153 protein-coding genes (1 of these 153 running past the window's edge) are annotated in these 167218 nt (G+C 67.6%); 64 read left to right on the top strand and 89 right to left on the bottom strand.

Annotation, left to right across the window (positions count from 1 at the left end; translation table 11 throughout):
- From AC3WP6_RS15245 to AC3WP6_RS15265, 5 genes are all read left to right on the top strand, one after another.
- Positions 1-2203: the 3' portion of a TonB-dependent receptor gene (locus tag AC3WP6_RS15245; protein WP_492628462.1), read on the top strand. It extends 989 nt beyond the left edge of the window; the window shows 2203 of its 3192 coding nt (coding positions 990-3192); its start codon lies beyond the left edge, outside the window; it ends in the stop codon at positions 2201-2203.
- A gap of 83 nt (positions 2204-2286) precedes the next feature.
- On the top strand, positions 2287-3666 hold the full coding sequence (locus tag AC3WP6_RS15250; RefSeq protein WP_492628463.1) for an APC family permease: 1380 nt from the start codon (positions 2287-2289) through the stop codon (positions 3664-3666).
- A 4-nt stretch (positions 3667-3670) separates the two neighbouring features.
- Complete coding sequence (locus AC3WP6_RS15255) at positions 3671-6385, top strand: glycoside hydrolase family 2 protein (protein ID WP_492628464.1); 2715 nt, start codon at positions 3671-3673, stop codon at positions 6383-6385.
- Positions 6382-7395 (top strand): LacI family DNA-binding transcriptional regulator, encoded by a 1014-nt coding sequence (locus AC3WP6_RS15260; RefSeq protein WP_492628465.1) that lies wholly within the window; start codon positions 6382-6384, stop codon positions 7393-7395. The genes AC3WP6_RS15255 and AC3WP6_RS15260 overlap by 4 nt, the downstream gene beginning before the upstream one ends.
- Positions 7396-7475: 80 nt before the next feature.
- Positions 7476-8294 (top strand): sulfotransferase family protein, encoded by an 819-nt coding sequence (locus AC3WP6_RS15265; protein WP_492628466.1) that lies wholly within the window; start codon positions 7476-7478, stop codon positions 8292-8294.
- Between the two features lie 71 nt (positions 8295-8365).
- Here AC3WP6_RS15265 and AC3WP6_RS15270 read toward each other — a convergent pair whose 3' ends face one another.
- Entirely contained in the window at positions 8366-8644 is a 279-nt protein-coding gene (locus AC3WP6_RS15270) for a metal/formaldehyde-sensitive transcriptional repressor (protein ID WP_492628467.1), read from the bottom strand.
- 45 nt (positions 8645-8689) lie between these two features.
- Between AC3WP6_RS15270 and AC3WP6_RS15275 the strand changes: the two genes are divergently transcribed.
- Together AC3WP6_RS15275 and queG are read left to right on the top strand one after the other, a co-directional pair.
- Complete coding sequence (locus AC3WP6_RS15275) at positions 8690-9616, top strand: DMT family transporter (RefSeq protein ID WP_492628468.1); 927 nt, start codon at positions 8690-8692, stop codon at positions 9614-9616.
- A gap of 102 nt (positions 9617-9718) precedes the next feature.
- Complete coding sequence (gene queG, locus AC3WP6_RS15280) at positions 9719-10789, top strand: tRNA epoxyqueuosine(34) reductase QueG (RefSeq protein ID WP_492628469.1); 1071 nt, start codon at positions 9719-9721, stop codon at positions 10787-10789.
- Between the two features lie 204 nt (positions 10790-10993).
- Here queG and AC3WP6_RS15285 read toward each other — a convergent pair whose 3' ends face one another.
- The 6 genes from AC3WP6_RS15285 to AC3WP6_RS15310 all read right to left on the bottom strand — a co-directional run bounded on the left by AC3WP6_RS15285 (position 10994) and on the right by AC3WP6_RS15310 (position 17486).
- Positions 10994-11821 carry a carbohydrate ABC transporter permease gene (locus AC3WP6_RS15285; protein WP_492628470.1) on the bottom strand — a complete coding sequence of 276 codons (828 nt, stop codon included), beginning with the start codon at positions 11819-11821 and terminating at the stop codon, positions 10994-10996.
- A 9-nt stretch (positions 11822-11830) separates the two neighbouring features.
- Complete coding sequence (locus AC3WP6_RS15290; protein ID WP_492628471.1) at positions 11831-12769, bottom strand: carbohydrate ABC transporter permease; 939 nt, start codon at positions 12767-12769, stop codon at positions 11831-11833.
- On the bottom strand, positions 12766-13791 hold the full coding sequence (locus AC3WP6_RS15295; RefSeq protein ID WP_492628472.1) for an ABC transporter ATP-binding protein: 1026 nt from the start codon (positions 13789-13791) through the stop codon (positions 12766-12768). The genes AC3WP6_RS15290 and AC3WP6_RS15295 overlap by 4 nt, the downstream gene beginning before the upstream one ends.
- 145 nt (positions 13792-13936) lie before the next feature.
- Positions 13937-15373 carry an extracellular solute-binding protein gene (locus tag AC3WP6_RS15300; protein WP_492628473.1) on the bottom strand — a complete coding sequence of 479 codons (1437 nt, stop codon included), beginning with the start codon at positions 15371-15373 and terminating at the stop codon, positions 13937-13939.
- Between the two features lie 196 nt (positions 15374-15569).
- A complete protein-coding gene (locus AC3WP6_RS15305; protein WP_492628474.1) occupies positions 15570-16151 on the bottom strand; it encodes an energy transducer TonB family protein in 582 nt (193 codons plus the stop codon).
- A 48-nt stretch (positions 16152-16199) separates the two neighbouring features.
- The gene (locus AC3WP6_RS15310) at positions 16200-17486 is read right to left on the bottom strand and encodes an acetyl-CoA C-acetyltransferase (RefSeq protein WP_492628475.1); all 1287 of its coding nucleotides are present in this window, start codon (positions 17484-17486) and stop codon (positions 16200-16202) included.
- Between the two features lie 172 nt (positions 17487-17658).
- Between AC3WP6_RS15310 and AC3WP6_RS15315 the strand changes: the two genes are divergently transcribed.
- Positions 17659-18810, top strand: a complete 1152-nt coding sequence (locus AC3WP6_RS15315; protein WP_492628476.1) for a hypothetical protein — start codon at positions 17659-17661, stop codon at positions 18808-18810.
- A gap of 208 nt (positions 18811-19018) precedes the next feature.
- On the top strand, positions 19019-21493 hold the full coding sequence (locus tag AC3WP6_RS15320) for a sensor domain-containing protein (RefSeq protein ID WP_492628477.1): 2475 nt from the start codon (positions 19019-19021) through the stop codon (positions 21491-21493).
- Positions 21494-21653: 160 nt separating this feature from the next.
- On the opposite strand, the gene AC3WP6_RS15325 is transcribed toward AC3WP6_RS15320, so the two are convergent.
- A complete protein-coding gene (locus AC3WP6_RS15325; protein ID WP_492628478.1) occupies positions 21654-22103 on the bottom strand; it encodes a GNAT family N-acetyltransferase in 450 nt (149 codons plus the stop codon).
- Between the two features lie 278 nt (positions 22104-22381).
- On the bottom strand, positions 22382-22732 hold the full coding sequence (locus AC3WP6_RS15330) for a hypothetical protein (protein ID WP_492628479.1): 351 nt from the start codon (positions 22730-22732) through the stop codon (positions 22382-22384).
- Between the two features lie 393 nt (positions 22733-23125).
- On the opposite strand from AC3WP6_RS15330, the gene AC3WP6_RS15335 reads away from it, so the two are divergent.
- Entirely contained in the window at positions 23126-23482 is a 357-nt protein-coding gene (locus AC3WP6_RS15335; protein WP_492628480.1) for a hypothetical protein, read from the top strand.
- Positions 23483-23807: 325 nt separating this feature from the next.
- Here AC3WP6_RS15335 and AC3WP6_RS15340 read toward each other — a convergent pair whose 3' ends face one another.
- A complete protein-coding gene (locus tag AC3WP6_RS15340; RefSeq protein ID WP_492628481.1) occupies positions 23808-24722 on the bottom strand; it encodes a LysR family transcriptional regulator in 915 nt (304 codons plus the stop codon).
- A 330-nt stretch (positions 24723-25052) separates the two neighbouring features.
- Here AC3WP6_RS15340 and AC3WP6_RS15345 point away from each other — a divergent pair, with 330 nt between their 5' ends.
- A complete protein-coding gene (locus AC3WP6_RS15345; protein ID WP_492628482.1) occupies positions 25053-25472 on the top strand; it encodes a DoxX family protein in 420 nt (139 codons plus the stop codon).
- 302 nt (positions 25473-25774) lie between these two features.
- Here AC3WP6_RS15345 and AC3WP6_RS15350 read toward each other — a convergent pair whose 3' ends face one another.
- The 12 genes from AC3WP6_RS15350 to AC3WP6_RS15405 all read right to left on the bottom strand — a co-directional run bounded on the left by AC3WP6_RS15350 (position 25775) and on the right by AC3WP6_RS15405 (position 37376).
- Complete coding sequence (locus tag AC3WP6_RS15350; protein ID WP_492628483.1) at positions 25775-26074, bottom strand: STAS domain-containing protein; 300 nt, start codon at positions 26072-26074, stop codon at positions 25775-25777.
- 14 nt (positions 26075-26088) lie between these two features.
- Positions 26089-27273 (bottom strand): methyl-accepting chemotaxis protein, encoded by a 1185-nt coding sequence (locus AC3WP6_RS15355; RefSeq protein ID WP_492628484.1) that lies wholly within the window; start codon positions 27271-27273, stop codon positions 26089-26091.
- A gap of 17 nt (positions 27274-27290) precedes the next feature.
- Positions 27291-28382 carry a protein-glutamate methylesterase/protein-glutamine glutaminase gene (locus AC3WP6_RS15360; RefSeq protein WP_492628485.1) on the bottom strand — a complete coding sequence of 364 codons (1092 nt, stop codon included), beginning with the start codon at positions 28380-28382 and terminating at the stop codon, positions 27291-27293.
- A gap of 64 nt (positions 28383-28446) precedes the next feature.
- A complete protein-coding gene (gene cheD / locus AC3WP6_RS15365; RefSeq protein WP_492628486.1) occupies positions 28447-29100 on the bottom strand; it encodes a chemoreceptor glutamine deamidase CheD in 654 nt (217 codons plus the stop codon).
- Complete coding sequence (locus tag AC3WP6_RS15370) at positions 29097-29984, bottom strand: CheR family methyltransferase (protein WP_492628487.1); 888 nt, start codon at positions 29982-29984, stop codon at positions 29097-29099. The genes cheD and AC3WP6_RS15370 overlap by 4 nt, the downstream gene beginning before the upstream one ends.
- Positions 29985-30076: 92 nt before the next feature.
- Positions 30077-31804 (bottom strand): methyl-accepting chemotaxis protein, encoded by a 1728-nt coding sequence (locus tag AC3WP6_RS15375; protein WP_492628488.1) that lies wholly within the window; start codon positions 31802-31804, stop codon positions 30077-30079.
- 15 nt (positions 31805-31819) lie between these two features.
- Positions 31820-32326 (bottom strand): chemotaxis protein CheW, encoded by a 507-nt coding sequence (locus tag AC3WP6_RS15380; RefSeq protein ID WP_492628489.1) that lies wholly within the window; start codon positions 32324-32326, stop codon positions 31820-31822.
- A gap of 81 nt (positions 32327-32407) precedes the next feature.
- Positions 32408-32629 carry a hypothetical protein gene (locus AC3WP6_RS15385; protein ID WP_492628490.1) on the bottom strand — a complete coding sequence of 74 codons (222 nt, stop codon included), beginning with the start codon at positions 32627-32629 and terminating at the stop codon, positions 32408-32410.
- Between the two features lie 87 nt (positions 32630-32716).
- Positions 32717-34459, bottom strand: coding sequence for a methyl-accepting chemotaxis protein (locus AC3WP6_RS15390; protein WP_492628491.1), 1743 nt, complete (start codon positions 34457-34459; stop codon positions 32717-32719).
- A gap of 199 nt (positions 34460-34658) precedes the next feature.
- Positions 34659-36674, bottom strand: a complete 2016-nt coding sequence (locus tag AC3WP6_RS15395; protein WP_492628492.1) for a chemotaxis protein CheA — start codon at positions 36672-36674, stop codon at positions 34659-34661.
- A 10-nt stretch (positions 36675-36684) separates the two neighbouring features.
- Positions 36685-37047 carry a response regulator gene (locus AC3WP6_RS15400; protein ID WP_492628493.1) on the bottom strand — a complete coding sequence of 121 codons (363 nt, stop codon included), beginning with the start codon at positions 37045-37047 and terminating at the stop codon, positions 36685-36687.
- A 14-nt stretch (positions 37048-37061) separates the two neighbouring features.
- Positions 37062-37376 carry an STAS domain-containing protein gene (locus AC3WP6_RS15405; protein ID WP_492628494.1) on the bottom strand — a complete coding sequence of 105 codons (315 nt, stop codon included), beginning with the start codon at positions 37374-37376 and terminating at the stop codon, positions 37062-37064.
- Positions 37377-37667: 291 nt separating this feature from the next.
- Between AC3WP6_RS15405 and fliK the strand changes: the two genes are divergently transcribed.
- The 4 genes from fliK (at position 37668) to dbpA (ending at position 40817) form a co-directional block, all read left to right on the top strand.
- Positions 37668-38816 (top strand): flagellar hook-length control protein FliK, encoded by a 1149-nt coding sequence (fliK, locus tag AC3WP6_RS15410; RefSeq protein ID WP_492628495.1) that lies wholly within the window; start codon positions 37668-37670, stop codon positions 38814-38816.
- Entirely contained in the window at positions 38816-39070 is a 255-nt protein-coding gene (locus AC3WP6_RS15415) for a flagellar biosynthesis protein (RefSeq protein WP_492628496.1), read from the top strand. Before fliK ends, AC3WP6_RS15415 begins: the two co-directional genes overlap by 1 nt.
- Before the next feature lie 149 nt (positions 39071-39219).
- Entirely contained in the window at positions 39220-39444 is a 225-nt protein-coding gene (locus tag AC3WP6_RS15420; protein ID WP_492628497.1) for a transposase family protein, read from the top strand.
- The gene (gene dbpA, locus AC3WP6_RS15425; RefSeq protein ID WP_492628498.1) at positions 39441-40817 is read left to right on the top strand and encodes an ATP-dependent RNA helicase DbpA; all 1377 of its coding nucleotides are present in this window, start codon (positions 39441-39443) and stop codon (positions 40815-40817) included. The genes AC3WP6_RS15420 and dbpA overlap by 4 nt, the downstream gene beginning before the upstream one ends.
- 195 nt (positions 40818-41012) lie before the next feature.
- On the opposite strand, the gene AC3WP6_RS15430 is transcribed toward dbpA, so the two are convergent.
- The 21 genes from AC3WP6_RS15430 to speA form a co-directional block, all read right to left on the bottom strand.
- On the bottom strand, positions 41013-41294 hold the full coding sequence (locus tag AC3WP6_RS15430; protein ID WP_492628499.1) for a hypothetical protein: 282 nt from the start codon (positions 41292-41294) through the stop codon (positions 41013-41015).
- A 222-nt stretch (positions 41295-41516) separates the two neighbouring features.
- A complete protein-coding gene (locus tag AC3WP6_RS15435; RefSeq protein WP_492628500.1) occupies positions 41517-41864 on the bottom strand; it encodes a hypothetical protein in 348 nt (115 codons plus the stop codon).
- 167 nt (positions 41865-42031) lie between these two features.
- On the bottom strand, positions 42032-42391 hold the full coding sequence (locus AC3WP6_RS15440) for a hypothetical protein (protein WP_492628501.1): 360 nt from the start codon (positions 42389-42391) through the stop codon (positions 42032-42034).
- A 67-nt stretch (positions 42392-42458) separates the two neighbouring features.
- On the bottom strand, positions 42459-42806 hold the full coding sequence (locus AC3WP6_RS15445; RefSeq protein ID WP_492628502.1) for a hypothetical protein: 348 nt from the start codon (positions 42804-42806) through the stop codon (positions 42459-42461).
- Positions 42807-43065: 259 nt separating this feature from the next.
- Positions 43066-43422 carry a DUF2802 domain-containing protein gene (locus AC3WP6_RS15450; RefSeq protein ID WP_492628503.1) on the bottom strand — a complete coding sequence of 119 codons (357 nt, stop codon included), beginning with the start codon at positions 43420-43422 and terminating at the stop codon, positions 43066-43068.
- Positions 43412-43894: a chemotaxis protein CheW gene (locus AC3WP6_RS15455; RefSeq protein ID WP_492628504.1), complete on the bottom strand. Its 483-nt coding sequence runs from the start codon at positions 43892-43894 to the stop codon at positions 43412-43414. Before AC3WP6_RS15455 ends, AC3WP6_RS15450 begins: the two co-directional genes overlap by 11 nt.
- A 28-nt stretch (positions 43895-43922) precedes the next feature.
- The gene (motD, locus tag AC3WP6_RS15460; protein WP_492628505.1) at positions 43923-44870 is read right to left on the bottom strand and encodes a flagellar motor protein MotD; all 948 of its coding nucleotides are present in this window, start codon (positions 44868-44870) and stop codon (positions 43923-43925) included.
- Positions 44867-45607: a flagellar motor protein gene (locus AC3WP6_RS15465; RefSeq protein ID WP_492628506.1), complete on the bottom strand. Its 741-nt coding sequence runs from the start codon at positions 45605-45607 to the stop codon at positions 44867-44869. Before AC3WP6_RS15465 ends, motD begins: the two co-directional genes overlap by 4 nt.
- Before the next feature lie 3 nt (positions 45608-45610).
- On the bottom strand, positions 45611-47506 hold the full coding sequence (locus AC3WP6_RS15470) for a chemotaxis protein CheA (RefSeq protein ID WP_492628507.1): 1896 nt from the start codon (positions 47504-47506) through the stop codon (positions 45611-45613).
- Positions 47507-47518: 12 nt separating this feature from the next.
- Complete coding sequence (locus AC3WP6_RS15475) at positions 47519-48151, bottom strand: protein phosphatase CheZ (RefSeq protein ID WP_492628508.1); 633 nt, start codon at positions 48149-48151, stop codon at positions 47519-47521.
- On the bottom strand, positions 48148-48558 hold the full coding sequence (cheY, locus tag AC3WP6_RS15480; protein WP_492628509.1) for a chemotaxis response regulator CheY: 411 nt from the start codon (positions 48556-48558) through the stop codon (positions 48148-48150). The genes AC3WP6_RS15475 and cheY overlap by 4 nt, the downstream gene beginning before the upstream one ends.
- Positions 48559-48613: 55 nt before the next feature.
- Positions 48614-49342, bottom strand: a complete 729-nt coding sequence (locus tag AC3WP6_RS15485; protein ID WP_492628510.1) for an RNA polymerase sigma factor FliA — start codon at positions 49340-49342, stop codon at positions 48614-48616.
- The gene (locus AC3WP6_RS15490; RefSeq protein WP_492628511.1) at positions 49339-50286 is read right to left on the bottom strand and encodes a MinD/ParA family ATP-binding protein; all 948 of its coding nucleotides are present in this window, start codon (positions 50284-50286) and stop codon (positions 49339-49341) included. The genes AC3WP6_RS15485 and AC3WP6_RS15490 overlap by 4 nt, the downstream gene beginning before the upstream one ends.
- Before the next feature lie 14 nt (positions 50287-50300).
- Entirely contained in the window at positions 50301-51656 is a 1356-nt protein-coding gene (gene flhF, locus AC3WP6_RS15495) for a flagellar biosynthesis GTPase FlhF (RefSeq protein WP_492628512.1), read from the bottom strand.
- A gap of 121 nt (positions 51657-51777) precedes the next feature.
- A complete protein-coding gene (gene flhA / locus AC3WP6_RS15500) occupies positions 51778-53868 on the bottom strand; it encodes a flagellar biosynthesis protein FlhA (protein WP_492628513.1) in 2091 nt (696 codons plus the stop codon).
- Positions 53869-53883: 15 nt separating this feature from the next.
- The gene (gene flhB, locus AC3WP6_RS15505) at positions 53884-55020 is read right to left on the bottom strand and encodes a flagellar biosynthesis protein FlhB (protein WP_492628514.1); all 1137 of its coding nucleotides are present in this window, start codon (positions 55018-55020) and stop codon (positions 53884-53886) included.
- Positions 55021-55023: 3 nt separating this feature from the next.
- Positions 55024-55794 carry a flagellar biosynthetic protein FliR gene (gene fliR / locus AC3WP6_RS15510; RefSeq protein ID WP_492628515.1) on the bottom strand — a complete coding sequence of 257 codons (771 nt, stop codon included), beginning with the start codon at positions 55792-55794 and terminating at the stop codon, positions 55024-55026.
- Positions 55791-56060: a flagellar biosynthesis protein FliQ gene (fliQ, locus tag AC3WP6_RS15515; protein WP_492628516.1), complete on the bottom strand. Its 270-nt coding sequence runs from the start codon at positions 56058-56060 to the stop codon at positions 55791-55793. The genes fliR and fliQ overlap by 4 nt, the downstream gene beginning before the upstream one ends.
- 377 nt (positions 56061-56437) lie before the next feature.
- Positions 56438-57598: a patatin-like phospholipase family protein gene (locus AC3WP6_RS15520; protein WP_492628517.1), complete on the bottom strand. Its 1161-nt coding sequence runs from the start codon at positions 57596-57598 to the stop codon at positions 56438-56440.
- Between the two features lie 4 nt (positions 57599-57602).
- Positions 57603-58388, bottom strand: a complete 786-nt coding sequence (locus AC3WP6_RS15525) for a 3-hydroxybutyrate dehydrogenase (RefSeq protein WP_492628518.1) — start codon at positions 58386-58388, stop codon at positions 57603-57605.
- A 910-nt stretch (positions 58389-59298) separates the two neighbouring features.
- Positions 59299-61185, bottom strand: a complete 1887-nt coding sequence (gene speA, locus AC3WP6_RS15530) for a biosynthetic arginine decarboxylase (protein WP_492628519.1) — start codon at positions 61183-61185, stop codon at positions 59299-59301.
- Between the two features lie 180 nt (positions 61186-61365).
- Here speA and speE point away from each other — a divergent pair, with 180 nt between their 5' ends.
- Positions 61366-62220, top strand: a complete 855-nt coding sequence (speE, locus tag AC3WP6_RS15535; protein ID WP_492628520.1) for a polyamine aminopropyltransferase — start codon at positions 61366-61368, stop codon at positions 62218-62220.
- 78 nt (positions 62221-62298) lie between these two features.
- Here the strand turns inward: speE and AC3WP6_RS15540 are convergent, their stop codons facing one another.
- Positions 62299-62493, bottom strand: a complete 195-nt coding sequence (locus AC3WP6_RS15540; protein ID WP_492628521.1) for an antitermination protein NusB — start codon at positions 62491-62493, stop codon at positions 62299-62301.
- Positions 62494-62667: 174 nt separating this feature from the next.
- Between AC3WP6_RS15540 and AC3WP6_RS15545 the strand changes: the two genes are divergently transcribed.
- The 5 genes from AC3WP6_RS15545 (at position 62668) to AC3WP6_RS15565 (ending at position 68159) form a co-directional block, all read left to right on the top strand.
- Positions 62668-63693, top strand: coding sequence for a hypothetical protein (locus AC3WP6_RS15545; protein WP_492628522.1), 1026 nt, complete (start codon positions 62668-62670; stop codon positions 63691-63693).
- 49 nt (positions 63694-63742) lie between these two features.
- On the top strand, positions 63743-64375 hold the full coding sequence (locus AC3WP6_RS15550) for a nucleotide-binding protein (RefSeq protein ID WP_492628523.1): 633 nt from the start codon (positions 63743-63745) through the stop codon (positions 64373-64375).
- A gap of 30 nt (positions 64376-64405) precedes the next feature.
- The gene (locus AC3WP6_RS15555; RefSeq protein WP_492628524.1) at positions 64406-64879 is read left to right on the top strand and encodes a SixA phosphatase family protein; all 474 of its coding nucleotides are present in this window, start codon (positions 64406-64408) and stop codon (positions 64877-64879) included.
- Between the two features lie 85 nt (positions 64880-64964).
- On the top strand, positions 64965-66854 hold the full coding sequence (locus AC3WP6_RS15560; protein WP_492628525.1) for a phospholipase D-like domain-containing protein: 1890 nt from the start codon (positions 64965-64967) through the stop codon (positions 66852-66854).
- 228 nt (positions 66855-67082) lie between these two features.
- On the top strand, positions 67083-68159 hold the full coding sequence (locus tag AC3WP6_RS15565; RefSeq protein ID WP_492628526.1) for a GGDEF domain-containing protein: 1077 nt from the start codon (positions 67083-67085) through the stop codon (positions 68157-68159).
- Between the two features lie 7 nt (positions 68160-68166).
- On the opposite strand, the gene AC3WP6_RS15570 is transcribed toward AC3WP6_RS15565, so the two are convergent.
- On the bottom strand, positions 68167-68865 hold the full coding sequence (locus AC3WP6_RS15570) for a hypothetical protein (RefSeq protein WP_492628527.1): 699 nt from the start codon (positions 68863-68865) through the stop codon (positions 68167-68169).
- A 337-nt stretch (positions 68866-69202) separates the two neighbouring features.
- Between AC3WP6_RS15570 and AC3WP6_RS15575 the strand changes: the two genes are divergently transcribed.
- From AC3WP6_RS15575 to AC3WP6_RS15595, 5 genes are all read left to right on the top strand, one after another.
- Entirely contained in the window at positions 69203-70699 is a 1497-nt protein-coding gene (locus tag AC3WP6_RS15575) for a beta-N-acetylhexosaminidase (RefSeq protein ID WP_492628528.1), read from the top strand.
- A 466-nt stretch (positions 70700-71165) separates the two neighbouring features.
- The gene (gene hemH / locus AC3WP6_RS15580; RefSeq protein ID WP_492628529.1) at positions 71166-72116 is read left to right on the top strand and encodes a ferrochelatase; all 951 of its coding nucleotides are present in this window, start codon (positions 71166-71168) and stop codon (positions 72114-72116) included.
- Positions 72113-73567 (top strand): protoporphyrinogen oxidase, encoded by a 1455-nt coding sequence (gene hemG, locus AC3WP6_RS15585; protein WP_492628530.1) that lies wholly within the window; start codon positions 72113-72115, stop codon positions 73565-73567. Before hemH ends, hemG begins: the two co-directional genes overlap by 4 nt.
- Entirely contained in the window at positions 73557-74051 is a 495-nt protein-coding gene (locus AC3WP6_RS15590; RefSeq protein ID WP_492628531.1) for a DinB family protein, read from the top strand. Before hemG ends, AC3WP6_RS15590 begins: the two co-directional genes overlap by 11 nt.
- 19 nt (positions 74052-74070) lie before the next feature.
- Positions 74071-74739 (top strand): chlorite dismutase family protein, encoded by a 669-nt coding sequence (locus AC3WP6_RS15595; protein WP_492628532.1) that lies wholly within the window; start codon positions 74071-74073, stop codon positions 74737-74739.
- 90 nt (positions 74740-74829) lie between these two features.
- On the opposite strand, the gene AC3WP6_RS15600 is transcribed toward AC3WP6_RS15595, so the two are convergent.
- From AC3WP6_RS15600 to AC3WP6_RS15620, 5 genes are all read right to left on the bottom strand, one after another.
- Positions 74830-75417 (bottom strand): hypothetical protein, encoded by a 588-nt coding sequence (locus AC3WP6_RS15600; protein WP_492628533.1) that lies wholly within the window; start codon positions 75415-75417, stop codon positions 74830-74832.
- Entirely contained in the window at positions 75414-76031 is a 618-nt protein-coding gene (locus AC3WP6_RS15605; protein WP_492628534.1) for an SCO family protein, read from the bottom strand. Before AC3WP6_RS15605 ends, AC3WP6_RS15600 begins: the two co-directional genes overlap by 4 nt.
- Positions 76003-77502, bottom strand: coding sequence for a cbb3-type cytochrome c oxidase subunit I (locus AC3WP6_RS15610; protein ID WP_492628535.1), 1500 nt, complete (start codon positions 77500-77502; stop codon positions 76003-76005). The genes AC3WP6_RS15605 and AC3WP6_RS15610 overlap by 29 nt, the downstream gene beginning before the upstream one ends.
- Positions 77503-77504: 2 nt before the next feature.
- Positions 77505-78050, bottom strand: coding sequence for a cytochrome oxidase (locus AC3WP6_RS15615; RefSeq protein WP_492628536.1), 546 nt, complete (start codon positions 78048-78050; stop codon positions 77505-77507).
- Positions 78051-78299: 249 nt separating this feature from the next.
- Positions 78300-79343 carry a cytochrome-c peroxidase gene (locus tag AC3WP6_RS15620; protein ID WP_492628537.1) on the bottom strand — a complete coding sequence of 348 codons (1044 nt, stop codon included), beginning with the start codon at positions 79341-79343 and terminating at the stop codon, positions 78300-78302.
- A gap of 106 nt (positions 79344-79449) precedes the next feature.
- Between AC3WP6_RS15620 and AC3WP6_RS15625 the strand changes: the two genes are divergently transcribed.
- Positions 79450-79992, top strand: coding sequence for a hypothetical protein (locus AC3WP6_RS15625; protein WP_492628538.1), 543 nt, complete (start codon positions 79450-79452; stop codon positions 79990-79992).
- Positions 79993-80043: 51 nt separating this feature from the next.
- On the opposite strand, the gene AC3WP6_RS15630 is transcribed toward AC3WP6_RS15625, so the two are convergent.
- The 4 genes from AC3WP6_RS15630 to AC3WP6_RS15645 form a co-directional block, all read right to left on the bottom strand.
- Complete coding sequence (locus tag AC3WP6_RS15630; RefSeq protein WP_492628539.1) at positions 80044-81249, bottom strand: efflux RND transporter periplasmic adaptor subunit; 1206 nt, start codon at positions 81247-81249, stop codon at positions 80044-80046.
- Between the two features lie 7 nt (positions 81250-81256).
- A complete protein-coding gene (locus tag AC3WP6_RS15635) occupies positions 81257-83623 on the bottom strand; it encodes an ABC transporter permease (protein ID WP_492628540.1) in 2367 nt (788 codons plus the stop codon).
- The gene (locus AC3WP6_RS15640; protein WP_492628541.1) at positions 83620-84315 is read right to left on the bottom strand and encodes an ABC transporter ATP-binding protein; all 696 of its coding nucleotides are present in this window, start codon (positions 84313-84315) and stop codon (positions 83620-83622) included. Before AC3WP6_RS15640 ends, AC3WP6_RS15635 begins: the two co-directional genes overlap by 4 nt.
- A gap of 128 nt (positions 84316-84443) precedes the next feature.
- Positions 84444-84986, bottom strand: a complete 543-nt coding sequence (locus tag AC3WP6_RS15645; protein ID WP_492628542.1) for a cytochrome b — start codon at positions 84984-84986, stop codon at positions 84444-84446.
- A gap of 325 nt (positions 84987-85311) precedes the next feature.
- Between AC3WP6_RS15645 and AC3WP6_RS15650 the strand changes: the two genes are divergently transcribed.
- A complete protein-coding gene (locus AC3WP6_RS15650; protein ID WP_492628543.1) occupies positions 85312-85458 on the top strand; it encodes a hypothetical protein in 147 nt (48 codons plus the stop codon).
- A gap of 255 nt (positions 85459-85713) precedes the next feature.
- Here AC3WP6_RS15650 and AC3WP6_RS15655 read toward each other — a convergent pair whose 3' ends face one another.
- The 3 genes from AC3WP6_RS15655 to acs form a co-directional block, all read right to left on the bottom strand.
- Positions 85714-86400 carry an AbiV family abortive infection protein gene (locus tag AC3WP6_RS15655; protein ID WP_492628544.1) on the bottom strand — a complete coding sequence of 229 codons (687 nt, stop codon included), beginning with the start codon at positions 86398-86400 and terminating at the stop codon, positions 85714-85716.
- A gap of 1069 nt (positions 86401-87469) precedes the next feature.
- Positions 87470-88144, bottom strand: a complete 675-nt coding sequence (locus AC3WP6_RS15660) for a response regulator (RefSeq protein WP_492628545.1) — start codon at positions 88142-88144, stop codon at positions 87470-87472.
- Positions 88145-88229: 85 nt separating this feature from the next.
- Positions 88230-90170 (bottom strand): acetate--CoA ligase, encoded by a 1941-nt coding sequence (gene acs / locus AC3WP6_RS15665; RefSeq protein ID WP_492628546.1) that lies wholly within the window; start codon positions 90168-90170, stop codon positions 88230-88232.
- 201 nt (positions 90171-90371) lie between these two features.
- Here acs and AC3WP6_RS15670 point away from each other — a divergent pair, with 201 nt between their 5' ends.
- The 3 genes from AC3WP6_RS15670 to AC3WP6_RS15680 all read left to right on the top strand — a co-directional run bounded on the left by AC3WP6_RS15670 (position 90372) and on the right by AC3WP6_RS15680 (position 94833).
- Positions 90372-91778, top strand: a complete 1407-nt coding sequence (locus AC3WP6_RS15670; RefSeq protein ID WP_492628547.1) for a porin family protein — start codon at positions 90372-90374, stop codon at positions 91776-91778.
- 247 nt (positions 91779-92025) lie between these two features.
- Entirely contained in the window at positions 92026-93690 is a 1665-nt protein-coding gene (locus AC3WP6_RS15675; RefSeq protein WP_492628548.1) for an MFS transporter, read from the top strand.
- 51 nt (positions 93691-93741) lie between these two features.
- On the top strand, positions 93742-94833 hold the full coding sequence (locus tag AC3WP6_RS15680) for a PA0069 family radical SAM protein (protein ID WP_492628549.1): 1092 nt from the start codon (positions 93742-93744) through the stop codon (positions 94831-94833).
- Between the two features lie 104 nt (positions 94834-94937).
- Here AC3WP6_RS15680 and AC3WP6_RS15685 read toward each other — a convergent pair whose 3' ends face one another.
- From AC3WP6_RS15685 to AC3WP6_RS15695, 3 genes are all read right to left on the bottom strand, one after another.
- Entirely contained in the window at positions 94938-96977 is a 2040-nt protein-coding gene (locus tag AC3WP6_RS15685) for a S9 family peptidase (protein WP_492628550.1), read from the bottom strand.
- A 75-nt stretch (positions 96978-97052) separates the two neighbouring features.
- Positions 97053-97982, bottom strand: coding sequence for a patatin-like phospholipase family protein (locus tag AC3WP6_RS15690; protein ID WP_492628551.1), 930 nt, complete (start codon positions 97980-97982; stop codon positions 97053-97055).
- 45 nt (positions 97983-98027) lie between these two features.
- Entirely contained in the window at positions 98028-99059 is a 1032-nt protein-coding gene (locus tag AC3WP6_RS15695) for a class 1 fructose-bisphosphatase (RefSeq protein WP_492628552.1), read from the bottom strand.
- A 153-nt stretch (positions 99060-99212) separates the two neighbouring features.
- On the opposite strand from AC3WP6_RS15695, the gene AC3WP6_RS15700 reads away from it, so the two are divergent.
- The 7 genes from AC3WP6_RS15700 to AC3WP6_RS15730 all read left to right on the top strand — a co-directional run bounded on the left by AC3WP6_RS15700 (position 99213) and on the right by AC3WP6_RS15730 (position 104703).
- Positions 99213-99824 carry a DJ-1/PfpI family protein gene (locus AC3WP6_RS15700; RefSeq protein ID WP_492628553.1) on the top strand — a complete coding sequence of 204 codons (612 nt, stop codon included), beginning with the start codon at positions 99213-99215 and terminating at the stop codon, positions 99822-99824.
- 10 nt (positions 99825-99834) lie between these two features.
- Positions 99835-100032: a hypothetical protein gene (locus AC3WP6_RS15705; RefSeq protein WP_492628554.1), complete on the top strand. Its 198-nt coding sequence runs from the start codon at positions 99835-99837 to the stop codon at positions 100030-100032.
- Positions 100033-100161: 129 nt separating this feature from the next.
- Positions 100162-100866, top strand: a complete 705-nt coding sequence (locus AC3WP6_RS15710) for a helix-turn-helix transcriptional regulator (RefSeq protein WP_492628555.1) — start codon at positions 100162-100164, stop codon at positions 100864-100866.
- 144 nt (positions 100867-101010) lie between these two features.
- Complete coding sequence (locus tag AC3WP6_RS15715) at positions 101011-102762, top strand: DUF885 domain-containing protein (RefSeq protein ID WP_492628718.1); 1752 nt, start codon at positions 101011-101013, stop codon at positions 102760-102762.
- A 93-nt stretch (positions 102763-102855) separates the two neighbouring features.
- A complete protein-coding gene (locus tag AC3WP6_RS15720) occupies positions 102856-103269 on the top strand; it encodes an MbcA/ParS/Xre antitoxin family protein (protein WP_492628556.1) in 414 nt (137 codons plus the stop codon).
- Positions 103270-103333: 64 nt separating this feature from the next.
- Positions 103334-104038, top strand: coding sequence for an RES family NAD+ phosphorylase (locus AC3WP6_RS15725; protein ID WP_492628557.1), 705 nt, complete (start codon positions 103334-103336; stop codon positions 104036-104038).
- Positions 104035-104703, top strand: a complete 669-nt coding sequence (locus tag AC3WP6_RS15730) for an SGNH/GDSL hydrolase family protein (protein ID WP_492628558.1) — start codon at positions 104035-104037, stop codon at positions 104701-104703. The genes AC3WP6_RS15725 and AC3WP6_RS15730 overlap by 4 nt, the downstream gene beginning before the upstream one ends.
- A 109-nt stretch (positions 104704-104812) precedes the next feature.
- Here AC3WP6_RS15730 and phhA read toward each other — a convergent pair whose 3' ends face one another.
- The gene (gene phhA / locus AC3WP6_RS15735) at positions 104813-105709 is read right to left on the bottom strand and encodes a phenylalanine 4-monooxygenase (protein WP_492628559.1); all 897 of its coding nucleotides are present in this window, start codon (positions 105707-105709) and stop codon (positions 104813-104815) included.
- A gap of 136 nt (positions 105710-105845) precedes the next feature.
- Here phhA and AC3WP6_RS15740 point away from each other — a divergent pair, with 136 nt between their 5' ends.
- Genes AC3WP6_RS15740 through AC3WP6_RS15750 form a run of 3 tightly spaced genes read left to right on the top strand, consistent with a single transcriptional unit; the run spans position 105846 to position 108178 of the window.
- Entirely contained in the window at positions 105846-106361 is a 516-nt protein-coding gene (locus AC3WP6_RS15740) for an Lrp/AsnC family transcriptional regulator (protein ID WP_492628560.1), read from the top strand.
- 12 nt (positions 106362-106373) lie between these two features.
- Positions 106374-107174 (top strand): lysophospholipid acyltransferase family protein, encoded by an 801-nt coding sequence (locus tag AC3WP6_RS15745; protein ID WP_492628561.1) that lies wholly within the window; start codon positions 106374-106376, stop codon positions 107172-107174.
- Entirely contained in the window at positions 107171-108178 is a 1008-nt protein-coding gene (locus AC3WP6_RS15750) for a YheT family hydrolase (protein WP_492628562.1), read from the top strand. The genes AC3WP6_RS15745 and AC3WP6_RS15750 overlap by 4 nt, the downstream gene beginning before the upstream one ends.
- 28 nt (positions 108179-108206) lie before the next feature.
- On the opposite strand, the gene AC3WP6_RS15755 is transcribed toward AC3WP6_RS15750, so the two are convergent.
- Entirely contained in the window at positions 108207-108419 is a 213-nt protein-coding gene (locus AC3WP6_RS15755; protein WP_492628563.1) for a DUF3820 family protein, read from the bottom strand.
- Position 108420: 1 nt separating this feature from the next.
- Positions 108421-108552 (bottom strand): hypothetical protein, encoded by a 132-nt coding sequence (locus tag AC3WP6_RS15760; protein ID WP_492628564.1) that lies wholly within the window; start codon positions 108550-108552, stop codon positions 108421-108423.
- Between the two features lie 101 nt (positions 108553-108653).
- Between AC3WP6_RS15760 and AC3WP6_RS15765 the strand changes: the two genes are divergently transcribed.
- From AC3WP6_RS15765 to AC3WP6_RS15790, 6 genes are read left to right on the top strand one after another with little or no spacing between them, the layout of a single operon-like run.
- Positions 108654-109802 carry a PQQ-dependent sugar dehydrogenase gene (locus AC3WP6_RS15765; RefSeq protein WP_492628565.1) on the top strand — a complete coding sequence of 383 codons (1149 nt, stop codon included), beginning with the start codon at positions 108654-108656 and terminating at the stop codon, positions 109800-109802.
- Between the two features lie 45 nt (positions 109803-109847).
- Positions 109848-110471, top strand: coding sequence for a YbhB/YbcL family Raf kinase inhibitor-like protein (locus AC3WP6_RS15770; RefSeq protein WP_492628566.1), 624 nt, complete (start codon positions 109848-109850; stop codon positions 110469-110471).
- Positions 110468-110731 (top strand): DUF1328 domain-containing protein, encoded by a 264-nt coding sequence (locus AC3WP6_RS15775; RefSeq protein WP_492628567.1) that lies wholly within the window; start codon positions 110468-110470, stop codon positions 110729-110731. The genes AC3WP6_RS15770 and AC3WP6_RS15775 overlap by 4 nt, the downstream gene beginning before the upstream one ends.
- A 22-nt stretch (positions 110732-110753) precedes the next feature.
- Entirely contained in the window at positions 110754-111116 is a 363-nt protein-coding gene (locus AC3WP6_RS15780) for an ElaB/YgaM/YqjD family protein (RefSeq protein WP_492628568.1), read from the top strand.
- A 10-nt stretch (positions 111117-111126) separates the two neighbouring features.
- Positions 111127-111549 carry an ABC transporter ATP-binding protein gene (locus tag AC3WP6_RS15785; protein WP_492628569.1) on the top strand — a complete coding sequence of 141 codons (423 nt, stop codon included), beginning with the start codon at positions 111127-111129 and terminating at the stop codon, positions 111547-111549.
- Positions 111546-111863, top strand: coding sequence for a hypothetical protein (locus tag AC3WP6_RS15790; protein ID WP_492628570.1), 318 nt, complete (start codon positions 111546-111548; stop codon positions 111861-111863). The genes AC3WP6_RS15785 and AC3WP6_RS15790 overlap by 4 nt, the downstream gene beginning before the upstream one ends.
- A gap of 296 nt (positions 111864-112159) precedes the next feature.
- Here the strand turns inward: AC3WP6_RS15790 and AC3WP6_RS15795 are convergent, their stop codons facing one another.
- From AC3WP6_RS15795 to AC3WP6_RS15805, 3 genes are all read right to left on the bottom strand, one after another.
- Positions 112160-113620, bottom strand: a complete 1461-nt coding sequence (locus tag AC3WP6_RS15795; RefSeq protein WP_492628571.1) for an efflux transporter outer membrane subunit — start codon at positions 113618-113620, stop codon at positions 112160-112162.
- Positions 113621-113726: 106 nt separating this feature from the next.
- Positions 113727-116912, bottom strand: a complete 3186-nt coding sequence (locus AC3WP6_RS15800; RefSeq protein WP_492628572.1) for an efflux RND transporter permease subunit — start codon at positions 116910-116912, stop codon at positions 113727-113729.
- Between the two features lie 243 nt (positions 116913-117155).
- Positions 117156-118403 (bottom strand): efflux RND transporter periplasmic adaptor subunit, encoded by a 1248-nt coding sequence (locus AC3WP6_RS15805; RefSeq protein ID WP_492628573.1) that lies wholly within the window; start codon positions 118401-118403, stop codon positions 117156-117158.
- Between the two features lie 143 nt (positions 118404-118546).
- Between AC3WP6_RS15805 and AC3WP6_RS15810 the strand changes: the two genes are divergently transcribed.
- The 4 genes from AC3WP6_RS15810 to ntrC all read left to right on the top strand — a co-directional run bounded on the left by AC3WP6_RS15810 (position 118547) and on the right by ntrC (position 123846).
- Entirely contained in the window at positions 118547-119551 is a 1005-nt protein-coding gene (locus AC3WP6_RS15810; RefSeq protein WP_492628719.1) for a LysR family transcriptional regulator, read from the top strand.
- Between the two features lie 360 nt (positions 119552-119911).
- Positions 119912-121321, top strand: a complete 1410-nt coding sequence (gene glnA, locus AC3WP6_RS15815; protein WP_492628574.1) for a type I glutamate--ammonia ligase — start codon at positions 119912-119914, stop codon at positions 121319-121321.
- Between the two features lie 108 nt (positions 121322-121429).
- Positions 121430-122437, top strand: a complete 1008-nt coding sequence (gene glnL / locus AC3WP6_RS15820; RefSeq protein ID WP_492628575.1) for a nitrogen regulation protein NR(II) — start codon at positions 121430-121432, stop codon at positions 122435-122437.
- Positions 122434-123846: a nitrogen regulation protein NR(I) gene (ntrC, locus tag AC3WP6_RS15825; RefSeq protein ID WP_492628576.1), complete on the top strand. Its 1413-nt coding sequence runs from the start codon at positions 122434-122436 to the stop codon at positions 123844-123846. Before glnL ends, ntrC begins: the two co-directional genes overlap by 4 nt.
- Before the next feature lie 20 nt (positions 123847-123866).
- Here the strand turns inward: ntrC and AC3WP6_RS15830 are convergent, their stop codons facing one another.
- From AC3WP6_RS15830 to AC3WP6_RS15845, 4 genes are all read right to left on the bottom strand, one after another.
- Complete coding sequence (locus AC3WP6_RS15830; protein ID WP_492628720.1) at positions 123867-125555, bottom strand: ArnT family glycosyltransferase; 1689 nt, start codon at positions 125553-125555, stop codon at positions 123867-123869.
- Between the two features lie 92 nt (positions 125556-125647).
- Positions 125648-126694 (bottom strand): CDP-glycerol glycerophosphotransferase family protein, encoded by a 1047-nt coding sequence (locus AC3WP6_RS15835; RefSeq protein ID WP_492628577.1) that lies wholly within the window; start codon positions 126692-126694, stop codon positions 125648-125650.
- A 53-nt stretch (positions 126695-126747) separates the two neighbouring features.
- Positions 126748-128184, bottom strand: a complete 1437-nt coding sequence (locus AC3WP6_RS15840; protein ID WP_492628578.1) for an alkaline phosphatase family protein — start codon at positions 128182-128184, stop codon at positions 126748-126750.
- A gap of 7 nt (positions 128185-128191) precedes the next feature.
- The gene (locus AC3WP6_RS15845) at positions 128192-129007 is read right to left on the bottom strand and encodes a glycosyltransferase family 2 protein (protein WP_492628579.1); all 816 of its coding nucleotides are present in this window, start codon (positions 129005-129007) and stop codon (positions 128192-128194) included.
- A 17-nt stretch (positions 129008-129024) separates the two neighbouring features.
- Between AC3WP6_RS15845 and AC3WP6_RS15850 the strand changes: the two genes are divergently transcribed.
- From AC3WP6_RS15850 to AC3WP6_RS15865, 4 genes are read left to right on the top strand one after another with little or no spacing between them, the layout of a single operon-like run.
- The gene (locus AC3WP6_RS15850) at positions 129025-130398 is read left to right on the top strand and encodes an O-antigen ligase family protein (protein ID WP_492628580.1); all 1374 of its coding nucleotides are present in this window, start codon (positions 129025-129027) and stop codon (positions 130396-130398) included.
- A gap of 28 nt (positions 130399-130426) precedes the next feature.
- On the top strand, positions 130427-131365 hold the full coding sequence (locus tag AC3WP6_RS15855; protein ID WP_492628581.1) for a UDP-glucuronic acid decarboxylase family protein: 939 nt from the start codon (positions 130427-130429) through the stop codon (positions 131363-131365).
- A 2-nt stretch (positions 131366-131367) separates the two neighbouring features.
- The gene (locus AC3WP6_RS15860) at positions 131368-132279 is read left to right on the top strand and encodes a glycosyltransferase family 2 protein (RefSeq protein ID WP_492628582.1); all 912 of its coding nucleotides are present in this window, start codon (positions 131368-131370) and stop codon (positions 132277-132279) included.
- A gap of 3 nt (positions 132280-132282) precedes the next feature.
- Positions 132283-133119 carry a glycosyltransferase family 2 protein gene (locus AC3WP6_RS15865; RefSeq protein ID WP_492628583.1) on the top strand — a complete coding sequence of 279 codons (837 nt, stop codon included), beginning with the start codon at positions 132283-132285 and terminating at the stop codon, positions 133117-133119.
- Here the strand turns inward: AC3WP6_RS15865 and AC3WP6_RS15870 are convergent.
- The 5 genes from AC3WP6_RS15870 to def all read right to left on the bottom strand — a co-directional run bounded on the left by AC3WP6_RS15870 (position 133116) and on the right by def (position 139446).
- Positions 133116-134081: a glycosyltransferase gene (locus AC3WP6_RS15870; protein WP_492628584.1), complete on the bottom strand. Its 966-nt coding sequence runs from the start codon at positions 134079-134081 to the stop codon at positions 133116-133118. The two genes, AC3WP6_RS15865 and AC3WP6_RS15870, sit on opposite strands and share 4 nt — an antisense overlap.
- Entirely contained in the window at positions 134078-135826 is a 1749-nt protein-coding gene (locus AC3WP6_RS15875) for an ArnT family glycosyltransferase (RefSeq protein WP_492628585.1), read from the bottom strand. Before AC3WP6_RS15875 ends, AC3WP6_RS15870 begins: the two co-directional genes overlap by 4 nt.
- 6 nt (positions 135827-135832) lie before the next feature.
- The gene (gene rsmB / locus AC3WP6_RS15880; protein WP_492628586.1) at positions 135833-137128 is read right to left on the bottom strand and encodes a 16S rRNA (cytosine(967)-C(5))-methyltransferase RsmB; all 1296 of its coding nucleotides are present in this window, start codon (positions 137126-137128) and stop codon (positions 135833-135835) included.
- A gap of 867 nt (positions 137129-137995) precedes the next feature.
- The gene (gene fmt, locus AC3WP6_RS15885) at positions 137996-138940 is read right to left on the bottom strand and encodes a methionyl-tRNA formyltransferase (RefSeq protein WP_492628587.1); all 945 of its coding nucleotides are present in this window, start codon (positions 138938-138940) and stop codon (positions 137996-137998) included.
- On the bottom strand, positions 138937-139446 hold the full coding sequence (gene def / locus AC3WP6_RS15890) for a peptide deformylase (RefSeq protein ID WP_492628588.1): 510 nt from the start codon (positions 139444-139446) through the stop codon (positions 138937-138939). Before def ends, fmt begins: the two co-directional genes overlap by 4 nt.
- Positions 139447-139569: 123 nt before the next feature.
- Here def and AC3WP6_RS15895 point away from each other — a divergent pair, with 123 nt between their 5' ends.
- From AC3WP6_RS15895 to AC3WP6_RS15915, 5 genes are all read left to right on the top strand, one after another.
- Positions 139570-140697 carry a LysM peptidoglycan-binding domain-containing protein gene (locus AC3WP6_RS15895; protein WP_492628589.1) on the top strand — a complete coding sequence of 376 codons (1128 nt, stop codon included), beginning with the start codon at positions 139570-139572 and terminating at the stop codon, positions 140695-140697.
- Positions 140698-140776: 79 nt separating this feature from the next.
- Complete coding sequence (dprA, locus tag AC3WP6_RS15900; protein ID WP_492628590.1) at positions 140777-141907, top strand: DNA-processing protein DprA; 1131 nt, start codon at positions 140777-140779, stop codon at positions 141905-141907.
- 150 nt (positions 141908-142057) lie between these two features.
- Positions 142058-144520 (top strand): DNA topoisomerase I, encoded by a 2463-nt coding sequence (locus AC3WP6_RS15905; RefSeq protein WP_492628591.1) that lies wholly within the window; start codon positions 142058-142060, stop codon positions 144518-144520.
- A gap of 94 nt (positions 144521-144614) precedes the next feature.
- Positions 144615-145187 (top strand): L-threonylcarbamoyladenylate synthase type 1 TsaC, encoded by a 573-nt coding sequence (tsaC, locus tag AC3WP6_RS15910; protein ID WP_492628592.1) that lies wholly within the window; start codon positions 144615-144617, stop codon positions 145185-145187.
- A gap of 56 nt (positions 145188-145243) precedes the next feature.
- The gene (locus AC3WP6_RS15915) at positions 145244-146614 is read left to right on the top strand and encodes an AMP-binding protein (protein WP_492628593.1); all 1371 of its coding nucleotides are present in this window, start codon (positions 145244-145246) and stop codon (positions 146612-146614) included.
- Between the two features lie 35 nt (positions 146615-146649).
- Here the strand turns inward: AC3WP6_RS15915 and AC3WP6_RS15920 are convergent, their stop codons facing one another.
- On the bottom strand, positions 146650-146895 hold the full coding sequence (locus AC3WP6_RS15920; protein WP_492628594.1) for a GlsB/YeaQ/YmgE family stress response membrane protein: 246 nt from the start codon (positions 146893-146895) through the stop codon (positions 146650-146652).
- 239 nt (positions 146896-147134) lie between these two features.
- Between AC3WP6_RS15920 and purD the strand changes: the two genes are divergently transcribed.
- The gene (gene purD, locus AC3WP6_RS15925; RefSeq protein WP_492628595.1) at positions 147135-148415 is read left to right on the top strand and encodes a phosphoribosylamine--glycine ligase; all 1281 of its coding nucleotides are present in this window, start codon (positions 147135-147137) and stop codon (positions 148413-148415) included.
- Positions 148416-148534: 119 nt separating this feature from the next.
- On the opposite strand, the gene pgm is transcribed toward purD, so the two are convergent.
- From pgm to zwf, 4 genes are all read right to left on the bottom strand, one after another.
- A complete protein-coding gene (gene pgm / locus AC3WP6_RS15930; RefSeq protein WP_492628596.1) occupies positions 148535-150187 on the bottom strand; it encodes a phosphoglucomutase (alpha-D-glucose-1,6-bisphosphate-dependent) in 1653 nt (550 codons plus the stop codon).
- 193 nt (positions 150188-150380) lie between these two features.
- Complete coding sequence (gene pgi, locus AC3WP6_RS15935; protein ID WP_492628597.1) at positions 150381-152033, bottom strand: glucose-6-phosphate isomerase; 1653 nt, start codon at positions 152031-152033, stop codon at positions 150381-150383.
- On the bottom strand, positions 152030-153133 hold the full coding sequence (gene tal, locus AC3WP6_RS15940) for a transaldolase (RefSeq protein ID WP_492628598.1): 1104 nt from the start codon (positions 153131-153133) through the stop codon (positions 152030-152032). The genes pgi and tal overlap by 4 nt, the downstream gene beginning before the upstream one ends.
- A 93-nt stretch (positions 153134-153226) precedes the next feature.
- A complete protein-coding gene (gene zwf, locus AC3WP6_RS15945; RefSeq protein WP_492628599.1) occupies positions 153227-154630 on the bottom strand; it encodes a glucose-6-phosphate dehydrogenase in 1404 nt (467 codons plus the stop codon).
- Between the two features lie 292 nt (positions 154631-154922).
- Here zwf and AC3WP6_RS15950 point away from each other — a divergent pair, with 292 nt between their 5' ends.
- Both AC3WP6_RS15950 and rbsK read left to right on the top strand, forming a co-directional pair.
- Positions 154923-155537: a hypothetical protein gene (locus tag AC3WP6_RS15950; RefSeq protein WP_492628600.1), complete on the top strand. Its 615-nt coding sequence runs from the start codon at positions 154923-154925 to the stop codon at positions 155535-155537.
- Positions 155538-155634: 97 nt separating this feature from the next.
- Positions 155635-156567 carry a ribokinase gene (rbsK, locus tag AC3WP6_RS15955; RefSeq protein ID WP_492628601.1) on the top strand — a complete coding sequence of 311 codons (933 nt, stop codon included), beginning with the start codon at positions 155635-155637 and terminating at the stop codon, positions 156565-156567.
- Positions 156568-156733: 166 nt separating this feature from the next.
- Here the strand turns inward: rbsK and AC3WP6_RS15960 are convergent, their stop codons facing one another.
- The 9 genes from AC3WP6_RS15960 to rpmH all read right to left on the bottom strand — a co-directional run bounded on the left by AC3WP6_RS15960 (position 156734) and on the right by rpmH (position 167020).
- A complete protein-coding gene (locus tag AC3WP6_RS15960) occupies positions 156734-158650 on the bottom strand; it encodes a class I SAM-dependent DNA methyltransferase (protein ID WP_492628602.1) in 1917 nt (638 codons plus the stop codon).
- Positions 158650-159504, bottom strand: coding sequence for a DNA damage-inducible protein D (gene dinD, locus AC3WP6_RS15965; RefSeq protein WP_492628603.1), 855 nt, complete (start codon positions 159502-159504; stop codon positions 158650-158652). The genes AC3WP6_RS15960 and dinD overlap by 1 nt, the downstream gene beginning before the upstream one ends.
- Entirely contained in the window at positions 159501-160691 is a 1191-nt protein-coding gene (locus AC3WP6_RS15970) for a restriction endonuclease subunit S (RefSeq protein WP_492628604.1), read from the bottom strand. Before AC3WP6_RS15970 ends, dinD begins: the two co-directional genes overlap by 4 nt.
- Complete coding sequence (locus AC3WP6_RS15975) at positions 160688-162703, bottom strand: DEAD/DEAH box helicase family protein (RefSeq protein WP_492628721.1); 2016 nt, start codon at positions 162701-162703, stop codon at positions 160688-160690. The genes AC3WP6_RS15970 and AC3WP6_RS15975 overlap by 4 nt, the downstream gene beginning before the upstream one ends.
- Before the next feature lie 42 nt (positions 162704-162745).
- Positions 162746-163105 (bottom strand): hypothetical protein, encoded by a 360-nt coding sequence (locus AC3WP6_RS15980; protein ID WP_492628605.1) that lies wholly within the window; start codon positions 163103-163105, stop codon positions 162746-162748.
- 79 nt (positions 163106-163184) lie between these two features.
- On the bottom strand, positions 163185-164528 hold the full coding sequence (mnmE, locus tag AC3WP6_RS15985; RefSeq protein WP_492628606.1) for a tRNA uridine-5-carboxymethylaminomethyl(34) synthesis GTPase MnmE: 1344 nt from the start codon (positions 164526-164528) through the stop codon (positions 163185-163187).
- A gap of 139 nt (positions 164529-164667) precedes the next feature.
- Positions 164668-166398 carry a membrane protein insertase YidC gene (gene yidC / locus AC3WP6_RS15990; protein ID WP_492628607.1) on the bottom strand — a complete coding sequence of 577 codons (1731 nt, stop codon included), beginning with the start codon at positions 166396-166398 and terminating at the stop codon, positions 164668-164670.
- 92 nt (positions 166399-166490) lie between these two features.
- The gene (gene rnpA, locus AC3WP6_RS15995; protein WP_492628608.1) at positions 166491-166871 is read right to left on the bottom strand and encodes a ribonuclease P protein component; all 381 of its coding nucleotides are present in this window, start codon (positions 166869-166871) and stop codon (positions 166491-166493) included.
- 14 nt (positions 166872-166885) lie between these two features.
- Positions 166886-167020, bottom strand: coding sequence for a 50S ribosomal protein L34 (rpmH, locus tag AC3WP6_RS16000; protein WP_007510029.1), 135 nt, complete (start codon positions 167018-167020; stop codon positions 166886-166888).
- Between the two features lie 18 nt (positions 167021-167038).
- On the opposite strand from rpmH, the gene AC3WP6_RS16005 reads away from it, so the two are divergent.
- Positions 167039-167218: hypothetical protein (locus AC3WP6_RS16005; RefSeq protein ID WP_492628609.1), on the top strand; the 180-nt coding region annotated here is incomplete at its 3' end.

Genomic DNA, 167218 nt, shown 5'->3' on the forward strand with positions numbered 1-167218 from the left:
ACGCAAACGCAAATCCGGCAACATGTCGTTCCAGGCAGACCTGGGCAGCGGCTTCACGCTGACCAGCGATTTCTTCTACGCGCGCCAGAACCAGCTCGACCGCAACGTCGGCATCCAGTTCAACTCCACCAACTGGCAGGGCGCCACCTACGTGCCGCTGCAATCGCGCAACACCGGCGCACCGGCGCTCGGCGCCTACGGCACCCCGGATCCAGGCTGGGATGGCATGCAGATCTTCACCACCCAGCGCTACGAGAAATGGCCGGGCGACGTGGAATCGTTCTCGCAAGTGACGCGCAAAGGCTCCACCGCGAAGAACTTCAACCTGCAACTGGACTTCGACAACGGCGGCGACTTCACCGGCAGCCTGCGCGGCATCCGCGACACCGCCTACCAGTCGAACGTGGAAACCGACCTCAACATCTCCGACTCCGACGGCGCACTGTGGGGCAATGTACTGATGGATGGCGTCGATCCGAACTCGGTGCCGCCGGGCACGTTCGTCTTCCCCTCGCAACTGGGCGGCAACCGCGTATTCAACGCCAACGGCGTTCCCCAGAACACCATCCCGATCATCGCCAACCTCGGGAGCCGTCATCTGACGGTAAGCATGCCGCAAACGCTGGCCAACCACTTTGCGGACCCCAACGGCTGGACCATGAAGACGCTGGAATCCGGTGGGGACTATGACCGCAGCGTGGGCCTCAGCGCCTTGCGCTTCGACGGCCACTACGATTTCGAGAACGGCATCAAGCTCGATTTCGGCGTACGCAACTCGATCCGCAGCGCCGACAACATCGGCTTTACCCTGGTCACCCCGGTGTACGGCGGCATGGGCGCCAGCGACCCGAACGGCTGCCTGGTGCGCTACGTCGGCGCCGACGTGGTGCTCGACAGCGGCGCCTGCACCGCCGGCAACGACATCGGCTACTTCCGCGCCGGCCCGATCTCGGCACTGCAACTGGGCGCCACCCCGCCGCCGCTGTCCAGCAACTGGAAGCAATACAACAACCTGCTCGGCTCCGGCATCACGTTCTGGGCGGTCGATCCGCACGCGCTGGACAACCCCGAGTCGTACTGGCACTCGCTGTATCCGCTGAGCCAGCGGCAGGCGACGCCGGGCCGCACCTGGGCGGTCTGGATGAAGGAAAGCTCGGCCTACCTGCAGGCTGATTTCAGCGGCACCCTGGGCAACATGCCGTACAGCGGCAACGTCGGCATGCGCGTGATCCGCACCCACCTCGACGTCACCCAGCACCTGACCGGCGCGCCCGGTTCGTACGGTACCGAGCCGGTGGATGCCGGCACCGAGCTCACCCAGCGGCGCTACAAGGACTACCTGCCGGCCGCGAACTTCGCGCTCGACCTCACCGACAGCCTGAAGCTGCGCCTGGCGTATTCCAAGAACATGATGCCGCTGAACCTCGGCACCTGGGGCGGCGGGCTGCAACTCGCCTACTCGCTGGTGGAAACCCCGCAAGGCCCATTGTTCCGCGTGGCGCAAGGCAACTCCACCGGCAACCCGAACCTCAACCCGTGGCGCTCCACCAACTACGGCGCCTCGCTGGAGTGGTACATCAACCCGACCAGCATGGTCAGCCTTGCGTTGTTCCGCATCAGCGTGGACAGCTTCATCAAGAACGGCAGCGTCATCAATTGCACGTTGCCCGACGAGGACGGCGTGGTGCGCAATCATTGCATCACCATCACCGAACCGGTGCAGGGCAGCGGCAACTCCATCCACGGCGCCGAGTTTGATTACCGCCAGGGCTTCACTTTCCTGCCCGGCATCCTGTCCAAGACCGGCATCGAGGTGAACGGCACCTACGCGCCGAGCAACTCGGGCGAGAAGGACCTCGCCGGCCACGAGATTCCGTTCCAGGACAACTCCACGCGTTCGGGCAACGTCATCCTCTGGTACCAGGACGATCGCCTGCAGGCGCGCGTGGCCTACAACTACCGTTCGCGGCGTGCGGTGTCCGACTCGGTCGGCGGCATCACCGGACTGGAGATGTACGAGGCGCCGCAGAAGTACCTGGACGCCTCGGTGTCGTACAAGATCAACAAGTACGCGCAGGTGTTCGTGGACGGCACCAACCTCACCAACGAGGACCAGCACTACTACCTGGTGTGGCCCGACCAGCCGGCGCATTCGACGTTCTCCGAACGCATGTTCATGGTGGGCATCCGCGGCCAGTGGTAACCGCCGTGGCGGCGGCGGGCTCGCGCCCGCCGCCGCGCTGACCGGCGGCACGCCGCCGTCCGCATTCACTCACCAGGATCGTCATGGCTGATACCCAACCCGCCGCCGCAACCGGTTTTCGCCGCTCGATCGGACTGTTCTCCGGCACCGCCATCAACATGACCCAGATGTGCGGCATCGGGCCGTTCATCACCATCCCGATCATGGTGGCGACGATGGGCGGGCCGCAGGCGGTGATCGGCTGGATTGCCGGCGCGATCCTCGCCATGGCCGATGGCCTGGTGTGGGCCGAGCTGGGCGCGGCGATGCCGGGCTCGGGCGGCACCTACGTGTATTTGCGCGAGGCGTTCCAGTACCGCACCGGCAAGCTGATGCCGTTTTTGTTCATCTGGACCGTACTGCTGACCATTCCGCTGCTGATGTCCACCGGCATCATCGGCATGGTCGAGTACCTCGGGTTCTTCTTCCCACATCTGGGGTGGTGGCAGGTGCATCTCGTCAGCCTCGCCGCCACCGCGCTGGTCACCTGGATGCTGTACCGGCGGATCGAATCCATCCGCGCGATCACTATCGCGCTGTGGGTCATCATGCTGGTGTCGGTGATCGGCGTGACCGCCGCCGGGTTTGCGGATTTCAACCCGGCATATGCGTTCGATTACCCGCCCGGCGCGTTCGGCAGCCAGTTTTTCGTCGGCCTCGGCGCCGGGCTCATCATCGGCATCTACGACTATCTCGGTTACTTCACCACCGCCTACATGGGCGACGAGCTGCGCAACCCCGGCCGCACGATGCCGGGCTCGATCATCATCTCAGTGATCGCGATGATGGTGGTCTATCTCGCGCTCAACGTGAGCGTACTCGGCGTGGCGCCGTGGCAGGAGATCGCGCAATCGAAATCGGTGGCCTCGCTGGTGGTGGAGCACAGCTGGGGGCATCTCGCCGCCGCCGGGATGACGGTGCTGATCATCGTCACCGCGTTCGCCTCGGTGTTTGCCGGCCTCCTGGGCGGTTCGCGCGTGCCCTACCAGGCGGCGCACGAAAAGGTGTTTTTGTCGGTGTTCGGCAAGCTGCACGCCCGGCACGGGTTTCCGCACGTGGCGCTCTTGACGATGGGCGTGGTGACCGCGATCGGCACGTTCTTCGATCTGGCCGAAGTGATCAACATGCTGCTGGCGGCCACCATCCTGGTGCAGTCGCTGGCGCAGATCGCGGCACTGGTCGTGCTGCGCAAGCGCCAGCCGGGGCTGAAGCGGCCCTATCGGCAATGGCTCTACCCGCTGCCGTGCGTGGTCGCGCTGGCCGGCTGGGTGTACGTCTACGCGTCGGCCTCCCGGCTGTCGCTGATCCTCTCCGGCGCGTGGATCGTCGCCGGCCTCGTCGTGTTTGCGCTGTGGGCGCGACACAACCGTTCGTGGCCCTTCGCGCCAGTGGAAATCCGCGAAGCCTATTTGCAGAAGGAGTGAAACCATGCAGTTGTCCCCGCTCCACATGCTTGGCTGGCTGGCGGCGTTCGCGCTCGCGCTGCCGGCGGGCGCGCAAACCCCGTACGCGGCCACCACAGTCGGCGGCGCCGGTACACGCACTGCCGTGACGCACTGGCAGATCCAGTCCACCGCCAAGGCGCCGTTCGCCGGCACGGACGTCTCTTCCCCCGCGTTCAAGCCCGCGGCGTGGTATCCGGTGAGCGGGCGTGCCACGGTCATGGCCGGGCTGTTGGAGAACGGCCTGTATCCCGACCTGTTCCACAGCGACAACCTGCGCGCGGTGCAGTCGCCCGACGCCAACGGCAAGGGCTTTGTGATCCCGTGGTGGTACCGCAGCACGTTCACGCTTGGTGCCCAGGCCGGCCTGCACACTCTGCTGCGTGCCAACGGCCTGATCGCCAGCGCCGACGTGTGGGTAAACGGCCAGCAAGTGGCCAACCACGCCGACCTGGCCGGGGCCTACCCGGTGTACGAGATCGACGTGACCCACCTCGTGCACGCCGGCAACAACGCCATCGCCCTGCGCGTGCATCCGGCCGACCCGCGCAACAGCCTGTCGATCGGCTGGGTGGACTGGAACCCGACTCCGCCGGACAACAACATGGGCCCGTGGCGCGGGGTCGATATCGTGCACACCGGCGCGGTGGAACTGCGCTTTGCGCATGTGTCCTCGACCCTTTCGCTGCCCGACCTCGCGCACGCGGACCTGACGGTGAGCGTGGAAGCGCGCAACCTCGACACGGTGGCCCGTTCCACCACGATCGCCGGCACCGTGGCCGGCGTGCACCTGGAGCGCGCGTTGACGCTCGCCCCCGGCCAAACGCAAACAGTGACGTTCACCCCGCAGACCAACCCCGGTCTCGCGCTTGACCACCCGCGTGTGTGGTGGCCGTACGCGATGGGCGCCCAGCCGTTGTACCAGCTGGCGCTCACCGCCACGGTCGCTGGCGCCACCTCGGATACCGCACACGCGAGTTTCGGCATCCGCAGCGTCAGCGCGCACCTGACCGCCGACGGCTACCAGCAGTTTGTAGTCAACGGCAAGCCACTCCTGATCCGCGGCGGCGGCTGGGCACCGGACATGTTCCTGCGCGACAACCCGGCGCGCATGGCGGCGGAGTTTGCCTACGTGCGCAACCTCGGGCTCAATACCATCCGGCTGGAAGGCAAGCTCGAAGACACGCACTTCTACGACCTCGCCGACCGCGAGGGCGTGCTGATCCTCCCCGGCTGGGAGTGCTGCGACAAGTGGGAATCCGCGGCCAAAACCGGCGGCGCGCCGTGGGATGCGGCCGACACCAAGGTGGCCGCCGCCTCGATGGCCAGCGAAGCACGGCTGCTGCGCAACCATCCGTCGGTGATCGGCTTCCTGATCGGCAGTGACCATGCGCCGCCGCCGGCGGTGGCGAAGATGTACGTGGACACGCTCCACGCCGAAGGCTGGAACCTGCCGATCGTCGCCGCTGCCGCCAAGGAAGGCACCGCCGAGACCGGGCCGTCGGGCATGAAGATGGACGGCCCGTACGCATGGATCCCGCCGAGCTACTGGTACGCGGACCAGTTTGGCGGCGCCTTCGGGTTCGACTCCGAAGTCGGCGCCGGCGCCACCATCCCGCGGCTGGAGGACGTGCAGGCGATGCTCTCGCCACAGGAACAGGAAGCGCTGTGGAAATATCCGCAGACGCGGCAGTATCACGCTGCGGAGTCATGGTCGCCGTTCTCCCGCCTCACGGCGTTCGACCACGCGCTGGCGCAGCGCTACGGCGCACCGAAAAACCTCGCCGACTACGTGGCCAAGGCGCAGCTCGACAACTACGCCAACACGCGCGCGCAGTTCGAGGCGTTCAACGCGCACATGGACGCCGCCAAGCCCGCCACCGGCGTGATCTACTGGATGCTCAACAACGCCTGGCCCTCGCTGCACTGGCACCTGTACAACTACGCACTGAACCCGGCCGGCGCGTATTTCGGCGCCAAAAAGGCCAATGAGCCGGTGCATATCCAGTACAGCTATGACACCCGCGGCATCGTGCTGGTGAACCACACGCTCGCCGCGCAGCACCACCTGTCGGCGCGCATCCGCGTGCGCAATCTCGACGGCAGCGTGCCCTTCGACCGCCACCTGCAAGGTCTCGACCTGGCCGGCAATCACGTGCGGCAAGTGCTGGCGCTGCCCGTGCTCCAACACCTGTCGCCCACGTATTTCGTCGAGCTGGAACTCGCCGCCGCCGATGGCACGCCGATCAGCCGCAACGTCTACTGGCTGTCGACCCGGCCCGACGTGCTCGACTGGGCGAAATCCAACTGGTACCTGACGCCCCTCACCCAGTACGCCGATCTGACCGCGCTGCAAACGCTGCCCACCGCCACGAGCAGCGTGCATGCGAACGTGCAGCGCGAGGGTAACGACGCGCTCGTCCGCGTGACGCTCAGCCTGCCGGCCACGGCCAAATCCGCGGCGCTGTTCCAGCACCTGGCGATCAAGCAGGCCGGCGGCGCGCGCGTGCTGCCGCTCACGTGGAGCGACAATGACGTCACGCTGTGGCCCGGCGAAGCGGTAACGTTGACCGCGCGTTACGCGGCCACCGCCGCCAACGCGCCGGTGGTCGTGGTGGATGGGTGGAACGCCCCCACTCGCGAGATTCCGGTAACCGCATCCACCGCCAACAAGGCAGCCAAGGCAACCCGGCATCCATGACCCGTGCCAACATCGACGACGTCGCCCGCACCGCGGGCGTATCCACCAAAACCGTATCGCGAGTGCTGAACAACGAGCCCAACGTGCGCGACGCCATGCGCGAGCGCGTACTGGCCGCGGTCGCCACGCTGCATTACCGCCCGCTCACCTCGGCGCGCAGCCTCGCCACCAACCGCTCGTTCATGATCGGCCTGCTCTACGACAACCTCTCGCCGAGCTACATCATGGAGGTGCAGGCCGGCGTGCTTGCCGCGTGCGAAGCGCAGCGCTACAGCATGATGGTGCAGCCCCTGGTATCCACCGCCGCGGATTTCGTCGAGCGCGTCGAGGACATCCTCTCGCGCCACCGGCCGGATGGCCTGATCCTCACCCCGCCGATCACCGACCACCCGCAGCTGCTCGCACGCCTGCGCGCCATGGCACTGCCGTTCGCCTCGATCGCCCCACACCACCCGGGGCACTGCATCGGCGCGATGCTGCGCGAACGCGAGGCGGCGGCGGCGATGGTGGCGCATCTGGTCGCGCTTGGGCACCGGCGCATCGCGCACATCCTCGGCGACCCCGAGCACGGCGCCGGCGTGTGGCGCCTGGCCGGCTTTCGCGACGGCCTGCACGCGGCGCGGCTCAAGGAAAACCCGGCGTGGATGGTTCCCGGCCGGTTCTCGTTCGAGTCCGGCGTGGAGGCGATGCGCAAGCTGCTTGCGTTGCCGGCCAAACGGCGTCCCACCGCCGTGTTCGCGGCCGACGACGACATGGCCGTGGGCGCGATCTGGGCCGCGGCCGAAGCCGGCGTGGCCGTGCCCGGCGACATCTCCATCTGCGGTTTCGATGACACCGCCATCGCCACCCAGGTTTGGCCGCCCCTCACCACCATCCACCAACCCGTGCGCGACATGGGCCGGCGCGCCACCGAGGAACTGCTGCGTTGCATCCTGGGCAAAGGCGACGCCACCATGGTCGACGTCGGTTACGAGCTGCGCATCCGCGCGTCCACCGCTGCGCCGGCGTAGGTCGGAATTCATCCCGACACGCCTTTCGCGAAGATCCGTCGGGCTGAGGTCCGACCCACAAGCGTCTTGAGGAGTCCCGCATGCCCAGCCAATTCCATTTCATCTCCGGCATGCCGCGTGCCGGCAGTACCTTGCTGGCGGCGGTGCTCAACCAGAACCCGCGCTTTCGCGCCGGCATGACCAGTCCGCTGGCCGACATCCTCGGCGTGGTGCTTGCCGAGGCCAGCGGCAAGAACGATTTCGCGCATGCGGTGACCGACGCGCAGCGCACCGCGATGCTGCGCGGGCTGGTGCAAAGCTTTTATGCCGACGCACCGGCGGACGGCGTGGTGTTCGACACCAGCCGCCTGTGGTGCAGCCGCCTGCCGCTCTTGGCCGCCCTGTTTCCGCAGGCCAAGGTCATCGCCTGCGTGCGCCAGTTGCCGTGGGTGCTGGACAGCATGGAGCGCCTGGTGCGCCAGCAGCCGGTGAACGTGAGCAAGGTGTTCCGCTACGACACCAACACCACCGTGTATTCGCGGGTGGAAGCACTGACCGACCCGCGCGGCATGGTGGGCTTCGGCTTCCAGGCCACCAAGGACGCGTTCTACGGCCAGTACGCCCCGGGCCACCTGCTGCTGCTCACCTACGAAAGCCTGGTGCGCGACCCGGAGGTGGCCATGCGCGCGGTGTACCGGTTCCTCGGCGAGCCATGGTTCGCGCACGATTTCGACCACCTCGCCTACGCCGCCGACGAGTTCGACGCCCGCGTCGGCCTGCCCGGCCTGCACACCGTGCGGCCCAAGCTCGCCGCGGTGGAACGCGCCACGGTGTTGCCGCGCGAAATCTTTGCGCGCTTCCTGCATGAATCGTTCTGGATGGATCCGAAAAACAACGTCAGCGGGATCCCGGTGATCTGAACCACCATGATGCACCGCGCGTAGGCCAGCTTTGCGCCTGACGCGGCCCAACCATCACCCGCGCGAAACCGTCACTTGAGGTAGCTGCGCAACACGGCAATCAATTCGTCCGCGCCCTGGGCGCGGGCGGCGTTGCCGCGGACACCGGGCGCGGCGACGTGCTCGCGGATGTGCCCTTCCATCATCTCCACCATCAGGCCCTGGATCGCGCCGCGGATGCCGGCGATCTGGTGCAACACGTCGCCGCAGGCCTGTTCGCCGTCGATCGCGCGTTCCAGTGCCTCCACCTGGCCGCGCAGGCGGCGGACACGCGCCAGCAACCGGGGCTTGTCGCGGGTGATGTGGCTCATGCTCGACCTCGACGTCATATAGGGTACCTGGGTATAGTACCCGAAATGACCCGTGACCACGCCTTTCCGCTGTCGTCCGCGATGGCCGCGTTGGCGGCCGCCGCCTTGTTCGGTGCCAGTACGCCACTGGCAAAGGCATTGCTGCGCGATGTCACCCCGGTGCTGTTGGCCGGCCTGCTGTACCTGGGCAGCGGCCTCGGCCTCACCGTGATCCGCCTGCTGCGCGACCGTGGCTGGCGCGCGCCCGGGCTGCGCGCCCGCGAGTGGCTGTGGTTGCTGGCGGCTGTCGGCTTGGGCGGCGTGGTCGGCCCGGTATTGCTGATGCTCGGTTTGACGCGCACCTCGGCGGCTTCCGCCTCGCTGCTGCTGAACCTGGAAGCCGTGCTGACCGCGGCGATTGCGTGGCTGGTGTTTCGTGAGAACGCCAACCGCCGCATCGTCTTCGGTTTCACGCTGATCGTGGCCGGCGCGGTCCTGCTTGCGCTGCCGTGGTCGGGCCAGGCACTGCAATTCGGCCATGGCGCGCTGCTGGTCGCCGGCGCCTGCCTGTGTTGGGCGCTGGACAACAACTTCACCTGCCGGGTGTCGAACTCGGACGCCGTGTTCATTGCCGGGTTGAAGGGCTGGATCGCCGGCATCGTCAACACCGCGGTCGCGCTGTGGATGGGTGCCCAGCTGCCGGCGCCGGCCATCATCGGTTCGGCACTGGGCGTCGGCCTGCTCGGTTACGGCGTGAGCCTGGTGCTGTTCGTGCTGGCCCTGCGCGGCGTCGGCTCGGCGCGCACGGGCGCGTATTTCTCGACTGCCCCGTTCATCGGGGCCGCCCTCGCCATCCTGGCCTTCGGCGAACACGCCTCGCCGGTGTTCTGGCTGGCCGCCGTCTTGATGGGCGTTGGCGTATGGCTGCACCTCACCGAACGGCACGCGCATCTCGGCGTACCCAAACGGCAAGCGTCCACGCCGCGCGCGTGAGCGCGCCCGTTTCGCGCCACTGCCGCTGCCGTTATCCTGCAGGCGGCGCGACGCTGATGCGCCGCCACCGCTCCGCCCGGAGCCGCAGTCAACCGCACGACCATGGCGCACATCTCCTATCCGCAGCTCGCCCTCGACATCAAGCGCTGGGCGCGCGAGCTCGGCTTCGCCGAGACCGGCATCACCGACACCGACCTGTCGCAGGATGCCGAAGGCCTCAAGCAATACCTCGCCGCAGGCCACCACGGCACCATGCGTTGGCTCCAGGACCGGTTCGACCTCAAGACCCATCCCGAGGCACTGCATCCCGGCACCATCCGCGTGATTTCGGTGCGCATGAATTACGCGCAGGCCGACATCAAGGGGGCGTGGGACATCGTGCGCAACAGCGAGCTGGGCTATATCTCGCGCTACGCGCTGGGCCGCGATTACCACAAGCTGGTGCGCAAGCAACTGCAGAAACTCGCCGACCGCATCACCCAGGAGATCGGCCCGTTCAACTACCGCGCGTTCTGCGACTCCGCGCCAGTGATGGAGAAATCCCTCGCGCAAAAGGCCGGGCTGGGCTGGCGCGGCAAGCACACGCTTACGCTGTCGCGCAGCGGCGGCTCGTATTTCTTTTTGGGCGAGCTGTTCACCGACCTGCCGCTGCCGATCGACCACCCGGTGGAGAACTACTGCGGCACCTGCACGCGCTGCATCGACGCCTGCCCGACCGGCGCGATCATCGCGCCGTACCAGCTCGACGCGAAGCGCTGCATCTCCTACCTCACCATTGAGTACAAAGGCTCGATCGACCCCGAGCTACGCCCGCTGATGGGCAACCGCATCTTCGGCTGCGACGACTGTCAGCTCGCCTGCCCGTGGAACAAGTTTGCGCAGGTGACAATGGAAAACGATTTCCTGCCGCGCCACCACCTCGACGGCACCAAGCTGGTGGAACTCTTCGCCTGGGACGAGGACACCTACCTCAAGAAGACCGAAGGCATGTCGATCCGCCGCGCCGGCTACGAAAGCTGGCTGCGCAACATCGCCATCGCCCTGGGCAACGCCAAACACTCGGACGAAGTCGTCGCCGCGCTGCAAACCCGCGCCGAACACCCCTCACCCATCGTGCGCGAACACGTCGCCTGGGCGTTGGCAGAGCAAGCCAAGAAGGCCGCGGCAACGTGAGCGGGGATGCGGGATTGGAGATGCGGGATTCGGAAAACCAAAAGCGCTGCGCGAGGACGGCAGCGCTTATGCGGGTCGAACGTCAGCCCCAAAACGCCTTTCGCGAGATACCTGTCGGGCCGAAGCCCGACCCACAAGAGCTCGCACCTCGCCACAAGCCGCTTTGACGAATCCCCAATCCCGAATTCCCAATCTCGGCCGCACTCAACCCGACGTTGCCGCAAACCCCTTCACCAGCTTGTTGAACAACAGGCCGTAAGCAATGGCGAGCGGGATGGCGACGATCGCACCGGCGGCCATCAGCGACTGCCAGAAATAGATGTCGCCGCGGATCAGCTCGATCGGCACGCCGGCGCTGACCGTGCGGGCGGCGGTGGAGCTGACGAACGAGGCCGCGTAGATGTAGTCGCTGAGCGAGAGCGCAAAGGCGAACACCACGCAGGTGGCAATGCCCGGCATCGCCAGCGGCAGCGAGACGCGACGAAACGCCTGCCAGCGCGAACAACCGTCGGTCATCGCCGCATCTTCCAGGTCGCGCGGGATCGACTTGAAGAACCCGAGCAGCAGCCAGGTGCAGAACGGCACCGTGATCGTCGGGTACACCAGCACCAACGCCCACACCGTGTTGGCCGCGTGCGCAAAGCTGATGAGCTGGTAGAGCGGGATGAACAGCAGCGTCGGCGGAATCAGGTACACCAGAAACACCGCAATGCCCGAGCGCTCGCCCCAGCGCCCGACCAGCCGCGCCAGGCTGTACGCCGCCGGCACTGCCAGCACCAGCGTGATGACCACCACCAGCACGCCGATGAACAGTGAGTTCCACAGAAACGTCGGGTAATGCGTGCTGGTGAAGAGATACTCGATGTGCTTGAGCGTCGGCGGCAGGTTGTAGAGAAACGGATTGTTGTCGACGTTGTAGAGATCGGAATCCTCCTTGAACGCGGTGATCACCATCCACGCCACGGGAAACACCGAGAACAACGCGAACAGGAACAAACCCAGATAAAAACCCGATTTGCGTACGTAGCGCATGGCCGTCTCCTAGCGCGTCTGCGAGCGGTAAGCCGCACGCAGCGCCCAGATCGCACCGGCCAGCAGGACCGGGAACATGAACAATGCAATCGCCGCGCCCTGACTGAGCGCGCCGCCCTCGATGCCTTTTTCATACGCCCAGAACGGCAGGAGCTGGGTGGCGTAGCCTGGCCCGCCGCGCGTGGTGATCGCCACGATCGCCATGTCGCCAAACACCAGCAGCGCGGCAAACATCGTCGCCACCACCAAGATTGGAAACATCGCCGGGATGCTGATCTGGAACAGCGTGCGGAAAATGCCGGCGCCGTCCACCTGCGCCTGTTCGAGGATGTCGGCCGGAATCGATACCCGCCCCGCCAGCACGATCACCGTCGCCAAAGGCAGGATGCGCCACACGTTGATGAGGGTGATCGAGGCGAGCCCGAGCCACTCCTGACCGTAGTAGTACAGGTGCATCTGCGGCCCCCAGATCGTGCCGGGGCCAAGCAAACCCAGGTGCCGGAACAGCCAGTCGATCGGGCTGAACTGCGAATCGAGCAGCCACAGCCAGTTGACCGCGGCGAGCGACACCGGCATTGCCCACGGCAGGATGATGAGGATCTGGAACAGCCACTTGCCGCGGAAATCGCGCGCCAGGAGTTCCGACTCGATGGTGGCGAAGATCAGGATCAGCACCACCGTGGCCACGGTGACGATGATGCTGTTGCGCAGGCCCATCAGGAATTCGGGCTCGTGCAGCGCGGCCACGTAGTTCTGGAAACCGACGAAGCCGTGCACGCCCGGCGCGCCCACGGTGGCGCTCGCCATGCTGAGCGCGATGGCGATGAAGAACGGCAGCGCCACCAGCAGCACGATGTAGAGCAGCGCCGGCGACAGCATCAGCACACCGAGCAGGCCCGGCCGGTCGCCCACGCCCAGCCGCGCGTCCGCCTGCGGTACCGCGTTCATGCGTCCACCCGCAAGCCGGTCTTGGCGTCGAACAGGTGCAGCTCGGCGCGCGGCACGGTGAACACGTGGTCGCTGCCCACTTCGAGCGTGGTCACCACCTGCGGCGACACGTGGGCGATGAATTTCTGCGCGGCATCCCCGGCGCCCAGCACCGCATAGATCTGCCAGGTGGAACCGAGGAATTCCAGCTCGACGATGCGCGCGGTCAGCGCGAACTGGTCGCTCGCCACCGGCGTGCCGGCGCGGCTGACGCCGATGCCTTCCGGGCGAAAGCCGATGGTCTTGCCCTCGGCCTGGATCAGGTTCATCGGCGGGCTGCCGAGGAAGCCGGCCACGAAGGTGTCTGCCGGCGCGCTGTACAGCTCCCTGGGCGTGCCCACCTGGCGCACGCGGCCGGCCTTCATCACCGCGATGCGATCGCCCATGCCCAGCGCTTCGAGCTGGTCGTGGGTGACGTAGACGGTGGTGACCTTGGTGCGGTCGTGCAGTTGCCGCAGCTCGCTGCGCGCCATCGCGCGCACCTGCGCGTCGAGCGAGCTGAGCGGCTCGTCGAACACGTACAGCGCGGGGTCGCGCACCAGCGCACGGGCCAGCGCCACTTTCTGCTTTTCGCCGCCGGAAAGCCGCACCGGGCTGCGTTCAAGCAGCGCGGTGATGCCCATCGTCTGCGCCGCCTTGGCTACCCGCGCGTCGCGCTCGGCCTTGGGCACGCCGCGCGCCTTGAGCGGGAAGGCGATGTTCTTCGCCACCGACATGTTGGGGTAGAGCGCGTAGCTCTGGAACACCATCGACACGTTGCGCGCGCGCGGCGGCAGATGGGTCACATCCTGGTCGCCAATCAGCACTTGCCCGATGGTCGGCGTTTCCAGCCCGGCGATCATGCGCATCGTCGTGCTCTTGCCGCAGCCGGAGGGCCCGAGAATGGCGAGAAACTCGCCATCGGCCACCGTGAGGTCGATGCCGTCCACCGCGTGTGCGGCGCCGTAATGTTTGTGGATACCGCGTAATTCCAGCGTTGCCATGAAACTTCCCCGATCAAGGTCGTACACACCGCCCGACGCTGCACACGTGCGCAGCGCTGATTCGGTTTGCGTGATGCGTTGGTGCGCAACGCGCGGCGGCGACGGGTCGTCCTTGGCCGGCCGCCGCCGGCGCGTGCGTGACTAGCTACTTCGCCGGTGCCGCCGGGCAGCCGACGTAACCGTTCGCCTTCCATTTGCTGACGATGGTGCCGACCTGCGCGGCCGTGTCCTTCACCGCCTGCGCGGGCGTTTTCACCCCGCGTACCGCCTGCGCCATCATCGTGGTCAGCAGATGCGTGTTGTAAACCTCGCTCACCGCCGGGTTGCCGTCGCCGGGATAGCCCGGCCACGCCGTCCACTTCGAGGCGTCACGCAACACCGCGAGCTTGTTCGGCGGGTTGGAGTGGAACGGATCCACATCCAGCCAGCCGCCCTTGGCCCACAGTTGCGGCACGGTCTTGGGGAACGCCGGGAAGTTGTACAGCGCGCTGGCATAGGTGGCCTGGCTGTAGTTGGCGGCAAGGTCGAGCATGAACTTCTTCGCCGCCTGGACGCGCTGCGGGTCCTTCACGTATTTCGGCATCACGTAGATGAACCACACGTGCGAGGTCTGATGCACCTCGCCAGTCGGGCCCTTGAGGCCGGGGCTGAAACCGGTGTCGTCCGCATTGGCCTTGTTCGACGCCTGCGCCGTGCGATAGAACGAGATCGAGTTCTGGATGTACGACAGCTGCCCGGACACGAAACCCTGGTTGTTCGACGCCGGGTTCCACGCAAATACCTGCGGGGTCTCCGTCTTCTTGAACAGGTCCACCTGGTACTGCACCGCCTTCACCGTCTGCGGCGAATCCAGCGCCACGTTGCCGCACTTGTCGAACACGCGGCCACCGAACGACCAGATCAGCGAGCGCGCAAAGAATTCCGAGTCGAGCTCCGGCGACATGCCGACGCCCACCGGGATGCCGGTCTTCTGGAAAATCTTCTCGCCGCCGGTGATGAGATCCGCATACGTGTGCGGCCCGGTCGGATACCCGGCCTGCTTCCACAGCGACACGCGGTAATCGCCCGGATCGGGCACCCAGCCGTGGCAGAACCCATACCACTCGTTTTTCACCGACAGGTAGGACTGCGTCTTGCACACCGCCTCTTGCGGGCCAAACGCCTTTTCCGCTGCCGCGTTCACATCATCCAGCGGTTGCAGGCCCTGGATGAACGACGCCGGCGGCGACACCATCTCGAACAGATCGGAGCCGCTGCGCGCCGCAATGGCCGCCGACAGCGTCGGCACCAGATCCCCAAGGCTGATGTGCTGCACCACCACCTTGACGTTGTTGTGCTTGCCCCAGTCCGCCGCATAGCGGTCGAACCACTTGTCGTAGCTCGGTACGAAATGGCTCCACTGCGTGATGGTGAGCGTGGTGCCCGCAGGGAACGTCGCCGGCAGGCTCAAATTGCCGAACTTTGCCGAAAACTGCAGCGGCGTGGGTTGCTGCTCCGCCGCTACCGCCGATGTTGCAAGCGCCACCGCCAAGGCAATGGCACCACTGCGCAGGAGCCGCCTGCGTCTGGCCGATTTCTTCATGGCTGACCTCCTCTTTTAAGTCCGATGCATACACACGGAACGTGCCCCAAGGGGACGCGCAGCACGCTGGCGAACCGGCGCGCAACGGTGAGGGTGCAGGCGTATTGGAGCCTAGCAGCGTGCATGCACCGCGCGAAGGCGTAAAAGGGCAGACTTTAGTCGTGGCCGGGGTGGCCAGGCGCGACGCAGACGGACGTCAGGGCGCTTGCACGAGCTGCGGCACGGCCGGCGCAAAGCGCATCGTCAGCTCGCCACGGAGGCCGTCGGGGTGGCCACTCGGCACCGCAAAACGCCACCCACGCACGGTGGCGAGGGCGTGGGCGTCGAGCACGGGGTCGCCGCTGGATTGGGCGAGGCTCGCGGCGGTGACGTTGCCCGCGCCATCCACGGTGAGGTCGAGCAACACATTGCCCGCCAGGTGATCCTGCATGCGCGACCACGAGACCGGCGGTTGCGGCATCGCCACTGGCACCAGCTCCGGCGTCGGCGCCGGTTCGGCAGCGTTGGCTTCGGCGACGAACAGCGGCGGGCGCGAGCGCTTCGGCGCGGCGGTGAGCGGACGCACGACATGCCGGCGCGATGCCACCGGCACCGCCGGGTGCGACCGATGCGCGGTGTGCATCACGCGCCTGGCCGGCGGTGCGGCGTGCACGAAACCGGCCACGCGCTCGCTCGGCCCGGCCCAATCGACACTCTGCGCACTGAGCCAGTGCGTGCCCGCAATGCCGACGGCGAGGGCGACCAGGCTCAGGGACGTGGTGGTGCGTAGACGAAACATCGCTTATCTATGCGCCCGCATGCGGTAATCGCGGCTGAAGGTGGCGCTTCAGCGTTCGAGGATGGCGGTGACGCCCATGCCGCCAGCGGTGCAGATGGAGATCAGTCCGCGGCCGGAACCTTTTTGTTCAAGCAGCTTGGCAAGCGTGGCGACCAGGCGCGCCCCGGTGGCCGCAAACGGATGACCGATCGCCAGGCTGGAGCCGTGAATGTTGAGCTTGGCCGGGTCGATCGTACCCAGCGGCGCATCCAGCCCCAGACGGGTCTTGCAGTAATCCGCGCTTTCCCACGCCCGCAAGGTGCACAGCACCTGCGCGGCAAAGGCTTCGTGGATTTCGTAATAGTCGAAATCCTGCAGGCTGAGACCGTTGCGTTTCAGCATGCGCGGCACGGCGATGGTCGGCGCCATCAGGAGGCCTTCGCCGTGCACGAAATCCACCGCCGCCACTTCGGCATCGCGCAAGTACGCCTGCACCTTGAGCCGGTGTTGCGCGGCCCACCCGTCGCTGGCCAGGAGCACCGCGGCGGCGCCGTCGGACAGGCCGGTGGAGTTGCCGGCGGTGAGCGTGCCGTGCCCGGAGGTCTTGTCGAACGCGGGTTTCAGCGCCGCCAGCTTTTGCAGGGTGGAATCCGCCCGCAGGAAGCCATCGCGCGCCAGGCCGCGAAACGGCACCAGGAGATCGTCGAAAAACCCGGCGTCGTACGCGGCCGCCAGTTTCTGGTGGCTGGTCAGCGCAAACGCATCCTGCTCGGTGCGGGTCACGTGCCACTCCCGCGCCATGCGCTCGCAATGGTCGCCCATCGACATCCCGGTGCGCGGTTCGGCCACGCCGGGAAAGCCGGGCTTGAGCTCCTTGAGCGAGAACCGGTGCAGCGCGATCTTCAGTTTTTCCAGCGGCGTCCTTGCGCGGTTGATCGCCAACAGGCGCTTGCGCAGGCGCGGGCGGAACACGATGGGCACGTCGCTGGTGGTGTCCGAGCCGGCGGCAATGCCGGCCTCGATCTGGCCCAGCGCAATCTTGCCGGCAACGATGATGGCGTTGTCCAGCGAAGTGCCGCAGGCGCGCGCGGTGGTGATGCCGGGCGTGGTTGGCGCCAGCCCGGAGGACAGCACGGCTTCGCGCGCGAGGTTCCAGTCCGACGGGTGCTTGATGACGGCGCCGAGCGCCACCTCGCCCAACTCCTCGCCGTGCAGCCCGAAGCGCTCGACCAGCGCGCCGAGCACCTTGACCGACATGCCGAAATTGCCCACATCCGCGTACGCGGTGTTGTTGCGACAAAACGGAATGCGAACGCCGCCGATCACGCCGACGCGCCGTTTTTGCGTGTTGTCCATGCGCTGTAGAACCCCGAGCCTGTATGCCGCAAGGCTAACCCGCGTCCACGCGGTGCGGAAGGGCGAATCGCTGAATACCGCGCCCGGCCCGGTGCACACGCTTGATCTGGCGCGTTGGGGACCCGGCGTGCGGTCCTCTAAAATCACCGCATTCTTTTCAGCGGGAAACCTCGTGGACGCCAACACTGCCCCGGTTGCATTGCCTCTGGTCCTCGCCATCGAACCGGTTACCGGCGAAGCGGCGGCGCGCTCCACGCTGACCCGCGACGAGGCCGCCGAGCTGGCCGCGCTGATCGCCGCCGACCTGCATGGCGTGGTGCCCGCGGTGGAGGCCGCGCGGCTAGCCATCGTGGGCGGGCTGTACGACCCGGTCGAGCTGTTGCGCCCCGGCTTCCCGGTGTGGGCCATGCTGGAAGAACTCGCCCGCCGCCACCCACGCCAGCACCTGGGCAACGTGATTGCCTTCGGCACCCACGAGGGGCAAATGCCGGACCGGGTGTTCGAGCCGTCGAAAATCTACGCGCACGGCCCGCTGCGCCTGCTGCCGTTGACCTTGCTCGCGCCGCCGGAAGTGGCTGCGGACATCTCGGGCGATATCGAGGTGGAACTGGTCGGCCAGGGCGCCACCGGCAACTCCACCGCGGATTGGCTGATGCGCAAGCTCGACCTGCGAATCGAACACGCGCGCTATTTCAGCCGCGGCGACATCCTCGCCATGGTCAGCGTGCAGTACGAAAGCGTCAGCCTGGCGCCCATGTGGAGCCTGCTGGAAGCCGCATTGCTCACCCCGGATCGCAGCGAAGAGGTGCTCAGTGCGCGCGGTTTGACCCTGCGCTACGCCGGCCATGAGGTGATCGCGCAATCACCCGCCAACTGGCTTGCCACCCAGCACTGGCACGACGAGGACCTGGCGCAGCGCGCGCACGACTTTGCCGGCATCGTGTTCGAGTTGCGCCAGTACGCGACCATCCTGGATGCCCACCACGTGCCGCTGCGGCTGGAGCCCACGCCCGAGCACGGCGCCGAAACCGGCTGGCTGCTCGAACCCCTCGCCGACGCCGACCCGCGCTGTGCCACCCCGCAGCTCTACGCCCACGAAGCGCCGGGGCTGGGCGTCGTCACCGTCACCGTCGCCCAGCAGGGCGATGGCAGCGGTTCGCCGCGCCTGCTTGCGCATGGCTACCCGATCAAGCCGCGTTCGCTCGGCGCACTGCTCGCCATGCTCGCCGACCGTTACGGCTGCGCGGCCGAACTGCAGATGCCCGGTCACGTCGTGCTCGACGCCGCAGGCCACCTGTCGGTACCGGCCGTTTCCCTGCATTGACGGCGCGCGTGAGTGGCGCGCAACGCGCCTTTCACGCCTCCTTGCGCCCACCTGCACACCTGCGCCAGCATGCTGGGTGCGGGCAGGGGGAAATTTCGGGGTATCGGCGGCAAAACCGTAGCCGCTCGGGTTTCTGCCACCCACGCGCCAAGGCCCCGGTGCGCGCATGCGCGTTCGGGAACCGCCAACCGAATCTTCAGGCCGCGCCATGACCCGTCCACCGCAACCCGCCATCGGGGCCTCCCCGGTCGATCTGTCGCTGGCGCAAGCCGCGGCGCGCACCCTGCACACCGCCGCCACGGCGCTGGCCTATTTCGACCGCCGCCTGCGCCTGCGCTTTGCCAACCCCACACTGCAGCGTTGGCTGGGCACTGGCGCCGGCTGGCTCGACCAGCCGCTGGGCGCGGTGCTCGATACCCAAAGCGCACTTGCCGCACGTTCCGCCTTGCTGCGCGCCGCCGGCGGCGAATCGGCGCAATACGAAGGCCAATGGCAAACCGCCACCGGCCCGGCGCGCTACGTCCGCGGCCAGTTCGAACCCGACCGCAACGCGGCTGGACAAGTGGTCGGCGTGGTCGCCGCGTTCAGCGATCTCAGCCAACGCCACGCGCTTGAAGTGCAACTGCGCAAGGGCGAGCAGCGCTACGCGCAAGCGTTTCAGCATGCCGCCGCCGGCATGGCGCTGGTGCATCCGGACGGCCAGGTGCTGCAGGCAAATCGCGCGCTCGCGGCGCTGCTCGGCTGCGAAAACAGCGCGCTCGCCTCATATCGCTGGCGCGACCTGCTGCACCCCGACGACGCCGTCACTTGCGCCGCGCTGGCTGAAGACTTGCGCAGCGGCCGCAACGAGCAGGCGGATACGCCGATCCGCCTGCGCCACCGGGATGGCCACGAGGTGCCGGCGCTGCTGCGCATGTCGCAGGTGCGCAACGACGCCGGCGCGCAGCATTGCCTGGTGATGCTGGTGGAAGACGCCACGCAGCGACGCCATTACGAGCAGGCAGTGGCGCGCGAAAGCGCGTTTGCCGAAGCCGCGCTGGACGCCCTCGGCGACGCCGTGGTGGTTTGCGATGCCGGCGCGCACATCGTCGCGCTGAACCCGGTGGCCGAGGCGCTGACCGGCTGGCGCAGCGTCGACGCGCGCGGCCGCCTGCTGGGCGAGGTGTGCATTGCCAGCGGCGCCGCCACGGCCGCGCCGCTCGCCGATGCCTTGCAGCAGGCACTGGATCGCGATGCCACGCTGGCGCTGCCGGCACCACTCGCCTTGCGCCACCAGCTGGGCTTCGACACCGCGGTTGCCTGCACGCTGGCGCCGATGCGCGACGCCGCCGGCGGTGTGATCGGTGCCGTGCTGAGTTGCCACGACCTGAGCGAAACGCGCGAACTGACCCTGCGCCTGATCCAGCTTGCCCGCCGTGACGCCCTCACCGGCCTGCCCGGCGTGCGCAGCCTGCCCGGCCGCGCCGAACGTGCCGTGCGCATGGCCGCCTTGCACGGCTGGCGCTGCGCGCTGTTGCAGCTTGGGCTGGATGGTTTCCGGCGGCTCAACGCTGCGCTCGGCGACGCCACCGGCGACCACGCCATGCAGGCGCTGGCGCGCGGCATGCGCGGCACGCTGCGCGACGGCGACAGCCTGTACCGCGGCGACGGCGACGAGTTTCTCGTGCTGATGCCGCGGGTCGATGCGCTTGGCGCGGCCAGCGCGCAAGCCGCGCGACTCGCGGCGCAGGTGGCCGCCATCACGCCGGAAGGCGCGCACACCGCGCTGCGTGCCAGCATCGGCGTCAGCCTGTACCCGGACGACGCCGACGATGCCGATGCCCTGCGTGCCAACGCCGATGCCGCAATGCACGCGGCGAAAGCCGGCGGCGGCGGTGTCACCCGTTATTTCGGCAGCCTGCCGGAGCCGGCCGCCGCCGACGCCCGCGTGGTCGCCGATGCCCTGCGCCACGCGCTGGCCAACCACGCCCTCAGCCTGCATTACCAGCCGCGCGTCGATGCCGCGAGCGGGCGCGTGCTGGGCGCCGAGGCGCTGCTGCGCTGGCAAGCCGACGGCCGCGACGTCTACGTCCCCGACCAACTCATTCCCGTGGCCGAGGACAGCGGCCTGATCGTCGAGCTGGGCACCTGGGTGTTGCGCGAGGCCTGCGCGCAGGCGCGGCATTGGCGTCAGCACCGCCGGCTGACACCCATTTCGGTCAACGTCACCGCGCGGCAGTTGCGCCACGAACGCTTCTGCGCCGAGCTGGATGCGCTGATGGCAGAGTTCGCGATCGGCCGCGGCGAGCTCGAACTCGAGCTCAGCGGCCCCAGCATGCTCACCGGCGGCGCCGCCACCGCGCAACTGCTCGATCGCATCCGCCAGCGCGGCGTGCACCTGGCGCTGGACGACTTCGGCAGCGACTACGGCAGCGTCGCCTGCCTCGCGCGCACGCCGGCCGACACGCTGAAAATCGACCGCCGGCTGGTGCGCAACGTGGCGTGCGACGATGAGACCGGCGCCACCGCACGCGAGATGATTGCGCTCGCCCGCAGCCACCGCAAAACCGTCATCGCCAAAGGCGTGGAAACCCCGGATCAGGCGGCTTTCCTGCGCACCGCCGCCTGCAACCAATTGCAGGGCTTCTACTGCGGCGCGCCGATGCCGGCCACCGCTCTGGAACAGCGACTGTTGGCGGCGTAGGGCACATCGCACGCCACAAACAGTGTGGCGCAGCGCCATTCAAGATCGCGGCCAGCCCAGTCCACAAAGGCCAACGCTCGCCGCAACGCGCTTTTCCCGAATCCCGAATCCCGAATCCCGAATCCCGAATCCCCAATCCCCAATCCCCCATCCCGCCCAACTACAACCGCTGCTCATACATCGCGTAATGCGACGGCAGCATGCCGAGCAACGCATAGGTTTGTTGCGCGCGACGATTGGCCTGATCCACGTACAACCGCAGGCTGGCCGCGCCGGCTATACGCGCCCGCCGCACTACTTCGGCATACAACGCGCGAAACACTCCGTGCTGGCGCGCGGCCGGCACCACGTACACGCTCTGGATCCACCAGTAATCGCTGGCGTGCCAGTCGCTCCACTCGCGCGTCACGAGCAGCCCGCCCACGGTCGCACCATCCAGTTCGGCCACCAGATAGAACCCGCGTTGCGGCTGCGCAAACACCGCATCGACCCCGCGCGCAAGCGTCGCCGCATCCAGCTCGAGGTTCTCCGTCTCACGCGCCATCGCGGCATTCCAGGCGCACAGATCGGCGGCATCGGTGGGCAACGCAAGGCGAATCACGGGCGACATGGTGAGAGCTCCGGCAACGGTTGCCGCATCGTCGCACACAAAAAAGCGCGCGCCGCAGGGGGAGTGCGACGCGCGCGGGAGCGCGGCAACGGGGAGGGGGTACCACGCTCCTGGGAGTGCAAGCGGAGAGACCAAACCAGCAAAACCCAGCCGGGACGGTCAAGCAAAAACCGCCGCCCAAACTGGCACACAACGTAGCTGTCGCTGCAGGGTTCTGCCGCCTGCGCTCCCGAACCCGCCCTGTCGCAGAGGTTGACGACCGGCGGGGTGCTGCGGAGTTACCAGCTGCGGACGTCGACCACGCTGGCGGTGAAGCTGCTGGCATCCGGCGTGGCACGGAACATGCGGCCGAGGTTGAAGGTGACCTTGTCGCCCGGGGCGATGTTGGAGGTACCCGCCGGCCACGCCTGCTTGCTCTGGATCACCTTGCCGGAGGCATCCTTGATGTCGATGCGGATCTGCGCTGCCGAAGCACTGGCGCAATGGTTCACCAGCTCGCCCGGCAAGTTCATGCGCGCGGATTGCACGGCCGGCTTGAAGTCCTGGATCGCGAAGTCGGTCGGCGCGCAGGCCGCATACGAGGCGATCGGGGCGAGCAGCAGAACAGCGGCGGCAACAAGGGCTTTCATGACGACTCCAACAAGGGGGAAAACAATGGAGAAACCAGTGAGCGGCGGTGCCATGGCGCAACACCACGACACCGGAGGAACGCGGCGGCGGTAAACACCATCCCGGCTGCGAACGCCGTGCGGTGCCGGTTTCCGCTGCTGCGTGCCCCACGGAGCCACCGTGGCGCAGCGCATCGCCGGAAATTCGCGCACGCGACAGGCCCTCCGCCACGGAGGTTTCGATTGCCCACGTTCCTCGACGGAAGCGCTATCGGCACCCGGCAGGCGGGCTTGAACGTCACCGATGCATTCGGTGACGCAGTTCACATTTTGACCAGGCCCGCCGCCCGCCGATTCAAGCCGGCGGCCGTGCGGTCGATGCCTTGGCTATCAGGGCAATGCGAGGGCATTTGCATGAAAACACGGTACTGGATGGGGTGCGCGGTGCTGCTGTTGTCGCCGCTGGCGGCACACGCCACATGCGCCCCCACGGATTTCGCCATCATGGATTTCAAGCCGGCCGTGCAAGCCGCGCGCATGAGTTTGCCGGGCGAACTGGTGAACCACTGCGCGACCGCCGCTGCCGCGCAGATCCGCATCGACATCAAGGATGCCTCCGGCAAGGTGATCCAGACCCGACAAGCCTGGCCTGCCGGCACTTCCAACATCGCCCCGGGCGACAAGGTCACCTTCAACCTCGGCCGCATGTTCCGCCCCTCCCCCGAGATCGAAAGCTTCACCGCCAGCGTCGTGGACGTGCGCACCTGGTAACCCGCACGCTGCCATCGCCGACGCCGGCCGGATCGGCGCGGGCACGCATCCGTCAGGCTGCGGCTTGGGATTCATCTCGGTTGGCCTGGAACCGATGCCGCGTAGCCACTTCCTGCAGCAGTGGTACGCGCGCCCCGATCGGGCAGTGAAAGAAGCGTCGTACGACTCGGTGACGATGCGGCGGAATGCCGGTCTCGAGAGTTTCCGCATGGTCGCGCAAGAACCGCCCCACGCGGGCGGCGATCGACCCGCGTAGACCCATCTGGCCGCAGCTGTCACGGCGCGGCGGTGAGGGCTCCATCGCGGTGAGCGACGCGGCGCGTGTTCAACCTGTGCTCCCGGGTTGTCGCGGAAGCCGTTCCGCCAGGAAGTCGATGAGCGCCTGGACCCGCGCAGGCCGCTGCCGGATCGGCGGCGTCACGATGAAAAGGCCCAGGGGATCCACGTTCCAGTCAGGCATCGCGATCTGCAAGGTTCCATCGTGCAGTCCTTGCCACACCAAGAACTCCGGCTGCAGGGCGAGCCCCAAGCCAGCCAGCAACGCCGGCGTGAATAGGTCCCCGTTGTTGGCCCGAAGCGGCGTCGCGGGTGCGGCAGCGACTTCCGCGCGGTGCTTGCGATGGAATCGCCACGCCGTACTGCCCTGCAAATAGGTGTAGGCCAGCACGCGATGGTGGCAAAGGTCGCGCGGACGCTGCGGCATGCCGTAGTGCCTGAAATAGGCTGGCGCCCCCACCAACAGCATGCGCACCGCGCACAGCCGCTGTGCGTGCAGGCTCGAATCCGCCAGGCTCGCAATCCGCAACGCAACGTCGTACCGGTTCGCGATCAGATCCTCGACCTCGTCATTGAGCTGGACATCCAGTTCGATGTCGGGGTACGCCGTCATGAACGCCGGCAGCAGCGGGCCGAGACGTGCGATGCCAAACGACATGGGCGCGGTCAGCCGGATCAGGCCGCGCAGGGTCGCCGACTGTTCGGTCATCTCGGCCTCGACTGCCACGCCTTCCTCAAGTATCCGCGTTGCGCGTTCCAGCGCGGCGCGACCACTCAGGGTAAGCGCAAGTCGCCGGGACGTGCGCTGGAACAGCGCGGCACCGATGCGCTGCTCGAGCCGGGCGACCGCTTTCGACACGGTTGCTTGCGAGAGCGACAGTTCGGTGGCTGCGCGGCTGAAGGCCCCGAGTTCGGCAACCTTGGCGAAGATCGCCCACGCCTCAAGTTCCGGCAATCGCTTCATGGGTTGTTCCACGGGATGGACGACATGATTCGGTGACCCGGCACCGTGCCTTGTCACAACCATCGTTTAAGAATAGTTGAAATCGTATTTATTCTATTTCGTTGGGTGTGCCTGGAACCTAGACTCGTCCGCATGGTTCGTTGGCTTTGAGGAAAACGGCACGAGACAGCACCGCAATCGGCGGCACGGACGGTATCCGGGCACTGGCCGCCGATGACGCAGAGCCGGTGGGCGGATGCCATCGCGCGTCCAGGCCTCGACTGACGCACTCGCATGCCGGTTGCCGCACCACGGAATCACACCATGACCATTGCAAGAGAGGAGACATCCATGAAATCGATTCAGAACGCTGCAGTATTGTTGGCCCGCATCTTCGTCGGTGCATGGTTCCTGCCTTCTGGCATCGAGAAGATCGGCCAGTACGCAGGTACCGTCGGATACATGGCATCGAATGGCGTACCCGGATCGCTGCTGCCATTGGCGATCGCGACCGAAATCATCTGTGGGGCATTGCTGCTGGTTGGCTGGAAGACGCGGCCGTTCGCGTTGCTGCTGGCAGGCTACACGCTGCTGACGGTACTGCTGTTCCACCTGCACCCGACCAATGCCATCGAGAAGATCATCCAGATGGCCGAACTGGTCGACGCGGGGGGACTGCTGGTGCTCTTCGCCCATGGCGCGGGTGACTGGAGTCTCGACGGTTTGCTGGCACGCCGCCACGCGCCAAAAACCGTGTCCGCAGCGGGCTGATGTCGGAATCCGGCGGACTGGCGATGGCGCAGGAACAATGCTTCGGCACCATCGCTGGTCCGTATGGACTGCTTCGAGACGAACCAGCGGAACAGCGGCGCCCACCTGGCCCCGCACGTCCGAGTTCGGCTTGCGCAGGGCAACAAGATCCACTGGCTGTGCTGTCATCGGTGAAGAGCCATCGTGGGTCGGCATGCTTGTCGGGCTGCAAAGCACCGTCGCTTGCCACAAACGGCTCTACCCCATCCCCAATCCCGTATCCCGTATCCCGGCAGGCATTGCGCCCGCGGCGCTCCCTCCTGTCAGTGCAGGGTGAACAGCTTGTCGAAGCCGGCGACGCGCAGGGTTTTGCGCAGTTCGGGCGAGGTATTGACGATGCGGATGTCGGCGTGGTCGGAGCCGGCGTGTTCGCGCAAGAGCAGCAGCATGCCGAGCGCGGAGCTGTCCATTCCGGTGACGGCGCCCATGTCGATCACATAGCTGCGCGAGGGCTTGCCGTCGCCCAGGCAGGCGTCGCGGAAGGCGCGGTGGATGCTGAAGTCGAAGCGGTCGCCCATTTCCAGGGTGAGGCAATCGAGCTGGTTGTCGTGGTGCACGATCATGTGGTTGTCACCCCTCAGAACAATTCGATTTCGCCGGCATCCATCGAGTTTTGCAGCGCCGGGCCGCGTGAGCGCAGGCGCGCCTTTTCACGTTGCACCGCCAACCGGCTGCGCACGCGTTGCGAGCGCTCTTCCAGGGCCTCGGCGGCCAGCGGCTCGCAGGCCAGCTCCTCGATGTCGCGGGTGCATTCGGTGGTGACGTTTTGCAGCTCGGTCAGCCGCTCGCGGGTCTGGCCGATGAGCTGGCGCAGGATGTCCTCGAACTGCAGCGAGCGCACAGTGGTGGACACGTCGCTGGTCAGGCCGCGGCTGATTTCCACCACCTGGTCGGCGGCGGCGCTGGTGCGCGCGTCGGTCTCGGTGACGTGCGCGGTCATCGCGTCGATGCCGCCCTTGGCGGACAGCGCCACGTTCAAATCCTGCGAAGCCATGGCGCCGATCAGGCCGCTGAGCTGCTCCATCGCGGCGCGCGCGCGCTCGACGTGGCTGCCGATCTGCTCGTTGAGCTCGTTGGAATTGCTGGCAAGGTTGCGGATCTCTCCGGCCACCACCGCAAACCCGCGACCCGCCTCGCCGGCACGCGCGGCTTCGATCGCGGCGTTGAGCGCCAGGAGGTTGGTTTCCTCGGCAATGGTATTGACGTTTTTCAAGAGACCGAACACGGCATCCATTTCCTTCGCCATGCCGTCGATGCGGTAGACGATGCGCAGGCTTTCGCGCGACATGGTGACGATCACGCCGACGAAGTGTTCGAGCAGGTCGCTGGTGCGCTTGGCGAAATCCTGCACCGAGACGTCGCCATCCTGCACTTCGATGATTTGCTTCAAGAGCGATTGCTGCTGCGCGGTCTTGTTGGACAGGCCATTGAAGCCGCCGCCCAACTCGGACACGGCATCGTGCAGCACGTCCAGCCCCTGGTGCAGCTCGCGCGCGGCACTGCCCAGCTCATCCACCAGCGCGCTGCGCACGTCCTCCAGTGCTTCACGCACCGGTGCGGCGCTCACGGTCGGCGCCGTGCTGGCCACCGCCGCCACCGGCACGGCGGTGCCGGCCTGGTAGGCCCACACCGCCACCGTGGCGATCAGCAGCAGCGGCGCGAGCCACGCGGCGTGCCACACCAGCATCAGCAGCAACGCCACCGCGCTGACGAGCCACGCAAGGCGGCATCGGCGGGGGAGCAAATCGGAAGGCAAAGACATGGTCGGAAGTCCGGAAATCAGGCGTCGCTGACCGCGACGTGGGGATGATGGGCAAGCGTCAGCAAACGCGCCGCCATGTGGTCGATCGATTGCATTTCGGGGGCGGCGCCGAGTTTCCACGCGGCGCCGGGCATGCCCCACACCACCGAACTGGGCTCGTCCTGCACCACGGTGGCAGCACCGGCCTGGCGCAGCTCAAGCAACCCGCGCGCGCCGTCGTCGCCCATCCCGGTGAGCAGCGCGGCCACGGTACTGGCGCCGGCACTCGCCGCCATCGAGCGGAACAGCACGTCCACGCTGGGCCGATGGCGGTTGACCGGCGGGCCGTCGTGCAGGCGGCAGACGAATTTTGCGCCATCCCACATCATCAGCAAATGGTGGCTGCCGGGCGCGATGTAGGCGTGGCCTTGCTGGATCGGCTGGCCGTCCTGCGCCTCGCACACGCGCATCGCGGAGCAGCGGTCCATGCGCTCGGCAAACGGGCCGCTGAACTGTGCGGGGATGTGCTGGGTGAGCAGGATCGGCGGCGCATCCGGCGGCATCATTTCCAGCACCACGCGGATCGCCTCGGTGCCGCCGGTGGAGGCGCCAATGGCAATGATCGGGCTGCCGCCGCGCGAGCCGGGCGCATGCACGCGCGGCAACACTGCATCGGCGCTGAGCCGCGGCCCCACTTCGAGCCGGCGCACGGTGGCGCGCTGGCGCGGCCTGGCAAGTGCCGCGTGTTTCACCTTGAGGCACAACTCCTGCGCGCTTTCGCCAAACGTTGCCGCCAGGTCGGTGTTGGGCTTGGCGAAGAAATCCACCGCGCCCATCTCCAGCGCGCGCAGCGTGACGTCGGCGCCGGCCGTGGTCAGGGTGGATACCATCACCACCGGCATCGGCCGCAGGCGCATCAGGTTTTCCAGAAACGTGATGCCGTCCATGCGCGGCATCTCGACGTCGAGCGTGAGCACGTCGGGGCTGAGCTGCTTGATTTTTTCACGTGCCACCAGGGGGTCGGGCGCCGTGCCAACCACCTCGATCTGCGGGTCGCTGGTGAGCATCGCCGACAGCATTTTCCGCACCAGGGCGGAGTCGTCGATCACCAATACGCGCACTCGTTCCATCACTCACCCTTCGTTGCGCAGCCGCAATGCCCGGCAGCTGCCACCATGAATTCGGTTGCCGGCGTCAAAACAGCTCGACCTCACCCTGTATCGGATCATTCGCCAGCGCCTTGAGATAACTCTTCTCGCCGAGCACCAGCTCGGCATCGCCATGGCGGCGCAGCTGGCGCACGCGCACGCGGCCGCTTTGCGGATAAAACTGCACCTGGCGCGGATAGATGTCGCCCAGATCCTCGGCGGCAATATGCAGCGCCTCGGTGGCGAGATAGCGATGCACAAAATCGATGTTGCGCTTGCCCACATCGGTCATTTGCGCCAGCACGCGGCCGCCGCCGAACAGCTTGACGCTGAAATCCTCGCGCCGGCTGCCGGCCTTGATCAGCGCGTTGATGAGCTGCTCCATCGCCTCCGAGCCATAGCGCGCCGCGCGGCCGTTGGCTGACGACCAGCTGTCGCCCGTGCCCCCGGGCTCGGGCAGCATGAAATGGTTCATGCCGCCGATGTGGCGTACCGGGTCGTGGATGCACGCCGAGATGCAGGAGCCGAGCACGGTGCCCACCTGTTCCTCTTGCCGGCTCACGTAAAACTCGCCGGGCAGGATCTTGACCACCGTGCAGTTCTGATTGGGGTCCCAGAACCGGCGCAAATGCTCGAACCCCGGCAGCGGCTGCAACGGTTGGACAAAGCGGCGACGTTCGGCAACAGCGGGTTGGTTCATGCTCTTTTCCGGTACGCGGTACGCCCGACCAGTTCGAAATCGTCGTTGATGCCGTGCATCGACTCGGAGTGGCCGAGAAACAAGTAACCGCCGGCCGGCAACAGCGCGGCGTAACGGCTGAACAGGCGCTTTTTTGTCGGCGTGTCGAAATAGATCACCACGTTGCGGCAGAAGATGGCGTCGAATAACCCCTTCATCGGCCAGTCGTGCAAAAGATTCAGTGGCTGCACCGTGACCAGCTCGCGCAGGCGCGGATGCACGCGCACGTAGCCCTCGTTGGCACCGGAGCCACGCAACAGCCAGCGATGGCGGCGCTCGGCGCTGATGCCACCGAGCCTGTCCGCCGCATACACGCCGTTGCGCGCGGTTTCCAGCACCTGCGGTGAGAGGTCGGTGGCGAGGATTTTCGCGTCCAGATGCTTGGCGCCGGCCGTTTCCAGCGCCTCGGCCAGCACCATGGCAATGGCGTACGGCTCTTCGCCGGAGGAGCAGCCGGCCGACCAGATGCGCAGGCGGTCGCCGTCACGGCGCTTGCGGTCGAGCCATTGCGGCAAGAGCTCTTTTTCCAGGAGCTCGTAGTGGTGCGGCTCGCGAAAAAACGAGGTGACGTTGGTGCTGATGACGCTCGCCAGCTCGCCCAGCTCGCTGTCCGCATCCGCCCGCAGCAGCGCGCAATACGCGGCGTAATCGGGCAGATGCAACTGGCGCAGCCGACGCGCAAGACGACCCTGCACCAGTTGCCGCTTCTGGTCGCTCAGCGCAATGCCAAGGTTCTGATAGACGAAATCGCGCAGATACGCGAACTCGTGATCGCCGAGCAGAACGCCGGCCAGCGGGCTGGCGGCAACGCCGATGTCTTTGCGCTGCGCCGTGGATGCATGCATGTTCAAAACTCCTGCCACGCGTTGCCCTCGGCCGGGCCGGACTTGAGCCGGGGCGCGGCCGCCACGAAACCGCGCCGGCCGTGCGCCTCGCCTCAGAACTCCTTCCAAGCGTCGCGGTCGCTGGCGGTTTCCGCCACCAGCCGCGGCGCCGGCTTTTCGCGCACCGCCGCCATCACCTGCTCGGTCGCACGCACCACTTCCTGCCGCTGCGCTTGCTCGCGCACCTCGGCGTTCGCCACGCCGCCATCGAGCAGGTGGAAGAAACCGACCTGCTGTGCCAGTTCGCCCGCCTGATCCTGCATCGCGCGCGCGGCGGCCGAGGCTTCTTCGACCAGCGCCGCGTTTTGCTGGGTGACCTCATCCATCTGCATCACCGCGCGGTTCACTTGGTCGATGCCGCTGGACTGCTCCTGACTGGCCGCCGCAATCTCGGCCACGATGTCGGTCACCTTCTTGACGCTCTCGACGATGCCCTTCAACGCCGCGCCCGATTCGTTCACCAGCGCGCTGCCGGCTTCGACCTTGGTCACGCTGTCCTTGATCAGCGCCTTGATCTCCTTCGCCGCCTCCGCGCTGCGCTGCGAGAGGTTGCGCACCTCGCCGGCCACCACCGCAAACCCGCGGCCCTGTTCGCCGGCACGTGCGGCTTCCACCGCGGCGTTCAAGGAGAGCAGGTTGGTCTGGAAGGCGATCTCGTCGATCAGGTTCACGATGTCGGCGATTTTCTTGCTCGATGCGCTGATCTCGCCCATCGCCGCCACCGCCTTGCCGGCCACTTCGCCACCACGCTCGGCCTGCTCGCGCGCACCGCGCGCCAGCTGATCGGCCTGCCCGGCGTTGGCCGCGTTCTGCTTCACCGTCGCCGTCATTTGTTCCATCGACGCCGCGGTTTCTTCCAGGCTGGATGCCTGCTCCTGCGTGCGCTGCGAAAGATCGTCGTTGCCCTTGGCGATCTGCTGCGCCGCGCTCGACACCGCATCGGAGCCTTCGCGCACCTGGCCCACGATGGTGCCCAGGCGCTCGTCCATCACCTTGAACGCGTGCAGCAACTTGCCCAGCTCGTCGTGGCGCTTGACGTTGATGCGATGGCCAAGCTTGCCGTCGGCAATGTCCTCGGCCACCACCATCAGGTGCTTCAGGGTGCCCATCAGCGAGCGCACCAAGAGGTACGACACCACGGCGGCAACCGCCAGCCCGGCAAGCAGCGCGATCAGCACCAGCATGCGCACCACGGTGTAGCGCTTCAGCTGCGACTGATACGCCGCATCCACCACCTTGCCCTGCATGTCGACCAGCTTGTTCAAGGTGTCGATGCGCATCATCAGCGCCGGGCGCACCTCCATGTCGAGCAGGTCGCGCGCGCCTTCGTCGCCCTGTTTGAGCGCATCCACCACGTCTTTCAGACCGGTGGTGTAATCGCTTTCGGAAGCCGCCAGGTTCTTGTATTTCTCCGCTACCGTCGGGTCCAGCGTGATGCCTTTCAGCTTCGCGACCAGGCTTGCGTAATCCTTCTCGATCTGGTCGTGGTCAGCCAGTTTCTGCTTGATCTGATCGGCCTTGCCGATCGCATTGGCGGCTTCGCCGAGCACGATGAAGTTCATCAGCGACTTCACCTGCATCTGGCCGAGCACCTGCACCGGCACCATGCCCTCTTCATAGCTCTTGCGCGCGTTGTCGTTCTGCCAGCCCATCATGCCCAGGCCCACGGCGGCGCCGGCGATCAGCATCACGCACAACAGGCCGAGCACGCCGACCAGCCGCGCCTTGACCGACAGGGCGGAAAACTTGCCCAACTTGGTTACCAGCTTGTTGAAATTCATCAGAGATCCCCGGGTTCAGGCAGCAACTTCGACTTCATCCACTTCGGAGGCGGCGGCTTCGATCGACTCCACCTCGTCCGGACGCATCAGCTTTTCCACATCCAGCAGCATCACCATGCGCTCGACATGGGTGGCGAGGCCCTTCAGGTAGCGCGTATCGACAATGGCGCCCATGTCGGGCACCGGCTTGATGGCCGCCGGGTCGATGTCGATCACGTCGGATACCGCATCCACCACGATGCCGAACAGGCGGTCTTCGACGGCCACCACGATCATCACCGTGTTGACGCCGTATTCCGCGCGCTCGATGCCAAAACGCAGGCGCAAATCCATCACCGGCACCACGGCGCCGCGCAGGTTGAGCACGCCCAGCACGTGCGGCGGCGCCTGCGGGATGCGGGTGACGCGCGACCAGCCACGGATTTCGCGCACCGCAAGAATGTCGACGCCGTACTCCTCGCCCGCAAGGCTGAAAGTAAGCTGCTGCACGGTGGCGGCGGCGCCGGGCTTGTTTTCGTTCATGGAACCTACCTCGTGATGGGCATCGCTGGACGCCTGTGACGAGGACGGTATCGGCGCCGGGTGGCGCGACTTGAGTCGCGGTTACCCCAGGTGCGCGATCAGGGCGACCACGCGCCCCACGCACCCGGTTTGTTGCCGCTGCCCATCGCCACCAGCGGTTGACCGGGGATTGCGCAGCCACACGTTGTTGGGGTTTTGGCGGTGCCGCCCGTCGATGCCGGTGGTGGCATGCGGCGACCCGGCATCGTCAACCGCATGGCCGGCATCGGGATACCGGCGCTTCGAATTGCCGCTGTGGCCCATGGAACCACCATGGGCCCGCCGACCGGGACGCAGGCCGGCTCAAAACAGCCGGCCTTGCCTCGCCGGCCGGTCCTGCCGCCGACGCTTCTAGAACTCCGTCCACCCGCCGGCGGAACCTGCCTTGAGCAGCTCCGCCGGGCGCGTGGCGTGCGCGGGTCTTGCCAGCTCGCGCGAGGCGGATGGACGCGGCGCGCGGCGGGCAACCGGCGTCGGCTTGATCGTGACCGCGGCCGGCGGTGGTTCGGCAGCGTCGCTGGTCAGCCGGAAGAAAGCCATCTGCTGCTTGAGCTCGGCGGCCTGCTCCTGCATCGCCTGTGCAGCGGCCGAGGCTTCCTCGACCAGCGCCGCGTTTTGCTGGGTGACTTCATCCATCTGCATCACCGCGCGGTTCACCTGGTCGATGCCGCTGGACTGCTCCTGACTGGCCGCCGCAATCTCGGCCACGATGTCGGTCACCTTCTTGACGCTCTCGACGATGCCCTTCAACGCCGCGCCCGATTCGTTCACCAGCGCGCTGCCAGCTTCGACCTTGGTCACGCTGTCCTTGATCAGCGCCTTGATCTCCTTCGCCGCCTCCGCGCTGCGCTGCGAGAGGTTGCGCACCTCGCCGGCCACCACCGCAAACCCGCGGCCCTGCTCGCCGGCACGCGCGGCTTCCACCGCGGCGTTCAAGGAGAGCAGGTTGGTCTGGAAGGCGATCTCGTCGATCAGGTTCACGATGTCGGCGATTTTCTTGCTCGATGCGCTGATCTCGCCCATTGCCGCCACCGCCTTGCCGGCCACTTCGCCACCACGCTCGGCCTGCTCGCGCGCCCCGCGCGCCAGCTGATCGGCCTGTCCGGCGTTGGCCGCGTTCTGCTTTACCGTTGCCGTCATTTGTTCCATCGACGCCGCGGTTTCTTCCAGGCTGGATGCCTGCTCCTGCGTGCGCTGCGAAAGATCGTCGTTGCCCTTGGCGATCTCGCCGGCGGCGCTCGACACCGCATTGGCACCGTTTTGCACGTAGCCCACCGTCTCGATCAACTTGTGCCGCAACTCGCGCACGGAGTGCAGCATGCTGCCGGGCAAGAAGTGCAGGGCGTCCGCGCCTTCAATCGCCAGCTCGCCATGCGCCATGCAGCCGAGGATATGGAGGCCGTCGCGCGGCTCGCCGCCCACCCCGCGCTTGATGCTCTGGATCGACAGGCCCACCACGCCGGTGACCAGGAGCGCCAACAGCGCGGCCCACGCCAGGTCCACCTTGAGGTTGTGGTAGAACGTGGCGTCGACGTCGTCGTAGTAGGCGCCGGCGGCAAAGTGCATATGCCACGGCCGGTACAGCTCGCTGTAGGTCACCTTGCCCACCACTTTCTTGGTGGTGGGTTTCAGCCAGTCGTAGTGGGTGATGCCGCTGCCATCCTTGGCGTCGATGTTGTGCATCGACTGGAAAATGAACTGGCCCTTCTGGTCCGTCATGTCCTTCACGCTGGTGCCGATCTTGTCGGTCATCACCGGGTGCGAGAGCAACGCGTAATCGTCGCCAAACACAAAGACGTAGCCGCTGCCCTTGTCCCAGCGCATCTGCAGCACCTGCGCCAGCGCGTGCTTCCGCGCTTCGGCCTGACTGAACTCGCCTTTTTGCGCGCGCTCGTCGTAGGACTTGGCCACCGCAACGGCCGACTCCACCTGACTGGCGAGCTGGTGTTCCAGCCCGGCCGTTTGCGCGCGGCGGTTTTGCAGGGCGCTCATCACGGTGAGCGCGACCAAGCCCAGCACGACCACGACGATCGCGAGGATCACCCGCGCATTCAGGCTGAGCCGATCAAAAAAACGATGGATACCGAAAATCATGACGCACCCCAGGTGCAGTGCCCGGCCGGCGGCGCCGGTCAGGTCAAACAGCGCGTGTTGTCCCCTTGGAGCGCACGCGGTGGAAACGCGTGCGGCGGGACTGGCCGGGTTCCGTGACCAGGTTCCCAAGCACCCCGGACGCGCATCCGACGGTGCCGACATCCGGGCACGGCGTGCGCCGCACCCGGGCTTGTCGCCCTCAGGCCGCAGCTTGCTCGCTGCGCCGCCCGAGCCTTACCACCCCACCCACATCAACGATCAGCGCGACCGAGCCGTCACCCAGAATGGTGGCGCCGGACACGCCCACGACCTTGCGATAGTGCTTTTCCAGCGACTTGATGACGGCTTGCTGCTGGCCGAGCAACTCATCCACCAGAATGCCGACACGCTGGCCCTCGTCCTCCACCACCACCACGATGCCGCGCTCGATCTCGCGCACCGCGTTGGCGCAACCAAAGGCGCGATGCAGGCGCATGATCGGCAGGTATTCGTCGCGGAAATGGAACACCTCATTGCCACTGGCAATGCGACGCACCGCCTCGGGTTTGAGCCGCAGCGACTCCACCACCGAGATCAGCGGCACGATGTAGCGCTCGTTGCCCACGGTGGTGACCAGGCCGTCGATGATGGCCAGGGTCAGCGGCAGCGCGATGGTGAAGGTGCTGCCCTGTCCGGCCACACTTTTCACGCTCACGCTGCCGCCGAGATCGCGCACGTTGCGGCGCACGACATCCATGCCCACGCCGCGCCCTGACAAATCGGTGGCCTTGGCCGAGGTGGAAAACCCCGGCTGGAAAATCAGCTCGGCGATCTCGTCGTCGTTCAAGTCGTGGCCGGGGCTGACCAACCCGCGCTCGACCGCCTTGGCGACGATCGCCGCGTGGTTCAAACCGGCGCCGTCGTCGCTGATGCGCACGATGATGTTGCCGCCTTCATGGTGCGCATCAAGCGTCAGCGTGCCGGTGTCGGCCTTGCCCGCCGCGCGCCGCTTGTCCGGCGTTTCCAGCCCGTGGTCGATGGCATTGCGCACCAGGTGCACCATCGGGTCGCCGATCTTTTCCAGCACCGTCTTGTCCAGCTCGGTCTGCTCGCCGTGCATTTCCAGCTTGACCTGCTTGCCGAGCTTGCGCTCGAGGTCGCGCACCATGCGCGGGAAACGGTTGAACACGGTGGCGATCGGCAGCATGCGGATGCGCATCACGCTTTCCTGCAGCTCGCGCGTGGTGCGCTCCAGCTGCTGCAGGCCCTCGCGCAGGCGTTCGAGCTGCGAGGGCTCGAAGTTCGCGCCGATGTCGCTGAGCATGGATTGGGTAATGACCAGCTCGCCCATCATGTTGATCAGCGCATCCACCTTGTCGATGCCGACGCGGATCGAGCCGGCATCGGCCGCGTGGCCGCTGACGCCATTGACTGCGGCGGCAGGCACCGGGTGCGGCGGCAGCAGCGCGACCGGCGCCGCGGTGGCCGGAGCGGGAGCCGCCGCTGGCGCGCCAAGTGGCTCGATCGCCAGCTCGCAGTCGCCATCCAGCCACTCGAACACGCCATCCACGGCGGCGCGCTCGACGTTGCCACTGAGCGTGAGCTCCCAGCCGAGATAGCACTGGGTGGGGTCGAGCGCGGCAAACTCATCCGGCACGGCGTCCACGGTGAAGACGCGCAGCACCTGCAGCTCGCCGAGCTGTTTCAGCTCGTGGAACACGCGTACCGGGTCGTTGCCGGTTTGCAGCAACGACGGGTGCGCCGTGAAGTGGATCTTCCAGCCGGCAGCCGCCACCGTCACCGGGGCGGAAGCGGCCACCGGGGCCGCTGCGGCCACTCCCGTGCCGGTTTCCACCAGGTGCGCCAGCTCGGCGCGCAGCGCTTCGCTGTTTTCGTCCGCGGCCGGCCGCCCCTGGCTGGTGTGATCCAGCATGGTGCGCAGGCAATCGACCGAGCGCAGCAACAAGTCGATCAAGTCGGAGGTGACCGGCCGCCGCTCGCTGCGCACTTCTTCCAGCAGCGATTCGGCCACGTGGGTAAACGCGGCCACGTCGGCAAAGCCGAAGGTGGCGGCGCCGCCCTTGATCGAGTGCGCCGCGCGAAAAATGGTGTGCACCAGCTCGTGGTCGGTCGACCCGGCATCGAGCTCCAGCAACGCCGCTTCCATGCCGTCCAGGCCTTCCATGCTTTCGGCAAAAAAGGTCTGGTGAAACTGGGTGAGATCAACCGTGCCCATGCCGCCGTCCTCAGCCCAGTACGCGATTGACCGTGGCCAGGAGCTTGTCCGGGTCGAACGGTTTGACCAGCCAGCCGGTGGCACCGGCGGCCTTGCCTTCCATCTTTTTGTTGGTGTCCGACTCGGTGGTCAGCATCAGGATCGGTACCCCCTGGTAGTCGGCCTTGGTGCGCAGCTGCTTCACCATCGTGATGCCATCCATCACCGGCATGTTGACGTCCGCCAGCACCAGGTCGAACTTGCCGGCGCCGGCGGCATCCAGCGCTTTTTGGCCGTCTTCCGCCTCAGTCACTTCGTGGCCCGCACCGCGCAAGGTGAACGCGACCATGCCGCGCATCGAAGCCGAATCGTCTACCGCGAGAATCTTTGCCATGCTGCTACCTCGGTTCAAGCCGGCTGCTGGGCCGGCAATTGCAGAATCGTCGTCAGGCCCAGTGTTGCCGCGGCCTCTTCCAATGCCTGGCTGGCGCCTTTCCAGGTCAACGCGCCACCGTGTTTTTCCAGCGCGCGCGCAAACAGCCAAAGCTGCTGCAGCGCCGCGGTATCCACGCGTTCCACCCGCGTGCCGTCGAGCGCCACCGCGCTGGCCTGCACGGCTGCCACCAGCTCGGCATGCACGGCCACCTGCGCGCCAATCCGGCAATCCGCCGGCAGGCTCACCGTCACCATGCCGCCCTGTTTTGTTGCCCGCCTGCCGCCCATGCATCCGCTCCGCTTGCGCCGTTTTCACTGCAGGAGGCTTATCGGCACCAGCCGCGTGCGCTTTAGCCCGTGGGGCCGGATGCGAGATACGGGGTGGGAGATTCGGAACAGCAGCTCGCGGCGAGTCCCCCGGCCCCGCACGCGGGAGGTCAGCCGACTCCGCCGGGATGGCGGATACCGCATACCCGCCTGATTCCCCCTTCCCGCCCGCGCGCTCTAAAGTTGCGCTCGGTGCCGCCGACAACCTGCCTGACACCCTCTCATGCGAGCCTCATCGCGCCGGACATCCCCGTGATCATTCAGCCGACCAGCCTTGCCGCCCTCACCTGGGCCGGCGCGGCCGCCGGCAGCACCGCGCAAAGCTGGCGCATCGGCAGTGAACTGACGGCGCGCCCGCTTGGCGTTGGCCCGAATGGGCTGCAGGTGCTGCAAGTGGGCGCGTTGACCGTGGAGGCCGATGTCGTGGGCATGCAATTGCCGTTGCCCGACGCTTTCAACGTGCGGGTGCAAACGCTCGGCGAGCAACCGCAACTGCAGATATTGGTGCCGCTCGGCGCCGACTCGGCACTGCAGCAAGGCCTGCGCGAACGCCTGCCGCTGCAGAACGGCTACGCGCCGCTCCTGGCAACCCTGGCGGCGCTGGCGCAACGGCCGGCACTGCGCCAGCTTTCCCCCGCGGTGCGCGTGGCGCTGGCACAGCTCGATCAAGCCTTGCGCACCGCGGCCGATGTCACCAGCGGCGAGGGCTTGCGGGAAGCCATCCTGCGCAGCGGCCTGTTTCTCGAATCGCGCCTGGCCAACCCGCACGATGCTCCGCTGCCGCCGATCCAGGAGGATTGGAAAGGCGCGCTGCTGCGCGTAGTGAACGTGCTGGGTGAACGCGCGGCGCCGCTGCCCGCCGTGGCCGCCCGCGGTGATACCCCGCCGCCGATGCTGCAGCGTGGCATGCAGGCCCAGGCACGTGCCGCGCTGCCGCTGGTGGGGGAGGATATCGGCCTGCTGCTCGACCGCCTGCAAGGCGACGCCAAGGCCGCGCTGGCGCGCACCGAAGTGGCACAACTGCAAGCCAGTACCAGCCCCATTCCGGCGTGGATGATCGAGATCCCCCTGCAAGGCGAGGATGGCAGCGACGTGCTGCAACTGCAGCTCGAATACGCCCGCAGCGACCCGGACGGTGGCCACGGCTGGAACCTCGGTTTTGCGCTCGACCTGCCGGCGCTGGGCCCGGTGCAAGGTGAGCTGCAGCTGCGCGAACTGCGCCTGGCGGTGCGCCTGTGGGCCGACCGCGCCGACACCGTGGAACGCCTCGAACGCCAATTCACCGCGCTGCGCGAACGCCTCGCCGCCTGCGGCGTGTTGCTCGACCAGCTGAGCTGCCAGCTCGGTCTGCCCGAAGCGCGCGGCGGCTACAGCGCAGTGCTGTTGCGAGCCACCGCCTGATGGCCACGCCCACCCCCACCCGTCGCGTCAGCCTGCGCCTGGAAAGCGACGGTTTGCTCAAGCCGATGCCGGCCGAATCGCTCGCCGCCCTGCGCGCCCGCGCCGCCGCGCAAGGCATCCCCCTGCATCCCGACCCGCAAATCGCCGCCCTGCTCGCCGGCCTGCGCCTGCGCGACGACGTCCCCGTACTGCTCTACGCCGCCGCCGCCTCGGTGCTGGCGGCGGTGTATGACGCGGCCGAAGATCATCACTGAGCGGCACTGGTCGCGCGAATCTTCAGCAGTGGGGTGGTCCCGTCGTGGGCGAGATGCCGGGCCGCCTCCACAAAGACTCGCGCGCGTCCAGTATGGGTGACACGCCGCCGATCTTGCGGTAGCCACCCCGCAGCAGGCAGGCTGGCGAGATGGAAAGCCTCTTCACTCAAACCCGCCGGCTCGCCGCGCCGTGGCGCGTGGCCCACGTCGGCCTCCAACAGGCAGCCACCCACATCGTGTTCGCCGTTGAGAATGCGGCGAAGCGACTGGCTTGCCCGGCCTGCGGCGCCGCCGACCAGCCCATCCATGGCCGTCTGGCGCGCCGCTGGAAGCACCTGAACTTCTTCCCGTACAAGGCAATCATCCACGCATGACTTCCTTCAGTACGCTCCCGATCAAACCCGCGCTGCTCGCCAGCGTCGAAACGCTCGGCTACGCCGCAATGACTCCGGTGCAGACACAAAGCCTGCCGCCGATGCTGGACGGCCGCGACGTGATCGCGCAGGCACAGACCGGCAGCGGCAAGACCGCCGCGTTTGGCCTCGGCCTGCTGCAGGCGATCGACGTGGACACGATCCGGCTGCAGGCGCTGGTGCTGTGCCCCACCCGCGAACTGGCCGACCAGGTCAGCAAGGCGATCCGCAAGCTGGCCGCCAACATCCCCAACGTGAAACTGCTGACCCTGTGCGGCGGCATGCCGCTGGGGCCGCAACTGGCCTCGCTGACGCACGATCCGCACATCGTGGTGGGCACACCCGGCCGCGTGCAGGAACACCTGAAACGCGGAAGCCTGCACGGCGGCGGGATCAAGGTGCTGGTGCTGGACGAGGCCGACCGCATGCTCGACATGGGCTTCACCGAAGCCATCGACGACATCATCGGGCGCATCGCCAAACATCATCAGACCCTGCTGTTCTCGGCCACCTACCCGGACGAAATCCGCGCGGTCAGCCAGCGCGTGCAGAACGATCCGGTGGTAGTGACGGTAGAAGCTCCGGCCGACAAGAAGCCGGCGATCGAGCAACGTTTCCACGAAGTCGACCCGGCGCAGAAACTCGACGCGCTGAGCCAAGTGTTGAGCGGCCACGCCGAACAGGCACTGGTGTTCTGCAACATGCGCCGCGAGGTGGATGCGGTGGCACAGGAGCTCGACCGCCGCGGCTTCTCCGCCCTGGCCCTGCACGGCGACATGGAACAGCGCGACCGCGACGAAGTGCTGGTGCGTTTTGCCAACCACAGCTGCGCGGTGCTGGTGGCCACCGACGTCGCCGCACGCGGGCTGGACATCGTGGCGCTGCCGCTGGTCGTCAGCTACGACATCGCGCACGACCCGGAAACCCACACCCATCGCATCGGTCGCACCGGCCGCGCCGGTCAGGCCGGGCTGGCGATCACCCTGTGCACCCCGCGCGAGCGGCCCAAGGCGGCAAACATCGAGGCATTGAACGGCACGCCGCTACCATGGCGCCCGCTGAAACTCGCGCCGCCGCGCGGCAAGACCCTGCACCTGGCGCCGATGAAAACCCTGGTGATCGACGCCGGCCGGCAAGACAAACTCCGCCCCGGCGACATCCTCGGCGCCCTCACCGGCGACGCCGGGCTGGCCGCAAAAGACATCGGCAAGATCGACATCTTCGCCACCCGCGCCTACGTGGCGATCACCCGTGCGTTGGCCAACAAGGCACTGGAAGGCTTGCGTGCCGGCAAAATCAAGGGCCGTCATTTCCGCGTGCGACCGCTGGGGTAAGCGATCCGTCGCCACCAAGGCGCAACCATCGGCCGCCACATCGCGCCATCGCACGCACGCCGGCGCGCCGGTACACGCATCGCCCCACCCGATTCCAGCTACCCGATCCCGCATGGACTGTGCATTGTCCCTGGCACCTTTTTCGTGGCACCTTTTTCGGCACCTTTTTCGGAGGCAGCAAAGTGCGACCGGCAATTATTTGCCGTTCTTGCGGTTTTTATCGGAGTTCAGAAGCTGCGTGATGCGACCAGGGGTTACACCAAGGGTCTCAGCAACGCGAGCTTGCGCGCCACGCGGATTGCTACTGCTCTCAATTTTTACGAGCTCTGCCGTATACCTAGACTTACCGCTGCCGGTCATACCGTGATACGCAGCTCTCGCTTGCTGTTGAAGTTTTTGTTCAAGACCCGCCTGTTGGTCGCGGAGCTCTTGGATTGCCGCCGTGGTCATCTTGAAGCCTTCAACCACGGTTTTCATGACCTGCCCGAGTGGATCGAACGAAGTCGTCGACACCTGCCTTGCCATACCTGCGCCTCTTGCGTTTGAGTGAAGGCAAGATCGTACATCGATGCAGGTTGCATGTAAACATTTGTGTTTAGCTTTCCTAAACGTTGCGAACCTTCCGGCTTGCAACATAACGCCCGAGGTAAGCGGCGGCGGAACGCCGTCCGCTTGACCGAGTTGTTAGGCGCAAGCGCCTCATTGCGCGTTGCGCTCACAAGTGCTGCGAACGCCCGCACTGATTTGATCGGGAGTGCGCGTGCCCATGCTCGTTGCGACAACACCCCCGATTGAGGCAACAACCTTGTCGCCGAGCTCCGGGTACTTGCGATCTGCAATGGCTTGGTCTGTGACCCGCACGACGTCGCCCGGACTTGCGCTCATTGCGGCGATGTAGTGCGCGGCCTCGGCAGATTGCGAACAGAGCTGCTCGGTTGTGATGGAGCCACCGGACGATTGGTAACTCATATTGCCGATGACGAGGAAGGCGACAAAGAGCCCCACCAAGACGAGTACAACAACCCCAAACTTGCCGGCACCGCTCATTCGCTTGGGGTTTTGGCACCGCAATGTACGCAAGCTTTCGCCTCGCTGGAGTACTCCTTCTTGCACTCCGGACAAGTAATCAACATTTCATTACCCCCTGTTTCTTGCGCCTAACGCTGGAGTTAAGCGGCGCCGGAGGCGTCCGCCTTGAACGAATAGTTAGCTTTTTACTTGAACTCAAGATCTTCCGCGGAAAACTTGACTGAATGCTTTTTCCACGGACTACCTTTGAGCTTGACCCGGATCGAAATAACAACCTCTGGTGGGCAGAGGAGTGTTTTGCCTTTTAATTCAAGCTGGCCATCAAGCAAAGCATCGCACGCCTCTATAAAGCCGCGCCTTATGCCGCGTTTGTACCATTGAAGAGCCCGCGTCTTTGCCTTTGCGTCAATGAGACTTGCGCCACGGTCGAAATCATCGCTGGGATACCGCGAATGATGAGGCGGCTCATGAAGTTCTTTGGCGACTCTGTTGACTACTTTTCGGTAAGTAGCGCTTGATGCGCTGACCGGGCTGTTGGATGCCATGCAAAATCCCCCTTACAAGCTAACGCTTGAATTAAGCGGCGGCGAAGCCGTCCGCTTGGATGAGTTGTTAGCCTCGCTTTGCTGCTGGCAAGACGATTGGGACTGAAAACTTGATGCGTGAATGGACGGATGCCTCGCCATGTGAGGCACCTTGCGAACCAAGACCAACCGCCCCTAAATACACGCCGATGCCGCCTTTTGTGTCTTTAGAGTTGGCTTCAGTCAGGGCAATGTCGAATTCAACAGTGGCAACAGGATGACCACCTTCATCGGTAAGAATCTTATTCTCCTTGGTCCAACCGTAAAGCTTCATGGAACCGATGCTTGCACCGTGCCCGTTTGCAGAGCTGCTCGCCTCCGCGACGCCAACGACGATGTCAGTGAGGGCGGTACGTATGAAATCCTGAAGATTCACGACAGCTCCAAATAAAGGCTAACTACATTTCTGCCTCCGATCAGAGGCAGTAACGCGATCGTGGAACTGGGCGATGGTCTTGTCAATCAACCAAACCCCACGCTGGATCAATCACTTGTGCGATGCGATCCACACGGTGCTTGCGTAGCATTGCCTCTGTTATCCGGCCTATCGAGTGCCATGGGTTATCACGGACGGAACGCGGCGGTAACGCGCAATGCTGGCGCAGCGGCGGTGGTAATACCGCGCACGCTGCGCATTACGCGCCCGTGGCGTGCATCTTGAGCAGCAAATTCGCCTCATCCCGCGACAAGCCGCAACGGGTGACGAGTTGTTCGGCGTCGGCGCCTTCACGGGCGAGTTGCTGGGCGAGTTCCCAGGAGCGGCCGGGCGGCGGGGTTTGCTGGGCGGTGTTCAACTGGCGTTCGAGCCGGTCGAGGGTGGCCGCCAGTGCCGCGGCGGGCACGTTGGCGCCGGCGGCGTTTTGCGTCAGCGCATCGAGGCGCGCCTGCAGCTGGCCGGTACGGCGCCACAGCCGCAACAGCACGACGGTTTGCAGCACGGCGAGCAACAGCAGCACGCCGAACGCGATCAGCCATGCGAGATCACGCGGCATCGGCGTCCTCCGCATCCATGCGGCACAGGCGGCGCGCATCGAGCAGCGCGATGAACCCGCCTTGCCAGGCCAGCACGCCGCTGACCGGGTCGTCGGCACGCGGGGCGCGGCCGGTGGGCGGCGGGGCGATGTCGATGCCGGTGCTGTCCACCAGCTCGCCGATGGCGTCCACCTTGAGGCCGAAGGTCTGGCCGCCCTGCACCAGCAGCACGATGCGCACGCTGACCGGATCGGGCGCGGGGTCGGCCTGCGCCAGCCCCAGCCGCAGGCGGCCGTCCATCACCGGCACGATGCGCCCGCGCAACTGGCGCACGCCGAGCATGTCGGGGCTGGCGCCGGGCACCGGCGTCAGGCTGCCGTCGCGGATCACCTCGCTCACCTCGGCCAACTGCGCGGCATAGAGCTGGGCGCCGATACGAAACGTCAACCACTGCCCGGCATGGGCAACGGGTTTGCTGACCACGGCATTCATGCGGCGAACCTCCCGGCAAAGCGCACAGTCATCGTAACGGAACCCGCACGGATGGCATCGGCACCGGCAACGCGACCGGCGCCGACACCGGTGGCGGCATGCCGTTCACCGCCCCGGTGCCATCGACCTTCACCGTGGGCAGTACCGCGTCGCGCGCGGTGACGCCGGGCTGGCGATCGAGATCATCGCTACCGCTGGGTTCGCGCGGTGCGGCGGCGCCGTTGCCCATCACCACGATCAGCACGCGGCGGTTCCGGCTGCGGCCTTCCGCAGTGGCGTTGTCGGCGACCGGGCGCATTTCGCCCCAGCCGACGATGCTCAAGCGATCCTGGGTGATGCCATCGCCGGCAAACAGGCGGGCGACGGAACCGGCGCGCGCGGCGGACAGCTCCCAGTTGGACGGATAGGTGGCGTTGGCGATCGGCACGTCGTCGGTGAAGCCCTCGACCCGCAGCGGATTGCCGAACCCGACCAGCACGCCGGCCAGCGTACGCAGCACGCCCTGGGCCGAGGGCGACAGCTGCGCAATGCCGCTGGGAAACAGCACGTCGTTGCGGATTTCGATTTCCAGCCAGTTCTCTTTGTCGCGGCGCAAGGCAACGAGTTTCTTGTCGATCAGTGGTTTGAGCGCAGCGCGTACCCGCTGCTCGATTTTTTCCATCTTCGGTGGCACCGATGCCGGCGCGCGCACCGGCATCGGCAACGGCACGGCAGCGCGCCGGAGCGACGACCGCACCGGCGCCGGTACGCCCACCGGCGGCGTACCGGCCTTGTCCGGCGCAGCCGGGCCAATCGGGTGGCCGGCGCCGTGAAACGCCTGCACCAGCGAGTGGGAAGCCACGCGAAACTTGCCCTCGTTCACCACCGATACCGCGTACATCACCACGAACAGCGCCAGCAGCAAGGTGAGCAGATCGCCGTATGGGATCGCCCACGCCTCGTGGTTCACGTGCTCCTCGTGGTGGCGCCGCTTCACGACAGGTAGCCCTGCAGGCGCGCTTCGATCTGGCGCGGATTGTCGCCTTGCGCGATCGCCACCAGGCCTTCGATCAGGATTTCGCGCATGCGGGTTTGCCGGCCCACCAGGGTCTTGAGCCGCGCCGCCATCGGCAGCATGAACAGATTGGCCAGCGCCACGCCGTAGATGGTGGCGACGAACGCGGCGGCGATCCCGTGGCCGAGCTGACTGGGGTCGGTGAGGTTTTGCATCACCGCCATCAGGCCCATCACCGCACCGATGATGCCGAGCGTGGGCGAGTAGATGCCGGCGGTCTCGAATACCTTGGCGCCGGCCATGTCCACCGCTTCGCGGGTTTCGAGATCCACCTCGAGCGCGCCGCGGATCGCGTCCGGCTCGCCGCCATCCACCAAGAGCTGCAGGCCCTTGCTGACAAACGGATCTTCCTCGTGCTCGATCTGTGGCTCGAGCCCGAGCAAGCCCTGGCGGCGCGAGATTTCGCTCCAGTCGACGATGCGGCTGACGAGGTCGTCCGGGTGGTGGCGCGGCGGCTGGTAGATGAGCCTGAGCATCCGCCACGCGTGTTTCAGCACCTTGCCGTGGTTTTGCACCAACAGCGCGGCAAAGGTGCCGAGAAACACGATGACGAACGCCGCCGGGTTCCACAGTGCATCGAGCGTGGAACCCTTGAGGATGGTGCCGAAAATCAGTACCAGAAACGCCAGGATGGTGCCGGCGATGCTGATGATGTCCATGGCCTACCCCACTTTCGCCAACGGCGGAGCGAGGAACACCGGGTTGTCGGCGACGCTGGCGAGATCCATCACCAGCGCGAGCCGGCCATCCCCGGTGATGGTGGCGCCGGCCACGCCGGGCACGCCGTGGAACAAGTGCCCGAGCGGCTTGACGATCACGTCCTCGCGGCCGAGCACCTCGTGCACTTGGCAGCCCAGCCGCTGGTGGCCGATGCGCAGCACCGCGACATGGCGCGCGGTTTCCGCCGCCACGCCGCACCAGTCGACGAGATCGACCAGCGGCAGCGCGCGGTCGCGATGGCGGGCAACGAGGCGACCATCGAGCAGCGTGGCCTGCCCCGCTTCGAGCTCGAACACCTCTTCGACATTGCCCAGCGGCAAGGCCAGCAGGCGATCGCCCACGCGCACCATCAATACGCGCAACACCGCCAGCGTGAGCGGCACCGCCAGCTCCAGCTCACTGCCGCAGCCCAGGCGCGAGTGCACACCGAGCGTGCCGCCCAGCTCGGTGATGCGGGTCTTGACCACGTCCATGCCGACCCCGCGGCCGGAGATGTCGGAGACCTTGGCCGCGGTGGAAAACCCCGGGCGGAAGATCAGCTCGTAGCACTCCGCCTCGGTGAGCCGCGCCGCCTGTGCGGCGTCGATGATGCCCTTCTCCACCGCCTTGCGGCGCAGGATTTCGGGATCCATCCCGCGCCCGTCGTCGGTGACCATGATGATGATGCGCTCACCGCGCTGGCTGGCGGAAAGCGTGACCCTGCCCTGGCGCGGCTTGCCGGCCCGCTCGCGCTCGTCGGGCAGGCCGATGCCGTGATCCAGCGCATTGCGGATGAGGTGCACCATCGGGTCGGCCAGCGCCTCGACCAGGCTGCGGTCGAGATCGGTGTCCTCGCCTTCCAGCACCAGCTCCACCTCTTTGCCGAGCTGGCGGGAAAGGTCGCGCACGATGCGTGGAAAGCGCTGGAACAAGCGCCCCACCGGCTGCATGCGCATGCCCATCACCGAGGTTTGCAGCTCGTCGGTGATGCGGTCCAGCTCGGTGGCAGCCGCGGCCAGCGCGTCGTCGCGGGTGCGCGCGGCCAGGCTCAGCAGGCGGTTGCGCGCCAGCACCAGCTCGCCGGCGTGGTTCACCAGCACGTCGAGCCTGGCGGTATCCACGCGTACCGTGGTTTCCGCGGCGGCGGCATGGTGCACGGGCGTTTTCGCCGCAGGCTGGGTGGCGGGCGCGGCGGCCGCAGCCGGGGCCGGCGCGGCAGCGGCTGGCACCGCATCGGGCTGGTCGTGGCCGGGGCTGCCGCCCTTGCCGTGCAGCTGGTCCAAGAGCGCCTCGAACTCGTCCTCGCCGATGGCGTCGCCGGTGCCCGGCGGGGCGATCGGCGCGGGGGCGACGGCGCCGGGCGCGTTGGTGCCGTACATCTTGTCCAGCAGCGCTTCGAACTCGTCATCGTTGATGGTGCCGGGCGCGGGCGCAGGGGCGGGCGCCGGTGCGGCAGCCGGAGCCGGAGTCGGCGCACTGCCGCGCGGCAGCAAGGCCTTGAGCAGGGTTTCCGGAGCCGGCGCCAGCGGCTCGTCGTTGGCCACCGCGCCCATCATGCCGGTGACGAGGTCGGTGGTCTCGAGCAGCGCGTCCATGTAGTCGGCGTCGATCGTGACCTTGCCGTTGCGCGCCAGGTTCAGGAGATCCTCGGCGTGATGGCACAGCTGCACCAAGGGTTCGAGCTGAAGAAACCCGGCGCCGCCCTTGACGGTGTGGAACGCGCGGAACACGGCGTTGAGCAGCTCCGCGTCTTCCGGCGTTCTTTCGAGATCGACGAGCTGCTCGGACAAACGCTCGACCAGCTCGCCGGCCTCGACGAGAAAATCCTGTTTCAGCTCGTTGTCCAATCCCTCAGCCACGGCAGGCGTCCGTCAAAACCCGAACTCGCTCAGGAGGCGGTCGGCGTCCTCCTGGCTGGTGACTTTCTCGACCTCGGCCTTGGCGGTTTCGTCGCCGGCCAGCGCGCCGGTCAGGCGCACCAGCTCCAGCAGCGAAGTCTCGACCGAGCCGATGAAAGTGGCCACTTTCTTGATCCGCTGGCCGGACAGGTCCTGCCAGGACTGCGCCACCACCATGTTGGCGAAACTGGTGCGGCAGTTTTCAGCGAACGTGGCTGCCTCGCCGGCCAGCGCGTCGCCCGGCGCCGCCTTGAGCGCGTCGGCGGCGCGCTCGGCGAGCAGCGCGGCCTGCGGGCGCAGGCGCTCGGCCAGGTCCAGGCTGCGGTTGGCGGCGCTGGCGCTCATCTCGAGCACTTCCTGCAGGTGCTGGCGCGCGTCGGCGACAATGCCCGGCACGCCTTCCTCGGCGAGGTCGCCGCCCAGCCGGCGCACCGCGTCGTGCAGGTCGCGCGCCAGCTTGCCCAGCGCGCGGAACAGGCTGAGCTCGCGCTGGCGCACCATCTCGTCCAGCGCTTTTTCGAACGCCGCGCCATCCGGGCTGTTGAGCAGCTCGCGCAGCTGCGGCGGCAGCGCTGCATCCATCGCCATCGGTTGCTTGGCATTCATGCTTTGGCTCCACCCGCGGCGGCAAGACGCTCAAACACCTTGGTGAGCTTCTCTTCCAGCGTGGCCGCGGTGAACGGTTTGACGATGTAGCCATTCACCCCGGCCTGCGCGGCGGCGATGATCTGGTCACGGTTGTTTTCGGCGGTGACCATCAGCACCGGCAGCGCCTTCAGCGCCGGCTCGGCGCGGATCGCCTTGAGCAGGTCGATGCCGGTCATGTTCGGCATGTTCCAGTCGGTGACCACGAAGTCGAACGGCTGCGCCCTGAGCATGGCCATCGCGTTGACGCCGTCGTCGGCCTCCTGGATCAGCGCGGCGGTGAAGCCGAGCTCGACCAGCAGGTTCTTGACGATGCGCCGCATGGTGGAAAAGTCATCCACCACGAGGATTTTGAGGTTCTTGTCCAAACGTCTGCTCCGCTGCGGGTGGCCGGCAAGGGCCTGGGGAATGGGGTGCGCTGGCTCAGCTGCGCCAACCGGAAAGCTTGCCGCGCAGGCGAATCACGGCCTGGCCGTGGATCTGGCACACCCGCGATTCGCTCACGCCGAGCACGGCGCCGATTTCCTTGAGGTTCAACTCCTGCTCGTAGTACAGGCTCATCACCAGTTGCTCGCGTTCGGGCAGCTCGGTGATGGCTGCGGTCAGCGCCTCGCGCATGTCGGTGTCTTCGAGGCTTTGCGCGGGACCGAGGCTGGTTTCGTCGGCGACGTCGAGCACGCCCGAATCCTCGCCCTCGTCGGCAGCGGTGAGGCTCAGGAGGCGCGCGCAGGTCGCGTCGGTCAGGATCTGGTGGTACTCCTCCGCACTCAGGTCGAGCCGGCGCATGACCTCGGCGTCCTCCGCCTCGGCGCCGGTCTCCAGCTCGATCTGGCGGATGGTTTCGGCCACCTCGCGGGTCTTGCGGTGCACCGAGCGCGGCGTCCAGTCGCTCTTGCGCAGCTCGTCGAGCATGGCGCCGCGGATGCGGATGCCGGCAAAGGTCTCGAAGCTGGCGCCCTTGTCCTGGGCGAAATTGCGGGCGGATTCGAGCAAACCGATCATTCCTGCCTGGATCAGGTCGCCCACGTCGACGCTGGGCGGCAACCGCCCCATCAGGTGATAGGCGATCCGCCGGACCAGCGGCGCGTGCCGACGTACCAGTTCGTCGGCACTCTCGCGGGAGAGTTGCAGATATCCCGAAGCCACGTTCATCTCGGCATCTCCCCGACCGGGGCCGTGCGGCCCGCAAAAAAGGAGATACGGTCGAGACCCGCGCGCTCGGGCTCCTTCCACTTATCGACCGTACCCGCCAGTTTCTTGAATGCCAGCGACGACGGCGCCGACGGCCAGGCGTCGACCACCGCCGCCTGGCGCTTGATCGCCTGGCGCAAACGCTCGTCGTGCGGGATGAAACCGACCAGCTCGACGGTGACGTCGAGAAAACGGTCGCACACCCGCGCGAGCTTTTGATAGAGCGCGCGCGCATCGCCCTCGTTGCGCACCATGTTGGCCACCATGCGCAGCCGGCGCACGCCGAAATCGCGGCTGAGCACCTTGGACAGCCCGTAGGCGTCGGTCAGCGAGGCCGGCTCGTCGCACACCACGAGAATCACTTCGGCCGCCGCCGAGGCAAACATGGTGACCGTGTCGGACAGCCCGGCCGCGGTGTCGATCAGGAGAAAATCCGGCACCTCGGCCAGGCTGTCGAATGCGCGGATGATGGCGGCATGCTCGGTCGGGCTGAGCTGCGCGAGGCGCCGTGCGCCGGAGCCGGCCGGCACCACTTGCAGCCCGTCACGCACCGGGATCAGCAACTCCTGCAGCGTGCACTCGCCATCCAGCAGGTGGCCGATGTGACGCGCCGGGGTCAGGCCCAGCATCACATCCACGTTGGCCAGCCCGGTGTCGGCATCCAGCAGAATCACGTCTTTGCCGGCGGCCGCCAGCGCCATGCCGAGGTTGACCGCCACCGTGCTCTTGCCGACGCCGCCCTTGCCGCCGGCCACCGCAATCGTGCGGCACCCGCGCTGCGCCATCGGCACCGAGGTCAACAGGCCATCGGCCTGACGCAGGGTCACCGGCACCGCCTTGGTACCGGTGGCCGGCCTGGCCACCTTCGCAGCGAGCATCTGGCTGAGCCCGAACGCCTGATCCATTGCCATTTCCCTGCTCATGCCCCAACCATTGCCAGGCCGAAACGTTCGGCCATCACGCCGTCATCCGGCGCGCTGCCGCGCAGGGATTGCACGGTGCGGCACACCAGCGCCCGCGCATCCGCCTGCGCGATGTCTTCCGGCACGCGCTGGCCGTCGGTGGTGAAATCCAGCGCCAGCTGTTGCCGAATCAGCACCGACAGCGCGCCGCCAAGCGCCGGCGCCTCGTCCAGCTTGGACAAGATGCACGCCTGCGGCTGCAAGCGGCGATAGGCGCCGACCGCCTCTTCCAGGGCCTGCACCTGCGCATGCGCGGCCAGCACCAGGCTCACGCGCAGCGCACCGGCGCCGGACAGCAGTTCGAGTTGCTGGGTGAGCCGCGGGTCGCTGGCGGCCATGCCGGCGGTGTCGATCAGCACCGCGTGGCGGCCGGCCAGCATGTCCAGCACCTTGCGCAGGCTTTTTGCGTCGTACGCCGGATACACCTGCACCCCGAGCAGGCGGCCGTAATGTTCGAGCTGCGCCGCCGCGCCAATGCGGTAATGGTCGGTACTGACCAGCGCCACCTGCGCCGCGCCGTGGCGCATCACCGCACGCGCCGCGAGCTTGGCAATGGTGGTGGTCTTGCCCACGCCGGTGGGGCCGACCAGCGCCATCACCCCGCGCTCGTCGCCGCACAGGCTGCGCCCGCTCACCGTGAGGCTGCGGCTCAACAGGCCCAGCGGCAGATAGCGCGCCTGCTCGGCCGTGAGGTCGTCCGGCAGCTCGTCGGCCAGCCGGCGTGCGACGTCCGCCTCGATGCCGAGCCGGGTCAGCTCACGCAACACGCGGGCGCGCAGCGGACGCCGGCGTTCCAGATCGTTCCACCCGAGGCTGGAAAGCTGCCCTTCGAGCAGCTCGCGCAAGTCACCCACCTCGCTGCGCAGCTGCGCGGTTTCGCGCGCAGCATCGGCGAACGGCGCCGGCGGGCGCCCCTCGGCAGCGGCCACGGCGACGTGCGATGGCATCCGCGGCGACACTGCCGGCGCCGGGCGCGGGACCCGCGCCGTCACCCGGGCCAACCTGGCCTGGGCGGCCGGCTCCATCGGTGGCGCTGGCGGCGCGGCACGCACCGGCAACGGCGGGGGGGGCGGTGGAAGCGGCGGCACTGCAGCAGGCCGCGTCGCGGCCGCGACCTCCGGCAGCTCGTCGCGCGGCGTGCCTTGCCGCACCGCCTCGCGCACCAGCGCCTCGTCGTAGTCGATCGCGGCAATCACCTCGATGCCATCGGCCACCCGCCGCGTCGACAGGATCACCGCCTCCGGCCCCTGCTCCTCGCGTACCTCGCGCATGGCCTGACGCATGTCCGACGCGACGAATCGTTTGATCTTCATGGATTACTCCGTAAGCGGGATTCGGGATGCGGGATTCGAGATTCGCAAGAGCCAAGGCGCCGCAAGTTCGCGGTATCGCTGCTTTTCCGAATCTCGAATCCCGCATCCCACATCCCGGCTCCTAACGCCCCAACGCCTGCACCAATCTCACGCGGCGGTTGTCGGGGACTTCGTTGTAGGCGAGTACGTGCAGGTTTTGTGCCACATGGCGGGTGAAGCGGGCAAGCCAGGGGCGGAGCTGCGGGGCGACCAGCAAAATCGCGGGTTCACCGCTCAGTTCCTGCTTGCGCGCGGCTTCGGCCACGCTTTGCTGCAGGCGGTCGGCGAGGCCCGGTTCCACCGCGGCGCCGGCCACGCCGCCACCGGAGAGCGAGCCCAGCAGGATCTGTTCGAGTTCCGGCGCCAAGGTGATGACGGGCACCTCGGTGCCCAGGCCGGCGATTTCCTGCACGATCTGGCGGCCCAGCGCGACGCGCGCGGCAGCGGTGAGCACGCCGGGATCCTGACTCTGGCCAGCGTGTTCCGCCAAGGATTCGACGATGGTGCGCATGTTGCGGATCGGCAACTGCTCGGCGAGCAGGTTCTGCAACACCTTCACCACCACGCCCAGCGCGAGGCGCTTGGGTACCAGGTCTTCCACCAGCTTGGGCGCGCTTTGCGCGAGGCGGTCGAGCAGCTGCTGCGCGTCCTGGTGGCCGAGCAACTCGTGCGCGTGGTTGCCGAGGATGTAGGACAGGTGGGTGGCGATCACGGTCGCCGGGTCGACCACGGTGTAGCCATAGCTTTGCGCCAGCTCGCGCTGGCCCGGCTCGATCCACACCGCCTCCAGCCCGAATGCCGGGTCCTTGGTGGCAATGCCTTGCAAGGTGCCGTGCACCTGGCCGGGGTTGATCGCCATCAGCCGCTCGTTGTGCACCTCGGCCTCGCCCATCGGCACCCCCATCAGCACGATGCGGTAGGTGTTGGGGCCAAGGTCGAGGTTGTCGCGGATGTGCACCGCGGGGATCAGAAAACCGAGATCCTGCGAGAGCTTGCGGCGCACCGACTTGATCCGCCCCATCAGCTCGCCGCCTTGGTTGACGTCCACCAGCGGAATCAGCCGGTAGCCCACCTCCAGCCCGAGCGCGTCGACGCTGGCCACGTCGTCCCAGCTCAGCTCGACCTTTTCCGGCGGCACCGCCGGTACCGCGGCATCGGCCGGCGCCGCCGCGAGCTTTTCGCGGGTCTCGCGCTGGCGCTTGAACAGCAGCCACGCCGCGCCGCCGCACACCGCGCCCAGCAGCAGGAACGCCACGTTCGGCATGCCGGGGATGATCCCCATCACGCCGAGCACCGCCGCCGCCACAGCCAGCGCGCGCGGCTGGCCGAACACCTGTCCGGCGAGCTGCCGGCCCATGTCCTGCGCCTTGGACACGCGGGTGACGATGATCGCGGTGGCGACCGACAGCATCAGCGCCGGCACCTGGGCGACCAGGCCATCGCCGATGGTCAGCAAGGTGTAGGTCTGCGCGGCCTCGCCGGCGGAGAGGTTGTGCTGCATCACGCCGATGAAGAAGCCGCCGATGATGTTGATCGCCAAAATGAGAATGCCGGCGACCGCGTCGCCGCGCACGAATTTCGAAGCGCCGTCCATCGAGCCGTAGAAATCCGCCTCCTCGCGCACCTCTTGCCGGCGTTCGCGCGCCTGTTCCTGGGTCAGCAGGCCGGCGTTCAAATCGGCGTCGATCGCCATCTGCTTGCCGGGCATCGAATCCAGGGTGAAGCGCGCGGTGACTTCCGACACGCGGGTGGCGCCCTTGGTCACCACCACGAAGTTGATGATGGTGATGATCGCGAACACCACCAGGCCCACCGCGAAGTTGCCGCCGATGACGAACTCGCCGAACGCCTCGATCACCTTGCCGGCGGCGCCGGGGCCGTCGTGGCCGTGCAGCAGCACCACGCGGGTGGAGGCAATGTTGAGCGCCAGGCGCAGCAGGGTGGCCATCAGCACCACGGTCGGGAACGCGGCGAATTCCAGCGGCCGCATCACGTACACCACCGCCAAGAGGATCACCAGCGACAACGCGATGTTGAAGCTGAACAGCATGTCCAGCAGAAACGGCGGCAGCGGCAACATCATCATTGCCAGCATCACCAGCAGCATCACCGGCGCGCCAAGCCCCCGCCGCGTGAGTTGCCTGAATTGGCCCAGCACCTGCGCACCCGTCATGGTTTTGACTCTGCCTTACATGCGATAGGGCCCCATCAAGTCGGGATCGACCTCGGGGTTCGGCACTACCGGGGGTGCGTCGCCGTGCGCCACTGCCTGTTTCAGCTGGTACACGTAGACGAGCACCTGGGCCACCGCGACATACAGCGCCGCGGGGATTTCCCGGCCTACCTCGGTGCTTGCATACAAGGCGCGTGCCAACGGCGGCGCTTCGACCAACGGAATGCGATGCTCGCCCGCCACCGTGCGGATTTGCTGGGCCAAAAGGTCGGCGCCCTTCGCCAGCACGCGCGGCGCGCCGGACTTGCCGTCGTCGTAGCGCAGCGCCACGGCAAAGTGGGTGGGGTTGACCACCACCACGTCGGCCTTGGGCACGTCCTGCATCATGCGGCGCCGCGCCTGCGCCTGCTGCACCTGGCGCACGCGGCTCTTGATCTCGGGGCTGCCCTCGCTCTCCTTCATCTCGTCCTTGATCTCCTGCCGACTCATGCGCAGGTTCTTGGTGTAGTCGTATTTCTGGTACACCGCGTCGATGCCGCCGATCACGGCGAGGATCGCGCCAAACCACAGCCCAGCCTGGCCGAGCAGGCCGAGCGCCAACGCAATGCCGCCAAACACCGGGCCGCGCCCGGTCTGCAGCATGTCGCCCTGCCAGTGGCGCAACAGCAGCGCCAGCAGCACGCCGATGAAAATCACCTTGAGCAGCGCCTTGGCCAACTCCACCAGCCCGCGCACGGCAAAGATGCGGCCCAGCCCCTTGATCGGATCGAGCCGCTCCAACTTCGGCTGCAGCGCCTTGCCGCTGAAATTGAGCCCGCCGATGATGAGCGGCGCGCCAAGCGCGGCTACCAGCGTGGCGATCGCGACCGGCGCGAACAGCGCCAGCGCCTCGTGCAGCGCCTCGGCCAAGGCGCGTGCCGGCAAGGTGTCGCTGAACAGGGCGTCGCGCGAATATCCCAGCCCGATGCGGAAAATGCGCTGCGCATGTGCGAAGGATGCCGGCCCGCCAGCCATCAGCGCGGCCACTCCGGCCAGCACCACCGCCGCACCGGTCAGGTCGCGCGAACGCGGAACCTCGCCTTTTTCGCGCGATTCCTTCAGGCGTTTTTCGGTTGGCTGTTCGGTTTTTTCCTGGTCGCTGTCGTCGGCCATGGCCTAGCCTCCGAACAACTGGCGCATCAGTGTCCAGGCGTCGTTCTGCAGCGCCGCGAACGCGCCCGGCAACGCGCGCAGCGAAAACCACAGCGCGACAAAACCAAGCGTCACGCTGATCGGAAATCCCACCGCAAACAGGTTCATCGACGGCGCCGCGCGGCTGATCGCCGCAAACCCGATGTTGACCACCAGCAGTGCCGTCATCGCCGGCAAGGCCACGCGCACCGCGCCGGCGAACAGCTGCCCGGCAAACACCAGCACCGCGTGCAAGCCGTTGGCGTCGATTCCCGGCGCACCCGCCGGCAGCCGGCGAAAGCTGTCGGCCAGGAGCGCGATGAGCTGCAAGTGGCCATCCAGCGCGAGAAACACCAGCGTCACCAGAATCAAATAGAACTGCCCGAGCACGTTCGCGTTCTGGCCTTCCTGCGGGTCGACCACCTCGGCAAAGCCCAGCCCCATGCTCTGCCCCACCAGCCCGCCGCCAAACGCCACCGCCTCGAACACCAGCTTCAGCACGAATCCCACCGCCGCGCCCGCTGCGATCTGGGTCACCGCATCCAGCATGCCGGGCAGCCCCAGGCCGTTGACCGTGGCGGGCGCGAGTGGCGTCATCACCGCCGTGAGCACCATCACCAGCGCCGCGCGAAACCGCATCGGGATGACCGCGGCGCCAAAGATCGGCACCACCAGGCACAGCCCGCCCACCCGCGCCAACGCCCACACGAACCGGCCCAGCCAACCCAGCAGCCAGGCCACGTCCAACGTGGTCACCGAATCACTCCGGGCAACCCCTCGATGAGCTGGGTCGTGTAGTGCACCAAGAGCCGCAGCATCCACGGCCCCGCAATCAGCCCCACCAACGCCATCGCAATCAGCTTGGGGATGAACGAAAGCGTCATCTCGTTGATCTGTGTCGCCGCCTGGATCACGCCGATCAGCAGGCCCACCGCCAGCGCCGTGAGCAACAACGGCGCCGCCACCAGCATCGCCACGTACAGCGCGTGCTGGCCAATTTCCATCACCGATTCAGGGGTCATGCGCGTTTGCTCCGGCGCGCCCCTGTCCGTCATGAAATTGGCGGATGGCTGCGCTCACGACGGTACACAGCAAATTGCATGCCGGGGGGGCTGGGATTGGGGAGCTGGGATTGGAGATACGGGATTCGGGATTCGGGCAGAGCGCGCTGCGGCGAGCTTCAGCCCTGCGGGTCGGGCTTCAGTCCGACAAACGGGGAATGGGGAATCGAGAATAGGGAATTGGGCAAAGCGTGCTGCAGCGAGCTTCAACCTCGTGGGTCGGGCTTCAGTCCGAAAAGCGGGGAATCGAAAATCGAGTATGGGGAATCGGCAGAGCGCGCTGCGGCGACCCTCCGCCCTGCCCGACGGGCGGAGCGAGAAAAGCGACGGCGGCGCGGCTAGCCGCGGTGCACGTCGTGGGTGACGAAGGCCTGTTCGACGGAGGGGCGGGCGAACCACTGCGGATGATCCAGCGTGTGCTGCATGTCGGCCATGCCCGCCTGCCAGTGGGCGCGCATGCTGGCGGCGCTGAATTCGTAATCCTTGAAGTGGCCTTCGTACGGCTTGTCGCGGTAGATCAGGTGGATCAGGTTCACCTGCGCGCTGCAGGATTCCTGCGCGGCCGCAAGGAAGGCGGGATCCTCGCGCCGCGCCGGCGGCACCAGCGCCATCAGGTCCCGCAGCATGCGCTTGCGCGAGCGCGCTTCGCGCATCGCATCGGTGATCAGCCGGGTACGGCTGGAGTACTGGATCTCCTTGCCGCGGTCGGCGACGCCGGCGAGGTCGTGCGGCACTTCGCCGCGCGCGCTCCACAGATCCACCTGGAACACCAGCAGGTCGCGCTCCGGCTCATCGTGCAGCACGCGGTACAGCGGCGTGTTGGACACCATGCCGCCATCCCAGTAGTACTCGCCGTCGATTTCCACCGCGGCAAACCCCGGCGGCAGCGCGCCGGAGGCCATGAAGTGCTCGGGACGCAGCTGCTGCTTCGTGTTGTCGAAATACACGAAGTTGCCGGTGCGCACGTTCACCGCACCCACCGACACGTGCATCTGGCGCGGGTCGTTGATGCGGTCGAAATCGGCCAGGCGCTCCAGCGTGGCGCGCAGCGGCGTGGTGTCGTACCAGCTGGCCTTGTTCGGCGTCGCATGCGGCTCAAGGAACGGCGGCGGCATGCGCGGCCGGAAAAACCCCTTCTGGCCAGACACCACCGCCGACCACGCGGCCACGCTGCTCAGTCCACCCTGCATCCCCGCCGGCAGCCCGCTGGCGTCAAACCACACCGGCACGCCGAGCCACGGCGGTGGCGTGCAGATGGTGTCCCAGAACGCGTGTAGCTGTTCGACCCGCCGCTCCGGCGGGTTGCCGGCAATGATCGCCGCGTTCAGCGCGCCGATGGAAATGCCGGCCACCCAGTGCGGGTGCACCCCAGCGCCAGCCAGCGCCTCGACCACGCCAGCCTGATACGCGCCCAGCGCGCCGCCGCCCTGCAGCACCAGCGCCACGTCCTGGTAATCGCGCGCGACTTGCGCCGCGAGGCTTTCGGTTGGCTCGGGCATCGGCTTACTGCATGAACCAGCCGTGGCTCACCACGAACGACTGCCCGGTCAGTGCCGCCGATGGGAAGGTGGCGAGGTAGAGCGCCGTCTGCGCAATATCGTCGACCGTGGTGAACACGCCGTCCACGGTGTCTTTCAGCATCACGTTCTTGATCACGTCGGCCTCGCTGATGCCCAGCTCCTTTGCCTGCTCGGGGATCTGCTTCTCGACCAGCGGCGTGCGCACGAAGCCGGGACAGATCACGTGCGAACGCACATGGTGCGGTGCGCCCTCCTTGGCCAGCGTGCGCGCCAGGCCAAGCAGGCCGTGCTTGGCGGCGACGTAGGGTGCCTTGAGTTTGGACGCCTCGTGCGAATGCACCGAGCCCATGTAGATCACGATGCCGCCGCGGTCGCCCTTGTACATGTGGCGCAGCGCCGCGCGGGTGGTGAGGAAGCCGCCGTCCAGATGGATCGCCAGCATCTTCTTCCAGTCGGCAAAGCTGAACTGGTCGATCGGGTTGATGATCTGCACGCCGGCGTTGGAAACAAGGATGTCGAGCGCGCCGAACGCGGCGACGACCTGGTCGGTACCGGTGTCGACCGCCGCCTCGTTGGTGACGTCCATCGCCACCCCGAGCGCCTTGCCACCGGCCGCGTTGATCGCCGCCGCCGTCGCGTCGGCCGCCGCCTGGTTGATGTCGCAAATGGCGACCTTCGCGCCGTTCTTTGCGTACAACTCGGCAATCGCCTTGCCGATGCCGCTGGCTGCGCCGGTGACCAGCGCAACCTTGCCGTCGAGACTACCCATGAGCCATCTCCTTGCAGGTGAAGCCTCGATTGTAGGCGGCGGGTGTTACCGCACCATGAGGCTTTCGTCCATGGGCCGGCGGGCGCGAACCAAGACCGGAGACCGCTTCGGGCGGCAAGTTCCCGCAGCCGTCGCGAGAAGATGCGTTCGCGCCGGCGGACGCTGTGGACAATGACGCTGCGGGTTTTGCGTTGGGCGCGGCATCAGGGCGGTTTCGTGCAGCACCAGCGGTGGGCGTGGCACTAGAGCGGTTTCGAACGCCCTTTGGGCGTCCGAGCTACTTTTCTCTGAATGGCCAGAGAAAAGTAGCCAAAAGAGAAGCCACCCCGATGGCGCGCCCTCCGGGCATCCTGCCCTGCGGGTGCGCGGGTGGGCTGCGGGGTTTTCCGACGGCACCTCCGTGTGCCGGCGGAAAACTGGCCCGCCTCCCTGCGGGCCATCCTGACGGACTATCCGCCGCCCACCCGCCGCGCCATAGGGGCCCCACAACCGCAGGCGCGCGTCCGCGCGCCCGAAGCAGACCGATCGCTCGCGGGTGATACTTTGGCTTCTGGCGCGCACGATGCGCGCCGCTGTTCTGGGGGCCCCTCGGCGGCGGTGAGGCGGGGTCCGAAAAGCCGCGCAGCGGGCGAGGCCAGGGATGGCCTCGCCTTTTCGCGCGGGCAGGATGCCCGCTCGAAAAGCCCGGCCCCGCCGCACGGACTTTTTGCCCACGGACGGGCAAAAAGCGCCGCCGCGGGGTGCCGTTTCTCTTTGGCTACTTTCTCTTTGGGCAAGCAAAGAGAAAGTAGCTCGCGCGCCCAACGGGCGCACGAAACCGCTCTGATGCCGCGCGTCGCGCTGGTGCCACGCCAAACCGCCCTGATGCCGCACCGAGCGCCAGCCCCACACGACACCCGATACCCCGCCCTCAATCCGCCTCGGCGAGATACGTATACCCCGTCAGCCCGCGATCCAGATCGGCATACAACGCCTCCGCCTCCGCACCGGCGACACCCGCCGCAGCAAGCCGTTCGCGATAGCTCGCGCGCAGTGCCTTGAGGTCGTAGCCGACGTAGTCGAGCATCAGGTCCGCGGTATCGCCGCGACGCTGGTGGGCAAATACCCAGCCCTCGCCGTCGACGCGCACGTTCACCGCGTCGGTGTCGCCGAACAGGTTGTGGATGTCGCCCAGCGTCTCCTGGTAGGCACCGACCATGAAGATGCCGAGGCGATAGTTTTCGCCCGGGCGCAGCTCGTGCAGCGGCAGGGAAACGTCGACGCCTTCGGCATCCACGTAGTGGTCGATGCGGCCGTCCGAATCGCAGGTGACGTCGACGATCACCGCGCGCCGGGTCGGCTCCTCGTCGAGCCGGGCGATCGGCGCGATCGGAAAGATCTGGTCGATCGCCCAGATGTCGGGCGTGGATTCGAACACCGAGAAATTGCAGAAATACTTGTCGACCAGTTTCTCGTCCAGCTCGTCCAGCACCGGGCGATGCGCGCGCTCGGCCGGCGACAGGCGCACGCGCACCGCGTTGGCGATGGCGTAGTACAACTCGTCCAACCGCGCGCGGTCGGCCAGCGCGAGCTGGCCCAGGGCGTACAAGGTCTGCCCCTCGTGCAGGTGATGCTGGGCCTCGTGGAACAGTTCGAGCGCCGGGCGGCGGTCGAGCTCCTCCCAGGTTTCGCGCAGGCGGCGCAGCACCGCGGGCTCGTGCGCGTCGGGCAGCGGGATGGCGCCGTCGGGCACTTTTTCCACCTCGCTCACGTTCACCACCAGCACCGCGTGGTGGGCAGTCATCGCGCGGCCGGCCTCGGTCAGGATGTTCGGCGCCGTGAGCCCTTCGGCAGCGACGGCTTCGGCCAGCGCCTGCACGATGGTCTGCGCGTACTGCGCCATCGAGTAGTTGATGGAGTTGCTGCTGCGCGAGCGCGAGCCTTCGTAATCGACGCCCAGCCCGCCGCCGACGTCCACCGTGTCGAGCGGCACGCCGAGCCGCGTCAGCTCGATGAAATAGCGCGCCGCCTCGCGCATGCCGCCGGCAATGTCGCGCACGTTGGAGATCTGCGAGCCCATGTGGAAGTGCTGCAGCCTCAGCGTGTGCTTGAGTCCGGCCGCATCGAGCCGCGCCACCAGCTCCAGCACCTGGCTGGGCGAGAGGCCGAACTTGCCCTTGTCGCCGCCGGTGTTCTGCCACTTGCCGGCGCCGATCGAGGCCAGCCGCACGCGCACGCCGAGCAGCGGCTCCACGCCCAGCGCGCGCGATTCGGCCAGCACATGGTCGAGCTCGGAGAGCTTCTCGATCACGATGTGCACCTTGAGCCCGAGGCGCTTGCCGATCAGCGCGAGGCGGATGTACTCGCGGTCCTTGTAGCCGTTGCAGATCACGGTGGAGCCGGGCCGCGCCAGCGCCAGCACCGCCATCAGCTCGGGCTTGGAACCGGCTTCGAGACCGAAGCCGCTGGCGCCGGAAGCCACCAGCTCGCCGGCCACGCCGCGCTGCTGATTGACCTTGATCGGATAGATCGCGGTGTAGTGGCCGGCGTAGTTGGCCTCCGCGATCGCCTGCGCAAACGCCGCCTGCAGGCGCGCAAGGCGGTCGGCAAGAATGTCGGGAAAGCGCACCAGCAGTGGCAGGCGCAGGCCTTCGCCGCGCGCGCGCTCGACGATGGCGGGCAGCGACAAGGCGGGGCCGTGCTCGCCGCGCGGGCGCAGCACGATGTCGCCGGCGGCGTCGATATCGACGTAACCATCGCCCCAATGGGGCACGGCGTAGGCGTGGCGCGCAGCGGCCACGCTCCAGGGCTTCGACATGGAGAACTCCTCGTACCAACGGAACATGTCGTCGCAGCGGCGAGCCTTGACGTAGGTAACCGCGCGAACGACCGGAAGCCTCGCACGCCGCGGGGCCATTCGCGCACAAGGCGCCATTGTATCGCCACGGCTCGGATACAATGACCGGCCCACCATCCGGCATCCACGTCGAGCAAGCCCATGTCGCAGCAAACCAGCTGGTTCACCGAAGAGCACCAGCCCTCCGGCTCTTCCGTCGGCTTTCGCACCGAAGCCCTGCTGCACAGCGAGAAGACGCCGTTCCAGACGATCGAGATCCACCAGACCACCGACTGGGGCAGGCTGATGGTGATCGACGGCTGCGTGATGCTGACCAGCCGCGACAATTTCCTGTACCACGAAATGATGACCCACCCGGCGTTGTTCACCCACGCGCGCGCCAAGCGCGTGGTGATCATCGGCGGCGGCGACTGCGGCACGCTGCACGAGGTGCTGAAGCACGAGGAAGTGGAGCACGTGGCCCAGGTCGAGATCGACGAGCGCGTGACGCGGCTGGCCGAGGAGTATTTCCCCGAGCTGTGCGAATCCAACGCCGATCCGCGCGCCGAGCTCTTGTTCATCGACGGCATCAAGTACATGGCCGAAGCCGAGCCGGAGTCGATCGACCTGGTAATCGTCGATTCCACCGACCCGGTCGGCCCCGCCGAAGGGCTGTTCAACGCCGCGTTCTACACCAGCTGCTACAAGGCGCTGCGTCATGGCGGCATCCTGGTGCAGCAATCGGAATCGCCGCTGGCGCATCTCGAACTCATCAAGTCGATGCGTGCCTCGATGCGCACCGCCGGCTTTGCCGCAGTGAAGACGCTGCCGTTCCCGCAGCCGTGCTACCCCACCGGCTGGTGGAGCTGCACGCTCGCGCGCAAGGGCGGCGAGCTGTCCGGCTTCCGCGAGCGCGGCGCGCTCAGCAAGAGCTTCAAGACGCGCTACTACAACGCCGACATCCACAAGGCCGCGCTGGCGATGCCGGAGTTCATGCGCGAGGAACTGGGGGAGTAAGGCCCGAAATCCGGGATGGGGGTCCGGCAAGCCGGGCCGGGCGGCACTGTCGCTCTTTTGGATCCCGAACCTTGGCCTTCAAAACAACTTGCTGCGCACCGTCGGCAGCAGCACCAGGGCCAGCGTCGCCAGCGGGCCGAACGGCAGCGAAAGCAGGAACCAGATCAAGCCGCTGCGGTGCTTGCCCTGCGCAAGGCCCGCATTGATCAGCGCCAGCGTGCCCCAACCGGCGAACCACGGTGCGCCTTCGGCGAAACTGGAAAGTTGATTCACGGCATATCCTCCGACCCCTGTGTGGTGGAGCGCGCCGAACGCGCGGACGAACTGGCATCCTAACAACCCGCCTTGGTGCTGGTCCGCCGCGGCGTCCCCCGGCTCATTCATCGTTCAGAGCGTCCTCAACCCCCGGCCGCTAAGCTGGCGACTTTGCGATCGCTGGAGCACCCCATGCGTCGATGGCACCACCTCGCCCTCGCCGGCGCCCTGTCGCTGCTCGCTGCCCCCGCGCTGGCGGCCGTGAATGCAAATGACGCAGTGCCGAATGCCGGCGCAGCGCGCGCACAGGCGCTCACGGGTTTCCAGCACGATCTGGTCAGCGTGCTCGCCCTGCGGGCGACCGCGACACCGCTGCTCGGCGCAGCCTTGCTGGCGCGGCCGCTGACGGGGCAACCCAAGACCACGAGTTTCCACACGCTGGTGAACCGCGCAGTGGCCACGGAGGGTTCCGGCGCGGCCGCGCAGTGGCTGCGGCTGGCCGATTGCGAGCGCGCCGAATGCCCAAACCCGGGCGCGCTGCACAAGCTCGCCGAAACCGACGCGGACAACGCCGCCGTCTGGTTGCTCAAGTTCGACCTCGACAGCCGCGACCTGAAAGCGAAGACTGCCCGCGCCGACCTCGCCAAGGCCGCCGCGGCCACGCATTACGACGATTACGCCGGCGCCAGCCTGACCGCGCTGGTCGGCGTGGTCGATGCGCTGCCGCCCCCGCCCGCCACGCTGAGCGCCAGCGGTGCGCTTGGCGTGCAGGCGCTGATCGCGCTCGGCAATGCGCGCCTGCAACCGCGCCCGGTGCTGCCGGTGGCGGCGCAGTGGTGCAAGGGCCACAGTGGCGATGCCACGGCAAAAGCCGACTGCCTGCGCCTGGGCCAGCTGCTCGCCTGGGGTTCCAGCCCGCTTGCCCGCTCGCTCGGGCTGCATCTGATCGCAACCCTGAGCGACGACCCGGCCGCCGTCAGCAAGGCGCAGGGCGAGGCGCGCGACCTCGCGTGGCAGGTGCACAACCACGCCCAGCTGGCGCTCGCGGCACCGGATGATGCCGCCACCGCGCAAGCGTTGCTGGCCGCCGCCCGCGCCGGCGGCACTGAAATGAGCCAACTCCAGGCCGTGCTGCGCGCACGCGGCGTGTCGCCCACGGCTCCCGGCAGCTGGCAACCGGCAAGCCCGGCCGCCTCAGCATCCACCCCCTCCCCATAACCCCGCGACTCCGGTTAGGCTGGTGCCACCTTCGCGAGCGGAGCACTCCATGCTTGTGACGCTGGTGGCAAGCAGCAAGGGCGGATGCGGCAAGAGCACCGTGGTGACGCAGCTGGCGGCGGGTTTTGCACAAGCCGGCCAGCACACGGCAATCGTCGATGCCGATCGCCAAGGTTCGAGTTTCCGCTGGGCCGAACGGCGACCCGACAACATGCCCGCCGTGCAGGCCTTCGAGGGCGCCCGCAAGGCACTGCAACGGGTGCCGGAGGACACCGCGCAACTCGTGATCGACACCCCGGCCGGCAGTGGCGAACGCGAGCTGGAACCGTTCCTCGAGCTCGCCAGCGTGTTGCTGGTGCCGGTGCTGCCCTCGCGCTTCGATCTGGACGCCACGCTGCGGTTCCTGGACGAGCTCAAGGCGATCCGCCGCATCCGCAGCGGCAAGCTGCCGGTGGGCCTGGTGGCCAACCGGCTCAAGCCGTGGACCAATGCCAGCCAGGCGGCGGTCGACGAGCTGGCCGCGGCAGCCCCGTTTCCCATCGTGGCCCGCTTGCGCGACAGTCAGGCCTACGTCCTGCTCACGGCGCTGGGCAAGGGCATTTTCGACTACCAGTCCGAACAGGTGCGGGGCCACCAGCAGGATTGGAAACCGTTGCTGCGCTGGATCAGGCGCCAAGCCTGAGCCAGCGGTTTTCACCCACCGGAGTCTTCCATGCACGAACTGATCCTGCTGCGCCATGCCGAAGCCGAACCTCCCGCCACCACCGGCACCGACAGCGAGCGCGCGCTGAGCGAGCGCGGCGAGCGCGAGGCGCTGGACGCCGGCCGCTGGCTCGCCGGTCACGGCGCCCACCCGCAGCGCGTGCTGTGCTCGCCCACACGGCGCACCCGGCAAACCGCCGAGCTCGCGCTGGCCGCGTTCTCCGCGCCGCCTGCGGTGCAAAGCGCGGACGAAATCTACGATGCCTCGCCCGGCGAACTGCTCGCCCTGCTCGATCAGCACTTCGACGCCGAAAGCGTGCTGCTGGTCGGCCACAACCCCGGCATCGAGCGCCTCGTGGCGCTGCTGGTCGAAGGCCGCTCGGACGGTTTTCGCGGCATGCCGCCCGCCGGCCTCGCCGTGCTCTACCTCAATGGCTCGCTGGAGCCCGCCAGCGCGCGCCTCGACGCGTTCTGGTCACCCTGACTCCCATCTCGTCCGACCGCTTGCGGTCGGCGGTTGCCCGGCGACGCGCGCGTATCCGGGCCTGCCCCTGCCCTGTTCCCGATTCATGCGCCCACGCTGGTTGATCCTTGCACTGCTGCTGGCCGCCTCGCTGTTGCAAGGCTGCACACTGAGCCGTGCGCACATCCGCGAAGCGGCCGCGATCGTGGCCGCCAGCCCGAACCGCGGCGCCACCTGCAGCGCTGCCAACCACTGCGCCACGCCCTCGCCGCTGCTGGCCGCCGCGGACGCGGCGCTGGCGGCATCCACCCCCGAACACCCGGTCAACACCGTCGCCCTGCTGGACGACAGCGAAGCCGCGCTGGCCGCGCGCATCAGCCTGATCCGCGCCGCGCGCACCAGCATCGACGTGCAGACCTACATCTGGGACGAGGACGACGTGGGCCAGCTGATGCTGCACGAACTGGTGGCTGCCGCGCGGCGCGGGGTCAAGGTGCGCATCCTGGCCGACCAGCTGTTCTCGTTCGACAACCTCGACCTGCTCGACCGCCTGGCGCGGGTCAGCCCCAACCTGCAGGTGAAGCTCTACAACCCCACCTTCCACGACGCGCATACCTCGGCGCTGCAGTTTGCCGCCGGCGTCGCCTGCTGCTTCATGAAATTCGACCAGCGCATGCACAACAAGCTGCTGCTGGTGGACGACACCATCGGCATCACCGGCGGGCGCAATTACCAGAACCGCTATTTCAACTGGGACCCGCAGTTCGATTACCTCGACCGCGACGTGATGGCGGGCGGCACGATCGGGCGCGAAATGGCGGCCAGCTTCGCGCTGTTCTGGCACCACCCGCGCGCGGTGCCGCTGATCCGCCTGCGCGACGTCAACCGACGCATCCGCGCGGACAGTGCCGCCCCCAGTTGGCCCGCGCCGCACTACACCGACCCGGTGCGCGTGGCCCGCGTGCAGGCCGAAGCCGAAGACCCCGACTGGCTCGCAGCCTGGATCGGCGACGACACGCTGAAAGTTGCCGACGTCAATTACTTCAGCGACCTGCCGGCCAAGACCGACGCGCCGCACAAGCGCGACGCGCGCGCGCTCACCTCGCGGCTGATGACGATACTGGCCGACGCGAACCACGAAGTCGTGCTGCAGACGCCGTACCTCGTGCTCAGCCGCCGCGCGCAGCGCCTGTTCAAGCGCCTGCACCACGAGCAGCCGGCGCCGCGCGTCATCGTTTCCACCAACTCGCTCGCCGCCACCGATGCCTTTGCAGTCTACGCACTGTCGTACAAAAACCGGCGCCGCTACCTCACCGAATACGGCTTCGAGATCCACGAGCTCAAACCGCATGCGGACAGCGCCGCCGATGCCTATGCCGACGCCAACGAAGGCGCCGAAACCGGCCCGGACGGCGTACCGCTGGCCACCACACGTCGGCGCCACGCGCGCTTTCCCGGCAACGAGCGCCGGCCTGGCCTGTTCGGCAGCCAGGGCAAACGCAACCGCCCCGCACCGCTGCAAACGCCCGGCCGGCGCTTCAGCCTGCACGCGAAATCCATGGTGATCGACCAGCGTTATGCCATGGTCGGCTCGCACAACTTCGACCCGCGCTCCGACCACTACAACACCGAATCCGGCGTGATCGTGGTCGACCGCGATTTCGCCAACGAGGTGCGCGCGTCGATCCTCGACGACACCCTGCCGCAAAACGCGTGGACCATCGCCAAGCGCGAGCCGGTCATTCCGGTGCTGGGCGACATCAGCCTCGCCATCGGCAACCTTTCCGCCCGCCTGCCGCTGTTCGACCTGTGGCCGTTCCGCTACGCCACCAGCTACGAAATCAAACCCGGCTGCCAGCCCCTCGCACCAAGCGCCCCCGGGTTCGACTCCTGCTACACCCCGGTCGGCGACTTTCCCGACGTCGACCTCTCGTCCAAACTCATCTACACCCGGCTCATCACCGCCTTCGGGGCGGGGGTGAAAGGCGTCCTCTAGTGCCCGGTGCAGGCTACGCAAAGCGGCCGCCGACTGCCGCCCAGCGTCACCTCGTGCACCCCATCCTTACCGGGTGAGGTCAAGCAGGGGGCCGCTGATGGCGGTGGAGGCCGGTAACTTGTCCGCCACCGGCATCCATCGAGCACCAGTGGCACGCAAAGTGCTTCGATTGCATATCACACACCGTACGCGGTGCCTTGCCCAATCGGCCACGACCTCCCGCCCACCATGCAGCTGCAGCCCACGGCAACGCCGTCCATCGACCACTTCAAGCACCTGATGCTGGTGGTCGTGATTGCGCTTGGGTTATTGAGCACGGTGGCCGGGTGGCTGGTGATGGACGCGCAGAACGTGCTGACGCCGGCGCTCAACTGGGTGCTGCTGGGGACCACGGTGGTATTGACCGCGCTCCTGGTCGCCACCGCCACCAATGCGCTGCCGCAGCGGGTGATTGAGCTGACCTGCCTGCTTTACATCGCGCTCGTGAGCGCAGTGTGCATGACGTTACGCATGTACTGGCCGCAGTACGCCACGGGGCTCCACCTGCAACCGCTGTACCTGTGGATGCCGATCACCTATGTGCTGGCTTTCACCCTTACCGACCACCGCACCGGGCTGGCGCTGTCGTGTGGCCTCCTGGTGGTATTCATTGCGCTGACGCTGCCCTACCTTGCGCGCGGCAACGGCGCCGAGTACGGCAACCTCACACTGCAGCTGCATTTCGTGTCGATCGTGATCATTGCCGCGCTGTATTACTTTTCGAGTTACCAGCACCAGCTGGGCACCGCACAACGCACGGTGGAGCAACTTGCGCAGCTGTCGAACACCGACGACCTGACGGGGTTGTCGAACCGGCGCCACATGGCGCTGTTGCTGGGCGCCGATTTGGCGTGGAATCCGGGGCACGTGCCGCGCTTCGCCGTCGTGCTGTTCGACATCGACCGCTTCAAGGCCATCAACGATGAACTGGGGCATCTTGCCGGCGACCACACGCTGATTGCGCTGGCCGCCCGAGCGCGCACGGTTTTCCGCGACACCGACAGCCTGGGCCGTTGGGGTGGCGACGAGTTCGTCGCCGTGTTGCGCGATGTGGATGTGGCCAGCGCCCGGCGCAAGGCCGTGGCACTGTGCGAAGCCGTGGCGGCGGCGCCGCTGTTGATCCGCGCCGAGGTGACCATCAGCTGTGGCGTGGCCATGGCGCGCGTCGGCGACAATCTCGACCACCTGCTGCAACGCGCCGACGCCGCGCTGTACGCCGCCAAGCGCGGCGGACGCAATCAGGTGGTGGCAGAAACGGAGGCCTGAAGACCTCTCAGCGGGTACGTACGGCAGGCCTGCGCGGCGGCACTGGCGCTGCTTTCGCGGCGCGCTTGTTCGCTGCCGGCGCCGCTTTCCCGACCCGTGCAGCCTGCCGCTTCGCCACCTCGCGCTGCTCGCGAAACGCCGCGGCGTAGGCTTTCAGCTCGGCCTTGAACTTCGCGCCGAGGCCGGGCGTGTGCTCGCTGTGCTGCTCCATGCGTTGCAAGAGGTCGTAGTCGTGGTAATCGCGATACGGCTTCAGGTCGAGATCCGCCGGCACCTTCTGCAGACGCTCGTCGCCGATCTGCTTCACGTACTTTTGCATAAAGCGGTCGTACGCCTGCCAGGTGACCCGCGCCGCGTTCACCGCAGCCTCTTCCGCGCGCGTGGCGATCTGGTGCGCATGCAGGTAATGCAGCCCGAGCTGGTCGATCAGCGTCTTTTCCACCTCCTCATGCAGGATCAGGAACCGGTCCACCGCGATGGTGCGCCCACGAAACGTGAAGCTGGTGGGCAGATGGCGATCGATGTAGATCGTCTTGCCGTCCTGGCTGTAACCGGCGAGGTAGGGAATGTCGTGCGCACGGTCGAGCTTCTTCACCCGCCGCAGGATCGCGTCCAGTGCGCGATCCATCATCAGCGCCGACACGTACCAATCCGGCGCCTTGAGCTTTTCGTGCGGGGCATCGGGGTGACAACTGGTCGACGGCATGAGGCACCTCCGCGCATGGGTCAGGCAATGCGAGGAGACTAGCCGGGTCGCGCGGCAAGTTCCTGCGCTGCGTGCCGGCCACGGCAACCTCAGACGCAACGCAAACCCGCCTGCAGCGGGTATCCCGATACCGCGGCATCACCCAGCGGATACCCCACCTTGGATCATCGCCAGTTCCTCCGTCGCCGCCGCGCTCGCGCGGGTGACAGCGTACCGCGGTCCCGATCGGCGCCATGGGCCGGGGCACGACATGCAGTGAGGCGGCGGCTTGCGCGCGCGATACATGGGGGCGATGCTCCTGCACTGCACTCGGATCGTGACATTGAGGGGAAATCGGATGAAGTTCGGCAGCCTGCTGGCACTCGTCTGGATCATGGCTCTGGCCGGCTGCGCACGGCAGTCGATTCACGCGCCTGTGGCGCCCGGGGTGGCGATCATTCCCGCACCGCAATGGCTGATGGTGACGGGTGGTGAGCTGCGACTGGCCGGGGCGGTCGACGTCAGCGCCGATGCCGACGCGCCACGCGCACGCCGCGCGCTGGATGAGGTGTTGGGTAGGGTCGGCTTGGCCACCAGCGCGCAAGCGGCGACCCGGCTGCAACTGCGCCGCGTCGACGACCCGACACTCGGCGACGAGGGCTACCGGTTGCGCATCGACGACGGCATCACACTCGAAGCGCGCACCGATGCCGGCCTGTTCTACGCGGTGGAAACCCTGCGCCAACTGCTGCCGCCGGCACCGCCCGCGAAAGGCCATGCCATCACCCTGCCGCAGCTGGCCATCACCGATGTGCCGGCCTATCGCTGGCGCGGCAGCTCGCTCGACGTCGCGCGCAGCTTCCTGCCGGTGAGCTACCTCAAGGCGCACATCGACCGCATGGCGTTCTTCAAGTTGAACCGCCTGCACCTGCACCTGACCGACGACCAGGGCTGGCGCATCGAGATCAAGCGCTACCCGCGGCTCACGGAGATCGGCGGCGCCAGCGCGGTAAAGGGCGGGCGCCCCGGCTTCTACACCCAGGCGGAGCTCAGGGAGCTGGTGGCCTATGCCGCGGCGCGCAATGTCACCATCGTCCCGGAGATCGACCTGCCCAGCCACATCCAGGCGGCGATCGCCGCCTACCACGAGCTGGCCTGCGACGACGTCACCAATCTCGGCCCCTACGCCGGGATCGACGTCGGCTTCAACATCCTGTGCCTGCAGAAGCCCGACGTGGTCTACCCGTTCGTGCGCAACGTGCTCACCGAAGTCGCGGCGATCTTCCCGTCCGAATATCTCCACATCGGCGGCGACGAGATCAAGAACCCGCTGTACGCCGACTTCGTCGCGCGCGCCGCGGGCATCGTCAACGACCTCGGGCGCAAGGCCATCGTGTGGGAGGAAGGCTCGGTGGCCGCCACCCGCCCCGACACCCTGCTGCAACTGTGGAACGACAAGTACCCCACCGCGGCAGCCACCGCAAAAGGCCACCGGTGGATCCTGTCGCCGTGCAGCTACTTCTACCTCGACCACGGCAACTACCCCGGCCAGCCGGGCACCCAGACCTGGTGCCGCAACGGCGTGCCGCTCGAGCGCGTGTACCGCTTCGACCCGCGCGCCTATCCGCCTGCAGCGGGCGTCGAAGGCGACCTGTGGTCGGAGTTCGTGCACACCGACGCCGCCACCGACAACCGCCTGTGGCCGCGCCTCGCCGCCGTCGCCGAAGTCGCCTGGCGCGACCCCGCCAGCCCGCTGGATTACCCCGGCTTCCTGCGCCGCCTGCGTGCCCTGCGCCCGCAGTTCGATGCGATGCACATCCGGTATTACGCCGGGCCCGAGGTGTGGGGAAAATAGCGCCCCCTCGATCGCACCCGCGTTCGCGGGCATTGCCCATCGGCCATCGCGTCCGATGGCAAAATGTCGCACTCGGCTGAAGCCGCGCGCCCGGCCATTGCCGCGCGCACCCGCCTGCCAGCTGGTTCCGCGGCCTTCCGGTGCCCGGATTGGCAGTTGCCGCATTTTTTGCGGTTGACCTGCATCAGTGCGGCAAAAATGACCCCGCCTTAAAAAAACCATGGTTTTCATGGAAACCGAAAACAATGGGGCCGAAATCCGGCCGCATTGGAAGTGTTTTTGACCATGCCGAACAACGGCATGGCAATAACCGGGCGCGTTCCTGCCGAGGCAAGCCCGACGACGTATTTCGGCATTCACCAAAAGGTTTTACCAAACCATACCGGCCCCGCCAGACAAGCCATCAAATGTGAGCTTCCGCAATACCCATGCGTTTGCGAGATGCTCGCGTGAGGAAAACGACGCCATGCCGCAACAAACCATTGGACTGCTGGTCATGGCGTACGGCACACCGCACAGTCCCGACGCCATCGAGTCGTTCTATACCCATATCCGTCACGGGCAAAAACCAACCGATGCCCTGCTGCAGGATCTCAAGGACCGCTATCGGGCCATCGGCGGCATTTCGCCGCTGGGCCGCATCACGAAAGGGCAGGCGGACGCACTGGCGGCAGCCCTGAACGCCCGCGGCTGCGGGTATGCGTTCAAGTCATACATCGGCCTGAAACACGCGGAGCCCTTCATCGAGGACGCGGTCGCGGCGATGCACCGGGACGGCATCACGCAGGCGGTGGCGCTGGTGCTGGCGCCATACGACGGCAACGCCAGCGTGCAGGGCTACGCCGCGCGTGCGCAGGCGGCTGCTGTGCGGCTGGGTGGCCTCACGATAACGACCGTATCTGGTTGGTACCGGCAAGAGAAGTTCATCCGCCACTGGGCCGGGCAAATCGAAACTGCCTTGGCCGCCATTCCGGAAGACGAGGTCAGCACGACGGCGGTCGTTTTCTCCTCGCACAGCCTGCCGAAAACCATGCCGGGCGTGAGCGAGCATTATCAGCGGCAACTGGAGGAAAGCGCGCGCGCCATTGCACGGGCAGCGCGACTCGGGCGATATGCCACGGCATGGCAAAGCGCCGGAAGAACCGCGGATGTCTGGCTCGGCCCGGATATCCGCGAATTGACCCGCGGCCTGTATCGGCATGGCGGCTATCGCACCTTCATTTATTGCCCAACCGGATTCGTCGCCGAGCATCTCGAGGTGCTCTACGACATGGATATCGAATGTCGAGCCGTCGTGAATGAGCTGGGCGGTCGTTATATCCGCCCCGCCATGCCGAATGCTGCGCCGTTGTTCATCGACGGCCTGGCGGATGCGGCGCTGGACGCGCTGGCGCATGCGATGGCGGTGCCGGCATGAGCGCGGAGCCGCTGCACGCCGTCATCATCGGCGGCGGCGTGACCGGGCTCGCGGCGGCCTTTCGCCTGCAGCAGGGGTTGGCGGACCAGGGCGTGATGCCCCGGCTGGCGCTGCTGGAATCGGCCCCGCGGCTCGGCGGCAAGATCCGGACGACCACCCGCGATGGTTTCCTGATCGAACACGGCCCGGATTCCTTCGTGGCGAGCAAGCCGGCCGCCGGCCAGCTCGTACGCGACCTGGGCCTGGCGGACGACCTGGTCCGTAGCCACACGGGCCAGGCGTTCATCGCCAGGGGCGATCGCCTGTACCCGATTCCGGCCGGCACCATGATGGGCATTCCGGTCCGGCTGGGGCCGCTGCTCCGGTCGCCGCTGCTCTCCCCGGCCGGCAAGCTGCGAGTGGTTCGGGATCTGTTCGCGCACGGCCCGGACCTCGCCGGCGACCAGCCAGCCGGCGCCTTTTTCCGCCGCCGGCTGGGCAACGAAGTCGTCGACCGCCTGATCGAGCCGCTGCTGTCGGGCATCTACGCCGGCGACGTCAACCATTACAGCCTGCAGGCCCTGTTTCCGCAGATCGATCGGGCGAGCCGGAACGGGCGCAGCCTGATCCGCGCGATGGGCACCCTCTACGGCCACGCGAAGCCGGCACCGGCCGGCAACCAGAACCGCGGGCCGTTCCTCACCTTCAGGACCGGCCTGCAGGCCCTGACCGCGCGGCTCGAAGAGCGGCTGGCAATGTGCACGGTGCTCCGCAACAGCACGGCAAGCGCCATCCGGAAACAGGACGGGCACTACCGCGTGGAGCTGGCCGACGGGCGGTCGCTGGATGCGCACGCCATCATCCTGGCGCTGCCGGACGCCGCCGCGACCAGCCTGCTCCCGGTGGCCGGGAGCGCCATCCCGCCGGTGGCGACGTTGCCGCCGACCTCGGTCGCCAATGTGGTCATGGCCTTTCCGCACGGCATCACCGGGACGTCGCTGGACGGCACCGGTTTCGTCGTGCCGCGCGGCACGGGCCATGCCATCACGGCCTGCACCTGGTCGCATCTCAAATGGCCGCACGTGGCCCCGCGCGGCGCGGCGCTGCTGCGCAGCTACATCGGCGGCGCCCACGACGCGCAGCTCGTCGATGCGCCCGACGAGGCCATCGTCGACGCCGTCATGGCCGACCTGCGGCGGATCACGCAACTGCGCGAAACCCCGGCGTTCTGCCACGTGACCCGCTGGAAGCACGCGATGCCGCAATACGCGGTCGGTCATCTCGACCGCCTGGAGCAGACCCGCAAGGCCATGGCCGCGGCGCTCCCCGGCGTGTTCCTGGCCGGGGCCTCCTACGGCGGCGTGGGCCTGCCGGACTGCATCCGCCAGGGCGAGCAGGCCGCGCACGCGCTGGTCGACCACCTGACACAACGAAACCTGCTGAACACACCGGAGACGCTGCATGTTGATTGAAAACCTTGGCCGGGCCCGCAAGGCGCTGCTGGACAGCCTCGACGGCCTGACGGACGAGCAGTTGAACGCGCGGCCGCCCGACGGCGGGCCTTCCATCGCCCAGCTCGCCCACCACCTGCAGGCGAGCGAACGCGCCACCGCCGCGCTGGTGCTCGATGCGCTGCAGTCGCGCAGCGAACGCGTGGAGGAACAGGACCCGTCGCTGCTCGCCGCCGGCCTGCAACAAAGCTGCGGTCATGACCAACCGGCCAGCGGGACGTTCTCCAAGGCGGAGTTGATCCGCCTGCTGGAAGAGTCGCGCTTCCGGGACCTGCAGGCGCTGTTCAACGAAACCCACGAACGCGTGCTGGCCGAACGGTCGCTGGAACACCCACCATTCGGCCGCATCAGCCTGAAGAACCTGCTCGACACCATCTGGATCCACGACGACCTCCACGGCAAGCAGATTGCGGCCATCAAGCAGTCGCTTCGCACTACCGCCTGAACCACGGACAGCCACCACCATGCAAACCCAATTCACCGCCCAACTGGCAATCAAGTTCACCGCGAAATGGCAGAAGGCGGACAAGGACGACCGCGCAGACGCGATTCGGGAAGTGGTCGAAATTTTCGACAAATACGCCGACCGCGTCGGCCTGCGCGGCACCTACGTCGTGCAGGGTTTCCAGGCCCACACCGACATCCTCTTCTGGATGTTCGCCGACCACTTCAACGACATCCAGGACCTGCAACTGGAGATCCGCCGCTCGTCGCTGGGCCGCTACATCACCACGCCGCACGCGTTCACCGGCATCACCAAGCCGTTCGAATTCTCCGAACACCCGACCTCGTTCGCGATCGGCATGCGCCCACGCGAATACCTGTGCTTCTATCCCTTCATCCGCAAGCCGGAGTACTACCTGCTGCCCAAGTGGGAGCGCAAGGCGCTCATCGGCGACCACGGCGACATCGGCCACGAATTCACCCCCGACATCCTCACCAACGGCGTGTACGGCTTCGGGCTGGGCGACTACGAATGGTTGCTGACCTTCGAGACCAACGACCTGAGCCGCCTGGTCGATTGCGTGCGCAAGCTGCGGGAATCCAAGTCCCGGCTGTACATGCAGGACGAGCACCCCTTCATCGTCGGGCGCTATTTCCCGCTGGAGGATGGGCTGGCGCAGTACGCCTGACGGCGAGGAATCGAACGGGGTCGGGTTCACTTGTCCGGCCCCGGACAGTGAGCCTGACTCCGGTTTGGACGGCCAATCGCGCCCACCCGCTCAATCGTCGTGCGTCGCGTGCCCGCCGACGTGCCCCCACATCAGCTTCCAGACGAGGATCAGCAGCACAGCGAAGCCGATGACGAGGAGCATCCTGCCGAGCCGTTGCTGGTCGTCCAGCAGGTAGTTGCTGCACAGGCGGTCGGGTGAAATCAGGTAGAGCCAGCCCAGGCGCAGCATCGTGGCGATCAGTTCGAGCAGGACGACACCGCGCACCACGAACCCCGCGCGCGGCCAGCTCAGGGCGACCGGCGCACCGATCAGCAGCGACACGCTGAGAAACTTCGCCAGTTCGACCCATGGGTCGTTGAGCGCCGCGTCCACTGCCAGCGGCAGCATCCAGACCAGGCCCGCCAGCGAGGCCAGCAGCAGGCCGCTGATGCCGCGATGGTTCCACGCCGACAGCGATCGTTCGAGCCAGCGGGGCGTGCCCTGCGCCAGCCAGGCACCGGCCAGCGCCAGCAGCGGGATCTGGACCAGCATGTGCAGGGTCATCGCGGATTCGAGCGCGTGCCGCACGGGCGGCAAGGCGAGTGCCGCCCAGAGCAACGCGCCGGCCAGGCACCAGCGGCCGGCGGACGGCATCATGACCGCAGCGACCGGCGGACGTAATCGGCAGCGGCCTGCCAGTCGTTCCAGTCCAGGATCGCGACGATGCGGCCGTCCGGATCGACCACCGCGATCGCGGCGTTGTGCACGAAACCGCCGATGCCATCCGGCACCGCGACCACGCCGAACCGGTGCAGCAACTCGGCCAGGCCCGCCTGATCGACCGGGCGCGCCGCGATCCAGCCGGCGCCGCGGTCGCCATGCCGGCGCTGGTAATCCGCCAGCGCCGTGGGGTCATCGCGGGCCGGGTCGAAGCTGAGGCTCAGCAGCGCCACCTTGCCGGCGGCGATCGGTGCGGCCAGTTCGCGCTGCAGGCGCGCGAATTCACTGCCCTGCACCGAGCAGTAGGTCAGGCACCGCGTGTAGATGAAATCGACCAGCAGCCAGCGCCCGCGCAGCTCCCCGAAACTGGTGCGTTGCCCATCGGCGGTCTGCAACGGCGTGGATGGCACCGCCCGGGGATGCTCGCGGATGTCGATGCGACGGGCCGTCTCGCTGGTGTAGGCGCGAAACCCATGGGTGGCGACAGCCAGCACGCCGAGGCCTGCCGCCAGCAGCAAGAGGCTAGCCAGCAGTGTTCGCAGGACCTTCATCGGGCTCTCCGCGCGCCGGCGCCTTCAGCAGGCCCACCGTGATGCGCACGGCGAAGTAGAGCATGCCCAGCACCACCAGCATCGCGCCGATCGACCCGACCTTGTCGGTGCCGGTCCACTCCGGCAGGTGCGTGGCCATGCGCCGCGCCACGCTGAGGTGCCCGGCATCGAGGAAGGCCAGGGTGAAGATCAGCCCGCCGATCAGGTAGACGGGCAACCCCAGCCGGTCGGCGGCGCTGTTCGGCAGCGCGCCCGCACGCTGGCCGATCACGTGGAACATCAGCGCCAGCGCCATCGGCAGCACGCCGAGCAACAGGTAGAAGTGGAAATGCCCGGGCACCCACTGCGTGTTGTGCATCACCAGGTTGACGCGGATGGTGCCGTCGAGGATGGCCGGCACGATCCCCGCCGCCCAGCCGAACAGCGACAGCACCATCAGCCGCGACGGCATCGTCCAGCGCAGGTTCGCGCGGTAGATGTTGGTGAGCGCGCCGTACATGGTGACCAGGAACACCGGGAACCCCGCGCCGTACGACACCACCTGGCCCATGACCGCAAACCAGCGCGGCAAGGCATAGTCCATCAGCAGATGGTGCGGAAACACGATGGTCACGAACACCGTGCTGACCGCCCAGGACCACAGGAACGCCCGCGAGATCGGGTACGGCCGGCCCGAGTAGCGCGGCAGCAGCGCGTACACCGCGATCACGCCCATGTAGATGGTGGCGTTGATGTACATGTGGCCAAACCAGTAGATCAGAGTCTTGGCCAGCAGGGCGTCCAGTGCCATCTCCGGATAGAACGCGTTGACCAGGCTCATCACCAGCACCACAGCACCGGCCAGGATGCCCAGCACGTTGGAGATGATCACCATGGTGCTGGCCACCACGGTCTTCGGGTGATCCGGGTCGATCGTGCCGCGGAACAACCACTGCAGCCCCAGCGCGCGCCCGAGGTTGCCGTACACCTTGATGATGGCGGCGGCAGCGTCGAGGTAGAACACCAGCATGCCCACGCCGATCAGCAGGTAGCCGAGCATGAACACCGCCGCGGCGTCGGGGCTCCACAACCCCATGCCATGCACCGGCAGCGGATAGAGGAAGGTCCACAGCGCACCGTAGCCATCGACGAAAACGGCATAGATGAGGCACGCCGCACCGAGCAGGAACATCACGTAATTGGTGACGAACGCCCACAGGTGCAGCCGGACATGCGCACGCAGGAAGAACCACATCACCGCCGTGGTGGCGAGGCCAGCGGTGCCGACCATCCCGGCGCCGTGCATCGAGAGGATGCGGTAGAAAAGATCGGGCTGCACCGCCAGCCAGGTCGCCTGGCCCATGCGCATGATCAGGCCGAGCAACATCATCAGGACGAACAGCGCCACGGCCGAGATGACGTAGAGGTTGAACGCGGCCCGATTGCCACCGGCGAGACGTTCGTTTTCGGGGTACATCGTGAGAGCAGCCATGATCACCCTCCGCGCGCAGCGACCACCGTGAACTCGGAGACCATGGGCGCATGCCCGAGGCCACAGTACTCAAGGCACATCACCCGGTAGGTGCCGGGCTGGGTGAAGGTATGCACCAGCTTGTTGGTGAACCCCGGCATCGCCTGGGTTTGGGCGGCGATCCGGCCGTCCGGCGCGTAGATGGCAAAGCCGTGGTTCACGTCCTTGCTGGTCACCCGGAACTCCACCGGACTGCCGGCGCGCACCGTGTTCGGCGTGATCTGCCACGACCACTGCTGCCCGGTCACGTCCACCACCTGCTGGATATCCAGCGCGGCGTGCTGTGAAGCGATCGGAAACCGATGGAGCGTGGCCCAGGTGGCGCCCACGAAGATGACCAGCATGGCGCCGAACAGCCATCGTCGCAGTACGTTGGAAGTGTGCGCGGCCTTGCGTGTCGCCACGTCGTCGGCCGGCTTGCCAGCCTGGCGGATCACGTGGATGAAGCCCAGCGCGACCAGGCTCATGCCGGCCAGCGCAATGGTCCAGACGAGGTTCTGAAGGATCATGGCGGTCCCCAGCGGTCAAGACGGCGGCACTATGGCCTAGCCCGGCCCCGGTGTCAAAACGTGTTCGGGGGCTTCGGGAAGGTGACCTTGCCCCGCGAATTTCGCACTCCACGACCGAGGTCACGGGCAGCTTGCTGAGCCTGCCCAGACGGCGAAATGGTGCCCCTTTCTTCCATTCCTCCCCGCCTTCCGGCCCACCACCGGTACCTCGCGTCGACCGTGTCCCCGCCGCACTCCTCCTGGCGGACGTCATGGGCGTGGACGAGGCGTGTTTGCTCCGCTCGGGGGAAGAACCGGCAGGGTCACCTTGGGCTGGTCGCCGGCAAGCGCGGCCAGGAAGTGGACGACCTTCGCCGCCTCGTCGTCGCTCAACTTGGCACCCAGCTGGCTGCTTCCCATGATCCCGACGGCCTGGTGCAGGCTCCACACCTTTCCGGAATGGAAATACGGGGGAGTAAGCGTCACGTTGCGCAGCGAAGGAACGCGAAACACGTACTCGTCGCTGGCCGTCTTGGTGACGGCGAAGCGCCCGGTGTCCCCGGGCGGCAGCACCTCCGCGCCCGGGCGCTCGACGACACCGAACGGCGCATACATCTGGCCGCCCACATTGACGCCGCTGTGGCAGGCCGCGCACCCCTTGTTGATGAATAACGCGAGGCCAGCCTTCTGGTCGGCGTCGAGCGCGCGCTCGTCCCCCTTCAGGTAGCGGTCGAAGGGGGCGTTCGGCGTGATCAGGGTGGCTTCGAAAAGCGCGATGGCCCTGCGGACGTTGTCGAAGGTCACCGCGTCACGCGCGCCGGGAAAGGCCTGCGCGAAACGGGGAGCGTAGCCGGGTATGCCTTTGAGCTGCTCCACCACGTGCGCTTCGGTGGTATCCATCTCGACCGGATTCACCAGCGGTCCGCCCGCCTGCTGCTCGAGATCCTTGGCCCGGCCATCCCAGAATTGCGCGACACCGAATACCGCGTTGTAGACCGTGGGTGCGTTGCGCCCCCCGTGCTGCCAGCGATGCCCGAGGGAGGTCCCCTGCAGATCGACGCCGCCCATGCCGATGATGTGGCAGGAATTGCAGCTGATCGCATGGCTCTCGGACAGCCGTGGGTCGAAATAGAGCATCTTGCCGAGTTCGATCTTTGCCGGCGTGGCCGGGTTGCCCGGCAACGCCGGCGGCGTGTCGGGCAGGGGCTTGAACAAGCCTTGCGCCTGCTTCATCAGCGCCGACTGCGACCACGCCGGGGCACAGGCCAGCAACACCATCGCTGCGGACAACCGCACCTTCGCTCGACAAAACATAAGCCGGCCTCCTCAATCGCTCCGTGGTGATGATCCGCGCCGTCGCCATGCGGTGGCCCAGCCTGGTCATCGGAAGAAGCCCATGGTTTGTCGTTCGGAGAAACGCTTGTTGATCTGCATCAACAGCCATCCAGCCATCGGGCAGGCTGCACGGCGCGTCGTGGCGACTACCGGAATGGTTGATCGAGATCACCTTGGGCATGTTCCACTCGACGACCATCAGCCGGTGGCACGTCGCCATCAACCCGTTCAGGAGGAAGCCGCCATGCGTCTGCAACACGTAGCCTTTTTGGGCATAGCGTTGGCCGTGATCGGCGCCACGCCGGCCTTGGCCTATCAGGGGCGAGGTACCGGCGGGCAGGCGCAGCCACAGGCAGGCGCCATGCAGGGAGCCGCCCCGCAACATCGCCTGCGCGACCACGGACAGGTCTACGGGTGGCAACTGATGACGCCCGAGGAAAGGTCCGCCCACCGCCAGAAGATGCGCACCCTGAAAACTCCGCAGGAGCGCGAAGCCTTCCGCAAACAGCACCACGAGGAAATGCAGAAGCGCGCCAAGGAGCGCGGCATGACCCTGCCCGACATGCCGCGCCAGATGCCCGGCGGCATGCAGCAGCAGAAAGGGCCGCCGCAAGGGCAGGGAAAGTAGCGTTCCCGCGCGCCGGCCTCCAGCAAGGGCGGCCGGCGCAGATGGCCGGTTTCAGCGCTGCGGCGCCGCGGTTTGTTCCAGCGCTTGCACGCGCAGCCCGTCGCGCATGCGGTCGTCGGGAAAGGCCACGACGCGGTCGCCCTCGGCGAGTCCGCGGGTGATCTCGGCCTCGGTGCCACCGTGCATGCCGGGCACGACCTGCACCAGGTGCAGGCGTTCGCCTTCCACTCGGTAGACCGCCCAGCGCGCGCCATTGCGGAACAGCGCGCTGGCGGGCGCCTTCAGCACATTCGCCTTGCGCGCCACGTCGAAGGCCACCTCCACCCGGTAGCCGTCGCCGAGCCGCGTCCACTGCGTACGCGGCGCCACGATGTCCAGCCAGACCTGGGTGCGCTGTTCCTCCACGCCCAGCGCGGAGATCTTGGTGTAGCCACCCGGCTCAATGCGCACCACGCGCGCGGGGAGCGCGCCCTCGCCACCCCAGCGCAGCACCTGCGCGGGCGTGCCCGGATGCAGCAGGGTGGCCTGTTGCGACAAGGCCTGCACCATCACTTGGAGCTGGCCGAGGTCGCCCAGCTCCAGCAGCGGCTGGCCGGCCTGCACCGGCGTGGCGCTCTGCTGGTAGCGGTGCAGTACCACGCCGTCGATGGGGGACAGCACCGGCACCACCTGGCCACCGGTCAGGCCCTGGCCGGCGAGCAGCGCGGCCAAGGCGGCGCGCTGCTGGTCGGCGGCGCGGTAGTCGGCCGCCGCCGCGGCGGCCGTGGCCTGCGCGCGCGACACCTGTGCCTCCGCGCTGTCCAGCGCCTGCACGCTGATCGCGCCGGTGGCGCCGAGCTTGCGCATACGCGCCACTTCGCGTGCTGCGAGGCCGGCGTCGGCCTGCGCCGCCGCCTGGCGCTGGTGCGCGGCCTGCATGGACGCGCGCGCGGCCTGTTCCTCGGCCAGCAGGCGCGCGCGGTTGGCCGGGTCCAGCAGCTGTGCGCGCGCGGGCTCGATCTGCGCCAACGACTGGCCTGCCTGCACCGCATCGCCCGGCAGCAGGTCGACGCGGCGCAGGGTGCCGGCGACAGGCGCGGCCACCAGCCAGCGGCGAGCTAGTTCGGTGCGCCCCTCTTCCTCGAAGCTCTGCACCAGCTCGCCGCGCTGCACGCGCACCGTGTCCAGCGGGCGCGGCGCGGTTCGCAGCGCCCACCACGCCGTCGCAGCGGCGGCAAGGGCAATGGCGGCATAGGCGAGGTGACGGCGCAGCTTCATGTTCGAATCACTCCCGCGTCTTCAGCACGGCGACCAGGTCCAGCCGGGCAATGCGCCGGTAGACCAGCAGCGCCGACACCGCACTGGCGCCCAGCACGGTGAGGGCCGCGAAGGCGTAGGTGGCCGTAGTCAGCTGCACCGGCACGCGGAACAGCTCGGACTGGAAACCCAGCGCCATCAGCCAGCACAGCAGCCAGCCGGCGGCCAGGCCGAACGGCAGCGACACCGCCACCAGCAGGCCGAGCTGGCCCAGCAGCAGCGCACCCACCTCGCCGCGCGTCATGCCCAGCACGCGCAGACTGGCCAGTTCGCGCCCGCGCTCGGACAGGCTGATGCGCGCGGCGTTGTACACCACGCCGAAGTTGATCACCGCGCCCAGCAATGCCGCCACCAGGGTGAACACCAGCAGGCTCTCGCCCATGGTGGCGTAGAAGCTGCGCACCGAGGCCAGGCGCGAGGCGACGCCGGCCACCCAGGGACGCCGATCCAGGCGTGCGTAGACGTCCGGCTCGGCGCCCGGCGTGACGCCGAGCAGCGCACCGGAAACCACGTCGCCATCGCCAAGCAGGCGATTCAGCGCGTCCAGATCCATGTAGCCGCGGGCGCCGATGTACTCGTGCACGAAGCCGGCCACAGGCACCTCGCGCAGGCGGCGGTGACCTTCCAGCGCCTGCACTTCCACGCGGTCGCCGGGCTTCAGGTCCAGCATCTTTTGCAGATAGTCGGTGAGCAACACGCCGTCGCCCTGCGGTTGCACCGGGCGCAGGCGCGCGTCGATCGGCCGGCGCAGGCGCGCGCCGACGGGCACGCCCTCGATGCTGGTGCGGTAGGAGCGCAGGCCGTGCACCAGGCGCACCGGCACCGAGCGCAGCGGCTCGGCCTCGCGCACGCCGGGCAACGCCGCCAACTCGAACACCGCGCGGCGCGGCGCGGGTTCGACGAAGCTCACCTCGATGTCATGGGTCTGCGCGATGCTCAGCTGCACGTCCACCATGCGCTCCACCGAATCGCCCTGAAAGCGACCCACCATCATCACCGCGCAGGCCATCGCCAGGCCGACGACGGTGAACAGCGCGCGGCCCGGGCGGCGTTCCAGGTCGCGCAGTGCGATGCGCGCGGCGGGGGACAGCCAGCGCTGGAAACCCAGCCGCTCCAGCAGGGTCGGCCCGAAGCGGGTCGGTGCGGGGGCGCGCATGGCTTCGGCGGGCGGCAGCGTGGCAGCAGCGCGCAGCGCCATCAACGCACCGCCGCTGGCGGCCGCCAGGCTCACTCCCAGGCCCAGCCCGACGGCACGCGTGCTCAGCCGGTAGGTGAGGAACGGGAAGCGGTAGATCTCCTGGTACACGTGGGCCAGCCAGCGGCCGAGTCCCGCGCCCAGCGCAATGCCGAGAAGTGCGCCGCCCAGCGCGATCCACGCGGCCATGCCCAGGTAGTGACCCGCCAGCGTGCGGTTGCCGTAGCCGAAGGCCTTCAGCACGCCGACCTGGTCGCGCTGCGTGCCCAGCAGGCGCATCAGCACCACGTGCATCAGGAAGGCGGCCACGCCCAGGAAGATGGCCGGGAACAGCGTGGCCATGGTGCGCAGCTGGCGCATTTCCTCCTCCAGGTAGCGTGCCGAGGTCTGCTCGTGGCGGCCGTAGGCGCCCACGCCGCCGTAGCGCGCCAGCAGCGCGTCGACATCGGCCGCCACCGCGGCCTGGCGCGCACCGGGCAGCAGGCGGAAGGCCAGATTGTCGAAGGCGCCGTCCATGTTCAGCGCCTTCTCCATCGCGTGGCGGTTCATCCACAGCACCGCGTAGCGGAGGAAGTCGGGGAACACCGCGCCGGGCGGGCTCTGGTAGACGTATTCGGGCGAGGTGCCGATGCCGACGATGCGCACCGTGCGCGCGTGCCCGCGCAGGATCATGTGCAGACTGTCGCCGGGGCGCAGTCCATGGGACTGGGCGAAGGCCTCGCCCAGCACGATTTCGCCCTCGGCATCCGGGTCGGGCAGGCGTCCGCTGGTCAGGTGCACGCGGTTGAGCAGCGGCTGGCCACCGCGGATCGGCAGCGACACCACCTCGCTGCGCGCCGGCTCGCCGAAGCCCGGCACGTCCAGCGTGGCCGCCGCCAGCAGGCGCGGCTGCACCGCCTGCACGCCCGGGACCGCCTCCAGCTGCGGGAGCAGGGTGTCGGGCGCGCGCTTGAGCGGTGCCCACAGATCGGCCAGCGCGCCTTCCTGGTAGAACTGCGCGCGGGTGGAATCCAGCGATTCCAGCGTGGACTGCGACATCACCAGGGTGGCCACGCCGCCGGCGATCACCCAGGCGATGGCCAGCGCCTGCGTCCGCATGTGCCACAGGTCGCGCAGCGCCTTGCGGGTGAGCGCGTTCACCAGCTCAACTCCTTCGCGGGCACGCGCCGGGGCGGCCGCTCCTCGCGCACGATGCGGCCATCGCCCAGGTACAGCACGCGGTGGGCCATCGCGGCGATGCCGGCGTTGTGGGTGATCACCACGGTGGTGGTGCCCAGTTGCGCGTTCACCTGCTCCAGCGCCTCCAGCACGCGCACGCCGGTGGCCGAGTCCAGCGCGCCGGTGGGCTCGTCGCACAGCAGCACTGCGGGGCGCTTGGCGATGGCGCGGGCGATCGCCACACGTTGCTGTTCGCCGCCGGACATCTGTGCGGGGAAGTGGTCCATGCGGTCGCCCAGGCCGACCCGCGCCAGCGCTTCCTCCGGCGGCATCGGGTGCTCGGCCAGCTCGGTGACAATCGCCACGTTCTCGCGCGCGGTGAGGCTGGGGATCAGGTTGTAGAACTGGAACACGAAGCCCACGTGCTCGCGGCGAAAGCGGGTGAGTGCGCGGTCGTCGGCGCCGGTGAGCCGGTGGTCCACGTACCAGACGTCGCCGCCGGTGGGCGCATCCAGCCCGCCGAGGATGTTGAGCAGGGTGGACTTGCCGCTGCCGGAAGGGCCGAGCAGCACCACGAACTCGCCGGAGTACAGCTCCAGGTCCACCCCGCGCAATGCGTGCACTTCCACCTCGCCCATGCGATAGACCTTGGTCAGGCCGTGTGCCCGGAACACCGGCGCAGGCGGGGAGGGCGATGGCGATGGCGATGGCGATGGCGATGGCGGCATGCGGGCGGCCTCTATTCAGCCCGGGCGCCGTGGAAGGTCGTCTGCTTCCGGCCGTCCGGTGGGTGCGGCAACCGTCACAGCATCCTTTTCAACGTGTTGTCCCGCCGCACGGCGTGATGCCAGAGGGCCGCGACCACGTGCAGCGCGATCAGGCCATAGAGGACATTGCCCAGGACTTCATGCAGCTCCTCGGCGAGCTCGTTCGCCTGCGGGTTCGGCTGGGCCAGCGCGGGGAGCTGCCAACCCAGCCACGGCAGCGTCAACGGCTCTCCGGCATAACCCAGCTGCAACCAGCCCAGCAGCGGCACCGCGAGCAGGAACGCATACAACGTCACATGCACGAGGCGTGCGGTCAGCGCGGTGAACCTGTCGGGCGTCGGGATGATCGGCGGCACCCGCGCGCGGATTCTCAGCACGATGCGCGGGATCAGCAGCAGCAGCACGGCCAGGCCCGCCGCGTAATGCCATTGCATGGCCGAGATGCCCGACACGACACTGCCGCCGTCGTCCTCGTGTTCTTCCGCGCCGGTCAGGATGGCGGCCGCCACGACGGCGATGACGGTCAGCCAATGGATGACCCTGAGGCTCAAGGGGTAGCGCGTGCTGGGGATGAACATGGTGTACCTCCCGGGCGAACGAAGGCGCCACTGGATGCGAAGCGCCGATCCGACGGAACGTCAGGTGCCCGGGCCTTCCCGTCAGGCAAGGGCGGTGGCGCCGTCAATGGTCCGGGTCCGGCGATGGGGGGCGTTGATCCACATCAACAGCACCACGGACTGCGTTCCATCGGGCGTTGAGCCAGATCAAGCGCCGCCGGGCGGCGGGCACTAGCCCGATGCCCAACCGGCGGAGCGGGCCCCTCAGACAGGCGCGAAGCGCCGACTGCGAGCCGACGCCTCGCATTGGCCGGACGACGTCGGCACGTGCCGACGGGAAACATCGATGAGCAACACGCCGACCATGCAGACCGCAACACTGAATCGCCTCGGCCCCAGCCTGCTGGTGATGGCGGGCTGCTGGCTTGTCGTGCAGGCCTTTCCTGCCAGCCATCCTGTATTCGGCAGCCATCGCGATAAAAAACGAACCTGATCCCTTTTTCTTCGCGGCGGCATGCAGCAGCAGAAAGGGCCGCCGCAAGGACAAGGAAAGTAGCGTTCCCGCGCGCCGGCCCCCAGCAAGGGCGGCCGGCGCCGGGGGCGGCAACGCCCCCGCATGTCGAATGGGGCCGGGTTCATTTACTTTGAATAAGTGAATGAACCTGACACCTTTTTCGACAACAATCTCCCCCTTGATGGCTAACGCTGGAATTGAGCGGCGGCGAAGCCGTCCGCCTCGAATGAAATGTTAGGCCGTTTCACTCGGAGCACCATGTACAAACTTGCTCATTTCCTCAACAGGGGTTTTGGATAGGCCTTCGCAATACATTGCGTCTTGCCAGTTCAGCAGTGCTTGCTTCATCCAAGCCATATTTTGTTTCCAAACCGGGCCGATGTGCTCTATCCACAGAGCTACCTCGCGCTCCGAGTGCTTCGAGGGAAGCGACAGGATCTTTGCCACAGAAACAACTTGTTGGGCCAGTTCTGCGTCAATGACATCGCCAGGTCGGGCCCAGTGCGCTTTTCCGAGGCAGTCAGTATAAAAGCCTAGCTGCTTGAGGTTGTCGAGCATCGCAGTGTGATCGGCATTGTCGGCGAACATGGGCCGAAAGTTCTCAAGCTGGCGTGCGCCGCCTGCGAACAACTGCGGAAATATCCAAGCAGCATTTTTGCGAGTATGTGAACGGTAGTCTCTCCAACAGCTTCGAACCTCCCCGTCGGTTCTCGCAACAGCGAGCGCCCTAAGAATTGAAACCTTCCCAGCCTCTTCAATTGCGAGAGCGGCCAGCGAGACCGCTGTTGCAAAACTTCCACGAGCCAGCAGAGCTTCCGCGTCACCTACAAGATGCGTCGCGTTCTCGGCAGCCGCAGACATACCCTCGGCAATCTGCCCCGCAGTCAATCTGCCTTTGTATGCGTCAAGTTTCTGCGACATTTTGTAGAGGGTCTAACGCTTAAGTTAAGCGGCGGCGTAGCCGTCCGCCTTGAATGACTAGTTAGGTCGATGCCTAGGAATATTTTTGCCGGCCATGATAAGAACGCTAATCTAAGGTTACTGGATCAATACCGTTTCGCTGTAGTAGCGGGATAAGCATGTCGAGTTGACGGTCATTTTGCCTCTCCACCCGAGCGAGGCGACTTTCCAGTCGCGTGATTGCGCTAAGCAAGATTGCCACGATGACTACTGCCACCCCGCCGATAAGCCACATCATTTGCGATTCGGGCACAGAACCCTCCTAGACCTAACGCCTGAATTTAGCGGCGCGCGCAGCGCGTCCGCTGGAATGAACTGTTAGCCAAACCATGCTACTTAAGCTTCTTGTGCAGCCACAGCGAGTACCACTTGGCCATTGTGACTTGGTAGAACGGCTGGCTAAGTGCGATGGGATATATCAACTTGCCGTTTATCATTGACAGACTGTACGGCGCGTCTTGATCGCACGACCAGTTTGAAGCGTCTCGAACCGCACAGTGCGCCAGGCTGGTAGGAGCACCGTCTTTGAACCAGTAAACGACTGTTTGCGCGCTTGGTATTGCTTCGTATGTAACCGGGTTCGCCGCCTCCTCGCCGGAGTCGCACACGCCTGCTCTCGCGCGTGCGGTGGGGCACCACGCTTGGTAGATAGTGACCTCGCGTGCAAATGGGGTCTGCTCGAAAAGAAACCATGCGAACAGTGCGGCCACGACAAGCAAGACAAACCCAGACGATTCGCTCATAAGCCACGCCCTTTGCCTGTATGCACTTGGCTAACGCTTGGTAGACCCCGAATCCGGAGCATAACGCCGATGCTCCACCGCCGGCGACATCTAGTCGCGCCGAAATATCCCTAAGCCCACCAGCAGCTTACGAACCACCTCCGGCAGACACGCCGCGCCCCGTGACCGAGCATATCGCGCCATTTGCGCGCGGATGGGCCTATCACCCAAGAACGGCGACAACCACACGGTGCAGCACATCACACTGCGGTCGTTGCGTACCCGATGGGCTCAGCGCCCACCAACCCTTACTCCTCATCCCCCGCCGCCAACGGCTGCATCACCCCCGGCTCAATCGAAAGTTGGCTCGCCGCCAACGCCACCTGTGTCCGATTGTTGACCCCCAGCTTGCGCATGATGGCCGTCATGTGCGCCTTGATGGTGGCTTCGGAGACGCTGAGTTCCCAGGCGATCTGCTTGTTGAGCAGGCCTTCGGCGATCATGGTGAGCACGCGGAATTGCTGCGGGGTGAGGCTGGCGATGCGGGCGGCAATGTCGGCTTCGGCGGGTTCGAGTTCGGCGGTGCCGGGGACGATTTGCGGCGGCAGCCAGACGTCGCCGTCGAGCACGGCGCGGATGGCTTGGACGATTTCCTCGCCGGCGGTGGATTTGGGGATGTAGGCGGCGGCGCCGTGGGCGAGCGCGCGGCGGGCAACGGCGGCTTCTTCGTAGCCGGAAACGACGATGATCGGCAGGCCGGGGTACTGGCCGCGGATGTGCACCAGCGCACTGTAGCCGCGCGCGCCGGGCATGTGCAGATCGAGCAGCAGCAGGTCGGCGTCGGGGTACTGGTCGATCAGGCCGAACAGGGTGTGGACGGTATCGGCGGTGTGCACGCCGGCGTCCGGCACCGCCGCCAGCACGGCGCGTTGCAGGGCGTCGCGGAACAGCGGGTGATCGTCCGCAATGAGAATGTCGGTCATGGGAGCCGGGATTCGGGATGGCGGGATTCGGGATTCGGAAAAGCGGCAGTGCCGAATCCCGAATCCCGACGCTCCAAACCCGACGCTATTTGATCAACCGCTCGTCCACCAGCACTTGCACCACGCTGGGGTCGGCCAACGTGGTGATGTCGCCGAGCTGGTCGGGGCGGTTTTCGCCGATCTTGCGCAGGATGCGGCGCATGATCTTGCCGGAGCGGGTCTTGGGCAGGCCGCTGGAGAACTGGATGTAGTCCGGGCTGGCGATGGGGCCGATTTCCTTGCGCACCCAGTTGACCAGCTCCTTGCGCAATTCGTCGCTGCCGTGCTCGCCGGCGTTCAAGGTGACGAAGGCATAGATGCCCTGGCCCTTGATGTCGTGCGGGCAACCGACCACGGCGGCTTCGGCCACCTTGGGGTGGGCCACCAGCGCGCTTTCCACTTCGGCGGTGCCGAGGCGGTGGCCGCTGACGTTGATGACGTCGTCCACGCGGCCGGTGATCCAGTAGTAGCCGTCTTCGTCGCGGCGGGCGCCGTCGCCGGAGAAGTAGTAGCCCGGATACGCCTTGAAATAGGTGTCGATGAAACGCTGGTGGTCGCCGTACACGGTGCGCACCTGGCCGGGCCAGGAGTCGCCGATGAGCAGGTTGCCCTCGGCCACGCCGTGCTGCACTTCGCCGTCGGTGCTGACGATGGCGGGCTGGACGCCGAAGAACGGCAGCGTGGCCGAGCCGGGCTTGGTGGCGATGGCGCCGGGGATGGCGGAAATCATGATGCCGCCGGTTTCGGTCTGCCACCAGGTATCCACGATCGGGCAGCGCTTTTCGCCGACCACGTTGTAGTACCACTCCCACGCCTCGGGGTTGATCGGCTCGCCGACCGAGCCAAGGATGCGCAGCGACTTGCGCGAGCACTTCTTGACCGGGCCCTCGCCCTCGCGCATCAGCGCGCGGATGGCGGTGGGCGCGGTGTAGAAGATGGTGATGCCGTACTTGTCGCACACTTCCCAGAAGCGGCTGTAGTCGGGGTAGTTGGGCACGCCTTCGAACATCACCGTGGTGGCGCCGTTGCACAGTGGGCCGTACACCACGTAGCTGTGGCCGGTGACCCAGCCCACGTCGGCGGTGCACCAGTACACGTCGTCTTCCTTGAGGTCGAAGATCACCTCGTGGGTGTAACTGACAAAGGTGAGGTAGCCACCGGTGGTGTGCAGGATGCCCTTGGGCTTGCCGGTGGAGCCGGAGGTGTAGAGCACGAACAGCGGGTGTTCGGCCTCCACCGGCACCGCCTCGCACTGGCTCGACTGGCCTTCGATCAGGGTGTGCCAGTAGCGGTCGCGCGGCGATTGCATGGCAATGGCGGCGCCGGTGTGGCGCACGACGATCACGGTTTCCACGCTGTTGGTGCCGGGGCGGGTGAGCGCCTCGTCCACGTTGACCTTGAGCGGAATGTGCTTGCCCGCGCGCAAGCCCTCGTCGGCGGTGATGACGATCTTCGCCTGCGAATCGACGATGCGACCGGCAAGCGAATCGGGTGAAAAGCCGCCGAACACCACCGAGTGGGTGGCGCCCAGGCGCACGCAGGCGAGCATCGCCACGGCGGCCTCGGGGATCATCGGCAGGTAGATGGCGACGCGGTCGCCTTTCTGGATGCCGAGGTTCTTCAGCACGTTCGCGAACTGGCACACCTCGGCGTGCAGCTGGCGGTAGGTGATCTTGCGCGACACCTTGGGGTCGTCGCCCTCGAAGATGATGGCGACCTTGTCGCCGCGTTCCTTCAGGTGGCGGTCGAGGCAATTGGCGCTGACGTTGAGCACGCCATCCTCGTACCAGCGGATGTGGAGATCCTTCGGGTCGAAGGAGACATCCTTGATTTTGGTCGGCTTTTTGACCCAGTCCAGGCGTTCCGCGGCCGTCTTCCAGAAAGCGACCGGATCTTTGACCGACTCGGCGTACAAGCGCTCGTAGTCTTGTTTGCGGTTGCGGGCCTTGGCGGCAAACGCGGGGTCGACGGGGTAAGTCGTGGACATGCGGATCTCCTTGGGCGGACAGGGTGGACGGCGGCGCACGCGGTTTCGCTGCGATCGCGCAACGGTTCGAGTGTAGCCTTCCATTCGTGTGCGCCAAGTCGGGGCACCATCGACTTTGGTCTAGTCAAGACTAACGGCGAATAGTCACCCGCCAGCATGCCTCGCCATGCTCGGCTTACCTTCACCCGGGGAGAGCATCACATGAGCTTGACACACGTCTGTGGTCGCAAGCCGCTTGTGCTCGGTATGGCCTGTGCCTTGGCACTACCGTGGGCCGTGCAGGCCCAGACCAACGCGCCGACGGCAAACGGCGAAAACGTCCGCGAACAACAACTCGAACACCGCGTCAACCAACTGGAACAGGAGCTCGATCAGCTCAAGGCGATGATCCAGGCGCAGAAGCAGCAGCAAGCTGCCGCGCCCGCACCGGCGGTGCCCAGCCAGAACGTGGCGGCTGCACCGGCCAAGCCGGTGTTCACCACGGCGCCTGGCATGAGCTTGGCGCTGCACGGTTTCGTCAGCGCCAGCGCGTTCAGCCAGAACAAGAGCTTCACCTTCGGCAACGGCACCAACGCGGAGTTTCCGGTGGCCGACAACAAGGGCTCGCTGTCCGGCGTGGACGTGCGCAACACGCGCTTCTGGCTGGATATCAGCGGCGCCAAGTTTGCCGGCGACTGGGTCGGCGGCGGGCGCATCGAGATGGATTTCTTCGGCGGCTTCAACGGCACCGGCGCCTACAGCCAACAGCAGCCCACGCCGCGCCTGCGTCAGGCGTACATGGATTTCACCAACCCCACCACCGGCACCACGGTGCGCGTGGGCCAGCAGTGGGAGCTGATGTTCCCGCTCGACAACGTGCCGGTATCGCTCTCGCACATCGCGTTCCCGCTCGGCTTTGGCACCGGCATGATCGGTTGGCGCTTCCCCGGCGTCGTGGTAATGCAGGATTTGAACCACGGTTCGGATGGCCCGAAGTGGCGCCTGGACGCCGGCGTGTTTGAAGGCTCGTGGAGCGGGCCGGGCGACAACGTCAATTACCTCACCGCCGGCAACGCTGGGTTCCGCCCGCAGCTCGAGGCCCGCCTGCGCGTGGCCGACAAGGACTGGGTGGCTTACGTGGCCGCGCACTACAGCGAGGTCAACCTGAAGGGTGTGGGCAACGCGGTACCCAACCCGCCGATCAAGGACACCATCACCAGCACCGGCTACGAGATCGGCGGCAGCTGGAAGCCGGGTCCGTGGGTGTTCAACGCGCTGGCCTACACCGGCAACGGGCTGGGCGAAATCTTCGGCGGCCTGGTGCAGTTTGGCGACATTTCGGAAAGCGGCGGTTACCTGCAGGCGGGCTACCACTTCACCCCGCACTGGAGCGCATATGCGTTCTACGGCATCGGCGCACCGGACAAGAACGACGTCTACCGCTGGCTGGCCAACAGTCCGAAGGCCCGGCTCAAGAGCCAGCAGGCGGCGCTCAGCGTGCAATACGCCGCCGGCGCGTATGCGCTGGGGCTGGAATGGATGCACGACAAGCTCGATACCGGCAACAGCCTGGGGTCGCAAAGCACCAGCGGCAACCAGATCAGCTTGAGCGGCATATACAAGTTCTGAGCAGTACACGGGCGGCGGCAGGTTGCTGCCGCCGCCCACGCGCAGCTGCGTGAGTAGGTGCGCCGCCGGTCGCAAACCGGCCTTCGGGGCAACGCAACAGAGGTTTCACACCACGACGACTGGTGCGGCGCAAGGGGCCGCACCGGCTGACGCGGCGCTACCGACCCGCCGTGCGGTGGGTCGCCAAGCCGGATGACGACTTCATGGGGAGGTCGCCACCATCACCCGGGGGAGAGGGCAAGTACCCATGGCCAATATCGCCAGCACGGCCGGCAACAGCGCCGGTTCCATGAGCTCCAGCCATACGCGCGTCATCATCGCGTCCAGCTTGGGCACGGTCTTCGAGTGGTACGACTTTTACCTGTACGGCTCTCTGGCCGTCATCATTGGTCACCAGTTTTTCTCCGGCTTGAACGAGGCAAGCCAACTGGTATTCGCGCTCTTGGCGTTTGCCGCCGGTTTTGCGGTGCGCCCGTTCGGCGCACTGGTGTTCGGCCGGGTCGGCGACTTGGTGGGGCGCAAGTACACGTTCCTCATCACCATCGTCATCATGGGCTTGTCCACGTTCTTCGTGGGCCTGTTGCCCAGCTACAACTCGATCGGCGTCGCCGCACCGGTGATCCTGATCGCGCTGCGCATGCTGCAGGGGCTGGCGCTGGGCGGCGAGTACGGCGGCGCTGCCACCTATGTGGCCGAGCACGCACCAAACGGCAAGCGCGGGCTGTTCACCAGCTTCATCCAGATCACGGCCACGTTCGGCCTGTTCCTGTCGCTGTTCGTCATCCTCGGCTCCAAGGCGCTGGTGGGCGACGCGTTCAGCGACTGGGGCTGGCGCATTCCGTTCCTGGTGTCCTCGCTGCTGCTGGTGATCTCGGTGTACATCCGCATGCAGCTCGCCGAATCCCCGGTGTTCAAGCAGATGAAGGCCGAGGGCAAGGGCTCGAAGGCGCCGCTGACCGAGTCGTTCGCGCGCTGGGGCAATTTGAAGATCGTGATCTTCGCCCTGCTCGGCGCCACCGCCGGCGAGGCCGTGGTGTGGTATGCGGGGCAGTTCTACTCGATGTACTTCCTCGGCAGCACGCTGCGCATCGACTCCACCACCACGCAGCTCCTGATTGCCGCGGCACTCCTGATCGGCACGCCGTTCTTCGTGTTCTTTGGCTGGCTCTCGGACAAGATCGGGCGCAAGCCGATCGTGCTGGCCGGTTGCCTGATCGCGGCGCTGACGTATTTCCCGATCTTCAAGGGCATCACCCACTACGGCAACCCGGCGATCGAGGCGGCGAGCATTTCCGCCCCGGTGAAAGTCATTGCCGACCCGGCCAACTGCCACCTGCAGATCAACCCGACCGGCACCGCGCAGTTCACCAGCTCGTGCGACGTGGCCAAGGGCTTTCTTGCCAAGCGCGGCGTGCCGTATGAAAACGTCGCCGCACCGGCCGGCACGCTGGCCAAGATCAGCGTCGGCGGGCAAATGAACGAGGCCTTTGAGGGCACCGGTCTGGCCAAGGCGGAATTCACCGCCAAGACCAAGGCGTTTGGCGCACAGGTGGGCGCGGAGCTGGACAAGGCCGGCTACCCGGCCAAGGCCGACCCGGCGCAGTCGAACTACCCGATGCTGATCCTGCTGCTCAGCATCCTGGTGATCTACGTGACCATGGTGTACGGCCCGATCGCGGCGTGGCTGGTGGAGATGTTCCCCACCCGTATCCGCTACACCTCGATGAGCCTGCCGTACCACATCGGCAACGGCTGGTTCGGTGGCTTCCTGCCCTCGGTATCGTTCGGCATCGTGGCGCTCACCGGCAACATCTATTCGGGCCTGTGGTACCCGGTGATCGTGGCCGCCGGTTGCTTCGTCATCGGTCTGTTCTTCCTGCCCGAAACCAAGGACGTGGATATCACGGCCTGACCGTGGCGGCGTGTCGCGCGGGCCGAGACGCCCGCGCGGCACACTGTCCGCATGGCCGACGCGTTCGACAAACCGCAAGCAATCAAAGGGCGTGGCGCGGCCTCCAATCCGGAGGGCCGGTTCGAGAGCATCCGCCACCACGCCGAGGACGACGGCTGGCAAAGCGCCCTGCTCGACGAGACCGCGCCACGGCCGCGCACGGAAGTCACCGCCGAGACCGCCAAAAGCGTCATCACCCGCAACGACTCGCCCGACATCGCGTTCGACCAGGCGCTGAACCCCTACCGCGGGTGCGAGCACGGCTGCATCTACTGCTTCGCCCGGCCCAGCCACAGTTACCTGAACCTCTCGCCCGGCCTCGATTTCGAGACCCGGCTACGGGCCAAGACCAACCTTGCCGAGGTGCTGCGCAAGGAGCTTTCCAGGCCCGGCTATGTGGTGAAACCGATCAACATCGGCAGCAACACCGACCCCTACCAGCCAGTGGAAAAACGCCTGCGCCTGACCCGCGCCGCGCTCGAAGTGCTGGCCGCCTGCCATCACCCGTGCACGATCGTCACCAAGGGCGCGCTGGTCGAGCGCGATATCGACCTCCTGGCGCCGATGGCGCGCGAAAACCTGGTGCAGGTGTTCCTCTCGGTCAACTCGCTGGACAACCACCTCGCGGCCAAACTCGAACCGCGCGCCACCGCGCCGCACCGGCGCATCCAGGCTATCCGCACGCTGAGCGAGGCCGGCATTCCGGTCGGCGTGCTGGTCGCGCCGATCATCCCGGCGCTGAACGACAAGGACATGGAAGCCGTGCTCGAACGCGCCGCACAGGCCGGCGCCGTCAGTGCCGGCTACACCGTGGTGCGCCTGCCGTGGGAGCTCAGGACCCTGTTTCGCGAATGGCTCGCCCTGCACGCACCCGACCGCGCCGAACACGTCATGAGCCTGGTGCGCCAGATGAACGGCGGCCGCGACTACGACAGTGATTTCCGCACCCGCATGCGCGGCCAGGGCGTGTTCGCCGACCTCCTGCGCAAACGCTTCGACGTGGCTTGCCGCCAGCACGGCCTCACCCGTTCGCGCAAGCTGCAACTCGACACCACGCGCTTCGTGCCGCCGCGCGCGGCATCGGCGCAGGGGGAGTTGTTCTGAGCTTCGATCAGGCGATATCGATGCCCCGATGAAACCACCCGTGCGCCACCGCCTCGTACGTGCCGTCAGACTGGGGAACGCACGGACGCGGTGGCGCGGGGCGGCTACTTCGCCGGCAAATACTTCGCAAACCAATCCAGCGAGCGCTGACGCAGGTCGCGGGTGTGGGCGGGGTCCTCGAAGTGGTGGCCTTCGTTGGGGTAGACGACCAACTCGGTCGGCACGCCGAGGGCTTTAAGGGCGTGCCAGTACTCGAAGGATTGTGGTGCGGGGCACTCTTCGTCGCGGTCGCCGACGATGATGAGGGTGGGGGTTTTCGCGCGCTTGATGAAGGTGAGCGGCGAGCTGCGGTCGTAGACCTTGGGGTCGTCGTAATACGAGGCGCCGAAGTACGGAATCATCCACTCGTCGATGCGGTTTTCGCCGTAATAACTCGCCCAGTTGGAAATGCCGGCGCCGGCGACGACGGCGCGGAAGCGCTGGGTTTGGGTGGGTGCGAACATGCTCATGAAGCCGCCGTAGCTCCAGCCGGTGAGGCCGAGGCGGTGGTCGTCGACCGGCACGCGTTTTTCCACCGCGTCCACGCCGGCCAGGATGTCGCGCAGGTCGCCATAGCCGAAATCCTTGCGGTTGGCCTGCACGAACGCCTCGCCCTGCCCGTAGCTGCCGCGCGGGTTGGGCATAAATTGGAAATAGCCGCTGGCCGCGTACATGGCGCGCGCGCCGGGCCAGCCCGCCAGCACCCCCCAGGCCGGGCCACCGTGCACCTGGACGATCATCGGGTAGCGCTTGGCCGGGTCGTAGTTGGCCGGGTAGAGCAGCCAACCCTGCACATGATGACCATCGCTTTCCCACTCGATCGACTCGGCCTTGCCCCACATCGGCTTGGCGTCGGTGTTGAGCGCGGTAACCGCGGGCGGCAGCACGTGACCGAGCCTGCCGGCATGTACCTCCGGTGCATGTTCAAACGAGCTTTGCTGGTAGGCGACGCGCTGGCCGTCGGCGGACACCGAAAGCGAGAGCGCCGCGCCACCGGCACCAATCGTGGCGGGCAGGTCGAACCAGGGCGTGGTGGCCTGCGCCCGATCACCGCGCAGCGTGTAGGTGGCCAGTTGCACCTTGCCGCGCGCATTCTGGTTGACCAACAGGGTGTCGTTCCCAGTCCACGTGTACCACTGCGGGGTGACGGTGATGTCCGGCGTGAGGTCCACCGGCGCACCGCCGTTGGCGGCCACCGCGTAGAGATCGCCGCCGGTACCACCCTGATCGCTCATCAGGCCGCCGATGAAAGCCACGCGCGCGCCGTCCGGCGAAAACCGCGGCAGCGCCATCTGCAGGCCGTGCAGCGGGCCGGTCACGGTCGCCGGATCAACCAGCACGGTTGGTGCGGCGCCCGGTTGCGCGTTCTGCACATAGAGCTTGGCCACCCACCAGTTGTCGTCGCCCGGCGGCACGGCGGCGGTGTAGGCGATGCGCGTGCCATCCGCGGAACGGTTGAATTCATAGGCGTTGAGCGTGGCCGGGGTCAGCTCGCGCAAGGTGCCGTTGGCGACGTCGATGCTGGCCACACGCTGCACTTGCGGCTTGGCCTCGCCGATCACGCCGACCTGCTCGGCGCCAGCCGCGGTGGCCGCAGCCTGGCGCGTGGCGCCGGGCACGAACAGCAGATCCAGCGCCTTGCCGTCGCGCGACCACGCCAGGCCATGCGCGTAGCCGGCCAGCGCCGCCAGCTGCCGCGGCGACGCCTTGCCGCGCGCGTCGAGCAGCACCACGGCAAGGTGCACGGCCTTGGTGTGGGTGAGGTCCTTGCCGCAATCGACCAGCAGCGCGAGCGTGCGCGAATCGGGCGACCACGCCAGATCACGCTTGCTGCAAGCCACGCGCTGCGCGCCGACGTCGAGCCCACGGGTGTGCTTGCCATCGGCATCGCCCAGCTCGATCGCCGGCTGCTTGCCCTCGCGCACCCACGCGAGCTGCGTGCCGTCGGGCGACAGCGCCACGGCGCCGATGTGCTGCACGTGGTCTAGCTTGGCAAGTAATGCCAGCGTGGGGTTGGCGGTGGGTACGGCTTGCGCCAACGCCGCGGGCGAAGCCACGAGGGCGCCGAGCAGCACGGTCAGCGCGGCAGGCAGACGGAACGACATGGCGAACTCCACGACACAGGTTGCCCGCACGCTACACCCGCGCGGCATGCGCGCCATGTGTCGATTGGCAGGGCGTCAGTGCGCAGCCACCGCCCGTTGCGCCGTCAACTGCGCGATGCGCGCCGCCATCCGGGCACGGATGGCGGGGATCGCCGCGAGCGCGGCCTTTTCGCCGGCCATGATGGCGCGGTTTTTCTGGTCGAAATCGGTCGGGCCGATGCCGGAAAGGTCGGGGCGGATCACCACATCGGCGCGCGCGATCTCCTGCCGCGCAAGTTCACGGCCCATGATGGTGATCGACTGGTTCAGGATGCCGAACATGCCCTGCGGGTTCTTCCCGCCGGGCGTGGCGGAAATATCCACCGCGATGACGAAATCGGCGCCGAGCTGGCGTGCGGCGTCGACCGGGATCGGGCTCAGCACGCCGCCATCGACGTAGTGCTTGCCGCCGATCTCCACCGGCTCGAACACGCCGGGGATGCTGCACGAGGCGCGCACCGCCTGTCCGGTGTTGCCGCTGACGAATACCGCGCGCTGGCCGCTTTCGAGCTGGGTCGCCACCGCGGCAAACGGCAGCTTGAGCTTCTGGATCGGCTGGTTGTGCACCAGCTGGTTGACGTAGTTCTGCAGCGCGCGACCGCGCACGAGGCCGCCGCCGAAAAGCTGCACGTCGCGGATTTTCGCCTCGTCCAGCCCGAACGCCACCCGCTGCATCTGGAACGGGTCCATGCCACTGGCGTACAGCGCACCCACCACGCTGCCGGCGCTGGTGCCGGCGACCACGTCCGGATGGATGCCACTGGCCTCCAGCATCTTGATCACGCCAATGTGGGCGAAGCCCTTGGCCGCGCCGCCGCCGAGCGCCAGGCCGATCCTGAGCTTGACCGGCGCCACCGGCGGCGGTGCCGGTGGCGTGGCCGGCAGCAGCTCGGGCTTGGCGGCGTGCGTGCATGCGCCAATCAGCAAAGTGGCCGACAACAACGCCAACGTGCGACGAAAGTTCATGGGAAGAATGCGGTGGACACGGGAAAAGCGGGAACGGGCGGGCTCTCAGCGCCCACCATCCTGCGCGCCATCGGCCTCGCAGTGGTAGTGCGTGACCAGCGCAACCTCCTCCTGCGAGCCGAGAAACACCGGCACGCGCTGGTGCAGTGCCGTCGGCTGCACGTCGAGAACACGCGCGCGCCCGGTGGTGGCCATGCCGCCCGCCTGTTCCACGATGAACGCCATCGGGTTGGCCTCGTACATCAGGCGCAGCTTGCCGGTGCCGCCGTTGGCGCGGATCTTCGCGTCCAGCGGGTAATAGAACACGCCGCCGCGGGTCAGGATGCGATGCACGTCGGCCACCATCGAGCCCACCCAGCGCATGTTGAAATCGCGCCCGCGCGGGCCGTCCTTGCCGGCCAACAGCTCGCCAACGTAGCGCTGCATCGGTGCTTCCCAGTGGCGCTGGTTGGACATGTTGATCGCAAACTCGGCGGTGGTCGGCGGGATCAGCACGGCGCGCCGGCTGAGCACGAAGCTGCCCACTTCGCGATCCAGCGTGAACTCATGCGTACCGTGGCCGAAGGTGAGTACCAGCACGGTAGCCGGGCCGTACACGACGTAGCCGGCGGCGAGCTGCGCGGTGCCGGGCTGCAGGAAGTGCTCGGCCGTCGGCTCGGTCACCTCGTCCGGGCAGCGCAGCACCGAGAAGATGGTGCCGACCGAAACATTGACGTCAATGTTGGAGCTGCCGTCGAGCGGATCGAACAGCAACAGGTGATGGCCCTTGGGATACATGTCGTGGATCGGCTGCGGGTCTTCCATCTCCTCCGACGCGCAGGCGGCGAGGTGGCCGCCCCAGGCGTTGGCTTCGAGCAGGATCTCGTTGGAGATCACGTCGAGCTTCTTCTGTGCCTCGCCCTGCACGTTGTCGGTGCCGGCGTTGCCGAGCACGCCGCCGAGCGCACCCTTGTTCACCGCCACGCCGATGCGCTTGCACGCGCGCGCCACGACTTCGAGCAGAAGCGACAGCTCGGCATTGATATGGCCGGCGCGGCGTTCCTCGATCAGGAACTGGATCAGCGAGACGGGGTTCATGGCGGGTCCGTGGCAAAGGCGGCGGGGTGGTGGAACGCGCATTGTCCCGGCTTCCGCTGAACCGCGCCATGCCTGGAAACCCGCCCCGGACTGCTGACACCAGGTTGTCAGCAGCACCCGTGCAAGCTGCACCTCCAACACGGAGGAAACGGCATGCGCGACACGGTTTATTTCCTCGTTTTCGACGGCTACGCCGACTGGCAGGCCGCGCTGGCCCTGTGCGAGATCCGCCGCCCGGGCGACTGGCGGGTGCAGGCGGTGGGCTTCTCGCTGGCGCCGGTGGTGTCGATGGGCGGGCTCGTGGTGCAGCCCGAGCTGAGCCTGACCCGGCTCGACCTCGACCGCGCGGCGCTGCTGATCCTGCCCGGCGGCCACCTGTGGACGCGCGGCGAAGGGCTGGCCGCGGTGGCCGCCGCGCGCCGCGTGCACGCGGCCGGCGCCCCGGTGGCCGGCATCGACGGCGGCGTGCTGGTGCTGGCCCGTGCCGGTCTGCTCGACCACTGCCGGCACACCGGCAACCACGCCGGGCACATCGACGCCCACGTGCCCGATTACCGCGGCGCCGACCAGTACGACGCCGGCGTGCTCGCGGTGAGCGACGGCGGCACGCTCACCGCCAGCCAACTCGGCAGCGTGGAGTTCGCGCGCGAAGTGATCCGCACGCTGGACCTCTACTCCGCCAGCGACCGCGAACACTGGTTCCGCCTCTACAAGCACGCCCTGCCGCCACCCTGGCTGGCCAGCGCCACCGCCACCGTTGCATGAGGAGTCCACCATGCGCAAATCCATGCTCGATCATGTACTGATGGCCTACCGGCCGCTATATCTGCACGGCCTGTTGCTTGACGGCCGATACCGCGTACCCGCCACGGCGCAGGAGGCTGCGCCACCGCGCCCCGCAGTTCGACGCCGCCTGACCTTGCTGGCACTGACCGGCCTGCACCATGCCGCCGCGTCCAAGCGAAGCCGGTAACGGAGAAATCGGCGGCAGGTTGAGCCCGCCCGCTGGGGCTCGACACCGGAGATCGGCCATGGCCGCGCCCGTCGAAAAGACGGGTGCCCGGCACTGGCGATCACCGTACCCGCCGGCCACCATGCACCAATGCGCCGCGCCGACCGCCTGTTTCTCGTCATCCACGCCCTGCGCGGGCGGCGCACGGCGCTGCCCGCGCGACACCTGGCCGAAACGCTCGGCGTTTCGCTGCGCACCGTCTACCGCGACGTGGCCGACCTGCAGCGCTCCGGCGTGCCGATCGAAGGCGAGGCCGGCGTGGGCTACCTGCTGCGCAAGGGTTCGGACATCCCGCCACTGATGTTCAGCGCCGACGAACTCGAGGCGCTGGTGGTGGGCTCGCGCTTCGTGCGTGCCTTTGCCGGCGACCGCCTGGCCGCGGGTGCCCGGGCGGCGCTGCTCAAGATCGAGGCCGTGCTGCCGCCCGAACTGCGCGAGCGCGCGGCACGCACGCGCATCTACGCGCCGGTGTGGCGCGACCAGGGCCGCGCCGATTTCGCCCGGTTGATCGACCGCCTGCATGCAGCTATCGCGGCCAGCCAAGTGCTGCGCCTGGACTACCGCGACGAAGATGGCCAGCCCAGCCTGCGCGAGGTGGAGCCGCTGTGCCTGGCGTTCTGGGGCGGCAAGTGGACGCTGGGCGCATGGTGCCGGCTGCGCCGGGATTTCCGCAATTTCCGTCCCGATCGCATCCATGCCAGCGAGGCCACCGGCGAGATCTTCGCCGACGTGCCAGGCCGTGGCCTCGACGATTACCTGCGCATGGCGGGTGACGAACGCGCGGCCATGCGCTGAACGCCCCGCGTGACGTTTGCCGCATTGCGTGCCGGCGCAGCGCGTGGGACGGTTTCTGCCTGTCGTCGCTGCTGCGAGAACCCGGTGAACAAATTGCTGCTGCTTGCCCTTGCCACCACGCTCGCGTGCGCGGCCGTGCCCGCCATGCGGGCTGCCGAGGCACTGGCGGACAACGCCACCACCCGGAATGCGGACGCACGTTTCACGGCGATCTACACCGCCGAGTGGGCGTGGCGCACCGGCCGCGCCGATATTCGTGCATCCGGCGAAGTGCAGCCGAACACCGGTCGGCTGGATGACGTGGACGCGGCGAGCCAGGCCAGGCGCCTCGCCTACTGGCAAGCGGTGATGCGCGAGCTGGACGGCATCGACCGCACGCAACTGTCGGCGGACAACCAGGTGAACTACGCGGTCTATCGCGAGCAGATCGCGAACTTCATCGCCGACCAGCAGCACAAGCAGTGGCAGATGCCGTTCAACAGTGACTCGGCATTCTGGAGCGACATCGGCTATCAGCTTGGCGACGACGCGCTGCGAACCACCGCGGATTACCGCCGCTATCTCGACCAGCTCGGCCAGATCCCGCGCTACTTCGACCAGCAGATCGCCAACATGCGGCTGGGTCTGGCACGCGGGTTCAGCGTGCCGCGCGAAGTACTCGCCGGGCGCGACCAGTCGATTGCCGCCGTGGCGCAGCTTGCCGATCCGACCGCATCGAGTTTCTACGCGCCGTTCAAGGCAATGCCGGCGACGATTCCGGCCGACACGGCGCAGGCGTTGCGTGGTGAAGCGGTGCAGAAAATCCGCGATGCGGTGATTCCCGCCTACGCAAAACTGCTGAGATTCTTCGACGACGAATACGTGCCCAAGGCGCGCACCACGCTGGCTGCCGAGGCACTGCCCGACGGCAAGGCGTACTACCGCCAGCAGCTTCGCGAATACACCACCCTCGACCTCACGCCGGACGAGATCCATCGCATCGGGCTGGAACAGGTGGCGAAGATCCACGCGCAAATGCTCACGGTGATGCAGCGGACCGGCTTCAAGGGCAGCTTTGCCGAGTTTCTGCATTTCCTGCGCAGCGATCCGCGGTTCTACGCCAGGACGCCGCAGGAGCTGTTGGACCAGACCGCGTGGGTGGCCAAGGAAGTAGACGGCCAGATGGCGAAATTCTTTGGCCACCTGCCGCGCGCCCGGTTCACCATCCAGCCGGTGCCGGCGGCGATTGCGCCCTATTACACCTCCGGCCGCGGCGGCGCGGACGTGTACCTGGTCAACACCTATGACCTGCCATCGCGCGCGCTGTACAACATGCCGGCACTGACCTTGCACGAAAGCTCTCCCGGCCACGCACTGCAACTGGAGCTGGCCGAAGAGAGCCGGCAGCAACCAGCCTTTCGCCGCCGCGGCTACATCTCCGCCTATGGCGAAGGCTGGGGGCTGTACTCGGAATACCTCGGCAACGAGATGGGCATCTACGACACGCCGTACAAGCAGTTTGGCTACCTCACTTACCAGATGTGGCGCGCCTGCCGCCTGGTGGTCGACACCGGCATCCACCATCTGGGCTGGACGCGTCAGCAGGCGATCGACTACCTCACGCAAAACACCGCGCTCAGCCCGCTCGAAATCGGCAATGAGGTCGACCGCTACATCAGCTGGCCCGGCCAGGCCGACAGCTACGAGCTGGGTTTTCTCAAGATTCTCGAACTGCGCGCCAAGGCGGAAAAAGCGCTGGGCAACAAGTTCGACCTGCGCGCCTTCCACGACACCGTGCTGTCCACCGGCTCGGTGCCGTTGCCGGTGCTCGAACAGCGCATCGACCGATTCATTGCCGAAGGTGGTCCGGAGCCGACCTACGGACACCCAAGGCGCCAAGACCCTGTTGCGCCATAGCCTCAAACGGACCGCAGGGAACCTCGACAGGTACTGGCGTGAACTTTATGTATGTAGTAGGTTTCGTCATAGGTTCATAGTGAGAGTAAGGCCATGAACGCTCGTACCCCCTGCGTCGCCGATACTGCCGCGCAGTACCTGTTGCCCGCCGATACGCTGGGCGCCCCGGCGCTGCGGAGCTTTTTCCGGTTGGCCGAACATTGGGACCTGCGTGTCGCCGAGCAGCGCAAGCTGCTTGGCGATCCGCCGGAATCCACGTTCTACAAGTGGAAGCGCGAGCGCGCGGGCACGCTGTCGCGCGACACGCTGGAGCGCATCAGCTACCTGCTCGGCATCTGGAAATCGCTGCAGATCCTGTTCCCCGATCCGGCCCAGGCCGACGCTTGGCTGCGCAAGCCCAATGCAGCCGGGCCATTTGGCGGGCAACCGGCGCTGGCGCGCATGCTCAGCGGCAACGTGGCCGACCTCTACGTGGTGCGGCAGTATCTCGACGCGCAACGCGGCTGAGGCGCGTCGCGGCCCGCGCGACGCGTCGAACGCATGCTCGCCATGTCCTGCACGGATCGTACCCATGTCTGCCAGCCTGCCGCCCGTCCACGCCATCCATTGGCGCCACGCCTACCGCATCGTGCCCAGCCGGTTTCCGCCGGCCGGATTGTTCGATCGCATCGCCGACGCGGCCGACCTCGAGGCGTTGTTCGTGATCGAGGCCATGACCAACCCGCGCCTGCGCGATGAACTCGGCGCACTGGCGCTGGTGCCGAAGGCGCGCCGGATCAGCGGCCCGGGCGCCACGCCGGTAATGGCCGCCTTTACCCACCTGAACCCCGAAGGCAGCCGGTTTTCCGATGGCAGCTGGGGCGTGTTCTACGCGGCGCACGCCGTGGCGACCGCGGTGGAGGAAACGGTGTACCACCGCGAACGGTTTCTGGCCGCCACCGCCGAACCGCCCTGCAAGGTGCAGATGCGGTGCTACGACACCCGCGTCCACGCCCCGCTGCACGACATCCGCGGCGGCTGGAAGGCACAGCACAATCCGGACGTCTATACGGCCAGCGTCGCCCTGGCGCGAACGCTGCGTGCGGCTGGCAGCAACGGCATCGTCTACGACAGCGTGCGCGACCGTGGCGGCGAGTGCATCGCCGCGTTTTGGCCGGACGTCGTCGCCCCCTGCGTGCAGGCGCAACACCTGATCTATCGTTGGGACGGACGGCGCATCAGCCAGGTGCTGGAAGTGTCGGAACTCATCCGCAACCCACCACGGAAGTCACGATGAAACACTGGCTGATAGTGCTGCTACTGGTGCTGCCGCCGTACGCGGCCGCGCGCGCGGCCGACGACCACACGCAATGGAACGCCGACATCGCGGCATTCGAGGCGGCGGATCGCAGCAACCCGCCACCGCCTGGCGCAGTGCTGTTCATCGGCAGCTCGTCGATCCGCTTCTGGAAGGAGCTGGCGGCGGATTTCCCCAATGTACGCACGATCAACCGCGGCTTCGGCGGTTCGGAAATCGCCGACAGCACGTTCTTCGCCGACCGCATCGTGGCGCCCTACCACCCGCGCGCGATCGTGATGTACGCCGGCGACAACGACATTGCAGCCGGCAATCGCCCGCAGCAGGTGCGGGATGACTTCGCGGCCTTTGTGCGCAAGGCGCGCGCCGTCGACCCGGGGGTGCCGATCGCCTTCATCGCGATCAAGCCCAGCATCGCGCGCAAGTCTCTGCTGCCGCAGATCCGCGCCGCAAACGCCTTGGTGCGCGCTTACGCGGCCACGCAAAAACAGGTGACGTACCTGGATGTCTTCACGCCGATGCTGGGCCGGGACGGCCAGCCGCAAACCAGGTGGTTCATCCAGGACGGCCTGCACATGAACCGTGCGGGCTACGAGCTATGGACCAGCATCGTGCGGCCATGGGTGACCGCGCACCGGCGTTGATCCGGGAGGGTGGACGCGGAAACACCGGCGGCGACGCCCGAAGAGGTTCCAGGAACCGCCTGTCCGTGGCATGACGCATGCAAATATGGGCCGCAAGCGGTCAATACCCTCACGCGTCGGCGTCGGTCGCAAAGCCTTCGCGGGTACCGCGGTTGAACACCTTGTCGCCCGCCAGCACCTCAGCGGCCGGCACCGCCGGCAAATCGCGCAGCCTGGCGTAGATCGGCGCGAAATCCGGCTTGGTGGCGTTGAACAACTGTTCGAAGTTCTCGATCACGAAATAGGTTTGCTGGTAGGTGTCGATGCGGTAGCGCGCACGCATGATGCGTTCGAGGTTGAAGCCGATGCGGTTGGGCGCCGGCGCATCGAGGCAGTACACCGACTCGCCTTTCGAGCTCAAGATGCCGGCGCCATAGATGCGCTGGCCGGCGGCGGTGTTGATGAGGCCGAATTCCACCGTGTACCAATACAGCCGGGTAAGGTTGGCCAGTGCTTCCGGGCCGATGCCGAACGCCTTCATGCCGCCGCGGCCATAGGCCTGCATGTAATCGGCAAACACCGGGTTGAGCAGCAGCGGCACGTGGCCGAACAGGTCGTGGAACAAATCCGGCTCGGAGAGGTAATCCATCTGCTCCGGTTTGCGGATCCACCAGGTCACCGGAAACCGGCGGTTGGCGAGATGGTCGAAAAACACCTGCTCGGGTAGCAAGCCCTCGACCCCGACCAGCTCCCAACCGGTGGCCTTGCGCAGTACCCGGTCGAGATCCTCGAATTTGGGAATGCCGTTCTCGCCCAGCCCGAGGCGTGCGACGCCATCCAGGAACTCGTCGCAGGCACGCCCCGGCAGCAGTGCGCGCTGGCGCTTGTACAGTGCATTCCACACGTCGTGGTCGGTGCGGCTGTAGCTTTCCCACGGCTGCTCGACGACGCCCGTGGCGTAAACCGGGATGGTGCCGCGATCGGTGTGCTGGCTTTCGATCTTGCGGGGGGTGACGGCGGTACCCATGAAAACTCCGGACGGCGCTCGATGAATGTTTCGAGCATACGGCCTACGCCACGCATCAGGCTTGCTTTGTTGCGCAGCAGCGCGGTAGATATGCAACAAACGTGCGCAGCTGGCACGTGTAAGGAAGGCTTCGTGCATGAACACGTTGGATCGCATCGACCTGCGCCTGCTTGCCACAGTGCAGGTCGAGGGCCGCATTACCAATGCCGAGCTCGCCGAGCGGGTGAACCTGTCGCCCTCGGCCTGCCTGCGCCGACTGCAGCATCTCGAAGCCGATGGCGTCATCACCGGCTACGCGGCACAGGTCGATCCGCTGGCAGTGGGCCTGGGGTTGCAGGCCTTCGTGCGGGTGCAGTTGGAGAAGCACGAGGCGGCCATGATCGAGCGCTTCGTCGAGCGCGTCGCGAGCTGGGACGAGGTCGTGGCCTGCCACGCGCTGACCGGCAACATGGATTACCTCCTGCATGTCTACGTGGCCGACCTCGCCGACTTTTCGCGCTTCCTGCTCGATCACCTGTTGAACGCGGCCGGCGTGGCCGACGTCAATTCCAGTTTCGTGCTGCGCACCGTCAAGCGCTCCCCGTCGCTGCCGCTTTCGCGCGCGGAACACGCCCTGGCGCGAACGCAAAACAGTGCGGGCAACAAACGCTAGACTTGGCGGCCGATGGATACCGCGACGTCCCCTCTGCCTGTCCACCCCCGGCTGCAACCCTGGCGTTGCCTGTGGCGGGTGCCGCTGCTGCTGGTACACATCGTGCTGGCGATCCTCCTGGCCGGACTGGTGCTCAGCTGGAACCAGCACTGCGTGATGCGCGGCGGGCGCGAGCCGTTGCCGCATCGCATGATCCGCTGGTGGGCCACCGGCCTGCTGCGCATCTTCGGGCTGCGCACCGTGCGCATCGGGGAGCCGCTGCACGACCCGGTGCTGTTCATCGCCAACCACACCTCCTGGATCGACATCGTGCTGCTGCACAGCCAGCGCGCGTTGTGTTTCGTGGCCAAGGCCGAGATTGCCCACTGGCCGCTGGTGGGGTGGCTCGCCGCCAGCGGCGGCACCATTTTTCACCGCCGCGGCAACAACCATTCGCTCACCCACGTGCTGCAGGTGATGATCGGATGCCTGCAGGCCGGGCGCTCGGTCGGCGTGTTTCCGGAAGGCGGCACCAGCCACAACGGTGAGCTGAAAGTGTTCCACGCGCGGCTGTTCCAGGCCGCGCTCGACGCCCCGGCCGTGGTGCAGCCGGTGGCGCTGCGGTTCGTGCGCCATGGCCGCCGCCAGTTCGATGCCGGCTTCCGCGACGGCGAGAGCTTTTTCGGCAACTTCGTGCGCCTCCTGGCCGGGGAACCGATGGCGGTGGAAGTGCATTTCTTGCCGCCGGTGCCGCCCTCGCCGGACGCGCGCCGCAAGATGGCCGAGCTGGCGCGCGACCGCATCGGCGCCGCACTGGAAGACCACGTGGCATGACGCTGATGCACGCTGCGGATTTCCATCCGCATTGGCCGCTGACCAACGGCCACATCCAGACCATGCTCTCTTCCAGCGGCGTGCGCCGGTTGCTGCTGCCGCGCGCCGCGCGCACGGTGCAGCTCGGCGCCGAGCCCACCGTGGTGGATGGCGGCAACGGCGTGCGCCTGACCGGCGCGTTCACTGCACAGCACGTGCACGCGCAGGCACGCGGCCTGGCGGTGCTGTTCCACGGCTGGGAAGGCAGCGTCGACTCCACCTACGTGCTGCAAACCGGCAGCCGCCTGCTTGCCGACGGCTGGGATGTGTTCCGTCTCAATTTTCGCGACCACGGCGACAGCCACGCGCTGAACGAGGCGTTGTTCCACTCCTGCCGGCTCGACGAGGTGGTGCACGCGCTCGGCGACATCGCGCACCGCTGGCCGGCGCGCCCACTCGCGCTCGCCGGTTTTTCGCTGGGCGGCAACTTCGCGCTGCGCGCGGCGCTGGCCGCGCCGGATGCCGGTCTTCCGCTGCGCTACGTGCTTGCGGTGTGCCCGATCATCGACCCCGCCGCGGGCCTGTTTTCGCTGGAAGCGCGCGCGCCGTGGTTTTACCGCGCGTACTTCATGCACAAGTGGCGGCATTCGCTGCTGAAAAAACAGAAGGCGTTTCCGCAGCACCATTACTTCGAGATGGGCGAGCTCAAAAAGGACCTGCGCGGGCTGACCGAATCGCTGGTGCGCCAGCACACCGATTTCGACAGCCTGCAGCAGTATCTGGACGGCTATTCGGTGGCCGGCGACACCCTGATGAACCTGCACGTGCCGGCCACCATCCTCACCGCCCGCGACGACCCGGTGATTCCGGTCGATGCGTTCGAACACCTGCGCCTGCCACCCACCGTGGAACTCGACATCGCCGACCACGGCGGCCACTGCGGCTTCATCCGCGGCCGCAGCATGACCAGCTTCACCGACGCCTACATCGCCGCCCGCTTCGACGCGATGGCAGACAACCTGTAACGGTGCGCTGGCACGGGTGTGCCGCCACTCACCGCCCCCGCAACGGCTGCAGCAAGTCGCGCAGGCCGTTGTGGTCGATTTCGTGGGCGAGCGCGAGCAGGCGGCCAAGCTGTCCGCGCGGCAGGCCGGTACGCACGAACCACGCGAGATAGCTGCCGGGCAGATCGCCGATCAGCCGACCCTGGAACTTGCCGTACGGCATGCGCACCGTCAGCAGGCGTTTGAGGTCTTCCGGGTCCACGTCAATCCACCATCACGCAACGCCCCTGCGCCCATGTGCGCAGTGCATCAACCTGCTCGCGCATCAGCACCGACAGCGGGCGGGTTTGCGCCAGTGCGGCGAGCAACGTGGTCAGGTCTTCCAGCTCGCTCATGGCCCCTCCGCAGGGCGCCTACGTTAGCAGAGCGACGGCTGCGGCTGACGCGCACGCGCGGGCGGTATAGGCTGGTGGTCCGCCCTGCGGAGACGATCCCGATGCGTCTTGTCGCTTGCTGGTTGCTTGCCTTGCTGTTGCCGCTGCCCGCGCTGGCGGCCGTGCAGCTGGATCGCCTGGCGCTACCGCCTGGGTTCCACATTGCGGTGTATGCCGACGCGGTACCGAACGCGCGTGAAATCGCGGTCGGCACCAACGGCACGGTGTTCGTCGGCTCGACCGGCGCGGGCAAGGTGTATGCGCTGACCGATACCGGCCACGCCGGCCACGCGGACAAGATACGAGTGATTGCCAGCGGCCTGGAGTTGCCGGTTGGCGTCGCCTTCCGCCACGGTGATCTCTACATCTCCGCGGTGAGCCGCATCTACGTGCTGCGCGACATCGAACACCTCCTCGACGACCCGCCGAAGCCCGAGTTGGTCACCGACCAGCTGCCGACCGAAACCAGCCATGGCTGGCGTTTCATCGCGTTCGGCCCGGACGACAAGCTGTACGTGCCGATTGGCGCACCGTGCAACGTGTGCGACAAGGGCAAGGCGTTCGCCAAGCTCACGCGCATGAACTCGGACGGCAGCGGCATGCAGGACGTGGCCTACGGCATCCGCAACACCGTCGGTTTCGACTGGCGCCCCGGCTCGCACCAGCTCTGGTTCACCGACAACGGCCGCGACCTGCTGGGCGACGACATCCCCAGCGACGAGCTGAACCGCCTCTCGCACACCGGTGAAAACTTCGGCTTTCCGTATTGCCACGAGGGCGACATCCCCGACCCCGAGTTCGGCAAGGGCCACGCGTGCAAGGACTACACGCCGCCGGTGCTGAAACTCGGTGCCCACGTGGCCGCGCTCGGCATGCGCTTCTACACCGGCAGGATGTTCCCGGCGAGCTACCACGGCGCGATCCTGATCGCCGAACATGGCTCGTGGAACCGCTCGAAAAAAGTCGGCTACCGGGTGATGGCCGTGCGTCTGGACGGCAACAAGGTCGCCAGCTACACCCCGCTCGTCACCGGCTTCGAGCAGCACGAACAGGCCTGGGGCCGCCCTGCCGACGTGCAGCCCCTGCCCGACGGCAGCGTGCTGGTCAGCGACGACCTGGCGGGGGTGGTGTATCGGGTCACCTTTGGTGACCGGGATTCGGGCGACGGGATTCGAGATTCGAAAAGGCCACCGCCCGCCCCGGCCCGTTAACCTCGCTCCAAGCCGCTCTTGCCAATCCCCAATCCCGAGGCCGTTATGCACCTACGCAGCAACAATTTCGCCGATGGCCAGCCGATCCCCGCGGCCAATGCGTTCGGCAAGCCGGGCAAGCCGGTGGCATTGGCGGACAACCGCAGCCCGCAGCTGGCGTGGAAGGATGCACCGGAAGGCACGCGCTCGTTCGTGCTGACGGTGATCGACGTGGATGTGCCCAGTCGCGGCGACGACGTGAACAAGGCCGGTCGCCAGGTGCCGGCCGATTTGCCGCGCGTGGAGTTTGCGCACTGGCTGCTGGCGAACATTCCCGCCGAATGCGGCGAGCTTGCCGAGGGCGCGTGCAGCGATGGCATCACGCCACGCGGCAAGCGGGCGCCGTTCGGGCCGCCGGGCAGTGTGCAGGGCGTCAACGACTACACCGGCTGGTTTGCCGGCGACCCGGAGATGAGTGGCAACTACCTCGGCTACGACGGCCCGTGTCCGCCGTGGAACGACAGCATCGTGCACCACTACCAGTTCCGGCTTTACGCGCTGGATACGGCGGCTTTGCCGCTGCAAACCGGCTTTGCGTTGGCCGCGCTGCGCGCCGCCATGCGCGGCCACGTGTTGGCCGAGGCAACGCTCACCGGCACCTATGCGATCCGCCCGCTGGCAGCCACGTGACCGCTCGTGCCGGCGGTGCGGCCTTCACGCCCAAATGGCAAGCCCCGTGGATGATGGGTGCACAGTCGCAAGCAACGCGGCAAACGAGATGGTGCGTTGGGGTCATGCTGCATTACACGCTGGTGTTTTTGATCGTTGCGGCGATTGCCGCCGTGCTGGGGTTCGGCGGTTTCGCCGGCGCGGCCACCGGGATTGCGAAAGCCCTGTTCATCGTGTTTCTGGTGCTTTCGGTTATCGCCTTCTTGCGCCGGGCAAAATAGCGCGTCCACCCACGGAGTCCACATGAACGAGCCAACCTCCCCCACCACAACATCATCCCCCGACGCCATCGACGCCGGCGCCGCGCGCTTCAAGGCGGCCACGTCGACCGCCGTGGCCGGGGCCAAAGAGGCCGTGGAGCATGCGGCCGACCGGGTTGAAGCGGGCCTGCACACGGCCACCGACAAGGTGGCGGCGGGCGCGCACCGCGCCGGTGCCAAGCTTGACGCCGCCAGCGAGCGCGGACGCGCCGCGGTCGATGCCACGCGCGAGCATGCCGACCAATGGCTGGATGAAGTGCGCGATTACGTGCGCGACAAGCCGGTGCAGTCGGTAGCCATCGCGCTCGGCGCTGGCTGGCTGCTCGCGCGCCTGCTGCGCCGTTGAACCGCCTTCGATGACCACCGACAGCAGCGAGCCCGCAGCCGACGCGGCGCCTTCGGTCTGGGCGGAACTCACGCAGCTTGCCGGTTCGGCGCGCGCCTTACTGGGCGCGCACGGGCGCCTGCTCGGCGCCGAACTCGGTTTGGCGCACCGCGCGCTGACCGGCTTGCTCGCCAGCGCGCTGGTGGCCATTGCGCTGGCGGTTGCGCTCGGGCTGACCGTGCTTGGCCTGCTCGGCGTGCTGCTTGCCGGCTGGCTGCATTCCTGGCCGCTTGCACTCGCCTTGCTCGCGTTGCTGCAGATGCTGCTGCTCGGCGCTGCCATCGCGGCGTTCCGGTGTTGCCTGCACTGGCTCAGCCTGCCCGCCTCGCGCAGGGCGTGGGCGGGCCTGCTGCAGACCCCGCGCGCCACCGAACGCACAGGCGGCGCCCCATGATGTGGCGTGCGCAACGACAAGCCGTGCGGAACGCGCAGGCGGAAGTGAACGCGCAGGCCGCAGCGCTCGCCGCCCCCGCCGCACGGCTCGCGATGCGCATCAAGGCGCACCCCCTGGCAGGCCTCGGCATCGTGGTCGGCCTTGGCTTCGCCCTCGGCAACCTGCGCCTGCCGCGCGTTGCGGCTTCTGGCACCGGCGGTTGGCTCCGCAGTGGCGCGTTGGAACTGGCGGCACTGTGGCTGCGCAACGCGGGGCAGGCGCGGAGCGGTGACCATCAAGCCGCTGCCTCAAAACCCGATCCTCTGGCCGAATAGAGGTACGGCGGCCCGGCCAACCGCCTGGTGAATGCAAGCAAGCCCGCGGCGGCAGCGGTGCGTCCGGCGCCTTCCGCTGGCACGCCGCGCTCGGAGCCTGTGAGCTTTTCAGGGAGCCAGAAACGACCGTTCGGTGGCCATGTGTAGGGGCCCGTTTGCGGGCGATGGTGCCTTTCGCGAGGAGCATCGCCCGCAAGCGGGTCCTACATGGGGTTTGCCAGCCCGCGCCGGCGACGGGCGTGCCCGGCCGGTACCTGTACGCTGTGTGCAGCAGGAGTTGAAAAACCCGCAGCCTCTCAGGGCACAGCGGCCACCGGGGTGGCGACCGACGCGCACTGCGCGTCGCTGCCGCAGGCTTGCCAGCCGCCGCCGAGCGCCTTGTACAGCGCCACCGCGCGGGTGTCGATCGCGGCCTGCGCCTGGGCCAATGCGTCGTCCGCGGCGAGTTGCACGCGTTCGGCGTCCAGCAGTTCCAGATGGCCGGTGGCGCCTTGCTCATAGCGCACCTTGGCCAGCTCGGCGGCGCGGCGGCTCTGCTGTGACTGCGCGATCAGCTTCTCGACGCGGTCGTGCTGCAGGTTATAGCCGACCACGGCGTTGTCGACGTCCTCGATCGCCTCCAGCACGGTGCGCTGGTAGTTCGCTTGGGCCGCGTCCGCGCGTGCCTCGGCGGCGTGCAGGTTGGCGCGCACGCGCTGCACGTTGAGGCCGTCCCAGGTGATGCTGGGCGCAATCGACCAGGCGCGGGTGGACGGGCTGCCGAAGTCGTTGCTGCGCCCGGCGAGGAAGCCGAGGAAGCCGCCCAGCGAGAGGTGCGGGAAGAAATCCGCCTTGGCCACGCCGATGCGCGCGTTGGCGGCGGCGTATTCGCGTTCGGCGATGCGCACGTCGGGGCGGCGCGACAGCACGTCGCCGGCAGCGCCGATCGGCAGCACCGCGTCGATCGGCTTGAACGTCTGCGGCGACACGTCGACGTCGAGCGCGCCGGGCTGTTCGCCCAGCAGCACGGCGAGGCGGTAGGTGTCCGCATGCGCCTGGATGTCGAGCAGGGGCAGTTGCGCCTCCGTCGCGCTCAGTTGCGCCGCGGCGCTGGCCACGTCTTGGTCCGAGGCGGTGCCCACCTCGGCGCGGGCGCGGATCAGCTTCAGCGTGTCCTGCTGGTTGGCGATGTCGCGCCGGGCGATGTCCTGCCGTTGCTGGGTGCCGCGCAGGTCGAAGTAGTTGCGCGCCACCTCGGCGAACAGGCTCACCTGGGCATCCTGCAGCGCGGCCTCGCTGGCGCCGAGGTCGGCGTGCGCGGCTTCCACCGAGCGGCGCACGCCGCCGAACACGTCGATCTCCCAGCTCGCGTCGAAGCCGGCCTGGTAGGCGGTCACCGTGTTGCGCCGAGCGCTGACGCCGGGCGTCTGCTCGCGGCTGCGCGTATACGAGGCGCCGGCCTGGATGTCCGGCAGGTACTGCGACTTCGCGCCGCCGAGCAGGGCGCGCGATTCGGCGAGGCGCGCCACCGCGATGCGCAGGTCGAGGTTGTTCGCCGCCGCGCGCTGGATCAGCGCATCGAGGGTGGGGTCGCCGAACTGCTTCCACCACGCGGCCTGAAACTGCGCGGCGCTTTCGCGCACCGCGTCGAAGCCCTGCAGTTGCGGCGTGGGCGTGGCGGGCTTGTGGTAGTTCGGTCCCACGCTGACGCAACCGGCCAGCGCTAGGGCAGCGAACAAGGCGGTCATCTTGCCCGTCATGCCTGCGGAAGCAGGCATCCAGCGCCGTTGGGTGGTCGAAGTCAAAGTCGCTGGACCCCGACATTCGCCGGGGTGACGAGCAAAGGCGAAAGAGCGGTGCTCCAAGAGTCGAGTCATATTCATCTCAATGGCCCTCCAGCGCCGGCAGTGCGTTCGCCTGCGCGTGCTTGCGCGCTTCGCGGCGCTCCACCAGGGCGCGGATCACGACGTAGAACAGCGGGGTGTAGATCAGCCCGAAGACGGTCACGCCGAGCATGCCGGCGAACACCGCCACGCCCATCGCGTGGCGCATCTCGGCGCCGGCGCCGTGCGAGGTCACCAGCGGCACCACGCCCATGATGAAGGCGAACGAGGTCATCAGGATCGGGCGCAGACGCAGCCGTGCTGCCTCCAGCACCGCCTCGTGGCGGCTCATGCCTTCCATCTGCATTTCGCGGGCGAACTCCACGATCAGGATCGCGTTCTTGCAGGCCAGGCCCACCAGCACGATCAGGCCGATCTGGGTGAAGATGTTGTTGTCACCACCCGACAGCCACACGCCGGCGATGGCGGACAAGAGCACCATCGGCACGATCAGGATCACCGCCAGCGGCAGCGACCAACTCTCGTACAGCGAGGACAGCACCAGGAACACCAGCAGCACGCACAGCGGGAACACCAGTACCGCGGTGTTGCCGGCGAGAATCTGCTGATACGTAAGGTCGGTCCACTCGAAGCTCATGCCGTTCGGCAGCACCTGGCGCGCCAGCTTCTCCATTTCCGCCTGCGCCTGGCCCGAGCTGTAGCCCGGCGCCGGGCCGCCGTTGATCTCGGCGGTGGGATAGCCGTTGTAGTGCTGCACGCGATCCGGGCCGGCGCCGTGCGCCACGGTGACGAAGGAGCCCAGCGGCACCATCTCGCCCTTCGCGTTGCGTGTCTTCAGCTGGCTGATGTCCGCAAGATCGCTGCGGAACTGCGGCTCGGCGGACAGGTTCACTTGGTAGGTGCGGCCGAAGCGGTTGAAGTCGTTGACGTAGAGCGAGCCGAGGTAGGCCTGCATGGTCTGGTAGACGTCGCCCAGGTTCACGCCCTCGGTCTTGGCCTTGGCACGATCCACGTTCACGTCCACCTGCGGCACGTTCACCTGGAAGCTGGAGAACAGCCCGGCCAGCGCGGGATCCTTGCGGCTGGCCGCGATCAGGTTCTGCGTCTGCTGGTACAGCTCGTCGAAGCCGACCTGGCCGCGGTCCTCGATCTGCAGGCGGAAGCCGCCGATCGTGCCCAGGCCCATCACCGGCGGCGGCGGGAAGACCGCGATGTAGGCGTCCTGGATCGCCGCGAACTTCGCGTTCAGCGCACCGGCGATAGCGCCCGCGGAGAGGTCCGCGCCGCGCCGCTGGTCGAACGGCTTCAGCGTGACGAACACGATGCCTGCGTTGGTCGAGTTGGTGAAACCGTTCACCGACAGGCCGGGGAAGGCCACCGCGCTCTGCACGCCGGGCTGCTTTAGCGCGATCGCGCTCATCTGCTTGATCACGTCCTCGGTGCGGTCCAGCGAGGCAGCGTCGGGCAGCTGGGCGAACGACACCAGGTACTGCTTGTCCTGGGTCGGCACGAAACCGGTGGGCACGTGCCAGAAGCCGAACGCGGTGAGCGCGATCAGGCCCGCGTACACCAGCAGCGCGGCGCCGCCCTTGCCCTGCATGCGGCGCGTGCCCGCCACGTAGCGTTCGGCACCGCGCTGGAACACCCGGTTGAACGGGCGGAACAGCCAGCCGAACAGGCGGTCGATGGCGCGGGTGAGGCGGTCCTTCGGCGCGCCATGCGGCAGCAGCAGGATCGCCGACAGCGCCGGGCTCAGGGTCAGCGAGTTGAACGCTGAGATCACCGTGGAGATCGCGATGGTAAGCGCGAACTGGCGATAGAACTCGCCGGTGAGGCCGCTGATGAAGGCGGTGGGGATGAACACCGCGCACAGCACCAGCGCGGTGGCCACGATCGGCCCGGTGACCTCGTGCATCGCCTTGCGCGTGGCCTCCTTCGGCGTCTGCCCGAGCTCGATGTGGCGCTCCACGTTCTCCACCACCACGATGGCGTCGTCCACCACGATGCCGATCGCCAGTACCATGCCGAACAGGCTCAATGCGTTGAGCGAGAAGCCGACCAGGTACATCACCGCGAACGTGCCGATCAGCGACACCGGCACCGCGATCAGCGGGATGACGGACGCGCGCCAGGTCTGCAGGAACAGGATCACCACCAGTACCACCAGCAGGATCGCCTCCAGCAGGGTGTGCGCCACCGCTTCGATCGAACCGCGCACGAACACCGTGGGGTCGTAGACGATGTGGTAGTCGATGCCTTGCGGGAACTCCTTTTTCAACTGCGCCATGGTGGCGCGCACCTCGTCGGAGATCTGGATCGCGTTCGAGCCGGGCCGCGCGAAGATCGGGATCGCCACCGCCGGCTGGTTGTCCAGCAGGCTGCGCAGCGCGTACTGGTTCGAGCCCAGCTCCACGCGCGCCACGTCGCCCAGGTGCACGGTGGCGCCGTCGGCATCGGTGCGCAGCACGATGTTGCGGAAGTCGTCGACGGTGCTCAGCCGGCCCTGCGTGTTGATGTTGAGCTGGAAGTCGGCGTTGCCGCGCACCGGTGGTGCGTTCAGCGCGCCGGCTGCCACCTGCACGTTCTGCTCGCGGATCGCGTTCGCCACGTCGCCGGTGGTGAGGCCGCGCTGGGCCAGCTTGTCCGGGTTCAGCCACACGCGCATCGAGTACTCGCCGGCACCGAAGATCTGCACGTCGCCCACGCCGTTCAGGCGGCCCAGCACGTCTTTCACGTGCAGCCGCGCGAAGTTCGACAGGTACAGCATGTCGTAGCGTTTGTCGGGCGAGGTGAGGTGCACGACCATGGTGAGGTCGGGCGAGCTCTTCTGCGTGGTCACGCCCAGCCGCTGCACTTCCTCCGGCAGGCGCGGCAGCGCCTGCGACACGCGGTTCTGCACTTCCACCTGGGCGTCGTTGAGGTTGGTGCCCAGCGCGAAGGTCACGGTGAGCGTCATCACACCGTCGCTGGTGGCCTGCGAGGAGGTGTAGAGCATGCCTTCCACGCCGTTGATCTGGGTTTCCAGCGGCGTGGCGACGGTCTCGGCGATCACCTTGGGGTTGGCGCCGGGGTAGCTGGCGCGCACCACCACGGTGGGCGGCACGACTTCGGGGTATTCGCTGATCGGCAGCTGGAACACCGCAATGGAGCCGGTGATCACGAACAGCAGCGACAGCACGGCGGCCATGATGGGCCGGTCGACGAAAAACTGGGCAATGTTTTTCATGGGTCAGGTCTCGATGATGCGTGCCGCTTCAACTCCCTCCCCCCTCCGGGGAGAGGGTTGGGGTGAGGGGCGGGGCTTGCCGATGCGTTCGGGCTTCGGCAATGCGTTTTTTTCGGGTTTCGATGGGTAGAAGCGCCTTCGCAAGAGCGCCCTCTCACCTCGGTCCTCTTCTTCGCTCCTCAAAGCAGGGCCATCCATGGCCCTTCACCGCGTCCCGGAGGGGAGAGGAAGAAGGCAGGGTGCTCAGCCTTGCGGTTCGCGGGCAGGCTTGGAGGCCATCGCGGTGCGCTCGCTGTCGTTCGATGCCGGCGCGGCTTCGACTACCGCCTTGTCCCGTGCATCGAGGCGGTAATCCATTGCCACCTGCTGCGGGTTCACCTCGGCGCCCGGGCGCACGCGCTGCAGGCCGTTCACCACCACCACGTCGCCGGGCGCGAGGCCGCTGTCGACCACGCGCAGACCGTGGAACAGTGCGCCGGTGGTGACCTTGCGGTATTCCACCTTGTGCCTGGCGTCCACCACGTAGACGAACTGGTTGCCGAGGTCGGTGCCCACCGCACGGTCGTCGATCAGCAGGCGCGGCTGCGGCTGGCCGCTCCGCAGGCGGATGCGCGCGTACAGGCCGGGGGTGAACAGGCCGTCATGGTTGTCGAACACCGCGCGCAGCCGCATCGTGCCGGAGTCGGTGTGCAGCTGGTTGTCGACGAAGTCGATACGGCCGGTGTGCGGGTAGCCGCTCTCGTCGGACAGCTCCATCGCAGCCTCGATGCGCGGGCTGTTGCCGTCCTGCGTGGCCTTGGCGCGCAGGTGGTCCAGCTTCAGCCAGGTGTGCTCGTCCACGTCGAAGACCACGTAGACCGGGTTCACCGAGACCACGCTGGTCAGCACGTCGCTGCTGCCCACGAGGTTGCCGGGGGTGATGTGCACGTTGCTGACGCGGCCGTCGATCGGCGCGCGCACCTCGGTGAAACCGAGGTTGAGCTTGGCGGTGGCCAGCGCGGCATCGGCGGCGGCGAGCATGGCGCGCGCGCTCTGTGCGGCGGTGTCGAGGCGGTCGGCCTCCTCCTGCGCGATCGCATGCTGGTCGAGCAGGCGGCGACCGCGCTGGGCATTGCCCTGGGCCAGGCCCAGTTCGACCAGCGCATGGATGCGGTTGGCGGTGAGCCGGTCTACCTCGGCCTGGAACGGGCGCGGGTCGATGCGGAACAGCACGTCGCCCTTGTGCACCAGGGCGCCCTCCTTGAACGCCACCGAGTCCACGTAGCCGCCCACGCGGGGGCGCACCTGCACGCTGTCCACCGCCTGCACGCGGCCGGTGAAGTCGGCGCTGTTGCTGACCGGGCGCAGCAGGGCACGCGCTACGGTCACTTCCGGCAAGGCGGCGCCGGCGCCAGGGGTCTGGGCGTGGCTGCCGCCGTGCTCTCCGAGCAGTGCCCAGCTGACGGCGACCGCCACCACGACGAGGCCGGACAGGATCAGTTTCTTCTTCATCTTCGCGCTCCCTGGGGTGGAGTCGTGCGGCGATGCAGCACGATGGGGAGGTGAATAATAGGTATACCGTCAAGTACAGAAAAGCCTTAATTCATGAACTCCACTAGTGACAGCAAATCACGAATGACGTCACAATGACGAGCATGGAAGATTTCTCGGCAATATCGAGCTTTGTCCGCGTGGTGGAGGCGCACAGCTTTGCGGCCGCCGCCGTGCAGTTGGGCATGACGCCATCAGGGGTGAGCCGCGCGGTGTCGCGGCTGGAGGAGCGGATCGGCGTGCGCCTGCTGTTCCGCAGCACGCGGGCGCTGCGCCTCACCGACGACGGCGAGGCGTTCTATCAGCGCTGCAAGGTGATCCTGGCCGACCTCGGCGAGGCGGTGGAGGCGCTGAACTACGCGCGCACCAAGCCCAGCGGCAAGCTGCGCGTGGCAGTGAACGTGTCGATAGGCCGCGCCGCGCTGATCCCCAACCTCGCCGAGTTCGAGGCTAAATACCCGGACATCCGCCTCGAACTGTCGATGAGCGACCGCAATATCGGCCTGATCGAGGAAGGCATCGACTGTGCGATCCGCATGGGTGAGCTGGAGGATTCCAACCTGATCGCGCGCAAGCTGGGCTATTTCAGCAACGTGCTGTGTGCCGCGCCGGTCTACCTGGAACGCCATGGCACGCCGGTTACCATCGACGATCTGAAGCAGCACCGCTGCATCAACTACGTCTATCCCACCAGCGGCCGGCCATACCAGTGGCAGTTCGACACGCCGAACGGCCGTGTGGCGCTGGACGTAGAGGCCCACCTGCTGATCAACGACGGCGAGTCGGTGATCCAGGCAGCGATGGCGGGGCTGGGCATCATCCAGACGCCGCACTGGCTCGCCGCCAGTGCGATCGGCTATGGCAAGCTCAAGGTGATCATGGAGGACACCATCTCCACCGGTTCGCCGGTGTGGCTGGTCTACCCGCAAAAGCGCCACCTTTCCGCCCGGGTGCAGGCCTTTTTGGAATGGGTGCACGAGCTGTTCGAGCGCACCAACCTGCCGGCCTGCAAGCTGGCCTGCAAGCTAGGCACGGCACCGCCACTCAAGGACGCTGCTCAGGCACCCGGCATCAACCGCAGCAAGGCCGCGACCAGCGCGATGCGGTAGCCCGCGAATGCGGTGAAACCTTTGACGCTACCCGGCAGGATGGCGTGGATGAGGCCGATTACGGGTGCACTCGTCGGTAGAACAGACGCGGCCACAGCGACCGCAGAGCGGCGCAGCTCACGCATCCCGCATGGCGATCCGATGGCGTTTTCCTTAGCTGAAGGGACAACGGTCATCGCATGTTACATATTGGTGCAACAAAGGACACAAATGCACTAAGTTGATGCTTTAGATATGACCTGGAAGATCGGCCTTGTCGTCAGGCCAATGAATTTCCACGAGATTCACGACTTGGCATCGACCTTGCCTAGTCCAGCGCATCCGTTCCGTTCGCTCCCGCTCCCTCGCCGAGGTTTCGCCATGACCGCCAAAGATGTGCTCGACCAGATCGTTGAACACGACATCGAATTCGTCGATTTCCGTTTTGCCGACATGCTCGGCAAACATCACCACGTGACTTTCCCGGCGCATGCCATCGACGAAGGCACGTTCGAGGACGGCAAGATGTTCGACGGCTCCTCGATCGTCGGCTGGAAGGGCATCAACGAGTCGGACATGATCCTGATGCCCGACCCGGACACCGCCTACCTCGACCCATTCAGCGCGCACCCGCAGCTGGTGCTGCACTGCGACGTGCTGGAGCCCTCGACGCTGCAGGCCTATGGCCGCGACCCGCGCTCGATCGCCAAGCGCGCCGAGGCGTTCCTGAAATCCACCGGCATCGCCGACAGCGCGTACTTCGGCCCGGAGCCGGAGTTCTTCATTTTCGACTCGGTGCGCTGGCAGAACGACATGGGCCGCGTGTTCTACGAGATCGAGTCGAACGAGGCCGCGTGGAGCACCCGCTTCAAGTACGAGGACGGCAACATGGGCCACCGCCCGGGCGTCAAGGGCGGCTATTTCCCGGTGCCGCCGGTCGATTCGCTCGCCGACCTGCGCGCCGACATGTGCAAGGTGCTCGAATCCCTCGGCCAGACGGTGGAAGTGCACCACCACGAGGTGGCCAACGCCGGCCAGTGCGAGATCGGCGTCAAGTTCAACACGCTGGTCGCCAAGGCCGACGAGCTGATGACGATGAAGTACGTGCTGAAGAACGTCGCCCAGCAGAACGGCAAGACCGTCACCTTCATGCCCAAGCCGATCGTCGGCGACAACGGCAGCGGCATGCACGTGCACCAGTCGCTGTCCAAGGGCGGCGAGAACCTGTTTGCCGGCGAGCTGTACGGCGGCCTGTCGCAGACCGCGCTGTGGTACATCGGCGGCATCTTCAAGCACGCCAAGGCGATCAACGCCTTCGCCAACTCCACCACCAACAGCTACAAGCGCCTGGTGCCGGGCTTCGAGGCGCCGGTGATGCTGGCCTACAGCGCGCGCAACCGCTCGGCGAGCTGCCGCATCCCCTACGTTTCCAGCCCCAAGGCGCGCCGCATCGAGGTGCGCTTCCCCGACCCGATGCAGTCCGGCTACCTCACCTTCACCGCGCTGATGATGGCCGGGCTGGACGGCATCCTGAACAAGATCGACCCGGGCGCGCCGGCCGACAAGGACCTCTACGACCTGCCGCCGGAAGAAGAGAAGAACATCCCGCAGGTGTGTGCCAGCCTCGACGCCGCGCTGGAAGCGCTGGACAAGGACCGCGACTTCCTCAAGGCCGGCGGCGTGTTCACCGACGACTTCATCGACGCCTACATCGGCGTGAAGATGCAGGAGGTCACCCGCTACCGCGCCTCGACGCACCCGCTGGAATTCCAGATGTATTACGCGCTTTGAGGCCGGGATCCGGGATTCGGGAATAGGGATTCGGAAAAGCTGGCGACATGGCGAGAGCCGGGGTTCCCGGCTCTTGCACCAACCTTGTGCAAAGGCCACGATGGGGCGATGAACGGCGAGCCGTGGCAGGCATGGGCACAGCAGTTGGCGACCGGCATTGCCTTGGTCGGCCCCGACTTGCACGTGCGCTGGCTGAATCCGGCACTGGCCGAGTTGCTCGCCTGCGGCACGCGCAGTGCGCTGGGCCAGCCGCTGGCGTTGTGGTTGACGGCGGCAGATGACCAGGCCCAGGTGCGGCGCGCGCAAACCGTGGCTCATGCCGTGCAGTTGCGCGGCGTGAGCCTTTTGGCGTTCGACGACAGCCGGCAGGTTGCCGACGTCACCGCGCAAGTCTTGGCTGACGGCAACCTGCTGCTTGAAATCCACCCCCTGGCGGCCTCGCCCGCGGCAACCTCGCCGCTGTCGGCCACCCTGCGCGGCTTTGCCCACGAGGTGAAAAATCCGCTGGCCGGCCTGCGCGGCGCAGCGCAGCTCCTCGTCCGCCGCGCACCGGATGCGGCGGCCAAGGACCTCGCCCAGCTCATCATCGACGAGGCCGACCGCCTCGCTGCGCTCGCCAACCGCCTGCTGCACCACGGCGGCAACCCCCAACTCGCCGCCGTCAACCTGCACGAACTTCTCGACCGCGTCACCGAGCTGGTGCGCGCCGAACCCGCCGCGCCGCAGTTGCGGCACGACTTCGACCCCAGCCTGCCCAGCGTGCACGGCGACGCCGACCGGCTGCAGCAGATCGTGCTGAACCTGGTGCGCAACGCAGTCGAGGCGCATGCGCAGACCATTACCTTGCGCACCCGTGCCGAGCACGGCGCGCGCCTCGCCGGCGGCATGCTGCGCGCGGCACTGCGGCTCGACGTGATCGACGACGGCAGCGGCGTGCCGGCCGCGTTGCACGACACGCTGTTCGAGCCGCTGGTTTCCGGCCGCGCCGACGGCTCCGGCCTGGGCCTGGCGCTGGCCCGTGAACTTGCGCGCGAGCATGGCGGCGACCTGCAATGGAACCAGGCACCGGGACGCACCGTGTTTTCGCTGTACTTGCCACTGGAGCGTGAAACATGAACCGTCCCGCGCTACCCGCACCTTCCCCGAACCGCGCCATCTGGATCGTCGACGACGACCGCAGCGTGCGCTTCGTGCTTGCCACCGCGCTGCGCGACGCCGGCCTCGCGGTGCGCGAGTTCGACACCGCGGAAACCGTGCGCGCCGCACTGCGCAAGGAGCGTCCGGCGCTGCTGCTGGCCGACGTACGCATGCCCGGCGACAGCGGGCTGGATCTCCTGGCCGAACTCAAGCAACGCGGCATCGGCCCGGTGATCGTCATGAGCGCGTTCACCGACGTGGCGACCACCGCGGCCGCCTACCGTGATGGCGCCGTGGACTACCTGGCCAAGCCGTTCGACCTGGACCATGCGGTGGCGACCGTGCAGCGCGTGCTCGGCGATCACGCCGCGCCGGCCGCGGCACCCGCCGGCGAACCCGTGGCCCCACACGCGCTGCTCGGCGAAAGCGCGCCGATGCGCGAGGTGTTCCGCCTGATCGGCCGCGTCGCCGCGAGCGATTTGAACGTGCTGATCACCGGCGAAACCGGCACCGGCAAGGAGCTGGTTGCGCGCGCGCTGCACGAGGAAAGCGCGCGCCGCACGCATCCGTTCGTCGCGCTCAACACCGCCGCAATTCCGAGCGAACTCCTGGAAAGCGAACTGTTCGGCCACGAGGCCGGCGCCTTCACCGGCGCGCAGCGGCGCGTCGCCGGGCGCTTCGAGCAGGCCGAAGGCGGCACGTTGTTCCTGGACGAGATCGGTGACATGCCGCTGGCGCTGCAGACCCGCTTGCTGCGCGTGCTGGCCGGCGGCGAGTTCTACCGCGTCGGTGGCCGCGAGCTGATCCGCTGCAACGTGCGCATCGTCGCCGCCACCCACCAGAACCTCGACACCCGGGTCGAAGCCGGCCAGTTCCGTGCCGACCTCAAGCACCGGCTCGACGTGGTGCGCATCCACTTGCCCGCGCTGCGCGAACGGCGCACCGACATCCCGCTGCTCGCCGCGCACTTCCTCGCCACCGCCGGGCCGGAGCTCGGGCTGCCGCCCAAGCGCTTCGCCAAGGCCACGCTCAAGGCACTTGCCGCGCGCGATTTCCCCGGCAACGTGCGCGAGCTGGAAAACCTCTGCCGCCGGCTGGCCGTGATCGCCCCCGGCCACGAAATCCTGCCCGCCGACCTGGGCGCCGAACCCGCCAGCGCCGCCGCCGGCGACTGGACCGATGCCCTGCGCGCCTGGGCCACCCAGGCGCTGGCCGGGCACGAAACCGCGATCCACGCCCGCGCCCGCGACGCCTTGGACCATGTGCTGCTGGAAACCGCGCTCGCCGCGACCGGTGGCCACCGCCAGCAAGCCGCCGAAGCCCTCGGCGTCGGCCGCAACACGCTCACCCGCAAGCTGGGGTCGTCGCGCAAGCGCGGCACGACCTGACCGCGCGCCGCACCGATCCGCTACCGCGCACCTGCCGGTGGCGCACCGTCCAACCCGTAAATCCGCGGCACCGCGGCCGGCCGCGGCGGGGTTTCGCCGCGCCGGAGCGCGGCCAGCGTGTCCGCGCGCCAGGTCACCATCCACGACGAGCGGAAGGGCTGCGCGAGCAGGGCATAGTCGCGCGCCTGGGCACTGAGCTTCTCTGGGTGCTCGACGATGACGGCGCGCGGGTGCGTGCGCGCGAAGGTTTCGATCTCGCCGTCGCCGCGCACCTCGATGATGGGTTGCGTGAGGCGGCCGGCAAAGTGGAACTGGCCCTCGTAGTTGCCGAGGTAGCCGATGGCCTCGCCCGCGCGCTGCGCGTCGCCGAGCAGGTGCGCCGTCGAAGCGAGGTCGTAGCGCGGCCACAGGGTCAGGGTGAACAGCACGTTGAGCGCGAAGGTGCCGACGAGGCCGGCCACCGCAAGCCGGCGCAACTCGCCGCGACCGCGCAGCAGCAGCAACGCGCCGAGCAGTACGAAGATCAGCGCGAAGTACCGGCTGAGCGGCGCCGCGGCATCCGGCCATTCGCCGTGCAGATAGTTGCCGGCGACGAGATTGGGCAGCACGAACAGCAGCGCTCCGAACACGATGCCGCCAAGCCCGAGTGGCCAGGTACCCAGCCAGGCCGTGCCGGCGAGGCGCGGGCGGCGCTCGCGCAGCACGGCAATCGCGCCGCAGACGAGCAGCATGGCGCCGACCAGCTCCGGCAAGAGGTAATAAAACTGCTTGCCGCGTATCAGCGAAAACACGATGAAAGTCGGCACCACCCACGCCAGCGCAAAGCGCAGCCCCGGCTCGAACGGCCGCTGCAGCGTGCCCAGCGCCACCCACACGCGCGGCCACGCAATGAAGGGGAACAGCAACATCGGCAGCATCGCCACGTACCACAACACCGGCCGCGCATGGCTTTGCAGCGGCTCGGCGGTTTGCACGCCGTGGATCACGCGCGCCGCGGTCTGGCTGAAAAACAGGCGGTGCATGTACGCCTCGCCGCCGGCAAACCCGGCTGGCAACGCCCACGCCAGGAGCATGCCCAACCCGAGTACCAGCGCCAGCGCACCGCACCCGTACCAGCGGGCGAGGTGGGTGCGCGCCTGGGTGCTCCACAGCGGTCCGAGCAGCCACGGAAACAGCACGTGCAGCAGCATCACCGGGCCCTTGGTCAACAGCCCCAGGCCGATGCACACGCCGAACCACCCCCAGCGCGGCGCCGCGCGCCGGGCGGTCGGCACCAGGCACACCAGCGCCGCCAGCACCCACACGGCGAGCAGCACGTCGTACATGATCTGCAGGCCAAACAGGAACGCGGTCGACAACGCGGCGAGCGCCCACGGCGTGGCGCTCGCCACCCACGCGCGCTGCGCAAACAGTCGCCGCGCCAGCACCGATGCCAGCACCAGCTCGGCACCGCCGAAGATCACCTCCACCACGCGCGGCCACACGTCGCTCACGCCAAACGCGAACCAGCCGGCGTGGATCAGCCAGAACAGCAGCGGCGCCTTTTCGCTGTACGGCGCACCGTTGATGTACGGCACGAGAAAGTGGTGCTGGTTCCACATCTCCCACGCCACCGCCAGCGTGCGCGTGGAATACAGCGGCATCGGCCCGTGCGCAAAGATCGCCGCCAGCGCCAGCACGCCCCACAACGGCAGCCACGGCCACAGCATGCGCAGGTTTTCGGTGCGGCTCGAGGCAGGGGACACGGGCGATCTCGCGGAAGGCAAGCGGCGATTCTAGCTGCCGCCACCCACGGCCACGCTCACGGCGCCGGTCGTGGCCAGCGGGCAGGGCCCCAGTAGCCGATCCGCCGGCGGATCTTGAACTTGCGCCACAGGTTGGCCGGTTTGGGTCTGCGGTTGGTGGCGCCGCGGGCGATGAAGGTGTCGATCGCGGCAAGAATGCGCTCGCCGGATTGGCCGTCGTGATATGGGTGCAGTTGCTCGCCGAAGGCGCGGATCGCGGCCATCAGCTCGGGCGGGCGGGCGAGGGCGCGCATGATCGCGGGCTCGAAATCCTTTGCGTCGTGGATGTCGATGAGCTGCGGGCCGGGGCGGCGGTTGTCGAAGGTGACGACCGGCTTGCCGGTGAGCAGGAACTCGTTGAGTGCGGAGCTGGTGTCCGAGCACATCATGTCGACCTGGCCGAACAGTTCGAGGATGTTGTCGTTCTCGGCGAAGCGCAGGTTCTCGTTCACCAGCGCCTTGAATTTCGCCACCGTCCCCGGGTTCATCTTGGGGTGGAAGCTGACGATGAAGCGCCAGCGGCCGTCGCGCGAAAGGCGCCGCACCTCGTCGTGCAGCTTTTCGGCGGCGCTCCATTTCGGCGAGAACGTGGAGTGGTAGAGGATCACCGGCGGGGTGCGCACCGGCGGCGGGTTGCCGTTGAGCTCGGCCGCGAACGGGTCGAGCTTGGGGAAGCCGGTTTCGATCACGCTGAAGTGGCCGAGCTGGTCGGCCAACGCCTGGAACTTGGCGGTGTCGCGCGGGCCGGTGGTGCAGTACAGGTCGAAGAACCCGCGCACGTAGATGTGCCGCGGCTTGCCGGCATCGAAGCCGTGGAAGGTTTCCACCTTCACGCCGGGAAAGAAATGCGGCACCGCGTTGGACGGTGTAACGACCGCGCGCGGCCGCCACGCGCGCACTTCGGCCGCGCTCAGCAGGCGTTCGTCCGGGTGCAGGTCCACCGCACCGGGGCCGTCGAAGAACCACGCGGCCTCGTCGCCGCGCGCGCAGATCGCGGCCTGCACCGGGCGCAGGATGGCCAGCGCGTAGCGCTCGGAGCCGTACAACAGGTAATGCTGGGGCATGGTGATTCGCGTCTGGCCAGAAGCCGCATAGCTTACGGCAGCGCGGCGAACCCTCAGCGCGCGCGTGGTACGCGACGCCGGGAACCCGGCTCCTGGATCGGCGCGTGCTGGTCGTCGGTGGGGAAAGTGGGTGCGGGTAGATCGGCCACCTCCTGCCGTGCGCGCGCGAGGTCGAGCGCGGCATCCGGCACCACCGGTGCGCGTGCCGGTCTGGCGCCGAAGCGGAACACCGCGGTGAGGTCGCCGAAGGTCTCCCGCCGCCAGGCGGAAATGTTCGGCTCGCGCACGCCGGTCCACTTTTCTAGAAAGCGCAGCACCGAGGTGTGGTCGAAGCGCTCGCTGCACACCCAGGCGCCCGCCGTCCACGGTGAAATGACGATGCACGGCACGCGAAAGCCGGCGCCCACCGGCTCGCCGTCCACGTATTCGCCCGGCGTGCCCGGCGGCGCGGTCGGCGGCGGCACGTGGTCGAACAGGCCGTCGTTTTCGTCGTAGGCGAGGATGAACACGGTGTGCGCCCACAGCTCCGGGTTCGCCGCGACCGCCGCCAGCTTGCGCGCGATGAACGCGGCGCCGGCGGCGGGCAGGAAATTCGGGTGTTCGCACTCCTTGCTGGTGGGGATGATCCAGGACACCGCGGGCAGGCGGCCGGCCAGCGCATCGCGCTCGAACGCATCCGGCGCGCCGCGCAGCATGCCGCGCTCGTGCAGCGGCGAGCCGGGCTCGGCGACCTGGAACGCGTGGAACAGTTCGAGCACGTTCAAGCCGTAGTTGTCCGGCTGCTGGTACACCTTCCAGCTCACGCCGGCGCGCTCAAGCCGCTCGGCATAGGTCGTCCAGCGGTAGCCACCACGCACCGGGATGTTGCTGGTGATCGGCCCGCCGTTTGCGCCATCGGGGTCGAGCGTGCCAGTCATCCACAGCATGCGGTTGGGCCAGGTCGGCCCGAGCACCGAACAGTGGTAGGCGTCGCACACGGTGAACAGCTCGGCCAGCGCGTAGTGGAACGGGATGTCGGCGCGCTGGTAGTAACCCATCACGTAGGGCGCGCTGGCGTTTTGATGCACGCGGTGGGTAGTGACGAAGCCATCCATGCGCCCGCCGTGCCACGCGGCATGCTGCACCGGCCAGGAGTGGCTGTTGGACGGGATGCGCTGGGCGTTCGTCGCGAGCGTGTCCAGATGAAACGGCAGGAGATACCCGCGCGGGTTGGCGGGGTCGGGCTGGTGGAACACGCTGCGACCGTCGGCAAGGCGCAGCGCGGCAGGGTCGGCGTAACCGCGCACGCCAGCCAGCGTGCCGAAGTAGTGGTCGAAGGAGCGATTCTCCTGCATCAGCAGCACGACGTGATGGATGTCGCGCAAGGAGCCGCCGCGCGGGCGCGGCGCGGCCAGCACCTTCTGCAGGCTCGGCGGCATCAGGCTGGCCGCGGCGGCGCTGGCCGCCAGGCCGAGGAAACGCCGCCGGGTCGGCGACACCTGCTCGCTCATGGTCGCGTCAGTCTTCCAGCCGATGCTCGCGCAGCGCCGCATCCGCCTGCGCAATGGATGCCGGGTTGTGCGTCATCTCGTAGTAGCGCATGCGCTTGTACAGCGCGTAGCTCGCCGCCGTCTGCGCGATCAAAAACCCACGCCAGCCGTCGAGGAACGCGAGCCGCGCAAGGTAATCCTTGAGGAACGCGAGCACGTACACGAACGGCGCCTGCCACATGCGCGCGCCCCTGCCCTTGTCCATCCAGTCGCGGCATTTCAGCTCGGAATACCGCAGCACCTTGAGCTGCTTGTGCACCAGGGTGGGGTTGTTGGCGTGATTGAACGGCGCCTTGAACACCGGCGCCGCGGCATTGAACTGCAGCGACTCGTGCACCCGCGCGTCGCTCCAGCGTGCGCGGTCGCGGTGATACAGGCGCGCCAGCTTTTCGCCCACGCTGGGCCGATACCAGCGCAGCGGCTTGCCCATGTACACCGTATTGCGGCGCAGGTACGCCGCCGGTGCCGCGCCCGCCATGAGCCGCGGCAGCTCGCGTTCGAGCTCGGCCGCGAGCTGCGGCGACAGCCACTCGTCGGCATCCAGCACCAGGATCCAGTCGTTGCCGCACTGCGTGGTCGCGAAGTTACGCTGCGGGCCGAAGCCCAGCCAATCCTGGTGCACCACGCGCGCCCCGTGCGCCTGCGCCACTGCCACGGTGTCGTCGGTGGAGCCCGAGTCCACCACCAGCTTTTCCGCCGCGAACGGCACGCTGTCCAGGCAGCGCCCGATCACCGCCGCCTCGTTGCGGGCGATGAGAGCGAGGGTGAGGGGCAGGGTGGACATGCCCGCATTCTAGGGGCTTGGGCGGCGAATTCCCTGCGCAACCGGCGCACCACCCATGCCACGCGTGGCTGTTCATCGCCGCGTTGCGTGTCGTCGGTTACCCTGCGCACCTCCTCATGCGGGGTGGCGGCACTACCCTGCATCCCTCCCACCCAACATCGAGATTCCTCATCCGCGCCCCATCCGCCCCGCTGCTCCCCGCCTGGCAGACGATCGACGCCAGCCATCCGTTCTGGCGCAAGGTCGTCGGTGTCGGCTTGGCGTGGATGATGCTGGGGCTGGTGGCGATGCCTGCTGGCATCTCGTTCAACCCCGGCAAGCCTTACCAGGCCAGTCTGATCGTGTTGCTGTACCTGCCGGCGTGGTGCCTCGCGCTCACTGGACGGGCCGCGATGTGGCGCGCGGCGCTGCCGGCGTGGTCGTTCCGGCTGTTCCTGCTGCTGGGCGCCTGGGCCGCGGTGACGCTTGGCTGGAGCGCCGCCAAACACCCCGGAGACGAGGTGAGTCGCCTGCTCAGCGTGCTGACCTTCGTGCTGGCTTGGCCGATCTGGATCGGCAGCGATGAACGTCGGATCTTCCGGCTGTTGCTCGCGGCGGGGCTGGCGATGGCGCTGGTGGCTGCGGCATTCGGCGTGGAATACGCGGTACGGCCACCCGCCGACGACCGCATCGTCGGGGACGGCGTGATCGCCACTGCCAACTATGCGGCGGCGGTAATGGGCGTGGCGGCGCTGTGGCTGAGCCTGTTGCCGGCAGCGGACCGCCGGCTGGCGGTCGTGCGCTGGCTCGCCGTGGGCGTGCTGCTGGTGTTCGTCGCGCTGACCGGCTCGCGCAGCGTGTGGCTGGCGCTGGCGCTGTGTGCCGTACTGGCTCCCGTGTGCTGCCGGCAACGCCCGGTGTACGCGCTGGCCGGCATCACCTTGCTGGCCGGCATCGTGTGCAGCCTGTGGCCGGCCTCGGCGCTGGTCGAACGCGGCCTGTCGCTGCGCCCGCAACTGCTGGAAGGTTCGTTGGCGCTGATCGGCCAGCACCCGTGGCGCGGCCTCGGCCAAGGTGCCGATTTCACGCTGACGATCGCCGGCGTCGCCTACACCCACAGCCACAACGTGCTGACCCAGACCATGATCGAGCTCGGCGTTCCGGGGGTGTTGTTGCTGGTGGCGATGTGGTGCCTGGTCGCCTGGCGTGGATGGCGTGCCCGCGCGCGCGTCACCGGCCGCCTGGTGCTGGCCGTGTGGCTGTACGCCAGCGTGGTGCTGCAGTTCGACATGCCGCAGTTGCTCGACAGCCCGCGCCCCGGCTGGCTCCTGGTGTGGCTGCCGCTGGGCCTGGCGCTGTGGCTGGAACTCGACGCGCGCCGCGGTCCGCCACACCCCGCTCGCTTACACTAGCGGCCTCACACGGCGGGTCGACGCGGCAATGTCCAAGGTACTGGTGACAGGCGGTGCAGGCTTCCTCGGTTCGCACCTGTGCGAGCGCCTGCTGGCCGATGGCCACGACGTGCTGTGTGCGGACAACTTCTTCACCGGCAGCAAGCGCAACGTCGCGCACCTGGCCGGCAACCCGTACTTCGAGCTGCTGCGCCACGACGTCACGTTTCCGCTGTACGTCGAGGTCGAGCGCATCTTCAACCTCGCCTGCCCGGCGTCGCCGGTGCACTACCAGCACGATCCGGTGCAGACCACGAAGACCAGCGTGCACGGCGCGATCAACATGCTGGGCCTGGCCAAGCGGGTGCACGCGCGCATCCTGCAGGCCTCCACCAGCGAGGTGTACGGCGACCCCGAGGTGCATCCGCAGCGCGAGGATTACTGGGGCCGGGTCAATCCCATCGGCATCCGCAGTTGCTACGACGAGGGCAAGCGCTGCGCCGAAACCCTGTTTTTCGACTACCACCGCCAGCACGATCTGGACATCAAGGTGGTGCGCATCTTCAACACCTACGGCCCGCGCATGCTGCCCGACGACGGCCGCGTGGTGAGCAATTTCATCGTGCAGGCGCTGAAGGGCGAAGACCTCACGATCTACGGCGACGGCAGCCAGACGCGCAGCTTCTGCTACGTGGACGACCTGATCGAGGCCTTCGTGCGCATGATGGCCACGCCCAGGGGCTTCACCGGGCCGGTCAACATCGGCAACCCCGGCGAATACACCATGCTGGAGCTGGCCGAAACCGTGCTGCGGCTGGTCGGCGGGCGCTCCCGGCTGGTGCACCAGCCGCTGCCGGCGGACGACCCGAAACGCCGCCGGCCCGACATCGCGCTCGCGCGGGAAAAACTCGGCTGGGAGCCGAAGGTGGCGCTGGAGGATGGGCTCAAGGAAACCATCGCCTACTTCCGCCGACTGCTCGCGCCGTGAGCATGGCCGCGCCCGTTTTCTCGGTCGTCGTCACCAACTACAACTACCGCGGGTTCGTGGCCCAGGCGGTGGACGGCGCGCTGGCGCAAAGCTGCGCCCCGCACGAAGTGGTCGTGGTGGACGACGGCTCCACCGATGGCTCGCCGGATTACCTGCGCCAGCGCTACGGCAGCGACGCGCGGGTGAAACTCGTGTGCGGCGAGAACGGCGGCCAGCTCGCCGCCTTCCAGCGCGGGTTGGCGGCAACGAGCGGCGAGGTGGTGTGCTTTCTCGACGCCGATGATCGCTGGGAGCCGGATTACCTGCGCCAGGTCGGCGAAGTCTTTGCCGCGCGCAAGGACATCGACTTCGTGTTTTCCGACGTGCGCCTGATCGGCAACGAATCGGGCGTGCAGGGCTACGCGGACCGGGCCTGCGATCTCGGCTACACCGTGCTCGGCACCTGGGTGCGCGCGCGCTGGTACGGCGCGCCCACCTCGGCCCTGGCGCTGCGCCGCAGGCTGGCCGAACGCGTGCTCGACCTGCCAACCGACATCGTCGCCAACTGGCGCATCAGCGCCGACAACTGCCTCGTCTTCGGCGCCAGCCTCCTCGGCGCGCGCAAGTACTTCCTGCCCACCGGCAACGTCGATTACCGCATCCACGACCGCAACGGCTGGTGGCACGAGCAGGCGCGCCTGCGCGAATTCGCCGTGCAGTTCCGCACCCGCTGCCTGATCAACCACTACGCCGCGACGATGCAGCTGGACGCCCACGCGCTCGACCTCGCCAAGGCCGAATTCAAGACCCGCGAACGCCCGACCTGGGCCGAAGCCAGGCTCTACGCCGGCATCGCGCTGCGCGGGCCTTCGGCATGGTGGAAGCGCGCCGAGCGCGCCATCTCGATCCTGCGCCGCGGCCTGCGCGGGCGCTGAGCCATGCGCACCAGCGTCGTCGTCCTCACCTACAACTGGCCGGAAGCGCTGGCGCGCGTGCTGGCCAGCCTCGCGGCGCAGCGGCAATTGCCGGACGAGGTGATCGTGGCGGACGACGGCTCGGGTGCGGAAACGCGCGCGCTGATCGAGCGCACGGCCCGCGATTTTCCGGTGCCGCTGCGCCACGTCTGGCATGAGGACCGCGGCTTTCGCGCCGCGCGCGCACGCAACCGCGGCATCGCCGCCAGCCACGGCGATTACGTGATCCTGCTCGACGGCGACATGCTGCTGCATCCGCGCTTCGTCGCCGATCACCTGATGCTGGCCGAACGCGGGTTCTTTTTGCAGGGCGGGCGGATCAAGGCCACGCGCGAAGAAAGCGCGCGCCTGCTGGCCGGCGGCGCGCCGGTGTTCGCGCCGTGGTCACGCGCGGATTTCCACGAGTTCGACGGCACGAAGCGCCTGTATGCCTTCCGCCAGCCGCAGCTCGCGCGCTGGAAATCGCGGTCCCGGAGCGGCGGCCGGGTGATGAGCTGCAACATGAGTTTCTGGCGGGACGACCTGTTGCGCGTCAACGGTTTCGACGAGCGCATGGAGGGCTACGGCGCGGAGGACCGCGAGCTGGTCGCGCGGCTGGAAAACGCCGGCCTGCGCCGGCGCGCGCTGAAATGGGCGGCGCTGGCCGTGCACCTGTGGCACCCCTCGCGCGCGCAGCCCGACGTGAACGACCTCAGCCTGCCGAACAACCGCCTGTTCCACGCCACCCGCACGCAAGGCATCACGCGCTGCGAGCATGGCATCGACGCGCATCTTTCCGGGTTTTCCGGCGCAGACGTCTAGACGTCCATGCACGCAGCGCGCAGGCGCTGGGCAAATGCCGCACGCCCGGCCTCGAACCACACGCGCGCCGCGGCGCCCAGCACGTTGGCCTCCATCTCGGTCATCCCGATGCAGCGCGTGACCGCCGCCGCCATGTCGCCCGCGTCGAACCCGTAGGTGGTGGCGAGATCCTGCGTGCCGACCGCGTGTGCCGGGACCAGCACGCCGCGTGCGGCGGCGACCAGCTCGTTCATCGGCGCGGCATCGAGCGTCACCACCACCGCGCCGCAGCTCATCGCCTCGACCAGGTAATGGCCGAAACCCTCGGTCTGCGACGGGCACAGGTGGAAGCGGTGCGCGTTCTGCAGGCGCCGGTACTCGGCATCATCCAGGTGGTCGCGGATCAACCGCACGTTGGCCGGCAGCACGCCAGTCTCCACCCGCTTGCGGCGCCAGACGACGGTGAGCGGTGGCCACTGCGGATGCGCGGCCCACAATGCCAGCAGTGCCGCCGTGCCCTTGTTCGCGCTGCGACCGGGGCCGTGGAAAAACGCGTGCTCACGCGGCACCGTGGCATCCAGCCGATCCGGGCTGGTGAAGCCGAGATAGCGCGTGCGTGCACCGAGCGCCGCGAACAGGTGCTCGGCGTGGCGCGTCTTGACCCACACTTCGTCGAGCCCGGCTAGTGCAGCATGATCGGCCGGGCGGAAATACTCCGGGTTCGGGATCAGCACGCTGCGGTGCGCGGCGCGGGTAAATTCCGGTCGCACGCGCTCCAGCATCAGGTTCAGGTCGAAGCTTGGCGCACGGCCCGCCAGGCGTGCGCGGGTAAACCATTCGGCCAGCCGGCCGCGATGCGGCAGGCCGGTGGTGGCGACCTCCGCGCCCAGCCCGCGCAGTGCCGCGGCCAGCAGCACCATGTCGCGGCTGAGCCCGGCGCCGTTGTCGCGCGCCAGCAACTGGATGCGCAGCGGCGCGCTCACAGGCCCGCGCCGGTTTCGCCGTCCGGGGATTCGTCCACTGCGGCGCTCGGCACGCAGCCGGACACCAGCGCGTCCTGCTTGAACATCCACCATTGCCGGCGGTTGGCGTAGCCGAGGTCGACCGCTTTCGCGCGATCCACGCACCCCCCCATCGCCGGCTGCTGCACGAACAGCCAGCGCGTGGCCGGTGCCTGCGCCTGCCACGCCACGGCGTGCGCGAACTGCAGATGCCACGGCTGCCGGAAACCGAAATCGACCGCCGGACGATCCAGCATCAGGAGGTTCTGCTCCTTCCACGCCACCAGGCCGAGCTGGTCGCCCGGCGCGAGGTGGCTGCGCACCTGCTCCATCAGCGCGCCCGCCGAGCTGGCGGCATTGAGCTGCGGCACCGCCCAGAAACCCCACGCCAGCCACAACGCCGCCATCCCGGCGGCCACCGCCAACACTGCGCGGCGCACGCGCAGCAGTGCCACCAGCGCGAGCTGCACCGCGCCCAGCACCACGCACATCCACCACAGCGCCGCGCCACCGTCGGCCAAACCGTAGTCGGTGGCGAACTGCACCACCTTCGGCGCATAGCCGTGCAGCGCATAGAGCCCGAGGCCGAGCATCAACGCGCCCAGCACGGCGATGAACACGAGGCCGGCCACACGCAACCAGCGCTTCGGCAACAGCTCGCCGACCAATGGCGCGCAGGCCAGCGCCAGCATCGGCAGCGCCGGCAGGATGTAGACGTCGCGCTTGCCGGCCGAGGCGCTGAAAAACGCCAGCACCAGCACGACCCAGCCCAGCGGCAGCAGGATGCGCGCATCGCCCGCCTTCAATTGCCGCCACCAGCGCGGCACGCAGCCGGGATAGAGCAGCGAGAACGGCAGCCAACTGAACAGCACGATCGGCAGGTAGTACCACCACGCATGGATGTGGTGCCACGCATTGGCGTAACGCTGCGCGGTCTGCTTGAACAGGATGTCGTGCACGTAGCCCGCATACGCCGGGTTGGCGTCGCGCGCGGTGGCGACCAGCAACATCGGCACCAGCCACAGCGCGATCGCCGCGAGCGTCGCCGCGAGGCCCAAAAGCCAGCGCCACCACGCGCCGCCACCGGGGCGCACGACGCCGTGCCAGCCGCGCACCGCTGCCCACACGTAGGGAATCAGCATGAACAGCGCGATGAAGCCCACGCCCTTGGTGATGACGCCCAGCCCGGCGCAGAAACAGCCGAACCAGTACGCCGGCCAGTGCGTCTTACGCTCGGGCGGCGCGAGCAAATGCCGCAAGAGGCCCCAGTTGGCCGCGGTGATGAAAAACACCACCAGCGGATCGATCTGCGCGCGCTGGCCCTGGTAGACGAACTGGAACGCGAGCAAGAGACCGCCCGCCGCATACAGCCCCGTGCGCCGGTTCCACAGCCGGCGGCCAAGGTCGTAAACCAGAAGCAAGGTGCCGAGCGAGGCCAGAAGCGAGGGCAGCATGAAGGCGAGGCGCCAGGTGCGTGTGAGCTCGAAGCTCGCGGCCTGCAGCCACATCAGCATCGGCGGCTTGTCGGCGTACAGCTCGCTGCCGCGATGCGGGAACAGCCAGTTGCCGCTTTCCACCATCTGTTTGGCCGCCAGCGCAAAGCGCGGCTCATCCGACGGCCACGGGTCGCGCAGGCCGATGCCGGCACCAAGAATGACCAGCGCCAGCAGCAGCAACAGCCAGAACCAGCGGCGTTCGCGGGGCGTGGCGGGAATCAGGGCGAACATGGGCAATCAGCGCTTGGTGAGCACCGCATAGTACATGCCGTCGAGATCGTCATCGCCGGGCAGGATCTGCCAGCCCACGGCCGCGCGCTGACCGACCGGCGGCGTGAACGGCAGTGCGGCAGCGTCCGCGTGTGCAGCCAGGAACGGCGCCACGACGCCCTCGTTCTCCGCGCGCAGCAGCGAGCAGGTGGCGTACACCAGCCGCCCACCCGGTGCGAGCAGCGGCCACAGCGCGACAAGAAGGCGCCGCTGCTGCGCGTTCAGTGCCGCGATATCGCTGGCACGGCGGTGCAACCGCACGTCGGGCCGGCGGCGCAGCACGCCGGTGGCCGAGCACGGCGCGTCGATCAGGATGCGGTCGAAGGGCACGCGGTCCCACCAGCGCTGCGGCGTACCCGCATCGCCGATCCGCAAACGGACGTCCAGACGCAACCGCCGCAGGTTGTCGCGGATGCGGTCGGCGCGCCGCGGATCGAACTCCAGCGCCGTGAGGTCGACGTCGGTGCGTTCCGCCAAATGACACGCCTTGCCGCCCGGCGCGGCACAGGCATCAAGCACGCGTTGCCCGGGCTGCGCATCCACGAGATCGGCCGCCACTTGCGCGGCGCCGTCCTGCACCGCGAACAGGCCATCGGCAAAGCCGGGCAGGCGGGTGACATCCACGCTGTGCGGCAGCACCAGCGCATCCGCCAGCCACGCATGCGGTTCGGCCGTCTGGCCGTCCAGACGCAAACGTTCCAACAGCGCCTCGCGGGTGGTACGCCGGCGGTTCACGCGCAGCATCAGCGGCGGTTCGCGATTGTCCGCCGCCATGATCGCTTCGGCCTGCGCCGGCCAGTCGCGGCTGATCGCCTCCACCAGCCAGCGCGGGTGCGCATGACGCGTCTCCGGCCGCGCATCCAGCGCCGCCAGATGCGTCGCCCGCTCGCGCTGCCACCGCCGCAGCACCGCATTCACCAACCCAGCCAGTTGTGGCCGCTTGAGCGCGCGCACGGCTTCAACCGTAGCGGCAACGGCAGCGTAATCGGCCAACTCCAGCACCTCGAGCTGCACCAGCCCGAGCACCAGCAAGGCGTGCACCGCGGGGTCCTTCTGCCGCAACGGGCGCGCCAGCAGGCGGTCGAGCGCCGCATCGAACCTGAGCCACCAGCGCGCACCATCGGCCACCAGCGCCATCAGCAACGCACGATCGCGCGCATCGGCGAGCTTCGGCGCCTCACGCTCCATGGCTTCGCGCAGGGAAACCCCGCGCAGGGCGACGGCGGCGAGCGCGTGGGCGGCGAGGGCACGGGTGTCAGGCATGGGGGCGACTCCGCGGTGCGTCTGGCACGAACACGGTTTTCCACGCTTCGAAGCTTGTTCGTCCGCGGGGAGTGTTTGATCCGGCACCTGGTCGGGGATTTTGCGGTGGGCGCGGCACTAGAGCGGTTTCGTATGGCGCCAGCGGTGGACGTGGCACTAGAGCGGTTTCGAACGCCCTTTGGGCGACCGAGCTACTTTTCTCTGAATGGCCAGAGAAAAGTAGCCAAAAGAGAGGCCACCCCGATGGCGCGCCCTCCGGGCATCCTGCCCTGCGGGTGCGCGGGTGGGCTGCGGGGTTTTCCGACGGCACCTCCGTGTGCCGGCGGAAAACTGGCCCGCCTCCGTGCGGGCCATCCTGACGGACTATCCGCAGCCCACCCGCCGCGCCATAGGGGCCCCACAACGGCAGGCGCGCGTCCGCGCGCCCGAAGCAGAGCGCCCGCGCACCACCAGCTGCGGGACGGGTGATGCTTTGGCTTCTGGCGCGCACGATGCGCGCCGCTCTTCTGGGGGCCCCTCGGCGGCGGTGAGGCGGGGTCGGAAGAGCCGCGCAGCGGGCGAGGCCAGGGATGGCCTCGCCTTTTCGCGCGGGCACGATGCCCGCTCGAAAAGCCCGGCCCCGCCGCACGGACTTTTTGCCCATGGACGGGCAAAAAGCGCCGCCGCGGGGTGCCGTTTCTCTTTGGCTACTTTCTCTTTGGGCAAGCAAAGAGAAAGTAGCTCGCGCGCCCGCAGGGCGCACGACACCGCTCTGATGCCGCGCGTCGCGCTGGTGCCACGCCAAACCGCCCTGATGCCGCGCATACCACAACCGCGGCAACCCAGCCCGCGAAGGACCGGGACTAAACGCGCCGAAGCCAACCCACCTCACGGCGCATGCCGGCGCAGCTCCGGCCGGGCGTTCAGGTAATCGGCGGCGGTGATGCGGCGGCCGCCGGGGCGTTGGAGGGTGGTGATGCGCAGTACGCCGCTGCCGCAGGCGAGATCGATGCCATCGCGGCCGGCGGCAAGCACGCTGCCGGGTGCGCCGGCGTGGGAGGCGTCGAGTGCCTGTGCCGCCCACACCCGCACACGCTCGCCGGCGATCTCGGCATCGTTGCCGGGCCAGGGGTCGAACGCGCGCACCTGGCGTTCCAGCTCAATCGCCGGGCGGGTGAAGTCCAGATGTGCCTCGGCCTTGTCGAGCTTGTGCGCATAGGCGGCGCCGGCCACAGCCTGCGGTGTCGCCTGCAGCGTCTCGCCAGCCAGCGCGCGCGCCAAGCCTGCACCCAAAAGTTCGGCACCCAGCGCGGCGAGGCGATCGTGCAGGCTGCCGCCGGTGTCGTCGCGGGCGATCGGCGTGCGCCGTTCGGCGAGCACCGGACCGGTGTCCAAGCCGGCCTCCATTTGCATCAGGGCAACCCCGGTTTCAGCGTCACCGGCGAGGATGGCGCGCTGGATCGGCGCGGCGCCGCGCCAGCGCGGCAAAAGGCTCGCGTGCACGTTCCAGCAGCCAAGCGGCGGAACGGCCAGCACCGCGCGCGGCAGGATCAACCCGTAGGCGACCACCACCATGAGGTCGGGTGCGTAAGCCGCAAGTCTCGCCTGGGCTTCGGCACCCTTCAACGACTCGGGCTGCTCCACCGCGATGCCGGCCGCGAGCGCCGCCTGCTTGACCGGGCTGGCCGCAAGCTTGCGGCCGCGGCCGGACGGGCGATCGGGTTGGGTGTAGACCGCCACCACCTCGGCGCCGCTGGCGCGGCAGGCTTCGAGGCAGGGGACCGAAAAATCAGGCGTGCCGGCAAAAACGACCCGCAGCGACGCAACGCTCAAGCGCTGGCCGCCTGCTTGCGGTGCTTCTCCAGCCGCTTCAGCAGCAGCGAGCGCTTGAGCGGGGAGAGGTAATCGACGAACACCTTGCCGTCCAGGTGATCCATCTCGTGCTGCACGGCGACCGCCAGCGGGCCTTCGGCAGCGTAGACGAACTCCTTGCCGTCGACGTCGTGCGCCTTGACTTTGACGTCCAGCGCGCGGGTGACATCGGCATAGATGCCGGGGAACGACAGGCAGCCTTCCTGGTACACCTGCGTGCCGCCCCTTTCGACCAGCTCGGCGTTGATCAGCACCAGCGGCTGGTCGCGCTCGTCGCTCATGTCGATCACCAGCACGCGCTGCTGCACCGCCACCTGGGTGGCAGCCAAGCCGACACCGTTGGCGGCGTACATCGTCTCCAGCATGTCGGCGACGAATTGCTTGAGTTTGGCGTCGAACACGGTGACCGGCGCCGCTTTCATGCGCAGGCGGGGATCGGGAAACTCGATGATGTTCAACGTCGACATGCTGCACATTGTAATACGCCGGTGCCGCGGCCAAATGCCTTGGATTTTGCGAACCGTTGCCGATTGCGCGGCTTAACGCTTCGGCTACACTCGCGGCTGTCGCGGGAAAAGGGGTTCCCACCCATGTTGAAAAAAGCCTTGGCGGTACTGGCCGGCAGTCTGGTTGCGCTCACCGTGTTTGCCGCTGGCGCAGCGCAGCTGCGCAACAGCCATCCCGACTCCTACACCGTGCACCGCGGCGACACGCTGTGGGGCATCTCGGCGAAATTCCTGATGAAGCCGTGGTTGTGGCCGGAAATCTGGCAGGCCAACCCGCAGATCCGCAACCCGCACCTCATCTACCCCGGCGACGTGCTCAACCTGGCGTTCATCAGCGGCCGCCCGGCGCTGACCCTGAAGCCGAGCGTGCACCGCGAAGGCGAGGCGGTGCCGGCGATTCCGCTGGATGCGCTCAAGACGTTCCTGAAAGACCTGCGTGTGGTGAACTCCAGCGCGGTCAAGGAGGCGCCGTACGTGGTGGGCGTCGAGGAAAACCAGCTGCGCGTCACCTCCGGCCAGAACATCTACGTGCGCGGGCTCAAGAGCGAGCCGGGCGAGCGCTGGGCGATCGTGCGACCGGAGCACATGTTCCGCGGCTACGACAACGACGACAAGGGCAGCGCGGTATTTGCCGATGAGCTGTGGGCCAACGCGGCGATGGTGAAGTCGCCGTGGGAGGAGGATTTCGACAACGGCTCGGGCCACTATCGCCGCGGCAAGGATCTGGGCGTCGAGGTCCGGGTGATCGGCACCGCGCAGGTGCTGCATTCCGGTGATCCGGCCACGCTGCTGGTAACCGAGTCCACCGCCGAGATCCGCAGCGGCGACCGCCTCATGCCGGTCGGCGACAACCCGTATGACCCGTATTTCTACCCGCACGCCGCCGCCAGCGACCCGAAGGATGGCCGCGTGATCGCGTTTACCGACGCGATGGACGCGGTGGGCCCGCACCAGATCGTCGTGCTGTCGGTCGGCGCGAAGGACGGGATCGACAACGGCACGACGTTCTCGGTCTGGCACCCCGGCGACAACATCCACGACGACGTTGCCAGCAACAGCTGGAACCGCAGCGTCGGCAAGCGCGTCACTCTGCCGGACGAGTACGTGGCCCACGTCATGGTGTTCCGCACCTTCGACAACGTGAGCTATGGCCTGGTGATGGACGGCCTGCGCCCGGTGAAGAAGGGCGACAAGATCAAGCTGCCGCTCTGACCCGACCAGCTTCGCGTAAGGCGATGCCCACACGACGGCGCGGCTCACCCCGCGCCGTCTTCGTCCGTACACTCGCCGCATGGACGACACTGACGAACTGCGCGCGTGGCTCACTGCGCTGCGCACCCCGGGCCTTGGGCCGGGCGGCCTGCGCGAGGCGCTGGCCGCGAACGGGCAGGATATCCAGCGTGCGCTGGCCGAGCTGCGCCGGCACGCGGCCGCGCTCGACCCCGGCGCGGCCGCGTGGCTGGACGCGCCGGACGCCGCGCGCCTCACCGCCGATCTCGCCTGGCTCGCGCACCCCGGCCATCGCCTGCTGCGCTGCACCGAGGCGGATTTCCCGCCGCTGCTGGAAGCCATCCCGCAACCGCCGGCGGCCCTGTTCGTGGCCGGCGACGCGGCCGTGCTGCTGCGTCCGCAGGTAGCCATTGTCGGCGCCCGCAGCGCCAGCCCGGCCGGGCTCGACCACGCGCGCCGGTTTGCCCGCGCCCTGGCACACGCCGGGTTTGTCGTCACCAGCGGCATGGCCGACGGTATCGACGGCGCGGCCCATATGGCGACGCTGGACGCCGACGCGCCGACCGTCGCCGTGGTGGGCACCGGGCCGGATCGGGTCTACCCGCACAAGCACCTCGAACTGGCGCGGCGGATTGCCGGACACGGCGCGCTGGTCAGCGAGTTTCCGCCCGGCACGCCGGCCCGCGCCGACCACTTTCCGCGCCGCAACCGGCTGATCGCCGGGCTGGCGCTGGGCACGCTGGTGGTCGAGGCCGGGCTCAAGTCCGGCTCGCTCATCACTGCGCGGCTGGCTGGCGAACAGGGTCGCGAGGTGTTTGCGCTGCCCGGGTCCATCAACAACCCGCTCGCCCGCGGCTGCCACCGCCTGATCCGTGACGGCGCGCGGCTGGTGGAAGAGCCCGCCGAGGTGATCGAGGCACTGGTGCCAGCCGCACGCGCGCTCGGTGTGGAGCTGGCCGCCCGGCTGGGCGCCGCGGAAACGCCGGTTGCCGCCGCGGCAACCAGCTGGCAAGGCGACCCCGACTACGTGCGACTGCTGGCCGCGCTCGGCCACGACCCGGCCACGCTCGACCAGTTGGTAGCACGCAGCGGCCTGGCCGCCAGCGCGGTGTCCTCGATGCTCCTGATGCTGGAGCTCGAAGGCGTCACCGCCAGCCTGCCGGGCAACCAATACCAATACCTTGCCGGTTGACGCGAGCACCGGCAAGGGTGGGCCACCCGTGCCTTCGCCATCGGCTTTTCACACGCTCCGGCTTGACAGCGGTTGCCGGATCAAGTCTCACTAAAGAGATAGGCTTGCCGCACTGCGACATCCAACCGCCATACCCAACATCAGAGATTCATGGCCAAGAACCTGCTCATCGTTGAATCGCCCGCCAAGGCGAAGACCATCAACAAATACCTCGGCAAGGACTTCCAGGTCCTCGCCTCCTACGGTCACGTGCGCGACCTGAAGCCCAAGGAGGGCGCGGTCGACACCGAGCATGACTTTGCCATGCAGTACGAGCTGATCGAACGCAACGAGAAACACGTCGACGCCATCCTCAAGGCCGCGAAAGTCGCCGACGACATCTACCTCGCCACCGACTTGGATCGCGAAGGCGAGGCGATCAGCTGGCACATCAGCGAAATCCTCAAGGCCCGCGGGCTGACCGAGGGCAAGCAGATGCACCGCGTGGTGTTTTCCGAGATCACGCCCAAGGCGATCCAGGCCGCGGTGGCGCACCCGCGCGGGCTCTCCTACGACCTGGTGAACGCCCAGCAGGCACGTCGCGCGCTGGATTACCTGGTCGGCTTCAACCTCTCGCCGGTGCTCTGGCGCAAGGTGCAGCGCGGGCTGTCCGCCGGCCGCGTGCAAAGCCCGGCGCTGCGCATGATCGTCGAGCGCGAGGACGAAATCGAAGCGTTCAAGGCGCGCGAATACTGGACGGTCGAGGCTCATCTGCGCCACGCCGACAGCGAGTTCAGCGCCAAGCTCACCAAGCTCCACGGCAAGAAATTCGAGCAGTTCGACCTGACCGACGAGGCCGGCGCCAGCGCCGCGCGCGCCGAGCTCTCGGAGGCCGCGCACGGCCACCTGACAGTCAGCGAGGTGGGCAGCAAGGAACGCAAGCGTCGCCCGGCACCGCCGTTCACCACCTCCACGCTGCAGCAGGAGGCCGCGCGCAAGCTCGGCTTCACCACCAGCCGCACGATGAAGGTGGCGCAAGGCTTGTACGAAGGCGTGGCGCTCGGCGGCGAGGGCAACGTCGGCCTCATCAGCTACATGCGTACCGACTCGGTGGCGCTCGCCGGCGAGGCGGTGGCCGAGCTGCGCGCGCTGATCGCGCGCGATTACGGCGCCAAGGCGCTGCCGGACGCGCCGCAGTTCTACAAGGTGAAATCCAAGAACGCGCAGGAGGCGCACGAGGCGATCCGGCCCACCTCCGCGATGCGCACGCCGCAGTCGATTGCCGGCTTCCTCACCGAGGAGCAGCGCAAGCTCTACACCCTGATCTGGAAGCGCGCGGTGGCCTGCCAGATGATCCACGCCACGCTCAACACCGTGGCGGTGGACTTCGAGCTGCCGCATGCTGCCGGCGGCCCGGCCAGCTTCCGCGCCACCGGCACCACCGTGGTCGACCCGGGCTTTCTTGCCGTGTACGAGGAGGGCCGCGACCAGAAGAACGCCGAGGACGACGACGAAAACCGCCGCTTGCCGCGCCTCGAAAAGGGCGAGGAGGTGCCGCTCAAGGCGATCGCTGCCGACCAGCACTTCACCGAGCCGCCGCCGCGCTACTCCGAAGCCAGCCTGGTGAAGACGATGGAGGAATACGGCATCGGCCGGCCGTCGACCTACGCCAGCATCATCCAGGTACTGCTGCACCGCGAATACGTCTACCTCGATGCCCGCCGCTTCAAGCCGACCGACGTCGGCCGCGCGGTGAGCAAGTTCCTCACCGTGCACTTCACCCGCTACGTGGATTACGACTTCACCGCCAAGCTGGAAGACGACCTGGATGCCGTGAGCCGTGGCGAAGAGGCCTGGGTGCCGCTGATGCAGCGGTTCTGGAAGCCGTTCAAGCAGCAGGTGGACGAAAAGACCGAAACCGTCGACCGCAGCGAAGCCACCGGCGCCCGCGTGCTCGGCACCGACTCCAAGAGCGGCAAGCCAGTATTCGTGCGGCTGGGGCGTTTCGGGCCGTATGCCGCCATCGGCGACAAGGACTCGGACGAAAAACTGCAGTTCGCCTCGCTGCGGCCAGGCCAGAGCATGCACTCGATCACGCTGGAAGAAGCGTTGCAGCTCTTCCGCCTGCCGCGCAAGCTTGGCGCCGCGCCCAACGGCGACGAGGTGAGCGTCGGCGTCGGCCGTTTCGGGCCGTTCGTGAAACAGGGCGCCACCTACGCCTCGCTCAAGCCCGAGGACGACCCCTACACCATCGAGCTGCCGCGCGCGCTGCAACTGGTGGCCGACAAGCTGGAAATGCTGGCCAACCGCGTCATCACCGATTTCGGCAATGGTGTGCAGGTGCTGAACGGCCGCTACGGCGCGTACATCACCGACGGCGAAAAAAACGCCCGCATCCCGAAGGGCACCGAGCCCAAGGCGCTGACGCTCGCGCAGTGCCAGGAACTGCTCGCCGCCGCGCCGGTGAAAAAGGCCCGGTTTGGCAAAGCCGCTGCCAAGAAAACCGCGGCCAAGGCACCGGCCGCGAAGAAAGCTGCGGTGAAGAAGACCGCCGCAAAAAAGGCGCCGGCGAAAAAGACCGCGGCCCGAAAGACGGCGGTGAAAAAAGCCGCCACAAAAAAAACCACCACGTAATCTCCCCGGTGGGTCGGGCTTCAACCCGACTCGCACCTCCTTGTCGGGCCGCAGCCCGACCCACCACAGACCGGCGCTCGCAGAGCCCTGACCGATGCTGCAAACCTTCACCCTCGACACGCTGACCGCCGCCGCCGCGCTGCTGCGCGACGGCCACGTGCTCGCCTACCCCACCGAAGGCGTCTACGGCCTCGGCTGCAACCCCCACGACCAGCGTGCGTTCGAGCAGATCTTCGCGCTCAAGCAGCGCCCGGCCACCCAGGGCGTGCTGCTGATTGCCGCCGACTTTGCCCAGGTCGAGCGCTACATCGACCTTGCCAAGGTGCCAACGGCGGTGCTGGCGCAGGTCAGGGCGAGCTGGCCCGGCCCGCATACCTGGATCTTCCCGCGCACCGCCGCGGTGCCGGACTGGGTTGCCGGCGCGCATCCCGGCATTGCGCTGCGGGTGACCGCACACGCACCGGCCGCCGCGCTGTGCCGCGCTTACGGTGGCGCACTGGTGTCGACCAGCGCCAACCCGCACGGCGCCGCGCCGGCGATGAGCGCGCAGACCGTGCGCACGTATTTCGGCGATGCGCTCGACGGCGTGCTCGACGCGCCATTGGGTGGGCTCGACCGTCCCACCACCATCCGCGACGCGCTGACTGGCACCGTAATACGCGCGTGAGGGCGTGCCGCAGCGCTCGCCGGCCGCGGCTGAAAACAGGTACCCTGCGCCGGGTCATGTCTGTCGTGCATCCCGAAATCTGCGCCGTCAGCCCGTTGCGGGCGGACGCCGCCCTGCTGCCGCTGCTGCACGCGGACCACCTGCAGCGCACGCTGGCCTGGCACCACGGCCACGCCGTCAGCGCCGGCACCTTCCTGACCCACGTCGAACAGGTGGCCGCGACACTGCCGGCCGCACCCGCGGCGGTCAACCTGTGCACCGACCGCTACGCCTTCCTCGTGGCGTTCTGTGCGCTGATCGTGCGCGGGCAGGTCAACCTCCTGCCGCCGTCGCGCGCGCCGCACATGGTGGCCGAAGTAATGGCGGCGCACCCCGGCTGCTACGCCTTGGGCGAAGGCGACCTCGCCCCGGCGCCTCCCGGCTACCACCGCCTGCCGCCGCTGACCGACACGGCCAACGCCACCCAGGTACCCATGATCCCGGCTGACCAGCTCGCGCTGGTGGCCTACACCTCGGGTTCCACCGGCACCCCGCGCGCCAATGCCAAATGCTGGGGCGCGCTGCATGCCGCCAGCCGCGGTACGCGCGCCATGCTTGACCGGGTCGCCGGTACGCGATTCAACGTGGTCGCCACGGTGCCGCCACAGCACATCTACGGCATCGAGACGAGCGTGCTGCTGCCGCTGTTCGGCAACGTGGCGGTGCACGCCGGGCGCCCGTTTTTTCCGGCCGATGTCGCCGCCGCGCTCGCCGCGATCCCGGCGCCGCGCGTGCTGGTCATCACCCCCGTGCATCTGCGCACGCTGGTGGCCGCGGGCCTGCCGCTGCCGCCGCTGGCCGCGCTGTTGTCGGCGACCGCACCGATGCCGCCCGACCTCGCGCACGCGGCCGAACAAGCCTTTGCTGCGCCCGTGCTGGAGGTGTTCGGCTCCACCGAAACCTGCGCCATTGCCAGCCGCCGGCTCACGGTCGAAAGCGACTGGGCGCTGTATCCCGGCGTGCGCCTGCATCCGCGCCCGGACGGCACCGAAGTGACTGCACCGCAGCTGGATGCGCCGGTGGTACTCGCCGATCTGATGGAAGTCGACGCCGCCGCGCAGCGCTTCCGCCTGCGCGGCCGCCAGGCGGATCTGCTGGAAATCGCCGGCAAGCGCGCCTCGCTCGGCGACCTCACCCGCCGCCTGCTTGCCATCCCCGGCGTGGTCGACGCCGCGCTGCTGCAACTGGACACCGCGGACGCCGCCGGCGTGCATCGCGTCGCGGCACTCGTGGTCGCCCCGACGCTGGACGAAGCCGCCATCCTCGCCGCCCTGCGCGATGCGATCGACCCGGTTTTCCTGCCGCGCCCGCTGCGCCGGGTAGCGGCCCTGCCGCGCAACGAAACCGGCAAGCTGCCGCGGGCCGCGCTCTTGGCATTGCTGGGCTGAACCAGCGCGGCCTGGCCTCCGGCCCGACCGGCGTATCAGGCGCGCTTGATCAGGCGGACCACGAACAACAACACCACGGCGCCGATGACGGCGGTGACCAGCGATCCGATCCAGCCATTGCCCAGGTGAATGCCGAGCAGGCCGAACAGCCAGCCGCCGATGAACGCGCCGACGATGCCCACGCCGATGTCCGCGAGCAAGCCGAAACCGCCGCCCTTGACCAGCACGCCGGCCAGCCAGCCTGCAACGGCGCCAACCACGATCCACGCAATGAAACCCATGATGTTCCCCTTGCCGGAAGTGAACGAGCTGCGTCGCCACGCCGTGCCGCGGCGCCGACTTTGTCGGCGCGGTGCCGCCGGAGTGCGGGCGCGCGACGCAGTATGTGCCCACGGCTCGTCGCAGCGCCACGGCAGCGGCCACGCAAGGGCGGGGCACCGGCGCGCCATCCGGGCCATCCGGGCCAGCCCGCTACAATAGCCGGCCATCCCCGCCTGTCAGCGCCCCACGGAGCACCCGCATGAAAGTCCTCGTCATCGGCAACGGCGCGCGCGAGCACGCGCTGGCGTGGAAGCTCAAGCGCTCGCCGCGGGTGGACGAAGTGATCGTGGCGCCGGGCAATGCCGGCACGGCGCGTGAGCGCGGGGTGCGCAACGCGGAGGTCGCGGCCAACGATCTGGATGGCCTGCTGGCGCTGGCCAAGGCGGAGAAGGTCGCGCTGACCGTGGTCGGCCCCGAAGTGCCGCTGGTGGCTGGCGTGGTGGATCGCTTTCGCGATGCCGGCCTGCGCATCTACGGCCCGCGCGCGGTCGCAGCGCAGCTGGAAGGCTCCAAGGCGTTCACCAAAGACTTTTTGCACCGCCACAACATTCCCACCGCGCGCTATGCGGTGTTCACCGAGCTGGCACCGGCGCTGGCCTACCTGCGCACGCACAGCGCGCCGATCGTCATCAAGGCCGATGGCCTCGCCGCCGGCAAGGGCGTGGTGGTGGCGCTGACCCAGGGCGACGCCGAGCAGGCGCTGCACGACATGCTGGGCGCGCACGCGTTCGGCAACGCCTCGGCACGGGTGGTGATCGAGGAGTATCTCGAAGGCGAGGAAGCCAGCTACATCGTGATGAGCGACGGCCAGCACGCCTTGCCGATGGCGTCGAGCCAGGACCACAAGCGCCGCGACGATGGCGACCTCGGCCCGAACACCGGCGGCATGGGCGCGTATTCGCCGGCGCCGGTGGTCACGCCGGAAGTGGAGCAGCGCATCCTGAAAGAGGTGATCGAGCCCACCCTGCACGGCATGGCCGCGGAAGGCGCGCCGTTCATCGGGTTCCTCTACGCCGGGCTGATGATCGACCCGGCCGGCAACCCGAAAGTGATCGAGTTCAACGTGCGCCTGGGCGACCCGGAGACGCAGCCGATCCTGTTGCGCCTGAAAACCGACCTGGTCGAGCTGATCGAGGCCGCGCTGGACGGCAGGCTCGCCACCACCCGCGCGCAATGGGATGCGCGCCCCGCGATCGGCGTGGTGCTGGCCTCCGGTGGCTACCCCGGCAAGGTCGCGTCCGGCAAGCGCATCGACGGGCTGGACGCCGAGCTGGGCGCGGACGTCAAGGTGTTCCATGCCGGCACCCGGCTGGATGCCGATGGCCACGCGGTGACCGCCGGTGGCCGCGTGCTCACCGTGTGTGCACTGGGCGCGGACATCGCCGCCGCGCGCGAAAAGGCCTATGCCGCGGTGGCGAAAATCCGTTTCGCCGGCGGCTTTTGCCGGCGCGACATCGCGCACCGCGCGCTGCGGCGCTGATGCCGGGTGAAAGCCGCTGAACCGGTATCGTCAATAGCCGGTCGGGATGAATCCCGACCCACGAGGAAGCAGCGATCCGGTGGGTCGGGCTTCAGCCCGACACGCGACGCCACGCGAAATCACGCGCCGGCCAGCGCACCGTCCACCACGCCCTGCGCCTCTTCCAGCAGGCGCTGGAGGTGGGCTTCGTCCTGGAAGCTTTCGGCGTAGATCTTGTAGATCGACTCGGTGCCGGAGGGCCGCGCTGCGAACCAGCCGTTGGCGGTGACGACCTTGATGCCGCCGATCGCCGCGCCGTTGGCGGGGGCCTTGTCGAGCACCTGCACGATCGGCTCGCCGGCGAGCTCCTTGGCGGTGATTTGCGCCGGCGACAGCGCCTTGAGCTTGGCCTTTTGCGCCGACGTGGCGGCAGCATCGACGCGGCTGCTGTACGGCGTGCCCAGCTCGGCGGCGATGCGCGCGTAGAGCTCGCCCGGATCGCGCCCTTCGCGCGCGGTCATTTCCGCCGCGAGCAGGCCGGGCACCAGGCCGTCCTTGTCGGTGGACCACGCGCCGCCATCGAAGCGCAGGGTGGAGGCGCCGGCACTTTCCTCGCAGCCGAAACCGAGCGAGCCGGCGTACAGGCCCGGCGCGAACCACTTGAAACCGACCGGCACCTCGTACAGCGGGCGGCCGAGGCGTTTGGCCACGCGGTCGATCAACGCGGTGCTGACCACGGTCTTGCCCACCGCCGCAGCCCCGCCCCAGCGCGGGCGGTGGCGGAACAGGTACTCCACCAGCACGGTGAGGTAATGGTTGGCGGGCAGCAGGCCGACCGAGCGCGCGACGATGCCGTGGCGGTCGTGGTCGGTGTCGGCGGCGAAGGCGACGTCGTACTTGTCCTTGAGCCCGATCAGGCGCGCCATCGCGTAGCGCGAGGAAGGATCCATGCGGATCTTGCCGTCCCAGTCCACGCTCATGAATGCAAATTGGGGGTCGACCACCTCGCTCACCACCTCCAGCGGCAGCTGGTAGCGCTCGGCGATCGCACCCCAGTAATGCACCCCGGCACCGCCCAGCGGATCGACGCCAAGGCGCAGCCCGGCGGCGCGGATCACGTCGAAATCCACGATGTTGGCGAGGTCGCCGACGTAGCTGCCGAGAAAATCGTGCGCATGCACCAGCGGCGATTTGCGCGCCTGCGCATACGCCACGCGGCGCACTTCCTTCAGGCCGCCTTCCAGCAGCGCGTTGGCGCGATCCTGCACCCACTGGGTGATGCTGGTATCGGCCGGGCCGCCGTTCGGCGGGTTGTACTTGAAGCCGCCGTTGTCCGGCGGGTTGTGCGAGGGGGTGATGACGATGCCGTCGGCCAGGCCCGCGCTGCGGCCCTGGTTGTAGACCAGGATGGCATGCGACACCGCCGGCGTCGGAGTGAACTCGCCGTCGGCGGAAATCAGGGTTTCCACCCCGTTCGCCACCAGCACTTCGAGCGCGGTCTCCAGCGCCGGCTGCGACAGCGCGTGGGTATCCGCGCCGATGAACAGCGGCCCGTCGATGCCCTCGCGCCGGCGGTAGTCGCAGATCGCCTGGCTGATAGCGAGGATGTGCCACGCATTAAAGCTGTGCGCCAGCGAGGAGCCGCGGTGGCCCGAGGTGCCGAACGCCACGCGCTGCGCCGCCACGCCGGGGTCGGGTCGCAGCTCGGCATAGGCGGCAAGCAGCTTGTCGAGGTCGACAAGGATCGAAGCCGGCGCCGGTTTGCCGGCCAGCGGGCTGATCTCCTGACTCATGGAGCGACTCCTGGGATAACGATGGGGAGGGTGCAGGTCGCCATGATCGCGCGGTTGGTGGGGCCGGGAGTAGGGATGGGAGATTCGAGATTCGGAAAAGCGGCCTGCGGCGAGGCGCTATCCGTGGGCAAGGTCGCAACATCGAGCATGCCCGCGCCAGCGGGCATGCTCTCACGCAAGCAGGGCGCTTCCTTCAGTGCGTGCCGTCGCGCAGCGCGCGGTAGCGACGGATCAGCGCGTTGGTGGAGCTGTCGTGGTGCAGCTCGGGCACTGCCGGGGCGGTGAGTTCGGCAATGGTTTTTTTCGCCAGTTGCTTGCCCAGCTCCACCCCCCACTGGTCGAACGAGTCGATGCCCCAGATGACGCCTTGCACGAACACGCTGTGCTCGTAGAGGGCGATCAGGGAGCCCAGCGCGAACGGCGTGAGGCGCGCGGCGAGAATGGTGCTGCTCGGCCGGTTGCCGGTGAACGTGCGGTGCGGCGCGAGCGCGGCATCCGTGCCTTCGGCGCGGACCTCCGCGGTGGTCTTGCCGAACGCGAGCGCTTCGCCCTGCGCGATCAGGTTGGCGATCAGCAGATCGTGCTGGTCGCCGCCGCCGCGCGCCGGCACCGCCTGCAGGGTTTGCCCGAAGCCGATGAAATCGCACGGCACCAGCCGCGTGCCCTGGTGGATCAGCTGGTAGAACGAGTGCTGGCCGTTGGTGCCCGGCTCGCCCCAGTAGATCGGGCCGGTGGCGTAATCCACGCGGGCGCCGTCGAGCGTGACGTGCTTGCCGTTGGACTCCATCGTGAGCTGTTGCAGGTACGCCGGGAACCGCTTGAGGTATTGCTCGTAAGGCAGCACGGCCACCGTCTCGGCGCCGAGGAAATTGGTGTTCCACACCCCGATCAGGCCCATCAGCACCGGCAGGTTGGTGGTGAACGGTGCGCTGGCGAAGTGCTCGTCCATCGCGTGGAAACCGGCCAACATGTCGCGGAAATGCTGCGGACCCACGGCCAGCATGGTGGACAGGCCGATCGCCGAATCCATCGAGTAACGGCCGCCCACCCAATCCCAGAAGCCGAACATGTTGGCGGTGTCGATGCCGAACTTGGCGACCTCTGCGGCATTGGTGGACACCGCGGCGAAATGGCGTGCGACGGCGCCTTCGTTGCCCAGCGCCTTGAGGCACCAGGCGCGCGCGGCGTGCGCGTTGGTCAGGGTTTCCAGCGTGGTGAAGGTCTTCGAGCAGACGATGAACAGCGTGGCCGCGGCATCCAGGTCGCGCACCGCTTCGGCAAAATCGACGCCGTCCACGTTGGAGACGAAGCGGAAGCACATGTCGCGCCGGGTGTAGTCGCGCAGCGCTTCATACGTCATCACCGGGCCGAGGTCGGAGCCGCCGATGCCGATCGACACCACGTTGCGGATGCGCTCGCCGGTGTAGCCCTTCCAGGCGCCGCTGCGCACCTGGTCGGCAAACGCGGTCATGCGATCGAGCACCGCGTGCACATCGGGCACCACGTCGTGGCCATCCACCAGAATCGACGCCTCGCGCGGCGCGCGCAGCGCCACGTGCAGCACCGCGCGGTTTTCGGTGCGGTTGATCTTGTCGCCGCGGAACATCGCGGCAATGCGCGCCTTGAGCCCGCGCGCCTCGGCCAGCTGGCGCAACAGCCCGAGCGTTTCATCGGTGACACGCTGCTTGGCGTAGTCGTAGTACAGGCCGACGGCCGTGGCCGCCAAGCGTTCGCCGCGCGCCGTATCCTGCGCAAACAGTTCGCGCAAGTGGCGCGGCGCGAGCTGGTCGGCATGCCGCTTGAGCGCCTGCCACTCCGGCAACAAGGTGAGGTCGGCGCCGATCATCGTGCCACCGGCCCCTTGCTCTTGGCGTCCAGCGCGGCCTGTTTGGTCGCGATGCGATCGAGCATCTGTCGCCACGCCTTGACGAACGCGGCAGCGCCGTCCACCTGCAGCTGGGTCGCCAGCGCCGCGCGGTCGATGCCGGCCTTGGCGATCTTCGCCAGCACCGCCTCGGCGTCGCCGCCATCCACTGGCAGCATGGCACCGGGCTTACCGTGGTCGCCATAGGCGTGCAGGGTTTTCTCGGGAATGGTGTTGATCGTGTTGGGCGCACCCAGCGCCTCGACATAGAGCGTGTCGGAGGCGTTCGGGTCCTTGGTGCCGGTCGAGGCCCACAACAGGCGCTGCGGGCGCGCGCCCTTCGCGGCCAGCCGCTGGAACCGCGCCGAAGCCCGGAGTTCGCGGTAGGCGCAGTAGGTTTTGCGCGCCACCGCGATGCCCAGCGTGTTGTGCTGGTCGACCGGCAACTGCGGGTTGGCGGCCACGTCCCAGCGGCTGATGAACACCGAGGCGACCGACGGCACCAGCAGATCCTTGCCGGCGGCGAGGCGCCGCTCGATGCCGCGCAAATAGGCTTCGGCGCTGGCCTGGTACTGGTCGCGCGAAAACAGCAGCGTCACGTTGATGGGGATGCCACGGAAGATCGCTTCCTCGATCGCCGGCACGCCTTCCGGGGTGCCCGGAATCTTGACGAACAGGTTCGGCCGCTGCGCCTGCGCGTGGATCGCCTCGGCGGCGGCAATCGTGCCCTGGGTGTCCGCCGCCAGCAGCGGCGAGACTTCCATCGACACCCAGCCATCCACCTGATGGGTCGCGTCGAACACCGGCTTGAACAGGTCGGCGGCGCGGCGCAGGTCTTCCAGCGCCAACTCCATGAACAGCGGCTCGCCAGCCATGCCCACCAGCGACTTGGCGTGGATCGCCGCGTCGTAGGCGTCGCCGGTCGCCATCGCTTTTTCGAAGATGCTCGGGTTGGAGGTGAGGCCGGTCACCGACAGCTCGCGGATGTAGCGCGCGAGCGTGCCGTTGTCGAGCAGGGTGCGGGTGATGTTGTCCAGCCACAGGCTCTGGCCGGCTGCGTGCAATTGCTGGGTCGCTTTCATGCTGATGGGTCTCCAAAACAAAAGGGGATGGCGTGGGGGCATCGTCGAGCTTACGCTGGCGACGGGCAGCCGCGGTTGCCGCAGCGCAAGCGTTCAGCCGGGCGCGGCGGGCGCGGGCTGCGGGTCGTGCCAGCCTTCGGCGCCAGCCAGTACCGCGGCTTCCGGCGGGCCCCAACTGCCTGACTCGTAGAAGTGCACGAGGTCTTCCTGGCCAAGCACCTGGTCGACCACGCGCCAGGCGGCCTCGACACATTCGTCGCTGGTGAACAACGCGTTGTCGCCGCGCAGCGCGTCACCCAGCAGGCGTTCGTACGGCGTCATCTCGCTGCCGGCATGGTGGTGCGCCACCAGCTCCACCGGCGCGCCGAGCATCGCCTCGCCGGGGCGCTTCACGCGCATGCCCTCGGCAATCACCACCTGCGGCGACAGCCGGAAGCGGAAGTAGTTGGAGCGCGTGACGTCGATCGGGTCGAACACCGCGAGCGGCGGGGTTTGCATGTCCACCACCACTTCGGTGACGCTCACCGGCAGCTTCTTGCCGGCACGGATCAGGAACGGCACCCCGGCCCAGCGCCAGGTGTCGATCGCCAGCCGCAGGCCGATGAAGGTCTCCACGTTGGAGCCCGGCGCCACGCCGGGCACGTCGCGATACCCACGGTACTGGCCGCGCACCACATCACGCGGGCCGAGCGGGCGCATCGCGCGGAACAGACGCAGCTTTTCCGCGTTGAGCGCGGCCGGGTCGCTGCCGATCGGCGCATCCATCGCCAAGAGCGAGGTCACCTGCAGCAAGTGGTTTTGCAGCACGTCGCGGATTGCGCCCACGCCATCGTAGAAACTGCCGCGGCCCTCCACGCCGAAGGCCTCGGCCATGGTGATCTGCACGCGGTCGACGTAGCGGTTGTTCCACACCGGCTCGAGCACGCTGTTGGCAAACCGGAAGTACAACAGGTTCTGCACCGCCTCCTTGCCCAGGTAGTGGTCGATGCGAAAGATCGCCGACTCGGGAAACGCCGTATGCAACGCCTGGTTCAGGCGGCGCGCCGAAGCGAGGTCACGGCCGAACGGTTTCTCCACCACCACTCGCGCGCCATCGGCGCAGCCGGCGGCCTTGAGCCCGCTCACCACGGTGGCAAACAGCGACGGTGGAATGGCGAGGTAGTGCAGCGGCGCGCGCGCCGTGCCCAGTTCGGCCTTGAGCCGGGTGAAGGTGTCGGCATCACGGTAATCGCCGTCGATGTAGCGCAGTTGCGCAGCGAGCCTGGCAAACGCGGCTTCATCCAGCGTACCGCCGGCTTTCCCGGTGGCCGCTGCGACGCTGTCGTGCGCACGCGCCCGCAATTGCTCCAGCGACCAGCCGGCGTGCGCGACACCGATGATCGGCAGCTCGCAACCGTCGCGGCTGACCATCGCCAGCAGGGCGGGGAAAATCTGCTTGTAGGCGAGATCGCCGGTGGCACCAAAAAACACCAGGGCATCGGAGGCTGATTTGCTCATGGGCCGCGAACGGCTCCTTCTATTCGGTACGTGACGAGGTCGCAACGCCCAGCTTCGTTGCGCAGCGGTGAAGCGCGCGCATTGGGGCTCACGCAATCTTGCACCGCAGCAACAGACCCCCATTTATCCACACTCGGCCAGGCGGCTTCAAGCCTGACCAGTCGGTCGGTGGCCGAGTCGGCCAAGACTCGGAATACACACTTTAGCGTGCATTCGATGCACGTTCGCCGATGTTCGCCGACAACAATTGCTGAACAAGGGACTTGACCCACTCTGCTAAAATAACCGCGCTATGGCAACCATCATCGAGTTCAAATCCAACAACCTGCGCGCCCAACTGCGCGAAGCCATGCAACAGCAAACCATGGTGCGCCTGTGGCGTGGCGAGCTGGAGCACGGCAGTTTCTGCGGCTACATCGGCGGTGTCGGTCGCGAGTTCATCCTCTTTTGGGTGCTCGGCGACAACCTCACCGACGACGGCATCTACATCATGCGGCACCGCGACATCACCGAGCTGGAAGCACCGGAACGCCACCATGCCTTCATGGCCAAGGCGCTGGCGCTGCGCGGGGTCAAACCACGGCTGCCGCAGGGCTTTCCGCTCGACTCGGTACAGGACGTGGTGCACGCCGCCGGCGCGATGCTGCCGGTGATCGGCGTGCATGTGGATACCGAGGAAGAGGAAGAGGTCTGCTACATCGGCCACCTGGTCAACAGCGACGACGAGGGCTTCTACCTGCAGGAGCTCAGCCCCGACGCCGAATGGATGCGCCAGGCCTCGTTCTTCGGCTGGGACGAGGTTTCCACGCTGAGCCTGGACGACGGCTACGCCCAGGGCCTGCTCGCGGTTGCCGGTCCCGCCCCGGCGCTGGAGCCGGGCGACGCCGGCATCGGCCACATGAGCTGACCGCCCGCTACACCGCGGCACGCCACGACGCCCGCCCCTGCGCGGGCGTCGTCATTTGCGGCACAGTGGCAGCCATGACCTCTACCGGAAGACCCGCATGCCCCGCATCGTCGTCGTCGGCAGCATCAACATGGATCTGGTCACGCTGGCGCCACGGTTCCCGCGCCCCGGCGAAACCCTGCTCGGCACCCAGTTTTTCACCGCACACGGCGGCAAGGGCGCAAACCAGGCAGTGGCGGCCGCGCGGCTGGGCGCGCAGGTGGCGCTGGTCGGCGCACTCGGTTACGACGCGTTCGGCGACCAGCTGCACGCCGGGCTGACCCGCGAAGGCATCGATCTTGCCCACGTGGCGCGGCTCACCCAGGTCGGCAGCGGCACGGCGTCGATCACCGTGGCCAACGGCGAGAACACCATCGCCGTGGTACCCGCCGCCAATGCGCAGGTCAGCCCGGCACAAGTCGAGGCCGCGCGCGACGCGATTGCCGCCGCCGACGCGGTGCTGGTGCAGCTGGAGATTCCGCTGGAAACCGTCGACGCCACGCTGCGCCGCGCCGAGCGCGAAGGCGTGCCGGTGATCCTGAACCCCGCGCCGGCGCAACCGTTGCCGTACGAATGGCTCACCCGCGCCAGTTGCATCACGCCGAACCAGCACGAGTTGGCGACTGTGCTGGGCGCCGATGCCAGCGTCGACTTTCGCGAACTGATGCGCGCCTGCCCGTGCCCGGTGGTGCTGACCCGCGGCAGCGAGGGCGCGTGGTACCGCCCTGCGGACGCCGCTGAACCGCGGCATCAGGCGGGCTTTGCGGCGACCGCGGTCGACACCACTGGCGCCGGCGACACCTTCAACGGCGCGCTCGCCGTATTTCTGCGCGAGGGCATGGCGGACGCCGTGCGCAAGGCCTGCGCCGCCGCCGCGCTCTCGGTAACCAAGCTCGGCGCGCAAGACGGCATGCCGACCGCGCGCGAACTGGGCGCGTTTTTGGCTGGCCGCGCACAGGCCGGCGTGCGGTCGCGGCGCGGCTCTCCCTGAGCTTCGCCTCGTGACCCGTCGGGCAACCCTGCACGGCGCGCACGCCGTAAGGGGGAAGCCAGCGTCCGCCGCCGGCGACTGGCAAATCTCGCGGCCGCCGATGGCCTGCTGCCGCGTCAGACTGCGGGTGGCAGTGGGCACCCCGGCCCAGCCATGACCGGCGCCCCTATCGGGGCCGGGTCAACGCCGCAAGCCGCTGCAACGCCGCGGAAACCGCCTGCCCGTGGCTGGCGATGCTGGCCATGATCTCGGCGGGCGTTCGCTCGTCGGTTGTTGTCACCGCGTGCGGATTGACCGCCTTGAGGTCGTAGGTGGCGGCATCCAGTGCGGCTACCTGGTGATCAAGGTCGTGGATAGCGCTTTCCCGGTCGCCGATGCGCGCCTGCACGGCGGCCAGCAACTCGCGGAACGCCGCGTCGGGGGCCGGCACCTTGCGCATGTCGCGGACTTGCTGCTTCAGGTTGGCCACCTCTTCGCGCAACGCGGCAACCTGGTCGCGCAATGGCTGCATGGCGCCGCGCGCCTCGGCGCGGCGTTGCGCAAAGTCCACCGTCCACGAGTAGCGGCTGCCGCCGCGCTTGCGCAGCAGGCGGGCGTAGCTGGGGAACGGCTTGCCCGCATTGGCCTCGTCGGCGCGCCAATCGGCAGTCAGCGCCGTGGGCAACGCGGCATCGTCCAGCACTGCGCCATCCGGCGCAAAGCCGAAGTGGGCCAGGGTCAGCGGGGTCTTCTTGCCCACCTTCACCCACGCCAGGTCGTAGTACCAGATGCGCTCGGTGCGCTGGCCCTTGGTGAAAAACAACAGGTTGGTCTTCACCCCGGCGCCAGCAGTGGAGAACACGCCGCCGGGCAGGCTGACGATGGCCCACAGCGCGCATTCCTCGGTGAGCTTGCGCTTGGTTTCGACGAACGCGCTTTCGTTGGTGCGAAACAGCAGACCCTCGTCCAGCACGATGGCGCAGGTGCCGCCCGGCGCCAGCTCGTCCAGGATCTTCTGCACGAACAGCACCTGGGTGGCGCCGGTCGCAAAGGCGAAGTTCTTCTGCGCGTCCTTGCCCTCTTTGCCGCCAAACGGCGGGTTGCTGAGGATCACGTCGAACTGCGGCGGCGCCGCGTCGAACAAGGCGGCGTAGCTGGCGCGCCCGGTCAGGGTGTTGCCGTGCCACAGGTTGGGCTGGTCGATGCCGTGCAGCACCAGGTTGGCCAGCGCAATGGGGAACACCAGGTTCTCCTTCTCGCGGCCAAAGAAGCTGTCGCGCTTGAGCCGCGCAAGGTCGGTGCTGGCCGGTGCCGCGCCCAGCTTGCGGGCCATGTGCTCGTAGGCCACGGCCAGAAAGCCGCCGGTACCGCAGCACGGGTCGTACACAGCCTGCCCCAGCGCCGGGTCCACCGTGTGCACCATGGCGCGGATCACTTCGCGCGGCGTGAAGAACTGCCCGCCGTCGGAGTTCTTCTCGCCCATCTTCAGCAGCAGATCCTCGTACACCTGCGACAGGGTGAAAAAGTGCGTGTCGTCGATGTGCTCGATGCTGATCTCGTGCACGCGGTCGAGGATGTCGCGCAGGTTGGTTTCCGCATCCACCCGCACCCGCTCCACCGCGGTCATGATGCGGCCGATGATGCGCTGCTTGGCCGTGGCGGTCGGGTTGGGCTCGCCGGTGCGCGCGTCCACGTCCAGCGCGTGCAGGTACGGCAGCAGCTCGCCGTTGATGAAATCGAACAGCCGGCCGTCGCCGGCGGCAAACAGCTCCTGCCGCTTCCAGCCTTGCGGGCGGCCGTCGGTCGTCGTCGGACGGTCGGCGGCGGCGCTCCACGGCGCGGCCCAATCCTGCCAGCGATAGGGCGCGCGCAGGGCCGGGGCAAACTCCGCCCCCAGCGCCTCGGCCTGCCCGGCCTCGCGCTGCTCCTGCGCGTCGAGAATGCGCAGAAACAGAATCCACGTCAGCTCCGGCACGTACTGCAGCGCGCTGGCGCAGTTGGAGCGCCGCATGATGTCGCACACACTCTTGACGAAGCTCGCCAGCGATTGCGTGCTGGCGATGGTGCGGGGTGCCTTCTCGGCAGATTTGCGTGGGCGTGGCATTACTTGTCCGTTTTCTTCGTGAGCTGCTTTTTCCTGGCCGATTCGACGCGCTGGATACTCCACTCCGGTACCGGAAGGTTTTCCGGCATGGTGCCACCCAGTTCGCTGATGGTCTGACGCACCTTGCGGCCCACTTCGTGGTGGGTGCGGTTGGCCTGGGCCTTGCCGCGCACGCCTTCGCGACGCAGCTTGTCCTCCGCCTGCGTGGCGCGGAACAGATTGGCCGCCAGCTCGGTGCTGCCCATGTGGTCGAGGATCTTCTGGCTTTTCTTGAGGCCCTTGCGGGCATGGATGTCCTTGGCGCCCAGCCCGCCATACAAGCCCTTGTAGCCGTGGTCCTGGAACACTGCGTAATCCAGCGGCGTCTCCACCCCGGCATCCTTCGCCGCCGCCGCCAGATGCTTGTTGTGGGTGGCCAGCTCGTTGCGGATGGCGAGGCGCTTGTCGTCCTCGGAAAGCCCGGCCAGCTGCGCCGCGTCGGCCAGTTCCTGGCGCCGGGTCTGGATGGCAAAGTAGGTCTGGCCGTTGGCGATCACCGCCTTGGACGGGTCGCCATTCTGCACGATCAGGTAGCAGGCGTAGCGCGACAGGCTGACATCGTCGACCTTGCGCTGGGCGCCGGAGCCGATGTCGACCATTTTGCTGACGTCAGCAAAATGGTCGGCGACCCGCTTGCCAGCCTGCTGACAGGCCAACCGGGCCTTGTCCATCACCTGCACGAAGTTGCGCCACTGCACGTACTCCAGCAGCAGTGCCAGATCGCGCGCCGACCAGCGCTCCTCGCCAGCGGCATCGTGCTGACGGATGGCCTCGAAGGCGGTGAGATGCTGCGTGCCGATCTTCTTGCCGGTCATGTCACGTCTTCTTGTGTGGTGGATGAAGCGAAAGCTTGCGCCAGCAGGCGCTGTGGCAGGCGTTCGATCTCGGCCAGTTGCGCGGTGGCGGCCTGGTGGACGGCGTCGGCTTCGGCGAGTTGGGTTTTGAGGCGAGCGACCAAGCGGCGCTGGTCGGTGATGTCCGGCGCAGGAATGTCCAGCGCGTTCAATAACCCACCGTTCAAGTTGGCCTGATTACCGCCACGACCATCGGACAGGCTGCGCAAACTCTCATATGAGGCCATCAACCAGTGGTGCAGGAAATCCGCGTCCCAAGTGTCATTCGGCAGGATGGCGAAGCACGCCTGATTGGTAGTCGCTTCGATATGCAGGATCGCGGATTGCCCACGCGTCTTGCCTTGACCATACATGGCGACCAGCACAGTCCGCGGCGGCAACAACGTCAGCGAGCACTCGGCCAGCGCCTGCCGCGAGATGGCTTCTTCGGTAGCAGCGATGGGCGCGAAAGCCACTTCGCCGGTTTTCACCCACGGGATTTCAGCGGGCGACCAGTAACGCTTGTCGCCACGTGGCGGCGTCGAACCGCTGGTCGTCTTGGCCCACTCGCCCAACACCTTGCGCGGCGCATCGCGCAGCGCATCGAAAGTCTGTTGCAGCAAGCGGCTGCGCAGCAGCATCGCATCCCGCACCTGCGCCTGCGCCGCCTGCCGCACGGTTTCCACTTCGGCCAGCTGGGCTTTCAGGCGGGCGGCGATACGGTGTTGGTCGTTAATCGCTGGCGGAATCGAAACATCGAGACTGAGCAACGCATCCATATCGGCTCGCGGCATTCGCGAACCCGTCTTCTCCGACATGGCGGCTGCAAGCACGTGATCCGTGCGAAGCAACAGGGCAAGGAACTCCCTGTCTGCTCCACGAGGCAAGAGCGGAATGATTTCCGTCGAACAACGCCCTTTTCGATCCGGGGCGACAACCTTGTTTAGATAAGGCCGCAGCTTTCCGTACAGCACATGGTTCTCATCGAAGGCGAAGGTGGTACTTATCCCTTCGGCAGAGTTGCCCTCATACGAAAGAATGCGCCCGGTGCCTGACTCGATCTGCTCAAGGCCGAGATATGGCCGAACGCTCGCTTCAGGCGAGTCGGGCGTCACGATTTGCCTATCCTCGATGGCGATTTCGCCCAAACGAACGGTCACCCAATTCATGCCCCAAACAACCTCATCTTCGCTTCCCGCATCACGTCCGCCGGCTTGCCCAGCACGCGCAGCGCCTTGATGCCGCCGGCCTGCGCGATCTGCGGCACGTCGAACAGGCTTTCCGATTCCAGCGCCTCGGTGCCGCCCTGCGCGAACTGCGCGCCCAGGCCGCGCAGCACGGTGGCCGATGGCGGCGGCATGGCGGCGAGCCACGCGGCGTTGGCCTGCAGGTAGGCCGCGCCGCGCTCGGGGCGCTTGAGCGCGCGGGCGTGGTAGCCGTACTTGCCGAAGAAATCGAACAGGTCGAACTCGCCCATGTCCTCCGCATCGCGGATGGCCTCGGGAGAGTAGTTGTCGCCCAGCAGGTGGTCGATCAGGTGGCGGCGCTTGCGCGCCTCGATCCACAGCGCGCGGAAGTCGCCCAGGTCGTGCGCCTCGGCCAGCACGCGGGCCATCACCTCGCGCCGGTATTCGTCCAGCGGGATCGGCGTGGCGACACCGTTGCGGTTGGTCAGGATGCAGCGGCCCTGCGCGGTGATGACCACGTGCTCGCTGTCGCCCAGGCGCATCACCGGCACCGGATTGGCGACCGGGTAGGGGGTATCCGGATCGCCCGCACCGCCACCCGCGTCGCCACCGTGGCCGTCGCCGCCGGTGCGCGGCGGCGCGCTGATGAACTCGGTGCCGAACAGGTCGGTGACGCCGGTGTAGTCGTACAGCCAGAACTTGTATTTGTGCGTGGCCTCGTCGATGCGGGTGCCGCGCCCCACCATCTGGTAGAACTTGATCGACGATTGCAGGTAGCGGAAAAACACCACGGCGTTGAGGCGCTCGATATCCACCCCGGCTTCCAGCAAGTCCACCGTGCAGGCAATGAAGGCGCGCTCGCCCGAGCCGCGCATGACCGCGATCTTGTCCGCGCCGCCGGCGGCGGTGCACTTGAACGCGTAGTCGTCCTTGCGCTCGTGGCCATGGGCCTGGCACCAGGCGGCGTAAAGGTTGTTCAGGTGCATCGCCACGCGGTCGGCGTGCAGGTCGCGGGTGCAGAAGACGATGGCTTTCTGCTCCGGCCCGCCGTTTTCGCACAGCAGCTTGAACAGGTCTTCGCACATCTTTGGCGTGCGCAGGTCGATGAACAGCTCGTCGTCGAAATCCTTGCCGGTGTATTCGGCTTTGACGAGGTCGTCGGCGGTGAGCGGCCTGCCGGTCTTGAGATCCTTCACGCCGGCGGCGAGGATTTCCCCGCGGGTGAACACGCGGGCGTCGATGCTGGGCTTGCGCTTGACGATTTCGCACGCCGCCAGGTAGCCGTCCTCCTGCGCCTGGGCCAGGGTATAGACATAGGCCGGCTCGCCGAAGTAGCGCAGATTGTGCGCGGTAATGGCATGGTCGGCCGCTTCTTCGGCGCTGGCGTGCTCGCGCTCTTTCAGCTTGCGCGGGGTGGCGGTGAGGCCGAGGTGGATGGCGTCGGGGTTGCGCGCGAGCACCTGCGACCACTGGCCCCACGCTGAGCGGTGGCACTCGTCGATGACGATGATGCTGAAGGCGTTCTCGAGGTAATGCTCGGTGAGGAAACTGCCGTCGCCGTCGCCGTCGATGCCCAGGGTCTGGTAGGTGGCGATGTGGATGCGCGCGTTGGCCGCGGCATTGGCCCCGTGCACGGTCTGCACGATGCGCACGTTGCCGCCAAAGGCAGCCTTGAGCTTGGTGTAGGCCTGCTCGCGCAATTCGTCGCGGTCGCACAGGAACAGCGCGGGCTTGGGCAGCAGCCCGGCCTGCGCCATGCGCCACAAAAGGTTGGTGGCAATGATGGTCTTGCCGGCGCCGGTGGCCAGCGTCAGCAGCACGCGCGGCGCATGGCCGGCGGCACGCTCGCGGAGGATCTTTTCCAGCGCGGCGCGGATCGCCGCATCCTGGTAGTAGCGCGCCTTGTTCCATGCCGGGCTGTCGGCCTGGAACAGTACGGCGGCATCGGGCCGACCCAGGTCGATGTGCTTGTCCCTGGCGTAGCGGGCGCACAGGTCGGCATGCGGCGGAAAATCCGCGAGCGGGTGGGGCCCGGTCTACTGGCCGCTGGGCTTGTCGTAGTCGCCGTAGAGATGGCCGTTGCTGGCAAACACGTACTGCACGTCGAAGCGCGTGCAGTCGGCATAACCCTTGGCCTGCTGCATGCCCTTGAGCGGGTCCTCGGTTTCGCGCTTGGCTTCCAGTACGGCCACCGGCAGCGGCTTTGGCATGTTGCCTACCTGCACGCACAAGAGGTAGTCGGTACGCCCGCTGCCCTTGCGCCGCCGCCCCCTGGGGCCGGTCGGTTCGACCGGTGCCGGGGTTTCCAGCTTGACCCGCTGCGGGTCGTCGTAGCCCTTCGCGCGCAGCACCGGGTCGATCAGGTGGAACCGTGTCTCCTCTTCGTTGAATGCCACCGTTCGTCCACCCCGATGCACAGCCATCCGCGGCTGCCGGCCAGCATAACGGACGCCGGCACGCTGGCCGTAGCAGTGCCTACTTGCCGATGCAGAAGCTCGAAAAGATCGCGCCGAGCAAGTCGTCGTTGGTGTAGGCGCCGGTGATTTCGCCGAGGGTTTGCTGGGCCTGCCGCAACTCTTCGGCGGCGAGTTCGCCGGCGCGGCTGACGGCGAGGGCTTGCGCGGTGCGATCAAGGTGCTCCCCCACGGTTTGCAGCGCCTGCACGTGGCGGCGGCGGGCACTGAAGGCGCCTTCGCCGGCGTTCGCACCGGCCAGTTCCTTGAGCATCGTGCGCAACGCATCGAGGCCGGCGCCAGTTTTTGCCGACGCCCACAACCAGTGCGCATCGACGCGCGTTTCCGCATGCGGCAAGGTTGCCGTGAGGTCGATCTTGTTGACCAGCACCAGGCGCGCGGCGCTGGCGGGCAGTGCAGCGAAGAAGGCGAGGTCGGCCTGCGCGTGCGCTTCGTCGGTGACCAGCAGCGCGGCGTCGGCGCGCGCCAGCTCCGCCTGCGCGCGGCGCACGCCTTCGGCTTCCACCAGGTCGTCCGTCTCGCGCAGGCCGGCGGTGTCAGCAAGTTCCAGCACGAGGCCGTCGAGCGCGACGGCCTCGCGCAGCACGTCGCGGGTGGTGCCGGCGACCGGGGTGACGATGGCGCGGTCGCGCCCGGCCAGCGCGTTGAGCAGGCTCGACTTGCCGACATTCGGTCGGCCAACGATGGCGACCCGCAGGCCGTCGGTCAGGCGCACGCCGCGCAGGGTTTCGCACAGCAACTCAGCAAGCTGGGCGCGCAGGGCTTCGAGCTGACGGGTGATGGCGCCATCGGCGAGAAAGTCGATCTCCTCCTCGGGAAAGTCGATCGCCGCCTCGATGTGCACGCGCAGGGCAATGAGCGCATCGAGCAGTCCCTGCACCTTGCGCGAGAACACGCCCTGCATCGAGGCCAGCGCCGCCCGTGCGCCGGCCCGCGAGCGCGCGGCAACGAGATCGGCCACCGCTTCGGCCTGGGCGAGGTCAAGCTTGCCGTTGAGGAAGGCCCGCTCGGTGAATTCGCCCGGTCGCGCCAGCCGCGCGCCGAGTTCGCACAGGCGCGCCAGCAGCGCATCGAGCAGCACGGCGCTGCCGTGGCCCTGCAGCTCCAGCACGTGTTCGCCGGTGTACGAGGCCGGCGCCGGAAACAGCAGCAGGATGCCGTGGTCGATCAGCTCGCCATCGGCGGCGCGAAACGCGGCAAAGTGCGCATGGCGTGGCTGCGGCGCATGGCCGAGCAGCGCCGCCGCGATGGCCGGCACCGCCGGGCCGGAGGCGCGCACGATGCCGACGCCAGCGGCGCCGGGCGCCGTGGCGATCGCGGCGATGGTGTCCGTGGTTTCGCTCATGCGGAGCAGGGTAGGCGGAAAGCCGGGATTCGGGATAGGGGATTCGGGATTTGACAGCGCCGCCTGCGGCGAGCGCAAAGCCCCGATGGGCTTCAGCCCGACAGCCGCCTCACGAGAGCAGCTGTCGGGGATGGCGCGCCTACGCCGCCTTCGCCGCTTCCTCGCGATCGACGTGGTGGGTGATCCACCATTGCTGGCCGAGGCCGACGATGCCGTTCACTGCGTAGTACAGGCACAGGCCGGAGGGGAAGAAGGCAAACATCACCGTGAACAGCAGCGGCATCGCCTTCATCATCTTCGCCTGGGTCGGGTCCATGCCGGCCGACACCGGGTTCAGGAGCTGGGTGCCGATCATCACGATGGCGTAGATGATGGGCAGGATGTAGTACGGGTCCGGTGCGCTGAGGTCGGGAATCCACAGGAACGCTGCCTGGCGCAGCTCCAGCGAGTACTCCAGCACGTAGAACAGGCCGTAGAACACCGGCAGCACGATCAGCATCGGCAGGCAGCCCGACATCGGGTTGACCTTCTCCTTCTTGTACAGCTCCATCTGCGCCTGCTGCAGCTTCTGCTTGTCGTCGCCGTAGCGCTCCTTGAGCGCCTTCATGCGCGGCATCAGCTTGCGCATCTTCGCCGCCGAGTGGTACTGGATCGCGGTGAGCTTCCAGGTGGCGCCCTTGATGAGCAGCACCAAAAGGATGATGGCCAGGCCCCAGTTGCGCACCGCGGCGTGGAAGATCGCGAGGATGCCGTGCATCGGCACCGCGAGGATCTTGAACATGCCGTAGTCGATGGTGAGGTCGAGCCCCGGTGCGATCGCGTCGAGCTTGCCCTGCAGGTTGGGGCCCACGTACAGGCGCGAGGTGGCGTCCACGCTGTGCCCCGGCGCCACACTGAGCGTCGGGCCCATCGCGCGGATCAGGTAGCGCGGGTGCGCGCTGTCCGGGTTCACCGTATCAGTGGCGTAGCTCATGGTTTCGCCGGCCGGCGGAATCCACGCGGCAAAGAAATACAGCCGCAGCATCGCCGCCCAGCCGCCCTTGAAGCTGGCGTTCAAGGCATCGTCCGGTTTCTTGAAATCGCCGAACGCGAGCTTCTCGAATTTCTCGCCGGTGTACCACGCCGCGCCCTGGAAGCTGCGCGCTTCCGGATCCGACATGTTCTTGATCCAGTTGCCGGTGTGCGGCGGCTCGGTGCGCAGGAGCTGGGTGTACGCGTTGCCCTGCCACGGCGTGGCGCCGCCGTTGGTCACCTTCTGGTCGAGCGTCACCACGTAGCTGCCGCGGGTGAAGCGGTAGGTCTTGGTGACGGTGAGGCCCTTGGCATCCGTCCAAGTGAGCGGTACGTCCAGCTCGTTCTGGCCCGGCGCGAGCGTGTAGCGCGACTGCGCGGCGCTGAACACGGCGAGGTGGTTCGGCTGGTCGGCGGCGGCCGGATCGCTGCTGCTCACGAGACCGTTCTGGGCGACGAAATAATGCGTGTCGGTGTCATCGAACACGGTGATCGGCGCCGGGTGCGGGTTCTTGTGCGTGCGCGGCGTCACCAGGTAATCGAGCAGCTTGGCGCGGATCAGGCTGCCGCCGCGGGTGTCGATGGTGAGGTGCAGCACGTCGGTATCGACGGTGACGAGCGGCGTCGGCGCAGACGGGTTGGCGCTGGTGGCCACCGTGGGCGGGGCGCCATTGGTCGCCGCACCCGGTGCCGGCGCGCTGGGCACCTGCGCATTCGGCACGGTCGCCGCACTGGTGGCTGCGGTGGTGGCCGCTGCCGGCGGCGCGGGCGGCTGCAGGTAGTCCTTCTCCCAGGCCATGAACAGGAAATACGCCACGGCAAGCAGGGCGAATAGGAGAAAATTGCGGGTTTGTTTCATCGTGTCACGGATCCGGGCGACGCCACGCGGCACGCAGCCACAAGGGGCGGAAGAAGGTCAACGTGCGATTGTGGCGGGCGCGTGCATCGGCATCAATGGTTGTTGGCGGGCGGCGCGGGTGGCAATGGTGCTGCGGCGAGCCGTTGCCACAGAGCCTCGGCATCGGCGAGAAGTTCCGCACCAGGCCGGCCGGCGGCCTCGTTGCGCGCCATTACCACGATATCCACCGCGGGCAGTCCGGCGCGAACGCGGCGAAACGACTCGCGCAGCAGGCGCTTCAGGCGGTTGCGCTCCACCGCCAGCTTGGACACGCGCTTGGAGATCGCCAGCCCCAGCCGCGCATGCGGCAAACCGTTGGGTCGGTAGCGCAAATGAAAACAGCGGCCACCAAGGCGGCCGCTGCTCGTGCGCAACGCTTGAAACTCGCTGGCCTGACGCAACCGCATGGCACGCGGCAGGCCGGCAGCACGCATGTCCTGCGCGCCGCTTACGGGATCAGGCGCTTGCGGCCCTTGGCGCGGCGGGCGTTGAGCACCTTGCGGCCGTCGGCGGTGGCCATGCGGGCACGGAAGCCGTGAGTGCGCGCGCGCTTGAGCTTGCTGGGCTGGAAAGTCCGCTTCATGGCGTTGCTCCGAAGGGAATGAATGACGGTGAAAAGGTTGGCGATTATGTGGTGCGCCGCCGCAGGCTGTCAAATCCCCGGCTTTCGTGTTGTGGGCAAGATGGTGGACGAACGGTGGGCGAGCCACGCCCAAGCGTGCTGGTAGACTTCCTGATCCACCCTGCGCGCAAGCGCCCCTGCCTGTGGACAAAAGATTTC

The organism is Rhodanobacter sp. FW106-HT46G03 (assembly GCF_058789895.1).

Bases quoted from the DNA above. Each gene is read 5' to 3' on its own strand.
- AC3WP6_RS15250 (WP_492628463.1), top strand. From the start codon at position 2,287: ATGGCTGATACCCAACCCGCCGCCGCAACCGGTTTTCGCCGCTCGATC.
- AC3WP6_RS15255 (WP_492628464.1), top strand. From the start codon at position 3,671: ATGCAGTTGTCCCCGCTCCACATGCTTGGCTGGCTGGCGGCGTTCGCG.
- AC3WP6_RS15260 (WP_492628465.1), top strand. From the start codon at position 6,382: ATGACCCGTGCCAACATCGACGACGTCGCCCGCACCGCGGGCGTATCC.
- AC3WP6_RS15265 (WP_492628466.1), top strand. From the start codon at position 7,476: ATGCCCAGCCAATTCCATTTCATCTCCGGCATGCCGCGTGCCGGCAGT.
- AC3WP6_RS15270 (WP_492628467.1), bottom strand. From the start codon at position 8,644: ATGAGCCACATCACCCGCGACAAGCCCCGGTTGCTGGCGCGTGTCCGC.
- AC3WP6_RS15275 (WP_492628468.1), top strand. From the start codon at position 8,690: ATGACCCGTGACCACGCCTTTCCGCTGTCGTCCGCGATGGCCGCGTTG.
- queG (WP_492628469.1), top strand. From the start codon at position 9,719: ATGGCGCACATCTCCTATCCGCAGCTCGCCCTCGACATCAAGCGCTGG.
- AC3WP6_RS15285 (WP_492628470.1), bottom strand. From the start codon at position 11,821: ATGCGCTACGTACGCAAATCGGGTTTTTATCTGGGTTTGTTCCTGTTC.
- AC3WP6_RS15290 (WP_492628471.1), bottom strand. From the start codon at position 12,769: ATGAACGCGGTACCGCAGGCGGACGCGCGGCTGGGCGTGGGCGACCGG.
- AC3WP6_RS15295 (WP_492628472.1), bottom strand. From the start codon at position 13,791: ATGGCAACGCTGGAATTACGCGGTATCCACAAACATTACGGCGCCGCA.
- AC3WP6_RS15300 (WP_492628473.1), bottom strand. From the start codon at position 15,373: ATGAAGAAATCGGCCAGACGCAGGCGGCTCCTGCGCAGTGGTGCCATT.
- AC3WP6_RS15305 (WP_492628474.1), bottom strand. From the start codon at position 16,151: ATGTTTCGTCTACGCACCACCACGTCCCTGAGCCTGGTCGCCCTCGCC.
- AC3WP6_RS15310 (WP_492628475.1), bottom strand. From the start codon at position 17,486: ATGGACAACACGCAAAAACGGCGCGTCGGCGTGATCGGCGGCGTTCGC.
- AC3WP6_RS15320 (WP_492628477.1), top strand. From the start codon at position 19,019: ATGACCCGTCCACCGCAACCCGCCATCGGGGCCTCCCCGGTCGATCTG.
- AC3WP6_RS15325 (WP_492628478.1), bottom strand. From the start codon at position 22,103: ATGTCGCCCGTGATTCGCCTTGCGTTGCCCACCGATGCCGCCGATCTG.
- AC3WP6_RS15330 (WP_492628479.1), bottom strand. From the start codon at position 22,732: ATGAAAGCCCTTGTTGCCGCCGCTGTTCTGCTGCTCGCCCCGATCGCC.
- AC3WP6_RS15335 (WP_492628480.1), top strand. From the start codon at position 23,126: ATGAAAACACGGTACTGGATGGGGTGCGCGGTGCTGCTGTTGTCGCCG.
- AC3WP6_RS15340 (WP_492628481.1), bottom strand. From the start codon at position 24,722: ATGAAGCGATTGCCGGAACTTGAGGCGTGGGCGATCTTCGCCAAGGTT.
- AC3WP6_RS15345 (WP_492628482.1), top strand. From the start codon at position 25,053: ATGAAATCGATTCAGAACGCTGCAGTATTGTTGGCCCGCATCTTCGTC.
- AC3WP6_RS15350 (WP_492628483.1), bottom strand. From the start codon at position 26,074: ATGATCGTGCACCACGACAACCAGCTCGATTGCCTCACCCTGGAAATG.
- AC3WP6_RS15355 (WP_492628484.1), bottom strand. From the start codon at position 27,273: ATGTCTTTGCCTTCCGATTTGCTCCCCCGCCGATGCCGCCTTGCGTGG.
- AC3WP6_RS15360 (WP_492628485.1), bottom strand. From the start codon at position 28,382: ATGGAACGAGTGCGCGTATTGGTGATCGACGACTCCGCCCTGGTGCGG.
- cheD (WP_492628486.1), bottom strand. From the start codon at position 29,100: ATGAACCAACCCGCTGTTGCCGAACGTCGCCGCTTTGTCCAACCGTTG.
- AC3WP6_RS15370 (WP_492628487.1), bottom strand. From the start codon at position 29,984: ATGCATGCATCCACGGCGCAGCGCAAAGACATCGGCGTTGCCGCCAGC.
- AC3WP6_RS15375 (WP_492628488.1), bottom strand. From the start codon at position 31,804: ATGAATTTCAACAAGCTGGTAACCAAGTTGGGCAAGTTTTCCGCCCTG.
- AC3WP6_RS15380 (WP_492628489.1), bottom strand. From the start codon at position 32,326: ATGAACGAAAACAAGCCCGGCGCCGCCGCCACCGTGCAGCAGCTTACT.
- AC3WP6_RS15385 (WP_492628490.1), bottom strand. From the start codon at position 32,629: ATGGGCCACAGCGGCAATTCGAAGCGCCGGTATCCCGATGCCGGCCAT.
- AC3WP6_RS15390 (WP_492628491.1), bottom strand. From the start codon at position 34,459: ATGATTTTCGGTATCCATCGTTTTTTTGATCGGCTCAGCCTGAATGCG.
- AC3WP6_RS15395 (WP_492628492.1), bottom strand. From the start codon at position 36,674: ATGGGCACGGTTGATCTCACCCAGTTTCACCAGACCTTTTTTGCCGAA.
- AC3WP6_RS15400 (WP_492628493.1), bottom strand. From the start codon at position 37,047: ATGGCAAAGATTCTCGCGGTAGACGATTCGGCTTCGATGCGCGGCATG.
- AC3WP6_RS15405 (WP_492628494.1), bottom strand. From the start codon at position 37,376: ATGGGCGGCAGGCGGGCAACAAAACAGGGCGGCATGGTGACGGTGAGC.
- AC3WP6_RS15415 (WP_492628496.1), top strand. From the start codon at position 38,816: ATGGCCACGCCCACCCCCACCCGTCGCGTCAGCCTGCGCCTGGAAAGC.
- AC3WP6_RS15420 (WP_492628497.1), top strand. From the start codon at position 39,220: ATGGAAAGCCTCTTCACTCAAACCCGCCGGCTCGCCGCGCCGTGGCGC.
- dbpA (WP_492628498.1), top strand. From the start codon at position 39,441: ATGACTTCCTTCAGTACGCTCCCGATCAAACCCGCGCTGCTCGCCAGC.
- AC3WP6_RS15430 (WP_492628499.1), bottom strand. From the start codon at position 41,294: ATGAAAACCGTGGTTGAAGGCTTCAAGATGACCACGGCGGCAATCCAA.
- AC3WP6_RS15435 (WP_492628500.1), bottom strand. From the start codon at position 41,864: ATGAGCGGTGCCGGCAAGTTTGGGGTTGTTGTACTCGTCTTGGTGGGG.
- AC3WP6_RS15440 (WP_492628501.1), bottom strand. From the start codon at position 42,391: ATGGCATCCAACAGCCCGGTCAGCGCATCAAGCGCTACTTACCGAAAA.
- AC3WP6_RS15450 (WP_492628503.1), bottom strand. From the start codon at position 43,422: ATGCCGCGTGATCTCGCATGGCTGATCGCGTTCGGCGTGCTGCTGTTG.
- AC3WP6_RS15455 (WP_492628504.1), bottom strand. From the start codon at position 43,894: ATGAATGCCGTGGTCAGCAAACCCGTTGCCCATGCCGGGCAGTGGTTG.
- AC3WP6_RS15465 (WP_492628506.1), bottom strand. From the start codon at position 45,607: ATGGACATCATCAGCATCGCCGGCACCATCCTGGCGTTTCTGGTACTG.
- AC3WP6_RS15475 (WP_492628508.1), bottom strand. From the start codon at position 48,151: ATGAATGCCAAGCAACCGATGGCGATGGATGCAGCGCTGCCGCCGCAG.
- AC3WP6_RS15485 (WP_492628510.1), bottom strand. From the start codon at position 49,342: ATGAACGTGGCTTCGGGATATCTGCAACTCTCCCGCGAGAGTGCCGAC.
- AC3WP6_RS15490 (WP_492628511.1), bottom strand. From the start codon at position 50,286: ATGGATCAGGCGTTCGGGCTCAGCCAGATGCTCGCTGCGAAGGTGGCC.
- flhF (WP_492628512.1), bottom strand. From the start codon at position 51,656: ATGAAGATCAAACGATTCGTCGCGTCGGACATGCGTCAGGCCATGCGC.
- flhA (WP_492628513.1), bottom strand. From the start codon at position 53,868: ATGACGGGTGCGCAGGTGCTGGGCCAATTCAGGCAACTCACGCGGCGG.
- flhB (WP_492628514.1), bottom strand. From the start codon at position 55,020: ATGGCCGACGACAGCGACCAGGAAAAAACCGAACAGCCAACCGAAAAA.
- fliQ (WP_492628516.1), bottom strand. From the start codon at position 56,060: ATGACCCCTGAATCGGTGATGGAAATTGGCCAGCACGCGCTGTACGTG.
- AC3WP6_RS15520 (WP_492628517.1), bottom strand. From the start codon at position 57,598: ATGCCCGAGCCAACCGAAAGCCTCGCGGCGCAAGTCGCGCGCGATTAC.
- AC3WP6_RS15525 (WP_492628518.1), bottom strand. From the start codon at position 58,388: ATGGGTAGTCTCGACGGCAAGGTTGCGCTGGTCACCGGCGCAGCCAGC.
- speA (WP_492628519.1), bottom strand. From the start codon at position 61,185: ATGTCGAAGCCCTGGAGCGTGGCCGCTGCGCGCCACGCCTACGCCGTG.
- speE (WP_492628520.1), top strand. From the start codon at position 61,366: ATGTCGCAGCAAACCAGCTGGTTCACCGAAGAGCACCAGCCCTCCGGC.
- AC3WP6_RS15545 (WP_492628522.1), top strand. From the start codon at position 62,668: ATGCGTCGATGGCACCACCTCGCCCTCGCCGGCGCCCTGTCGCTGCTC.
- AC3WP6_RS15550 (WP_492628523.1), top strand. From the start codon at position 63,743: ATGCTTGTGACGCTGGTGGCAAGCAGCAAGGGCGGATGCGGCAAGAGC.
- AC3WP6_RS15555 (WP_492628524.1), top strand. From the start codon at position 64,406: ATGCACGAACTGATCCTGCTGCGCCATGCCGAAGCCGAACCTCCCGCC.
- AC3WP6_RS15560 (WP_492628525.1), top strand. From the start codon at position 64,965: ATGCGCCCACGCTGGTTGATCCTTGCACTGCTGCTGGCCGCCTCGCTG.
- AC3WP6_RS15565 (WP_492628526.1), top strand. From the start codon at position 67,083: ATGCAGCTGCAGCCCACGGCAACGCCGTCCATCGACCACTTCAAGCAC.
- AC3WP6_RS15570 (WP_492628527.1), bottom strand. From the start codon at position 68,865: ATGCCGTCGACCAGTTGTCACCCCGATGCCCCGCACGAAAAGCTCAAG.
- AC3WP6_RS15575 (WP_492628528.1), top strand. From the start codon at position 69,203: ATGAAGTTCGGCAGCCTGCTGGCACTCGTCTGGATCATGGCTCTGGCC.
- hemH (WP_492628529.1), top strand. From the start codon at position 71,166: ATGCCGCAACAAACCATTGGACTGCTGGTCATGGCGTACGGCACACCG.
- hemG (WP_492628530.1), top strand. From the start codon at position 72,113: ATGAGCGCGGAGCCGCTGCACGCCGTCATCATCGGCGGCGGCGTGACC.
- AC3WP6_RS15590 (WP_492628531.1), top strand. From the start codon at position 73,557: ATGTTGATTGAAAACCTTGGCCGGGCCCGCAAGGCGCTGCTGGACAGC.
- AC3WP6_RS15595 (WP_492628532.1), top strand. From the start codon at position 74,071: ATGCAAACCCAATTCACCGCCCAACTGGCAATCAAGTTCACCGCGAAA.
- AC3WP6_RS15600 (WP_492628533.1), bottom strand. From the start codon at position 75,417: ATGATGCCGTCCGCCGGCCGCTGGTGCCTGGCCGGCGCGTTGCTCTGG.
- AC3WP6_RS15605 (WP_492628534.1), bottom strand. From the start codon at position 76,031: ATGAAGGTCCTGCGAACACTGCTGGCTAGCCTCTTGCTGCTGGCGGCA.
- AC3WP6_RS15610 (WP_492628535.1), bottom strand. From the start codon at position 77,502: ATGGCTGCTCTCACGATGTACCCCGAAAACGAACGTCTCGCCGGTGGC.
- AC3WP6_RS15615 (WP_492628536.1), bottom strand. From the start codon at position 78,050: ATGATCCTTCAGAACCTCGTCTGGACCATTGCGCTGGCCGGCATGAGC.
- AC3WP6_RS15620 (WP_492628537.1), bottom strand. From the start codon at position 79,343: ATGTTTTGTCGAGCGAAGGTGCGGTTGTCCGCAGCGATGGTGTTGCTG.
- AC3WP6_RS15630 (WP_492628539.1), bottom strand. From the start codon at position 81,249: ATGAAGCTGCGCCGTCACCTCGCCTATGCCGCCATTGCCCTTGCCGCC.
- AC3WP6_RS15645 (WP_492628542.1), bottom strand. From the start codon at position 84,986: ATGTTCATCCCCAGCACGCGCTACCCCTTGAGCCTCAGGGTCATCCAT.
- AC3WP6_RS15650 (WP_492628543.1), top strand. From the start codon at position 85,312: ATGAGCAACACGCCGACCATGCAGACCGCAACACTGAATCGCCTCGGC.
- AC3WP6_RS15655 (WP_492628544.1), bottom strand. From the start codon at position 86,400: ATGTCGCAGAAACTTGACGCATACAAAGGCAGATTGACTGCGGGGCAG.
- AC3WP6_RS15660 (WP_492628545.1), bottom strand. From the start codon at position 88,144: ATGACCGACATTCTCATTGCGGACGATCACCCGCTGTTCCGCGACGCC.
- acs (WP_492628546.1), bottom strand. From the start codon at position 90,170: ATGTCCACGACTTACCCCGTCGACCCCGCGTTTGCCGCCAAGGCCCGC.
- AC3WP6_RS15670 (WP_492628547.1), top strand. From the start codon at position 90,372: ATGAGCTTGACACACGTCTGTGGTCGCAAGCCGCTTGTGCTCGGTATG.
- AC3WP6_RS15675 (WP_492628548.1), top strand. From the start codon at position 92,026: ATGGCCAATATCGCCAGCACGGCCGGCAACAGCGCCGGTTCCATGAGC.
- AC3WP6_RS15680 (WP_492628549.1), top strand. From the start codon at position 93,742: ATGGCCGACGCGTTCGACAAACCGCAAGCAATCAAAGGGCGTGGCGCG.
- AC3WP6_RS15685 (WP_492628550.1), bottom strand. From the start codon at position 96,977: ATGTCGTTCCGTCTGCCTGCCGCGCTGACCGTGCTGCTCGGCGCCCTC.
- AC3WP6_RS15690 (WP_492628551.1), bottom strand. From the start codon at position 97,982: ATGAACTTTCGTCGCACGTTGGCGTTGTTGTCGGCCACTTTGCTGATT.
- AC3WP6_RS15695 (WP_492628552.1), bottom strand. From the start codon at position 99,059: ATGAACCCCGTCTCGCTGATCCAGTTCCTGATCGAGGAACGCCGCGCC.
- AC3WP6_RS15700 (WP_492628553.1), top strand. From the start codon at position 99,213: ATGCGCGACACGGTTTATTTCCTCGTTTTCGACGGCTACGCCGACTGG.
- AC3WP6_RS15705 (WP_492628554.1), top strand. From the start codon at position 99,835: ATGCGCAAATCCATGCTCGATCATGTACTGATGGCCTACCGGCCGCTA.
- AC3WP6_RS15710 (WP_492628555.1), top strand. From the start codon at position 100,162: ATGCGCCGCGCCGACCGCCTGTTTCTCGTCATCCACGCCCTGCGCGGG.
- AC3WP6_RS15715 (WP_492628718.1), top strand. From the start codon at position 101,011: ATGCGGGCTGCCGAGGCACTGGCGGACAACGCCACCACCCGGAATGCG.
- AC3WP6_RS15720 (WP_492628556.1), top strand. From the start codon at position 102,856: ATGAACGCTCGTACCCCCTGCGTCGCCGATACTGCCGCGCAGTACCTG.
- AC3WP6_RS15725 (WP_492628557.1), top strand. From the start codon at position 103,334: ATGTCTGCCAGCCTGCCGCCCGTCCACGCCATCCATTGGCGCCACGCC.
- AC3WP6_RS15730 (WP_492628558.1), top strand. From the start codon at position 104,035: ATGAAACACTGGCTGATAGTGCTGCTACTGGTGCTGCCGCCGTACGCG.
- phhA (WP_492628559.1), bottom strand. From the start codon at position 105,709: ATGGGTACCGCCGTCACCCCCCGCAAGATCGAAAGCCAGCACACCGAT.
- AC3WP6_RS15740 (WP_492628560.1), top strand. From the start codon at position 105,846: ATGAACACGTTGGATCGCATCGACCTGCGCCTGCTTGCCACAGTGCAG.
- AC3WP6_RS15745 (WP_492628561.1), top strand. From the start codon at position 106,374: ATGGATACCGCGACGTCCCCTCTGCCTGTCCACCCCCGGCTGCAACCC.
- AC3WP6_RS15750 (WP_492628562.1), top strand. From the start codon at position 107,171: ATGACGCTGATGCACGCTGCGGATTTCCATCCGCATTGGCCGCTGACC.
- AC3WP6_RS15760 (WP_492628564.1), bottom strand. From the start codon at position 108,552: ATGAGCGAGCTGGAAGACCTGACCACGTTGCTCGCCGCACTGGCGCAA.
- AC3WP6_RS15765 (WP_492628565.1), top strand. From the start codon at position 108,654: ATGCGTCTTGTCGCTTGCTGGTTGCTTGCCTTGCTGTTGCCGCTGCCC.
- AC3WP6_RS15770 (WP_492628566.1), top strand. From the start codon at position 109,848: ATGCACCTACGCAGCAACAATTTCGCCGATGGCCAGCCGATCCCCGCG.
- AC3WP6_RS15780 (WP_492628568.1), top strand. From the start codon at position 110,754: ATGAACGAGCCAACCTCCCCCACCACAACATCATCCCCCGACGCCATC.
- AC3WP6_RS15785 (WP_492628569.1), top strand. From the start codon at position 111,127: ATGACCACCGACAGCAGCGAGCCCGCAGCCGACGCGGCGCCTTCGGTC.
- AC3WP6_RS15790 (WP_492628570.1), top strand. From the start codon at position 111,546: ATGATGTGGCGTGCGCAACGACAAGCCGTGCGGAACGCGCAGGCGGAA.
- AC3WP6_RS15795 (WP_492628571.1), bottom strand. From the start codon at position 113,620: ATGCCTGCTTCCGCAGGCATGACGGGCAAGATGACCGCCTTGTTCGCT.
- AC3WP6_RS15800 (WP_492628572.1), bottom strand. From the start codon at position 116,912: ATGAAAAACATTGCCCAGTTTTTCGTCGACCGGCCCATCATGGCCGCC.
- AC3WP6_RS15805 (WP_492628573.1), bottom strand. From the start codon at position 118,403: ATGAAGAAGAAACTGATCCTGTCCGGCCTCGTCGTGGTGGCGGTCGCC.
- AC3WP6_RS15810 (WP_492628719.1), top strand. From the start codon at position 118,547: ATGGAAGATTTCTCGGCAATATCGAGCTTTGTCCGCGTGGTGGAGGCG.
- glnA (WP_492628574.1), top strand. From the start codon at position 119,912: ATGACCGCCAAAGATGTGCTCGACCAGATCGTTGAACACGACATCGAA.
- glnL (WP_492628575.1), top strand. From the start codon at position 121,430: ATGAACGGCGAGCCGTGGCAGGCATGGGCACAGCAGTTGGCGACCGGC.
- ntrC (WP_492628576.1), top strand. From the start codon at position 122,434: ATGAACCGTCCCGCGCTACCCGCACCTTCCCCGAACCGCGCCATCTGG.
- AC3WP6_RS15830 (WP_492628720.1), bottom strand. From the start codon at position 125,555: ATGCTGTGGCCGTGGCTGCCGTTGTGGGGCGTGCTGGCGCTGGCGGCG.
- AC3WP6_RS15835 (WP_492628577.1), bottom strand. From the start codon at position 126,694: ATGCCCCAGCATTACCTGTTGTACGGCTCCGAGCGCTACGCGCTGGCC.
- AC3WP6_RS15840 (WP_492628578.1), bottom strand. From the start codon at position 128,184: ATGAGCGAGCAGGTGTCGCCGACCCGGCGGCGTTTCCTCGGCCTGGCG.
- AC3WP6_RS15845 (WP_492628579.1), bottom strand. From the start codon at position 129,007: ATGTCCACCCTGCCCCTCACCCTCGCTCTCATCGCCCGCAACGAGGCG.
- AC3WP6_RS15855 (WP_492628581.1), top strand. From the start codon at position 130,427: ATGTCCAAGGTACTGGTGACAGGCGGTGCAGGCTTCCTCGGTTCGCAC.
- AC3WP6_RS15860 (WP_492628582.1), top strand. From the start codon at position 131,368: ATGGCCGCGCCCGTTTTCTCGGTCGTCGTCACCAACTACAACTACCGC.
- AC3WP6_RS15865 (WP_492628583.1), top strand. From the start codon at position 132,283: ATGCGCACCAGCGTCGTCGTCCTCACCTACAACTGGCCGGAAGCGCTG.
- AC3WP6_RS15875 (WP_492628585.1), bottom strand. From the start codon at position 135,826: ATGTTCGCCCTGATTCCCGCCACGCCCCGCGAACGCCGCTGGTTCTGG.
- rsmB (WP_492628586.1), bottom strand. From the start codon at position 137,128: ATGCCTGACACCCGTGCCCTCGCCGCCCACGCGCTCGCCGCCGTCGCC.
- def (WP_492628588.1), bottom strand. From the start codon at position 139,446: ATGTCGACGTTGAACATCATCGAGTTTCCCGATCCCCGCCTGCGCATG.
- AC3WP6_RS15895 (WP_492628589.1), top strand. From the start codon at position 139,570: ATGTTGAAAAAAGCCTTGGCGGTACTGGCCGGCAGTCTGGTTGCGCTC.
- dprA (WP_492628590.1), top strand. From the start codon at position 140,777: ATGGACGACACTGACGAACTGCGCGCGTGGCTCACTGCGCTGCGCACC.
- AC3WP6_RS15905 (WP_492628591.1), top strand. From the start codon at position 142,058: ATGGCCAAGAACCTGCTCATCGTTGAATCGCCCGCCAAGGCGAAGACC.
- tsaC (WP_492628592.1), top strand. From the start codon at position 144,615: ATGCTGCAAACCTTCACCCTCGACACGCTGACCGCCGCCGCCGCGCTG.
- AC3WP6_RS15915 (WP_492628593.1), top strand. From the start codon at position 145,244: ATGTCTGTCGTGCATCCCGAAATCTGCGCCGTCAGCCCGTTGCGGGCG.
- AC3WP6_RS15920 (WP_492628594.1), bottom strand. From the start codon at position 146,895: ATGGGTTTCATTGCGTGGATCGTGGTTGGCGCCGTTGCAGGCTGGCTG.
- purD (WP_492628595.1), top strand. From the start codon at position 147,135: ATGAAAGTCCTCGTCATCGGCAACGGCGCGCGCGAGCACGCGCTGGCG.
- pgm (WP_492628596.1), bottom strand. From the start codon at position 150,187: ATGAGTCAGGAGATCAGCCCGCTGGCCGGCAAACCGGCGCCGGCTTCG.
- pgi (WP_492628597.1), bottom strand. From the start codon at position 152,033: ATGATCGGCGCCGACCTCACCTTGTTGCCGGAGTGGCAGGCGCTCAAG.
- tal (WP_492628598.1), bottom strand. From the start codon at position 153,133: ATGAAAGCGACCCAGCAATTGCACGCAGCCGGCCAGAGCCTGTGGCTG.
- zwf (WP_492628599.1), bottom strand. From the start codon at position 154,630: ATGAGCAAATCAGCCTCCGATGCCCTGGTGTTTTTTGGTGCCACCGGC.
- AC3WP6_RS15950 (WP_492628600.1), top strand. From the start codon at position 154,923: ATGGCAACCATCATCGAGTTCAAATCCAACAACCTGCGCGCCCAACTG.
- rbsK (WP_492628601.1), top strand. From the start codon at position 155,635: ATGCCCCGCATCGTCGTCGTCGGCAGCATCAACATGGATCTGGTCACG.
- AC3WP6_RS15960 (WP_492628602.1), bottom strand. From the start codon at position 158,650: ATGCCACGCCCACGCAAATCTGCCGAGAAGGCACCCCGCACCATCGCC.
- dinD (WP_492628603.1), bottom strand. From the start codon at position 159,504: ATGACCGGCAAGAAGATCGGCACGCAGCATCTCACCGCCTTCGAGGCC.
- AC3WP6_RS15970 (WP_492628604.1), bottom strand. From the start codon at position 160,691: ATGAATTGGGTGACCGTTCGTTTGGGCGAAATCGCCATCGAGGATAGG.
- mnmE (WP_492628606.1), bottom strand. From the start codon at position 164,528: ATGAGCGAAACCACGGACACCATCGCCGCGATCGCCACGGCGCCCGGC.
- yidC (WP_492628607.1), bottom strand. From the start codon at position 166,398: ATGAAACAAACCCGCAATTTTCTCCTATTCGCCCTGCTTGCCGTGGCG.
- rnpA (WP_492628608.1), bottom strand. From the start codon at position 166,871: ATGCGTGCTGCCGGCCTGCCGCGTGCCATGCGGTTGCGTCAGGCCAGC.
- rpmH (WP_007510029.1), bottom strand. From the start codon at position 167,020: ATGAAGCGGACTTTCCAGCCCAGCAAGCTCAAGCGCGCGCGCACTCAC.